We start from the raw sequence: 230686 nt of genomic DNA, 5'->3' as shown, positions 1-230686 counted from the left end.
AATCTTTGCAGCAGGTAATACACCACCATGTCCAGGCTTTGCCCCTTGAGAAAGCTTAATTTCAATCATCTTGATTTGTGGGCGAGTCGCCATCGCAGCGAATGATTCGGGGTTAAAGTTACCTTCTTCATCACGACAGCCAAATAACCCAGAACCAATTTGCCAAACAATATCTCCATGGTGCTTCAAATGGTAGGGGCTAGCACCACCTTCTCCCGTGTTGTGATAACAGCCGGCCTTCAATGCCCCTAAATTCAGCGCTTCAATAGCGTTAGAGCTTAATGAACCAAAGCTCATCGCGGATATGTTGAGGTAGGACGCATCATAGGGTTGTAAACAATCTGGCCCCCCAAACCGTACTCGCTTAGCATCAGCTTGCACTGCTCTTGGGTGCAGAGATTGCCAAAGGCTTAAATAATTATCCTCAAGCAGATCACGCTGTGTACCAAAAGCGATGGTGTCTCTGACATTTTTAGCTCGTTGGTAAACTAAAGAGCGTTGCTCACGGTTGAATGGTTTTTCCTCGGTATCATTAGCAATAAAATACTGTTGAATCTCAACTCTGTAAGATTCTAAAAAATAGCGGATATGTGCGACAACAGGGTAGAGACGATTGAGTGTATGCTTACTATGGTACATATCGAAGTAGCCAATAGTGCTGTAAGTGATTGTCAATAATAGTAAGAAAATGGTTCCAATACTGGTTTGGCTAATGGCTAGGTTTATTGCGACTAAGTTTCCTAAAGAAGCGATAATCCAAAAGAACTTTTGCATGATGGTCATAAATATTCCTTACTATTATGCACCTGATAGCGGATTGTCTTATTGAAAGGCATTTTTGCCGATTAGGCAATCTTGTTTTAATACTTTCTAATTTAAGTAGAAATTAGTTATATTAGTATCGATTATAGTCAAAAAGTCGTGAATACAGATAAGCATACTATGTTTGAAATATTGTGTGTTGTAGTAATATGGATAGCGCAATACCAAGGAGTTTAAAGTGATAATTGCTGAAACCGAGAGACTGATAATACGACGATTTGAGTCAAAAGATACTAAAGCAATTTTTTTACTCAACAGCATCCCGGAAATTCTCACCTATATACCTGGTGCGCCAATGACTAATATTACGCAGGCCGAAGAGATTTTGGAAAACATGATCCTAAGTAACTATGAGCAATTTGGTTATGGGCGTTGGGCTGTAGAACATAAAGCAGATGCTAAAGTTATAGGCTTTTGCGGGCCAAAGTATATTGAGGAGTTTGATGAAGTGGAGCTCGGTTACCGTTACCTTCCTAGCTACTGGGGGAAGGGGATTGGCTTTGAAGCAGGGACTGCCGCCTTAACTAAATTCATTGATTACGATATCCAAGAGGCTATTGCTTTAATCCTCATCGGGAATAAAGGCTCAGAAGGTGTGGCAAAAAAGTTGGGTATGCAAGAGCGTGGTAGGGATAAGTTTATGGGACACAAGGTAAATGTTTTTCACAAGTATCTTTAGCCAAGGGCGATTTTGTCAATTGTGCCCCATAAAAAAACCAGCATTTAGCTGGTTTTTTTAACTAAATAAACCTTAAGGCTCACCATGCTCGCAGTTGTCATTGGTGCATACACCGTAAAGGTAAAGACTGTGGTTTGTCAGCTTAATGTTGTGCTTCATGGCAATTTCGTCTTGGCGTTGCTCAATCATATCATCTGAAAACTCGAAGACCTTACCGCATGATAAACATACAAGATGATCATGGTGGTGTTGTGTTGCAAGTTCGAATACAGCTTTGCCGCTTTCGAAATGGTGACGTGTGACTATTCCTGCGTCATCAAACTGGTTAAGTACTCGATAAACCGTCGCTAAGCCGATCTCTTCGCCCAAATCCAGTAGCTTTTTATAAAGATCTTCAGCACTGATATGCTGATTCTCTGGTCCTTGCATCAATTCTAAAATTTTGACTCGTGGTAAGGTTACTTTCAAACCCGCTTTCTTTAGCGCTTGATTTCCATCTGTCATTATTGTTCTCTTGATTGCAGAACGGCCTGTCAACGCGAGCCAGTTCATATGTGAGTATTCAATCCATTATATGTGCACAATTAGAAAACTTAAACCTTTGATATAGTAATAAGACATCTATTGTAAATAAAAGCGATAAAGCTGATATAAAACAAGCAATTTAAGCGTACTTTTTGTATTGTTATTAGCGTTTATACTAATGCCTAATGTAAAAATTATTCTATCCTTGGCAAAATGGAAACAACAATACTAAGAAATAGGACTGTAGATGTACCAGCAGATAGTAATACTAACTGGCGCCGGGATCTCGGCAGAATCTGGATTACGTACCTTTCGAGATCAAGATGGTTTGTGGGAGGAGCATAAGATTGAAGAGGTCGCAACACCTGAAGGTTATGAGAAGAACCCACAATTAGTGGAACAATTCTATAATGAGCGCTGGCAGCAGTTCCATAATGGTTGCATCGAACCCAACGCTGGCCATGATGCTCTGGCTAAGTTGGAACGTGAATTTGAAGGTAAGTTACTCGTTGTCACGCAAAATATTGATGATCTTCATGAAAGGGCGGGTTCAAAGCGCTTGTTACATATGCATGGCGAGCTCTCGAAAGGGCGTTGCCCTCGCTCTAGACAAACCTTTTTACTGAGAGAGCCTTTTGGTCCTGACCATACTTGTACTTGTTGTATTCCAGCGCAAAGGCTTCGTCCTCACGTTGTTTGGTTTGGTGAAATGCCAATCGGCTTAGATCGCATTCAGCATGCCTTAGACAGCTGCGATCTGTTTATTGCGATCGGTACATCTGGCACCGTATATCCTGCTGCTGGTTTTGTTGACACAGCAAATCATCATGGAGCACAAACCGTCGATATTAATCTAATGCCAGCAGATCGGCATAGCCAGTTCCAATACCATTTACAGGGAAAGGCGAGTGAATTGCTGCCCAAATTGGTCGAACAAATCCTCCAAGGAAAAGTCATTAATGATCAAATGCTGGTTGGATAATCAATATGCTTGATGCATCTGCTGACCAGAAGCTTGCGATTATTATGCGCGGACTCCCCGGTAGTGGTAAAAGCTACTGGGCAAAAGAGTTTGTTGCTACTTATCAACAAAATGGCAGCTCGATTCAGACTGAAAAGCAATACGGTATATTTTCAACCGACAGCCTTTTTTATAACATGGGCGTGTATCTGTTTAACCAAAAGCTGTTGCCAAAATATCACCAGTTAAACTTAACTGCATTTATCGAAGCCATGGCTGACGGGTTGCCTTTGGTTATTTGTGATAATACCAACCTAGCTTATTGGGAGTTTAAAGCGTATAGCGCAGCAGCACAGGCATTAGGTTACGAAGTACGTATCCAGCAAATAGGCGACCCAGCTTCGGTAAAACATCAACAACTTTGTGCTAAGAGAAACCGTCACGGTGTGCCTTTTCAAAGTATCAAACGCATGGCGTCGATGTTTGAACCTATCTGAAATTAACTTAGGGGCTAAAAACGACGACCCATGCCAATAATTAGATGGTTCCAGTTAAGGAATCCATATTCGGCATAGAGGTTCCATTCATTTTTAGGCCCAAAATCATAGTTTAAGCTAAATGAGATGTTTTTAGTTTCTTGCTTAGCAAGATCGATATCGAATTTTACATTTTCCATTAAGGGGGCGAGTTCAGTCCCTTTAAAAGAGTATTCACCGGTAACATTTTGGCGAACACTTTGATGGCTAAACGCTAAGAACCAGGCTAATTTATCACCAGCAACATCAAAGCGTTGCCCTATGCGCACTGAAGCAAGTTTGGTTTTAATTGAACTATCGGTGGTATCTGTTTTAGCTTTAATGACGGCACCTATTGCCATAATGGTAAAAGGTGTGTCTCCAATTATAGGCGCTATTTGACCCGCAAGGACTGTGCCTAAACCAAAGTTTGTAGCGGTATAGCTTATTGGGATTGGCAGCACAACACCATCGCAACTTTCGCCGCAAGGCAGTCCCTCAACATTATCTAGCTTTGCTTTTATATCTTTATTGCCTTCGGTATAACCAAGGATCCCATAAACATTCCAGAAAGGTAAGACCCACGCATCTAGTTTCAGCTGCACGCTCTTGTCGCGGCCTGTAATGGTGACATCCTCTGCTGGAACGAGGTAATCATTAGGCCCTCTTAGACCAAGCAAACCGCCATCTACCTGAACCTTAAAGTCATCGCTGGCGATGTAGTCAGCTTCAATGTCGTTGTAAAACAGCGTTACCCCAACCGGAATGGGTAATTGGTATCCACGTTCAGACGCTTTATCTGCCAGCAGAGGCAGACCACTCCAATGCTTAGGGGTGAGCTGTTGGTTAACTGTGCTATCGAGTTCTTGGCTGGCATAAGTAAAATAAGAGCTGAATAGCGTGAAAACAAGTGCTAAAAGTTTGAATGATTGAGTCGTCATAATGTTGAGCCTAGAAACCGAGCGCGTACTTTATCGGCTTTGACGACTAAAGCAACTTAGCATTCTAAATATGGGAGTGATGCAACAAAATTAGGATTAATTTTATGGAATGTTGACTATGCGCTAGAGCAGGGTTTGCTGCTATTGTTTGACGGCAATAAAAAAGCCTATAGATTTTCACCTATAGGCTTTTATTAAAGTTTAAAACTCTTCAGAGTAGTAACTATTCAGTAATAGTTACTTCTTAGCGTTTCTTTCTTTAACTTCAGCGATAACTTTTTCAGCAACACTGTTTGGACATGGTGCGTAGTGAGCGAATTCCATTGAGAATTGGCCACGACCAGATGTCATTGTACGTAGTGAACCGATGTAACCGAACATTTCTGATAACGGTACGTCAGCTTTAATACGAACACCAGTAACACCAGCCATTTGGTCTTTGATCATACCACGACGACGGTTAAGGTCACCAATTACGTCACCTACGTTGTCTTCTGGGCTGAATACGTCAACGTTCATGATTGGCTCAAGAAGTTGTGCACCGGCTTTAGGCATAGACTGACGGAATGCACCTTTAGCAGCGATTTCGAACGCGATAGCTGACGAGTCAACTGCGTGGAAAGCACCATCAGTAAGTTCTAGTTCAACGTCTAGTACAGGGAAACCAGCAACAGTACCGGTATCCATCATAGATGCGAAACCTTTCTCAACTGCAGGCCAGAATTCTTTCGGTACGTTACCACCAACAACTGAAGAGCTGAAAGTGAAACCAGTGTTTTGCTCACCTGGACGGATAACGTAGTCGATCTTACCGAACTGACCAGAACCACCAGACTGTTTCTTATGCGTGTAGCTATCTTCAGTAACCTGAGTAATAGTTTCACGGTAGGCAACTTGAGGCTCACCTACAATTAGGTCAACGCCGTATGTACGCTTAAGGATATCTACCTTAATGTCTAGGTGAAGCTCACCCATACCTTTAAGAATAGTTTCACCTGAGTCTTCGTCAGTTTCTACGCGGAAAGATGGATCTTCTGCAATCATTTTACCGATAGCGATACCCATTTTCTCTGATCCGCCTTTATCTTTTGGCGCAACAGCGATAGAGATAACTGGCTCTGGGAATACCATAGCTTCAAGAGTACAAGGGTGCTTAACATCACACAAAGTGTGACCAGTTTGCACGTTCTTCATACCTACGATAGCGATGATGTCACCAGCTTGTGCGTAATCAAGTTCGTTACGCTCATCAGCTTGCATTTCAACCATACGACCAACACGTTCAGTTTTACCTGTAAACGAGTTAAGGATGGTGTCACCTTTGTTGATCTTACCTGAGTAGATACGTACGAAGGTAAGGGCACCAAAACGGTCATCCATGATTTTGAATGCTAGTGCTTTTAATGGCTCGTCAACAGATACTGTTGCAACTTCGCCTGTTTCATTACCTTCTTCATCAGTAAGAGGTTGAGGATCAACTTCAACTGGGTTTGGTAGGTAATCAACAACAGCGTCAAGAAGAAGCTGCATACCTTTGTTCTTAAATGCAGAACCACAGTATGTTGGGAAGAAGTCCATTGTACGAGTACCCTTACGGATACAACGCTTAATGTCTTCCATAGATGGCTCTTCGCCGTCCATGTAAGCTTCCATTAGGTCATCGTCTTGCTCAACAGCAGTTTCGATAAGCATTTCACGGTATTCTTCAACTTGGTCAACCATGTCAGCTGGAACATCTTCAATCTTGTAGTTTTCAGCTTGTCCAGTTTCATCCCATATCCAAGCCTTACGAGTTAGCAGGTCAACAACACCTGAGAACTCATCTTCGATACCGATTGGTAGAACCATAACAAGTGGGTTAGCTGCAAGAACGTCTTGAGTTTGCTTAACAACACGCAAGAAGTCAGCACCCATACGGTCTAACTTGTTTACGAAGATGATACGTGCAACTTCTGATTCGTTCGCATAACGCCAGTTAGTTTCTGATTGTGGTTCAACACCACCAGAACCACAGAATACACCAACACCGCCATCAAGAACTTTAAGAGAACGATAAACTTCTACTGTGAAGTCAACGTGGCCAGGGGTGTCAATAACGTTGAAACGGTGGTCGTTCCAAAAACAACTAACAGCAGCAGACTGAATGGTAATACCACGCTCAGCTTCCTGTTCCATGAAGTCAGTTGTTGACTCGCCGTCATGAACTTCACCTATCTTATGGATTTTACCGGTAAGCTTAAGGATACGCTCTGTTGTGGTGGTCTTACCCGCGTCAACGTGAGCAAAGATACCAATGTTTCTGTACTTTGATAAATCAGTCATTTTTCTACTCTATTGGAGTTACGTTCTAAAATTCCGCGCAAGTATAGCAATACTTTTCCATTTTTTTTATCGATTTTTATCATTCAGCGCTAATTTAAGCGAAATATCATGAAAAAATCACATTTTGAGCCATAAATTATCATTTCCTAATCATTCTCTAGCTCATACTGGACGCTAGTTTATCCATGTAGTCGGTGATATTTTTCTTTTTTTGGCTAATTAGAATAAATATTGCGCTGTATAGATGCTGTAAATAGTCACAGAAAAACGAGTTCTCAAAATTATTGAACATTAAGTTCAGAACTATTTCTTCGAGTTATTAGGAAACAAGATGAAATATAATTCATTGACTACGGGTCATGTGTTATCAACTCGTAACAGAACGGACTCGATATTGAATGAATGCTTTTTTATTTGCTGGAATGCATATAGCCAACCGATTGAGCTTTAAGAAGAAGTTCAGCCTTCTTGCCTTTGTGACTCTTTTGCCTCTTATATTTGGTGCAGCCATCATTGTTATGCAACAAAAAGAAGCGGTAAATCTGCTAAATGATGAATAGCGGGTTTGTCTGTTTTAACTAAATTAAGCGATATTGAACGCACATATCGTCACAGCCGAGAAAATAATTGGCAAAACTATACTGAGGCAAAATCCCTCGTTTTGGCGACGATTAAACAGCTGGAAAAGACAGCAAAGCTGCAGTCAAATTCAATGAATGTTTTAAGGCAATTGGCACTTGAATTGAATAGAAGCAGTCAAGATACTGCGAACCTATTGGCGAGCAGTATAGTGAGTGCAAAGGAAGATATATCAGCACTATCGGGGCTCGCACTAGACGGTGAACCCAGTGGCTTCTATCTTGCTGAATTGTACATTAATCGCATTGCTCAAATATCTGAATACTACTCGTTAGTGACAGCGTCTGCTTCGAACATATTGCAGCAAGGTCGTTTTACTCCGCAGTCTTACACTCAGATAGTCGCTCTTAATAAAAGATTGGCGGAACAACAACTTTTACTAAAAAAGAGTACAAATCGACTGTATACCACAGTTGGGAATACTGAGATGTTACCTTTAAAAACCGCTTTAGTGGAATCGGCACAATTTGTAGATAGCTTTGTATCAGGGATTGAGATGAGCATTATTTCTCCGGATAATTTCAGTGTTGATTTGGCTGCTTTTCATGCTCAATCAAATGCAGGAACAGAAGCATTAGATTCGCTTGGCAAGGACACTGCGGACATACTTCAATTACGGATCCAAAATCGCCTTGATAGAGAGCGGTCACATATGTTTTGGCTTATTATTACAGCGTTGTTCGTTGTTATTTTTAGTGTCACGATTCTACTGATTATTTACAAAGCAATCGTTGATAAAGTGGACGCAATTGAGGCAATGACCTCTCGTGTTGCTAAAGGTGATTTTACCGCCGATCTTAAGGTCACTGGAAATGATGAATTATCTAAAATAGCAGAAGCGATTAATCACATGTTAGCGAGTGTACGAATGTTGATTACTGGGGTAAAGCAAGTCAGTCTTGATGTGGTTGAAGCCAGTGAAAAAATGCAACTTGTCACCTCAGATGTAGAGTCAACTTTGACCAGTCAACAAGCACAAACTCATAGCGTCGCAGAGGCTATCACGCAGATGGTCCACTCTGCAGATAATGTTGAGCGCTGTACATATGATGCCAATCAAGTGACTTCAGATGCACTCCATTCAGTACAAAAAGGCAACAAAGTGATTTCAAGTACTGTAAATGGGATCAATAAAATTGCCGAAGAGGTGGCAACAGGCGCCGACGTCATTAATCAGCTGGCATTACATAGCAGTGATATAGGTAAGGTGGTTAATGTGATCCGTGCTATTGCTGAACAAACCAACTTGTTGGCGTTAAATGCTGCTATCGAAGCGGCAAGGGCGGGAGAGCAAGGACGAGGGTTTGCCGTGGTTGCCGATGAAGTGAGAACTTTGGCGAGTCGCACGCAATCGTCTACTCAAGAAATCGAAGCCATGATTGAGCTAGTGCAAAAAGGTGCGAGACAAGCCGTTAAAGCGATGGAAGCAGGCTCGTCACAGGCCAATGACGGGGTAAAGCAGGCTAGGCTAGTTAGTGACAGTATGGCCACCTTGGCGAGCAATGTTGAAGATATCGTGCTTATTAGCGACCAGATCACTGAAAGTGTCGAAGCGCAGCGTCAGGTGTCAACAACAATGGATACACGTACTCACGCCATAAAAGAAGGCGCTGATTTGGCGCTAATTGCCGCTAAGGAAGCATCGTCGATAGGTAAAACGTTAGCAAAAGACTCGCAACGGTTAGCGTTACAGATTTCGGGGTTCAGTTTATAACAGTTAAGTGGGACAAAATTATGTTTTGCTTTTGGTTATAGAAAGGTAATTGGCAGATGATTTGATGGCTCAGTCACTGATGGTTACAGTTTAAGCCGCTATGTTTTGCTCAGATAACGCTAGCATCTATAAAGCTAAATTAGGTGATCTTCAGGCTGGTGCTCAGCGTAGTAAAGCGAGAGTGGTAACAGCGATGTTTTGAGAACGTTAACTAACAAGGCTAACTGTCCTACAGGCAGCCTAGGGTGACGATATGCAACAAATGTTCAGACAGCCCAATCCCTCTTTTTTCCCATTGATATTTAGTATATTGCTGTTCAGTGGTTTCACTGTGGCTTATGGATCTGAAGTTGACATTGACATGGGAGACGCGTCGGCCAATGAACAACGGAAAATGCAACAGTGGGTTTCGGGTGGCATAAATGCGGTTGAGCTATCGTTAGGCACGCTACCGGGACGAAATATTAAAGTTGAGCTTGTAACAAAGCCTTATGCTAGTGAGCCAGTGCCATTTGCCCAAGTGATAAGGGGGAGAACGAATAAAGTAAAGCTACAAGTCAATACCGCTTGGCCTTTACAAGATTTTATTGATGATTGGACGCTTTATCACGAATTGTCCCATCTCTACATTCCCTATTTAGATTTTCCTTCGTTTTGGTTAAATGAAGGGTTTGCTACTTACATGCAAAATATTGTTATGCTTAAAAGTAAGGTGATTGATGAAGCAACATTTATTCAAAAATTACGGTCTGGATTAGAAAGGGGGCGGCTTAACACCATTACTCGACCTGGTAAGCTAAGTACAGTTTCCAATGATATGTGGCGCAAACGCGCATACATGCGAGTGTATTGGTCTGGTGCTGCGTTTTTTATGGAGATGGATACAGCGTTGCTCCAACAAGGTAATAGCTTAGCGGCAGTTATTCGTCAATATGGCACATGCTGCTTAGCAGCGGAGAGTTCAGGCCAAGCACTGATGGAAGAGCTCGATGCAATTGCAAAGACCACATTATTTAGTTCAACCTACCTGCGTTACAGTGACAGGCTAGACTTTCCCATATTTAAAGCAGAGCAGTTAGCGGCTATAGCGCAGCACTATTCAGGGGAACCATAGCCGTCAGAAAACGGCAATGGTCAGGCTGGCACTCATGAAAACGAGTGCCTAAACCGGATTGTTGATTAACCGTGGCTGATAAAGTTAGTGTCATTGCTTGGCAGTGATATTTGCTTAGCAACCGCCTTCATCGCACTGGTTAGTTGTGTTAGCTGACAACTTGAGATGGTGTATGGCGGCATAATATAAATAAGGTTTGAGAAGGGCCTTATCCATACACCAAGATCAACAAACTGTTGTTGAAGCGCAGCGGTGTTCAAGGTTGATTTCATCTCTAACACACCCACAGCACCAAGCACACGAACATCGACAACATTGGTGTAATCAACAGCTTCAGCGAGTTCTGTTTTCATTTGAGATTCAATGCTGCTGACTTGTGTTTGCCAGTGTTGCTCGTTGATAAGTTCAAGGCTTGCAATGGCTGCAGTGCAAGCTAATGGGTTACCCATAAATGTCGGTCCATGCATGAAAACGCCTGCAGGGGAATCACTCACACCTTGCGCAACTTCATCGCTGCACATAGTGGCGGCCAATGATATATAGCCGCCTGTTAGTGCTTTACCCAAACACAAAATATCGGCTTCGACATTGGCATGCTCATAGGCAAAGAGCTTACCGGTGCGGCCAAAGCCAGTGGCAATTTCATCTAGAATCAAAAGCACATCATATTTGTCACACAGTTTTCGCAGCGCGCTCAAATACTCTGCATGGTAAAAGCGCATACCACCAGCTCCTTGCATAATAGGCTCAATTAGCACTGCGGCGATCTGCTGATGGTTATCTTCAAGCATATTACTAATTGATTGCAGTTCTTCCGCATCGAAGCATTCAGTAAAACGCGCTTTAGGTTCTGGGGCAAATAACTGCTCAGTGACGAGCTCACCAAACATGGTGTGCATACCTCCCTCGGGATCGCACACGCTCATGGCTGCAAATGTATCGCCGTGATAGCCGCTTTTCACAGTTAGGATTTTTTGTTTATTGGGATTATTTCGACCTTGCCAATACTGCAGTGCCATTTTCATAGCGACTTCTACAGCGATGGAGCCTGAATCTGCTAGAAACACCTTGGTTAGACGCTCACTAGTCATGTCGACAAGCATTCTTGCCAGCTCAACAGCAGGACGGTGGGTGATGCCACCGAACATTACATGGCTAAGTTGTGCTGTTTGGTGTTGCATCGCGGCGACAATTTTAGGATGGCTGTAACCATGAACACAAGCCCACCAGGAGCTGGTTCCGTCAATCAGCTTAGTGCCATTATTTAGCGTTAGCTCAACGCCTTCAGCACTGACTACCCCATATGTGGGCAGTGCATTATTCATTGACGTATAGGGATGCCACAGATGCTTTGCATCGAAATCTAAATCGATAAACTGATTGTTGACTTGATTAGTTGTGTTCATAATTTAACCGCTAGTAAACCTTTTATGCTGATTGCCATTGACAGGTTAAGGCTTGCAGGTATCCTAGGCAAGATAAAAATTAATTAAATCACGCAAGTAAACTGAATTAACTTACTGTTTATATTAGATGTATTTTGTTTTGTTAACACGCATTTGTGCGGTTGTTCACTCTGTTTTCACTAACAAAATGCTCGCGTCGATTAAAAAGCACGAGTTGGTACTTAACTTAGTTTAAGCCAGAAAAGGAAAAGAGATGTCTGATGTACAAGTGAGAAATAACTGGAAACGTGATGAGATTGAAACCTTGTTTGCGTTACCTATGAATGACCTGTTGTTTCAGGCCCACAGCGTACATCGCCAAGAGTTTGATCCTAACGAAGTTCAGATCAGCCGCTTGCTCTCGATTAAAACTGGTGCTTGTCCTGAAGATTGCAAATACTGTCCGCAAAGTGCTCGTTATGATACCGGCCTTGAAAAAGAGCGATTGCTCGCGATGGAGACAGTGTTAACCGAAGCTCGCAGCGCAAAAGCGGCAGGGGCTTCTCGTTTTTGTATGGGAGCTGCATGGCGTAACCCTAAAGAGCGTGACATGCCTTATCTAAAAACCATGGTCGAAGAGGTCAAATCTTTGGGCATGGAAACATGCATGACATTGGGCATGCTCTCAGCCGATCAAGCGAGTGAACTGGCGGATGCTGGGCTCGATTATTACAATCACAATTTGGATACGTCACCAGAATATTATGGCGATGTTATCACCACACGTACGTACCAGAACCGGTTAGATACCTTGTCAAATGTTCGAGCTTCAGGCATGAAGGTTTGTTCTGGCGGCATCGTGGGCATGGGAGAAAAAGCCACTGATAGAGCGGGATTACTGCAGCAGTTGGCCAATCTTGATAAACATCCCGATTCAGTGCCGATTAACATGTTAGTTAAAGTGGAAGGGACACCATTTGAGAAAATAGATGATCTGGATCCGCTTGAATTCGTAAGAACAATTGCAGTTGCGAGGATTATCATGCCTAAATCGCGAGTACGTTTGTCGGCAGGTCGTGAGAATATGACAGATGAGTTACAAGCGATGTGTTTCTTTGCTGGGGCAAATTCAATTTTTTATGGTTGCAAACTGTTGACCACACCAAACCCAGAAGAAAACGATGACATGAGTTTGTTTAGACGCCTTGGGTTACACCCAGAGCAGGGCATTGCTGCGACCAAAGAGCAAGATGAAGCGATGCTTGCTAAAGCGGCCGCGCAGCAAGATAAGAAAGCTTCCGCTTTTTATGATGCAGGTGCATTGTAAATACCTAAGCGATTAAGTTTAGAAACTTCTTTAACAGAAATATACCGTTAACAGCGATGACTGTTAACGGTAGTTAAGTCTCGCTCTCACATTGAGTAATGTTATGTCTGATGTTGCCACGAAAAAAATACAGCCGCTTAATGATAGAGTGGTGGAGGCTAATCGGTCTTTGGCAGGCAAAGGGCTGTTAAGAAAACGGGTTAAAGTTATGCTAGACCCCGAACATGCCAGCTGTTTTGAAGTGGATGACTTGCCCTATATTAATTTTAGCAGCAACGACTATCTCGGGTTGTCTAGAGCTCATACAGTGATTGATGCCCTGCATAGCGGTGCGCAAGATTATGGTGTGGGCGGCGCCGCTTCACCACTGGTTGTTGGTTATAACCAAGCGCATCAACAGCTCGAACGAGCATTGTGTAACGCAACGGGACATGAAGCCGCATTGCTTTTTTGTTCGGGCTTTACTGCGAATCATGCATTGATGAAAACCTTGTTTAATGGCTCAGATACCGTGCTCACTGACAAGTTGGTGCACGCATCCGTCATTGATGGCCTGCAAGATAGCGGTGCGGTATTAAAACGATTTATACACAACGATGTTGCCTCAGCTTGTCAAAATGTTGAACGCTACGCTCCGTGCGCTGTCATCACCGAAAGTGTTTTTAGTATGGATGGTGATATAGCTCCGCTGGCAGAGCTTTCAGCACTGTGTCAACAGCAGGGAGCTTGGTTCATTGTCGATGATGCCCACGGCTTTGGCGTTATCGGAGAACATGGCATGGGCGCCTCTACGGTGGCCAGCGACATACATATCGATGCGCAGGTGGTTACATTTGGAAAAGCGTTAGGCGGACAGGGAGCAGCGATACTCGGAAGCCAAGATTTGATTGACTACCTAGTGGCAAATGCGCGGCAGTATATCTACTCGACAGCACTTTCACCGGCAAACGCAGCAGCGGTGACGGCATCCATCAATACCATTATTGCTAAGCCGCAACTTAATGAAAAGCTGCAGGCTAACGTAGTGAATTTTATTGCTAGCTGTGAGGCTGCAAATATCGCATTAACTGGGTCAACCACTGCAATACAACCTATTATTATCGGTGATAGTGCTAGGACTCTGGCAATTGCTAAAAGGCTAAAAGAACACGGTTTTTGGGTTGGTGCTATTAGACCACCAACAGTGGCTCAGGGAAGCGCCAGATTAAGAGTGACGTTAACAGCAGAGCATTGTGAAGAGGATATCCACGCGTTTGTTGCCGTACTTGCAGGTATATTACAAGACCAATAGCGGTCTTGTTTAACTGCATGATTATAAACTCCCATAGCGTATAGGATGTAATCACGTGAATTTCGGGGAAGAGCAATTAACTACTAATGTCGCCAATAGATTTTCTGCGGCGGCATCTTCTTATCACTCACACGATGTCTTGCAGCGAATAGCGGCGAAGCATCTGTTCAAGCGGATGTCACCCTCCGCACGCTTACTGGATCTTGGCTGTGGTCCTGGTACAGACTTTAGTTCGTTTAATGCTATAAAGGACGTGATCGGGGTTGATATCGCACAAGGTATGCTCAATACCCTTAAAGCTGACTTTCCTGGGTACCATGGACTTCGTGGTGATGCACAAAGCTTACCGCTGCTTTGTGACTCAATAGATACCATCTATTCCAATATTGCATTGCAATGGTGTAGCAATCTCGCCGTAGCGATTAATGAAGCTAATCGAGTACTAAAGGCTGGTGGCGAGCTTAATGCCAGTATTGTTGCAGAGAACAGCCTATATCAATTGGCTAATTTAGGTTTAAACGTCAACAGTTTTAACAGTGAACAAGCGATTAAGCACTGTTTTGATAAAAAGTTATGGGAGGGGGTGGATATTGATACTCGTGCCATAACGGTCTACTTTAGTGATTTTAAGTCTCTTTTACAGTCTATTAAAGGTGTTGGGGCGTCAACCGTTGACCCTAAACATCAGCTTAATCAACGCCACGTCACATTGAGAGGGCGAGGAGATTGGCAAGAATTGGTTAATAAGGCAGAGTTAAACCGTCGCCCTGAAGGGCTACCATTGACTTATCATATCAGTTTTATCAAAGCGACAAAGACGCGTTAATAAAGGCTGAAAACCTTGGAGTATGCATGACTTATTTTGTAACAGGAACCGACACTGATTGCGGTAAAACATTAGTGTCGTCAGCATTGTTAACAGCGGTAAAAGGTGAAACGGTTGGCTTCAAGCCTGTGGCTTCTGGGTGTGAGAATACTGAGCAAGGTTTAAGAAATAGCGATGCACTAGCATTGATGGCAGCATCTAGCATTAAGCTACCTTATGATGATATTAATCCATTTGCATTTGCCGCTGCTATTGCTCCGCATATCGCTGCTGCCGAACAAAGTGTCACGTTGAGTCCTACCCGCATTCAAGCTCAACTTAATATGGCGCATCATCTCGGTGCAGACTTTGTTGTTGTTGAAGGCGCTGGTGGCTGGCGTTTACCTTTAGGTGATGGGCATTATATGTCTGAAGTGGTGCAAGCGATGAAATTACCAGTTATCTTAGTTGTGGGCATGAAGTTAGGTTGTCTTAATCATGCTTTATTGACTGTTGAAGCGATTGAGCGTGATGGCCTTGTTATTGCTGGCTGGGTCGCTAATCAAGTTGACTCTCAGATGGATAACCAATTAGAAAACTTAGCATCCTTGCAACAGATGATCTCAGCCCCATTTCTTGGCCATATTCCTCATCTTGAAAATCCGACTGCAGAAAAAGCGGCTGAACATATTGATGTATCACTTCTAGCTTAAAGCGTAACGCCTTTCTCTTTAATAGCCCTACAAACGACGTAATTTTGTGCATTCTTGTTAGGGCTATCTCTCTGTTAAAAAAGATTAATCCGTATCAGTGTCAATTTTGAGCTTAATTAAGATTAGATTAATAAAAACTGCATAAAATCAGCCAAACCTGATAAAGAAAGCGACTGAGCTAGAATTAAATCGGTTGTATTGTTTTTTACTCACTTCCCCTTGAAAAAAACAAATTCGGACATATTATGTCTTTAAGAGTATTTATCAGGATTATTTTGATCCTACAGGAGCTTAAATGAAGCGTATATTTTTACTGATTGCTACTAACATGGCGATCTTATTAGTGGCATCAATCGTGATGTCTATCTTAGGTGTGAACACATCAACCATGAGTGGCTTATTAGTATTTGCGGCAATCTTCGGTTTTGGTGGTGCGTTCATCAGCTTGGCTATCTCTAAATGGATGGCAAAGAAAACCATGGGCTGTGAAGTCATCACAAACCCCCGTGACAATACTGAGCGTTGGTTAGTTGAAACCGTTGCTCGTCAAGCAGAGCAAGCTGGTATTAAAATGCCAGAAGTTGCGATCTACCAATCGCAGGAATTCAATGCGTTTGCTACAGGCCCGAGCAAAAACAATTCTTTAGTTGCCGTCAGTAGTGGTCTGCTTTATGGCATGAATCATGACGAAATAGAAGCGGTACTTGCCCATGAAGTTAGCCACGTCGCTAACGGTGATATGGTGACGTTGACGCTTATTCAAGGTGTTGTGAACACTTTCGTTATTTTTGCTGCTCGTGTCGTTGCAGGCATAATCAACAATTTCGTTGCCAGTAATGATGAAGAGGGCGAAGGCCTTGGCATGTTTGCTTATATGGCAGTGGTGTTTGTTCTTGATATGCTATTTGGTATTCTCGCTTCAATCATCGTTGCTTACTTCTCACGTATTCGAGAGTTTAAAGCTGATGAAGGTGGTGCACGTTTAGCGGGTAAAGAGAAGATGATTGCTGCGCTTGATAGACTAAAGCAAGGCCCTGAAACAGGCGCTATGCCAGCTTCTATGTCAGCTCTGGGTATCAATGGCAAGAAATCAATGGCTGAATTGATGATGAGCCACCCGCCACTTGATAAGCGTATCGCTGCTCTTCGCGCAAGTTAATTCAGTGATAGCTAATGAAGTACAGTTAGGGTAACGTTGTTAAGGATTGTGTTTTTATTAGTCAAAATCAAGATGATAAATAACGTTTGGTTACTTTCCGTGCCCCGATTGAGGGGCATAGTTTGATGGAGCGCACGTTTTGCTAGTAGTCACAATGATATGATCTTCAACCTAAATTAGTTGCGGATTAGCTAATGCTTAGCTAAATTAAGCTTAGTCGTGCTAATAATATTGATCGCAAGATGGAAACTAAACTTAATTATAAAGTTTCCACTATGCGAACATCAAATGAGGATACAATTGTGAGCAAAAAACTACTAAGTGCAATCTTTGGTGCGGCAATCGCAGCATTAGCGTTATCTCCTTCTGTGTTTGCTGAAGGTCAAGAATTGGCTGAAATGCATGCTGAAATGGATGGTTGTGAAGCGTGTCACGCTGACGGCTCTCCATCTGCAGATGGCGAATACGAATTTGAGCAGTGCCAATCTTGTCACGGTACATTAGATGAGATGGATGCAGTCCATCAACCACACGATGGCATGTTAATGTGTGCTGATTGTCACGCACCACATGAAATGAACGTGGGTGATAAGCCAACTTGTGACAGCTGTCATGACGATGGTCGTACTGCAGAGTCAACACTTAAGTAATTTTAAATATTACTTATAAAAACCAGCTAATAGCTGGTTTTTTTGTGCCTCAATTTTATCTTTAACCCTCCCAAAACGTGATTACTCTACTAATACCAATTGCATTAAGTATTTGACCAGTTCAGAGCCCCTCAGCCTTTTCAATTCAAAGCGCATTGGTAAAGAAATGGTTATTCCCTTTTAAGCCAATGCAAAGCAGAAGTGGAAAGACTGAGGGGCTCACGTAGTGCGGGTTTCAAAACGCTGTATGCTTCGCTGTGGGATTTGGATATAGAATAACTATTAGCTCAAACCCCACTACTTGCCTACAGCGTTTTGAATTCCCGCTGAATGGTCAAACTTTTAATGCAATTGGTATAATCATATTAAACATAATACCTCTTTGTGAGTGCTTGGTTTTTAAATTTATCAAAGACTTGCGTGATTTCGGTGCGTAGCTTTGCCCTGTTGTAGTACATTACCGCCTTAAATATGAGTCCAATATAACCTATCTCTTTTTAAAACAGTCGCTTATAGAATGGCATGAGATTTGCGATATCAGTGATATAAGCAAACGAGGGGGGAAGCAAATCATGCCAAGCTGTAAAACAACCTGTGCATATTGTGGTGTTGGATGCGGGATCAGAGTAGAGAAGGTCTTTAAAGAGCAAGCTAAACATTCTTCATTAAAGCAATTTTTTACTGTGAGTGGGGATGTTGAACACCCTGCAAATGCGGGTGATTTGTGTGGCAAGGGTTTAGCGTTAATCGATAGCCTAAATTTGCCAAACAAGCTGTTATATCCACGCATGCAAAAAAATACTGTCAATAATCAAAATATCAGTTGGAATACAGCGATATCAGAGATTGCGATAAAGCTCAAAAGCACTTTGGTTAAATATGGTCCTGAATCAATTGCATTTTACCTGTCAGGTCAACTGCTCACCGAAGATTATTATGTTGCCAATAAACTAGCAAAAGGCTTTCTCGGAACCGCTAATGTAGATACTAATTCGAGATTATGTATGTCATCTGCGGTAAGCGCGCATATACGCGCTTTCGGTGAGGACGTCGTGCCAGGTTGTTATGAGGATCTGCAACTTGCAGAGGTTGTGGTATTAGTCGGTGCTAATACAGCTTGGACACATCCGATTCTATTTAAGAAAATAATGGCAGCTAGGGCTGAACATGGCACTCAACTGGTGGTTATCGACCCACGTGTGACTGCCACTGCATCTCAAGCCGATCTGCATTTACAGCTTACACCAGGCTCTGATCTGCACTTGTTCAACGGTCTACTTAGTGCTATTGCAAGTAATCATAAAACTAACTGTCAATATATAGAGCACTGTACGGAAGGGTTCGAACAAGCATTAAGAACGGCGCAACAAAACAGCCTAACAGTTGCGGATGTTGCAGAGCATACAGGTCTTGAGGTTGATAAAATCACAGAGTTTTACTCCTTGTACCTGCAAAATAAAAGAGTGGTTACCGCCAGCAGCCAAGGCGTTAATCAGTCATTATTAGGCACTAATACGAGTAACGCGATTATCAATTGCCATTTGGCGCTAGGGGATATTGGCCAAGCTGGTTGTGGGCCGTTATCACTAACAGGGCAACCAAATGCTATGGGCGGGCGTGAAGTCGGTGGGCTGGCAACTCAACTAGCCTGTCACCTTGGGTTTTCTGATGAGGAGCGTCAACTCATCGCTCAGTATTGGCGTACTGATAAATTACCAAAATCAAAAGGCCAAACAGCAACGGAAATGTTTGCTGCGATGGCGAGCGGAAAGATAAAAGCTGTGTGGATCCTAGGGACGAATCCGGTGGTTTCTTTGCCTGATACACAATTAGTCAAGAAGGCACTGTCTGAGTGTGACTTTGTCGTGGTATCAGATATCACCGCAGACACCGATACTGCACAGTACGCTGATATTTTGTTGCCGGCACAGGGTTGGTCAGAAAAATCAGGCACTGTCACCAATAGTGAACGAACCATAAGTCGACAACGGCGCTTTGCGCAGCCCCAAGGTGATTCAAAGGCCGATTGGTGGGCGTTGTGTGAAGTAGCCAAAGCGCTTGGATTTGACTCGGAATTTGACTTTAAAAACAGCGCCGAAATTTTCAAGGAATATGCTCAGCTAAGCGCAAGTGTAAAACAGCACTTTCCACAGAAACAGTTCTCAATTGCAGGACTTGCAAATCTGACACCGAGTCAATATCAGCATTTGGTGCCGACTCAATGGCCGATAGATGATATTGACGCGATGGGGCAAAAAAACAAACGGCTGTTTGATGATGGAGTATTTGCAACCCCAACGGGTAAGGCACAATTTGTCGAAACGCCATTCACATCGGCTATAGCACCACACACCTTTGATGATGGCTCTCTAAACGTTGAAAAAGTGCGTTTGAACAGTGGTCGTACTCGGGACCAGTGGCATACGATGACGAAGACAGGACATATTGCCAAGCTGGCTGCTGCAGATTATCAGCCGGAGCTTAGGCTAAATGTGTCAACATCGATTAAGAATAGACTTGTTGAGGGCGAATTCGCTGGGTTTGTCTGTGATAACTTAACCGCCCCTTTGATTGCCAGAGTTGTAATCGATCAATCAATACAGAGTAATAGTGCTTTTTTATCTATGCATTGGTCGTCACAATTTAGCAAAAGTGGTGGCGTAAATAGTGTTATTTCAGTAGCTGTAGACCCCCACTCAAAGCAACCAGGGTTTAAGAATCAATGGGTACAAATTAAGCCTATAAAAGTTGTTGAGCAGGGGATTGAGTGGGGACAACCTTTAGTCGATTCAAAGCGACTGTATTGGGATGTTAAACAGCAGCTTCAAGGTGGGTTTTGCCGTCACATCGCTGCAGATGAAGGGTTTAGTCAGCCTCTTTTAGAGCTTGATACAACACAATGCTCATCATCAGCCAGCGCCAATAGTCATGTTATGCAGTGGAAACATCAAAACAAGCTAGTGACATGCTTCGTCAACAAAGGGCGTCTTAAAACGCTAGTTATCGCAGCTACTGAGCAATTAGATGTTGATAGCGATGCTATTCAGGTACTGATAAACCAATTGTTTAATGCCGACTCAATAAAAAAATTACATCAAATACTGCGTGCAGGTCGCAGCCAAATAGTGTGTGCCTGTACGGGGGTCACCCAGTGTGACATTGAATCGCAGATGAATATGGAACTCTCGATGGGGGTCGACAATGCTGCATCATTGATTGAAAAAATACAACAGACACTAAAGTGCAGTGCGGTCTGCGGCAGTTGCTTAAATCAAGTTAAAGATATTGCTGACGCTGTGATTGTACAAAAGCAGAGACCAAACAGGGAGGTTGCTTAATGATGCTGAATTCCAAAAATAAACCATTGAAATTGGAGAATAATCTAGCTCAACCACGTTTGAGTAATGGCCTGTTTTCAGTGTTTAATGAAAGAATTTCCATGCCGAATTCGGTTGATTTTGATGAAAACCGGATTGCGATAGTTGGAGCAGGCTGCGGTGATATTGATCTACTGACTATTAAAGCGGCACGAGCCATTATCGGTGCGCAGGCAATCGTCTATGACAATTTGGTGAGTAGAGATATTTTACAGTTAGCGGCTGATGATTGCGAATTGCATTATATGGGGAAACGCTATGAGGAGCCTAGTGCGACTCAGGAGCAGATAAACCTAAAACTACTTCAGTTGAGCCAACAAGGTAAGGGGGTTATTCGCCTTAAAGGTGGTGATCCAAATGTATTTGGCCGTGGCGCTGAGGAGGCTCTGTTCCTCGCTCAACATGGTATCAAAAGTGAGTTTATCGCTGGTGTCACGGCCGCTTTAGGCTGCGCGGCAAGCGCTGGGGTCCCTTTGACACACAGAAAAGTTTCTCGCTCGGTGACTTTTGTGACCGGACATCATTGTGATGACTCTGCTATCGAATGGGGCGGTTTATTGGCATCAAAAAGTACACTTGTGTTTTATATGGGAAAAGAGAGAGCAGCAGATATCGCACATGGTTTATTAAAAGCAGGTGCCAAGTTATCGTTGCCGGTAGCTTTTATCTCTAATGGTGGCCGCACCGATCAGCAGGTAATCACGACAACGATTAGAGATATGGTTGATGTGGCTGGTGCGATAAAGGTTGAAGGTCCAACATTGTTGATTGTCGGTGAGGTGGTCGCTATAGGCCAGGAACTTGCTAACTGTATGAGTGGACTTGACCTTGGTCAAATGACTAGCAACTTACCACTTGAGCGTGCATATGGATAATCACGTCACCGAAGGTCGATTAGTGAATATTACTCAACCTTATGAGTATAAACAGCTAGTCAGAACCCTTGCTCGCGGAAAGAAGGGCTCTCGTTCGTTAAATTTTCTCGAAAGCTACCAACTCATTCGTGGTTTTTACGACAATTATGGCAACGTGACTCAGCTAAGTGTGGCGCTAATGTTGATGCGAGTTAAGGGGGAGAGTGCTGAAGAGATTGCTGGCGCTGCTATTGCGTTAAAAACAACAATAGATAGTAGCTGGCAGCAGCTTGATGTCGATATCGATTGGCCCTGCTATGGCGCTAAACGCGATCAATTACCGTACCTACTGCTTAGTGCCAAGCTACTCGCACTGCATGGATATCGGATTTTATTGCATGGGGATGACAAGGCGTTACCTCATCGACAACATATTGCAAAATTCGTCGAAGTACTCGGAATTAGTACTGTTTCATCTGCGGCGGAAGCTAATGTTGCGTTAAGCTCTGCTGGGATCTGCTATGTCAATGCTGACACGTTGTCAGGACTGGTGAACTCATTTAGCAACATACATCAAGAGCTTGGTCTAAGAAGTCTGTTTCAAAGTGCTATTCGCTGTATCAATCCGTCAAATGCAGCAGTTAGTCTTAGAAGCTATTTTCACGCGGGGTTAGATGATATTCACTTTAATGTGGCTCGCTTAATGGCCGAAAATGAGCCGGAGCTGCATCACTCTAACGTTGCCATATTTAAGGGGTATCAAGGCGAGTGTGAATTGAGCCCTAGGATCTCAACAGCAATTAACATTTTTAGTCTAAGTGGCCAGCGTCAAATAGCTTTGCCTACACAGCTTGATGGCTTAGTTGGTCGTAAAGCAACTGCGTCAGAGCTGTCTCCTCAATGGCTATCATTACTTTGGCATAAACTTTCGTTGTCTGTTAACAACCATAGCGATGATGCTCTTGATTCAGCTGAAGCTCACAGAGCACAGGCAGCAGTGATGACTAATGTGATGGTTGTTCTGATGTTACTGGACTCCAATATTCAAATTGATGTGGCTAAGAGAATAGCTAAGACACTTTGGCAACAGCGACACCAGAGTGATTCAATAAATGGTGTTACTGAGCTAAAGACACATGGTCGTAGTAAATCAGGGGCTGACCCCATTGGCTCAGGAGGTAAAGCATGCGCTTAGTAAGTCTGGTTGAGGTAAAAGAAAATCGCGGGCTGAATGAAGCTGCCAAGAGTCATGATTTTGACTTAGTTAGCTTTAAATCAATATCTGAATTCGAACGTTTCGAACTTAACAATGCCACAGATATCGTGCTTATGGTCGTTGACACTATCACTGCTTTGCATTTGCAGTTTGTTGAAAGGCTGATGATATTTGCACCTGTACCGTTAATTATCACAGCGACAAGTATTGAACCGTCGCAATTATCAACCTTGTTGCATTGTGGTCGGGTTACTTTTGTACCACAACAATTTGATTACTCTCGCCTTTCAAAAGTAAGGGAACTGGCGCAAGTCCGTTTTAAAACGGCTAACCGTTTGCATACTAAATTAGCGAAACTTGAATGCCGAATCGAGGACGAAAAACGGATTCAACTGGCTAAGCGTGATTTACAGCAATCGGGATTATCGGAGCAACAGGCCCATAAGGTTATTCAGAAGCTTGCTATGGATGAAGGCGTTAGTTTGCCTGACAGTGCCGCCGTAATTGGAAAAATTTCGCAAGGTTCTTATGCACATAAATAATCAGTTGCTAACCATATTGGTGCAAACGATACCACTGGGAACGTAAAGAAAAGTAACTTTTAACGTAAATTTATCTAATAGATAAATAAAATCAATGTATTGCAGGTTTATTGATTGGCGGTGAATACTGGCACAGTCTTCGCTACTTTTATGAGTAACTAAGCAGCGGTTTTTGTCCGTTATTAATCGCTTTAAACAATTTGAATTTCTGGCAAAGGCGCCATCTCCCATCGGGAGATTGGCGCCTTTTTGTTTGAAATAAATAGTATAAGACACAAAAGGGGCAAAGTATGAGAGTAGATAAACCCAAATTAGTCATAGTGGGAAATGGCATGGTTGGCCATCATTTTGTGGAGCAATTATGTGAGCAACAGCTTAATCGACATTATGACGTTACGGTTTTTGGTGCAGAGAGTTTGCCTGCATACGATAGGGTTCAACTGTCAAAGTATTTTGAATCAAGTAGTGCCGATAGCCTTATGTTAGCAACTCAGGCTGACTATGCCGCCCAAGGTGTTGTGCTACACCTAGGGCAACAGGTCAACAATATTGACCAGCATAAGAAACAACTCACCGTGAATGGCGAGACAGTCTTATATGACACGCTTGTATTGGCGACAGGCTCTTTTCCTTTCGTACCACCGATAAAGGGTAATGACCGCCGTGATTGTTTAGTTTATCGCACTATTGATGACCTAGAAGCTATTGAGCAAGCCGCAACTACGGCCAAGTCTGGTGTCGTTATTGGTGGTGGATTACTGGGACTAGAGGCTGCCAATGCACTGAGTGCTTTAGGGCTTGATACTCATGTGGTTGAGTTTGCGCCGCAGTTGATGTCAGTGCAATTGAATGACAGAGGTGGTGAGCTATTAAAGCAAAAAATTGAAGCGTTAGGGCTTGGAGTGCATTTGAGCAAAGCAACACAAGAGATAGTTGATGGTGAGCGAGCGCAGCATCGACTTAATTTCAGTGATGGCAGTTGGTTAGAAACGGATATGATTGTATTTTCCGCAGGGATCCGTCCTCAAGATGCATTAGCTAGAGCGAGCGACATAAGTATTGGTGAACGCGGCGGTATAGTCATAGATGACTGTTGCCGTACATCAGCCAAGGATGTTTACGCCATTGGAGAGTGTGCCCTATGGCAACAACAGATCTTCGGCTTAGTGGCACCAGGCTATCAAATGGCCAAAGTCGCAGTGTCTCAAATAGCTAAGCATCTACTTGATAATTCGATAGTCTCGCCGACTACTGAGGCGTTAAGGTTCACCGGTGCAGACATGAGCACTAAGCTAAAACTGCTTGGGGTCGATGTGGCATCTATTGGGGCAAGCCGTGGTTTTGATAACGCGCAGTATGTTGAACTCAGTGATGTACAAGCAGGCGTTTATAAAAAACTGTGGCTTGATGAAACTGGAGAATACCTGCGGGGGGCTGTACTGGTGGGAAATGTTGACGAATATCCCAACCTGCTTAGCCAATACTTATCGGGAGACGCGTTAGAGGAGCCTGCCGTCACATTGCTAATGGCTGATGATTCTGCGCCACTAGCACTAAAGGACAACGCTATTGTTTGTTCATGCCATCAAGTAACAAAAGCTGATATCGTTGAACAAGTTGTTGCCGGAAATCACCAACTAGCTGAGATTAAAAGTTGTACCAAAGCGGCATCTGGTTGCGGAGGCTGCGCTGCTGTTGTGCAGCAGATCATTGATGAAACTATGCAGGCACAAGGACTAGAAACGGAGTCAGGGATCTGCTGCCACTTTGACTATGATCGCCAAGCGTTGTTTCATCTGTGCCAAGTGGAAAATATAAATGATTTCGAGCAACTTTATCAGCTCCATGCCAAAAATGGCTCTTCTGAATTAGCGCTAGGCTGTGATATCTGTAAACCTGTTGCCGCTTCTATTTTTGCCACTTTGGAAAATGAATATGTGCTCAATGAAAACCATGTTGCTCTTCAAGATAGCAATGATGCTTATTTAGGTAACCTGCAAAAGGACGGCAGCTATTCTGTGGTTCCGAGAGTTGCTGGTGGAGAGATCACCCCTGATAAACTGATTGCCATGGGCCAAATCGCCAAACGATATGACCTATACACCAAAATTACGGGTGGCCAGCGTATCGATATGTTTGGTGCTGCACTGTCTGATTTACCTGCCATTTGGTCAGAACTGATAGCTGAAGGTTTTGAGACCGGACACGCCTATGGTAAATCACTACGCACCGTTAAATCTTGTGTAGGTAATACCTGGTGCCGATACGGTGTACAAGACTCTGTAGGGTTAGCGATTGCGTTAGAAAATCGATACAAAGGCCTTAGGTCACCTCACAAGATAAAATTTGCAGTGTCAGGCTGTACTCGAGAATGTGCTGAAGCGCAGAGTAAAGATATTGGTGTTATTGCTACAGAAAAGGGCTGGAACCTCTTTGTTTGCGGTAATGGCGGGATGAGACCTAGACATGGCGATCTATTTGCTACCGATCTCTCTACCGAACAACTTGTTAGTTATATTGACAGAATACTGATGTTCTACAGCAAAACTGCTGCGCGACTTCAGCGCACATCAGTGTGGCTTGAGTCATTAGCTGGCGGACTTGAATATTTGCAATCTGTAGTGATTGAAAACTCTTTAGGCCTAGCAGATGAGTTAGAAAGCCAGATGCATAAAGTCGCCGCCAATTATCAATGCGAATGGAAAACCAGTTTGCAAGATGATGTGTTCTTGCAGCGATTCAGCGAATTTATCAACCCTAAAGACGCACCTCTAATTGATACGAAGCAGTATCAATATCAACGCTCGCAAAAGTTCCCCATTAGTTCTGAAGTAGAAACATTTAGTGCGGTTAATCACAAGCTATCGACGCTAGGCGATATCGCAATTACGCAGTTGGATGAAGAGGAGGCGTTGGTATGAATTGGGTAACTATTTGTGATGAACAAGCATTACCTTCAAAAAGAGGTATTGCTGCATGGGTAGCAGGTAAAGCCGTGGCGATTTTCCATCTTGGAGATGCTGGCATTTATGCGATTGATAATGTCGATCCAGCAACGGGGGTGAGTGTGCTTTCACGCGGCCTACTGTGTGAATTTGAGAATGAGCTATTTGTTGCATCGCCGCTGCATAAACAGCACTACAGCTTAACAACAGGTCGTTGTCTAGAAAATGAAACACTTAGCGTTGACACTTATGAGATAAAACGTCAATCGGGCAAAATTTTAGCGCGATTACTTGCTTAAGGATGAGGAGAAAAGTATGACTAGCAAGAATACAGCTGAGGCTGGATTTAACCTTTTTTCTTTTTCAGGAAAGATGAAAGTGATGCACTTGAGCTGGATGGCGTTTTTTATCACCTTTATGGTTTGGTTTAATGCCGCTCCTCTGTTAAGCGTTATTGCAGAAAGTATTGGTTTGAGTCAATCACAGATAAAAACTCTGCTAATTCTTAATGTAGCGTTAACCATTCCCGCACGAGTGCTGATAGGCATGGTCACTGATAAGTATGGACCAAGACTTGTTTACTCTTTGCTGTTGGGGATTTGCTCCATTCCGTGCTTTATGTTTGCACTCGGGACAACGTTTGAGCAGTTGGCGCTAGCGCGATTCTTACTTGGGTTTATCGGTGCTGGTTTTGTGGTTGGCATTCGTATTGTGAGTGAGTGGTTTCCGGCAAAAGAGTTAGGCACTGCTGAGGGGATATATGGTGGCTGGGGGAACTTTGGCTCTGCCGCCGCAGCTTTTACTCTGCCCGCAGTTGCACTTGCATTTGGTGGTGCTGACGGTTGGCGCTATGCTATTGCTTTAACTGGATTGTTGAGTTTAGCTTTTGCATTTATTTACTATTTCAATGTGACAGATACGCCTAAAGGATCAACTTATTTCAAACCCAAAAAAGCAGGTGCACTTGAAGTAACCAGTAAAGGCGATTTTGTACTTTTATTGGTGATGAAATTACCCATGTACGCCACGCTCGCACTGCTTGGTTGGAAGCTATCTCCTGCGGGAGTTAGCATGTTTAGTCATCAAGTCGTTTATGGTATCTATGCGCTACTTTGCTTAGTTTTAATCGTCGATATTTATCAAACCTATCAAGTTAATAAGCAAGTGTTTGCGGGGATGGTTCCTGAATTTGAACGCTACGAGTTTAAGCAGGTAGCGGTTCTTAATGTTCTGTACTTCTCTACATTTGGTTCAGAGTTGGCAGTGGTGTCAATGTTACCTCTTTTTTTCGCTGAAACATTCGGTTTAGGATTAGCTCAGGCTGGTTTAGTCGCATCCTCATATGCTTTTATGAACTTAATGTCCCGACCTGGAGGGGGGTGGCTTAGTGACCGTTTTGGTCGTAAATCTACCTTGCTGATATTAACTGCTGGGCTAGCAATTGGATATTTTGGTGTGGCGCAAATTAATGCAACTTGGGCGCTACCCTTTGCCATTATTATGGTAATGGCATGTTCTTTCTTTGTACAAGGAGGTGAGGGGGCTGTATTTGCAGCTGTACCGCTAATTAAGCGTCGTTTAACTGGACAGATCGCTGGCATGACGGGCGCTTACGGTAATGTTGGCGCTGTATTTTTCTTGACTGTTTACTCTATGGTATCTACGCAAACCTTTTTCTATGTTATTGCGGTGAGTGCTCTAGTTGGCTTTTTAACCGTGTTTTTAATGACGGAGCCAAAAGGCCATATTGCCGAAGTGAACGAAAAGGGGGAAGTAACCCTAATAAGCGTGAATTAGAAGGGGAACGGTGAGTATGATTGCAAAGGTTATGGTTGAGAATGACTTAAATGACACAATATCATCATTGACAACGAGTCATGATATTGAAGGCCACAAGCCAAAGCACTGTTTAGTCATTAAGGCTGGTCAGTATTCTGATAAAGGCGTTAAAACGGCCAATGAAGATGCCATTGGGATCCGTATTCCCAGTGGTCTAATGTTAACGACGAAGGGCGTTGTTGCAGCTATCAGTGATGGGGTGAGTACTGCTGAGGCAGGCGCAGCGGCATCCGCTATCAGCATAAGCAATTTTCTTGCTGACTATTACTCAACACCGGATCTCTGGTCAGTACAGAAATCAAGTACTCAAGTATTAACAGCGCTGAATCGTTGGCTTTATGGGTTGGGACAAGATTATCGAGATGCTCGCAGAGGCTACGTCTGCACCTTAAGTGCATTGGTTTTTAAATCACGTCATATGCATCTTTTTCATGTGGGTGATTCAAGAGTTTACCGCTACCGTAATGGTACATTGGACAAGCTAAGTCAAGATCACACCAGTATAGTAGGAAATAATCAGCGTTATCTTGCCCGAGCTCTGGGGTTAGATGTCAATGTTGAGGTGGACTATCGTATGTTAGCGCTAGAGGAGGGGGACTTATATCTGCTAACGACTGACGGTGTGCATGATGTAGTAACAGACTTTGAAGTAGAGCAGAAATTAGCGCTATTTAGTCAAACTCAACAAAGTAGTCGTTCCAGCAAGCATTCCACTGACGAAAAGTGTGATAGATTTTGCCATGAATTAGTCGATTCAGCCCTCAATTCTGGTTCCCAAGACAATGTTAGTTGTCAGTTACTATGTATTGACTCCTTACCAGAGCAAACTATTGATGAAGTGTATCAGCATTTGTCTAGGTTGCCTTTTCCACCGCCATTAAGTGTTGGCATGAAGCTCGACGGATATACAGTGGTAGATGTTTTGCATCAAAGCGAAAGAAGCCAAGTCTATCTAGTCAGCAATCAGCAAGATGATTTACTCTGTATGAAAACGCCTTCAGTTAACTATCTAGATGATGCAGCTTATATAGAACGCTTTTTATTAGAAAGTTGGATAGGAAAACGAATTAATAGTCCCTATGTGGTTTCAATCGCTGAGCGTGATAAACAAAAATCTGCGCTTTATTATTTAACGGAATACCTCGATGGGCAATTGTTAAGCCAATGGATAAAGCATAACCCGACGCCAGATATACAAGAGGTGTTGGCTCTGTTAAAACAATTGGAAATTGGAGTGAGAGCGTTTCACCGTAAAGAAACTTTGCATCAAGATCTAAAACCTGACAACTTGATATTGACCAAAGATGGCCAGCTTAAAATCATTGATTTTGGCTCGTGCTTCATTAAAGGGATTGCTGAGATCTCCAGCCCTCTTGAGCGAGACCAATTATTAGGAACAGCCGATTACTCTGCGCCAGAAAGTATTCTTGGTTATCAAGTGACTCAAAGCACTGACCTCTACTCTATTGCCGTCATCGCTTTTGAAATGCTAACGGGTCAGTTACCTTTTAATGGTAAGCAGCAGGCCTGCAAATCCAAATTAGATTTTGTAAGGCTTGAGTATATTCCAAGTTATCAGATTAACCCTTTGATCCCCATCTGGATGGATGATGCTCTTAAAAAGGCGCTTAGTGTGACACCTCAACAACGCCAAGCAGACTGCAGTGAATGGCTCTTTGAAATGACTGAACCGGTAAACACATGGCAACGTTCGATGGCTAAACCTGCATTAATAGAACGTAACCCGCTACTATTTTGGCGCTCATTGAGCGTATTTCTTGGGTTAGCAGTCGTGCTACTTGCTCTATTTTGAGGTTGTTTATCGTACTGTTGTAGTTAGTATCTGCTTGGTATATCTTTGAATATATGGACATAACAATGTAAATGGAAATTATGAAGTACTTATTGTTAGTATGTTTTATTATTAGCGGTTGCCAGACAGTGCCTGTTCCGACTAAACAGCCTGCTCAGATGCCAATATTAGCGTATGAAGCGGATGTCGGCGATTATGAAATCCCTGAACCAGAAAGCTTAATTTCTTTAACTGCTGAGCAAGTTGCGGAGTTTAAGCGCTTTCAACTACAAAGTGACGTCAACACATTACTTCCGTTTCAACAGGTGAAGTATTTTCTTGAAAAACGCTTAGTCAACTTTAACTATGAAGGCAAAAACTACAGTGCTGCAGAGGCGCTTGAGCTCAACCAAGGTAACTGTATGTCTTTGGCTCTTTTAACCTATGCAATTGCCAGTGAGTTTCAAGTCGATATATCATTTCAACTCTTACATACTATGCCTGTTTTACTTGATGTAACAGACCGATACTCTGTCACGTCAGATCATGTTAGATCATTCCTTTATGAGACTAATAATAATGAAAGCAGCACTTTGTTTTCAGGTCGCAAAAGCGTAGTAATTGACTACTTTCCTAATCGTTATGACAGAGGTGGGAAAATGATCGATACTGATGAGTTTTTCGCGATGCTATATCGAAATTTAGCTGCGGATGCATTGTTCAGTGATGACTTACCACTAGCCTATTTATTGCTTAAGAAAAGTTTATCTTTTAGCAAGGTATATGCGCCATCTATTAATATGTTGGCGGTTGTTTTACGACGATTAGGGGATGTACAAACTGCTGAGAACTTGTATCGATACGGATTAGAGGTTTCAGAAGATAAAGTGACTTTGTTGAGTAATTATCATTATTTACTGGTTCGCCAAGGTCGCATAGTTGAAGCCTTAGCAGTGAAAAAACAATTACTTGAATTAGATGATTCCAGCCCTTATAAATGGTATTTAGTGGCACAAGATTCGATAGCCGCTGCAGACTACCTAAGTGCCAAAGTGTACCTAAACAAATTTATTGATAACACATATTACTTTCATAGAGCGTATTTTGAATTAGCAAAGGTACATTTTAAACTTGATGAACCGGAGCTGGCCAAAAAAGCCCTGCGCAAAGCACTCGATTATACGGACTTGCCCAAGAACCAGCAGCGTTATCAAGCAAAGCTAGCATGGCTAAAGTCACGTTAACTTATGCTCCAACTAACACCAAATTCTAATATGAAGTAGAGTTTTTAAATTAAATACTCTACTTTTGTATTTACCGACATTTTTGAACGATAGTAAATAGAATTGCGGCAGCTGAAAAAGTGATGGCAAACCTTCTGTAATTAGATTGTAATTAATAACTATTTGTTCTAATGCATGAAGGAATGAGATTATGAGACGAGAAAACTTAAAGTATGAATTATATTTTTGTTTCTAAGTATTATTATACAGTTAATAATACTTTTTACAGAAGATATATTAAAAGAGTATGAATAGTACGATTTTATAAATCTATCTCTCCTTTGTTTTTTTGTCGGTCTTGTAAGTTCGTTTAAATCAATGAGTTGCGACGTAGGGTTTGTCTTTTACACTATCGATTTTAAGTTTGACCGATTGGTATTTCTAAGTGTTCTATGTCTATTTCTGTAATTATATAGCTTCACTTTAATATTATTCATTTTAGTGAATCAGTCATTAGTGCTATCTATATAGTTGTATTAGCTACATATGTAGCTATTGAAGGCTGACGTAGGCTTAGCATCTTGAACATTAGAATATTTCAATATTTAATTCTTTTTGTTCGTTTATTATCTTTAATGTGTATTACACTTATGCACACAAGGATTGTTATACGATAAACATGGAGAGTCGGATGTTTAAGGTTATGCACTGGGTTATGGTTACCCGTTCACAAATATTAGTTGATCTGCTTAATACTCGTTGGCCCCAACAGTTTTTAGTAAAAATTCATAATGTTGCACCAGATAATATTATTGATAATTTTACTGAAAATCGTGTTGGTCTTGTGTTAATCGATCTTTCAAGTGTAGATATTCAAAAGGCATATCAAATCCAGAAAAAATTGGATAAAGAGCGTAGTGGTGTAAGGGTTGTGTTCATACACTACCCTCAGCAAGTTGATGCTCGTTTTTTGGTGCAGAATAATATCACTGCTGGTGTTTTCTACTCTGATGCATCCTTAGACAGCATCGGTATTGGAATGTCTAAAATCGTTCAAGGACAAACCTCAATTCCTGATGAATTTAGTCGTGCGCATTTGAATGATGTTGAAGAAGATGAAGAGTCTGATACTTTGACAATGAGAGAGCGAGAGGTATTGCAGGTATTACGATCTGGCAGTACGAATATTGATATTGCAAATCAATTATTTGTAAGTGAAAGCACCATTAAGACCCATCTTTATAGAGCCTTTAGAAAGATAGGTGTATCAAGCCGCGGACAAGCAATCGCATGGGCTCAAACAAACATGCATGAAGTTGTCTTGTAATTCGCATGATTTAGGTTGGTTTCAACAGCGCTACACCAAGGCGCTGTTTGGATTGAATTGATCAATGCTGTTGATATTTTTTGTCGCTTTTATGTATGGCGACTTTAAGGACGTTTATTTTAACCTTCATCGCTACAAAATGACTCTTATCTAAGTTTACTTTGCTGTTTGTACGCCAAAAATTCGTCAATCGCTTGATGCACTTTTTCGAGTATACTAGTACATAACTTATGTTAACGAGGGCAGAAAAGTGGCCGAAGAAACCATATTCAGTAAAATTATTCGACGTGAGATCCCCGCAGATATTCTATTTCAAGATGAGCTGGTAACCGCATTTAGAGATATTAGTGCTCAAGCTCCTACCCATATTCTGATCATTCCTAACCATCTCATCCCTACAGCAAATGATATAAAAGCATCTGATGAAAAGGCGCTTGGAAGAATGATGTCGGTTGCGGCTAAGCTAGCGCAAGAAGAGGGAATTGCTGAAGATGGTTATCGATTGATTATGAACTGCAATGAACACGCTGGACAAGAGGTGTTTCATATTCATATGCATTTAGTTGGAGGACGCTCATTAGGGCCTATGTTGAGTAAAAATCGATGAAAGAAACTGCCGATGTTTTCCCGCTAACGGAGATGGCAAGTCGATTTGTAGCGCAGCTCACTCAATGCCAAAAATTAAAGCTGAAAGTGCTGGAGGGGAGTAGCAAACATGTCCTTATTGAACTTCCTTATGACACTCAACTTATCGGTTACCCAGATACTGGTGTCATTCATGGTGGTGTTATCACAACCTTAATGGATACCGCTAGTGGTTGCGCTGTTGTTTGCTCTATTTTTGATAAGTTTGGCTCTTTAGAGATATCTCCAACGCTGGATCTTAGAGTCGATTACATGAAACCTGCTGAGCCTTTTAAACCTGTATACGGCTTTGCCCAGTGCTATAAATTGTCATCTAGCGTTGCTTTTACTCGAGCGATAGCTTACCAAGACTCAATTGACGATCCCATCGCTCATGCAGTGGGTTCATTTATGCGTATTAGCCCTGAAATGGTGGGTGAAGAGTTTAGGCAGGCTTTAATGGGGGAACCACGTAATGACTAACCCAAATGCAGATGAGTGTGAACAAACAAAGCTCGATGTAAAAAGTATTATTCGTAAAGCCACTGAGCTCAATGATTTTGGACATCTGCTTGAGCATGTCCCCTACGCGAAATTCATTGGCATGGAAGTCGATCGCTTTGGTGACGAGTTAATATTTAAACTACCCGCAAAGGATGACAATATTGGTAATCCAGTATTGCCTGCACTTCATGGAGGCGTTATAGCTGGCTTCATGGAGATGTCCGCAATCGTTCAATTAATGGTGTTTATGCAAACCAGTAAAGTACCTAAAGTTGTGGACTTTTCAATTGATTATTTAAGGGCTGGTTACCATAAAGATAGCTTTGCAGAGTGTAAGATCACTCGGCAAGGCCGACGGGTGGCGAATGTGAGTATTAATTGCTGGCAGACTAACCGCAAGCATTTAATCGCAACCGCAAGAGCACATTTCTTAATCGATTAAACTAGCTTATTCTTGTATTAACAATCAAAGAGTATATTTCAGGGGGCTAACATGAAAAAACTGATCCTAGGCTTGTTCACGGTCTTATTTGTTACAGCGTGTGCACCACATACTGCGGGCCTGATGGCAGGCTCTAAAGGTGAAGTGCGAATAGATAACAGTACCTTTGGTAAAGAGGTCGAAGTACAAAGAGTTATAGCTCGTCCAGAGGGTGGTTTTCTTCAGGGGAGTGGTACTATTATCAGCAAAGTTTCTACAGATTTACGCTTACAGTACAAATTTACTTGGTTCGATACTAGCGGTATGACAATTGATGATGAAGGTGTCAGTTGGAAGTCGATAAAGCTTCATGGCAAGCAACAACTGCAAGTATCTGCCGTTGCACCAAATGCTAAAGCTACCCGATTTGAATTGTACGTAAGAAAAGCATTTTCAAATTAGGTTTTAAGAGCTCAAGCTCACATATGTTAATAAAACGTCAGTAGGTTTGGCGTTTTTTTATGCGAAACGTTCAGGTAACGCAAGAAGGGTGTCATGGTTTTGTAAAATTCATGTATAATCGGCGGTGCCAAGGGGTGTTAAGTCTATAGGGCGAAAGTTGTAATTTTATAGGCTTAACTGAGATGTTGAAAAACAAACCCTTTGAACCTGATCCGGCTAATACCGGCGTAGGAATGGGCCACAATTCATTTTCCGATCGCTTCTTTATGTTGCCGGATCTCAAAATTAAAATTTGAGGTCCTATGTTATATCCAAAAGTTTATTCTCCTGTTGCGCTAGCTGTTATGTCTGCGCTAATTTCACAGCCTGCACAGTCTGAAACCACCATAGATACAGCTACAGACGATATGGAAGTGATGGTTGTTACTTCTGATTTTCGTGGTACTAGCTTAGATAAAATGCCATCGAGCGTAACCGTCATTGATCAGCAACAGATTGAGGATGAAGGTGCACAGCACTTCGAAGACGTCTTAAATTCTATTGCTAACTTTAACTGGTCTGGTGGTAGTTCACGTCCAAAGTATTTCCAAATTCGCGGCGTAGGTGAACAAGAAGAGTATCAAGGTGCACCTAACTCATCAGTAGGTTTCATTGTTGATGATATTGACTTATCAGGTTTGGGCATGGTTTCGAGCATGTATGATTTGCAGCAAGTTGAAGTGCTGCGAGGCCCACAAGGTACGCAGTATGGTGCTAACGCGTTAGCCGGTCTTATTTACCTTAAGAGTAACGATCCTACTGATGTAATTGAAAATGGTGCCGAGTTTTCACTTGGTGATGATAACTTGCAAACTTTTAGCGGGTTTAGCTCTGGTCCACTGACAGACTCTGGAAACCTACTCTATCGAGTGTCGCTACAACAACACCAGCAAGATGGCTATAGAGATAACCTCTATCTTGGCGAGAGTGATACCAATAAACGTGATGAGTTTACTGGGCGGGCTAAATTGCGCTGGTATGCCACGAACAGTCTGCAGGTCGATTTAACGCTAATGTATGCTGATTATGATAATGGCTATGATGCATGGACCTTAGATAATAACGGCTTTGATACTCAAACAGATCAACCTGGAAAGGATACACAGCAAACAACAGGAACAGGCTTTAAGATCACCTATTCAGGTGCTGAAATGTTTGAGTTAACCTCGCTGACTTCCTACGCAAAAACAGATCATGAACACGCATATGATGGTGATTGGTCAAATCCAGATTACTGGGGCAGCAAACTGTGTACTGATGACTATGACTCCAACGGAGATGGTAGTACAACTGATCTGATACCGTGTGAATATAATTATATTTGGGACAAAAAAGGCGATAGAACTACCGTCACTCAAGAATTCCGGTTTAGTTCCACTGATGCGGGCAGAATTTTTAATGATTCAACAGACTGGCTCGTGGGTCTATATGGGATGGATTTGAGTGAAGACAATGACCTTTATTCGGAATATAACGGTTACCCTGATGAAGTTTTACAGTCAGAATATAGCGCAATAAATTACGCCATATTTGCTCAAACTGACTCAGATTTAGGCAATAATTATGCGCTATCTATCGGTCTAAGGCTTGAACGACGTGAAAGTGAGTATAGTGACAGCAATAAAGATGAATTCGATCCGAGTGAAAACATGTGGGGCGGTCATATAGCTATTAGCAAAGCATTGAGTGATACTCAAGAAACATATTTTAGAGTCGCTAAAGGCTATAAAGCTGGCGGTTTTAACATGTCTCTGCCGGCAGAATTATCTGATAAAAAAGAGTACGATACTGAAACGTTGTATAACTATGAAATTGGATTAAAGTCTTCGTGGTTAGAGGGGAATGCAACCACAAACCTTGCGTTATTCTATATGGATAGGAAGAACCAGCAGGTTTCTGCTTCACAACAAGACCCAAATAACCCACAACGATTTATTCTTTACACTGAGAATGCTGGTACATCATCTAATTACGGTGCTGAATTGGATGCAAATTGGTACGCAACTGATAATTTACATCTATACACTAGTTTGGGTTGGTTGGAAACCGAGTATGGCGATTATCAGTATGAAGATAAGTATGGTGGCATTGTAGACTTATCTGGCCGTGAATTAGCCCATTCGCCAAACTTTACTTTCAGCGCCGGTGCAACTTATCGAACTGACTCTGGTTGGTTTGCTAACGTTAATGCAAGCGGTAAAAGTGACTTCTACTACTCTGACAGTAATGAATCTAAGTCTGACGCCTATCAAATTTTTAATGCCAAAATAGGATATGAAGCTGATATGTGGTCGGCGTACCTTTGGGGGCGTAATCTATTTGATGAAAAATATGGCGTGCGAGGTTTCTATTTTGGCAATGAACCAGATTTAGGCTGGGCAGATAAGCAATATATACGCTATGGTGATCCGCGTCAGTTAGGACTTACAGTAAACGTTAAGTTTATGTAACTACAGGGTATTAAGTATAAACCTTGTTACACGTTATCAATATTAAGGTCATCAATATGAAGTTAACAGCAGAGATTAGTTGCTATCCATTACAGGACAACTATTTAGATCCTATAAAGTGGTTTATTGGTCGAGTCGATAGCTACAACAATATCCATCGAGTGACTAACGCGATGGCGACTCAAGTGTGCGGTGAATATGCTGAGGTGATGGCAATGTTGGCTACAGAGATGGAAGCGGCACATGAGAAATGGGGTAAAGCCGTATTTGTGTGTAAGTTCATTGGTGGCGAGCTAGATTTGAGCCATAGTGAATAAACAAGCGTATTAAAAACAATGAGCCACAGGGTATTCATTATGCTTTGTGGCTTTTTACTTTTTACTTTAAAAGATTTTTAATAGAGAGATATGGTTTCATGGTAGATTTTTGGCAACTGACTAATGAAGGGTTTGCTGCTGTATTTAGTGATGCTCAAGCACTTACTGGCTGGGAAGCTATCGCGGTACTACTGGCATTGGCTTACCTCATATTCGCAATGAGAGGCAGCGTTTGGTGTTGGCCTGCAGCATTAACCAGTACGGCAATTTATACTGTGCTATTTTGGAAAGTCTCCTTGCTGATGGAGTCGGTATTAAACGTTTATTACATGGCGATGGCGGTTTATGGCTACTGGATGTGGACTAAAGGGGGGAAGGCTCATGAAGGGGTTAGTATTGTTTCTTGGAGCTTGTCTACTCACATCAAACTGATTGCTGTAACGAGCTTTATTTCTGTTGTTATCGGTTACTTTATGGCAACTCAAACTCAAGCCTCTTTCCCTTATTTAGATGCAGCAACCACATGTTTTGCCGTAATGAGTACATTCTTAGTGGCAAAAAAGGTACTTGAGAACTGGATTTACTGGTTTGTGATTGATGCAGTGTCTATCTATCTGTATGTCAGCAAAGGCTTGATGCTAACTGCTGCACTCTTTGTTTTTTATGTGGTTATGGTGGTGTTTGGTTACTTAATGTGGCGGAAAAAAATGCACACTCAGCAAAGCCGTATACCTTTGTCACCAGGAATTGCTTAAGTGAGTGAATCGCTTAAGCAAGAGTTGGCGCACTATCTTATCGCTGCTGGGCTAAGTCAGGTAAGCGTGATAGCGTCGCTAACTCAAGGGCTGAGCAATCGTAACTACTATGTTCGAGGGATACACGCGAGCAAAAAAAGTGAGTCTGAATGGGTATTAAGGCTTAATAGTTGGGCTAGTACGCAGATCTGTGACCGACGCAGTGAGATTGCAGCCTGGCGCGATGCCAGTGAAGCAGGTTTTGCGCCTGATATTGTTTATGTAAGTCCAGAGAAAGACTTCTATTTGAGTCAGTTTCTTGTACAAAACAATAATCGGAGCTGGAGTGATCTGAACAGTGCTAATGGCTCGCACCCTATATCGAATGTCGCGGAAAGTTGGCCTAAAGCTGAACAACTATTACTGCAATTACTGAATGGTTTAAAAAGGTTACCAATACCTAAGAATGTTATTACAGTAGAACAACAATGGCAGATCTATTATTCACGCTTAAGCCAAATGCAACAGCAATTGCTCTCTCAGCGCAGTAGCTCCTCTTCCTTATCAGTGGCTTGGTTACACCAATTTGATCTGTTGCTCGCACAAGAGGACGTCATTTCAGAAATGCTTTCTTTGCATGAACGCTGCCTAATTAAAAACCAATTTAGTCACCGGGATTTAAATCCATTTAATATTCTGGTTGTGCAAGACAGGCTCAATTGTATCGACTTTGAATATGCTTGTAGCTCTCATCCGTTATGCGATCTAGCTTCTGTTATTTCGAGCCACTCACTGTCATCAAAGCAGCGACAATGGCTAATTGAAAGCTATTTAGATAATCAACCAAATCTTAACCATCATGCTCAAGATTCGATACCAGCAGCGGTTGATCTCTATTGGGTATTTGCCGTTTGTTGGGCACTGCAAATGGCCTCCGATAGCATGATGCTAGATGGAAAGCCCAATGCAGACACAGTCAAAATTAAGCAGGCTAAGAGTTATTTAGCTTGTGCTAGTCAATATCAGACATTAATCGGTAGCTGTTCTTAAGCGTTTTTGAGCGGCATCATTTATATTTAATGGTTGCTTAGGCATGATTAACAAAGCCTAAAACGGTTATACATTTTGTTACTAGACCATAAACCAAACCATGCTCTATGCTAGGTGAAAGCATCCTAATGGAGTAATCGGTGAAAAAACTATGTTTATGGCTGTTTATTCTTATTATGTTTGCTGGCTGTTCCACTAAGGTTGGTTACTATTTTCTCGACTGGGCTATCGAGTGGAAACTAGAAGAGTATGTCACGTTAAATGTTGAGCAACAGCAGCAGTTTGAAGTCGCACTAGATGAATTTTTAGTTTGGCATCGCACTCAAGAACTCCCCCGTTATCAAGCTCAACTGTCTCAGTTATTAGCAGAATTTAATAATCAAAGCTTTACCCTACAATCTTGGAATGACCACGTTGTTTCTGCAAAATCACACTGGTCTAGAGTGTTTGATTTTGTTGAACCATCGATAGTGCCAATTATCAGTTCATTTTCTGATGAACAAGTAGAGCAAATTATCGCTCAGTTAAGAGCTGAAGAAAAAGAACTTAATGAAAAGTACTTAGGTAAGGACCAAGCGGCACTTGTAAAGATGGCTGATGAGCGCATTGAGAAACGAATTCAGAAGTGGATGGGCAAGCTCACTCCAACTCAAATAGCGGCTATACACGATTACAATACTGCCCGCAGCGGCACATTAGACATGTGGCTAGAGTATCGCCACGATTGGATCCGTCTATTTTCTCAAGCTTTAAAAAATCGCCGTAACCAAGTCGCGCTTTCTCATAGCCTAAGCTTATTAATGACTCAACCTGAAACGGTAAAATCCAAAGCTTACAAAGCTGTGCTTGAGAATAACTCCAAAAACTTTGGAGAGCTCTTAATCAATATAGAAAAACTCGCAAGCAGCAAACAAAAACAGCGGTTTAATGAAAAATTGAATACACTCATTACAGAGCTTACTGAAATTAGCCAAGAAGATTAGTGCTCATATTATCGTTATGGTTTAGCTTAATTGATGACTGATGAAAGATTGTTATTGTTGTTAGGGTCTATTGATTCAATAGAATATAAGAGGGAATGACATGCAACTTGCACAACTGTATCAAAAGTTTTTGAACACTATACGCTACGCAGAAGGGATTGCACCACTTGCACTGAGGTTATATTTGGCGCCAGTACTCATGCAGGCTGGTTACAATAAACTATCACACTTTAGCGATACGGCTGCATGGTTTGGTAATCCTGACTGGGGTCTCGGTTTGCCATTTCCAGAGTTAATGGTCGTCTTGGCAGCGGGTACCGAATTTGTCGGTGGCGGGCTATTAATATTAGGGTTAGCGACACGTCTGATTGCTATTCCGTTGTCGTTTACCATGTTAGTTGCCGCTTTTGCTGTGCATTGGGACAATGGTTGGTTAGCTATTGCTGATGCCAGTTCTTGGCTCGCCAATGAAAGCGTATTGGCGTCAGCTGAGAAGCTCGACAAAGCAAAGGAAATTTTACAACAGAATGGCAATTATGAATGGTTGACCAGTTCAGGCAATTTTGTTGTATTAAACAACGGAATCGAGTTTGCGATTACGTACCTGTTTATGTTGATGGCGCTGATCTTTATGGGGGGAGGCCGCTATACAAGTCTTGATTATTATATCGCAAAGAGAAACCAGATTGTTTAATAGCTGAAACTGAACCTTTTATTAATTCCCACCAAATAGGTGGGATTTTTTTTATGGGCTTGCTACTCTCAACGTAGTTAGGTATTTTTCACAGTTTTAAGGACAATCTGTTGGACGCATTAACGCTTTTATTGACGAGACAATCTACCCCACGCCTTATTGCTCCAGCTCCTACGGATGAGCAACTTAAGAATATTTTGGATGCAGGGGCACGCGTTCCTGATCATGCAGGTTTAACACCTTGGGAATTTATTATTGCGACTGGTGACGGGCTTGAGAGACTTGGAGCTATTTTTGCAAAAGCCTCTCAGCTAAATGGTGCTGAGGAAGAGCTTATCGCTAAGACCAAGAATATGCCATTAAGAGCGCCTATGGTCATCACAGTGATTGCTAAAGTAAAACAACACCCCAAGGTTCCTGAATTTGAACAACATCTTGCTGCTGGTTGTGCAGCAATGGCAATGCAGCAGGCTGCATTTGCCCAAGGACTTGGTGCTATTTGGCGTACTGGTGCGTTAGCCTTCGATAGAAATGTGCATCAATCCTTAAGCCTTGATGCAACAGATCAGATTGTTGGATTTTTATATCTAGGTACCGCGGCACTAAAAGCAAACATAAAGCCAACAAAAGCCGGATCAAATTTTGCGCGGTATATTTAGCAAATCATTAGGCAAAGAAATAGTGACTAATGCGCTTAAGGCTAAATAAACCGAAAATGTAGGCCTGTAGATTGTATTTATCTTGCTTGATTAATCATGCTAAGTTAGTGAAAAAAAAGACAAAGGAGGTTGAGGTGAACGCACAAGAAGTGAGAAACAACGCGCTAGTGGGTGAACATGTTGTTTTAGAGCCTTTAACGTTAGCACATTCCCCCGCATTGAGTATTGCGGTGTGTGATGGTGACTTGTGGCAACTTTGGTATACCAAGGTCCCGAGTCCCGAAGATATGAATGACTATATCAAGCAAGCGCTATCTGATGAACAAAAAGGAGAATCGCTTGCCTTTGCTGTTAGAGATCGCCATTCCGGAGAGATTGTAGGCTGTACGAGGATCTGCCACTGGCAACAAAGTCATCGCCGTTTAGAAATAGGCCATACATGGTATGCAAAAAGTGTTCAACGTACAGCGGTCAATACCGAGTGCAAACTGTTGTTATTATGCTATGCGTTTGAAACTTTGGATGTAATAGCGGTTGAATTTCGTACACATATACATAACGAAGTGTCACGTCAGGCTATTTGCCGCTTAGGTGCTAACCAAGATGGCATTTTGCGAAATCATCAGATATTAGCTAATGGCACCATAAGAGATACTGTGGTCTATTCAATTATTGATTCAGAATGGAGTGACGTGAAAAAAGGGTTACAGGCCAAGCTTCAGGTGGGTGTTCAGTCATAGTTGATTGATAATGTAGAAATTTGTCTCATTCTCACCAATAATGAATTGGCATGTTTTTTACTGTTCCTCTTGATATTAAATGAAAGCTAAAGTAGAAATAGTTAAATCGAACGATTATAAAAAAGGATTATTTTAATGTCAGGAACAATTTCGCCAAAAATGCTGGCACTGTCCATTGGGCTCCTCGCTTTTAACGCCGCCGCAGGAGATGCTGAAGATGCGCTTACTAAAGAGTTAACAGAGTGCGCAGCATATTATCAGATAGCTGCAAATGCGATAGCAGCAATGAATGCGCCACAGATGCAAGCTGTGGGTGATAGATTAAAAGTTTCTGGCGAACAAGCGGTTGCAATAGCTAATAAGTATCAAACTGAAGAATATGTTAATGAAGCCGTTCTTGCCGCGACGAAGCAGCATAAAGCATCAATGCCTAACTCAAAAAGCTTAGGGCCATTGATGGGGAAATATAAAGAAAAATGCAAAGTGGTGATTAGCCAGCCTGAGCAGCGGCTCGATTATTGGACAATGGCAACGATGTAATAAAAAAGAGAGCTGAAGCTCTCTTTTTTTGTAAGATTAGCGCGATACTCTCTGTCTTATACACTAAGACTTGTGCCAAATAGTAAACTATCTTTACTAGCAGAGCCTTTTACATACTAAATAGGATTGGGACGTGGGATGAATTTCTACTTTTTGTTTGCAGGGGGACTCGCGGCATTGACCAGTGTCGGGCATCTAACATACGGCAAACGCCAGTTTTTAGCACCGATGCTACATGCTGATTTTGATCCCGTTGCTAAAACCAGCATGTATTGTGTGTTTCACTATATTTCAATCTTCCTGCTTTTATCGACTTTGATACTTTTAGCTTGTGCTTTTGAGGCCGTGTCGCAGATGCATAGCTTTGGCATGTTGGTTTTTATCGCACTTAACTTTGGTTTATTTGCTATTTGGCAGATATATATTGGCTTTATGAGCGATCTAGAAAGACCATTTAAACATTTGTTTCAATGGATATTCTTTCTGAGTATATCAATATCGACCATACTCGGTGCGATTTTAACTTAGTGAAAGATTTACCGAGAGCAAAACATAAGCGAACCAAATACCCATATGTTAGAAAACATGAATTATTTGCATTGTTTTAATCCACCAAACTCTTGTTTTTCAGATTCAAGAACAGTAGGTTATTAGCATAATAAAAATTGTTTCAAATGGAATGAAACGACAAAATCAGGATGAACCATGCCAGTAGTGATTAAAACAAGTTTACCTTTGTTACCAAAGTTTCAGCAGCTCTCACCTTCAATGCTCAAGTATTATCCTACCGTTTGATAGTTTGAAAATATCACGTTAACTTACATATTTTTGTCAAAGTCTTGGCTATTTTATTGTGCCTTTAGTTGTATTATAGGTCGTTAGTCAGGCAGGTTTTTTGCTATAAAAGAGCGCTATTATGATAGAAGTTCATGAATTAAAAAAAGAATATCCCATGGGTGATACATGTGTAAAAGCACTCAATGGAGTAAGTTTTAGTATCGCTAAAAATGAATTCGTTGCGATTATGGGGCCTTCAGGCTCAGGTAAGTCTACCTTAATGAACATTATCGGTTGTCTCGATAAGCCAACATCAGGTGGTTATAGCCTAAATAATCAGGAAGTTGAAGATCTTGATGATGACGCCCTGTCAGCTGTCAGAAATAAAGAGATTGGATTTGTATTTCAAAGTTTTCATCTATTGCCACGCTTATCAGCCTTACAAAATGTATTACTGCCGTTGAGGTTCTCCGCAAACCCAGAGCAAGACTCAAGTTATGCCCTTGAATTGTTGTCGCGAGTGGGTCTTGGCACTCGACATGACCACAGGCCAAATCAACTCTCTGGCGGGCAGAGACAACGAGTCGCTATAGCGCGCTCTTTGGTTAACAATCCGGCAATCTTGCTCGCAGACGAACCCACTGGTGCACTAGATAGTAAAACGTCAGTCGAGATTATGGCGTTGTTTACTGAATTACATAAGGCTGGACAAACGATTATCTTGGTCACCCATGAAGAGGAAGTGGCGGCTTATGCTCAACGGATTATCCGCATGAGAGATGGTGATATTGTTGAAATTGAGGAGAGGGCAACCAATGCAGCTTAAAGCTATGATAGGTTCAACAGCACTCTATTTATTGTTGACCTTTACTTCCAATATTGTCATTGCCAATGAATTGCCATCAACAACTGAAGTAATATCAAGTGATGCGCGGCTTAACTTAGCTTCCACGCTATCGCCTTTACTATTAACGGGCAAGGTTTCGTCGGTAGTATCGCAAGCTATTATGGTGCCAAAAGCTGGGGATGCTTGGCGTTATCAGATCCAGTGGATGTTACCCGAAGGCAATATTGCTAAAACAGGCGAAGTGGTTGTCATTTTTGATAAGAGCGCCATCGCTAATAAAATAGAGCAGTTAGAGGCGAGCTTATTAAGAGTGACCGCTCAAGAACAAAGTCAGTCGATAGAGCTTGATGCACAGATTTTACAAGCCGAATTTGATTTAAAGCAAGCGAGATTAGAACTTGAGAAAGCAGATTTGGATGCTGGGATCCCTGCCAAATATATCGCGGCTAAAGACTATGCCGACAATCAGTTTAATAAACTTAAGGCGAATTCTGAACTGTCAAAGAAAGTCCAGTCTTTAAAAGAGATAACAGATAAAAGAGTGGCATCAATCGCTCAGCTACATATTGATAAAACGCGCGCGTTAAAAGAGTTAGAGCAATCACTTAAAGGATTAGACCAGTTAGAGATCACCTCTACTATCAATGGTCCTATTCTGTATGGACGAGATCCTTGGTCTGATAAAAAATTTGCAGTCGGAGATTCGGTGCAAATAGGCCGACAGGTGGCTACTATTCCAGCGATGAAAGAACTTGAGGTGATTGCTTGGGTCAATGAAGTTGATGTTGATAGGTTGAAAATTGGTGATGCAGTCAGTCTGAGACTGGACTCGCAGCCAAGCACCTCTCTTAGTGGCGCTATTCAGGGCATTAGCCGCCAAGCAACAAAGCAAACAGCTTGGGGCAGCAGCAATTGGTTTAGAGTTGAAATAACCTTTACTAGCGATGACAGAGTAAAGATCATTCCTGGAATGAGTGTGTTAGTCGAACCTATTGGGAGTACAACATGAAGCGTACTTTAGTTGCGGTATCCTTGATAAGCGCTTTGTTAGTTGGCTGCTCTGACTCAGCTGTCACCCAAATTGAATCCGGTGTATTGAGTCAGCAGATAGAGGTGACGGGCGAGTTGGTATCGTCCAATACTGTTAGTCTAAAACCGCCAGCGATTAGGCGGGTGTGGCAATATCAAATAAAAATGTTAGCACCAGAAGGCAGTGATGTAAGCGAAGGCGATCGCGTTGCTCAGCTTGATACTTCGGAACTTGCGCAGCGACTATCAGTTAAAAGTGCGAATTTAGAAACGACACTCCAAGATCTTGAAACTTCAAAGTTGCGTAATGCAAAAAAGTTACAGGAGTTAAAGCTTGAGCTTGCCGAAGCAATAATGAATCAAGAGAAAAGCCAACTTAAAGTCGATATCTCTGATGAAACAGTTTCTGTAATCGACAAGAAGAAATACCAACGCGATGCCATTATTGCTACAGATAGAGTGGGCTTAATTCATAAGAAGATCGAACTAGAGAGCCTGAGTGCAGAACAAAGGGTGAAAATGCTTGAAGGAGATAAACAGAAGTTTGAACTGGAAGTCGCAGCACTTCAAAAAGGCATTCAGTCTCTCACAATAATCGCACCGCGCAGCGGCATGGTGGTTTACGGCAATGACCAACAAGGGAATAAAGTCGCCGAGGGGCAGAATGTGTTTAATGGCGATACCCTATTGAGCATTCCAGATCTTAAGCATATGCAAGTCAATATGACAATTCCTGAAGTTGAAGCCGGTAGAGTTAAAGTTGGTCAAAAACTGAAAATTCGTTTAGATGCCAACCCAGAAAGAAGCTTCAACGGAGAAATAAAAGAGCTTGGCGCCGTATTTAGAGTCAAAAACCAAGATGTTCCTTTAGTGATATTTGATGCTGTAGCTAGTATTCAAGAGACGGATACTGAGCTGATGAGGCCTGGTATGACGGCAAAAATTAGTATTGATATCGCCAATAATACCGAGCAACTACTGGTATCGCTCGATGCAGTGCATTATGAGCGAGGAAATGCATACGTCTACACGCCTGGGTTATTTAGTAACAGTAAACAGTTTGTGTCCTTGGGGGCTATGGGCAAAGAGCAGGTAGTAATAGCATCAGGTTTAAATGAAGGCGATGAGGTATTGCTACCATGATTAATTCACTAATAAACAAACGCACAGTGATAGGTGCCGTGGTTAGCAGCTTCCTATTAGTAATAATGATGGGCTGCAATCAACAAAAGAGTGATGGTGTGCTGACGCTTGAAATCGTAGCTGCTGATTTTAAAGTCGATATACCAGCATCTGGAGAACTAGAGGCTGCTAATTCGACGACAGTGACTGTACCGTCAGGCCTTAGGGGACCGCAATCTTTAGCGTGGATCATGGATAATTTTAGCAATGTAAAAGCTGGTGATGTAGTTGCTACTATGGACTCAACAAGAGAAAGCTACCGGTTGGAAATGGAAAAGCTCGATTTTGACCGCTTAAGCTTAGACAGTCAGATCCAAACAGAAAAAGATAAAACCATAGATAAGACCCTAACAACGGACACTAAGCTGACGGGGGAGGAGCGTGAGCTCGCAGACCGCTTCTTTAGTGAGGATGAACGAGTTTATACTAAAATAGACATTATTGATCAAATGCGTAATCAAGATTACTTAGAAGCCAAAATGACCTTCTATAATTGGGGGCTCGGTCAACATGGCTCTCAGGCGGATGCAGAGCAAGAGCTAATTAAGCTTAAGCAAAAGGGTCATCAAGCTAAAATGTCGCGATACTCCAATAATCTCAATCAAATGCAAATCATCGCACCTCACGATGGAGTCTTTGTTGCGCAGGAAGGTTGGAATGGCGTGCCGCCAGTAGCTGGCGATATGATGTGGTCAGGAATGACCATCGGTACGTTACCTGATACATCGAAAATGCAAGCGAAGTTATACGTGTTGGAATCTGAAGCATTGGGATTAGCAATAGGTAAGCCGGTGACTCTGTATCTTGATGCTTATCCAAATATGCCGATCATTGGTGAAGTCTCTCAGCTAGATGCATTGTCTAAAGCGAAAGAGAAAGACAGTCCTGTTAATTATTTTGAATTGACAGTCAGCATAGATAAAACAATTGTAGAAGTTATGCAACCGGGAAGGCAAGTTAAGGCCAGTGTGCATGCGCTTGATCTTCAAAATGTTATTACTGTACCTAATCAGGCATTATTCCAAAAATCCGGTAAGTACTGGGTCTATCTAAAGACATCTGCAGGATTTATTAAGCAAAAGGTACAGCCTGGTAATCGCAGTTTAAATCGTACGGTTATTAACGATGGGCTCAAAAAAGGTGACACGATCGCCTTAACAACACCGCCGAAAAGGAATCGAGTATGACGGGTAATAGACCAACGGCACCATCAGTAAGCCTCTCGATATATTTAGATGGTATAAAGCAAGCATTCGATGAGATGCGCCATCATAAATTGCGCACACTGCTTACTCTTCTTGGAATGATTTTTGGTGTTGGTGCGGTGATTGCTATGCTCAGCGTCGGTGAAGGCGCTGAGCGCGAAGCGCTGAAAATGATTGAATCAATGGGAGTGAATAACCTTGTTGTTAATGCAAGAGCGACTGAAGGGGAAGCGCTAAAGTCAGTGCGTGAGCATAGTGTTGGATTAAGTCTTAGGGATATTGATAGCGCGACCGATACATTACCTTTTGTTGAAAATTGGAGCGCAGAAAAGAACGTTAAAGTATTTAGTTTGTTTAGTCTAAAAGGGCGCAGCGACGCTAAGGTCTTAGGCGTAACGCCAAGCTACTTCGATTTAAGTGCTTTAGATCTAGGCGAAGGGCGCAGGCTAAACCAATTAGACGAATCACATTTTCAACAGGTGACAGTACTTGGTCCTGAAGCAGCTCAAAGTCTATTTCCACAAGGCAATGCAATTGGTAGCTTAGTTAAAGTGAATCACCAATGGTTTACGGTTGTTGGAGTGCTATCTGAAAAAGAGGGCACCAAGTCAACGATTCAAGGCGTTAAGTTAGGCGGCGAGCGTAATCAGGTTTTTATCCCACTGAGCACAGCGTTAAAAAAGATGCAATTTAAGCATTTAGAGGATGAATTGGATTCCTTTAAATTAGCGCTAGTTGATGGAGTCGATCCGACGTTAGCATCTAAAAGCTTGCAGCACCTTTTAAATCGTCGTCATGGCGGTGAGAAAGATTTTGATGTTGTTGTACCTGCCGATTTACTGGCTCAACATCAGAAGACTCAACAGATATTTAATATCGTTATGGCCTGTGTTGCTGGGATCTCCTTGCTTGTGGGGGGCATTGGCATTATGAATATTATGTTGGCAACCATCCTAGAAAGAACAGGTGAGATCGGTCTCTTAAGAGCGTTAGGCGCTAAACGAAAGGATATTGCGCGACAATTTTTAATTGAGAGTATCGCAATCTCTGCAACCGGGGGCATTATTGGTATTGGCGTTGGGCTATTGTTGGCGCTAGTTATCTCTTCTGCAGCAGGTTGGCCTGTAGCTTGGTCACCATTTGCTATTATCCTCGCGTTGGGCGTTTGTATGACCATCGGTGTCGGTTTTGGATTATATCCTGCTAAAAAAGCAGCCAAACTTGACCCTATTGTTGCTTTGCAAAGGGATTAAGCTGCGCTGTTTCAAACTGCTTAAAGCTAAGGGGGGTGAAATGGTATGACTCCCCTTTGTTTACTTTTATTGATTCTGATCTAATGATTATTCTTGGTAGGGCAATAGCTGAAAGTGAATAGAACTCACTTTACTGTTTTTGCTTGCTGCAACAGCAGTCAGTGGTTTTAACGCTAATTGCATTTCCTGCTGACCAAAGAAAAAGTAACAATGACTCAATAACAATATAACTTTGACTCAAGTAAAGGGATTTTATAATGAGCAACTATCGTCAATATATTTTGGCTTTTTTGTCGTTTCTGTTATTTAGTTTTAATGGACATGCCAACATTCTTGCAGAAGGTATTTGGCAAGGCGCGATAGTTGAACATGGAGAGGAACAACGGCTCGTTGTTACCATTAAGCGAAATAAACAGCTGCTTTTAACTGCGCACCTTGATGTACCTGACAGTGGTTGGATGAGGATCCCAGCTTCAATTACATTTGATACTGATCAGATCTTTATCGATATGCCTACAATAGATGCGTCGCTGAGCGGTCAACTGCTTGATGATGGTCAAGCCATTGAAGGCCAGTTTGTGTGGCAGGGAGAGCCGATTCCTATTAGGTTAAATGCTATAGCTGAGGCGCCGCGAGCTTCAGCATCGAACTATAACTCAAAATTGTCTAATCTAGAATTAGCGAAAGACTTTGATAGCATAGCAACAAGTAACTCTTCCGACTTTGCTGCGTTAATAGCCAGAGCTAAGCACTTCCCCCAATTGAATTCGATACTGGTCTATAGTGGCGGTCAGCTGCTGACCGAACAATATTTTAATCAGTTAGATAAAAATACAACGGCCAATATAAAGTCGGTTAACAAAAGCTTATTATCCATTCTTGTTGGCATCGCAATAGAAAAGAAATTTATCGTGGATCTTGATGAAAGGATTGCTCAATACTTGCCAAGCCATAAAGAGTTTCGTGAGAACAAATTAAAAGAGCAGATCACTGTACGTGATCTGCTCAATATGAGAGCAGGACTAGAATTCAATGAGCAGCCCGATTTTCAATTTGGTCAGCACCCTATTTGGGACTCTACTGATTGGGTGCGTGCGATATCTGAACTCAAAATGAGTGGTAAACCAGGAGAACTCTATAGCAAGGGTACAGTGCAAACCCACTTGCTATCTGCAGTGCTAACTAAAGCAACGGGCATGGATACATTAACTTTTGCCAATTTGTATCTCTTTCATCCGTTAAACATTACTGGCGTTGTTTGGTATAAATCACAAAAAGGGATCTATATGGGCGGCTCCGACATGTTTTTAACGCCGCGGGAAATGCTGCAGATAGGACGTCTTTATTTAAATAAGGGGATGTATCGACAGCAGCGGATTGTCAGTGAACAATGGATAGCACGCTCATTAGAGGGGGATTTTCCAACGGAGAGGATAGCAGGTGGCGATCACTACGGATATTTGTGGCAGGGGTTTAAAATTGCAGGCTTTGATGCTTATAAAGCCGCGGGTTTTGGCGGACAATATATCGTAAATGTACCACAACTAAGTACTTCAATTGTAACCACCGCAAACCCAAACTATTTATCAGGTGGGCAACGTAATTCAGAAGAAGTGATGCAGCTTGTTACCTCTTTAGTGAGTCAAATTGCAGCCAAACAGAACGTCAAACAGTTGTAGACTCGATTGCTAAAGTTGTCCTGGTTTGTATTCTAGAAAAACGCAAACCTTTAATTGGTATAGGTGCTGTAATGCTAAGGCTTTATTGTCATAAAGTTGTTAAGTGTTACTGATAGCTAAACGGTCAAATCGATGTAGCTTTGTTAGATGTTGCGAAATGCACCTTGTTCAGCCTTATAGTGATATGCACTGGTTATGCTTATTATGGTGGCAGTTAGTACTGCGCCGGGCTGTGAAAGCGAGTTAGCGTTAGAGGTCATACTGCACTTCAAGTTTTTTACCATTTTTGCTAGTCAGAGCCAGTATTTGATCTTTGAAAACCCTCTTCTTTTTCGTTGTAAAATTACATTAATAGTCGTTTGAGTTATCGAGATTTGAAACAATTGCCTTCTAGCTGCTTAGGTAAGCGCGTTTTTGTATGTAAGTTACAAAATCAGCAGGGAAGTGTGATGTCAAACGTGGAATATTAGTTAACAAACAACTACTATTAGTCATCCAATTATTTAACGGTTGATGTTTGTGATGACAGGTTATTCAAACCCAGTTATAACAGTGAAAAAAGGTCTCGACGTGCCAATCGCTGGCGAGCCTAAGCAGGTTGTTGACGCTAGCAAACCTTGCTCCCATGTCGCACTTTTGGGAGAGGAATATGTTGGTTTAAAACCAACGATGTTAGTAGAAATCGGCGATCAGGTGCAAAAGGGTCAAGTTCTTTTTGAAGATAAAAAGAATATTGGCGTTAAGTATACTGCACCGGCTAGCGGCAAAATCATTGCTATCAACCGTGGCGAGCGTAGGCTTTTTCAGTCTATCGTCATTGAATGCAGCCAAGGCGACTCAATTCATTTTGGTATTGATGAAGATATCCAAGCGCTAAATCGCAGCCAAGTGCAAGCTAAGCTAGTCGATAGCGGTTTGTGGACGGCATTACGTACTCGTCCTTTTTCTCGTGTTCCCCATTTAGACACCACTCCAGCAGGTATTTTTGTTAGCGCGATGGACAGTAACCCATTGGCGGCTAACCCGCTGATTGTTATTGCAGAGCAAGCCGATGCATTTGCAGCAGGGCTTGCTGTTTTAGGTCAGCTTACTGACGGCAAAGTTCATTTGAGTCAAGCGCCAGGCGAGAAGTTACCTGGCAGCGAATTGCCTCATGTCAGCAATCACTACTTTGAAGGCGTACATCCAGCAGGTTTAGTTGGCACTCATATTCATTTTGTGCTGCCTGCAAGTCTTGAGCGTCCAGTTTGGCATTTGGGTTATCAAGATGTGATTGCATACGGCAAACTCTTTTTAACCGGTGAGATCTACACTGACCGTGTTGTTGCTCTTGCAGGACCTGATGTTATTAAGCCGCGATTAGTTCGTGTTCAAATAGGCGCTTGTTTATCAGAAGTGGTTGCTGGTGAACTACAAGAGGGGAACTCTCGTGTGGTTTCAGGTTCTGTTTTATCGGGCCATACTGCTTTTGGTGTCCACGATTTCCTCGGGCGTTTTCATAATCAAGTCAGTGTGCTTCAAGAAGATTCACAACACCAATTATTGCCATGGGTAAGAGGTGGTTCTGAAAAATTCTCAATCACTCGTGCAGTTACCTCACGTCTTAAAGGCGCTAAGAAACTATTTAACTTAACCACCCATACTGGTGGCTCGGCTCGCGCAATGATGGCCTTTGGTCAATTAGATCGAGTGATGCCTCTTGATGTTTTGCCAACGCTGTTAGTACGCGATCTCGTTGTTAGAGATACTGATGAAGCGCAAGCTTTAGGTGCATTGGAACTTGATGAAGAAGATTTAGCATTATGTACCTTTGTGTGTCCTGGCAAGTACGATTTTGGTAAAGAACTGCGTGCTTGTTTAGAAATTATTGAGAGGGAAGGTTGATGAGTCAACAAGATAAAAAGCCCGATATCCAAGAGGATTATTACGCACCGGGCAACTCAGTAAAGGGTTATTTGCACTCTTTACTTGTGGCTCATGGCCGAAGTACTAAAGGTAAAGTACATGTTCGAGATGCCATTGATGTGAAAAGAACCATGACAATTGTGGGATTGTGCTTATTGCCAGCCATCTTGTTTGGTATCTACAACATCGGCCTACAAGCACAGATTGCAGTTGCATCAGGTTTAGAAGCTTCAAGCGTGTGGCAGCTTATTCCTTTTAATGCCATTTTTGGTGGCATGACTGAGCAAACAGGCTTTATTGGTTTAGTTATTTACGGCTTAAGCTTGTATGCACCTATCTACATTACAGCGCTGTTAGTGAGTCTGTTTTGGGAAATGGTATTTGCTAAGGTGCGCGGCCAAGAACTACACGAAGGCTTCTTTGTTACTGCTTTGCTATTTACCTTGATCTTGCCTGTTTCTACTCCGCTATGGCTAGTGGCAATGGGGATAACCTTCGGCGTTATAATGGCAAAGGAGGTGTTCGGTGGCATGGGTTATAACTTCCTTAATCCCGCTTTAGCGGGTCTGGCGTTTATCTATTTTGCCTATCCATCACAGGTTACCGCTGTTACTCAACTCGTTGCTGTAGATGGTTTCTCTGGTGCAACAACGTTAATGCAAACTGCAGCAGGCAAGATGAGCTTTGCCGATTATGCATGGTACGAAGCGTTTACTGATCCTAACTGGTGGAATGCATTCTTTGGTTTTACGGTTGGGGCTATTGGCGAAACTAGCACTCTGGCATTACTCATCGGTGGTGGGTTTCTAATCCTTACTCGTCTTGCTGACTGGCGGATCGTTGCGGGTGTACTCGCAGGGATGATAGCGACAGCTACACTATTTAACCTTATTGGATCATCTAAAAATGAACTATTCGCAATGCCATGGACTTGGCACCTTGTGACAGGTGGCTTTGCAATTGCATTGATGTTCATGGCGACAGATCCTGTCACCACATCTTATACCCGTAAAGGCAAGGTGGCCTATGGACTGTTAATCGGTTTTATGACTGTGCTTATTCGAGTCGTTAATCCAAAGATGCCAGAAGGCATCATGCTAGCGATTCTGTTCGCTAACCTATGGGCGCCAATTTTTGATTACCTCGTCGCGAAAGCCAATATTAAACGGAGACTGAAACGTAATGGTCTTTAAAGCTCATCAAAAAACTAATGCTATTGCTGTGGCGATGCCAGCGATGTTATTAGCCAAACTCTGGGAAGCGATATTTGAATACTTACTCTATCGCATGCCTAAAAGTGCAAAGCAGGTCAATACGGGGAATAAAGCGTAATGGCATTTAAGAAAGATTCATTTTTGGGCACGATGATTTTCACCGTGACCCTCTGCCTATTGTGTTCATTTATGATCACCGGAACAGCAGAGCTATTGAAAGAGCGCAAGTTGGTCAAAAAACGCGACGAACTCAAGCGCAACGTATTAATAGCAGCAGATGTCGACATTGCTGATAAAGACTTTAGAGCGATATTCGACAAGGGTGTTAAGCCTTTATTGATAACCCTTGAAACGGGTGATATTGCTACTGGTTCAGAAATAAACGTGCTTGATTTTGATGACAAAATGGCGGCAATTAACCCAGAAACGTCAGTTAAGCTTGAGAAAAAGCAAGATAAAGCCAAAATCAAAACCCGTGCTAACCAAGTGCGCGTATTTAAGGTCTTTGACGCTAATAACCAGCTAGAGGCTGTCGTAATGCCGATTTACGGTAAAGGCTTGTGGTCTATGGTTTATGGTTATATTGCATTACAACCAGACTTTAACACCATTGAAAATGTCGTTTTCTATGAACATGGTGAAACACCAGGCATTGGTGATTTCCTTAATGACTCCGAGTGGACCGACAAATGGCACGGTAAACAGCTATTCAATGAAAAAGGTAAAGTCTCTTTTAAAGTCGTTAAAGGCGGCGCTAAGGCTGGAGATGTTCATGGTGTTGATGCCGTCAGTGGTGCAACCATGACAGGCCGCGGTGTCCAACGAGCAGTGCAATTTTGGTTTGGCGCTGAAGGATTTGAAACATTCCTAAATAAGCTAAAAGCGTCGGAGGCTAAGTGATGAGTACTCAAACAGCATCAACTCGTGACATTTTAACCAGTCCTATTTTTAGCAATAACCCAGTGGCGATGCAAGTACTTGGGGTCTGTTCGGCGCTGGCTGTCAGTAACTCAATGCAAACCGCATTAGTGATGACATTAGCGGTGACATTTGTACTGGTATTTTCAAACTTAATTATCTCGACAATTCGCTCGCTTATTCCAAATAGCGTTCGCATTATTGCGCAAATGACTGTCATAGCGTCATTAGTGATAATCGTTGACATGGTATTGCAAGATGTAGCATATGAGTTATCCCGTCAGCTGTCAGTATTCGTTGGTTTGATTATCACCAACTGTATCATCATGGGGCGTGCTGAAGCATTTGCTATGAAGAATCCTCCACACCTTGCAGTGGTTGATGCTGTTGGTAATGCAATGGGATACGGCGTGATCTTATTAGGTGTGGCGTTTGTTCGTGAACTACTAGGTAGCGGCACCTTGTTTGGCCATGAAGTTTTGAAAACCGTTGAAAACGGCGGTTGGTATTTGGCTAATGAGATGTTCAAGCTACCACCAAGTGCGTTCTTCTTAATTGGTTTGATGATCTGGTCAATTAACGTCATTCAGCGTAAGCGAGGGTAGTAGGCGATATGGAACATTATATAAACCTGTTTATTCAGGCTGCGTTTATCGACAACATGGCACTGTCATTCTTCATGGGAATGTGTACTTTTTTAGCCGTGTCTAAGAAAGTGTCGACCTCTTTCGGATTGGGGATTGCCGTTATCGTAGTGATGACGTTAGCTGTGCCACTTAACCAAATCATTTACGCCAATGTCTTAGCACCTGGAGCGTTAGCTTGGGCTGGTTACCCTGCTTTAGATTTAAGCTATTTACAGTTAATCACTTTTATTGGCGTGATTGCTGCCTTGGTACAGATCTTAGAGATGTTTTTAGATAAGTACATTCCAGCATTGTATGACTCTCTTGGTATTTTCTTGCCTTTGTTAACGGTAAACTGTGCGATTTTTGCCGGTGTTATCTTTATGGCAAACCGTGACTACTCACTGGGTGAGTCAGTGGTATTCGCCGCCGGTTCAGGCTTTGGCTGGGCAATGGCGATTGTAATGCTCGCTGGATTACGTGAACGGATGAAATTCCATGCAATACCTGAAGGCCTACAAGGCATAGGTATTGTGTTTATTACCACCGGTTTGATGGCACTAGGCTTTATGGCTTTCTCTGGTATTTCTATTTAAGCCTGTTTAGTTAAACAGCTTAATGAAAACGAATTAAACAAAAGGTAAATTCGATGGAAATGGCAATTGGTATCGGGATGTTCACCGTAGTGGTAAGCATGTTGGTCATGGTGATTTTATTCGCCAAAAGTAAATTGGTCTCTACGGGTGATGTGAATATCCGTATAAATGATGACGCTGAAAAAAGTATTTCAACAGCGGCGGGCGATAAACTGCTTGGCGCATTGGCGGGAAAAAATATCTTTATCCCATCAGCTTGTGGCGGTGGTGGCACATGTGGTCAATGCCGAGTAACGGTAAAATCGGGCGGTGGTGATATTTTGCCGACAGAACGTGACCATATCAGTAAGAAAGAGGCAAAGGAGGGGTGTCGTTTAGCCTGTCAGGTCTCAGTTAAAACGGATATGGAGCTTGAGGTAGAAGAGGAGATCTTTGGCGTTAAGAAGTGGCAATGTGAAGTGATCTCTAACAATAACACTGCGACTTTCATTAAAGAATTATTGCTGAAACTACCAGAAGGCGAAGATGTTCTTTTCAAAGCGGGTGGTTATATTCAAATTGAAGCACCTGCACATACAGTCAATTACGCAGATTTCGATATCCCCGCTGAATATCGTGATGATTGGGAAAAGTATGACCTGTTTAAGCTCGTCTCAAAAGTTGACGAGGACGTTTTACGTGCATACTCGATGGCGAACTACCCTGATGAAAAGGGGCGTATCATGCTTAACGTGCGTATTGCGACGCCACCTAATGATAAAGTGGCGCCTGGCAAAATGTCATCGTACATCTTTAACCTTAAGGCCGGTGATAAAGTGACTATCTCAGGTCCATTTGGCGAATTTTTCGTTAAAGAAACTGATGCCGAGATGATCTTTGTTGGCGGTGGCGCGGGTATGGCACCGATGCGTTCACATATCTTCGATCAGCTAAAGAGCAAAAAGACTCAACGTAAGATGAGTTTTTGGTACGGTGCACGCTCAACACGTGAAGTGTTCTATCAAGAAGATTTCGACATGTTAGCTGCTGAGAACGAAAATTTCGTCTGGCATGTTGCGCTATCGGATCCGTTACCTGAAGATAACTGGACGGGATACACTGGCTTTATTCATAACGTACTGTTTGAAAATTACTTGCGTGACCATAAAGCGCCGGAAGATTGTGAGTTCTACATGTGTGGCCCTCCTATCATGAACTCGTCAGTGATTAACTTGCTAGAAAGCTTAGGTGTTGAGCCTGAAAACATTCTGCTTGATGATTTCGGTGACTAGTTTCGAAGCTTTAATGATAAAACCGCAGCTATAGTAGCTGCGGTTTTTGTATCTAAAGTTTGAGCACAAAGTGTGTCTATAATCAGGCTCGAAAAAAGAAGCGCTGCGCAAGCAAACATGTGTGGCCCTACAATAATGATGAACTCGTCAGTTATGAACTTGCTAGAAAGCTTAGGTGTTGAGCCTGAAAACATTCTGCTTGATGATTTCGGTGACTAGTTTCGAAGCTTTAATGATAAAACCGCAGCTATAGTAGCTGCGTTTTATGTATCTAAAGTTTGAGCACAAAGTGTGTGTCTATAATGAGGCTCGAAAAAAGAAGCGCTGCGTAATCAAACATGTGTGGCCCTACAATAATGATGAACTCGTTAGTGATTAACTTGCTAGAAAGTTTAGGTGTTGAGCCTGAAAACATTCTGCTTGATGATTTCGGCGACTAGTTTCGAAGCTTTAATGATAAAACCGCAGCTATATTAGCTGCGTTTTTTGTATCTAAAGTTTGAGCACAAAGTGTGTGTCTATAATCAGGTTCTAAAAAAGGAGCGCTGCGTAAGCAAACATGTGTGCCCCTACAATAATGATGAACTCTTCAGTGATTAATTTGCTAGAAAGCTTAGGTGTTGAGCCTGAAAACATTCTGCTTGATGATTTCGGTGACTAGTTTCGAAGCTTTAATGATAAAAATGCAGCTATATTAGCTGCGTTTTTTGTATCTAAAGTTTGAGCACAAAGTGTGTGTCTATAATCAGGTTCTAAAAAAGAGCGCTGCGTAATACAGCCCATCCATTACTATGACCTCTTCAGTGGTTAACTTACTAGAAAGCTTAGGTGTTGAGCCTGAAAACATTCTACTTGATGATTTCGGTGACTAGTTTCGAAGCTTTAATGATAAAACCGCAGCTATATTAGCTGCGTTTTTTGTATCTAAATTTTGAGAACAAAGTGTGTGTCTATAATCAGGTTCTAAAAAAGAGCGCAGCGTAATACAGCCCATCCATTACTATGACCTCTTCAGTGATTAACTTGCTAGAAAGCTTAGATGTTGAGCCTGAAAACATTCTGCTTGATGATTTCGGTGACGAGTTTTGAAACTTGAACGATAAAAAGTGCAGCCATTGAGCTGCATTTTTAACTCATGTTCATTGCGTTAAGGGAATATTTATAAGCATTCAACGTTGTTATTTTATGGTAAATAAATTAGCTTACTGAGAAGTTTGTTTTCTAAAAAGCCCCGCAGAAAAGTACGGGCGAAATCACTACTCTTTACCAGCAAGGATCTAGGCAATGGACGCTCAACGCCCTAATTTTATTTATCCCCCAGGCTCAATGTTAATGCACTCGCCACTCATTTTAAGCAAAGCAGATATGTACGGCTTTTTTATGAAAGGAAAAATGGCGAACCTGCAGCGATCAATTGATAAGTGTCTTAATCAAGTGGCAGGTAGTGCGATGTACTTTAAAGTACTATCGCCTTATGTGTTAACCAGTTTTACTCGAGTGGATAAAGCTTATTCTGAATACCCTGAAGATAGGGACAAAGGCTGGATCCAGGAGACAGATATTGTTACTTGGGTGATGGTGGGTCGACAAAATAGCAGTGATAGTGATGATATCAGTCATGTCTATTTTCATCCGCTGCATATTTTTGTTAATGATGCGATGGCACTCATTAATGGACGCGAGTTGTTTGGTTACCCTAAGTACATGTGTGAATATGAGATGCCTGAAGTGGGAGAACCACTGACTAAGTTGAGCCTTTCAGCCAAGAGTTTTAAGCATTTCTCAAAAGATAGTGAATTGGCTATGCATCCGTTATTGAGTGTGGACTGCGAAGCCGCAGAGGAGCATCAGTTATCAACATTAGAAGCAATTACACAGACTTGGGATCTATTTAAAGCGCAGACTGACTTTATACCTGAGCTCGATAAGTTAGGCGAGCAACAGTTGTTTAGCTTGTTATTTAAGCCTGCGATTGACCAGATATTTTTAAAACAACTGCCTGATAGCGCAGGCGATAAAGCTGTTTATCAAGCGATTACCTCCGCCCCTGCTAAAGTAAACAAAGTCCATTCTATATCATTATTAGAAAATGACCTTCTTGCTACTGTGTTTGATAATGCGTCCTTCTCATTTAAAGAGTCGTTAGGCGTTGAGTTGGGTGAACAAAGCGTATTACTGCCTTATCACGTTAACTTTGATTTTGAAGTCCCCCAAGGCGACGTATTAGTTGATAACTCAACCATAAAGAAAGAAAAAATTGCTATTTTGGGTGGCGGCGTAGCTGCGATGACTGCGGCAGCATGTTTAACCGAACAGCCGGGTTGGCAGAATCGCTATGAGATTGATGTTTATCAAATGGGTTGGCGTATTGGCGGTAAAGGTGCAAGTGGGCGCAATGCTGAAAAAGGTCAACGTATTGAGGAGCATGGCCTACATATTTGGTTCGGTTTTTATCAAAATGCCTTCAATTTAATGCGTAAAGCTTATGAAGAACTTGATAGGCCCGCTGGTACGCCGTTAGCCACTTTCTTAGATGCCTTTAAACCACACAATTTTATCGTATTACAAGAGGATGTTGGTGGTGATTCAGACAGTTGGCCGATTCAATTTCCAGAGCGCAGCGGGATCCCAGGAGATAGCACTGAAGTATTAACACTTTGGAAAGTCGTCAAGGCAGCCTTTAGCTGGATCCGTCATTGGCTAACTGAGATGGATGACTTGCTTGATGCTTTGGAAGATGAAAACACCGCTAAGACACAAGAATCAGCCAGACCTGTTCACTGGTTTAGCCGCGAATGGTTTGAAGAGTTGAATGACAAAATTGAAGACTCGATAGATGACGCTAAAGAGAGCATGTCTTCACTGGCTGATAAGCTTGAATGTCACTTTAATCAAATGATTGGGCGTGATTGCGAAGAGCATCATCATGATACTGAAGATGAGGGTGGTTTTGTTGAGTCTGCAGTCGATGCATTTAGGTCACGCTTAGAAGAACGTTTTGTTGATAAGTTAGAGACTAATGATGAACTGCGTAGATTATATATTGCTGCCGATCTGGGTTTAACTATCTTAAAAGGCATGTTCGTTGATGATGTATTTAAGCATGGTTTTGATGTTATTAACGATTATGATTACCGAGAATGGTTAACTAAGCACGGTGCAAATCAAACCTTTACTGTTGATTCTGCGCCAGTTCGTGGTTTTTACGATTTAGTATTTGCATATGAAAAAGGCAATTTTGATAATCCTAACTTGGAAGCAGGAACCATTATCCGCTCTATGATGCGTATTGCATTGTGTTATCAAGGCGGGGTCATGTGGGAGATGCAGGCCGGCATGGGGGATACCGTTTTTACGCCTTACTATGAAGTGCTTAACCGCCGTGGGGTTAATTTTCACTTCTTTAATAAAGTCGACAATTTAGAGTGTGTTAACCACAGTATTCAGGCGATAGAGATCACCGAGCAAGTGGCATTAAAACAGGGTGTTGAATCATATTCTCCACTTGTCGATGTTAAAGGCCTTGATTGCTGGCCAAGCCAACCTAAGCTCGAGGAACTCGATGAAACTCAAGCGCAATTGATTAAGCAACATGATGTTAATTTGGAACATTTTTGGAGTAATTGGCAAGAGGTTTACCAGGCCCATTATGGGCGTCCTCTACCTAAAAAGCGGCTAATAAAAGGTAAAGACTTTGACAAGGTGATATTTGGTTTGTCAATTGGCTCCGTTCCACATGTTGCTAAAGAGGTCATGGAGCAAAGTGAAGCCTTAAGCAAAAGTGTTGAGAAAGTTAAAACGGTTGCCACGCAGGCGTATCAACTGTGGCTCGATCAAGATTTGGCTGGTATGGGCTGGCTTTTGCGGCCTGATAATGGCGAAGAGCCAGTGCTTTCAGGCTTTACTGAGCCGTTTGATACTTGGGCATCGCTAACTCACTTGATTGACAAAGAGGATTGGCACGGGCAACAACCGAAAAATGCCAGTTATTTTTGCTCTGCATTGCCTGTAGAGCATTATCCGCCAGCCACTGAAATAGGTTTCCAAGCTCAAAAGACATTAGAAGCAAAGGCTGGCGCTATTGGTCAGTTAGATAACCAAATCTATAAGCTTTGGGATAATGTGCCGACTCCTGGCAGTCAATCAGCAGCGATAACAGGCGGATTCCCTTGGCAGTGGCTCCATGATGAAAGCGATGCGACCGGAGTCGCTAGATTTGACAGTCAATACTGGCGCGCTAATGTTGATCCTTCTGAGCGTTATGTGATGTCAGTAAAGGGCAGTACTCAATACCGAGTCGATACTGACGGTACCGGTATTGATAACCTGTTTGTGACTGGTGACTGGATTAAAACCGGAATTAATGCCAGCTGCGTTGAAGCGGCAACCATGGCTGGGATGCAAACATCTCGATCGATATGTGGCTACCCTGAAGTAATCAAGGGTGAAAAAGACTTTTAACCTGTTATTGCTAGAGTCATTTCATATAACGGGCAGGGCGCAAGCTTTGCCCTTTTTATTACACTGTTAATGGTTGCAGCTACACTAATTAAAGATATTGGCATTGCTATGGTTATAAACAGAGTGAGGGTAATGATGGCTGAAAGCGTTAATACTGCCAAAAGAAAGGATCAACCTGTAAAAAGTAAGTCTTTAAAGACACAGCCTAACAGTGTGGATGCTTGTCTATTTTTAAAACAGAAACTTGAAGGTCAAAAGCTTGAGGACTGCCAAACACTGCACAAATTGTATTCCACTTTAACCAAGCAACCAGCTGTCATGTGGGGCAGCATAATTGGCTTTGGCCAATATCACTACCGCTATGCATCTGGTCGTGAAGGAGATTGGCCGTTAACTGGCTTTGCAGCAAGAAAAAATGATATCACGTTGTATTTCATGAATGGTTTTGGTGATTACCAAGACATTTTACCTAAGCTTGGTAAACATAAAACGGGTAAGTCATGTTTGTATATAAAGCGGTTAAGTGAGGTAGATTTAGCGGTGTTGACTGAATTAATCACCGACTCAATTGTCAAAATGAAAGAGCGCTACCCAAAATGAACTTGATTGGTAAGGTTTTCTACCTTTAAAAAATGCACTTTCATTAATAATGAAAGCGCATTTTTGATAAAGATTTACCTGATAATTACTGCTAACCGTTTATCTAGTAACCTATGGTAGCACTGCCTGCTCGACGTGGATCTGATGCACCGAAAATGCCTTGCTCAGTCACCATGATTGATTGTGTCGAACCCATAGAGTTATTGACCTTTATCTTATGGCCTTTTTCTTCCAACAGCTGACGAGTATCGAGGTTCAACGTATGCTCCACCCGTAAGGTATCAGGTAACCATTGATGGTGAATTCGAGCTGCATTGGTCGCTTCGGCAATGTTAAAGTCATGGTCGATGACGTTCATAATTACTTGCAACGTAGTGGTGATAATGCGTGAACCGCCAGGGCTGCCAGTAACGATATACGGTTTACCGTCTTTCATGACGATAGTCGGGCTCATGGAACTTAGTGGTCGTTTCTTGCCCTCTACAGCATTGGCCACGCCACCGATTAAGCCAAAGCCGTTGGGCACACCAGGTTTTGCTGAAAAGTCATCCATCTCATTGTTAAGTAATATGCCAGTGCCTTTGGCTACTAAGCCTGAGCCATAGCTAAAGTTGAGGGTATAAGTATTGGATACCGCATTGCCCCATTTGTCGACTACAGAGTAATGGGTTGTTTGGTTGCTTTCATAGGGTGCGATATTACCGGGTTTTATTTCGCTGCTAGGCGTGGCTCTATTCATGACAATTTTTTTCGAGAGTGTTTTGGCGTACTCTTTATTGGTCAACGCATCCACCGGCACATTTATAAAGTCAGGATCACCCAAATACTCACTGCGATCCGCATAGGCACGTTTCATTGATTCCGTCATCAGGTGTAAAGTGGCGGCGCTATTATGGCCAAGTTGGCCTATCGGGTATTGCTCTAACATGTTGAGCATCTCAATAATATGGATACCACCTGATGATGGTGGTGGCATAGAGACAACTTGATAGCCGCGATAACTCCCAGACACAGGCGTTCTCTCAATAGCTTGATATTGTTTTAAATCATCAAGCGTCATTATGCCACCAGCGGCTTTAACTGCTGCGACGATTTTTTCGGCTGTTTCACCTTGGTAAAATCCTTTGCTCCCCTGTTTTGCTATTAGCGACAGTGAATTCGCTAATTCTGGTTGTTTTAAGATTTCACCACTTTGGTAGTCAGAGTTATCTTTTTTGTAAAAAATTTCAGCTGAACTTGGCCACTGGGCAATTCGCCTTTTTAGTCCAGATAGTGAAGAAGACAAATCTGGGGTAACGACGATGCCGTTTTTTGCCATATTGATGGCAGCTTTAGTGACCTGCGCCATTGTCATCGTGCCGTATTTATTAAGCGCTAACTCCATGCCCATGACGGTGCCAGGAACGCCTACGGCGAGTCCATGTTCACGGCTGAGCTTATTTACTGCGTTACCTTTCTCGTCAAGAAATATATCTTTGTGAGCATTTGCTGGTGCCATTTCACGGTAATCTATCGCAATGGTTTTATTGTGTTCTGCTAGATGCACTAACATAAAGCCACCACCGCCAATATTACCAGCTCTTGGTAAGGTGACCGCTAAACTGAAACCTACTGCAACGGCAGCATCGACGGCATTACCCCCTTGTTTCAGTATTTCTACGCCAGCTTGAGTTGCTAATGATTCTTGGCTTGCGACCATGCCATGCTCGGCCCAGACTGGGTGCGCTGTGGCCATGTGGCTGTATATTGAAGTCTCGGCTGCACTCGCCGATAGCGGAGCGCTGGCAGTTAGTGTTAGAGTCGTGAGAGGGATTGCCATTGAGATGGCAAATGCTAAGGCCTTAAACGTGCGCATTTTCAATCCTTTGTTTATTTGTCTGTAGAGGTTGATTCTCTTGGGGGGAACCCCATTCAACTCTTAAATTAGACTAGCAATGTGCCGCTTATCGGATATAAATGCAATAGCGATAGATTAATCATCTATGTTGGTGGCTAGATTGAAAGAGCCTAAACATAACGGGAGTGATAAAAGAGTTTGGATAAACAGCAAGCCAAAGAAAGCGCAGATCTAAAGAGTGACTTTCAACTCAGGGTTGAATTTGTTGAGAGTATTGATGCGATCAGTCCTGAAACTTGGGACCGATTAATGGATGATAGTAACCCATTTAATAATCATGCTTATTTGGCTGCATTGGAGCGCAGTGGTTGTGTTTGCCTGCGTACAGGCTGGAAACCATTGCATCTTGTAGTGTACCAACTAACCGACATTGTTGCTGTAATGCCGCTATATATAAAGAACCATTCTTATGGCGAATATATCTTTGACTGGGCTTGGGCTGAAGCATACGAACGACATCAAATACCTTATTACCCTAAACTTGTGTCGGCTATCCCCTTTACTCCAGTGACAGGCATGCGAATTGGTATCGAGCAAACTCTTGAGCAAAAGCTGGTATGGGAGGTGATAAATAAGGCTCTTCAGACGCAGCTAATTGAAGATGGTTTTTCTAGCTGGCACTGTTTGTTCTTGCCTGTATCTCAGCTTAACAATATGTCCCAACCCGTAGAAGGCGGCGATGCATGTCTAACAAGGCTTAGTACTCAGTTTCACTGGCATAACAGAGACTATAACGACTTTGATGGTTTTCTAATGTCATTGACTTCGCGTAAACGTAAAGACATCAATAAAGAACGCGCTAAACTAGCGCCACACGAGCTGAGTTTTGAGTTTGTTGAAGCAAGAGATACGACGGCAGCAATGTGGCACGGTTTCTATGCTTGTTATAGGCAAACTTATGCAAAACGCTCAGGGCATGCCGGATACTTAAATCTTGCTTTTTTTGAGTCAATTGCTAGTACTATGCCTGATAATGTGCTTTTGCTATTGGTGCGAGATACGCTGGGGCAGGTTATAGCATCTGCACTTTATTTTAAGTCTAAAACTCATCTTTACGGTCGCTACTGGGGGAGTTTAGTTGATATCAATGGCTTACATTTTGAAGCTTGCTACTATCAAGGCATTGATTATTGCATCACTCAGAAACTACAAGTGTTTGATGCTGGCGTGCAAGGAGAGCATAAAGTTGCTCGAGGATTTGAACCTATTGCCACCTACTCAACTCATGAGATCACGCATCCCGAATTTCGTAGCGCTATTGAAAGTTTTACCTTTCAAGAGGCTGACAACATAAAAACCTACATGCAGCAGCTCACTAGTAAATTGCCTTATCGAAAAGTGGCTGATTAAGCCGTTAACACAGTTTGTCTGTATAGGTTAGGTTGAAAAAACAACACTTTGCTTTTTCAACCTAGTGCTAACCACAAACCGACGCCTATCATTAGTGATCCCGCAATACGGTTCATCCATTTAATGTTATCACCGCGGCTTAGGAAAACTCTCAAGCTTTTCCCCCCTGTGGCATAAGCCATCATACTGGTAAATTCAGTAAACATAATGATGGATAAAAGTGCCAATAACTGCGGCGCTACTTCCCGTTCAACGTTTATAAATGGCGGTAATAGAGACACCATAAACGCCCAGCCTTTAGGGTTGGCAATAGCGGTCATAAAGCCTTGAGACATTAACTCTAAATTCCCGACAGTTGGCGTAGTTTGGCCCTCCACCAATGCCATTTTACCTTTTGAGCGCCACATGTTGATGCCAATATAGGCAAGGTAAGCACCACCAGCCCATTTAAGTACTGCAAAGGCTTCAGGGTAGTTCAGCATTATACTGGCAACGCCCATAACGGCCGCTACAGCCACCAGAGCAACACCGACAAGTTCACCGGCCATCATCCACATTGTACGACGAACGCCAATACTCATTCCTAGCGTCATCGCTAGCGTCATGCACATTCCTGGAGTAATAGACACAAAAAAGAAGGTCGGTAGAAATACGGCGAGTAGTGCAATATCGGGCATGAGGTGGCAGATCTCTTAAGTTAAAATACTGAGGGTCAGTCTTGAGACTGAGCGCCATTGTAGAGAAGATAACTGCAGTTGCAAATCGAAATTTAGTGAACGCTAGGTATAAAAAAACCAGCTTCGTCATTATATAGACTTAAGCTGGTTTACTCAGCGAGAAAAGCTGTTTACAAAGCTACTGTTTAGAGTACACCACGACGCTGCTGATCACGTTCAATAGATTCAAACAAAGCTTTGAAGTTACCTTCACCAAATCCAAGATTGTTCTTACGTTGGATGATCTCAATAAAGATTGGGCCAAATAGATTCTTAGTAAAGATCTGAAGCAGGTAACCGTCTTCGTCACCATCGACTAAGATCTGGTGGTGCTTGATACGCTCACGATCTTCAGTCACCTGCGGCAACTTATCGAAAATAGTGTCGTAGTACTCAGGAATAATATCGAGTGTTTGGATTGATGAGCCTTCCATAGCGTCTAAAGAACCGACTATGTCGCGGCTTCTGAAAGCTAAATGTTGTACACCTGGACCGTCATATTCACGTAAGTACTCATCAATTTGGTTTTTGTCATTACCTTTACCTTCATTGATTGGAATACAGAAGCTTCCATCAGGTGAGCGCAGAGCATATGATACAAGTGCTGTTTGAGAACCTTTAATGTCAAAATAACGAACTTCAGTGAAACCAAAGATATCTTTATAAAAGTTTGACCAATGCTCCATGGTGCCTTTGTAAACATTGTTAGTCAGGTGATCAACTTCAATAAAGCCTTTTTCTTGGGTGATCACTTGCTCGTCTAAATCTTCAAAGTCAGTGGCATAAATATTGTCATTCTCACCGAAGGTGTCGATGAAATAGATAAGGCTGTCACCAATACCGTATATGGCTGGGTATGGCATATCCTTTGCGTCTTCATCTGCAGGCTTTGCACCGCGAGCAACCGCGCCTTCAAAGGCAAACTGTGCATCTTCTACACGCCAACCCATTGAGCAAATCGCTGGACCGTGACTTTTGGCAAACTCTGCAGAAAAACCTTTACGTTCTGTATTAAGCAGGAAGTTAATATCATTTTGCTTGTAATAGAGGATCTCTTTAGATTTTGATTTTTTCAGTAAAGAAAAGCCAAAATCAATAAAAACCTGATGCATATAATCTTGTTCAGGAGTCGCGAACTCAGTAAATTCGATACCGAGTAAGCCAAGTGGGTTTTGTTCGCTTGCCATTGTTATATCCTTTATCAATTCTTAGTAGCCATTACGTTGATGGCTGTTGCTCTTGGTTAAGTTTAATTTTCAATCCAAGAACGGTTGTAGTCGATGCTCATGCAGTTCTTTACATGTTCAGTCAATTTGAGTGGGGCGAATGTATCGACCATCACTGCGTATTCGTAGGTTTCAGTTTTGCCTATTGAGGCTTCAGTTTTGCCAGGTTGTGGTCCGTGCGGTACACCCTTTTGATGCAGGGTCATATATCCCGCTTCGATGCCTGTGCGACTCATAAAGTCACCATCGACGTAGTAAAGCACCTCATCACTGTCGATATTTGAATGGTAATAAGGCGCTGGGATAGATTGCGGATGGAAATCATAAGGTCGTGGTACAAAGTTACAGATAACAAAGTTATGCGCTGTAAATACTAAGTGGTCAGAAGGTGGAAGGTGGATCTTACCGACCTTAGGCGCATATTCCTGAATATTGAACGCCCACGGGTATACACAACCATCCCAACCGACCAAATCAAACGGGTGCCACTCTAAGGCGGTAAGCTGATATTTATCGCCAAATTTACACACTAATGAAAAATTACCTTTCTCAACAATGGCCTCTTGCAAAACTGGGGTACGTATATCTCGTTCGCAGTATGGAGCTGACTCAAGCATCTGCCCATATTCGTTTCGAAAGTGCTTCGGAACTTCAACCATGGTCGAAGACTCGATGACAAACAGGCGAGCAGCCTTATAGTCATTAAATTTAAGTTGGTAGGTAGTCCCTCTTGGAATGATGAGATAATCCCATTTCTTAACTGCTAAGGCACCGTACTCACTGAGTAACGTCCCTTCACCTTCGTGAACAAAAAGCACCTCATCGGCATAGGCGTTACGATAAAATTCGTCAGTATCTTCAGTCACTTTAGCGGTGTACATCGCCACGTCGTTATTGAAGAAAATCTTATTGCGGGCATTAAAGAAGTTACCTTGGCAATCAGCTTGTTTAGTATCGAGCTTATAATTTTGTACTAACGAGTCTTGCCAGTCTGCACCATGGCTTAAGCTATAAGGCGCAACTTCCAATGCTTTTGTTGGCATGTTGTGGTGATATTTATTCGAATAGATATTGGAAAAGCCATGGGTAGAGAACAGCTCTTCACGATAAAGCTCCCCATTGTCTTTTTTGAATGTAATATGACGCTTGGTAGGGATCTCTCCCTGCTTCACATAAAATGGCATACTGGCTTTCCTTTCTGTGTGCGTTCGCACTTATTCTAATAATGTGATCTTGTTATCAATTTAGTTGCTAACAACAGCAAAAAAAAGAATAATAATTAACCTAACACCATCTATTTTTTAGATGGTATATTTATGTTTACGTTAGGAGAGCAATATGCGGATTGATGTTGATGCATTTAAGGTGCTGCAAGTGTTGGTGGAGGAAGGTAGCTTCGCTAAGGCTGCAGAGCGATTACATAAAGCGCAGTCAGCGGTAAGCTATCAGGTCAAAAAACTTGAACAACACTTAGGTGTAAACCTTTTCTGTCGGGATCAGTACCGTGCAGAGTTAACACCAGAAGGGAAAGTTATTTTAGCTGAAGGGCAAAGGTTGCTGCAGTACCTTACCAACATTGAACATTTAGCCAGCAGGTTTAGTGAAGGTTGGGAACCCAAACTTGAATTAGTGGTTGATGGTGCGTTGCCAATGAAGCCGATTATGCGCGCACTAAAAAGAATGGCTGAACAACAGATCCCAACGAAAGTGCAACTTAACATGGAGTTCTTAGGCGGAGTTCAGGAACGTTTCGAGCGAGACAGCGCAGATCTAATGTTGGTGAAAGATTATCGTACAGGCCCAAATTATCGGCCACAGCCTTTGCCTAAAATCACCAGTATTTTAGTTACCGCTGCCAATCATCCATTAGCCAGTGAGAAAAATATTAGCCTTTTTGAATTGCAACGTCATGTAGAGCTCACCATTGAGGACTCTTCGCCTGAAAAGCTGCATAGAGATGAACTGCAATTTGGTGGTGATAAAGTGTTCTACTTGTCTGGCTTTATAATGAAAAAAAACGCACTAATGATGGGGTTAGGTTTTGGCTGGATGCCTGATTTTTTGATTACCGATGAACTGAAGAGTGGCCAGTTAGTGGAAGTTGATTTTAGCGGTGGAAATCGATTTAGTTTCACACCACAACTGGTATCGACGATGGAGCGTCCGTTAGGCAGAGCGGGACGTTTATTTACCGAGTTGATTATGGATGAGTTTAACGCTGAAAAGACCGCTTAAAACGTTAATATCTAGCAGCATCAACTTTAGATGGGAACGGTTAATTGTCTTTGACTAGTATATCGATGATTTCACGAGTTTTGTTATTGATCTTGATTGGAACATCTTCAATATCAATGACAAGATTACCATTAGAGTCGATAGGTGAAATCATTTTACCTCGTGTAAAAAGATCATTACTGAGTTTGTCACCTATATTAAGCTTTTTTTGCCAGCCAGGAGGCAGTGGTTCTCCTCTTTCCATTTTCTTTTGCAAGCCATAGGGCAAGGTTTGCTGCTTATTCTTATCTTTATATTTATCGCTTTTAGCGGATTTATCTGAGGCATAAATAGAATTTGTATTGATGACAAAAGCTAAAACGAATAGATAATTTTTGAAAACTAAATTCATAGGTACTCCTTTTTGCCATTTTATGCGCCTAAGTATAGTCAATGCATATTGCATTGGCATATTGCTAACCAAGATGTAAAAGAGTGATAACAGATTGAACTCATTTGGTTAGAGGAGATTTGTTGAGGTGTATTCTGGTTAGAATTTCAGAGATCTAATTTTATCTCATTGCTGTTGACTGAGTATTTTTTATATTTATTACATGGGCTTAGTGCGGTGTCGTGCTATTAAGGTTGCGTTCAGTTTGCATCAATTAGAATAACCTCATTGAAAACTGGTATGCCTTATGCAGATATCAATTATCTACATAAATAGTCTTCTCTAATTAAAGAGCAGCATAAGGCCAGTTATGAACGGAGGTATAGTATGAACAACTCAACAATACAGAGCCACACAACTGGTCTATATAAAGAGTATGCTCAAGATCTTGTTATTGGAAACCATTTTGTTTCGGATAAGCGTTTGCAAGAGTTTGTTGCCGATCTAGACCGCGATGGTTTGTTACTCGAGAGTTTTAAATGGGATGAGTGGTATAACAAGAGTTATATGGTTGATCGCCCTGAGTATATTGCCGATGCTACATTATATGAATGTCAGTTGTTAGTCACAGCAATGTCTCGCTTAGATAGGTTTAGTCCTGGTGTACTCAGTAATATGCGCCAACAAGGTGTACTAAACGCAATTGTAGAGCGCTTTAGAACGCTATCTTTTCAACCTGCCGTATAGGGTTATTGCTGACTCTTTCAAATAAAAAAGCCGCATTTAGCGGCTTTTTTATATATCAGATTTAGCTTGATTTGCTAGTTAGCAAAAGGCACAGGACGTGGCGTGTCAGCTGTGGATGGCGGCAGTATTGGTAACACAATTTGAGGCTGCTCACCGGTTAAGGAATTCAAAAATGACACCATCTGTTTAGTTTCATTTTCTGATAAAGCCTGACCGAGCTGAATATCTGCCATGGTGTTTACCGCTTCCGCTAATTCCCAAACACTACCATCGTGGAAATACGGGTAGGTGAGTTCGATATTTCTTAGCGTTGGCACTTTAAATACAAATTTGTCGGCTTCTTTTCCGGTAACCCCTTTGCGTCCTTCAGCAGGGTTGTTAGTGTGGAAAGGTTTAACCAGACCCATCTTCATATACATGGTGCCACCAACTGCTGGGCCGTTATGACAGCTTACACAACCTTTGTCTTTAAATAGTTGGTAGCCTGCTTTTGCGTCCGCATCGATAGCATTTTTATCACCGAGTAAAAATTTGTCGAATGGTGCATTCGGTGTCACTAATGTTTTTTCGAATTCAGCTATGGCATCAGTGATCTCTTCAATCGTAATGCCATCCTTTTGGTAAACCTGCGCAAATCTAGCTTGGTAAGCTGGCATGGAACGAATGGTATCTACAGCCAGTTCGTGGCTGAAGCCCATCTCTTTAGGATTAGCGATAGGACCGCCTGCTTGCTCTTTAAGATCTTTAGCTCGTCCGTCCCAAAACTGGGCCAACCCATACTCAGCATTTAATACTGTTGGAGAGTTAATTGACCCTTGTTGCCAGTTATGTCCGATAGAGGTTGGTAAAGCATCTACGCCACCAAGTGAGAGGTTATGGCATGAGTTACAAGAGATGAACCCCGATTTTGATAGTCTAGGTTCAAAAAATAACATTTTTCCAAGCTCGACTTTATCTGGGTTGGTGATTATTGCTGCGGGTATGATCTCGATAGGTTCGCTTGCAGCAAATGAAGTTGCGGAAAAAACAGTGGCAATGGCGATAGTAAGGTTTGTCAATGTGCTCATGGTGCGCCCCTATAAACTTACTTAATGTGTGGTTATTTGTTGGGGGGTTATATTAAGTTATTATTTTTATTAGATATAATGACTTGACTCGATTGGGACTATCGCTTGTTTGGATTAGTTTTATGGGATCTTAGTCGCAGTAAGAATTAAGATGGCTTGATAGGAGGAGAACTCCTCTGTGGTAGAGTTTTACTTTTATCCCTAGAGCCTGTTACGCCATAAACAGCCACGTAACACTAGGGATATTATCGTTTCAGTCTGCGCAGTAATATCTTTCTATCAAGCCAGCGAGCTGTGTTGCTCATGTGGTTTTGACTTTTTTTAAGCCAATGCTTAGCCCAAGTATATTCTAAACTCAACACTGCTAATCCGATAGGGAGTAGCAACCAAGCGGGGCCTGGCAGTATGATTAGGGCTGCGCCTGTTAATGTTAGTAATCCACCAACGACTGTTATCAGTGTTTTCTTTAGCATTAGATCCTCCTTTGCCTTATCAATGGTGACTCTCACTGATTAAACGGCAATATAACTGCGATTTTGTATGTTAATCGTACTCATTGAGTATATGCCCGTTTTCGCTTCAAAGGTAAAAGCAACTGTAACAATTCCTGTTCACGGTCTCATCCAAATGTTAGTTGCAAACAATAGTGAATCGTTAACGTTACTGTGCTTAATGTCTTTACCCTGACTTTTATAGTATCAAGTCCTAATCTTGGTTATATCGCTATGATTGACTAGAATCTTTGATAGGTTCGCGAATGTTAATCCTATTAGCTAGGCGGTGAAGGAGGATCAATACTTAACATGTGTAGTTTTGTTTTCAATATTATTCAACGATTAACAACTGCTGTTAGCAAAGGGCAAAAACTTTTTCTGTTTTTGATATTAAGCTGTACATTGCCAGTATGCTATGCCGATACGTTGTACTTAACCTCTTTGCACTGGCCACCATATGCTGGCAGTCAGTTGAAGAATGAAGGCGCGAGTATTGCTATTACTCGTGCAGCATTGGCAGCCGTAGGGCATGAAGTTCAGGTTGATTTCTATCCTTGGAGCCGCGCAGTGAGAATGGCATCGAGGGAAGATTCAAAATACTCTGGCTATTTGCCTGAGTATGCGTATCCAACAGAAAAGTTTGTCTTTTCATATTCAATGGGCAGTAGCCCCCTAGGGTTAGTCGAGCAAAAGCGTCATCCGATTAGTTGGTCAAACCAGAGCGATCTAAATCAATACACCATTGGCGTTGTCCAGGGGTACGTCAACACCGAGCAACTCGATAACATGATTGCTCAAGGTGTACAGCCGGCTGAAGCAGTGGCGTCCGATATTCATAACATAAAAAAAGTGGTTTCAGGCCGCATTGATGCTGCTGTAATCGATGCCCATGTACTGGGTTATTTACTTGGCCAACCAGATATGAAGTCGGTCGCCAGCCGAGTGCAACTTAATAAGCGAATATTGACCCAAAAAGAGCTTTATATCGCCTTTAAAAACAATGCTGAAGGTAAAAAATGGCGCGACCTTTTCAACCAAGGGCTAGGCAAAATTGACGTGGACAAAATACTGCAAGAAAACATGGCGCAATAGATTTCGTCATCTGCTTGACCTCACTTTGTCTTATTCGTCGTTTATTTTGTTCTCATAACTTCTCAAATGGCACCACTTTACCATGCAAGCAGCGCCGACAGAGCTACAAACGTTACTAGATTTGATAGATAGTTATCCGCAGTTACATGCTAAGACGCTGACAAAGGTGAATTTAAAAAAACAGAGCTATCCGGTCATCTGTGCTGAATTGGGGGCAAAGGGGGGAAATGTCCCCTGTGTATTATTTGTCAGTGGAGTACATGGTGTTGAGTTAATTGGTATTCAAGTGGTCATTGCCTTACTTGAAAGCATCCTTTCTCGACTTGAATGGGATTGTCAGTTACAGCAGTTATTAACCAAAATAAAGATCGCTTTCGTGCCAATTGTTAATCCTATTGGTTTACTTCGCAGTACTCGGTGTAATGGCCATCGAGTGGACTTAATGCGAAATGCACCCATTGAGGCCGAGTCAAAGGTGACTTTTCTTGTGGGTGGGCAAAAACTATCATCTCATCTGCCATGGTACAGGGGGCATCAAGGTGTAGAGCAAGAAACTCGGGCGCTGATCCAATATGTTGAATTGCTTAAGGCTTGCTCTACAAGTCTAATCTCTTTAGATGCACACTCTGGATTTGGTATGACGGATCACATATGGTTTCCGTTTGCAGGCTCTAGTAAGCCAGTATCTAGTTTAGGGCAGATTTATTATTTAGAACAGCTATATCAATCCAGTTACCCATACCATAATCACTACAGCTTTTCGCCGCAAAGCTTAATATATCGTACGCATGGAGATATTTGGGATTACCTCGCGGCCAATGAGAGTGATAAGCCTTTTTTACCATTAACACTGGAGATGGGCTCTTGGAGTTGGGTAAAGAAAAATCCACGGCAGGTGTTTAATTTTGCAGGATTATTCAATCCACAAAAACAACATCGACAAGTTAGAGCATTGCGAAAACATACAGTGTTTATGCAATTTTTATTGGATTTAGCAGCAAGCAGAGAGTTAGAACATATGAGTGCAGAAGGGTTAAAATTACAAAACCAAGCAGCTATTAACAGGTGGTTTCAGCGCTGATGAGTAAACCAAGCGTTAGTCATAGAACTAAGTGGATACTCCTGCGCGGTTTGATGCGCGATAAACGCCACTGGCATGACTTTGCTGTAATGCTTCAGGCGCAAGTGATGGCGCACGATATTGATATTATGGCTCTTGATAGTAGAGGGAATGGGGTTTTCAGTTCTGATAAAAGTCCATTGAGCATTACGGAGTATGCAGGTGCATTATTGGAACAGATAGAAGAGGGAGATAACTGTATCATAGGGCTTTCTATGGGGGGGATGATAGCCATTGAAATGGCACGTTTATCGCCAAAGAAAGTCAGTAAAGTCGTTATTATTAATACCAGTGCCGCTAACTTATCACCTTGGTATCGACGCTTTAGTATTTATGCCGTCATAGATGCGTATCGGACCCGCAATAGAGATAACGGGGTCGATTGGTCGGAAGCGACAGCGCTTAAATTATCCAGTGAGCACTTAGGAACTAGCCCTGCGATGGCAAAAAAATGGAGTAAATTGAGGCAGCAAAATCGGGTTCGCCTGCACAATGCCGTTCGTCAACTATGTGCGTGTGCATATTTTAAGTGCTGTGATCGCTTGCAACAGCCTATCTTTGTGTTTAGTGGTGTTTTAGACAAGTTGGTTTCCCCTGAATGCAGTCAATCTATAGCGGAACATTATCGATGTCAGCTTGTTGAGTTTGATAATGCAGGACATGACATTAGTTTAGACAATCCAGCTGCGCTTATTGCGCAGCTGAAAAAAGCGTTGCTATGACTGGTATTAAGCCTTTGCAACTACGGTTTGTCCGATAGGAGTTAAGCTTAAAATAGCCAGCTTTAAATGCTGTAGTGCAAACGGGATCCCTATTATGGTAATTGCACAAGCAAAAGCGTGCATAATATGACCAATAGTGAGCCAGATACCAAATAATAAGAACCAGATAATATTGCCCATCATACCAAAGGCACCAGTGCCCAAATCTTCAGTTCCAGTTAGTGCTCGACGGTTCACAGAATCTTGGCCAAATGGCCAAAATGTCATCTCTCCTATAACGAAACAAGCTCTGCCAAATGGTATGCCTATTATGCTGATAAAACAGAGTAATCCAGCTAGCCACCAAGCGAGTCCCATTACGAAACCGCCTAATACGAACCAAGCTATGTTGAACACTAAGCGTAATACCGCCATTTAAAAACCCTCAAGTAATTAGTTAACAGTCCAAAGGACTTTGCTAACTTCAATAATGCCATTATCATGCCAATAATTAAGGTGTTGTATTAACTGTTTTTTTTGTTTTGTAATTGTCTATGATTGTGACTTTTACCAAAATTTAGTCTTTTTTACGCATTGGAGTCTGAACTCGGCGCTGTTAAGCGCTACAATTGATTATCAATAGATTGAAGAGAATAGCTGTGCTGATTAACACGCCAATTGATAGTATCGAATTTAACGCGGGACGTGTTTTTGTTAAAAGAGATGACTTACTGCATAAAGAGTTTTCAGGCAACAAGGCGCGTAAATTTGCCTATTTTTTAAATCATGAGTTCCCAGATATCACTCGACTGGTTGGCTATGGTTCCCCTGTGGCAAATTCACTCTATTCAATGTCAGCGTTAGCTAAATTAAAAGGCTGGCAACTTGACTTCTATACCGACCATATCGCCGAACAAGTGCTGAAATCCTCGAAAGGTAACTTTGTTGAGGCGGTCTCTAATGGGGCAAACGTTATAGACTTGTCACTTATTGAGGATAGGAACAATAGAAGTTGTAGGGCATATATAGAACAAGTGGTGATCCCCAATGATAACCAAGCGCTGTTCGTCCCCGAGGGAGGGCGATGCCTTTATGCTAGAGAGGGGGTACATCAACTGGCTAAGGAGGTAAGTGACTGGTTTTCGCAGAGAAAATTGACAGAATTAACTGTCTTTTTACCGTCAGGTACAGGTACAACGGCTGTTTTTCTTAATGAGTACTTTGTACTTTATGCCCCCAGTATTTCGGTAAAAACCTGTGCTTGTGTTGGTGATGAAGCTTATTTATCCCAGCAGTTTTCTGAGTTAATCACAGATGTTTCATTTCATCCTCAGATAGTGAAAACAGATAAGAAATATCATTTTGGAAAGCTGTATCGAGAGTTTTATCAGATTTGGCAAAAAGTTACCGAGCAAGGGATAGAGTTTGAACTGTTGTATGACCCAAAAGGCTGGATGTGCGTAGAAAAGCTGTTATCAGATTCTGAAGACACTAATATACTATATATTCATCAAGGTGGTTTATTGGGTAATGCGACCATGTTACCGCGTTACCAACGTAAGTATCCTGCAACTTAATGCAATAATTATACTGTTATGAGGTGGTTTATCATTGAGAGGGTGGGTATCCACTTGGTTAGGCTGTTTACCTGAAAAGAGGTAAAGCCTGAACCAAATGAAGTTAACTAAATAGCTGAATATGTTTCAGTCCTATTCGTTTGCCTATGAAGACAAACTATCGATACGAGTGAGAGGAAATGTATCGAAAAGTCGGTACTACAGATTTAAAACTTACTTACTTGAAGACAACAACCAGTTCATAAATTTAAGCGCTTCAGTACGCTTTGAAAAAGTCTGTCTATTTTTACCTTGACTGTCAGTAAAGGCGATTGATGATTTGTTGACAGAAATTGAGTCTACTGGAAAGTTAACGGTAATTTCATGTCCATTTACTAGGTATGACATATGGTCACACTCCTTTTTATTAATGCTACCAATATTGGTAGTGTTTTATAACGATAGAATATCCTTAGCATTTTTGCGAAAGATGAATTTAAGTTCCATTCGAGATTACTCATCTTTTTATGCTTTTACAAGTGGCTTGTTGGGCAGTTTTGTTAACGAATATATCGTTAAGATCACAAATACTGAACTATTCTCAAGCTGCAACGAAGTAAAACATAAAGATATGACAGTAAAATGACTGCCGATTAAGATGATTGAACCTGTTGTGATAACGCTTATGTGGGGATCGAACGACGAATCGTGGACTTTACAGAAGGCGGTGAAAGTATATCAAAAAAGGGTATATCTCTAAAACAGGCTGCATTATATCCAGTCAATACTACTTGTCAATACATAAAGTACACATATAGTTAATTATGAAGTGTTAACAGTAGGTTAAACCATGCTAGTTTTAACCTAAGTTCTACGTTGTTGGCTGTAAAGGAGTCTATTAATGACAAGGATTATTTTATGTATTGTGCTGATCTTGCTAGCAATCAATATTTCCACTGCAGATGCGGTGGCACCTGGGCTCGCAAGCGCAGTTAAAACAGATGCTGAATCGATAGAAGAACCCAGTACGAGCAGTGAAAAAAACACTAGCTATGATTATAAAGACAGCTTGTTTAGGGACACTCCGAGAGGAACGATAGAAGGGTTCTTTGAGGCGACGTTTGAGCAGAACTTCGATAAAGCAGCAAAATATCTAGATCTACGTTACCTGCCCGACGGGATGTCAAAGGAACTCGGGCCTGAATATGCAAAGCAGTTAGTGGCGATTATTGAGCGTAATATCTGGGTTAACCTTGAAGAGATAAGTGACTTACCCAGTGGTGCAAGTGACGATCAACTACCAAATTATCGCGACGCATTTGGCCGGGTAGAAGTAAAAGGCAACCAAATTACACTTTTATTGCAAAAAGTTCCCGATAAGCAAATAGGTAAAATTTGGAAAATTTCAAATGCTACCGTCGCCAAAGTACCAATGCTATATAGCGAACTCGGCTATGGCCCCATTGTTGAATGGTATGTACAGAACATTCCTAAAGGGCACCTTTTTAAACTGAACTTGTGGGAATGGGCGCTACTGATTAGCTACCTTATTCTTGCATTACTGGTTGTTATTCCGCTGACTTGGCTTGCAAAACAACTGATTCTTCGCAGCCAGTACCAATATAAAGCTGATTTAGCCCATTTAGTTGTAGGACCTTCTCGGTTGTTATTAGCACTATTACTAGACCGTGCATGGATGGCAAACACCACACTTTCGGCAAATGTAATGGCGGTCGTCAATACTGGCTTCTTATTAGTTATTGCAGTTATTTGGTTTATTTGGAGCTTGACCGACGTATTGCAAAACAGTTTACGTTTGCGTTGGATAAATCAAGGCAAGAGTCAAACAGCCTCGCTGTTGCGGCCACTCGCTAATTTTATAAGAGTGATTCTTGTTGCGCTAACTATCTTGATTTGGCTGGAGCATTTAGGCTTTGATGCATCAACAATTCTTGCTGGGTTAGGCATAGGAGGCGTTGCAGTTGCACTTGCTTCTAAACAATCTATTGAAAACTTCATCGGAACGATCACTCTATATTCTTCAGCGCCAATAAGAGTAGGAGACGTTGGTCGGTTCAGTTCCATCACTGGCACAGTTGAGGAGATTGGGCTGCGCTGTACTCGGATTCGGACAATTGATAGAACGGTGATAAATGTACCAAATGCACGATTATCTGAAATGGATATAGAAAATATATCAGAACGGGAGAAAATTCGTTTTAAAACTGATATTAGGCTGGATTATAAAACCAATACTGAGCAGTTACATGGGATTATTGATGAGATAAAAAACTTACTTGTAGAGCATGAAAAAGTGGATGAAACACCATTAAGGGTGACCTTTAAGGGCTTTGGATTACATGGTCTGCAACTGAATGTTTTTGCTTATATAGGCACAACAGATTTTGCTGAGTTCCAATTGGTTTCAGAAGCGCTTCATTTCGGAATTATGAATATAGTGGTCAAACATGGTTCGCGGATCGTTCCAGTGGTGCCTATCGCACCAGAGTAATTGAAAGTGATGATAAAAAGGCCGCAGAATGCGGCCTTTTTAGTTTCAAGCGACTTGTAATACCAATCAGTATAAGAAGTTGCTCCGTTCACTTTGTGATTGAATATTTTGCATTATTTCCACTCTGCTTCTTAATATCGCCAAAACATAGATTTAAAGGCTCTGGTAATGCAGTACGCAAATCTGCTTGAATTGGATCACATAATTTACAATTCACATTGAGTTGGCTGTGATTTCGAACATAATGTTTTAACTAACAGTTGTAAACTTGAATAAAATCCGTGAATTAAAGTCGATTTGACCTAGTTATCTGGTGGACGATATCGTTATAATCATTGCTCTAAACGTACTTTAGCTGGAAAACATTATGACGCAAATGCTTGCAAGTGTAGATCAACGTACGAAACTCGTCGGTGAGAATCGGCTGGAGCTGTTGTTGTTTAGGATCAGCGTGACTCAGTTATTTGCGATTAATGTATTTAAAGTTAAAGAAGTGGTTAGAGTGCCATCATTGAGTGCCATGCCTGGTAGTCACCCAAGTATTATCGGTGTTGCTAATCTTCGTGGTCTAGCTATTCCAGTCATTGATCTTCGTAAAGCAATTGGTTTCAGGCCTTCAGCTGTGTATGAGCAGAGCAATCTTATCATTACTGAATATAACCGTTCTGTTCAGGGATTTTTAGTCGATAAAGTTGAGCACATCGTCAATTTAACCTGGAGTGATATTTTGCCACCGCCTAAAACAGTTGGCCGTAACAATTATCTCACTGCGATAACCCGAATTGATTACCAAGATAAGCAGGAGCTGGTTTCTATCATTGATGTCGAAAAGGTTTTGGCTGAAATTATTCAATACGATATTAAGCTATCAGATGGAGTGTTAGACGAACAGCTGCTGCCATTAATGCAAGGTAAAAAGGTGCTTATCGCAGATGACTCCGCCACTGCTAGGCGTCAAGTGAGGGAGACTCTTGAACAACTCGGGCTCGAAGTTATTGAAGTTTCTGATGGTTTAATGGCACTTAATCAATTACAACAATGGTGCGATAGCGGTATAAACGTCTCCGAGCATATTATTATGTTGATCACAGATGCTGAGATGCCTGAGATGGACGGCTACAAGCTGACTCATGAGATCCGTAAGGATAAACGCATGAGTGATCTTTACATCACGTTAAACACTTCTTTAAGTGGTAGTTTTAACAATGCAATGGTTGAGAAAGTAGGTTGTGATCGTTTTATTTCGAAGTTCCAGCCAGATCTACTGGTTGAGGTTGTGCAAGATAAATTGCGCCAGTCAGAGGCTTTGCTGACGCAATAATTGAACGGCTAATCCTGATTTTCTAGCTTTAAATCATTGATAACCTGCCGTTTAAGCTCTGGAGTTGCAGCGATATTGATCTGTGCGACACGAATTGCAAAGCCAAAACGTTGTTTACCGACAATACTAATAATATCTTCTAAAAAGCGTTTATCGAGTACAAATTGTTTGGCATAGAATTTAATCGCTTGGGTGACTGAACTGTAGTTAACCCCATCAAAACTAAAGTCAGCACCATAGCCAAAGTCTTCAAGGGGGACGCCATTAAGACTCAATGGCCAAGCAGGATAGTTGACTCTGTCTCTCGCTATCTCATACATCATCCATGCGCTTTTCTTAAAGCCACCAAAAACTTTATCTTCAAATTCTGACTCTTCAAGTTCTTGTTTAGTCCAGTTCACGCCAATAGCGAGATGCTTTTCATAGATCCGCATCAGCTCATCCTTAACGGCCATTTTGCAATCCCAGATAGAGGTTAGCTTGTGTTGTTTAGCTATTTTGAAACATTCCTTACAGGCTGGAACCATCAGTGAGGGATGAGGAGTGTAATGTTCTTTAGTGTAGCTAAGCTGCATCGAACTAGGCTCACCACAAAACCAGCACTGATGCCTGCGATCAAATGGTATGTCTATTAGCGGGGCGAGTTCAAACAATATGCATCACCTATTAAATACAGCTTTTATTTAAAAATAAAGCGCTCAATCTTGACGATTAGCGCTTAATTTAACTTTGTTTTGGGTTTTGTGATGTTTACTCTTCTTCAACATTAACCAGTGAGGTTGCCAGTACGATAGGATCAACTTCAAGACACTCTTGTTCTGCGACCCAATCTAACCCAACGAGCACGCCATCATCGTTTAAATCACCAACCCAATACTCTAAAAACTCTTCAAGAGTAATCGCCACGGCGCTGTATGCTTGCCACTCATCAGTGCAATGGCTTTTAGCTTGTGCTTCTTCAGACCATAAAGGCATCACATCTGTCGCTTCAAATTCAGATGAGTCACATACAACCCAACCTTCACCTGTTTCATCTTGCAGGCCCCAAACCACTTGGTGTTGCTTTACATTGTTGATAAAGCTTTCTAAAGCTGGAGTCATCTCAGTCATGATTAATCTCTTTTGGTTAATGAAAGATATTGATTATCTCTATTGGCAGTAGTCTGCAACTGCGGATAACATTTGGCAAGTTATTTAACTGCTTTCGATTGTTTAACTGCGTATTTGATGCCTAAGCAGCGCAAGCTTAGCAGGTAAATTGAGCAGTCAAACCAAACTAGCAAATTTACCGCTATAACAGTCTCGATTTAGTCTATATTAGACGACAGCTATGGCGTTTTATCCGTTAATCGGTCTAAGGCTTTTTTGCATCGGTTTAATGAATTATAAATCATCTATAGAGTCGTTTTTTTAAGGTAAGATTAATCTTTTAACCTCACAGTAATATGTGTACTCATCGGTTAGTGTCATTCATTTTTGGGAGTCTTCTATTGTTTAAATTAATCCCCCTAGCAGCAACGCTTATTTTTAGTAGTTCTACCGTATTGGCTTCTGTCGCTTCCCCTGATTGGGCTACATGTGTTGCTAACCTTCAGCAAACAGCTAAAGCTCAGGGGTTATCGCAAAGTACTATCGATAACACTTTGGCAAATGTTAAATTTGTCCCAAGAGTTATTGAGCTTGATAGCCAGCAACCGGAATTTAGCTCATCGTTTGAAAATTACTTTACTAAGCGAGTGACCGACTGGCGTGTTCAGCAAGGACGAAAGCTATACAAAGAGCACAAGGAGCTACTGCAACGTTTGGCAAAGGAGTACGGTGTTCCACCGCAGTATTTGTTAGCCTTCTGGGGACTAGAAACTAACTTTGGTTCTTACAAAGGTAAAATGTCTGTGCTCAACTCGTTAGCGACCTTGGCGTGTGATCCTCGTCGTAGCCGATATTTCACTACCGAACTGATGCAAGCATTAAAGTTAAAAGAGCAATACGGTTTCGATGAAAAGCAGATGGTGGGTTCTTGGGCGGGTGCGATGGGTCATACTCAGTTTATGCCATCTGCTTATGCGAAGTATGCTGTCGACGGTGATGGTGATGGCAAAGCGGATCTATGGAACAGCACCGAGGATGCACTTTCATCAGCGGCCCATTTCTTACAAAATTTAGGTTGGAAACGCGACGAGCGTTGGGGGAGAGAGGTGAGTCTGCCAAATGACTTTTCCTATGCTTATCTTGGCCGAGCGGAAGCGCAACCCTTAACTAAATGGGCGGAGCTTGGTTTAACGCAAACCAATGGCAACCCTTTAAGTACACCAGACATGCAAGCTTCTCTTTATTTGCCTTCAGGCCATACGGGTCCCGCTTTTTTAGGCTATGACAATTTTGATGTCATTATGAAGTGGAATCGCTCTACGTTTTACGCAATAGCTGTTGGGCATCTAGCTGATAGAATTAATGGTGCTGTAGGGCTTAATGTTAAGCCACCCAAAATGCCAAATTTGAGTCGTGCAAGGGTAAAGGCACTGCAAAGCCAGCTTAATGCGCTGGGTTTCGATGTTGGCAAACCAGATGGTATCTTGGGATCAAAATCGTTAAAAGGGCTGCAAGCATTCCAAAAAGGTAATGGTTTGGTGGCTGATGGTTATCCAAACGAAGCTACCTTTAAAGCACTCGGTGTCGAATAAGCGCTCCCCTCAATACAAGATTTACGATTCAAAAAAAAGATGCAACCAAAAAGATTGCATCTTTTTGGTTGATATATTAGATTGAATTTATTCAATAAAGTTATCGACTGGATGGTATCTTAATCTATGGACAACCTCTCCCACGCTCAAAGGCAGCGTCTCGCTTTTATCGATTTTAGTTTGCAGTACTTTGGTCAAGTTTCTCGTCAAGATCTGATCAATAAATTCGCAACAGGCCTAGCAGCGGCCACTCGAGACTTTCAGAGTTACAAAACACTAGCACCGACAAACATGCGTTTGGTACACCAGACTAAGTGCTATCATCGCCTGCCAGAGTTTAAAGCGCTATTTTCCCATGAGCCTGAAGCGATATTACATGGTCTAGCCAAAGGTTTCGGTGATGGCTTATCACACCCGGTCAAGCCAAGTGCAGTATGTATTGATGCGATACAGCTTATTCACCCAAACACAGACATCATTGCGGCATTAATGCGGGCTATTCAAGCCAAACAAGCATTAGCAATAGAGTACGTGTCGGTGTCATCAGGTAATAAACCCAGAGAGATAGTCCCTCATGCCTTGGTAAATAATGGCCAGCGTTGGCATGTACGAGCTTTTGATAGAGCAAACCAACTGTTTACGGACTTTGTCGTGACACGTATTAAAAGTGCAGTGCTTTCAGATGCAAGTGTTAAGTACCTAGAGAATTGTGAGAATGATAAATACTGGCAGCAAGAAATTGAACTTGAACTGATTCCTCATCCTTCATTGGCTCATCCAGAAGCGATAGAACTTGATTATCAAATGGAAAACCAACGCTTAATGTTGACATGCCGAGCATCGTTAGCGGGATATTTACTGCGCCAATGGAGTGTAGATTGCTCTGCGAAACATAAGATCACATCTGGTGTATGCCAACTTGCTTTGGCCAATCATCAGGTATTGAGCCAAATTGAACATTTAGCCATTGTGCCGGGAGCACAATCCTAATAAGAGATAACACTAGTGGCTTTGAATGACTTTTGTTAAGCTCACGCAACAAAATTTGAGTTAAGGATTACCATGAGTATTAAAGATGATTCTGTAGTGCAATTTAACTACACATTACGTGATGAACAGGGCGAAGTTTTAGAGAGCAACGAAGGTCTTGATCCTATTGCGTACCTTCATGGTCACGACAATATGATGCCGGGTGTTGAGAATGCACTGGTTGGTAAAGAGGTGGGGGCTAAGTTTTCTGTCACATTGCCTGCTAGTGAAACTTACGGTGAGCGTAACGAAGATGCAGAACAACGTGTATCAGTTAAACACCTGCAAGGCGCTAAAGTATGGAAGGCTGGAATGCGCGCTTTGATCAGCACAGATCAAGGTCAACGCCAAGTGACCATTATTAAAATGGGCAAGTTCATGGCAACTGTGGATGTTAACCACCCACTAGCAGGTCGGGAATTAACATTTGACTTAGAAGTTGCAGAGGTACGTGACGCAACCTCTGAAGAGATTGCCCATGGACACGCACATGGAAAGGGCGGTCATCAGCACTAAGCTGAATTGTCGTAAGAAAAGCCCAACTGTGTTGGGCTTTTTTAATATAGCGCTAAAAATGGAGACCATAAATGATCATTGAGTTTAGTAATGGAAAAATAGTGCTCACAGCATTTGAAGTGCAAGTCAGACTAAATAGTCAATGTCACTTATATGCCATGGTGGAAGACATTAAATTCCACCAAGATGCATTAATGATGATTGCTGACGCAGGCGCGGTGCGTTGGAATCTTAAGCTCGACAATGAGCAACAGTTACTGCAGATCAAAACCGAGCTTGGAGTAAGTTAACTCTTTGCGCATTAATTTGCGTTCGACCATGGGGCTGATTGAAATCAATGTCCGGTCCTGTAGGGACTATCCTAGTAGGGTTTATCATCTCATGGCTAAAATAGTAATGCTGCTTAATGTGCTCAAAGTTTACCGTTTGTGACACTCCATCCATTTGATAAATTTCTTTTACATAACCAAAGAGGTGAGGGTAATCGGCTATGCGTTGTTTATTGGTTTTAAAATGTCCAACATAAACGGCATCGAATCGAATTAACGTGGTAAACAAGCGAATATCAGCTTCTGTAAATTCATCTCCAGTCAGAAAACGTTGGCTCGCGAGTCTTTTTTCTAACGTGTCTAAAGCTGTGAAAAGCTGTTCAAATGCCTCATTGTATGCGACTTGAGTTGTGGCAAAGCCCGCCTTGTAAACGCCATTATTAATACTGTCATAGATCCAGCTATTAAGCTCATCGATTTCTGCACGCAGGGTTTGAGGATAAAAATCACAACTGTTATCAACTAAATGATTAAATGCGCTATTGAACATGCGTATGATTTCAGCTGATTCATTGCTGACGATTGTATTTGTATGCATATCCCAGAGAACGGGGACCGTCACTCGGCCGTTATAACTAGCATCAGCTTTTTGGTAGATCTGATAAAGAAAGTCAGCAGCGTTTAATTTATCAACATCAGCGCCTTCAATATGATGGGCGATAGGGCTTTGTTTGCTACCAGAAAACTCCCAGCCATTAGTTAACATATGTGGCTCAACAACGGTTACACCAATGATCTCTTGTAGACCTTTAAGCTGTAGGTATATCAGCGTTCGATGAGCCCAAGGGCAGGCGAGTGATACATATAAATGATAACGATTACTTTCTGCTTTAAAGCCAGTAGAATTTTCATCTAATGGTTTACCATCTTGGGTTATCCAATCTCTAAAGCTTGATTCAGAACGTGTAAATTTTCCACCGGTTTCCTCAGTTGGATACCACTTATCGACCCACTGACCGTTTTGAAGCAATCCCATTTTATTAACCTGTTCTCTGCTATTTCAATTTAGTCAGCTTAGTTCCATCGTTAGCAGGATTAAAGTGCATTTTGTTGCTCAAACCTTTCTATTTAATAACAATATAGGATGTTTCTAGCGAGACTGATATCATGCAGTAATTATGTTTGGACTAATCAAAACGAAAGGAAAGTCATGCTAGATAAGCCGTTAGAGAGAATTGTTGTTGAGCCGCCAGTTACAGCTACATCTTGTGTTATTTGGTTACATGGTTTGGGGGATTCAGGAGCTGGCTTTGCACCAGTAGTGCCAGCGTTAGGGTTACCTAGTGATCACAGTGTTCGTTTTGTCTTTCCTCATGCGCCAGAACAAGCGGTTACTATCAATAGTGGCTACATTATGCGTGCCTGGTATGACATAAAGAGTATGGACTTGCATGACCGCGCGGATATGAGTGGAGTGCTTGAAAGCGAAAACTTAATTAATGCGCTCGTGGATGAACAAATAGCCCTTGGAATTAACCCAGAACGGATAGTGCTTGCAGGTTTTAGCCAGGGGGGAGTAATGAGTCTATTTTGCGGGTTAAGGCTTAAGCAAAAACTCGCCGGGATCATGGCTTTATCTTGTTATTTACCCACTGGCGACCGAATGCCTGCAGATCTGTCTATTGAGAATTGCTCAACGCCAATATTGCAGCAACACGGTACCCAAGATGAAGTGGTGCCGCTAAATGCAGGTATAATGGCATTCGAACTGCTGAAAAACGAAGGTTATGCCACTGAATGGCAGACTTATGATATGGGCCATAATGTGTTACCTGAACAGTTACGAGATATCTCTAAATGGTTGCAAAAGGTACTTAATTAAAATTAGTGAAAACTAATAGCTTGTTATTTGTACAGCTCGGCGTTGCCAAATAAGGTAACGCCTGTTCTCAATTAGAAACAATCGATTCTATATTCCACATCCTTTAACGTAATGAAATTATTTGTTTTAGTTTCTAGTATTGGTAACAACCTATCTATTAGTAGTAGATAATTAATTCACTCCCCCTCCCCCTGTTCTGTAAATGATACAGCCTGTGAAACAAAATGCTTAAAAAAGAGTGGTTTGGATCATCTTATGTAATGAATGTGACACAAATAAAGCATAATCTTTGCTAAGATGATTCACGGCGTAAATAGGGTTATTTCTGCCGAATATATAAAATGTTGCAAAAACATAAAAATAATCAAGGGGTTGATTGTAATGAAAAAGACTTTAATTAAAGGACTAATCGCGACTGCTGTTGTTACGGCGTTAACAGCATGTGGTAGCGATAATGATGACAATAAAGAAGTTGTATTGCCTGCTACGTGTGCAGAAGCTGGCGAAGCTTGTACTATCTTCACTGTACTACACACTAACGATAACCATGGCCGTTTCTTCGAAAACAAATACGGCGAATATGGTATGGCTGCGCGTAAAACATTGATCGATCAGATCCGTGCCGAAGTGGAAGCGGCTGGTGGCGAAACTATTTTACTATCTGGTGGTGATGTAAACACTGGCGTACCTGAATCAGACTTGCAAGATGCTCGCCCTGATTTTGTAGGAATGAATTTGATGGGTTATGACGCCATGGCAGTCGGAAACCATGAATTCGACAATCCTTTAACTACGGTTGACATGCAGCGTGAACTGGCTGACTTTCCAATGCTTGCGGCAAACATCTATGATAAAGAGTCGGGTACTCGTTACTTCGATGCCTATAAAGTATTCAATGTAAATGGTATTCGTATCGCAGTTGTTGGTTTAACAACTGAAGACACTGCTAAAATTGCTAATCCAGAATTCGTTAGTGGCCTAGAGTTTACAGATCCGAAGGTAGAGCTTAAGAAAGTTATTAAAGATATTAAGGATGCTGACGAAGCTGACCTAGTGTTTGCAACGACTCACATGGGTCACTATGCTGATGGTGCTCACGGCAATAACGCGCCGGGTGATGTAGCACTTGCTCGTGCGATGGCTGAAGGCGAACTTGCTGCCGTCATAGGTGGTCACTCTCAGAATCCTGTTTGTATGGAAGGTGATGCATACGATCCAGAATTTACTGCAGGTGCAGAGTGTAAGCCAGACGTTCAGAACGGCACATTTATCATGCAAGCTCATGAATGGGGTAAGTATGTTGGTCAAGCAAATTTTGAATACTTCAACGACAAACTGCATTTAGCAAGCTACAAGTTAATCCCTGTAAACTTGAAGAAGAAAAATGAAGAGGGCGAGCGCGTATTAATTGGTGAAGCAATTACTCCAGATGCTACAGTGCTTGAAATTTTGCAACAGTACCAAGATAAAGGTCAGGAAGGTCTATCTGAAATTATCGGTTCTACAGATGGTAAGCTAGAAGGCGATCGTGGCGTAGTTCGTACCCAACAAACTAACCTTGGTCTGCTAATTGCTGAAGCTCAACGCTCTAAAGTGGATGCTGATTTCGCAGTGATGAACTCTGGTGGTGTACGAGACTCTATCGAAGCCGGTGAAATTACCTACAAAGATGTTCTTACTGTCCAACCGTTTGGCAACTCTATCACTAAGAGTACACTTACAGGTGCTGAGATTACCGAATACCTAAACGTTGTAGCTACTGTCGATATTGGTGCTGAAGGTTCAGGTGCTTACCCGCAACTTGCTGGTATTAAGATGGATGTGGATTGTGCAGCGAAGACTGTTACAATCAATGACATTAACGGTAAAGGCTACGCTGCAGACGCCATGTATAGCTTCACGGTTCCTAGCTACAATGCCGCAGGCGGTGATGGCTACCCTGAACTGACTCCTGTAATGACTGGTTATGTTGATGCTGAAGTGATGTACACCTACATTAAAGATATCGGTGACATTAAAGTTGCAGACTTTGCGCCTGTAGATGGTGATATTCAGTTCTTGAACAGTAACAGCACTATGGCATGTCAGCTATAATGCATTAAGTTCGATTGAGAAAAGCAGCCTAATGGCTGCTTTTTTATGCTAGTTGCTCATTGAATGCAAAAAATTGTAGATAGCAGAAACTTTAAAAATAATTGTTAAGTGTCCCTTGAAAAGCAAAATATTGGCTACATATATTAATTATGGAACGCTCAAAGAGGTTCCTAGCTGACCAAATTACGATGCCTTCGGGGTCGATAAAGTTAGTGAAATTAGCCCGGTGCGACCTCCACTCATATGTTGAATAAGTCGGCCAATAAAATTACCTATATTGCTTTATAAAAGGATATATCATGAGAAATTACGACCTAACACCACTTTACCGTAGCGCTATTGGATTTGACCGTTTGGCACAACTTGCTGAACATGCCGCGTCAAACAAAGGCAATTCAGGCTACCCACCCTACAATATCGAACTGCTCAATGAACACCGCTATCGCATTACCATGGCCGTTGCGGGATTTACCATGGATGAACTCGATATCACCAGTGAAGGGGATAAGTTACTGGTAAAAGGCACCAAAGCAGAGCAGAGCGAAGAGCGTAAGTACCTATATCAAGGTATAGCTGAGCGCGGATTTGAGCGCACGTTCCAGCTTGCAGATTATGTTACTGTCATTGGCGCAGATCTTGAAAATGGCTTACTTAATATTGATCTTAAAAGAGAGATCCCTGAGGCATTAAAGCCTAGAAAAATTGAGATAGGTAGTTCAAGAATATTAGATGCAAAATAAATAGCCCTCTTGGCTAATTATTGAAAAGCTGAATATAAAAAGGGAGTCTAACGACTCCCTTTTTAATGGATGAGGGTTACATATTAAGCACGCATCGATTTTTCACCGCGAGCTAGGCCTACAACGCCTGAGCGTGAGATCTCAACCACCTTGGTAACATCTGTCAGTGCAGCAATACAAGCATCAAGCTTCTCGCTAGTACCAATGAGTTGTACTGTATAAAGGCTTTGAGTGACATCTACGATTTGCCCACGGAAAATATCAGCAAGGCGTTTAACTTCCTCTCTGTATTCTCCCTTAGCTTTCACTTTTATCAGTGCAACTTCTCTTTCTATATGCGCTGACTCAGTAATATTCGACACTTTCAGCACATCAATAAGCTTATGAAGTTGCTTTTCAATCTGTTCTAGAATGGCTTCATCTGCATTGACCGCTATCGTTAAACGAGACAGTGTTTTATCTTCTGTTGGCGCAACGGTTAGGGTTTCAATGTTATAGCCACGCTGAGAAAATAGCCCTACCACACGAGAAAGTGCGCCCGATTGGTTCTCTAGTAATACACATATAATCCGACGCATTAGCTTTTCTCCGTTTTACTCAGCCACATTTCATTCATCGCACCACCACGAATTAGCATTGGGTATACGTGTTCTGTTTCATCAACATGAATGTCGACAAATACTAGTTTGTCCTTCATCGCAAATGCTTTCTCTAAGCCTGACTCTAGCTCAGCAGGATCGCTGATAGTCATTCCTACGTGGCCATATGCTTCGGAGATTTTAGCGAAATCCGGTACTGAATCCATATAAGATTGTGAATGACGACCAGCATAAATCATATCTTGCCACTGTTTGACCATGCCTAAAAAGTGATTATTCAGGTTAATGATTTTGACTGGAATATCATACTGCAGCGCTGTGGATAGCTCTTGAATATTCATCTGAATAGAACCATCTCCTGTTACACAGATAACGGTTTCATCAGGTTTCGCAAGCTTTACCCCCATGGCGGCAGGTAAACCAAAGCCCATGGTGCCGAGACCGCCAGAGTTTATCCAACGACGTGGTTTATTAAAAGGATAATAAAGTGCGGCAAACATCTGGTGCTGACCTACATCAGAAGCAACATATGCATCACCATTAGTCAGCTTGTGCATCATTTCAATCACTTGCTGTGGTTTAATTTTCTCTTTAGATGTTTGGTAATCTAAGCTTTTACGGCCACACCATTGTGCAATATCGCTCCACCAATGGTCATTGGCTGCAGGATCACTAATGCCAAAATCATTAGCTTCTATTTGCGCAAGCATCTCGTCCAATACTTTATCGGCTGAACCAACAATTGGGATATCAACTTTAATCGTTTTTGAAATTGAAGAGGGGTCAATATCAATATGCAAGATGGTGGCATTAGGGCAGTACTTTTCAACGTTATTGGTCGTTCTATCGTCAAAACGAACCCCAATACCAAAAATAAGATCGCTATTGTGCATGGTCATATTGGCTTCATAGCAGCCGTGCATGCCTAGCATACCGACGCTATTTGGGTGAGTGCCAGGAAATGCACCAAGCCCCATTAATGTGCTTACCACTGGGATCCCAAGTTTTTCTGAAAGTGCTAAAATTTGGCTGTCACAGCCTGATATAACGGCACCACCGCCAACATACAGAACCGGCTTCTTAGCTGCTAATAGGGCTTTTAGGCCTCTACGGATCTGGCCTTTATGACCTGTGGTAGTTGGGTTGTAAGAGCGCATCGAAATATCTTCAGGGTACTGATATTCATGCAATATTTCTGGGTTCATGCAATCTTTAGGTACATCAACCACCACAGGGCCTGGGCGGCCGCTAGCTGCAATGAAAAACGCCTTTTTGATAATCGCGGGAATGTCTCGAGGATCTGTGACTAAAAAGCTGTGCTTAACAACGGGTCTTGAGATACCGATCATGTCACACTCTTGGAATGCGTCATTACCAATTAGACTGCTGTGTACTTGACCCGAAATGACAACCATCGGAATTGAATCCATGTAGGCCGTTGCGATACCTGTAATGGTATTGGTTGCGCCGGGACCAGAAGTGACCAACACAACACCGACATCGCCGGTTGCTCGTGCGTAGCCATCTGCCATATGAACAGCCGCTTGTTCGTGTCTAACTAGGATATGTTCAATGTTGGATTTTTCATGCAGAGCGTCATAAATATCTAAAACTGATCCACCTGGATAGCCAAAAATATGTTTAACGCCTTCGTCGATAAGAGAACGGACAACCATACTGGCGCCTGATAGCTTCTCCATAATATTTCCTTTCTAAGTTACCGCTACGGTATGCAGTATCTAGCTACAGCGACGGTAATCGCTCTAATAATTAAGCTTGGACGGTGATCCTTGCCTCGTTTTGCTGTGTCTCTCAAAGATAAACATTAATCACAGACTACCTGTGCAGCAATGGCTTTTTGAAGCCAAGTTCATCATATAAAATACTCAAATGATTACAAGCAGAGAATAGGATTAAATCGTTCTAAATGAAGAATTTTCAATATCGTTTACAGGAAAGCCTTTAGATAAGTGAATAACTTAAGCGGGAAATGATAAAAAGTTGTACAAGCAAGGGTAAACAGACTCAGTGGCTTATTCCAAGCTGAGTCTTTATTTCATTTAACCCCTAGGTTCGCGCTTACCCAGTAATTGGCATAAACCAACCAAAATGACTGCAGCAAGCATTAAGGCCGAAAATGGTACTGCGGTACCGGTGTAAAACAGTGCTAATAGTGGTCCAGCTACAGCACCAAACCCAAACCTGAGTGTACCTATTACAGCGGTAGCTGTGCCGGTTTCTTGTTGGAATTTCATCAATACGATAGCGTCAGCATTGACAGACATTACACCTAAACATGCCATGAGCGGCAACAACATGATGACGGTGAACAGATAGTTAAGATCTAGCATATTAACTAACAGCAAGCCACTTGCTGCGAAAACGCCCATGATGGTCGATGCTCGCAGCATTCTTTTTGAACCGTAGCGCCCAACTATCTTGCTATTGACGACATTGGCAAGCATCAATGCACCAACATTAATGCTAAACAGAATCGCAAAAAGTGACTTATCTAAACCAAAAACTTCCATATAGACGAAAGGGGAAGCTGTTAAATAACAGAAAAAGGCGAACGAGGTTAATACACCACAGGTAATGTTGAGCTTTACGCCGGGTTTTGTGAATACTGTGGCATAGGCACCAAAAAAGGATTTGCTGCTGCGGCTCATGGAGTCAGAGTCACTTGGCATGTTTAATTTAAGGCACACTAAGATAAGTAAAGCACAAGCATAGAAGGCGAGAATGAAGAAAATAAGGTGCCACTCGCCCAACTCTAGTATCAAGCTACCAATACTAGGCGCTATAAGCGGCGCTAGCATCATGATCAGGCTTACATAAGACATACCTTTGGCGGTGTTTTTGCCATAAACCTCTTTGATGTAGCCTGGAACAACGACAGTTGCTGCTGCGCCAATAAAGGCTTGGAAGAATCTGAGTGTTAGAAAGGCCTCTATTGATTGCACAAATGCTAATGCAAAGCTGGTTATCATAAAACCTGTGAGTCCTATTATGACCATTTTTCGGCGACCATACCTGTCAGCCAACGGGCCAAAACATAGCATTCCTAACGCATAACCTGCCAGATATAAACTGAGAGACTGCTGGACTAGAGTTATGCCTGTATCAAAACTGTTTGCGAGTGTTGCCATTGCTGGCAAATACATATCGATAGCGAGCGGCGTAATCGCGACAATTGCGGCGAGCATGGGGATGAGCAGAGCTAAGTTTGGCATTCCAACGTGGCTAGTTTGCTTTTCAGGCGTGTTTTTCAATTATACCTCTTTGATGTTGCGGGTTATACGATGGTTAAAGCTGGGACAAACTTACTCGTAAGTCGATAAGATTTGACTGTATTAAAGAAAAGAGTTGTCGGTACTGCTGGCTAGGATTAGCCCACCTAAAACCTATAGCGGGACAATAGAGTGGGTAACGACACTATAGTACCGTTTTCAAAACATTTAACCAATCAAAAATCAGTGTTAATCATTCTAAAAAGTCGCTCTATTTGTAATACCAATTGTATTAAAAGTTTGACCATTCAGCGGCGATTCAAAACGCTGTGCGCAAGTAGTGGGGTTTGAACTAATAGTTATTCTATATCCAAAACCTATAATGAAGCATACAACGTTTTGACCCCCGCACTTCGTGAGCACCTCAGTCTTTCCACTTCTGCTTTGCATTGTGTTAAAAGGGAATAACCATTTCTTTACCAAAGCGCTTTGAATTGAAAAGGCTGAGGGGGCTCTGAACTGGTCAAATACTTAATGCAATTGGTATAAGCATCTATTAATACCAATTCCATTAAAAGTTTGACCATTCAGCGGGAATTCAAAACGCTGTAGGAAAGTAGTGGGATTTGAGCTAATAGTTATTCTATATCCAAATCCCATAGCGAATCATACAGCGTTTTGAAACCCGCACTACGTGAGTTCCTCAGTCTTTCCACTTCTGCTTTGCATTGGCTTAAAAGGGAACAACCATTTCTTTACCAATGCGCTTTGAATTGAAAAGACTGAGGGGCTCTGAACTGGTCAAATACTTAATGCAATTGGTATAAGACAATGAAGAAGGTTATACCTACCAGAAGCTGCTTTCTTCCTGAGCGTTAAAGCTGTTTTTATTGTGTGAACTTAGCGACTGCTAAAATCTTAGATAGAGAATGAAAGCGCCGTTACCGTGGAGTCATTAATGATTTTACCTTAAAACTGCTAAATTTCGGCTGAGTGATCAAATCTTTATACTTATTAAAAATGAAAAACTCCGTTACTTTAACCGTAACGGAGTTTTTAGTTTCGATATGTATGCTTGTATGAGAGCTTAGGTGAGCGCTGATACAAACTAAGCAATAAACGAAGACTGCTAATTGCTTAAACGATTACCTTAGAATCCGCGAGGTAGTTGACCTTTACCGGCTAATTTTTCACGCCAAAGTTCTTTTGGTGTTTTGCCACCGCTCTTTGCCGCAGGTTTCGCAGCCTTTTTAGCTGGTGCTTTTTTAGCGGCAGGTTTCGCAGCTACTTTTTTCTCGGCTTTAGCTGCCACAGGGGCACTATCGCCACCCATTTCAGCCAACATCGCTTCTAAATCGCTGAAGCGTAATGATTTACCGCCATCGATTTTGTACCAGCTACCTTTCTGTTCAATTTTAACAGCTTGGCCTTCTTGCTTCGCAAGTGCAGCCTCAAGTGTGCTGATAACCTCTTCTTTGGTCAGTTTTGACATAATAATAACCTGTTTGTTTTTGTGTGTTACATGAAGGTTTGGCGTGATTTTATCGTTTAATGCACTAAAAAGTCCAATTTTCACCACAAATGGCTTCATTTATATGATGATTTAGACATTTCATAGCGATTAAGTGAGTCAAAGTAGGCTCTATTTGGGCGAGGTTGATTGTGTTATTAAAGCCATTTCCAATTTTTGTAGTCTAATGGTGGTTGATTTGAACTTGTATTGGCTTGTTTGGATAGAAAAAGCGACAATATATACAAAGAAATGATTTACTTTTGGATGAGCAGATGACGCGGACAGAATTAAGCCAGTATTTGGCGGAGTATCTTCAAGTAGCAAATTTTAAGGATTACGCTCCAAATGGGTTGCAAGTTGAAGGTAAAAAAGAGATCGGTACTATCGTGACAGGAGTTACCGCTTGCCAAGCACTGATCGATGAAGCCATTAAGTTAGATGCCGATGCTATTTTGGTTCACCATGGCTTTTTTTGGAAAAGCGAAGCTGAAGTTATTGTTGGTATGAAGCAAAAGCGAATAAAAGCCCTGTTGGTTAATGATATTAACCTTTATGGTTACCATTTGCCATTAGATGCACATCCTGATGTGGGCAATAATGCACAGTTAGGTAAAGTGCTTGGTATTGATAATGCTAGGGCCATTGAAGGACAGGCGCAAGGGTTAATCTGGCGCGGTGAGCTGAGTGTTCCTGTTTTAGCGAAAGAGTTAACACAAGCAATATCACACACTTTATCGCGTGAATGTTTACATCTTGGTGATGAGTCAAGCTTGGTGGAAACGATTGCATGGTGTACTGGGGGGGCTCAAGATTATATTGATGTGGCAGCATCGCTTGGTATTGATGCGTTCATTAGTGGAGAGGCGTCAGAGAGAACCTATCACTGCGCAGTAGAGCAGAATGTTCAGTATTATGGAGCTGGGCACCATGCTACAGAACTTTATGGCATTCAGGCGTTAGGTAAGCATTTAGCCACTAAATTTGGCTTAACGCATCACTTCGTTGATATCAGTAATCCTGTGTAATGCTTATTGATAAAAAGATACAAAAAAGCCGCTCTATTGGAGCGGCTTTTTAATGAGAGTGTGATAACTACATCACGCGCATGCCAGGTTTTGCGCCAGCATGTGGTTCTAAGATCCAAATATCTTTTCCACCAGGGCCCGCAGCGAGTACCATTCCCTCTGATTCACCAAACTTCATCTTACGTGGCGCGAGGTTTGCAACCATAACGGTGTGCTTGCCAATTAAGTCTTCCGGTGAATAAGCAGACTTTATACCTGCGAAAACTTGCTTAGTTTCGCCGCCTAAATCTAGCTCTAAACGCAGTAGTTTGTTGGCTTTCTCAATATGCTCTGCTTTAGCAATAAGTGCTATTCGCAGATCGATTTTGGCAAAATCATCAAAGCTAATCTCGTCGGCTAACGGCTCTTTCTCGAGTTCCGTTTGTTCAGCTTTTGGAGCTTCTTTTGCGGCCACTTGAAGGTTCTCAGTCGAAGCTTCAATAATCGCCTCAATGCTCTTCATTTCAATTCGTTGCATAAGCGCTTTAAATTTAGCAATTTCGTGACCTGCTAAATCGGCATTGATGTTGTCCCAAGTCAGTTCCATCTTAAGGAAAGTCTCTACATCTGCAGCTAGTTTAGGTAATACCGGTTTTAGATAAGTCACTAAGATACGGAACAAGTTAAGCGCATTACTACAAACTTGATGTGCTTCTTCTTGCTTAGCCTCGTCTTTTATTAGCTGCCAAGGCGCTGCATCAGCAACATAAGCGTTAGCCACATCGGCGAGAGCCATGATTTCACGCATCGCTTTACCGTACTCACGTGTTTCGTATAGGTTCGCAATTGTTTCCTGCTTGGCGACGAAGCAGTCAGTTAAGCTGCTATCGGCGATTTTTGCCAACTTGCCATCAAAGCGCTTGCTGATGAAGCCAGCAGTACGTGAAGCAAGGTTAACCAATTTACCGACTAGATCGGAGTTAACCCGCTGAGCAAAGTCTTCTAGGTTTAGATCTAGGTCATCAATCCTACTGCTTAGTTTAGCCGCATAGTAATAACGTAAATATTCTGGGTCTAGGTTATCAAGGTAAGTACGGGCTTTGATAAACGTGCCTTTAGACTTTGACATCTTAGCGCCGTTCACTGTGACGTAACCATGGGCATAAACACTGGTTGGTTTGCGAAGGCCGGCACCTTCGAGCATTGCTGGCCAGAATAAGCTGTGGAAGTAAACAATGTCTTTACCGATGAAGTGATACACTTCAGCAGTCGAGTCCTTACTCCAAAAATCATCGAAGTTTAAGTCATCGCGCTTATCACATAGGTTCTTAAATGAGCCCATGTAACCGATTGGTGCATCTAGCCATACATAGAAGAACTTACCTGGAGCATCCGGGATCTCGAAACCAAAGTAAGGGGCATCACGAGAGATATCCCACTGTTGTAAGCCTTGTTCAAACCACTCGCTAAGTTTATTGGCCATCTCCTGTTGTAAAGAACCTGAGTTGATCCACTCTTTTAACATACCTTCAAAAGCGGGTAGGTCGAAAAAGAAGTGCTCGGTATCTTTCATCACTGGAGTCGCCCCAGAAACGGCAGAATATGGGTTTAATAGGTCTGTAGTACTGTAAGTTGCACCACAGTTGTCGCAGTTATCGCCGTATTGATCTTCACTCTTACATTTTGGGCAAGTGCCTTTAACGAAACGATCTGGTAGGAACATCGATTTTTCAGGATCGAACAACTGTGAAATAGTTTTGGTTTTAATATAACCTGAATCACGTAACTTGACGTAGATTTCACTGGCGAGCTCGCGGTTTTCTTCGCTGTGAGTGCTATGGAAATTGTCAAATTGAATATTGAAATCAGCAAAATCTTTTTCATGCTCTTTCTGAACTTGAGCAATCATCTCTTCTGGCGCAATGCCCATCTGCTGGGCTTTAAGCATAATAGGGGTGCCATGAGCATCATCGGCGCAGATATAGTGACATTCGTGTCCACGTAACTTTTGGAAGCGTGACCAAATATCGGTTTGAATGTACTCCAGCATGTGGCCTAAATGAATTGGACCATTGGCATATGGAAGTGCACTAGTGACTAAGATTTTACGTTGTGAATTTGACATCTTTTCTCGAAATCGCTGGGAACCTAAATAGAATGGAATAGATACTAACCGATCCAATGCATAGTTTCATTAAATCCTAGCGTAACTGTGGTAAATCTAGACTAATGTTTGTTTTAATTTCTGGTACAATTGCGCAAATCATATTTAGGGGGTCTCCATTTTGTCTTCAACTCATCCAAACTATCATCTCAGTGATGATCTTCTCAGTCCTGTTTTAGCCATTCTTGATGCGTTCCAAGATCCATATTTAAACAAAAGCTTTTTAAGCGCTGGCATGGTGACTAAGCTTGCGATTGAAGGCAAGCGCCTGCAATTGGGCTTGTGTTATTCATATCCTTGTCAAACGCAGTATCAAGACATTGTTATGGCAGTAACCAAAGAACTTGCAGTACTGGATGCAATTGATGAAGTTGAATGTGAAATTGATTTTCAACCTGAGACAGTATCGGCGATTAGTGCGGTAGAGCCACTGCCGAATATTAGGCAAATCATTGCAGTTGCCTCAGGAAAAGGCGGCGTGGGTAAGTCAACCACGGCGGTAAACCTTGCATTAGCACTGGCTGCTGAAGGTGCGCGTGTAGGTATTTTAGACGCCGATATTTACGGTCCGTCAATTCCGATGATGTTAGGCGTTGAAGATTTTAAACCGGTTTCACCTGATGGCAAGATAATGACAGCCGCTGAGGCACATGGTATTGCTGCACAGTCAATTGGCTTTATGTTAGATGGTGACCAAGCCGCGGTATGGCGTGGCCCGATGGCTGCCGGTGCTTTGGTACAGTTGCTTACTGAAACCGAGTGGCCAGAACTTGATTACATGGTGATTGATATGCCACCTGGGACGGGTGATATTCAACTAACCTTGTCGCAAAAAGTACCTGTTAGTGGCGCAGTTATTGTGACAACCCCACAAGATATTGCGCTCGCTGATGCTAAAAAAGGTGTCAGCATGTTCCAGAAAGTTAATATTCCTGTATTGGGTATTGTTGAAAACATGAGTTTCCACCTGTGCCCTGAGTGCGGTCATAAAGACCATCCATTCGGTGCTGATGGCGGAGAAAAAATGGCAACCCGTTACAATGTTCCTTTATTGGGACAGCTACCGCTCCAATTGAATATCCGCGAAGACGTTGATAAGGGCAGACCAACTGTTATTGCAGATAGTGAAAGCCAAGTTTCTAATGTTTATCGTGAAATAGCTAGAAAAGTGGGCGCACAACTTGCGTTATGCCAAGCGCAATCTAAAGTATCTATAAGCATATCTGACGACGAGTAAGGTTTTAAAAAATGAATTCAAAACAATGTGTTGTAATCGCCATTGCTGGTGCGTCTGCGTCAGGTAAAAGCCTTATTGCTAAAACGATTTATGAAGAGTTATGCCGTGATCTTGGCACTGACCAAATCGGTGTGATTGCCGAAGATGCCTACTATCGTGACCAAGGTCACTTGTCGATGGATGAGCGAGTGCTAACCAATTACGATCATCCAAAAGCATTGGACCATGAGCTTTTGTGTCAACATCTACAAGCGCTTAAAGACGGTAATCCAGTTGATATTCCTGTTTACAGTTATACAGAACATACCCGCACTGATGAAAAAGTAAACTTGACCCCAAAAAAAGTGATTATTCTTGAGGGCATCTTGTTGCTTACCGATCCAGCTCTGCGCGACCAAATGGATGCGAGTGTGTTTATGGATACACCTCTTGATATCTGCTTTATGCGAAGGTTATCTCGCGATGTGGCTGAACGTGGCAGAACGATGGAATCTGTTATGTCTCAGTATACTGAAACTGTGCGTCCAATGTTTTTACAGTTCATTGAACCGTCTAAACAGTATGCGGATATTATTGTTCCGCGTGGTGGTAAGAACCGTATCGCGACTGATATTCTTAAAGCGCGTATACAGCACCTGTTAGCAAAATAAGTTAACGATGGTCACTATGCGTTTAACAGTCGTAGAGCAGTCTGTTGAACACGATTCTATATTCAGGGTGCATAGTGTCATATCAAAAATTCAACCAGTCGCCGTGCAGGCAAAATTAGTTAGGATAGCTAATGTCGACAATTTGGGTTAACGGACAACCTGATGCCACGATTAACCCTCTAGATAGGGGGTTAGCCTATGGTGATGGGCTATTTGCAACTATGCGAGTAAACAAAAGTGAGATTCAATTCGTTGAATCTCACTTTCTGCGATTAACTCAAGGCGCAAAGCGCTTGGGTTTTGACTGGCAGCCGTCCCAGAGCCTTCGTGCATTAATGTTAGAGTGTGCCCAACAAAATCCCCAGTCGTGCCTTAAAGTGTTGTTATCTCGTGGTGTTGGGGGGCGAGGATATACGCCACCCAATAGCAATCAATCTATTAATGAAGTTGTATCGGTTCATCCATTTCCTGATGTTTACCAAAGCTGGCAAAGCCAAGGGCTTAGCTTGCAATCTTCAGATGTTTTATTGGCAAGGCAACCTCGTTTAGCTGGAATTAAACATTGTAATCGATTGGAGCAGGTGCTGATCAAATCGGTGCCACTTGCTGATGGGTATGACGACTGGTTAGTACTCGATAGCAAGCGCAATATAATTGAATCATCGATGGCAAATCTGTTTTTTGAAACCGAGGTTGGCATAGAGACTCCAAAACTTGCTTATGCTGGTGTGGCTGGCATGATGAGAGAGCAGGTCATCTATCAACTACTGGAAATGAACTTAACGGTTTCAATCACTGAGATGAATCTGAGTAATCTGTCTAATGTTAAACATGCATTTATGACCAACAGTTTACTTGGCGTTGTTGATATCAATTTAATAGACCAGCATATTTTGCAAAAAGCACCTTTTACATCCCTATTAAGAGAGCGACTTAATCTGACATTATGAAGAAATTTTTAATTGGTTTTTTAGCGACGGGGTTTACGCTACTTACTATTGCTGCGCTTGGGGGATACTGGGGCTACCAAACGTTAACTCAGTTTGCCCAATCACCGCTAGAGATAGACGCAACTCAGGAGTTAGAGATCCAAAGGGGCACCTCATTTAACCAGTTTAGTCAGCTTCTTAGGCAGCAAAGCCTCATTGAAGATGATGGTTGGAAATTAAAATGGTTAGTACGATTAAATCCTGAGTTAGCACAGATAAAATCTGGCCTTTATGATGCTGAGCCTGAGGATACGGTGACTAGCTTACTGGAAAAAATTGTCTCAGGGCGAGAAAAATCTTTTGCAGTCACCTTACTAGAAGGGCAAACGGTCAAAGAGTGGCAACAGCAATTACTCGAACAACCCAAGCTTAAGTTTAATGAAGGGCTGTTCGCGCAAATTTTGCTCGACAATGACGACAATTCAGGATTAGTTGAAGGTAAGTTTTTTCCAGACACTTATCATTACAGAGCAAATAATTCAGCCCTGACATTATTGCAAGAAAGTTATCGAAAAATGCAAGTTGAATTGGAAAGTGCTTGGAATAGTCGTCAAGAAGGCCTGCCTTTAAAATCCTCATATGAGCTACTGATCCTTGCATCGATAATCGAAAAGGAGACTGGTAAAGCAAGCGAACGTCCTTGGATTTCTGCTGTATTTATTAATCGACTAAATAAAGGCATGCGTTTACAAACAGATCCTACTGTTATTTACGGCATGGGTGAACGCTATGAAGGCAATATTACCCGCAAAGATCTAAGAGAAAAAACAGCATTTAATACATACCGAATTAATGGCTTACCACCTACGCCCATCGCTGCGCCGAGTCTTGCAGCAATTCAGGCCGCAGCAAATCCAGCTGATGTGGATTATTTTTATTTTGTCTCTCGCAATGATGGCAGCCATGTATTTTCAAGAACATTGCAAGAGCATAATCGAGCAGTGAATAAATATCAGAGAAATCGATGACTATAGAATCAACCACGGTTAGAAAAGCAAAATTCGTTGTTATAGAGGGTTTAGAGGGGGCGGGTAAATCGAGCGCCATAGCATTAGTTCGTGATTTTATTGAAAAGCACACAGGTCAAGCGCCTGTATGCACCCGTGAACCCGGTGGCACACCACTTGCGGAGCAGATGCGTGACTTGGTAAAGGTTGCGAATGAATCAGATCCCTTGTGTGATGAAGCTGAATGTTTAATTTTCTACGCAGCTAGAGCGCAGTTAGTCGCCAATGTGATTAAACCATCACTTGCAGAAGGTAAATGGGTTTTAGGTGATAGACATAATTTATCGTCACTTGCTTACCAAGGCGGCGGCCGTGGGCTAATGCCGCTAGTTTCGTCAATTAGTGAAGCGACGCTAAAAGGTTTCAAGCCTGATTTGACACTTTACCTCGACATTGACCCAAAGTTGGGCTTAGCGCGAGCGGCGAATCGTGGAGCGTTGGATCGTATTGAGCAACAAGAGTTAGCATTTTTTAATCGCACCCGTGCGACATTTTTGTCATATGCAGATAATGATGATTCAATCATGATCATCGATGCAAGCCAAAGTATGGCTGCTGTGCACAAAGATATTATCGCCGTCTTACAAGATCAGGCTTGGTAGCATGCAACAGTTACCTTGGTTGCAAAGTGCGAGTGATACATTTAATGCACAGTTAAAGCGACAACAAGCTGCACATGCTTATCTTATCGGCTTAGATGCTGGTTATGGCGGTGAAATCCTCGCTCTGGATCTGGCAAAAGCGGCACTATGTAGCCAGCTTGGGCAAACAGGTGCCTGTGGTTTTTGTAAAGCGTGTCAGCTAGTAGAGGCTAATAGTCATCCAGACTTTTATCAAATAGAGGCTGATGGCGCGCAGATAAAAGTCGACCAGATTAGGGGCTTATGCCAGAAACTAACCACGACTGCTCAGCAGAGCGGTCGACGTGTAGCTGTGATATTAAATTGTGAGCGACTCAATCAGGCTTCAGCGAATGCGTTACTTAAAACACTTGAAGAGCCAGGTAAAGAAACGATATTGCTGTTGCAAGCTAACTCGCCAAGTCGATTGATGGCGACGATAAGTAGTCGTTGTCAGCGAGTGCAGGTGAAACATCCAACACGAATTGAAGTAAAGGCTTGGCTCAACGATGAATTAAAAACATCTGCTGATTATAGTTGGAGCTTACCAGTCGTTGGTGGACCGCTAGCCATTGTGTCGGCGATTGAAACAGGCCGCTACCAAAGCCTTTTAGCGTTTAGAAAAGGTTGGATTGAAAGTTTGTCGTCAAAGCAGCTCTGTGCTAGTTTACAAAATGTAAATGAAAAGCAAGTTTCTGACGCTATTAAAGTTTTATATCTCGTACTGCATAGAAAATTGGTTACAGACAGCACTATTGAGCCGTTAAAACGCTCAGCGATTGTCACATTTTCCGCTAAAATCATGCAGCAAGAAACACGGCTTTCAGTAATGCCAACAATTAATGTACTGGGCTTATTTGAAAGCATTGTGCTGGAATATACTCAATTAATGGAACGCTAATTTTTTATGACAAATCTTGTTGTTAATTTTGACACTTTGCACCAGCTATATCGGGCTTATATGCCTTTTATAAAGCCGGCGGGGTTATTTATTGGCAGCACGGATAGCTTTGTTTTAGGGCAATCATTGTCAGTGGTTTATCGATTGCCTGGAACGACTGAAAAGATGCAGTTTGAGGGCTCTGTTGTTTGGATAAACCCTCTCGGTGCTCCTGGTGGCCGCCCAGCTGGCATAGGCGTTAAAATTATTTCTGAACCTGATATGCATAAACACCATATCGAACAGTTATTGTCACATGAACTATCCTCTTCAGATTTGACCTGCACTATGTAGCTCGGTAGACTTGCTCTCCTTTTTGCTTGTTGGATTTACCTGTGCTAATCGATTCACATTGCCATTTAGATCGTCTTAAAACGGCGCCAGATCAAGACTCACTAAAAAATATCATTAGTGCTGCCAAAGCACGTGATATTGCTTACTTCCTTTGCGTGAACGTTAGGCAGCAAGGCTTTATAGAGATGAAGCAGAAAATGGCCTCATTCGAGGAGGTATTTCTATCTGCCGGCGTGCATCCATTAGATGTCCAAGATGGCCTTAATGTTGAAGAAATAGAGCAGTTCGCCCGTGATGAAAAGGTGGTTGCAATTGGTGAAACAGGGCTTGATTATTTTTATGCCAATGAGACAAAAGCATTACAGCAATCTTGCTTTGAACAGCAAATTGAATTGGCCGTTAAAGTGAAAAAACCTTTAATAATTCATACCCGTGATGCTCGAGAAGATACGCTCAACTTTTTAAAGCGTGGCAATGCGGATACCGTCGGTGGCGTATTGCATTGTTTTACTGAAAGCTGGGAAATGGCGAAAGCAGCAATAGATATGGGGTTTTATATTTCGGTTTCAGGCATTGTGACGTTTAAGAATGCTGGCGAACTTCGTAGCGTGATTAGAAAGGTCCCAAAAGATAGATTGCTGGTTGAAACCGACTCGCCTTATTTAGCTCCTGTTCCCCATCGTGGTAAAGAGAACCAGCCAGCATTTGTTCGTGATGTCGCCGAGTTTGTTGCTGAGCTTCGAGGTGAAAAGTACCCTGATGTGGCTGAGTACACAACTGAAAACTTCTTCAACTTGTTTAAGGATGCTGCACGCCTTGCGGGCAGATAATGCTTATTTCTCTGTTTTAGGATTTGTAAGCTGTAACCTAGTAAAAAACACGCAAAAAAAGACCCAAAACTATTCCAATTGTTCTGGGTCTAGGGGAATGGCTCTCTAGGAGCCGTGCGCTACTGGTGTCAACCGTTTAAGGTTAAAATCTGTTGGTTGCTCAAAATCTGTTCAAACCAATGTTATAGAGTGTAGTAGAGCATTCCCATTTCGGCATATTTTTTTTTAACTATGTTTTGTCTATATGTAACTAAAGATTACGACTGTTCGTAGCGCGCTATTTTATCTTTAACTAAGTCTCTGGGAAGGTTGTTTTTTAACTTATTGCCTAGGTGTTTTACCACTCCCAAAGATACTCCAGCATAACTGACAATGGTCTCGCCTTGAGGCTTTACTTTTTCACTCAAGGTAATATCTCTGCCCATTAAAAATACTTGTGCCTCATCATCGGTAAGCTCGATTGTGTTCGGGGAAGTTAGGGCTAATACCGCCTCATGCTTTACTTTAAATCCCTTTTTTAGCACATCGGCTAATTTCATTCCAATACGTTGAAAGCGCATTTTGCCGATGAGTTTATGGAAGTCTTCTGGGAAAAGCCATACTTCTGCGTCTCGAACGTAGATACCGTTTTCACTTGGTAAAACAATGCCAAATGATGTTTTTAGATATTCGACTATTTCAGCAATTTTTTTAGCAGACGCCTTTTCAAATGGAAAGTTCTTTTGTTTTTTAGGTTCAGGCAATACCCGCTCTATTGAAGAAACTTTCTTTATTTTTGCTACAAAAAAGCCTTCACTGTCATATATTTGTGGCCACACATGCAAAAAGCCCTCTTCGGTACAAGACTTATCTGCGCCAGGAAACAGTGAAGACAGATTAATAAACTCAACAGCGTCGGGGTAGCGTTGCTTTAAATAGTCGCAAACATTCTGGTTCTCTTGTCGGCTTAGTGCACAGGTTGAGTAAACCAGTTCACCGCCGGCTTTCAATGATTGAAAAGCAGAGTCAATAAGTGCCTTTTGGGTATCTACAATTCCCTTTACATCATTATTGTCCCAATTCTTTAATGCGTCAGGATCTTTTCTTATCGTGCCTTCACCGCTACAAGGAGCGTCGAGTAATACGGAGTCGAATATTTCAAACATATACTCGCCAAATACACGAGCATCAAAGTGTGTTAGCGCACAGTTTGCTACGCCCATGCGAGCGATATTCGCATGCAGCACCTTGACTCTACTGGCGGAGTATTCATTTGCTACAAGTAGGCCTTTGTTCCCCATTAAAGCGGCAATTTGTGTCGTTTTAGAACCGGGGGCCGACGCCATGTCTAATACATATTGTTGAGCATCATGTTGCTCAACGGAAAGAAGTGCCGTTGGCGGTAACATAGAACTGGCTTCTTGGATATAAAACAGTCCTTGCAGATGTTCTATGGTATTACCGAGTTGGACTTCTTGGTCCAATTTAATCCAGTAACCATTTTCACACCAAGGGATGGGATCAAAATGCCAACCTTTAGGCGTCATTAGCTTGATAAAATTTTTGCTTGATATCTTTAGTGTATTTACACGTATAGAGGGACGCAGTGGCTTACTGCTGTAGCTGATAAAATCTTCCATGCAGAGGTGAGAAGGAAGATCTTGTTTGATGCTATTGATAAAATTTTGATTAAAATGAGCCATATGCCGAAGGTAATGCGATAAAGTAGTCTGATTATATACTGAAACATAGATATAGTGGGAGCACATGTATGGAAGAGTGTCGCGTAGCACTTGATCAGCAGAGGGATAGTGAGTGTTAAATAGGATTTGGTTTAGCTTTTTTGCAGTAGCATTGGCTGCCATCTTTATACAATTACTAAGTGGTAACTTTGGCGTACTAAGCGAAAGTGTTACAGCCATTTTTTCAAGTGCTAAATTAGCCGCAGAAATAGCGTTAGGCCTTATTGGGGTACTTTGTTTGTGGATGGGTCTTATGAGAGTCGGCGAAAAGGCTGGGGTAGTGGCTTTTTTCTCTCGTGCTTTTGAGCCGTTATTATCACGTTTGATGCCCGAGGTGCCTAGAGGACACCCTGCCTATGGCAGCGTGACCATGAACCTAACCGCTAATATGCTAGGGCTTGATAATGCAGCCACTCCGTTAGGCTTAAAGGCGATGCAAGACCTTCAGTCTTTAAACCCTGTTAAGCACACTGCGACCAATGCACAAATTTTGTTTTTGGTACTCAATACTTCCTCCATCACATTGGTGCCAGTAACGGTATTTCTTTATCGTGCGCAGCAAGGGGCGGCAGCACCTGCTGATATATTTCTACCTATCTTATTGGCTACGTCAGCATCAACGTTAGCGGGCGTACTAGCCGTTGCTATTGTGCAGCGTTTATCAATTTTAAATACGGTGGTGATTGCCTATGCTGCAGGAATTTTGGCCACGTTAACGGCTTTGATGTTTTACTTATCAACCCTTACAGTTTCAGCTATCGGGGAGGTGAGTACAGCAATGGGTAATGGTATTTTACTGTTTCTCATTTTCAGCTTTGTACTGGTTGCGGGTTTGCGTAAGGTTGCTGTATATGATGAGTTTATTGAAGGAGCAAAAGAGGGTTTTGCCCAATCTATAAAGCTCATTCCTTATCTACTTGCTATGTTATTAGCGATAGCATTACTGCGTGCTTCTGGCGCGCTTGATTATCTATTAAATACATTGGCAGGGATTGTCGCATTTGCAGGCGGCGACACTCGCTTCGTTGATGCCATGCCTACCGCTATGATGAAACCATTTAGTGGCTCCGGTGCAAGAGCAATGATGCTTGAGACTATGCAATACTATGGCGTTGACTCTTTCGCTGGACGCCTTGCGGCAATATTGCAAGGCAGTACAGAAACGACGTTTTACGTGTTGGCGGTATATTTTGGTGCCGTTGGAATACGCAATGGTAGGCATGCTCTTGCTTGCGGTTTATTTGCCGATCTAGCGGGTATAGTGGCTGCGATCTTGGTGTGTTACCAGTTTTATGGTTAATGGGTGATCTTATTGCTATGAAAAAGGCGATAACTTAGGTATTTAAGCAATCGCCTGATATGGAATTTTAAATAGGAAATCAGTCAGTCGCAGATTGCTTTGGTGCCCAGTCTAACCAAATAGGGTCGACAGCAGCGTTAAGCGGGAATTTATGTTGAGGGGCAATCATATTTTCTACTGACGTTACCTCTTTGGTCGCGAGGCCAATTCCTCCAGTAAGGATAGTTTCAAGTGAGCCCGTTTCAATCTGCGCACCAGAAAATAGTCCTACATCAACTTTAACACCCGAAAGATCCCAAAGTACACTGGAGCTATTCACTAGATGTTTATATCGGCTCTCAATGTGAGCGGTCATTTCTACACCGGTACCATCAGCAATCAACTGGTAACTATCTACTTGACCGACTTTTATGCCTCGAAAGAAGATAGCAGTGCCTTTATTGATAGAACCTAAGTTATTATTAGTGATGATAAAGGTAAGAGCGTTATCTAGGTTATAAAATGGTTTGTCTATTAAACCGGCAAAGCGCGAAGCTGTCTGTGTACTGATCCCTGGAACGACTGAAATATAAGGTCCAGTAATCAGAGTTTCAGGCGCTTCAATTCCTGACAGTGAAACTTTTGCGTCCACAATGGAAAAGCTAGCGTCTTGTTGGTTGAAGTTAGCGGCGTAGTCACCATAAAGATAAGCTGAGACATTTAACTCTGTCAGATCTTTGCTCAGTACAACTGACTCCACTTCACCCACTTTATGACCCAAGTAGCGGATAGGCGCCTTCTTAGCCAATTTTACGCTGGCGGGGAAGGTCATCGTTATCGCTGTTGATTGGCTTAACGCGAGGAATTTAGAAGCATATAGCTGGTTTTCGTGTCCTTGTGCTGGTTGCTCCAATAACCCTAAAGTGATGCCACCTTTAATCGCGCCTTGTAGTGGCGACATCTCTACTTCAATGCCACTTAAACTGGCATTAATTGCTAACGCGCTATTGCGCCAAAAAACCGTTTTGTCGGTTAACAGCGATTCAAACGTTTTTTGAATACTAATATCAATTATAAAATCGTTACTCTTCCGCTGCCATTCAACTTTGTTAACTTGGCCAATCTGCATTTTTTTATAGTAAACCGGTGAGCCATCAACGACATCAGCGGCATCATTGCTAAAAAGTTGTCGAGTTATTAGTCTCGAGTTCTCAAAGTAGCTATCTGCTTCTTTATTGCTGGCAAATACTCTTAATAATGCCCCGTTAGCTAACTGCTGGTTACTTGCGCCTTTTATCAAACTTAGTGCGCCATTAGTAAAGGTGCTGAGGTCGCGAGCTTTTACCGCAACACCGTCTAAGTTCGCTTCTACTGAAAGTACGGACTCGGCGACAAAATAGCTGCCCTTGGTGAGTAAACTACTGAAATCCGCATCGACTTCGATATTATATTCAACTTTAGTCAGTTCTTTATTTAACTTACTGGACAGCACTGTACCTATTTTTATTTGTTTGAAACGTAACTCAGCGCCGGCTGAAACGCCTGGGTTGGTATCTGAGTCCAGAGTTAACGTAAGCTTGTTACTATTCAACGGCTCGGGTTTAGTGGTTAGCAAGGGATATTGCTGTAGCGGATCGCCAGAACCCGTAATAAAGTTAATCACACTGCCAGTAAGTAGTCGCTCTGGATGATTGATGCCGCTGAGAGATATATCTGCCCCTTCTAACCAAAATGATGATGTTCCTGCTAACAACTCGGCATATTTACTGTCGATTTTAGCCTCTAAAGATATACCGTTATCAGTTAGGATTTTATTGGTAACCCGGCCTATATTAATGCCTCGAAAAACAATGGCGGTATTATTGGCCACTGACTCTGTGCCGTTAGCCGTTAATGTAAACTCTATACCACCGAAGGCTTGTTTCTCGCTATCATACAGCGCAAATTCGTGTCTATTTTCTGCAGGGGCAGACTTATCATTTGAACTAAAGCTAATGCCACCTGCTAGAATCGCCGCTAAACTTTCAGTGCGAACTTCAATACCGGCAAGAGAAGCATCAACACTAATACCCGACACATTCCAAAACTGTGAATCAACTTTGACTAAATTTGCATATTGCTGCTGAATAAAGGCTGTAACAATAATCTTATTGCTGCTATCTAAACGGTAGCCAACAACTTGACCCACTGGGATCTGTCGATAAAATAGCGGAGAACCGACATCTAAAGAACCTAACTTTTCCGAGGTAATGTTAACGATTAAACCTTCGTTACCTGGTGTAATAACTGGTGCGCTGATCTCTGCTTCGAAAAAAGAAGCTGACTCACCTTCACCTGGCAAAATCCCAATATAATTACCTGAAAATAAGGTGTCTAATCCTTCAACGCCAGTAATTGAAGCCTTGGGTTTCACGAGCCAAAACTTGGTATCTTTGTTGAGAAATGGAGAGGAGCGATAATCCATTAAAACATCAACATTCACCCCCTGAAGATCATCATCAATACTGATATCAACAACCTTGCCAACCGTAAGTCCTTGATACTTAACTAATGTTTTGCCAATATCCATACCAGTGGCACTTGGGAAATGTATTCTGACCTCTACGCCAGACTCACGGATACTCTTAACTCCTAACCAAGCTCCTAGCGCCAATGCGATAATCGGTAATAGCCAAATAGGAGAGAAGAGCTTTTTCTTTACTACTTTAGGTGTCTGTACTTGAGTCATTTTTTATTTCCAATCTGTCCCAGAGTAAACGTGTGTCAATCACTTTTGCTGCTAGCTGTGTCAGCAGAATAACTAAGGCAAATGCTGTAGCGGCAGGTGCCGGTTTTGCATCTAAAAGTTGTCCCATATTAACGACCGCAACAGTGAGAGAAATGACAAACAAATCTAACATCGACCACCTGCCAATCCATTCGATAATATGAAAGCCCATCATTAGCTTTTTCTTGGATATAGGTAACTTAAAGCTAATTGCCGTTAAATATATGGTTAAACCTACAATTTTTAGCACCGGAACCAATATGCTCGCTGTAAATAGAATAATAGCGATAGGGATCATGTCCGTTTTAACCAGATGTGCTATCCCTGAAAAAATGGTGTCTTGGGTGACTTGCCCTTGATTCGTCAGTGTTGTTATTGGGTATAGGTTGGCTGGGATCAGCAAAATAGCTGCGGTGATCAGTAAAGCCCAGCTCTTTTGTAGGCTGTCGTAATCCCTAACAATCAGTTTGGCATCACAGCGGCTACAACAGGCTGAATTAGCGCAGGTGACTTTATTGCAGGTCGGGCAGCAAGTTAGGCCTACTTCTTTTCCTAATGTGCAGCTTGTCTGATTATCGTTCAAGGAAACTCCACATATGTTCTAAATCGTATTCTCTTAAAAGAAATAAATGCATTATAAACAACATTGTAAAGCAGAAAGTTCCAAAACCGAAAGAAACAGTAGCAAAATCCGCAAGGTTAAAAGCGGCAACCAAAAAGCTAATAACATAGATTTCGAGCATAGTTAGCTGGGTAAGCAACCCTTGTAACTTTAATGCTTGCTTTAATATCGACCTTAATAAAGGTGATTGCAGTCCATATTTAATGATCAGGATCTGCACCAATATTGAAGCGAGCAAGATGCCTGGGGCGATGACCGCTGCCGTCATAACTGCGATCGCAACAACCCAATAACCTTGCTGATAGACCGCAGCGGCCCCTTCAAAAACGGTTGTCGTGCGCATACTGCCTAAAAATTCAAGCTCAAGCACTGGAAATAAGTTCGCTGGGAAAAAAAAGATAATAGCTGTCACACATAGAGCTAGCATGCCGTTAATTGAGCAGTATGGCGTGTCGTATAACTGCGTGTGGCACCGCGGGCAAATCGCTCGTACGCCCGTTGGCAAGGCACGCTTCCTTATGACCAAATCACATGACGGACATAAAGTAACACTATTGTCTAGCGTATCCGGTGGCATAGGAAACAAAGCCTCAAATAAAACGTTAAGGAATAAAACAAACATATTGCTATAAACGTAGGCTCAAATAATCGTATGCATTTGATTATTACAGAGTCCTTATCGCTATAAGCGTATCAGGTTTTCAAGAAAACTTGCATAAGAACTTCAATATGTGAGACTCTTTACTGTATATAAAAACAGTGCGAGATTGATTATGGCCGTTATAACCAAATTTGTCGTAGTTAGAGAAGGGGTTGAAAAGATGACTTTCACATCGAAAAAGGAGGCTGATGCCTACGATAAGATGCTTGATATCGCTGACAACTTAATTCCTTTCTTGACTAACCCTGAACTAGGGTTGGAAGATAATGATATTGAAAAGCTTGGGTTTTTCTTAGCGCAGCATAAAGATGAACTTCAATCTTTACTTAAAGGTGGGGCAGCGGTAAGTAAAGCTCCGGCTAAGAAAGTGTCGAAAAAGACTAATTTAGACTAAAAAAAACAGAGTATCAGTCTTCTAAATATGTTGCATCTTGATAAGATGCTGCAAATTTACTTAGTTTTATCGATGATTTTGTTTAGGGGATGTATATGACCGCGTCATTTTATGACACGTTGAATCGTCAAGTTATCGCTTTATTGAGCGGTGAAGATGACCAAATAGCGGCTTTAGCCAATTTTTCTGCGCTGTTAAATGATAATTTAACTGACCTTAATTGGGTAGGCTTTTACCTATTAAAGAACGAGCAACTTGTTTTGGGCCCTTTTCAAGGGAAAGTCGCATGTACTCGGATACCGATAGGAAAAGGCGTATGTGGTACTGCGGTTGAAAAAAATGAAACACAACGTATCGCTGATGTTCATCAATTTGTGGGCCACATAGCGTGTGATTCCGCGAGCGTTTCTGAATTGGTTGTTCCGTTTCGACGCAATGGTGATGTTATCGGAGTACTGGATATTGATAGCCCATCGTTATCAAGATTTGATGAAATCGATCAACAAGGCGTAGAAACTTTGGTGAAAAGTCTCGAAAATTGCCTATTTGGTTAATCAACGACCAATTTTTGCTAATTGATGGTCGCAATCATCTCATGCATCCCTATAATAAGCGGTTTGAGCAATGAAATCTCAAATCGCGATTATTCGGTAAAGCGAAGCAATAGCGTTTATGATAGGTTGTTGCTAAGGTAGGTTTGATTTTGCCGCTAAAAAACATAAGTTAATCATTATTAATTTGTTCTTTAGGTCATAATCAGACAAATATAAACGACACTTAAATCGATGAGAGATAGAAACTCTTTTGGTGGTGTCCCTTTTTTAAACTGTGGAAGTAAAGATGGAATCAACAGAAAAGTTGACCGATACCAACGCTATTCTTGCGTACTTATATGAAACATTTCCTTTATGCTTTATAGCTGAAGGTGAAACTAAGCCATTAAAAATCGGATTGTTTCAAGATTTAGCGGAAAGGTTAGCTGATGATTCTAAAGTCAGTAAGACTCAACTAAGAATCGCTTTAAGAAGATACACAAGCAGCTGGCGTTACCTTAAATGTGTTAAAGCCGGTACGCATCGTATCGATTTAGATGGTAATTCCTGTGGTGAGCTAGAACAAGAGCACGTTGACCATGCTCAAGCTACACTTAAAGAAAGTCAGGAAAAAGCGAAAGCAAAAAGAATAGCTAAGGCAGGAAAAACGTCAGCACCTGCAGCTAATGCTAAGAAACCCGTTAAAAAACCGGTTGCTAGAAGACCGAAAGCGGCGCCAAGCGCAAAACCTGTTAAAGAAAAAGTAGCAGAAGTAGTTTTAACGCCTGCGGTACTGACAGAGTTGAAGAAAAATCAACGTGTAAACGTCAAACTAGGTAAGGCGCCAGTAGCTGGTGTTATTTTGGATATCAAAAAAGAAGATGTTCAAGTTCAGCTAGATTCTGGTTTAACGATAAAAGTTAAAGCTGAATACATACTGCTGTAATGGTTTAAAAGCATGTAAAGGAGTAACTTGTTGATGCGGAAAATGTCTCTGGCTGTATCTATCGCCAGTATTTTTGTAGGATTCTCGGCGTGGGCTGTTAGCCCTACTATTCAATTCAGCGAGTTACCTGCTTTAAAGCAGGAACCCCAACATAAAGTGGCGAGTAAACGCGTCACTGGTTTGTTCACCCGTTCCCATTACCATCGTTTTGAAATGGACGATGCGTTTTCAAAGCAAGTGTTCGAACGATACCTGAAACAGTTGGATTATCGTAAGAATGTGCTACTGCAGTCAGACGTTGACAGCTTTATGGCTTATTCCACTCAATTTGACGATATGTTGAAAAGTGGCGATCTGCAGCAAGCCTATGCAATGTTCGAAGTGATTCAAAAACGCCGCTATGAACGATTCGCCTATGCACTCTCTTTATTAGACGAAGAGATGAAGTTTGATGTGGCTGGCGATGCTTATGAATTCGACCGTAAAGACGCCGCTTGGCCTAAAACTGAAGCTGAGTTAAACGAACTTTGGCGTCAACGCGTCAAGTACGATGCGTTAAACTTAACGTTGACGGGTAAAAAATGGGATGAAATCGTCACTATTTTATCCAAGCGTTACAACAACTCAATCAAGCGTCTAAGTCAAACTCACAGCGAAGACGTTTTCCAAGGTGTTATGAACGCATTTGCGAGAACTGTTGAGCCGCATACCAGCTATTTATCGCCACGAAATGCAGAGCGTTTCCAGATGGAGATGAATTTAAGCCTTGAGGGCATTGGTGCGGTACTTCAAGTTGATGATGATTACACCGTCATTAAAAGCCTAGTTGCTGGCGGTCCAGCAGCAACCAGTGAGAAGTTGTCGCCTGAAGACAAAATTGTTGGTGTAGGCCAAGAAGGCGAGAAAATTGTAGATGTTATCGGTTGGCGTTTAGACGATGTTGTCGAGTTAATTAAAGGTCCTAAAGGCAGTAAAGTTGTTTTAGAGATCTTGCCTAATAAAGGTGGTTCCAGTGCTAAGCCTTTTGAACTGACTATCGTACGAGACAAGATACGTTTAGAAGACCGTGCTGCTACCTCAAAAGTTGTCGAGCCGTCGGAGGGACCATACGCTAACCGCAAGGTCGGTGTTATTCAAATCCCAGGTTTCTATATGAACCTTTCAAAGGATGTTTCTAAAGAGCTTGCAGAGCTTAAAGAGGCTAAAGTTGAAGGTATCATTATCGATTTACGTGGTAATGGTGGCGGTGCGCTTACTGAAGCGACATTGCTTACAGGTTTGTTTATTGAGCAAGGACCCGTAGTACAAATTCGTGATGCTAATGGTCGAGTTTCTCAAAATAGAGATAATGATGGCCGAGTCACCTATGACGGTCCATTAACGGTGATGGTTGATCGCTATAGTGCTTCTGCGTCAGAGATTTTTGCCGCAGCACTGCAAGACTATGATCGTGCTCTGATTGTAGGTGAATCTACATTCGGTAAAGGCACCGTGCAACAGCATAAGAGCCTTGGCAGAATCTACGATATGTATGAGAAACCAATAGGGCATGTACAGTATACAATCGCGAAGTTCTATCGTATTAATGGTGGCAGTACTCAGCTAAAAGGTGTGACACCGGACATTCCATTTCCAAGTGCTCTAGAGCCTGGTGAGTACGGTGAAGCAGAAGAAGAGAATGCACTGCCATGGGACAAGGTGCCAGTGGCGCAGTACGGTACGTTAAGCGAGATCTATCCACAGTTGATTCAAAATCTTGATAGCAAGCATCAACAGCGAATTAAAACAGACGTTGAATTCGGCTATATCTTCCAAGATATCGAAGAGTTTAAAGCTAACCATAACGACAAAACGGTATCGTTAGTTGAAAGTGAACGTCTTGCTGAGCGTGATGAGAACGATAAGAAGCAACTCGATCGCGAAAACGAAAGGCGAGTCCGTGAAGGCCTCGAAGTGGTTAAATCGTTAGATGATATAGAAGACGATGCTGACAAGACCGATGCATTTCTCGATGAAACGGCATACATCACTCTCGATTTAGTTGATATTGAGAAAGTGGCTAAAAATCAAAATTAGTCGCTCACTGCAGATTATAAAACGCGCTATTAGCGCGTTTTTTTTAACTTAAAAATGGAATTAGTAGGCCTACAATGACACAACCACAAGCTAAGTACCTAAAAGACTATCAAGCACCACTTTTTCAAATCACACACTTGGATTTGGATATCTCTTTAGCGGGTGAGAATTCTGTAATTCAAGCGACTAGCTCAATCGAAAGAGTGGGTGAACACCAGCAGCCATTAAAACTAGATGGCGAAGATATTAACTTAAAGTCAGTTAAAATAAACGGTGTTGAGAGCGCATATACAGAGAAAAACGGTCAACTGATTATCGATACAGAAGAGCAAACTTTTGAGTTGGAAATAGTCTCTGTCGTCGATCCTGAGTCAAACACCAGTCTAGAAGGCTTATACATGTCTGATGGAGCTTACTGCACTCAGTGTGAAGCTGAAGGGTTTAGGCGTATTACTTACTTTCTTGATAGACCTGACGTTCTAGCTATTTATACCGTACGCATAGAAGCAAACAAAACTGCATTTCCATTTTTGTTAAGTAACGGTAATCTTGTTGAAAGTGGTGATTTGGAAGGCGGTTTACATTACGTTAAATGGCATGATCCGTTTCCCAAACCGGCTTATCTTTTTGCATTAGTTGCAGGTGATTTTGACCTATTAGAAGATGAATATATCACCCGTAGCGATAGAGCCGTTAAGCTGCAGGTTTTTGTCGATAAAGGCAATCTTCATAAAGCTCACCATGCAATTGCATCATTAAAGAAATCAATGCAATGGGATGAAACTCGTTTTAATCTTGAATACGATCTCGATATTTATATGATAGTAGCCGTTGATTTTTTCAATATGGGTGCGATGGAAAATAAGGGGCTGAATGTATTTAATACCAAATATGTGTTGGCAGATAAAGCCTCTGCTACTGATGATGATTACCATGGGATCGAGTCTGTAGTTGGTCATGAGTATTTTCATAATTGGACCGGTAACAGAGTAACTTGTCGTGATTGGTTCCAATTGAGCTTAAAAGAGGGGCTAACCGTTTTTCGAGATCAAGAGTTTAGTTCTGATGTTGGCTCTCGAGCTGTTAATCGTATTCATGCTATTAAAGTGATGAAAAACCAGCAGTTTGCTGAAGACTCTGGCCCAATGGCTCATCCTATACGCCCTGAATCAGTAATAGAGATGAATAATTTCTATACCGTTACAGTGTATAACAAGGGGGCTGAAGTGATTCGAATGATGCATACCTTGTTAGGGGAAGATAAGTTCCAAGCAGGGATGGCGTTGTACTTTAACAGGCATGACGGCCAAGCTGTGACTTGCGATGATTTTGTCGCGGCAATGGAAGATGCCAGTCAAGTTGATTTAGGTCAGTTCCGCCTTTGGTATAGCCAAGCTGGCACTCCTCAAGTCACTGCTACAGAATCTTATGATGATTCAACTAATAGCTACTGCTTAACATTATCTCAAGAAACACCCGATACTCCTGGCCAAACGGACAAATTGCCACAGCATATTCCATTTGATATCGAGCTGATTGATAGCGAGGGTAACAGTCTCGTCAATCAGGTATTAGATTTTAAACAGCAAACTCAAAATTTTGTTTTTGAGAATATTAAAAGCAGACCCGTAGCTTCATTATTACAAGATTTCTCAGCGCCGGTAAAATTGGAATTTGATTACTCAATTGAGCAGTTACTGCATTTAATGCGTTTCGCTAACAGTGAAGTGGCGAAGTGGGAGGCATCTGTATCTTTATTTAGTCAGTCAATTTGGCAGTGTGTAGATAATTTGCAAAATGGCAAAGCGATGCATATAGATAGCCGACTTGTTGATGGCTTTAAAGGCGTTCTTTTATCTGAATCGTTAAATGAAGCACTAATGGCTGAAATTCTTACCCTGACAAGTGCAAGTTCGCTGATAGAGCAAACAGAGAGTGTCGACCTAGATAGCCTTGCTATTGCACGTCAGTTTGCAGTCAATGAAATAGCACAAGGTTGTGAAGATGAACTGCTCGCTAAAGTCAGGCAGCTACAAAGCACCGATAGTGCAGATGCTCGTGCTCTTAAAAATACCTGCCTAAGTTTATTGCTTAAGGTGGATGATAGCTACCGCTATATTGCAGAACAACAGTTTGGAACTGCTGATAACATGACTGACACTTTAGGGGCGCTAACCGCGTTGAATAGTGACTGCTCTAGTGAGCGAACAGCGTTAATGACGGCATATGAATCTCGCTGGGTAGAGACGCCATTAGCAATGGATAAGTGGTTTAGTTTACATGCTACATTTGCCAATGAGGGTTGTATTGAGCAACTTGAAAAGCTTTTGCAACACGAAGGTTTTTCCATGTCTAACCCAAACCGAGTGCGCTCTTTGATTGGCGTGTTTGCAGCAGCCAATACCTTTGAATTTCATCGTAAAGATGCAAAAGGATATGACTTTTTGACTAAAGCGATTATCAAACTCAATAAAGTGAATCCGCAGGTCGCGGCTAGGATTATTACACCGCTTATACAATTTAAAAAGTTTGATCTAGAAAGGCAGGCGTTAATGCGTAAGTCTTTAGAGAGTATTTTGGCAATAGATGAACTGTCTAAAGACCTCTATGAGAAGGTGACCAAAGCACTTTCATAATGTCATAAGAAAAAGTAAAATCTCAGCTTATCCAGGGCAGTAGCCCTGTTTAAGCTGGCATTTAATAAATATTCGAGAACTCCACGTGCAACAATCAAATCAAGTTTTCCAGTTCCCTCTTAACATCAGTTATGAAGATTTTTTACCTTACTACCGTGGTCAAGTCACTAAAGTGGAGGTTGTCGATTTAGCAGGAAGAACGTTGTGGATAAGCGCAAGACATTTTAGACCGTTTTTTACTCGCTCAGGCATAAAAGCATACTTCGAAATGGTGGTTGATAGTCAAGGAAACTTGATCCAACTGAATAAGATTTAGAGTAATTACTTAAAACGGTCGATTACTTTAAACGCAGTGCTTTAGCTATCTGTTAATTTAGATAAGGTATTGTTATTAAATAATATATATTAACTAAATGCCAATCTCTTTATATTATGTAAATCTGATTTAAATACACTCCTCAAACCACCTTGCTAAATCCTTGTAAAATAGCGAAATCTTTTAAAGATTTTCACTATTTCATCCTTGCTCACCACGTATAAATGCTGTAACAATGGTGTTACCTGTAAGCTAACAGTATGTTGGTTATCAATTCCTATAACAAAAGAATCCAGCAGGTTACGGAGAGAAGCTAAAATGAAAAAGGTTAAGAACGGCTTTAATAAGTCGACGCTCGCTTTGGGGATAGTCGCGGCGCTCGGTTTTGGCATGTCAACAAGTGCCAATGCAGTCTCATTTAATTGGGGCGAAGTAGAAGGAACATTTGATTCAACCTGGACTGCTGGTGCGAGTTGGCGAGTAGAAGGGCGAGATTGGGAAAATCAAATTGGTAAGGTGAATCAGCCTCAGTTTGACTGGTCAGGTTATTCTGCATTTGGCAACACCAAATACAGTTCCGCAGAAATTTGGGCTCAGCCTGGTTCCTATTCAAGTAATGGTGATTTAAGTAACTTACTTTATTCGCAAGGCGATACGACTTCTGAAATATTTAAAGGTTTGCATGAATTATCCTTAAAATATCAGAACTTTGGTGTGTTTGCCCGTGCTATGTACTTTTATGATCGTAAGCTAAACGATGGCAGTTATGACTTTAACGACCCTCTTACAGGGAAAGAGTTTGACCCATGTGAAGATAGCAAGGCATCGGAAGTTCAATGTAAAGATATCCGATTACTAGATGCATTTGTCTATGCGGATTTCGATTTTAATGATGGCGCAAACCCTTTATCTGTTCGCGTTGGTAATCAGGTGGTTTCATGGGGTGAGAGTACTCTTATCGCCCATGGTATTAGCTCGATCAATGCTGTGGATTTAAATATCTTGAATGCACCGGGTGCAGAACTTAAAGAAGCATTCCGTCCACAAGGTATGGTTTGGGCCTCTTTTGGGATCACGGACGATCTGTCTGTAGAAGGTTTTTACCAGTATGATTGGCAGCCTGTATGGGTTCCAACACCGGGCTCTATTTTTTCTACTAATGATTTCGCGGGTTACGGCGGTTACAACCAAAATGCACAGTTAGGTTTTAACGCAAATCCAGATATGAATCTCGATTTCCTACTATCTGAATACAATGCATTAGTGGGTATGGTTGGTTCAGGTCAAGTTGATGGCGCGACACTAGCGCAACTCGCACTTGCGTATCCAACAAAAGCCACGTTGGTCGAAGACGATGCGTCAGCAAGTGATGACGGTCAGTGGGGTGTGAAAGTCGGTTATTACGCGCCGCAGCTTGGTGAAACTGAGTTTGGCTTGTACTACATGAACTACCATAGCCGTCGTCCATTGATCAGTGGAACAACTGCGAACTTTACACAAGAAGCGATTGGCCGAGATTTACAACGCCTAGGCGGTAAAGCACAGTCTGGCGAAGCCATGACTCGAGAAGATTTGTTAGCATTAGAGACTTTCTCTAAGGCGCAGATTGTTTACCCAGAAGATATTCAATTAATGGGCTTTAGTTTTAACACATTACTTGGTGACACTTCTTTTGCTGGTGAAGTTGCACATCGCTTGGATGAGCCGTTGCAGATTGATGATGTTGAGCTGCTTTTTGCTGCTATGCCTCAACAATTGGCTAATGCGGGCCTTCGCCCAGATCTCGATGGTATTTCACAAGTCGAAAACTATGGTCCAGGTGAATATGCTGAAGGCTTCATTCGTTTAGATACCACTCAAGCTCAAACCACATTCACACATCTATTCGGTCCAACATTAGGTACAGATAACCTAACTATGTTGGCTGAGATTGGTGGTGTATGGATCCATGATATGCCGAGCTTTGACGAGCTTCGTCTCAACGGTCCTGGCACTGCACGTTCAGGTGGTAACCCTGATATGCCGGGCATAATCGAGGCGCTGCATAATGGCCCTGAAACCAACCCATTCCCAACTGATTTTGCTTGGGGTTATCGTCTAGTTGCTAAAGCGGACTATAACAACGTATGGGGTGGGGTGAATGTCGCACCACGAGTTATTTTCTCTCACGATGTTGACGGAATTACGCCGGATCCAATGTTCCTATTTACTGAAGGTAAGAAATCCGTCGCCTTGGGCGTCGCTTTTGATTACCAAAGTAAATGGGGTGCAGATATCTCTTACAACACATTCTTTGGTGGTGTAGGAACAACGAATGCTATGGCTGATCGAGACTATGTGTCGTTCAACATTAAGTACTCAATCTAAATCACAAGGACAATAATAATGAAGAATCTTGCGATATTGTCTGCCGCAGTCATGATGGCTTTAGGCGCTTCAAGCGCTGTTGCTAAAGTTTCTGACGCAGATGCTGCCAAATTAGGCACAGAACTGACACCGCTAGGGGCTGTAAAGGCTGGCAATGCTGATGGTTCAATCCCAGCATGGGATGGCGGTATCACCAAGCCTGTTGCTGGTTACAGTAAAGGTATGCATCACCCGGATCCATTTCCTGGTGACAAAATTGAATTTACTATTACTAATGCCAACAAAGACAAATACAAAGAGTTTCTCAGTGACGGCCAGGTAAAACTGTTTGAACTATACCCTGAAACCTTCAAGATGAATGTCTATGAAACTCGTCGCTCAGCATCAGTTCCTCAATTTGTCTATGATGCAACTAAAGCCAATGCAACTCGTGCTGAGCTGATTGATGGCGGTAATGGTTTAACTGGTGCATCTATCGGTATACCGTTTCCAATGCCTGAGAATGGCTTAGAAGTTATTTGGAACCACATACTTCGCTTCCGTGGTGTAGATATCAAAACTTCGCGTAGCCAAGCTGCACCGACGGCGGGCGGTAGTTATACACTAGTTGAAACAGCAGAAGAGATCCGTTTCCAATACTCTCGCCCAGAGATGACGCTTGATAAATTAGCAAAAGAGAATACCTTGTTCTTCTTTAAGCAAGTTGTAACTCAGCCAGCTCGTTTGGCCGGTACAGCACTGCTTGTTAAAGAGACCATGGATCAAGAGAAACTGCCTCGTCAAGCTTGGACATATAACACGGGTCAACGCCGTGTTCGTAAAGCGCCAAACGTCGCCTTTGACACGCCAGGCACAGTTTCTGATGGCCTAAGAACAACCGATGATTTTGATATGTTTAACGGCTCTCCAGTGCGTTATAACTGGGAGTTGGTCGGTAAGCAGGAGCTTTATATTCCTTATAATGATTATAAGCTCCATTCCGACAAACTTTCCTATGAGCAAATTGTCACTCCTGGTCACATCAACCCTGAGTATGTTCGTTATGAAAAGCATCGTGTTTGGGTTGTGAAAGCAACGCTTAAAGAAGGGATGCGTCATATCTACAAGGCGCGTACTTTCTACATTGATGAAGACTCTTGGCAAGTATCGGTTGCAGACTTATATGACAACCGTGACGAACTTTACCGTGTGGCGATTGCTCATGGTTTGAACTACTACGAAGTGCCAACTCAATGGAGCACGTTAGAAGTGTTCCATGATCTACAGTCTCGTCGTTATATCGCAATGGGGCTTGATAATGAAGGCCGTATGTACGATTTTGACGCAAAGTTGAGTGAAGGTAACTTCACTCCTGCAGCGTTAAGACGTGCTGGTATTCGTTAACCCACTTAGAGAGGGGCGTTATGCCCCTCTTATTTTGAAAGGAAGTCTGTATGTCGTTTAGCATGCTTCGGTTTATCTCTGTCTTGAGTGTCGCCAGTATCTTTAATTCTTCTGCTGTATTGGCTCAAGAAAACAAATTAGAACAACAAATACAACCTCTTGCTGCTCATTCACTTGTGCTTGATATCGCGCAATCTGGTAATACACTCGTAGCGGTTGGAGAACGCGGTCACGCATTTATCTATGATAATCAATGGCAACAAGTTGCTACACCGACGGCCGCCCAATTAACCAAAGCATTCTTTATATCTGAAACCCAAGGCTGGGCAGTTGGGCATGACGCCACGATATTGCATACCGAAGATGGCGGTAAAACCTGGCAGCTGCAGATGCAATCTGCAGAGGTTGATAAACCCTTTTTAGATCTATTATTTTTCGATGAGAATAATGGCATTGCTATTGGCGCTTATGGTTTGTTCTACCGCACAACCGATGGTGGAAATAACTGGATAAGTGAGTATCACCAAGAGTTACTCTTTGAAGAAGATGTCGCTTATTTAGAAGAGCTTAAAGCTGAAGACGAAGCTCTGTATCTATCTGAACGTAGTACTTTGCTACCGCATTTTAATCGCGTCATCCCTCTAACTAACGGTCAGTTGATAATGGTTGGCGAACTCGGACTTGTCGCCGTTTCCAGTGATAATGGCTATCATTGGCAAAAGCAAAACTTTCCTTATGAAGGCTCTTTATTTAATGCAAGTGAATTCGGTGACAATGTTTATGTAATGGGCCTACGTGGACACCTCTTTAAGTCACAAATGCAACTGGCTCAATGGCAAGAGGTCATGTTACCCGTCGATTCAACAATAAATGCAGGCGTAGCCATCGATGAGTCGACATTGCGCATTGTTGGAAACGCAGGGGTCGTTATTGACGTCACTGCGCAAGGTAACGCAACATTGGTTGAACAAAGACAGGGCGAAAATTTAGTCGCTATTGCTAAAGACACTGCTGGGGCGCTCTGGGTCGCCGGTAATAAAGGTCTCATCAAGTTAGAACAAAAATAATAGGACCTGACGTATGTTAGATAAATTTGTAAATGGCATTGAAACCTATTTGTTTAGGCACCGCGCTTTCGTAATCTTTTTATTTATTCTTACCACGTTTTTTTTAGGTTTACAGGCAAGTAACCTAAAAATGGACGCAGCGTTTGTAAAAAACATTCCCCTTAATCACAGCTACATGAAGACCTATTTAAAGCATCAAAAGCAGTTTGGTGGTGCAAATAGCATTATGGTTGCAGTTGAAGACACAAGTGGCAATATCTTCAATGCTAACTTTTTTGATTCACTTAAGAATGTTCATGATCAGCTGTTCTTCATTCCTGGTGTAGATAGAGCGCAAGTTAAGTCACTGTTCTCACCATCAACTCGCTTTACTGAAGTTGTCGAAGATGGTTTTGCCGGTGGACCTGTTATCCCCGCAGACTTCACCACTACGGAACAAGGGCTGTCGATCGTTCGCGGTAATATTGAAAAAGCCGGCATTGTAGGCCGTTTGATTGCAGAAGATTATTCTGCAGCAATGGTGAGTGCGCAGTTAATGGATTTTGATCCACAAACAGGTGAAGCTCTTGACACGCTAGCGTTTGCTGAACAATTAGAGCAAGAGCTACGCGCACAGTACGAAACTGATGAGATAAAAATTCATATTATTGGCTTTGCTAAAATGGCTGGTGATGTTGCTGAAGGTGCAAAAGGAGTACTGCTATTTTTCTTAATTGCGATCCTTGTAACAGCAGTAATGGTTTACTTTTTCTCTAAATCAATCGTGCTTACCATTTTACCTTTGCTGTGCAGTTTAACTGCTGTTATCTGGCAATTAGGTCTATTAACCGTTGTTGGTTTTGGTTTAGACCCGATGTCAATTTTAATCCCGTTTTTGGTATTTGCGATCGGGGTCAGCCATAGTGTACAGATGATCAATGCAGTCAAAAGAAGAGTGACTGACGGACAAAGTACAAAAGCCGCTGCGGCGTTAGCATTTAGAAGCTTGTTGATCCCAGGTGGCGTAGCGTTACTTTCTGATACTATCGGTTTTATGACGCTCTTGGCGATCGATATCGGTATTATTCGTGAGCTCGCTATATCTGCTTCTCTTGGTGTTGCGGTTATCATTTTAACTAACCTAGTTTTGTTGCCACTTGTTATCTCATACACACAAGTGCAGCCGCAAAAAAATACTGCACCTGTTAAAGAAAATAATATTTGGGTCAAGCTGTCAAAGTTTGCAACGCCTAAATATGCAGTTTGGGTTTTACTTATTACCGCAGGTTTATATGCGGTTGGTTTACAGCAAGCTAATCAGATGAAAATTGGCGATCTTCAAGGCGGAGCGCCAGCGTTACACCTTGATTCTAGATATAACCAAGATACTTTTTTCATTACGGATAAGTTTTCTATTACTACCGATGTGATGACCATTATTGTTGAAGCTTTCCCTGAAGCTTGTACTTATCATTCAGTGTTAACTCAGATCGACGAATTTGAATGGCAGGTCAGTAATACTGCAGGTATAGAATCAACGGCAAGTCTTGCTTCGGTTGCCAAAAGAGTCAATGCTGGCTTTAACGAAGGTAACCCCAAGTGGCAAGTCTTGCCTAGAAACACCGCGAGTCTTGTACAGGCAGTGGGACGCGTGCCAACAACGTCAGGCTTATTGAATAGTGATTGTTCAGTGATGCCAGTGTACCTGTTCCTTAAAGATCATAAAGCAGAGACCATTGAAGTTGTTATCGACAAAGTTAATCAACTGCAGCAACAGATGAATAATGACCAGCTTACTTTTAAGCTAGCATCTGGCCCCGTTGGCGTTATGGCTGCGACCAATGAAGCAGTTGCAGAAGCACAACTACCGATGATGCTTTATGTTTATGGGGCGGTGTTTGTACTGTGTTTGATTAGCTTCCGCTCATTAAGAGCTACCATTGCTGTTATCTTGCCGCTATATGTGGTTTCTACACTAGCCCAAGCATTGATGACCCAGCTAAATATAGGTCTTGCAGTTAGCACGCTACCAGTTATCGCATTAGGCGTCGGTATTGGTGTTGATTATGGTATCTATATTCTGTCAACTATGGCAGTAAGACTTAGAGATGGTATGCCAGTACAGCAAGCTTATTATGAAGCGCTAGTTGAGCGTGGTAGTGCGGTGATATTTACCGGTTTAACATTAGCCATCGGCGTGAGTACTTGGTTCTTCTCGGCACTTAAGTTCCAAATGGACATGGGAATATTGCTAACCTTTATGTTTTTAGTAAATATGCTGGGGGCAATAATTATCCTTCCAGCCATTACCGCAGTATTTTGGCGACAACCCAAGTAAATAGGCGAAAAAGAGAAGCATAAGCTTCTCTTTTTTTTTGCATAAAAACACGCTATCAGCGATTGTTATTTCATCACAAAGCAATAAATGTAGCCTAGCATTCTTTTTTGGAGGCACTACCACTAAAATAGTTCTCGAATTATGGCAGATTTAGTAATAGACTTCGCGCTATGACCTAGGTCACAGAAATAGGCTCAGGTCAGATTTTGAAGCATCCATAAAAATTAAAAGCGCTGCCATAGCCCCCTAAGGAAACAGCAACATGGCCTTGAAAGATGCAATGCCTTCAGTACTACTAGAAAATGTAGTCAACCTTATTCACTCTAAAGTTCCGAATTCACAAGCAAAACAAGTAGAACAGTTTGCTACTTGCCTATACGCGCATATGTCGAAAGACGACCTCAATGCCCGTAATGACAGTGACCTTTATGGCGCTGTTTTGAGTCAGTGGAACGCCCTAAACAAAACTTCCGTCGGCGAAGGCCACATACGTGTGTTTAACCCAAGCCAATCCAAGCATGGTTGGGAGTCTAGCCATTCCATCATCGAAATTATCCAGCCGGATATGCCTTTCTTAGTTGATTCTGTCGGGATGGCAATTAATCGATTAGGGATCACGGCGCACATGATGTTGCATACGCCAATGGCGATTGAGCGTGAAAATGGCTCGGTAACACATGTCAGTTATAGTGCAGAAGACAAAGAGGGTGTCGACAAGGTTGCCGTCTTCTTAATTGAAATCGACCGTCAAAGTAGCGACACCGACATTAAAGCATTTACTAAAGAGATTGAGTCAATCATCGCTGATGTCGCCGCGTCAGTGCAAGACTGGGATGCAATGTCAGCAAAGCTTGGTGAGACGATTTCTGAGCTAGCGACCAGACCATATCCAGGTACAAAAGAAGAGCTTAGCGAAGCCACTAATTTTCTCCAATATCTCAATAACCACCACTTTACCTTATTAGGTTACAGACGTTACGATTTACGTAAAGTGGAAGGTGATTTAGAACTTGTTGCAGATAAAACTACAAGCCTCGGCTTAATGACCAAGTCAGCAAAAGCAAAGACTGAAACTGGCTTGATGTTATCTGATTTTTCAGAAAGTGCCCGTAAAGAAGCACTAGATACTAGTTTGTTAGTATTAACTAAAAGCAGTGAAAAGAGCCGAGTCCACCGTCCTGCATACGTAGATTATATTGGTGTTAAGCGTTTTGATGATGAAGGTAATGTAGTCGGTGAAGATCGCTTTATTGGATTGTATGCATCTAACCTTTATAACCGCAGTCCGCGCGAGATCCCACTACTGTCTCAGAAGGTTCAGCGCGTGCTTGATAACTCTGGCCTAACGCCACGATCTCATGATTATAAAGCATTAATGCATATTCTTGAGACGCTGCCACGGGATGAGTTAATCCAAGCTAATGTTGAAGAACTTGCTCGTATCGCTCACGGCGTACTTGAGATGCAAGACCGTGACAAACTTAAATTGTTTGTTAGAAAAGACGGTTTTGGTCGATTCTTGTCTTGCTTAGTGTATGTATCGAAAGATCGTTATAACACTAAGCTGCGTGAAGATACCCAAAGAATTCTGGCACAGCACTTTAATAGTAGTGAAGATGTTGAGTTTACAACATATTTCTCTGAGTCTACTCTGGCTAGAACTCACTACATTATCAAAGTTGATAACAATAATATGGATGTCGATGTGGCCGCGATAGAGAATAATTTAACTGAAGCTGCGCGTTCTTGGGAAGATAAGCTAGGCAGTGCATTAATTAGCACCCAAGGTGAAGAAGTCGGAACAAGTCTTGTTAAGCGTTACGTGAACGCATTCCCTCGCAGCTATAAAGAAGATGTATTACCAAGCTCCTCCGTTGTTGATGTGCAGCACCTTGAAGCACTGGATGATGACCATAAACTTGGAATGTTGTTCTATCAGCCACAAGAAACTGCGCTGAAAAATAGCAAAGTTCGCTTAAAATTATTCCATAAAGACGAGCCAATTCACCTGTCTGACGTCTTGCCTATGCTAGAAAACTTCGGTTTGCGCGTTATTAATGAACGTCCTTATGAAGTGATAACAGCTGACGGCCATACCTATTGGATCCTAGATTTCTTGATGACAACACAAGGTGTTGCAACGGATGATTTAGCCGATAGTCAAGAACGTTTCCAAACTGCCTTATCTCAAGTTTGGAAGAAAGAATTAGAAGATGATGGTTTTAACCGTTTGGTGCTGTCAACGGGTCTAACAGGTCGTGAAGTATCAGTTTTACGTGCTTACGCTAAATATATGCGTCAAATTGACTCAACATTTAGCCAAGCATACATCGAAGAGACTTTTTCAAGTTATCCACAGATAGCCGATCTGCTCGTTAAAATGTACATACGTAAATTCAATCCTAAGTTGAAAACACGTACATTGAACAAATTTATCGAGCAAATTGATATTCGATTGGAAGATGTATCAAGCTTGGATGACGATCGAATTATTCGTCGTTACCTCGATTTGATCAACGCGACCAACCGTACCAATTTCTACCAAGTTGCTGCCTCTGGCGAATCTAAATCATATATCTCGTTCAAATTTGAGCCTGAATTGATCCCTGAGATGCCAAAGCCTTTACCTAAGTACGAAATTTTTGTTTACTCACCGCGTGTTGAAGGTGTGCATCTTCGTGGCGGAAAAGTCGCTCGTGGTGGCTTACGTTGGTCTGACAGACGAGAAGATTTCCGAACTGAAGTTCTCGGGTTAGTGAAAGCGCAGCAAGTTAAAAACACAGTAATTGTTCCAGTTGGTGCAAAAGGCGGTTTTGTTTGTAAGCAGTTGCCGACAGAGGGAGGCCGTGAAGCTTTCTTTGCTGAAGGACAAGAGTGTTACCGCCTGTTTATTCGTGGTCTTTTAGACATTAGCGATAACATTATCAATGGCGAAGTTGTTGCTCCAGATAATGTGGTAAGACACGATGAAGATGATGCTTACCTAGTTGTTGCGGCCGATAAGGGCACTGCGACATTCTCAGACATTGCTAACGCAATCGCAGAAGAGTATAACTTCTGGCTAGGTGATGCTTTCGCATCAGGTGGTAGTAACGGTTATGACCACAAGAAGATGGGGATTACCGCGCGCGGAGCATGGGAGTCGGTTAAACGTCATTTCCGCGAGATGGGCGTTAACTGTCAAACAACTGATTTCACCTGTTTAGCGGTTGGCGATATGGCGGGTGATGTGTTTGGTAACGGTATGCTGTTATCTAAACATACACGCTTAGTCGCTGCGTTTAACCATATGCATATCTTCATCGATCCTAATCCCGATGCGGCAACTAGCTATGTTGAGCGTGAACGCCTATTTGCACTGCCACGTTCTAGCTGGGAAGACTACAATAAAGAATTGATATCTAAAGGCGGCGGGATCTTCCTTCGCTCAGCTAAATCAATTCCTTTGTCTGCAGAGATGAAGAAAATGCTGGGTACCCAAAAGACGTCAATGCCGCCACTAGAACTTTTGAAAGAGTTGCTTAAGATGCAGGTCGACTTGATCTGGAATGGTGGCATCGGCACTTATGTTAAGGCGACTAGCGAATCACATACTGAAGTAGGCGACAGAGCCAATGACTCAATCCGAGTCAATGGCGATGAAGTTAAAGCTAAAATTATCGGTGAAGGCGGCAACTTAGGCTGTACTCAGTTAGGGCGTATCGAATACTGCGCCAATGGCGGCCGAATGAATACCGACTTCGTTGATAACGTTGGCGGCGTTGATTGTTCAGATAACGAAGTTAATATTAAGATTTTGCTTAACGCCTTAGTGGCAGACGGTGAAATGACTATAAAACAACGTAACCGTTTACTCGAAGAGATGACGGATGAAGTCAGCCGTATCGTGCTACAAGATTGTAAAGACCAAACGCGTACGATTTCAGTCACTCAAGTTCGCGGTGCAGAGCAACTAAAAGAGCAAATTCGTTTTATTCATTACCTTGAGAAAGAGGGTAAACTCGATAGAGCGCTCGAATTCTTGCCAAATGAAGATGAACTTGCTGACCGTTTAGTGAATGGTAAATCATTAACTCGACCTGAGCTTTCTGTACTCGTCGCTTACGCTAAGATGATTTTAAAAGAGCAGCTACTGACGTCAGAAATAACTGAAGATAGCTTTTTGAGTCAGCTACTTGTTCAGTATTTCCCTAAGCAACTGCAAGAGAAGTACATCGCAAACATGGTTGCTCACCCTCTACGCGGTGAAATTATTGCCACCTCATTAGCCAATGAACTGGTAAATGATATGGGACTTAATTTTGTGCAGCGTATGCAAGATGAGACAGGTGCCTCAGTTGCGGAAGCTGCTATTTGTTATACTATGGCTCGCGAAGTATTTGGTTTAGCTGATTTAACTAAATCGATTACCGATCTTAACGGTATTATTCCAGCAGTAGTGCAGTGTGAGATGTTGCATCAACTACGACGTAATATTCGTCGTGCTAGTCGCTGGTTCTTGCGCCATCGCAATCGTAATCTTAATATTGAACAGACTATTGAGTTCTTTACTCCAGTCTTTGATGAACTTAAGGCGAACGTTCATCAGTATATGGATAACGATGAAGTAGCTGGTATCCGAGCTGAATCAGATGCACTGATTAAAGAAGGTGTGCCTGAAGATGTAGCAATGGTTGTTGCTAATGTGAGCACGTTGTTCTCTGCGTTAGATATTGCACAAATCTGTGATCTTGAAGCGAAGCCTGTGCCGTTAGTTGCAGAGACTTACTTTAAGTTAGGTGCAAGTGTTGACTTGCATTGGTTCCTTGAGCAGATAAGTGCGCAGCCAGTATCAAACCATTGGCAAGCACTGGCAAGAGCGGCGTTTAGAGAAGAGCTTGATTGGCAGCAGCGTTCACTCAGTTCTGTGGTATTAAGAACATGTACTGAAAGTTGTGATGCTAACAAAATCATATCGGAATGGATTGAATCAAATCAAAGCTTGTTGGAGCGTTGGTTCCATATGCTGGCTGATTTCAAGACTTCGCAAAGCCATGAGTTTGCAAAGTTCTCAGTTGCCCTACGTGAACTTAACCTTTTGATCCTTCACTGCGAAGGTCAAAAGTAATCTGATTTAAATCAGAAGCCCTGGCAATTGCCGGGGCTTTTTTCGGTCTAGGAGAAAACATGTTTTATAAAATCGCACAAAAGTTCATGTTTCAGATGGATCCAGAACTGGCGCATAATTTTGCTATCGGCAGTTTAAAGTCTACTGGTAATTCACCACTAAACTGCTTTTATGCACAAAAAATTAAACCAGCCCCAGTTACAATGATGGGACTGACTTTTCCAAACCCTGTCGGTTTAGCTGCTGGTATGGATAAAGACGGTGAATGTATTGATGCTTTTCATGCGATGGGTTTTGGCCACGTCGAAGTTGGTACTGTTACTCCGCGTCCACAACCAGGCAACGAACAACCAAGGTTGTTTAGGCTGAAGCCTGCTAAAGCGATTATCAACCGTATGGGGTTCAACAATAAAGGCGTAGATAGCCTAGTTGAAAATCTTAAAGCTGTTAAATCTGATGCTATGGTTGGCGTCAATATTGGTAAGAACAAAGACACGCCAGTAGAGCTTGGTAAAGATGATTACTTAATCTGTATGGACAAGGTCTATCAATATGCTGCATACATAGCAGTCAATATTTCATCTCCTAATACGCCGGGTTTACGATCGCTACAGTACGGTGATCTGCTTGATGATCTTTTAGGATCACTAAAGCAAAAACAAAAAGATCTTACTGAAAAGCATGGTAAATACGTACCCATCGCGTTAAAGATTGCACCAGATCTTTCAAGTGAAGAGATTGAAAAGATTGCAGATTCACTTATTCGTAATGAGTTTGATGCAGCGATTGCCACTAATACGACTTTGACTCGCGATGGTGTTAGTGGTTTACTCAATGCAAATGAAGCTGGCGGGTTGAGTGGTAAGCCATTGAATTCATTGTCAACAATTGTGATAAAACAACTTGCAGACTGCCTTAAAGGTCAAATACCAATAATCGGTGTTGGCGGAATTAACACTGCTGCAGATGCACTTGATAAAATTGATGCTGGCGCTCAAATGGTTCAAATTTACTCTGGTTTTATTTATCAAGGGCCACAGCTAATTAAAGATATTATTGAAGCTTATCGTATAAAATAAAGACAAAGCGATCTTATTTAATAATATAGATCATAAAACGATCATTAAGATCTAATATTGGATCGAGATGATCGTTTTTTATTTTATAGGATCTGAAAAAACGTTTTAAATTTATTTTGATATTGATGAAATTATCATCTATTATCCATTTGTATCTTAATAAAGGTAAACGATATGTTATTAATGCCAAAAAGGGATTGGCAATGGGGATATAATGAAACACATGGTGTATTAACTGTTTCGTTAGGAAGTGATATGGAATTTCTATCACCTTTTAAATTAAAGTCCCTAATACCAGATGCCAAAATAACAACTGAATTTAGTGTTGAACACGCTAAGTTCTATATTGCTTTGGTTGATCGTTTACAAAAGACACTTTCCCTCAACGATGCCCTCATTGTGCAAATAGCGTTAAACGCAACTGCCGCGCACTTTTTATTAAAGCCACAGATGCCAAAGTCATGGTTTTTCGATGTGTCTCATGAGTGTGTATACAGCGATATTGGCAAGATTTTTCAGCTAAGAACGACTGAGCATAGTGTATCAGCTATGGTCATCGAGTCAGGCTTACAAGCATCACTTGTTATGATTTTATCCCAAGAATGCCGATTAACTGAGACTAAAAAGCTAGCTCAGTTTGAAACGATTAAAGTGATGCATAATCGTTTAGCACCATTAACAGTAGAAAGGAAAGTTAATGTTGCTTAAGTTTAATTTTTGAACAAATGATATAAAGACGAAATAAAAACGGGAGCAGATATTTAACTGCTCCCGTTTTTATTTCGCGATTTTTATGAATATATTTATACCAATTGCATTAAGTATTTGGCCAGTTCAGAACCCCTCAGTCTTTTCAATTCAAAGCGCATCGGTAAAGAAATGGTTATTCCCTTTTAAGCCAATGCAAAGCAGAAGTGGAAAGACTGAGGGGCTCACGTAGTGCGGGTTTCGAAACGCTGTTTACTTCGCTATGGGGTTTGGATATAGAATAACTATTAGCTCAAACCCCGCTACTTGCCTACAGCGTTTTGAATTCCCGCTGAATGGTCAAACTTTTAATGCAATTGGTATTAGTTCACTGGACAGCTAATTTCAGTGAGTGAATTAATAACAATCTCGTCTACAGGAACATTTTGACGACCACCCGTTGTATGGGTTGCGACAATACTAATTTGGTCGGCGATATCCATTCCTGCAACGACTTGGCCAAATACAGCATAACCATCATTAGAAGCGCTAGCGTCCAATTGCGGATTATCTAATACATTAATAAAAAATTGCGAAGTAGCGGAATTTGGATCATTAGTTCGTGCCATTGCTATAGTACCGCGTGAGTTACTTATACCGACACTGGCTTCATTAATGATTGGATCATTTCCAGGCTTTGATACTAGCCCTGTCGTTAAGCCTCCACCTTGAACCATAAAGTTGCTGATAGTGCGATGAAAGAGTGTCTCTTGATAAAAACCACTATCGGCATAAGTTTTAAAATTCTGCCCAGTGACAGGAACATTGGTTAAATCTATTGCAAGCGTCATGTCCCCTTTAGTGGTTACGATCAAATAACAGATATCGGCTTTTAGCTCTGGAGCTTCGACAGGAGGAGTCGGTGGTGTTGGCGAATCAGCGCTATCAGATCCGCACGCAGCGATAGACAGACAAGTTAATAGAGGCAACAACTTCTTCATATTTAAACCTTTATATTATTTGTAACCAACATTTAAAGTTGGCACATTATCCAGTAAATGTGTGGTCTTTGTTTTTTACTTGTAGGGTGTTTGTTGCGCTGAGTTTACATGTTGTGGGTTGGCTCGCAATAGCTCACTTGCCAAAGTTACAAAATGTCGCAGTTCAATTTTTACAATCGTATGTCGAGAATGGACGTTATCATGTCAAGAATTGTCGACTATTTCTGCTTGTATAGCTGAATGGTTTGCTGCAAATATCCGATGTCCATTCGTCGATTTGGGGGCAAAATAAGCAAATTGGAATGATTTTCTAACAGAGAAAGGAAATTATCAGCTATTAGGCAATATCTTTTTATCATTTGTTGGCGCTTACGGGTATAATAACCAACTAATTTTTATTCAGTGTCTATCTATCGATGTTAAATTTTTTTGCTGCAGCTCCTCGGGGCTACGAATACGCGTTATCGCTTGAATTAGCGGAGCTTGGCGCTTCAGATATCAAAGAAAGTGTAGCGGGAGTTTATTTTACTGCTTCTCTAGAACTTGGTTATCGGATCACCCTTTGGTCGCGACTAGCCAGCAGAATCATTTTAGTGATCCATAAAGGTCCTTGTGAGTCACCAGAGCAGCTTTATAACGCCGCTTACGGTATTGACTGGCAGATGCAGTTTTCTAACCGCAGTACTTTTAGTGTCGATTTTCATGGCATGGGTGGCTTCATTAACAACACCCAATTTGGTGCATTGAAAATTAAAGATGCAATAGTCGATCGCTTTCGTGATGATGACTTTTCTCGTCCGAACGTTGCAAAAATCGATGCTGATTATAAAATTGATGCCCATTACCGCCGCGGCGAAATAACCATTGGGATTAACTTTTCTGGTCCAGCGCTACACAAGCGTGGTTATCGTAGTACAACGGGTGAAGCACCGCTAAAAGAAAACTTAGCAGCAAATATGCTGGTACGTAGTGGTTGGAAGAAGTCTCCTGTCACCTTACTAGACCCTTTTTGTGGTAGCGGAACCATACTTATTGAAGCGGCTATGTTGGCTTGTGACATTGCACCTGGTATTCACCGTGAACGGTTTGGTTTTGAAAAGTGGTTACCTCATAACGATAAGGTTTGGCAGGAATTATTAAACGAAGCTCATGCTAGAGCATCGATTGGAAAAACCCGATGTGAAATCAAATTCTATGGGTCTGACATTGATTCAAGATTGGTAGCACTAGCAAAACGTAATGCTGAAAACGCAGGCGTGCTTGAGTTTATTGATTTTAATGTCAGTAACGCGCTTAATATAAGCGTACCAGCACCGACTGGCTATTTGATTTCGAATCCCCCTTATGGTGAACGTTTAGGTAACATGACCTCGTTACTGCAACTTTATTATCAGCTAGGTGATAAGTTCAAAGCAGAGTTCGGTGGCTGGAACTTAGCGATTTTAAATAGCGATTCAGAACTATTGTCAGCATTAAAGCTAAAAGCTGATAAACAGATGAAGATGAATAATGGTGCACTTGAATGTGCATTCAATCTTTATACAGTTCATGCTGAAAACACTCGTCGCGTAGACCCTGCAAATATTAAGGTCGATGGCGATGTGAGTGACATTGCGGTGCCTTTTGCTAACCGTATTAAGAAGAACTTTAAACAGTTACAAAAATGGGCTAAGAAAGAGGGAATCGATAGTTACCGTCTCTATGATGCCGACTTGCCTGATTATAATGTAGCCATTGATAAATATCTTGATCACGTTGTTGTTTATGAATATGCCGCACCTGCAGAGATCCCTGAGTCGGTGTCAAAACGCCGTTTAACGGATGTGTTGATTGCACTGCCACATGCAATAGGAATCGATCCTAATAATATTGTGTTGAAGACCCGAGAGCGTAAAAAGGGCATTTCACAGTATGAAAAGATGCAAGCTAATAAGCTTGAACTTATTACGACTGAGTATGGTGCCAAATTTAAGCTAAACCTTAAAGAATATTTGGATACGGGGTTGTTTTTAGATCATCGCTTAACCCGCAAAATGGTAGGTGAAAAGTCTAAAGGGCGCAGTGTGTGTAACCTATTTGCTTATACCGGTACTGCGTCGGTACATGCAGCACTCGGCGGGGCCACGTCGGTTACGACGGTTGATATGTCGAATACCTACATCAATTGGGCGAAAGAAAACTTTGCGCTTAATGGTTTAAACGATGATAAATATCAATTTGTTCAAGCAAACTGTTTACAGTGGATAAAGCGCACCCATGATAGGTTCGATCTTATCTTTATCGATCCGCCAACCTTCTCAAATTCAAAGCGTATGGAAGATTCTTTCGACGTGTTGCGCGATCATGTGCCTCTATTGAGTAACTTGATAAAACTGCTTAATCCAGGCGGAGAAATTATTTTCTCAAACAACAAGCGTAAATTTAAGATGGAAATTGAGCAATTAGAAGCTGCTGGCCTGTCGATTAAGAATATCGATAACCAAACATTACCATTGGATTATAAGCGTAACCCGCAAATCCATAACACTTGGCTTATCACTCATGCCGAGTAAAGTTAACGCTGTTATTTTATATCACACAGATGCATGTCATCTGTGTGAACTCGCTGCGGAGTTGTTACAACAAGCACAAGTCGTTTTTGTTGCTGAAGATATTTGTGAAAGCGAGTTATTAGCTGAAAGTTACGCGACACGGATCCCAGTGGTAAAAACAACAGATAATCGCGAGCTGGGCTGGCCATTTGACCTCAAAGCATTACAAGAATTTTTAGGAGCGTAAGTTGAGTTTAGTACGTATTAATAACGGCTCTTTAGCCTATGGTTATACCCCGTTATTGCAAAAAGCAGATTTCACCATTGAACCTGGTGAGCGGGTTTGTATAGTAGGTCGCAATGGTGCAGGTAAATCTAGCCTGATGAAAGTACTAAGCGGTGATGTTCTGCTTGATGAAGGTGAGTTTAATATTGCTACCGATGTTAAAGTCAGCCGATTGCAACAAGATCCACCTAAAGCCGAACAAGGAACTGTTTATGCTTATATCGCAGCAGGCTTACAGGAAGTAGGCGAAAAGTTAGAGCGCTATCACCAACTTTCCCATGACGTGGCAACCGCTAATCCAGATGAAATGGAGCGTATGCTGAAGCAGATGGAAAGGCTACAAGGCGATATCGATCATTTAAATGGATGGCAACTCGATAATCGGATTAACCAGAACTGTGAGTTACTTGGTTTGGATGCTGACGCACCATTATCTGAGTTATCGGGTGGCTGGCAACGTAAAGTGGCTTTAGCTCGATCTTTGGTTAGTGATCCTGATCTGCTGCTGCTCGATGAGCCGACTAACCACCTCGACATCGATACTATTGAATGGCTAGAACAATTCCTGCTCAGCTACCGTGGCGCAATTGTATTTGTCAGTCACGATAGAGGGTTCATTGATAGAATGGCGACCCGAATCGTTGATTTGGATCGTGGTATTGCAACCTCTTGGCCTGGAAGCTACCAAGCTTACTTAACAGGTAAAGCAGAATGGTTACGGGTAGAAGCTGAGCAAAATGCTCACTTTGATAAAAAGCTAGCCGAAGAAGAAGCATGGATCCGTCAAGGCGTTAAGGCTCGTCGTACTCGTAACGAAGGCAGAGTACGTGCTCTTAAAGATTTACGCGTAGAGCGCATGGCACGTCTAAATCGTCAGGGCGGCGCTAAAATGTCAGTTGCTGATACGGATCGCTCTGGTAAGCTGGTGTTTGATATTGAGAACCTTGAATATAACCTGCCTGATAAAAACTTGGTTAAGAATTTCAGTTCAACAGTCATGCGTGGCGACAGAATTGCATTGATAGGCCCTAATGGTTGCGGTAAATCAACGTTAGTTAAGCTGCTTATCGGTCAACTTGAAGCGCAGTCTGGTAGTGTGAAAGTGGGGACTAAACTTGAAATTGCTTACTTCGACCAGTACCGAGAAGCGTTAGATCCTGAAAAAACAGTAGAAGATAACGTAGGCGAAGGTAAGAAAACCGTTACCATTAATGGCCAAGACCGTCATATATTGAGTTATCTACAAGACTTTTTGTTTTCACCTTTAAGGGCTAGAACACCGGTTAAAGCTCTTTCTGGTGGTGAAAAGAACCGTCTGTTGCTAGCGCGCTTATTGCTTCGTCCTGCAAATCTTATTATTCTCGATGAGCCAACAAACGATCTAGATATTGAAACCCTAGAGCTGCTTGAGTCTTTACTCGCAGATTATAAGGGGACTCTACTACTTGTTAGCCACGATAGAGCGTTTATCGACAATACGGTTACCAGTAGTTGGTGGTTTACTGGCAATGGTGGTTGGAGTGAATATGTTGGAGGCTACCAAGATGCGGTGTCTCAAGGCGCTAAATTTTATTCTGAGGAACCTCAGGAGCAAAAGAGTGTCCAACCTCCAGTTGTTGAAAAAAAGCCGGCGGTAGCAGCTAAACCGGCGAAGAAGTTATCGTTTAAGCTACAAAGAGAATTAGAGTCTTTACCTGCATTGATGGAACAGTTAGAGCAGGATATTGAAGCATTGCAAAGTATTATTAGTGATCCTGATTTTTATGCTCAGGAACAAAAAACAGTTAACGAAAAGCTAAAGGCTCTGTCCGATAAGGAAGGTCTACTTGAGAGTTACTTTGAGCGATGGGAAGAGCTCGAGTCATTGAAGTAAGCTAAAAAATAAAAAATGGGAAGTAATTCATGAAGTTTAAGTTGGAAAAGACCCTATCCTTAGTCGCCGTTGGTGTATTAAGTGTCCTTCATGGTGCACAAGCTGCACCTGTTTATGAAATTAAAAACCTCGATACCGAGACATTTAACTTAAACGGTACGATTGCCAATACTCGTAACGGTTATGGTATGGCAGTTAACAACAACGACGAAGCGGTTGGTGCTGCCAAAGGTAAGAAGAAACTAAACGTTGATGAAGATGATAATGGCGTCATTGATATCGAAGATGGCGTGTCTGATGCTGAAACAATTACTTATTCAGTAAACCTACCTATTATTGCTAATAACTTCACTTTCACTTCAATCGAAAATGATCCTGTAACCCCTTGGTTACCGACTTTTGAGAGTGTAAATGGCACCACAGCGCCAACGTTTCCTGAAGATGAGGATACGGTTAATTCAGTCGATACTTTTTACTACGGCATAAATGATGCAAAAGTAAAAGTCGGTGCGATGACGGCTGTTGAACAAACAGTTCCTTATTCTGGTAGCAGTGAAACGCAAGAGTTTTGGTACTACCGCGAATATGAACAACGTGGCTTCGTTAAGGATGATAGCAATACTGAAATCGCTTTGACGCCACCGTACACTGAGTATGTTTCAGAGCAAGATGATGGTGACGTGACCGTCACCGTTGGCGGCTTCTCAAGTGGCACAGCAGTTAATAGCAACAATCTGATTGCCGGTTATGCCAGTACGGATATCAGTAAAAACAGTGCTAACATTATCGACTCATGCGTTTCGAATAATAGTGAAACTGCACCTACCGATATTTGTGTGCAAAATAGACAGTACCCGAATAGTAGTGGTTTTAGAGACATTCAATATCAGACTCGTGGCTATGTCTGGAAATACGAAGCTGGCGCTGTCACAGAGAGCTTTGAGCTTCCTCTTGGCTTAGAAGTGACTAATGATGGCGTTTATACTGGACAAGGTCTTGGAATCAATGCCGCTGGTGTTGTTGCTGGTCGCTCGCATGTTTATCGTGACGGCAATAAGGACAGATTGTATTTCGATGCTGCTTATTGGAAGCAAGATGCTGAAGGTGCTTATCAATATAACTGGGTTGATGTTGATACGGTTAAAGATGTGCGTTCATCTATCGCTTACGATATTAACGACAGCGGTATTTTGATTGGTAGTTACAGTAAATATATTGAAGGGTATATCCGAGATAAGTTCTTCTATATCGATACGAGTGATGCCAACGCCGAAATCATCACACCTAATGATTTCTATAACAACCTTTCTGACTTAGGAAGCCGTGGTAGAGGCATTAATAATAATGGGCAAGTGGTTGGCTATATCGAAACTACCCATGATAAGGAAAAGCCAAGACCTAAAGCTGGCTTCTTGTATAACATCGCAGAAGATGAGTTTTCGAATCTTAATGATCTACTGACTTGTCAGTCAAAAGGTTTTGTAAAGGATGATTCAGACAAGTGGGTTCGTAATAAAGTTGCAGTCGAAGATGGTTCTGGAAAGACACTGACTTACGAGAGCGAAATCAAGATTGTAGAAGCAAACAGTATTAGTGATAGTGGCACGATTGTGGGCACAGCGTTTATTCGTAAGCCTTCGTATCAATTCGATTCTAGCGGTAATTTAATTATCGGTGATAACGGATTACCATTTTTTGAACTTAATGGCTACGGCGATCCGGTCACTTCATTTTTACCGCGTATGATGGTTATCCAAACTACGGGTGAGGACGCTACAGATGAATGGAAAGCGGCCAATAATTGTGTTGACGATAATGAAGACAACGGTAACTATGAGCGAAAGGGCGCAGCGAGCCTCGGATGGTTGTTAATGTTGCCGTTAGTTTGGCTGCGACGCAAAAGAAAGTAGCTGACTAGATGAGTAGACTAAATCGAGGCAATTTGCCTCGATTTTTTTTATTTTTATTTTTATGACATAACTCAATAGCTTAATATTTAACCTGTAAAATGTCGGTTTTTTTTGATTGATCTCTCGAGCAAAAAGTTTTATTCATAGTCATGAAGCATTAGCTTCTACCATTATGGAAGAGAGGACGCTTGCATGAAGAGACAAAAACGAGATCGATTAGATAGAGCTTTTTCGAAAGGTTTTCAGGCTGGGATAGGGGGCCGTTCTAAAGAGATTTGTCCATATTCGACACTTGACTCTAAGTCACAATGGCTTGGAGGTTGGCGAGAAGGTATTGATGGTAGGTTAAGCGGTTTATTTAATAAATGAACGAGTATAACAAAAACGCCCTCTATTAAGAGGGCGTTGTCATTAGTCATGTTTTGTAAGCTTAAAAGCTAGAGGTATCTGTAAAAATACCAACTTTTAGATCTTTAGCGCTATAGATTTCGCGGCCATCAACTTCCATTGTTGCATCAGCAATGCCCATAACTAGTTTACGGTACACTTTACGCTTTATCGTAAGCTTGTAGGTAACCTTTTTAGCTTCTGGAAGTACTTGACCAGTAAATTTTACTTCGCCAACGCCAAGCGCGCGTCCTTTTCCTTCAGCACCTTCCCAACCTAAGAAAAAGCCAACAAGTTGCCACATAGCATCTAGGCCAAGGCAACCTGGCATAACAGGGTCTGCTGCAAAGTGGCAGTCAAAAAACCAAAGATCTGGATTGATATCGAGTTCAGCAACAATTTCACCTTTACCAAATTCACCGCCATCTGCATTGATCTTAAGTACACGGTCGATCATTAACATATTGTCTTTCGGTAATCTCGGAGAGTTAGGTCCGAAAAGGTTGCCAAGTCCGCAGGCAACAAGGTCTTCTTTTGTAAAACTGTTAGCATTACTCATTATTTTTGGTTCTCCAGCAATTTGAACCGCCAAGGTTAGCGAACACGTGTACGCTAAACAACTCCGATCAGCTAGAAAATGACAGTTTTTCTCGCAGCCTCACAAAAAATGACTTTTCTTCCTCTTGATATCCCGCTAAACCTTCTAATCTTGTTTGTACAAGGCCGTAAAGGGAGTCATTTGGGAACTGATTGTCTTGATCTGCAGTTCCTGCGGGAGTTTGCATTAATATCTCAGCCGCTTCATCGATGTGCTTTACTTGATAGAGTGTAAATTGCCCTTCGTTAACAGCATTAATAACAGATTGGTGCAAGTTTAACTGCTGCATATTAGAACAGGGAATAATGACGCCTTGATGACCAGTCAGTCCACGGCGTTGACATAATTTGAAAAAACCTTCGATTTTTTCATTAACTCCACCAATGGCTTGTACATTACCAAATTGGTCAATTGCTCCGGTAGCGGCGATACTTTGCTTAATGGGCTTTTCAGATATAGCAGATATTAAGCTGCAGTATTCTGCTAAAGAGGCGCTGTCACCGTCGATCTCTTGGTATGACTGCTCAAATACGATATTGGCATTGAGGTGTAATGGCGCATCTTTACCAAATATACGATATAGGCACGAAGACAGGATCATCATGCCCTTTGCATGAATGTTACCACCAAGCTCAGACTTACGCTCAATATCAGCAACTTCGCCATCTCCATAATGCACTGAGGCGGTTATTCTTGCGGGTTCACCATAACTATACTCGGCATTTTCAATGACGGTTAAGCCATTTATTTGGCCGATAATTTCATCTTGTGTTGGCAGGTTGATAAACAAGTCATCGAAGTTTTGCTCCGATAGTTTTTCGGAGGCATTATGGCGTTGATTAAACATATCAATACTGAGACGAAATGCTTTTTCATCGATATGTGTTTGCTGAGAATAAGTGCTTGCTTGGACCAACAACTGTTCAATATTAATTGACATTAAGCTTAAGCGTTGTTGGTGATCGGCAAGCCTTGCACTGTATTCCAGTAATGCCAATCTTGCTGGATCATCAATGGTTAAACTAATGTCCTCTAAAATACAATCCAACCATTGGTTATAATGGGCCAACGGCACTTCATTGAGGTCAACCTCATTTAGCAATTCACCTAATAAGGGGAATAAATTGGCAAAAATGGGTTCACCGAGCCAGCAATGACCATATTGGTTACTCGAACCAATAAGTATAATCTTACAGTTTAGTGCTATAGGTGGGAGACTGGAATGTACTTGATATTCCTTTTTATCAAGTATTTCTAACAGTAGCTCCCAAAGCGTTTCTCTTTTCCAAATGGAATCAGCACAGATAAATAAATAATGGCAGTTGGCAAGCGCGCCAGCTCTATAATGTTTTGTGCGCTCGTCATATCGCCCGATCAGGTCATGTTTTTTAATCGTGCCAGAAAGATACTGATGTGTTGTTTGTTTAGCAGCGAGCAACTGTTGCTTGTCACTTTGCTCACACCAAGCCGTACCATTACCAGTTAACACCAGATTTTTATCGACAAAAACTCCTTCCGTTTCGACGAGGGCTCGGATAATATTTTTGCGATTACAACCCGAGTAATCCGCTAAATACATATGTTGGTCATGAGTATTACTCAATAATTTGAAAGCATCACGAACACGAGATTGACCAATTAAACGGACTTCTGAAGGACTATTGTCTGCGGCCGCTGTCGTTAGGGTAAACTGCGGTTTGAGTGCAGAAGCAGGAATAATATTTGAGTTCATATATATCTGTTAAGTTTTTCAATTAGAGAGATATTAACATAGTATTGCGGTTAGCCTTTAATATGTCAGTGATAGATGGCCAGCTGACGGCTTTTAGAGCAATAGGGTTGATTGCTGAGAGTAAACAATCATCAATTTGATTGTAAGATCACCACTTGATTGCTGTTAGCAAAGTTTTCATCTATTTAGTATTTACAACATGGATGTAAACGCCTAGTATTTACCTCGTTAGGAGAGATGGCAGAGTGGTCGAATGCACCGGTCTTGAAAACCGGCATGGGTTTGTAGCCCATCTAGGGTTCAAATCCCTATCTCTCCGCCACATTAAAGAAGGCAGCCTAAATGGCTGCCTTTTTGCTTTCTGATTAAGTCATTGTTATTTAGACTAATATTGGATATTGCCAGTATTGCTCTAAGTAAGATTTAACTTTCTAAATTTTCTTTTATGGGCTAAATTAGACTGAATAAGATAGCTTGATACACGTGTAGAGCAAGCAGGTTTAATTTAGGGTAGGGCAGCTTTGATTTCAGTATATTTAGTCGATGACCATGAGCTAGTACGTACTGGTATTCGGCGTATTCTAGAAGATGAACGCGGAATAAAGGTCGTTGGTGAAGCGGGTGACGGTGAGACGGCTGTTCAATGGTGCCGTAAAAATGAAGCCGATGTCATTTTGATGGATATGAATATGCCAGGTATTGGTGGCTTAGAAGCGACCCGCAAAATTCTAAGGTTTCAAGCTCATGCAAAAATAATCGTGCTGACTATACACACTGAAGATCCATTTCCTACGAAAGTGATGCAAGCTGGTGCTTCTGGTTACTTAACCAAAGGTGCAACCTCTCCAGAAGTGTTACAAGCTATTCGTCAAGTTGCACATGGTCAACGCTATTTATCCCCTGAAATTGCGCAACAAATGGCTTTAAGTCAGTTTAATCAGTCTGAAGATAATCCATTTAAATCCTTGTCAGAGCGAGAGCTGCAGATCATGCTAATGATCACCAATGGTTAGAAGGTAAGTGATATTTCTGAACAATTGAACCTTAGCCCTAAAACAGTGAATAGCTACCGATATAGGCTATTCGCCAAGTTAGGGATCGGCGGAGATGTGGAACTGACTCGACTAGCGATTAGGTATAAGATGCTTGATACTGGTCAGTTTTAAATCAACATTAGCGATTAGGTGAGCTAACACCGTATGAGTGAAACGTTCAATTCTAGCGAGTTTTTGAAAACGGTAACATCATCTCCCGGTGTATACCGTATGTATGATGTTGATAATATAGTTATCTACGTAGGAAAGGCTAAAGATTTAAAAAAGCGTTTATCTTCCTATTTTCGTAAAAATCTCACTAATGTAAAAACACAGGCTTTAGTCGCCAGAATTGCCAATATCGATGTCACGATTACCCATAGTGAAACCGATGCGCTAATCCTCGAAAATGATTACATAAAACAGTACATGCCTAAGTATAATGTGCTGCTGAGGGATGATAAGTCTTACCCCTATATTCTATTAAGTAATCATAAGCATCCGCGGCTTTCTTACCATCGTGGACCGAAAAGAGCTAAAGGCCAATATTTCGGGCCGTACCCCAATGGCGGAGCAGTTCGCGAAAGCTTACATTTACTGCAAAAAATCTTTCCAATTCGGCAATGTGATGACTTGTATTATAAAGCGAGATCTCGTCCGTGCTTACAGTATCAAATTGGTCGATGTAGTGCGCCATGTGTTGATAACGTTTCCCTAAAAGATTATCAAGAACAGGTTGCATTGGCGTCGCTGTTTCTGAAAGGCAAAGATCAGCAAGTGACCAAAGCACTTGTTGCAAAGATGGAGCAAGCTGCTGTCGAATTAAATTATGAGCAAGCGGCGCGTTATCGTGATCAAATCACAGCCTTAAGACGTGTTGCAGAGCAGCAGGAAGTCTCTCACTCATCTGGAGACATGGATGTAATTGGGGCGCATTTTGCATCTGGCGTGGCATGTTTTCATTTATTGTTTATTCGAGAAGGCAAAATATTCGGTAGTCGCAGCTATTACCCTAAAGTCCCCGTTGATACTGAATTATCTGAAGTTTTACGAGCTTTTATGTTTCAATTCTATCTCAACTCAGATAGCCAAAGAGTGACCCCTAAAGAGATTTTGGTCAGCGATGCTTTTGAAGAACAAGCTGAGCTGGCTGGTGCGATCAATACAGCACAGCAGAGGAAAGTTGAAATAAAGAGTCAGGTGCGTGGCGAGCGAGCACAATTTCTACGTTTAGCGCTCACTAATGCCACTAATGCAGTTAATACTAGGCTGGCACATCGAAATACTGTTGAACAACGTTTCTTATTATTAGAAGAGGCGATAGAAGTCAGTCATAAAATTCAGCGAATGGAGTGTTTCGATATTAGCCATACAATGGGCGAGAGTACAGTTTCGTCCTGTGTTGTATTTAATCGCGAAGGTCCTAATAAAGCCGATTATCGGCGTTATAATATTGAAGGCATTACTCCTGGCGATGATTATGCCGCTATGAAGCAAGCTATAAGTCGACGATTTGATAAAGTTGCTAAAGCCGGTAAGACACCAGATATACTCTTTATTGATGGCGGAATAGGCCAACTACGTATTGCTCAAAAGGTAGTGGATGAAAAATTTGTAGCATTAGATCATGCGCCAACATTGATTGGTGTTGCAAAAGGTGAGGGCCGTAAACCTGGTCTTGAAACCCTTATTTACGGTGAGAATGAAGAATCATTCACTTTACCTGCGGATTCGGGCGCATTACACCTTATTCAACAGATACGAGACGAATCTCATCGCTTTGCAATTACAGGTCACCGCAATAAAAGGCAGAAAACCCGCAACACCTCTACACTTGAATCCATTGAGGGAGTGGGTCCAAAGCGTAGAAAAGCGCTATTACAACATTTAGGTGGATTACAGGAAGTGAAGAGCGCAAGTGTGACAGAATTGGTAAAAGTACCAGGGATCAGCCTAGAAATGGCACAAACAATACATGATGCATTGCGAGGGTAGTAAAATTAAGGCAAGATTGGCGCTGCTTTTGAATTTTAGGTTTTATGATGCCGTTTAACATTCCTATCGCGTTAACACTTTTTAGACTATTACTGTTACCAGTATTCGTTGTTCTTTTCTACATGCCTGACAGTTGGGCACTTTTCGCTGCAGCTTTTGTCTTTTGGTTAGCCGCAGTAACTGATGCTCTCGATGGTTATGCTGCACGAAAACTCAAGCAATCAACTCGTTTTGGCGCCTTTCTTGATCCCGTCGCGGATAAAATAATGGTAACGACGGCATTAGTACTGCTCGTCGCTCAATACCAAAATGTCTGGTTGACTTTACCGGCATTATTTATGATAGGCCGTGAGATAGTCATTTCTGCATTAAGAGAGTGGATGGCTGAAATAGGTAAGCGCGGAGCGGTAGCTGTCTCTTGGATCGGAAAATATAAAACCGCTGCACAGATGACTGCAATAACTGGCTTAATCTGGCAACCAAACGATTTTATAATATATAGCGCATTTGGCTTGTTTTATGTCGCTGCGATACTGACTTTCTGGTCAATGATGAGCTACATAATAGCCGCATGGGGTGATTTAACCGCCGAGTAGCTCGTTTTAAAACCGATAAGATTAATTAGTGCGCAAGCAGTTATTTATCTACAAATATAGCGTTGACTCTTCGACATAAATCGGTAGAATGCCATTCCGTAGTCAAGGGGAAGCGAACTAAGCAAGAACTTGATTACAGATTAAATTGAAATGCGACATTAGCTCAGTTGGTAGAGCGATACCTTGCCAAGGTATAGGTCATCGGTTCGAACCCGATATGTCGCTCCAATTTAATATGGCGCGATGGCAGAATGGCTATGCTGCGGATTGCAAATCCGTCGATCTCGGTTCGACTCCGGGTCGCGCCTCCACAGTTTAAGAATTTGATGAGTGGTTAAGTAATTAACTACAGTGTTTCTACCGATAACACGTATCATCAAAATCAAAGAGTTTGCCCGAGTGGTGGAATCGGTAGACACAAGGGATTTAAAATCCCTCGCTTAATAGGCGTGCCGGTTCAAGTCCGGCCTCGGGTACCAAATATTCTCGCAAGAGAATTACATTAAGCCTCAACGAAAGTTGGGGCTTTTTTGTTTTTAAAATAAAGTGATTATTAAGCCTTAGCTTAATTAAATCAATTACCTACTGATTTCGTGACAACTGAACATCACCTATGTATATTGCATCCAAATTTAACTCAGAGGTCTAAGGATGAAGTCAACTTCGAAGGGATTTACCCTCATAGAACTTGTTACAGTGATTATAGTGTTAGGGGGGCTAGCAGTAGTGGCTTTGCCGAGATTTGTGAGTTTAGGGCAAGATGCCCATGATTCTGTCGCCCACAGTGTTTTTGGTAGCTTTAGCTCTTCAGTTAGCCTCTACCATAGCTGTTGGGCTGCATCGGGTGCTGCAGGATATCAAACCAATTTGGCTTGTTATGGTGCTGGGGATGTCGACTCTACAAGTACCGGATACCCTTTAGGTCTTGACACAATTAACAGTGAAAATGGAACAAAACTTCAAGGAGCATATTGTAAGCAGCTATGGGAAGGTCTGCTTGATAACAATGAATATAAGTTAGCCATGCACTCAAATGCAGCCTTTGAAGGCAATAATGACATTGTCTATTGGTATTACGGTGGCGATCTGACAAATAAGGATACGCACTGCTATTACAATTATATTGCTGATGATAGAAGTAAAGGGGCCGAGAACTGGCAACTAAAGTACTACCCAGCTACTGGTGAGACATCAATCTCTCGGTCAGTTTTGAGTATTCAATAGAGCACTTCTCAAAAGAATTACGGTAATCGCTGTTATTTTACAACACCGAGGTGCCTGATTTGCCGATATTAAGCTCGAGTAACGAGTTTCTATAGTCGTTTTATACTGTTGAGTGTCATATACAAAGCACATTTATTTGCCATACTTAGGAGGTGTCTTCTTATTTGGTGAGTCAATGCGGTTTATTAGTATTAGCTTTATTATTAGTCTAGTCTTGATGAGTGCGGCAGTGTTCGCTGATGAAAGAGCGAATGCGGCAAATAAAATGCTAGTAAAACAACTTAGGTTAATTCACCTTGTAGAGCCTAAAGCTAAGTATCAGCACCAGTTAACACAACTGACCTATGGCAAACCGACTAAAGAAACCCTTGAGAAAATTGAGTTTGACATCGCCAATTTCTGGGCACAACGTCATATCGCGATCCGCGATACAAATACCACCAATATTAACGATCCGCTCATAAGAGCAATGGCTCTTGAGCCGAAAATGGATAATTATTTACAACTACAGAACCGTATATCGCATCTAAGATGGTTGGCGGAACATCAACAATGGACACCTATCTATATTGAAGGCTTAATCCGACCTGGGATGAGTCATAAGTCGTTATTAGCCATAGCCGATAGACTGATGTTACTTGGTGATGGTGTTGCAAGTGCGCAAAGCGCTGAATCTTTGGATGACAGGTTAGTCAACGGAGTAAGGCGCTTTCAACGGCGTCACGGGTTAAATCCGGATGGCATTATCGGACCTGAAACATTGAAATGGATTAATGTTGATCCTATGGAGAGAGCTAGAATTCTCGCTAAGAGCTTTGTACAAAAAGCAGAATTCATGTCACAAAGAGCAGAACAGTTTTTGGTGATCAATATCCCAGCCTATGAAATGGAGTTAATTAGCCAAGGAAAAGTCGAACTTGAGTCGCGCGTCATAGTCGGTAAGCCTTATCGACAAACTCCATTGCTAAGTAGTGCTATTTCTAATGTAGTTATCAACCCAAGTTGGCGTGTACCTAAAAAGATTCTTTTCAATGATCTGCTTCCACAAGTAAGAATCGATGGTAATTATATCGAACAACGTGAGTTTGACGTTTTTGACCGTGAAGGCAATCAGGTTGTGAGATCAGCACAACAATGGCGAGATCTTGCTGCCGGCCCGTTTCCATTTAGGTTTGTTCAACGCCCTGGCGTCAACAATACTTTAGGAAGGTATAAGTTTTATTTTCCGAATGATTATAGTGTTTATCTCCATGACACGTCAGATCCCAAGTTGTTTAATAAAAGCTACAGGGCGCTATCTTCAGGATGTATAAGAATTGAAAATGTTGAGGGATTAGCTAATTGGATGGCCGCAAACTTGGTGAAAGATAAGCAAACATGGGTAGATAGGCACATAGATAGAAACAAGACCCAGTGGTTTGCGCTAAATTCAACCTTAAATGTTCACTTGGTGTACTGGACCGCCTGGATTGATAAAGACAATTTGGCTCAGTTTAGAAATGATATCTACCAGAAGCAGTCAATAAATGATGCATCAGACCCTTCAGTTGCTCATATCAATAACTTATAGTCCACTTTTCACTATTTTATGCTGATACCTTGCATTTCTTAGACTTTAAGGCTACTTTGCCTGCCAGTTGTAGGAAAAGTAGTCAGTGGTGATCGTGTGACCGTAGTATGTTCTGCTCGTAGACAGTTATTATTAGGCCTTGGTGGAGTAGCAATGTTTTCTATGTTGCCCACTAAAGCACAAGCTAGTCGTTCAACCAAAGGGGTTAGAAGTTTAGGCTTTTACAACCGTCATACAGGTGAACGAGGGCAGGGAAGCTATTGGATTGATGGTGATTACCAAAGTGATATTTTGACTGATTTTAGTCAGGTATTGCGTGATCATCGCCAAAATGAATCTGCTCCAATGGATAAACGTTTATTTGATTTTGCTTATTTATTAAAAGAATCGTTAGGTTATGACGACGAATTACACATAATATCAGGTTATCGATCGCCAAAAACGAATCAAATGCTTGCTAAGCGAAGTAATGGAGTTGCTAAGAAAAGCTACCATATGAAAGGCATGGCACTTGATATTGCAGTACCAGGTGTAAAACTTGCAGAGGTAAGAAGTGCCGCTTTAGCGCTTAAACTGGGCGGAGTAGGTTACTACCCTAACTCAGGTTTCGTGCATATTGATACAGGCCCAATTAGAAGTTGGTAACAAACTCTGGGAGTAGGCAGATAGTTTTTGTTTACTTGGTCAGTCTATGTTAGTATTCGCCGGCTTTTAGCAAGTAATGGTTGGTCGAAAACCGTTACTGTACATTTATATTATTTTTTATTAAGTGAGTTTTATTATGTCTTATACAATCGCTGCACAAATCCGCACTGAAATAGGGAAAGGTTCGAGCCGCCGCCTACGTCATGCTAACAAAGTTCCTGCTGTTATCTATGGTCCAGGTAAAGAAGCTATCTCTATCGTTTTCGATCATAAAGATATTATCAATATCCAAGCGAACGAAGATTTTTACACTACTGACCTAACTATCTCTCTTGATGGTAAAGACGTAGCTGTACGTGTTCAAGACATGCAGCGTCATGCGTTCAAGCCTTTGATTGAACATATTGATTTCAAATTTGCTTAAATTTTAAGTAGATTTTAAAAAGCGCCACATAGGCGCTTTTTTTGTGGGCTATTTTTAGCATTAAATGTTCGCAGCATTATCTAACTTTTGTTCAGGGCAGACAGCGATAACCTTCACATCACTATTTTCACCTTGCTCTATTCTAACGTCAAAACCCCAAAGCCTGTGTATATGTTTTACAACCTCGTGGCGTGTATCTGCTAATGGGATCCTCGCATTGGGCACATATCTAAGGGTTAGTGATCTATCACCTGATACTTCAACATTGTGAACTTGAATATTGGGCTCTAAGTTAGACAGGTTATATTGTTGCGACAGTTTCTCTCTGATCTCTTTATATCCCTGTTCGTCATGTATCGCAGATACAGCTAAGTAGTTCTTGTTATCGTCGTCAAGAATAGAAAAAAGTTTAAATTGACGAATGATATTGGGGGATAGGTACTGGCTAATGAAGCTTTCATCTTTAAAATTTTCCATGGCAAAATGCAGTGTCGTTAACCAATCACTACCAGCGATGTCCGGGAACCAATGCTTATCTTCCTCTGTCGGGTTTTCGCATATACGGCGTATATCAACAAACATATTAAACCCGAGTGCGTAAGGGTTTATACCGCTATAGTGTGGACTGTTATAACTTGGCTGTGCGACAACGCCAGTGTGGCTTTGTAAAAACTCTAACATGAAGCGATCCGTCACTAATCCTTCATCGTAGAGATGATTTAAAATCGTATAGTGCCAAAATGTAGCCCACCCTTCATTCATTACCTGGGTTTGCTTTTGTGGGTAAAAATATTGGCCCATCTTTCTTACTATTCGAACTATTTCTCGTTGCCACGGCTCTAGAAGAGGCGCATTTTTTTCGATAAAGTATAGAATATTCTCTTGTGGCTCAGCTGGAAAGCGTTGAGCTTGAGCTTTTTGTTCTTCATGAGGTGCAATAGGCACAGTCCGCCATAGATCATTTACCTGACTTTGAAGATATGCTTCACGGTCTTTTTGGCGCATTTGCTCCTCTTTGAAAGAGATCTCACTAGGACGTTTATATCTGTCGACGCCAAAGCTCATGAGTGCATGGCAGGAGTCAATGACACTTTCAACCTTTTCAATTCCATATTTTTCTTCACAATCACTAATATAATTTCTAGCAAATACGAGATAATCAATAATGGAGCTAGCGTCAGTCCAAGTCTTAAATAAATAGTTACCTTTAAAGAAACTATTATGGCCTAAACTAGCATGCGCCATGACTAGCGCTTGCATAGTTATGGTGTTCTCCTCCATTAGGTATGCAATACAAGGATCTGAATTGATAACAATTTCGTAGGCTAAGCCCATTTGTCCTCTTTTATAGCCTTGTTCGGTTTCAATAAAGCGTTTACCGAAAGACCAATGGGTATAGCCAATAGGCATACCGATCCCTGCATAGGCATCCATCATCTGCTCTGCGGTAATGACCTCGATTTGATTTGGGTAGGCATCCAATCGATAATGATTTGCCACGCGCTCAATTTCAGTTAAATAAGTCTGTAGTAAATCGAAATTCCAATCAGGACCATCATCTAGCGGTGTTCTTTTTTTAGTGGTGTCCATAGCGCCCCCTAAACAGCTTGTTTCTTAAACAACTCTCTAAATACAGGATAAATATCTTCAGCTTGTTTGATGTGCTGCACTGCGATGTTATCGTGTGATTTCTGGAGAGTTTCGTACTCTCGCCACAGTGTTTGATGAGCTCTGTTGGTAATTTCGATATAACTAAAATACCTGACTACTGGAAGTAATTGTTTTTCGAGTATTTGATTGCATGAAGGCGAGTCATCGGCCCAATTGTCACCATCGGAAGCCTGTGCTGCATAAATATTCCATTCATTTTCAGGGTAACGCTTTTGTTGGATCTCATGCATTAATTTCAATGCACTGGACACAATTGTTCCACCTGTTTCTTGGGAGTAGAAGAACTCGTGTTCATCGACCTCTTTTGCTTGGGTGTGATGGCGGATGTAAACGACTTCTAGGTTTTTATAGGTTCTTGTTAAAAACAAATAAAGTAATATATAGAAACGTTTAGCCATGTCTTTGGTTGCCTGATCCATAGATCCCGAAACATCCATAAGACAGAACATAACGGCCTGACTGGAGGGTACCTCTCGTTTTGCATAGTTGTTATAGCGTAAATCAAAGGTATCAATAAAAGGCACCTTTTTGATCCTACGTTGTAAATCATCAATTTCAGCCTTTAAAGCTAAAATGCGCTCTGCGTTAGAGCCAGCTTTACTTTCAAGTTCTTCAAGCTCCTGTTGTAATTCATTTAGGGTGCGCTTCTTGGTGGATGTCATCGCCATACGACGGGCGATAGATGAGCGTAATGAGCGCACGATGTTAATATTTGCGGGAACACCATCATTGGTAAAACCAGCCCGATATACCTGATACTCGACAAGTTTATTCAGTCGGTTATTTTGAAGGTTGGGCAGCTCTAGATCTTCAAATAACAGCTCTAAGTATTCATCTTTAGAGATCTGAAATACGAAATCATCGTTGCCTTCACCTGAATCAGATGCTTCACCTTGTCCTGCACCTTGTCCATTACCTGAAGGCGGCCTTTCTATTTGATCACCTCGACTAAATTGGTCGTTTCCAGGGTAGACCCTGTCACGGACGCCTCCACTTCCTTGATGAAATGTCGGTTCACTAATGTCCCGTGTGGGAATGCTGATCTTCTCCCCTTTGTCTACGTCAGTAACACTTCGATGTGTTACTGCGTCACTTACCGCTTTTTTTATCTGTTTTTTATAGCGATTAATAAATCGTTGTCTATTGACGGTACTTTTACCTTTTGCGTTTAGTCTTCTATCGATGAAATTTGCCATGCGCACCTCCTAGCCTGACGAAGGGGAGGGTTCTCCCCTTTTATGGCTTTTCTAAGAAGACTTTCTAACTCTCAGATACCACTCTGATAGTAGCCTTACTTGCTTTTGGGTATAGCCTTTCTCCATCATTCTATTGACGAAATCATCATGCTTACGCTGATCATCAGTTGATGTTTTGCCATTAAAGGAGATTACTGGTAGTAGATCCTCGGTATTAGAGAACATTTTCTTCTCTATTACTGTTCTTAGTTTTTCATAACTTGTCCATAGAGGGTTTGTTCCTTCGTTATTAGCCCTTGCCCTAAGGACAAAGTTAACGATCTCATTTCTAAAATCCTTAGGGTTACTGATCCCTGCGGGCTTTTCTATTTTTTCAAGTTCGGCATTAAGCGCTGCTCTATCAAATAATTGGCCTGTTTCTGGATCTCTATATTCTTGATCTTGAATCCAGAAATCAGCATAGGTGACATATCGGTCGAAAATATTTTGTCCATATTCCGAGTAAGACTCTAGATAAGCTGTTTGAATTTCTTTCCCGATAAACTCCACATACTTAGGGATAAGGTAGCCTTTTAAAAATTCTAAATAGCGTTCGGCTGTTTCAGTTGGAAACTGTTCCTGCTCGATTTGGCGTTCCAGCACATAGAAAAGGTGAACGGGATTTGCTGCAATTTCTGTGTGGTCAAAATTGAATACTTTGGATAAAATTTTGAAAGCAAAACGGGTGGATAATCCCAGCATTCCCTCATCAACGCCAGCATAGTCACGATACTCTTGGTAAGACTTTGCTTTAGGATCAGTGTCCTTTAGGCTTTCACCATCATAAACACGCATTTTTGAATAGATTGAGGAGTTCTCTGGTGCGACTACCCGCGAGAGGACACTGAATTGTGCCAAGGTTTCTAATGTACCAGGGGCACAAGGGGTATTGGCCAGTTCAGAATTAGTAAGGAGCTTTTCGTAAATTCGTACCTCTTCAGATAGGCGTAAACAATAGGGGACTTTTACGATATAAACACGGTCTAAAAACGCTTCGTTGGTTTTGTTGTTTCTAAAGGTTGTCCATTCTGACTCATTAGAGTGAGCCAGAATAATACCGCCAAAAGGAAGCGCTGAAAGTCCCTCTGTACCGTTAAAGTTACCTTCTTGAGTTGCTGTTAGTAGTGGATGAAGGACTTTAATTGGCGCCTTAAACATCTCAACAAACTCCATCATCCCTTGGTTTGCGCGACACAGCGCCCCTGAGTATGAGTAGGCATCTGCGTCATTCTGTGCAAAATGTTCTAGTTGCCTAATATCAACTTTACCGACTAACGATGAAATATCTTGGTTGTTTTCGTCCCCGGGTTCTGTTTTGGCGATGGCAAGTTGATCCAGTATAGAGGGGTAAACTTTTACTACTTTAAATTTCGATATGTCTCCTCCAAATTCATGTAGTCGTTTTACTGCCCACGGTGACATAATACTTTTTAAATAACGTTTAGGAATGCCGTACTCTTGTTTCAAAATCTCGCCATCTTCCTCAAGGTTAAATAGACAGAAAGGATGGTCGTTTACAGGGCTACGAACCCCGTCGGCGGTGAGTACATAAATAGGCACGTTCTGCATTAATGCTTTAAGCTTTTCAGCTAAAGAGGATTTACCGCCGCCAACTGGGCCTAACAGATAGAGAATTTGTTTTGACTCTTCAAGTCCTTGGGCTGAATGCTTTAAATAAGCGACAATTTGCTCAATAGCTTCTTCCATTCCATAAAAATCTTTAAAAGCTGGATAGCGAGATATTAATCGATTGGAAAAGAGCCGGCTTAAGATTGGGTCTTTAGACGTATCAATTAGCTCTGGCTCTCCAATAGCAATCAATAGGCGCTCTGCTGCAGATGCAAAAGCACTGCGGTCTTCTTTACAAATGCTTAGAAACTCTTCTAATGAATACTCTTCATCTAGTTTTTTTTCATAGCGTTGTTGGTAATGCTCGAAAATACCCATAACCCACCCCCTAAAACAACTTAAAAAGAATTAGAGGCTCATAGAAGCTGCCCCCTACTATTAAGGTTAGACGCTAATTTGCTTCATTGAGATAAAAAACCAAATAAAAACAATAAGAAATAGTTGCATTTGCAATAGTTGCAAATGATGAATGAGCAATAATTCATTTTTACTATAAAAATATTTGGCGTTATAGAGAGTATTACTTAGCGGAACTAAGTGCTTTTCGTTTGGAAAAATAAATGATGAATGTATTTTTTGGTGGGAGACAATCCGAGATAATTACTCGGATTGTCTATTTCAACTAATAGTAATAAACGCTAGGCGAGGTGACTTTTTCTACCTGAGCTAGCTTTTAGTTTTTGGAACAAGTGCTGGTATAAAAAAGATGACTAACGCTAACAGATATACTGAAAATGCTACGATCATCCATTGACCCATGGTGACGCCCATCATTTGCCAGGGGATATCAGTGCACATACCAGTCGGCATAAAAATCGATGGGATCCATTCATGCAGAGGCATCCAACTTGGAAACTCAGGCAAAAAAGAACAGGTTGCAAAAGGGGAAGGGTTAGTTTGCATATCGACTAGCTCAAGCGCTAGTTTAAGGCCGTAGGCAGCACTTCCTCCCCAGAGTCCCATCGCTACAAAACGTACTATACGAGATTGGTAGCCAGCAACGCCTAGAAAACCGGCAAATAAAATGCCAAATATTGCCAACCTTTGATAGATACACATCACACAAGGGTCAAGCTTCATAACATATTGGAAGAATAGTGCGGCCAGTTCTAAAGCAAGCGCCGTAGCTGTCAGTGTGAGCCATGCTGTACGTGATTGGGAATAATTGATTAGTGCATTCAACGATCAGGTCTCCTTTGCAAATAAAAAACGCCCGTAAGAGGGCGTTTTATATGACTTTCAAACTCTAAATTAGTTCAGTCAGCACATTATTAATGCGCTGATGCTGCACTATTTCCAACTTCTTGGAGGGTGTGATGAAGCAACATATTATTATCGTAGAAATATTGCGTCATCTGTTCAAGCGCTCCAAATTGAATCGCTAAGATCCCTACAATTGATAAAACAATTGTATATGGTAGCGCCATCCAAACCATCCGTCCGTAGGAAAGTCGGATGAGTGGGGCGATTGCTGATGTCAGTAAGAATAGGAAAGCCGCTTGTCCATTTGGTGTCGCCACCGATGGCAGGTTAGTACCGGTGTTAATAGCAACTGCAAGAAGGTCAAACTGGTCGCGGGTGATTTGACCATCAAGTAACGCAGCTTTAACCTCATTGATGTAAACGGTACCCACAAACACGTTATCACTGACCATTGAGAGTAAACCGATGGCAATATAGAAAATAACTAACTGAGTGTTACCTTCATAACTAAGCGCCCATTGAATGACGGGGGCAAACAGTTGCTGATCAATGATGACGCCAACAATAGCGAAGAAGACGGCTAACAACGCGGTGAATGGTAGTGCTTCCTCAAATGCTTTACCTAATTGGTGCTCGTTAGTCACACCGTTAAAGGCAGTGGTTAAAATGATGACTGAAAGACCAATAAGGCCAACAGATGCAAGGTGGAAGGCAAGACCAATAATGAGCCAAACACCGACAAGTGCCTGGATGATTAATTTTATTTTGTCATGCTTAGTACGATGTGCATCTTCATGAGCTGAGTAGTCAGATAAAATTTTGTGTACGGCATCAGGAAGCTGCTTACCGTAATCAAACACTCTGAATTTCTCAACTAAGAAACAAGTCAAAACACCTGCAACGAAGACTGGCACAGTGACAGGAGACATGCGTAGGGCAAACTCTGCAAATTGCCAGTTTGCTTGGGCTGCAATAATTAAGTTCTGTGGTTCACCGACCATAGTACAAACGCCACCAAGTGCAGTACCAACACCAGCATGCATTAGCAAGTTACGCAAAAAGCCCCTGAATGCTTCTAACTCTTCTTCACATAACTGGCTTTGGCCGTCGCTAGTGTGATCATGGCTATCATTAAAGTTTTTACCCGATGCCACTTTGTGGTAAATCGAATAGAAGCCCACCGCAACCGCTATAATGACTGCTATTACTGTAAGCGCATCTAGGAATGCTGACAAAAATGCTGATGCAACACAGCACATGATTGATACTGCAATCTTGGAACGAACTTTGGTGATCATTTTCGTGAAGGCAAACAGTAATAGTTGCTTCATGAAATAGATACCAGCAACCATAAAAATCAGTAGCAATAAAACTTCTAGGTTTGCTTCTATCTCATGCAGGACTTGACTGGGTGAAGTCATGCCTATTATTACCGCTTCAATTGCGAGTAAACCCCCTGGTTGCAACGGATAGCATTTAAGAGCCATCGCAAGGGTAAAAATAAACTCTAAAACCAACAGCCAACCCGCTACAAACGGATTAAGATAGAAAACGACTGGGTTGATCACTAGAAACGATAATATTGCGAATTTGAACCACTTTGGCGAATTGCCTAAGAAGTTATCAAGAAACGCCTGACTCATTGTCACAGGCATGGAATCCTCACTCTTGTTTTGTAATGTTCGTTTGTAACAATAAATTAACTAGATTTGTTGTTACTAATATATTTGCCGACGCCAAATGTAAACTGGATTTAATTAGAATACGACTGGGTTGATTACTAGAAACGATAATATTGCGAATTTGAACTACCTTGACAAATTGCCTAAGAAGTTAACAAAGACGCCAGAATCGTTGTCACTGGTATGGAATCCTCACTCTTGTGTTGTAATGTGCGATTGTAACAAGAAATTAACTAGATTTGTTGTTACTTATAAAATTGCCGATGCTAAAGGTAATTCCTTTTGACTAACTTAAACAGCACTGATTACCCAAACGGCTATCTATATCAAAAAAAATCAGCTAAAACGCATCAAACGGATAATTTTTAACCATGATTTTGCTTTTTGACCACTGTGATTATCTAATACGACGGTTTAGGTTTCCATTTTGGGTAGCTCTGGTATGATCAGTAATAGAACAACACTAATAATTGGATAGAGTAGGCTGATGATCATCAATGCCAAAGGCCCTGCAAGTTTTGCTGAGAAATATATTGTACGATCCATTTGGGAGAACAAATTTGCCCCAGGTTCTATTTTGCCAGCTGAACGTGAGTTGTCTGAATTAATAGGCGTAACACGCACGACATTACGTGAAGTGCTGCAACGTCTTGCCCGAGATGGCTGGCTAACTATTCAACATGGTAAACCCACTAGAGTGAATAATTTCTGGGAGACCTCTGGACTAAATATCCTAGAGACCATCGCTGAACTTGATCCTGATGGTTTTCCTGAGCTCGTCGATCAACTGTTATCGGCGCGTAGCAGTGTTAGTGCAATCTATTTTAGAGGTGCTATTCGCAATAACCCCGATAAGGCTGTTGAAGCATTATCAAAGCTTGATGAGTTGGAAGATACGGCTCAAGCTTATGCGGACTTTGATTATGAATTACAGCACACATTAGCTTTTTCTTCTGGTAATCCTCTTTATGTTCTCATTTTGAATGGTTTTAAAGGGTTATATAGCAGAGTCGGCCGTTATTATTTTTCTAGCGCCGAAGCACGAGCATTAGCGTTGGACTTTTATAAGCAACTGCAGCAGCTTGCAGTAGATAAGAATTATACGGACGTTGCTGGGTTAATGCGAACCTACGGGATTAATAGCGGTATGATGTGGCAGAGTTTACGCGATAAAATGCCAGTTGAGCTAGGCCATTCAAATACATAGAATTTTATCTTAGTTTAGTTCGTTTAATAAAAAAGCCATCTTTTAGATGGCTTTTTTGATGCTTAAGATTATAGGTCAAAGCTGTAGTAGATATCTAAGGATGTCAATTGTACCCGAAACCGTTTCTAGATAGAGTTGCGACAATAAGTAATAACGAACGGTCATTTCATAGCCTGGATTAAACACACCAATACCGTATTTCACCATGAGATCTTCACCGATAAAGCCACTAATTGCGAACCGTCCATCATCGTTGGCATCGAGTTGGACATTTGAAAAACCGATTTTCTCAATGATACCAGTCGCTGTATTACCTATATTGCCGATAGCTCCGCCACCAATTTGGTTACTTAATGTCAATGCTGCCCCCATCATCAAGCCACTGTTTTGGTCTACATCGTTGCTGTTTAGGCCTGTGCCTCTGACAATGTAATTTAAAATTTCAGCCTGTTCTTTTGCTGGGTTTGAATAAAGGTTAACAATTGGTTTCATCGGTGTTCCTGTTATGCGAACACCTGCTACCACATCTTCCTCTTTTATTTCTCGTGCAGCTTCTATATTCAAATTGGGAACATCAATAGGGCCTATAAACTGCATTTCACCCGCTTTAATTTTCAAAGTCTGCCCCATGAACTTATAAGATCCATCAATAACTTTAATTTCACCAAAGAGTAATGGGGGCCTAAAAGGACTTTGCTTCAATTCCAACTTACCTAATAGTTTGCCGTCGAGTCCCATTCCATCAACTTTTAAATCGTCACCAATGTTCAAATTAACTTCAGCAGAAACAGCCAAAGGAGTCGCCTTTGAAGTTTGTGTCGCAAGGCTATCTTTAAACACTACGTCCTTTGACACTGCAACACCGCCTTCTGGCAACTGAACAATGGTAATGTGCCCTGTTGGCACATTAATATCGCCTTTTACATCAACGGAATGGTCGGTAAAACCAATATTGAGATCGGTGCTAACACTTAGAATCGCAAGTGGCGGTTGAATAACGGCGAGGTCTTTGCCTTTTATATCGAAATTGCCTTGTAACTGTTTATTTAACCAATCCAGTTGACCGTCGATATAAGCGAGTCCTTTACCCATCTTAAGCTCACCATCTATTTGCGCTTGTTTACCGGCGAAGGTTAGATTCAAGTCTACATCTTCAATAAGAGTTGGGTTAGCTGTTGCTAGAATAGAACCTTTTCTAAGAGTTATGTCACCTGATGCTTGAGGATCTGTAAGCGTACCGCTCAAATTCAGATTACTCGATACTATACCCTCTAATGTTTCTAACTCAGGTAATAGCTGAGCGAGTGCTTGTAAGTCTATTTGATGTAAGGCAAGTTTGCCGTCAATAGTTCTATCTGGGGTGACACCGACGGTGAGATTTGCGTCGAAACTGGCTACTTTATAAGACTCTAGTGCGATTGTTGTTCTAAGGTACTGTTCATTTAAAAGGCTTTGCATATTGAAGGACTTATATCCGACACTGACCTCATTACTATTGGTTGTTTTAAAGTCGATAGTGCCAGGTTTTAAATCTAGCTCTAACTGACCTGTAGGCTTACCTTCTTCAAACCACTCAAATTGCGACGCTAAAGTGGAAGGCGCTTGCCACTTTATACTTTCGGGTAGCCATGGTGAAATCAAAACCCCAAGGTCTCCTGAATATTCCATTTTTGCCCGGCCACTCAGTCCGACTTCAATTGGCTCTACAGCACAGAGTTTCCCGCTCGCATGGGTTAAACAAAAGGGTGTTATCTGACCATTAGTTTTTGAAATATCATACTGCCCATTTAATGGCTTTTCTAGGTTTACCTCACCAAGCTTTGATTGCAGCTTAAGTTGATTTATTTGCGCGTTAACAGTGTTTTTATTGTTATCAAATAGGCTGTTAATAGAAGTCGTTAATCCGAGTTCTCCGAGGGTTTCAATCGTTAACGATTGCTGATTTAAGTCGCCGTTACTTCGTACATTAATACTATCTAGATAAATAGTATCGTAGTTAAACTTCTTTGATGTTAACTGAGCTGAGAATGCTTGATTGTCTAGCGGTTTATAGTGGCCTTTTAGACTCAGTTTTTCTAGAGATAGCTGACTAAACTTAAGGCCATTGGCTAAAAGAGATACATCAATATTTGGGTGCTCAGATTCTCCTGTTACTGTAATGTCGCTATCAATATTACCGCGTGCATCTTGGTGCCAAAGGCTTAGATCTGGCACAGTTAAGTCACCTGTTAGTGCCCAGCGCTTATCGACTTCACCTTCAATATATAAAGAGCTCTTCAAAGCGTGAATATTGAGTCCAGTCGAACTTAAGTACCAATTGTGATTAAGTGTTAGATTGCCATCGACTGTTAATGGATATGTTTCTATATCGCCATTAAGTTCAGCATCCGATAAGCCTATTGACCAATGTGTATTCGCTAAAGAAAAATTACCGTTACTGCTAAACTGGCCATTAATGCTGCTCTTAGGTAGAGAGTATTCCAAATCGAGCTGAAGTTGGCTAATGTCGAGTTTTTCAGTAACGACATTAGTGTCCCATTTAAACGTATCGCCGTAAGCCAGCTTGCCATCAATAGAAGCGTTCCCCATCTTGCTTTCAATCTCTAATACACTGAAATCGAGCGTTGAATCTTGGTGTTCAAATAGAGTGTTAACTTTCATTATTGGGTGATAATTAGAGTTGAAATGTGTTTGCAGATCGACATGTTGTTGCTCAACATCACCTTCAGTTTTTAGGTTGATCTTGGTTGCAATATACTCAGGCATTGTAATCGGCCATTGTAGTTTTTCCGATTGTAGTGCTATCGAATAGGGGACTTTGGGATCAGCTAGAGCAATGCTCGAAGATAACTCAAATTCAAACTGCCCATGACCAGAGATCTCACTTTTCAGTTGTTTGAAACCTTGAACAATTGTGACATTAAGCTGTTGACCCTTTAGCCCTGGCACTTCATCAACGTGGTCAAGGTTAATATCAAGCTCAAAATCCATCGGGTAATCATCTGATAAAGACATGTGCCCATTTAGTTCGGCTGAACCGTAGCTGTGAGAAACAGACAATTCTTCAATATTAATAAGAAAAGTTTGATAGCTTCCACTCAGTGCGATAGCGCTAAAATGATCAGCTCTTGGTCCCAGAATTAAATCACCGTTGTTAACCTCTAGCGATTCTACATAGACAGGTATTGGCATAAACACTTCAGGTAAAGAAGCCATGGCCCACTTTTTAGCATCATCAGTTACTACATTGGCGCTAATTGATTGATTGTTTGATTTATTTGTCGAGGCAGCTTTTGGCGGATTTTCTTTCGTTTCTATAACGGCGTTTGTATTGTTCTCGTTACCATTGCCGAGTGGAATAGATACTAATAAATCTTGCGCATAAATCGATTGTGCTCGAATTCCGGTGCTTTGCCATTCAGCACTTAAATTAAGCTGAGCTGCGTTAAAGTCCATATCATTGACGCGCACAGTCACTTGGCTCAGTGCACCTATCGCAAGCTTAATACCAAAAGGTAAAACAATTTCTTGATTATCCTCAATCTCCTGCACGATAGTATCGAGAGATTGATTCGTAGTTGAACGTAAATTGTCTTTATTGTCAGAGGTGCTACTAATAGATGTATCAGTCGTCCCACCTTCAAAAGGCGTAGGGGCACCGAGCATGTCGGTATCTATTTCAACATTAACCCTAGTTGCAATTAGCTCATTTACACATAACTGCTTTCGCACTAAGCACATAGGGTTCCAGTCTAAGATTAACCCAGTCGTTTCAACTTTGACCCCCGGCATTTGCCAGTTACCTAAGTCTAATTGAAGCCGGTTGTTTATTTTTCCAGAGACATAACTGACTTCGAGATCAGGCACCAAAAGGTTAGCTATTTTTACCGCAAAGTGAGAACCAAAATTTGTACCGATAATAATGGCTAAGCTGATTAATAGGCCAAAGGGAATATAGAAAATAATCCGGCTAAGGCGTTTAAACCATCGCCAGATGACATCTTTTGCTTGACGAATTTTACTATTTGACTGCTGAGTTTTGCAGGTGTTAGAGGTCTGTGTTGTCATAGCTCAGCCCCCATAGTGATATGGATACGCCAAGGTCTACTAATTGTGTCGGTTTCCTTCAGCCCGACACCAACGTCAAATTTAACTGGGCCTATTGGTGATATCCAATGTATCCCCGCACCCACAGAGGTAATAGCTTCTATTTGATTAACATCAAAGGCATTACCAGCGTCGATAAATGTGGCTACCCGCCAACTTGGTGTAACGTAATATTGATACTCGATACTGCCGACCATCAAATACCGCCCACCAATGACTTCTCTCACTATTTCTCCTTCATCATTGATAGAGTCGATAGATGGACCTAACTCGTTATAACTGTAACCACGTATACTCTGATCGCCGCCAGCAAAATAGCGCAAAGAAGGGGGGATCTGTGCCAAATTATTCTCATTTGTGAGGTTCGCAGCTAAATCTAAACGGGAAACAATGCGGTGATTTTCAAAAAACCTTTGGATCCATTTAAACTTAGCTTGCAGGCGTGTTAAGCGAACCTCAGAGCCCAGATTAGGGTCGGCATACTCTAGGCTGTAATATTGCAAAAAACCTGATTTAGGATCGAGTGAGTTATCACCACGAGAAGTTTTAGAAACATTCGCCCCGAAAAGCACAAAAAATGGATTGTAATCAACACCTGATTGAGTGTAATTTTCACGCATTACTTCGGTAGAGTAATTGAGGATCCATTGATGGCCCAGACGCTGCTGACGGATCACCGCAAAAAGTAACTTGGAAGACTCCAACTGGCCAGTATTCTTAAAGTTTCTGTCATCAGTATCGTAGACTTGAGTCACGCCATATTTATCTCTTAGCATACCTACCCGTAATTTAAGCTGATCGTCGAGAGGGTGTGTCAAAGGAATGGTATAAGTAGTTAAAAACTTCGGTCTGTCGGGAGCCCATTCTGCTGAGGTTTCTTGTGAGTGCCCATAACTGTTGATTTGTGGTGTTCGCCAAGTGACGCGGACACGAGGTTCAATACTGTTATCAACGGTATTTCCTACATCCACACCCAGGCCAAGCTCTATGGAGTGATCGGGTTTAGGGCTAAGATCAACTCTAACGGGCACAAGTAAACCTTCTACTTGCTCAACTAAAGGTAACACTTTGATATTTGAAAAGTAGCCTGTATCGAGTAGTTGCCTGTTCAGTTGTCCCAAATTGCCGGTACTGTATGGGGCATCAAGCTCAAAGGGGAGCAGTTCCTCTAAGATCTCGGGTTGTAGTGTATGACCTGTAAAGGTGACTTCTCCTATATGATAGCGTTTGCCAGAGTCATAATGCAGTGCTATTTTTGCGCTATTATAATCCCTATCTACCTCAATCTCAGCCTTGTCAAATTTGCCATCAAAATAGCCTCGTGCTAATGATAATGTCAGTAACTGAGCTTTTAAATCCTCATACACTCCGTGATTAAGTCTGTCACCAGGACGAATAGACAACTGGGATAGCCATTGGTCAAATAACACATCGTTGCGCATCTCACCGTTCACTTGTATATCAATCCAACGTATGGTCGTAGGCTCTCCTGGGCTGATGAAATAGCTAAGCTCCCAAGGCCCTTTATCGTTACGATTAAACTCTTGCTCTATTTTGCTATTGTAATAACCCATAGAATGCAAAGCGGCATTGATATTATCTTCGGCATTAAAAATAAACGCACGCCGTTGCACATCTGACTTAGGCAATGTCCCCAGATGCGCTTTTACATTGCGTTCAAGACTGCCTGTTACGCCTTCTATTTTCAGCGTTAGCAGGTCATTTGCTAGGGCAGCAAAAGGACTCAGTAGAAAACCGAACAATAATGTCAGTATGCTGGTTGTTCGAATCAAACTTATCAAAAATATCAGACTCTTATTATTAACTTTAGTTTTATGAAGCTATTGTCACTAGAATCGCTATATCAAGCAAGTTGCTGATTGTAATTATGGTCGAAAATAGTTACAAAGAGAGCAAATAAATATAATAGGACCTCGATTTTGAAATATTCACCGATCTGCACTGTAAGTTTACTGCTCTTAGCGGCTATTACTGCGCCGTCTTTTGCCAATGACAAGCCTTTTTCTATCGCTATTCATGGTGGGGCTGGCACCATTTCCAAGGCTAAATTGACCGATGAACAGCAAAAAGAATATCGAGCTAAGCTACAGCAAGCTATCGATGCTGGTTATAAGGTACTAGAAAAAGGTGGAGACAGCCTTGAAGCTGTTCGGGTATCTATCAATATTCTTGAAGACAGCCCGCTGTTTAATGCAGGATTAGGTGCGGTATATACTTACGATGGAACGCACGAGATGGACTCATCTATTATGGATGGTAGAACCATGAACGCTGGCGCTGTTGCCGGTGTTAAGCACATCAAAAACCCAATCAATTTAGCTCAAACCGTCATGGATAGATCACCTCATGTTATGCTTTCAGGCCAAGGTGCAGAAGAGTTTGCCCTTACTCAGGGATATAAACTGGTACCCGTTAGCCATTTCGATACCGAAAACCGTTATAAACAGCTGCAAAGTGCTAAAGATAAAATTAAAAAGGCAGAGTCAAATAAAGACTATCAGGCAAGCACCGGACACAACTATAAGCAAAGTGCCTTAGATTATATGGAGTTCGATTATAAATTCGGCACCGTCGGCGCTGTCGCACTCGATCAAAACGGTAACCTCGCAGCGGGTACCTCAACCGGTGGTATGACAGCAAAGCGCTTTGGGCGTATCGGTGATTCACCTGTTATTGGCGCTGGCACTTACGCCGAAAATGGAGTGTGTGCAGTGTCTGCTACAGGTCATGGGGAGTATTTTATCCGCTACCATGTTGCCGGAGACATCTGCGCTAAAGTTAAATATCAGCAAAAATCGATTATACAAGCAGCTGATGAAGTGATTAATCAGCGTCTAATTACTGCTGGTGGTACGGGTGGGGTGATTGCCATTGATCAACGTGGAAATATTGCGACACCATTTAATACCGAAGGTATGTACCGTGCCACTCGTAAAAACGGTGAACAAGCACAAGTAATGATTTGGTCTGATCTCTAGTCTTGTCGATGTGTATCAAGCTTAATCAGCGAGCATTGGTGCACATTTTCAATTACACTTATAGATATATTCAATAACTAGCCGTTTTATGTCTCCCAAGCCCGATCGCGTTACTGCGATGAAAAATATTATTAAGCAAGTTAAACAGGAATTGCCTCTTAAAGATCCGCAACACTTTGTATGCGGGCCAGAGGGTGGCTGTATTGGTTGTCCTAAAAAATTGTTAGAGATCGTAGATAGTGAAATTAGCTATTGGGAAAGTGCCATCGTAAATGGTGAAATTCCACTGTTCGGCGATATAAGCCGGTTTTCAAAGCTGTGTAAGAATGTTAAACGTGGCCTGATTCGCAACGGTGTCTTTAAAAAGTAATACCTCGCGGAATAAGCAGCGAGCCAGCTCAAAGTTACCATCAACAGGCTTAACCAAGGCGAGTATGGAAATCCAAGGTAGTTTTTTGCTCTTGTGAGTCTATTTAACTTTTTAGTGCCTAAGCTCAATAGAATAGGGGCTGTCATGCGAACATTTGCATTAGCGACACTAATACAGCAATTATCATTACTGGTTTGTTCCCTTGTATTTACGGCTGACTGCTCAAGTCAAACTTTTGATAGCTTTGTGGGGAGAATCACTAAGGAAAATATCGCCACTTCGATTGTGTTAACAGATGCAAATCTAATTAGTTTAGGGGTGATAAGTTTTGATCCTAGCTCAGTTATTGACTTCGGTGACATTAATACTGGAAGCCAGGACTCTCTTCAAAGACGGCGTGAATTAAAAACGTACTCACTACCATGGAAGTCGGATTGGAGGGATTTCACAGACAACTGGCAGACCTCAACTTATGTTAAATTATCCTATGTCAGTTCGGAACAAACCATTGATTACTCTCAGCCAACGAAAGACTTTGATTCTTATGAGGAGAAAAGTTACCTAACACAAGCTGAGCAGCGCTGGCAACGTCAGCTGAGTGAACACTGGAAAGTACAGCTGGGCGTTGGTGGCCAGTTAATTTGGTATGAAAACAGTTTTCAGTACTCAAGTGTTCTAGCGCAGTTGAAACCTATATTCGATAACCGCTTAGTTAATACCTCTTATGGCGCTTTGATGCTCGATCCATCTATAGAGTTTAGGTATGACAACCTTTTATGGGGTCATCGATGGCAATTTATCAGTAGTTATCGTTATGCAATCGGACATACAGTTTTAACCGATTCGACGATGCAGGAAGTCTCCTCACAAGTTGGCCGTTTCACTAATACGTTTATGCTTCATTATCCACTCCCGCAGATAGCAGAGAGTAATAATGAACTTCACTTGATGTTTAAGCGCATAGATCTATCTGGTGATGCAGTAGCGCCTTTAGAGACAGACAATTACTATCAAGTCGGTGTAGGGTGGGTGATTGACACACCTTGGTTAACGTCCTGGGTCGATAATTTAGGTATAGGGCTCACTGTTAACGTTGGCAGTGTTCTAAGTGGTGGTAGTATTCTCTTGCTATTTAATGAGGACATATAGCGCTAGTTGCGTGTTATCCATTTGAGGCTTCAGCGGATAAACTATCAATAAATAAAAACGGTATAGTAAAACAGCAAGGCGATTTCGAATAATACGGTTAGGGCTATCGGTTTTATTCACTCCCCAACGGCCAAATTTTAGCTAAACTAAAAATGTGGTAAATAATTAGGGGAAAGTAATGGATTCAATAAACGTTAAAGAACATATGGATCGTCATCCTGTCATGTTATCGCCTTCAATGTCTCTTGCTACAGCTGTTGAAAAGCTATTAGACAACAAGAAATTAGGTGCACCAGTGGTGGATGCGGACGGTAAGTTAGTGGGGTTTTTATCACAACAAGACTGCTTAGCGGTGATGCTAAAAAGCAGTTATCACTGTGATTTAACCGCTATCGTTAAAGATTGCATGCGCACAGATGTATTATCAGTAGAGCCCAATACCAGTGTATTAGCTTTAGCCGAGCAGATGTTAGGCCCAAAACCTAAGGTTTATCCAGTGATAGATGACGGCAAAGTCGTCGGCACTATTAACCGAACCAATGTGCTTGCCGCCATTAATACATATATGCAGCAATGTTATCTAACGCCCGCTTAAAATTAAAGATATTTTATATCTGCTATACCACTGAAGTGCGTTCCTTGTTAGGATCGGCCTCTTTGATTTTGGCTATGGAATTTGCACTTGAGTTCGCAACAGCATCATTTATCTAACGCATTTTTAAAACACTGTTATGAAGCCGACGCCGCTAAAATAAGGCGTCGTCTTTTTAGGCTTCGCAAAGAGCCGGAATCTGAGAAAAAAAGTGCAACGTTAGATTCTCTTGAACAGCTGGCACTAGCGTCTCGTAAGAAAGTTGAGCTGCGTTTAGCAAATCGTCCAAACGTGACCTTTTCTGAAAATCTACCTGTATCGCAAAAGCGAGATGAAATAGCGACGGCCATCGCTGGAAATCAGGTGGTTATTATTGCTGGTGAAACCGGTTCAGGTAAAACCACTCAGTTACCTAAAATCTGTCTTGAACTGGGCTTAGGCACTCGTGGCCTAATTGGCCATACACAGCCACGTAGACTTGCTGCCCGCAGTGTTGCGACACGTATTGCAGAAGAGATGAATACGCCACTTGGTGAGGCGGTAGGTTTTAAAGTACGTTTTGCTGACGCAATAAAGCCTGAGTCCTATATCAAGTTAATGACTGACGGTATTTTATTGGCAGAACTTACCTCAGATAAGTTCTTGAACCAGTATGACACCATCATTATTGATGAAGCGCACGAGCGTAGTCTTAACATTGATTTTATTTTGGGATATCTGAAAAATGTTTTAAAGAAGCGTCCTGATCTTAAAGTGATTATCACCTCGGCTACTATTGATGTTGAGCGTTTCTCACAACATTTTAATGGTGCACCAGTGATTGAGGTTTCTGGTAGAACTTACCCAGTGGAGACGCGCTATCGTCCGTTAGTTAAAGACAGCGATGAAGATTTAGATCTAGTGGATGGCATTTTTGCCGCAACTGATGAGCTAATCAATGAAGGTCTTGGTGACATTCTTATATTTATGAATGGCGAGCGAGAAATTCGCGATGTAGCAGAGCAACTGAATCGAAGACAGTATCGAGACACAGAAATTCTGCCCTTATATGCAAGACTCTCTTATGGTGAGCAGTCAAAAGTATTTAAGAGTCATGTCGGTAGGCGTATCGTATTGGCAACAAACGTGGCGGAGACTTCTTTAACAGTGCCGGGTATTCGCTATGTGATAGACCCAGGAACAGCGCGAATTAGTCGTTACAGCTATCGCACCAAAGTACAGCGGTTACCAATTGAACCCATTTCACAAGCAAGTGCTAATCAGCGCCAAGGTCGTTGCGGGCGCGTCGCACCAGGGATCTGTATAAGACTATATAGTGAAGATGATTTTACTTCTCGCCCAGAGTTTACCGATCCTGAGATTTTACGAACAAACCTAGCATCGGTCATTTTGAAAATGCTGGCTATTGGTTTAGGGGATATCGAAGGATTCCCATTTATTCAGCCACCAGATGCTCGTTATATCCGTGATGGCTTTATGTTGCTTGAAGAACTGCAAGCGGTAAGCCAGAAAAAGGGTCAGTTAAACTTAACTGCACTAGGGAAGCAGCTTGCGCATATCCCAGTCGATCCGCGTCTGGCTAGGATGGTTATACAGGCGCAGCAAAATGGCTGCTTGCATGAAGCGCTGGTGATAACCTCTGCGTTGTCTATCCAAGATCCGCGTGAACGGCCCATGGATAAAAAGCAAGCTGCAGATCAAGCTCACAACCGTTTTAGTGATAAAGACTCAGATTTTGTCTCATATTTGAATCTTTGGGATTTCTTAAAGCAGAGTCAAAAGGAACTGTCGAGCAATCAATTTAGAAAGCAGTGTAAGGCAGAATTTTTAGCCTACCTTAGAGTACGTGAATGGCAAGATCTCTATACACAGCTGAGGCAAGCTACCCATGAACTAAAGTGGAAGCTTAACGACACTAATGCTGAATTGAATTATGAGCTTTTACATAAATCTTTATTAACCGGTTTATTAAGCCATATTGGTTTTAAAGATAAAGACAAAGAGTATCTTGGTGCCCGTAATCGTAAGTTTTTTGTGTTTCCTGGTTCGCCTCTGGCGAAGAAAGGCCCCAAATGGTTAATGGCCGCAGAGCTCACTGAAACATCACGTTTATTTGCACGCTGCTGCGCTAAGATCCAACCAGAATGGATTGAGCCACTAGCGGCGCACTTAGTTAAAAAGAACTATGTAGAACCACATTTCGAGTCAAAGCAGGGGTCGGTGGTCGCATTAGAAAATCAAGTGCTGTATGGCTTGCAGATAGTAAATCGACGCAAGGTGCAATATGGGCCGATTGAACCCGTAGAAGCACGGGACATCTTCATTCGCTCTGCGTTAGCTGAAGGCGAACTTAGAACCAATGAAGCGTTTTTCATCAATAACCAGAAGTTGTTGCTCGATATTGAATCACTTGAACATAAGTCTCGCCGACGGGATATTTTAGTCGACGAGCAAGCATTGTTTCATTTCTATGAACCTAAAATACCCGCAGATATTTATAACGCACCGACGTTTATAAAATGGTGGAAAAAAGCTAAGCAAAAAAATCCTGATTTACTTGATTTTGAACGTGAAGCGTTAATGCAGCGAAGTAGTGACCATGTGTCAGCGTTGGACTTCCCTGAAAAGTGGCATAAAGGTAATTTGAAGCTTAAGGTCAGTTACCACTTTGAGCCGTCAGCCGCGGATGATGGGGTGTCAGTTCATATCCCTGTTGCATTGATCAACCAAGTCGATGACATCGATTTTGATTGGATAGTCCCTGGGTTACGTGAAGAAAAATGCATTGCATTGATAAAGTCATTGCCTAAAGCGCTGCGCAGAAACTTTGTCCCGGCGCCTGACTATGCCAAAGCATGCTTGCAAGCCATTACACCATTTGAGTTACCGTTGGTTGATGCTATGTGTAAGCAACTACTTAGAATGAGTGGTGTGCGAATTTCAGCTGAAGATTTTGATGAAGCACAATTAGCACAGCATCTGTTAGTTAACTTTAAAGTTGAAGGTGATAAAGGAAAGTTACTGACGCAAGGACGCATTCTTGAACCATTAAAATCGAGCATGCAAGGGCAGGTTGTACAAGCTATCCGTGAAGTTGCTGATTCGGGGATTGAGCAAAAGGGGATAGAGAAATGGACCTTTGGTGATCTTCCAAAGCGATTTGAACAAAAGAAAGGTAATTTTGAAGTTAAAGCTTTTCCTGCGCTGGTGGATGATAAAACCAGTGTTTCGATTAAATTATTTGATGATGAATTTGAAGCGCAGAAACAGCATCGAATTGGTCTGCAGCGATTGTTGTTAATCAATATTCCTTCGCCGGTAAAGCATTTACAAAAATCACTGCCAAACAAAGCAAAACTGGCGATGTATTTTAATCCGTTTGGGCAAGTTCAAGTGCTGATTGACGATATATTATCAGCTGCAGTACAGCAACTTATTGATGAAAAAGGGATCGATATTCGCGCCGAGCAGCAGTTTGATGAAGCCAGAGAGTGGGTAAGGCAAGAGCTAAATCCAACAGCGGAAAAAATTGCACTCAAAGTTGAAGAAGTTCTCACTATTTACAATCGCATTAAAAAGCGACTAAAAGGTAAGATTAGCTTAGATATTGCCTTTGCTATGAGTGATATTCAAAACCAACTTGATCAATTAGTATTCAAAGGCTTTGTAGAGCAGTGCGGTTGGAACCGGCTTAGCGATATTATTCGTTACCTAAAAGGCATCGAAAATCGTTTAGATAAGCTGCCCGTTGATCCCAACCGTGATCGTTTACATATGCATAGTATTAACAAAGTTCAAGAAGTGTTAAAAGGCCAGCTGGCAAAACTGCCTAAATCTATGCCTATTCCCGATGTGTTAACAGAAGCTCGGTGGATGATTGAGGAATATAGAGTGTCTTGTTTTGCACAAGTGCTGGGGACGGCTTATCCAATTTCTGAGAAACGAATTCTAATTCAATTACAAAGCTAAACATTAAACCAATTGCCAAGATAAATGATACACAGCTCTATTGCCTAAACGTTTGATATAGGTAGTAGAGTTGAACACTCTGCACCATCCTTGCTAATACCATTTCTTTGCCTACCTTTAAAATATTGTTACTGTTGTGTTAGAAAAGTTTGTAAAGCCCAAAATAAACAGCCATTATTAAGTTGCCTGTTAAGTAATTACTTAAGTAAGCGCTTGACTTGTTAGGTCATTTTTCAATCGAATACACTGGCTTGAATGCGTGATCAAGTTAAATATTGCATAAAAAAGATGATCTAGATCAACCTAGAGCAGGCTTTACCAAAAGTAGGTATATAACAGTTAGATAAACAGCTGTTACTCTCTGCGCCAAGTTAACTATATGTTGATATTGGCTCTGAGCCTCATGTGGGTTCAGCAAAAATAGGCACTGTTAAAGTCGTACCTGGCGAGCAGCAAACGTAAATTTAATTTGATGCTCGAAGCGGTGATAACAGGATATGAAAAGTGGGTTTCTGATGTTTTGTCAATTTCCCAGCCATTAAGTAAAGGCCTAGTTAGAGTTTTAGTCGGTTTTCGACATTAAAGCTTTCTACTGGAGCACTGTACAAATCAACAATAACAATAACAAGACACGACTGTACGGGATGAGGGGAGACATGATTAGTTTACCCAGAAGATATCCTTTCAGCTTTATTACTCAGATAGATAAGGAACGCAACCATGTCGTTACCTGAGGCTCATATTTCTAGCTTGCTGGTTCAAGTTAGTCCAGAGCACTTAAGCCAAACTCAAGAACTCATTTTAGAGTTTAAAGAAGCCGAGATATATGGTGTCAGCGAAGTCGGAAAAATCGTCGTAGTGTTAGAAACACAAACTGAAGGTTTTATTAGCGACATTATTGGGAAAATAAGTGATATGCCTGGTGTACTTGGTGCAACTATGGTTTATCACCAAATCGATAGTGAACCTACTGAAAGTGCTGAATCCACCAATTTACCCCCTTATAAAAAAGAGTGTGTTAGCGAGGAACAAGTATGAAAATGTCTAGACGTGAGTTTATCAAAGCAAATGCAGCAGCGTCTGCTGCAGCACTTGCAGGTGTTACTCTTCCAGCCACTGCAACGAATTTAATCGCATTAAGTGATGAGTCTAAAATTCATTGGGATAAAGCCCCTTGTCGTTTCTGTGGTACAGGTTGTTCAGTACTTGTTGGAACTCAGGAGGGTAAAGTTGTTGCGACTCAAGGTGACCCTGAAGCACCCGTCAATAAAGGCCTGAACTGTATTAAAGGGTATTTTCTTTCCAAAATCATGTATGGCAATGACCGACTCACTCAGCCGTTGCTTCGCCAAAAAAATGGCAAATTTGATAAAGATGGTGATTTTGCCCCTGTAAGCTGGGATCAAGCATTTGATATCATGGCTGATAAGTGGAAAACGGCATTGAAAGCGAAGGGCCCAACTAGCGTGGGTATGTTTGGCTCTGGTCAGTGGACAGTCATGGAAGGCTACGCAGCTTCGAAGATGATGAAAGCCGGCTTCCGCTCTAACAACATCGACCCGAATGCTCGCCACTGTATGGCTTCAGCTGTTGGTGGCTTTATGCGAAGCTTTGGTATCGATGAACCAATGGGCTGTTATGATGACTTCGAAGAAGCAGATGCATTTGTGCTTTGGGGGTCTAATATGGCTGAGATGCACCCGATTTTATGGAGCCGCATCACCGACCGTCGTTTGAGTTTTCCACATGTTAAAGTAAACGTGTTATCTACTTACTATCACCGTTCGTTCGAACTCGCTGATAAAGGCTATATTTTTAAGCCACAAACCGACCTAGTAATTGCAAACTTTATTGCTAATTACATCATTGAAAATGATGCTGTAAATTGGGATTTTGTCAGTAAGCATACCCATTTCAAGCAGGCAACCACAGATATTGGTTATGGTTTAAGGGATGAGCATCCTCTGCAGCAAGCAGCGGCTAACCCGAATGTCGGCAAGATGTACTCAATTGATTTTGAAGAGTATAAAAAGTCGGTAGCGCCATATACGCTTGAAAAAGCAGTAGAAATGACCGGGCTTAATGAAGAGCAGTTGGTTACGCTTGCTAAGCAATTCGCTGATCCGAAGATTAAGGTTATGTCTCTTTGGACTATGGGTATGAACCAACATACTCGTGGTGTATGGATGAACTCTCTTGTTTATAATATCCACTTGCTAGTGGGGAAAATATCGACTCCGGGTAATGGTCCTTTCTCACTTACAGGTCAACCATCTGCGTGTGGCACAGCGCGTGAAGTTGGTACATTCTCACACCGTTTACCTGCAGACATGGTTGTTGCTAACCCTGAGCACCGTAAGCATGCTGAACATTTGTGGAAAATACCTGAAGGTACTATTCCACCAAAACCAGGCTTTCATGCGGTACTGCAAGATCGCAAGCTTAATGATGGTGTGCTAAATGCTTATTGGACCATGTGTAATAACAACATGCAGGCCGGTCCTAATATTAATCAAGAGCGTTTACCAGGCTACCGCAATCCAGAAAACTTTATTGTCTGTTCAGATCCGTACCCAACAGCAACTGCACAAGCTGCTGACTTAATCTTACCTACGGCTATGTGGGTAGAAAAAGAGGGAGCTTATGGCAATGCTGAACGCCGTACTCAAGTTTGGTACCAGCAGGTTAAAGCACCTGGTGAAGCTAAATCTGACCTATGGCAAATCATGGAGTTCGCAAAGCGCTTCAAAATTGAAGAGGTGTGGAGTGAAGAGCTAATCGCACAGATGCCAGAAGTACGTGGTAAAAATATGTGTGAAGTGCTATTTGAAAACGGCCAAGTTAATAAGTTTCCTTTATCAGAAGCTCAAGAGCTAAATGATGATGCTAAAGACCAAGGTTACTACGTACAAAAAGGTCTATTTGAAGAGTATGCAAGCTTCGGTCGTGGTCATGGCCATGATTTAGCACCCTATGATCGTTACCATAAAGAGCGCGGGTTACGCTGGCCTGTTGTTGATGGTAAAGAAACAAAATGGCGCTTTAAAGAAGGATCCGATCCTTATGTGGGTAAAGGGAAGGGCTTTGAATTCTATGGTAAGCCAGATGGTAAAGCATGGATTATTTCAGCGCCTTATGAAGCGCCACCAGAGTCACCTGATGAAGAACACAACCTGTGGCTATGTACCGGTCGAGTATTGGAACATTGGCATACAGGAACCATGACACGTCGTGTACCTGAACTATACAAGGCCGTTCCTGATGGGCTTTGTTATATGCATCCAGATGATGCTAAAGCTCATGGTGTTCGTCGCGGTGATGAAGTCCTCATGAGTAATAAACGTGGTGATATACGTGTGCGTGTTGAGACTCGCGGGCGTAACCGTCCACCAAAAGGGTTGGTATTTGTGCCATTCTTCGATGCTCGTATCTTAATTAATAAACTGATTTTAGATGCAACTGATCCACTATCGAAACAGACAGACTATAAAAAGTGTCCTGTTAAAATCACGAAAATAGTATAAGGCAGGGTTACGATGAAAAAATCAATTTTATTAACATTGAGTATTACCTTAACTCTTATCAGTGGTTTTACTTTCAGCGAGGAACAAGTTGTAGGTCTGGACAGAGGGATCGGTGGCGTTGAATCGCTACGCGGCGACACTGAGCTAGAAACCACAAGGCCTGCGGATCCTATGAAGAAAGTGCCGCGCGATCAGGTGGATATTGAAAGCAGTTATGTGTTTCAGCCTCCATTGATCCCGCATCACATTCGACACTATGAAGTCTCATTGAATGCTAACAAGTGTTTGTCATGCCATAGCTGGACAAAAGCGAAGCAGATGGGAGCGACTAAAATCAGTGTGACACACTTTATTAATCGAAACGATGAAGTATTGGCTGATGTATCTCCAAGACGCTACTTTTGCTTGCAGTGCCACGTAACACAAGCAGATGCGAAACCGTTAGTAGGTAACTCGTTCGAACGTGTTAAGTCACTGCAATAACAATAAAGGCAGGTAATAATATGAAATGGATTATTAACGCCTTAAAAGGCTTCTGGGGCATATTGAAAAGCCCTAGTAAGGCTGCTGTAGGTATAGTGCTATTTATGGGGTTTGCTGGCGGACTCATGTTCTGGGGTGCATTTAACACCGGCATGGAAGCGACTAACACTGAAGAGTTTTGTTCTGGATGTCATGCACCTATTGTGGCTGAAATCCAAGAAACGATTCATTATGCAAACCGATCGGGTGTTCGTGCTATTTGTTCAGATTGTCACGTACCTCATGCTTGGACGGATAAAATCGTGCGTAAAGTACAGGCTTCAAAAGAGCTTTTTGCGTACTTTGTGACTCAAACCATTAATACACCTGAAAAGTTTAAAGAGCGTCGAGCTCATTTAGCTGAAAGGGAGTGGGCAAGAATGAAGAAGAACGACTCTTTAGAGTGTCGTAACTGTCATAACTTTGAGTTTATGGATTTCTCTGAGCAGAGCCCACGTAGTGTTAGGCAACATTCTACCGCACTTGCAAACGGTGAAAACACCTGTGTCGATTGCCATAAAGGGATCGCCCATAATCTACCTGATATGCACGAAGTAGAAGGTTGGCAATAAGGAGCCATTATGAGTACATTTGAATCTGTTATATGGCATGTCCTTGGCTATAGTGCCATGCCAGTCATTATTCTAGGTGGATTTTCAGTAGTGGCGGTAGCTTCTATTTGGATTTTATCGAAAACCGCTGATAAGTAATTTGCCACAGCGGCAGACTAAAAAAGCCTGACTTAGATTAAGTCAGGCTTTTTTTATATTGAATTTTTTAACTGCAGCTTTGGCAAGTAGCGCTAAAATTGACACTTAAACATACTCAAGGCTGCCGCTTCTTCAGTTTGTCATTTATACCAATCAGTATAAAGGTTTGATCGCTAAACTCACCAGTAAGGAGTATTTTTGGCTGCCTACTTCGACAACGAATAAACTCATAAGAGAGCAACCATGGTGTCATTACTCACTTTGTTTTAGCCAGCCTTGAATTAGCTCTCCAAAAAATTCGGGATAGATCAATTTCTTAAACTGATTGGTATGAGTTAATCAGTGCTGTTAATGTTACTTAACAAATAGTCAGGGAAGCTATGGCCATGGTTTTGTAACATTTTAGGAAACATAGAGATAGGTGTGAGTCCAGGAAAGGTATTGATTTCATTGAGCAGTACTTCGCCGTCATCAGTTAGAAAGAAATCGATACGTGATAAATGCCTTAACTTCATACCTTTAAAAGCACTAATTGCATATTGGCGGATCAGGTCGCTGACCTCTTTTGAGATATCTGCCACGACTTGTGTTTGCGCTTTGCTATTAGCTGCATACTTTTCATCGAAAGTATAAAAGTTATTACTGGAACAGATCACTTCGCCAGGAACCGTTGCGACAATTTCACCGTCAATCTCGTAGACAGCAACTTCTAGCTCTCTAGCACTAATGGTTTTCTCAACAATGACATAATCTGAATAAGTAAACGCTTGTGCTAATGTCGACGCCACATCTTCTTGATTATCGATGCGGTAACAGCCAACTGATGAGCCTTGAGATGCTGCCTTTACAAAAATACTGCCCCAATTTACAAGCGCGTTAGTTGCTTGTTCTATAGAAACGTCACTCATCTCATTGAGAAATAGATAGGGAGTATTGGGGATGTTGAGCGCACTAAACCACATCTTTGCGGTAATTTTATTAAAGCAATTCCGACTCGCCTCTGCTTTACAGCCGAAGTAGGGCAGATTGATGAGTTCAAAGTAAGATTGGATATCGCCAGTTTCACCAGGAAAACCGTGAATACAAGGAATGGCAAAATCGACTTCCCAGGGGGCTCTATTATCAGCGTCAAAACGGATCTGTCTGCGGCTATTTAGCTCGCAACTTTCGCCTGCAGCAGTTCGATAATGACCATTTACATCTAATTCGACGCGTAGCACATTAAATTGAGGGAGAGTCGCTAGCGAAGTTTCAAAATAGTTTGCTGATAAAAGGGATATTGCATGTTCGTCTCCGCCACCACCGCACAGTAATAAAATATTCGTTGTACTCATCTAATCCCCACTTGTAACTGGTTAAAATTTTGCAAGGCTCAACTATGGCGCAATCACTTAGTAATGCAACTGTTCAAGCTGATTTTAAAGTCAGTAGCTGTTTTTATCATCTGTTTACTCGCAAGTGTCAGCTATTTTGCTCCAAAGACGTTCAGATAAGCCTGAAGAGCGCTGAGTTAAACGTGAACTTGCTTGCTCAAATATTCGCTGACTACCGAGACAGGTAAAATGATGTTTAGCGCGAGTGATTGCGGTATAAACCAATTCTTTTGATAATAACTGCTGTTGTGCCAGGCTTGGTCTAATTGGCATGACTAACGAGACGTGGCTGAATTCACTGCCTTGGCTTTTATGAACAGTCATCGCATAGCAAGTTTCATGGCTTGGCAAGCGTGCAGGCAGTACTTTTAAAAGCCCACCATCGGCTTGAATAAAGTGCGCCATTAGCCGTCTTGAATCACTGACATCATCTGGCAAAATTAGCCCTATGTCACCGTTAAAAAGGCCGAGATTATAGTCATTACTTTGAATGATTACCGGTCGACCAGCATAGAATTCTTGTTCGGGACTAATAAGACCGGTGGTTGCAAGACTCTTGCTGACACTTTGGTTAATCCCCTCTACGCCATATTCGCCGGCGCGCATAGCGCACAATATACGATACTGATTGAAGCTATCGATAATCTCTGTGGCGGACACGGCTTTATTATCTATCAATTTAAGATAAGCGCCATATTGTTCAACAGACTGTACTAACAGAGCTTCTAGGCCGAGGTTCGAATGATGGCTACTACTGTTAATATTGCTATGTTCTAACCAAAGCAGCTCTTTGTAACCGGTTTGCCACACTTGAGCTATTCTCGGTAAATTAGCTTGGTTTACCGCTTCTGCCAATTGACCAATACCAGCATCGCCAATAAAGCGGTGACTGTGCATAAGCATGCAAAGGCTATCCCCTATCTGTGGATCATCACTTATAAAGTCATCTAGCGGATAATGGGTTAGCTGGCTTAACAATTTTGCCTGTTTTTTTGAATAGCGCATCTGCCATCCGTTTGCGCCATTAGCTAAATCTACTCTTAAACCGCTACAAATATCAGCAAGGACTGCGCCTGCTTCTACGGAGGCCAGCTGGTCTTGATCTCCTAAGAGGATCAGACTTGCCTGTGCGGGCAGGGCTGATAACAATTTGTACATCATTGGCAAATCAACCATAGATGCTTCATCGATAATGAGTAGATCAAGTCGTAAAGGGTTATCTTTATGGTGCCTAAATTGATGGGAGTTAGGGATAACGCCGAGTAGTCGATGCAAAGTGGCGGCTTCTTCTGGGATCTGCGCCATATTCGATTTAAGCTTGTCTAATGGAATATGCTGTAACTCGCTGGCAAGCCGCTGCTTAGATGCTTTGATTGATTCACTTAAACGCGCTGCCGCTTTCCCCGTTGGAGCCACCAAGCGTATAGTCAGTTCTTGCTGTGAAGTCAGCAGGTATAAAAGCTTAGTTACCGTAGTTGTTTTACCTGTGCCTGGTCCTCCTGTGATAACCGCTAAGCGTTTGGTTAACGCAGTAGCTGTTGAAATCTTTTGCCAGTCATACTGTTGCTCATTTTGGGTAAATAGCTGATCGAGTAATATCTTAGCGTCATCAAACGGATCTGATGAAGATTGTTTGAGCATCGGCGCTTGTGCTAATCGGATCAGGTGTTCAGCCACTTCACATTCATAATGGTAATATCGCTGTAAATACAGGTTACCCTTGTCTAAGATCAATGGTGCTAATATGGCGCTATCAGGTGTGCTGACGGCATCAAAATTAAGTAATTCAGTCGTAAGCTCATCAACCGTTAGATTAATCTGACATTGGCTGTGTTGCTCTTTAAGTGGATTACTAAAGTCAATTTGTTCTAGGGGCAGACAGGAATGCTGACTCGACAGGTGTTGGCTTAGCAAGGTGCAGATCAATATAAACAGTGGTGATTGCTGCTGATGAAGCTGCGCCATCTGCAGTGCAAAATGTCTATCAAGCGGTGTTAATAAACGCTCGTTTTGCCACTCTTTAAGTAAAATATCCAATGAAGCTGTCGTGGTTAACATGGGGTTGCCTCATTCGATGCTGTGGTTGAAGAGTTGCCAAACAAAAGATCGAGCTTTTCAATTAAGGCTCTAGGCGGTTTGTCGTAAAACACCCCCGCCTGAGGCGCACTTACTGACATACCACGTAAAAACAGATAAAAGCTGCCGCCAATGTGTTGGTCGTAATCGTAGTCGGTCATTCTAAGACTTAAATATCGATGTAACGCTAAGGTGTAGATGATGTACTGCAGATCGTATCGATGGCTGCTAATGGCCGTCTTCATTGATTGGTAGTTATATAAATCGAGGTTATCGCCCAAATGGTTAGATTTGTAATCGGCAATAAAAAACTGCTGGTTATGTTCAAAAGTTAAATCGATAAAACCCTTGAGCATTCCTTGTAGATCATCAAATAAAAGCCCAGCGCTGTAGCCAAAATCGATAAGCAGTTGATTAAGTTTAGTTGCATTTAGTTTACTTATTGGCAGGTAAAACTCCATCTCTACCAGTTTCTGGCTATCGGATAATTGGGCGAGTGACAATGTGTTGTCAGTTGCCAGTGGTGCATATAGTAGATCTAGATACCAATCCTTAAGCACTGAAGTCCAGCTTTCATCAATGGCATATTTTTTCATCGCGTTGGGTAGATGTTCATCTAGTCCCAGGCTGGCATTGGTAAAATCAATGAGCTCAAGGACCAGGTGCATAAAACTACCCGCATTTGCACCGCGCTCGAAGGTAAAACGTGACGGCTGTTGGTCGACCTCATCAATAATGACATCAATTTCAGGGAACTGTTCGTCATCAGCACCAGGCTGTACCTTTTCGTGAGCTAGGTGTTTTACTAGTCCTGAGTAACTTCCCACTCTCCATGGTGTTTGTTGTGGACGTATGAGTGTTTTGGGGGCGAATTTATTGTCAGGGTCGCTCGCAACGGTCAGTGTACGTTGTACTTGCTCGAAGCTGTTATCACCTGCAGGGGGCAACTCTTTTAGATCAATGGCAATAGGCGCTTTATCGGCCAACTGCTGAGCTTTACTGCGCAGTTCGCTGTATTCACATATTTTGTTTTCAATACCAAGCAAGTAACCAATAGCAGTTTCGTGCAATTGGCTGGTCATGCCTTTACTTTTTGTTAGCCGACTGTGGTTGGTAATGTACAGGTAACACTTAAGTACTGGCCTTGTTAGTGCAACATATAATAACCGTAAATCTTCAGCTAATGTTTCACGTTTTTGCCTATCCCATCCTTCATCAGTCTGCTCAATATCCCAAACTAGCTTATTGTGATCGTGGTAAAGCATAGGAGCAGGTTTTTTACGATTATCTCGACTAAGGCTGACAAAAGGAATAAAGCAGATAGGGTACTCGAGTCCTTTACTTTTATGAATGGTGACGATCTGTACTAGGTTTTGCTCACTAGCGAGTTTTAATTGAGACTCTTCATTGGCTTGATTACCAATTAGTGCCTGTTCAAACCAATTGATAAGTGCACTCATGCCATCAAGTTCAGTGGCCTTTTGCTGTAGCAGTTCACTCAAATGTCTAAAATCAGTTAATCGGCGTTCGCCCTCATTTGTATGAAGTAAGCGTTCGATGATGTTTGTCTGACTAGCTAGATTAAGCAGCGCTGGCATAATGCCGCGCGTTAACCATTGTTGCTGTAGAGCGGCAAATTGCTCTAGTAGTAGTTGACGTTTGTCTTCATCCTGATTAAAGGCGTGGATCTCCTCAGCGCGGTAACCAAGTAAAGAGGTTGCAAGTGCACTACGCAATGCACGTTCATCTTTTGGTTCTGACATTGCGTACAAAATTAACAGCATTTCTCGGGCATCAACGGTATCAAATACACTATCTCGGCTTAAAAATACTGAGCCAACGTTACGCTGCTCTAGCGCTTGTTTAATGACGTTGGCTTCGTGCCTATCTCGGACCAAGACTGCAATGTCTTTGGCTTTTAGTTGAGTTGTGCCGATAGCCGTCAACCCTTGCTCTGCATCAATAAGTAAGCGCGCTATCTCATCTGCAGCATCGTTGGCAAGTAACTGTCTTGCCGTGGTTTTATTAAGGCCTTTATCAGGGTCTTCGCTAAGGAGCCGTAGCCTCAGAGCACTGTTATCCGTAATCGATTCGTTGAGTATTTTCTTATCTGAAAAGCTAGCAGCTTTTACGGCAACAAAAGGGATCGAGTCACTGATAAAAGGATCATCCCGATGTGAGAATATACAGTTGACGGCTTCAACCATCTGTCGATTAGAGCGATAGTTTGTATCCAGATTATAGTGTTTTGCTGTTTGCTCTCGTGCATGAATATAAGTGTGAATGTCGGCACCACGAAAAGCATAAATGGCCTGTTTAGGATCGCCAATCATCAATAAACTTAATGATTCAGTTTGTGCTTTATCTGCAGAGGAGGTTGTAGAGCTGTCGTCTTGCTTTTTGGTTTGATAGATTTGATTAAAAATATCAAACTGTAGTGGATCAGTGTCTTGAAATTCATCGATTAACGCTATCGGAAAACGCTTAGCAATTGTGGTAGATAAGAATTGATCTTGTGAGTCTTTTAACGCTTGTGCCAGCGTTAGTAACAGATCATCTGGCGTTAAAAGATTACGCTCTAACTTTTGCTCGGCGAACCGTTTGGCAATCCCTTCTCTTGCGCTATAAAGAAAGCTCGGAATTAACTCTTCAATAAGCGCGGCAAGTCTTTCTATATGCTCCAGTATCGGTGCTTGTTCTCGACTTGGGATCTCGCCGCCTTTATTGAGTTTTAAACTATTAAGCGATAATGCTTCTAATACTTTTTGCGGCGGTAGCGCGGTTCCAAAAGCAACCCAGTTATCGAGCGCATCGAACATGGTGGCAAGCTTAGGATAATTATCAGCTTTTTTCCCAAAACGAGCCCCGTTTAGCGGAAGGCCGTGCAACAACTCTTCTATTTGTTCGCGCTCTCTTGGCCAAATTAACTTAAGCCGGCTTAAACTTTGCGCTAAGTTGGCTGCAACTTTATTAAATGCAGCGGGTTTAGGTTGAGCTATAGCGTTACTTGCACCAAGCAAAGGCCGAAGTTGTCGTGACAGTTCATCTGGGCTGGCAAACTTCTTTTGTATGACACCTGCAATACTTTCATTTAGCGGGTAGCACTTTTCTCGCCAAAAGTCCCGCACAGCGTGGTGCAAAAATTCACTGTCATCGAGAGTAAATTCAGACTCAAACAACAGTGAAGATTCAAATGCCATGTCGGCGAGAATACGCTGGCAAAATCCATGAATGGTAAAAATCGCTGCTTCATCAAGGGACTTGAGTGCTAAGTCAAGACGCTTACGAGCTAGTGCTTTATCGGACTCGCGGGTTTCGTTATAGAGTTGGCTAATGAGCTCATCATCGACCTTTAAGCCGATAAAACAGCGATACGCCAACTGGATCTTTTTACGGATCCGATCGCGTAGTTCACCAGTTGCTGCATTGGTAAATGTGACCACTAAGATCTGTTCGCAACTTAACGCTTGTTCCGTTCCATGACCAAGTAGCAAACGGACATAAAGACCTGCAATCGTGTAGGTCTTTCCCGTTCCTGCACTCGCTTCAATTAATCGACTTCCACCAAAGGGTAGGGTGAGTGTGTTAAGTGGTTCTGTGACGAATTGACTCTGCCCGTCGGTTAGTTCACTAAGCTTTGGCTGATTGCAAGACTCTAATGACGACTGTTCCATGTTAGTGCTCCTCACATTTGGTGGTGGGAGACGTTTGCGCTCCAGCTTCTACATAAGTGGCTAATTCGCCAAGTCTGCCTTTGTAATACAAGCTAATTAACGGTGACAATAGTGTTTGCGCAGTATCGCCAAAATGTTGTTCACTAAAGTCTTCAGGAAAGCGATATAAACGTTGGAAATGGGGTTCCATGCCTTCACCTAATTGGCTCTGCTCATCTAACCATTTAGGCTGCGCCTCACGCAATTTTTGGGTATGATCACCTTCAGCTTCAACGTAGGCTAGAGCGGTTCTTGGCATAAACATGAGGGGTTGCACTTGTCCCTGTTTGAACAGAGTTAACCACAGGCTTAATTGGCTTTTTGCTTGCGCAGCTGTGATTGGTGCGAAAACATGAAAATGGCCAATATCAAGTAGGTAGCTATTTATTGGTTGATTGAGCCGAGTTATATCAGTGCTACCTTGCATTGCGCAAAGGCAAAGATGCCTTAAGTAAACGCGTATTAAATCTCGACCATTAGCGGTTCCTGGTCGGTAATTAACCAGCCCTTTGGCACTTAAATCATCAATACGGCCAACCAGTTTAATAGATTGATCTGTTACGGGCTTGCTACCATCAACCAGTGCTATATCAATGGCAATTTCTATTGATTGGCTTGACTCTCCTTTAAGATACAAGCTTCTGCCGATCAGAGGCGTGATATCATGCAGGTATTGACTGAGCAATAGATCATCAAAGGGTTTGAGCGGAATATTACCTTGTGCTTTAAGGCGCTCAAGTAGTTCTCCATCAGGGCTCTCGGTTTGATTTTCTATGGCGTGTTCGATCAAGATTGATTGTAATTGATAACGCTCTAATGCATTCAAACTAAAGGGTTCGTCGTTGTCATCAGCCCGAACATTAATAGATAAGTCAACTTTAAGGGTTCGATTAAAATAGTACTGTGCAGGATTGCGGAAGAATCGAATAAGGGCTGAAAGTTCTATCTCCTCGACTTCTTCGCTATCAGACTGGGCTGTATTTAACAGACAGGTGTCTAAATTTATAAAGCGATTACTACTTTTATCGGCGATATCTGTAGTTGTTTGTGATACAGCTACTGGACACCACTGCGCGCTGTAACTTTGTTGCAGCGGAAAACTGTCACTAATATGAGCACTGTGGTAAAGGCGTTCATCGAATGGTTGAAGTGGCTGTTTACAGATCAGCTGTGTTGAGATTGCTTGCTCTATTTTATCAACAAATACAGCCGCCTCTTGCTTACTATAGTTATCAGCACTTGCCTTTGACTCTAAAGCTAATTTTGCCGGTAGATAAGCTAGCTGACAGTACTCAACTAGCTCAGAGACGAGCATTGATGGGATCCGCTCTGAATCATCACGTTCACTGTTACCTATGTAACTGATATACAACTGCTGCCTTGCCGACAGTATTGCTTCAAGGAATAGGTATCTATCGTCTAGTCGACGAGAGCGGTCGCCTTTACGGGGATCCATTTGGGCAACTAAGTCGAAGCCGACCGGATGTTGTACTCTTGGATAGACCCCGTCGTTCATACCGAGTAAGCAGACAATCTTAAAAGGAATTGAGCGCATAGGCATTAAAGTACAAAAGTTGATACTTCCAGCGAGGTAACGCTGCCCGACTCGAGATTCTGATAAACGGCTATTAAACCAGTTTTGCAACACTTCAATGGGCAGGGGGGTCGTATGACCAGATTCAGTTAACTCTTCAGCAAGTGTGACTATCGCATCACGGATCTCTTGTAATTGCACTTGTTCATCGTCATCAACTGAGTAAAAAGCTGCAAGTAGCTGCTCTAACTGTTCGATACGCTCAGTTAAACTGCAATTTTGTGCTAAAGCAGCGTGCACATCGTCCAAAGCTTCAATGAAATCTAGCAGTTTACCTAAAGCCTGCGCTGTTTGCCCCTCAATACCGTTGACTGCCAGCGTTTGCTGATAGAGCGGCGAGTTGTCGGCAAAACTATAGCCTAATATAAGGCGTTTAATCCCCAGCGCCCAAGCATTTTGCTCAAAGGCTGGTAGCTGATGTTCTGCTCGGCTAGCGCCATCTCGCCCCCATCGTACACCCGCTTGCTCTAGCCAGCGCTTAAGGATCGTTAGCGAATCATCGTCTAACTCAAACCGTCTTAGCACACTAGGGACTTCCAAAATACCGATGATATCGGTCAGACCAAACCGGCTTTGATTGATATTAAGTAAGTGTAAAAAACTGGCAATAAGCGGAGATTCCTGTACTGCACCACGATCGGCAATGGCGTAAGGAATGTAATGGCTGCCTTGTTTTGCGCTAAAAACGGCATCAATATAAGGTGCGTATGCCGCCACATCGGGCATCATAATCACGATATCCTTTGGCGCTAATGGTTGCCCTTTAGAGTCTGTTTGCTTGGATAGCATCTCTAGTAGATGATCATGCAGGGTTTCTACTTCTCGCAGTGGGCTGTGGCAACTGCGAATAGTGATCGAGTGGTCATCCTGTTGCAGCATTCTTCTGCCATCTACCGTTAAATAAAGCGAGGCATCGGGGCCTAGACATTGTCCTCGGGTACTGAGCTGTAAAATGTCATGTTGCACGCCGTGTAGCATGCAATCAATACCGGGATCTTGGTAACAATCTAAGTTAAATGCGGTATGCTCTTCTGGCAATTCAAGCATCAGATCTAACAGTTCACGACCCATCTTGCCGTTATTTGCAAGTAATGGGTTACCGACTTCAAGCTTGTCTTCCCACTCAACTTCAAGTTTTTGCTTGTTGGCATACTGCAGTGCCATGCGCGCTCTAAGACGAGGGTCAACAATATCTCCCCAATAATGTTGACAGGGACTTAGGCTTAGCATAATCACGTCAATGCGCTTAGCTAAGTGGTGCAGCACATCAAGTGTTTGCGGCGCCATTGATGAGATCCCAAACACAAATAGACGCCTTGGTAGAGATGTCATCGAGGTATTTGGGTCATCAAGTTTATCAAAAAGTGCTTGGTGTAAATTGGCGCGGTGATATTGGCTTTTATGTAACGTATTAGCGTTAAACTGGATTAGCGCTCGCCATAATATAGGTTGCCAGGCTTGTGCTGGTGCCAATTTGTCTCCCTTGGGAGGTAAGGTCGGCTCATTCGCTTCCCATGCGGCTATCCAATCTGGTCTATAAACTAAATATTGGTCAAATATATCGGCTATTTGGCCACAGAGTTGATAGAGCTTTAGCGGGCTTTGTGGATGAGATGCGGATATCGTTTCAGACGTATCGATTTCAAGGTACTGGCTTTGTAAGTCATTCTCGCCATGACCTTGATTACCGTTATTTAAATAATTGGCTAAAGGAGCAAAATCATCTTGGTCGATAAGAGAGGGCAAAAGCTCCATTAACTTCCAAGTAATTGCTGCTTTAGTGAAGGCATTTTCTTTGGGGACGTCTTCTAATAAAGTATGGCAAAGCTGCCAAATAAAACTAGAAGGAAGCGGAAACTCAAGCGCTGCGGCAATATTATTCTGCCTTGCTATCTCTAGTCTTAACCAGGTTGACATGCCAGGGCTTTGTACCAATATATGCTCTGGTAAAAGAAGTGGTGCACCAGGCAATGGCGTTGTTAGCTCTGTAGCTAAAATCTGCGATAATGCTTCCATCTGGTTAGATTGTACTAGGTATAGCATGGCGTTCCTTTAACAAAAGATCACTTAAATGAGCCGATAATCAAGCGAGATTATCCATTCTATGTGTTTGTTTTATTAAGTGCCAATTTCTGTTTGATGATAATGAATTTTAGCCGTCTTGATTGCTTGATAAGTAACCGAGATAGCCTCTTTTGTGCTTTTTTGTTCAGCACTTGATATTGTATTGCAATGTAATAATCGGTGAATTTATTAAAATCAGCGGCAAGCGCGGGTAGAGCAAGTCCGACTCGTTGATTATATGCCTGCGGTCCTTCATTATATTCTCTGGCTAAGTTGCTTTTTTTAAGTAACTTACAAACTGCATAATAAGCATTAAGGTGTTTGTCATTTGAACGGTGGAACTGAATTAAACCAGCACTGTAAGCGATGGAAAGTCCGACAATGCCAAGACTCACGATGAGCAATATTGCTAATTTAGTGCGAGTGACCTCTCCTAAAACCTCCTCTAATACTCGCTGCTGTTTATTGGTATTAAAGCCTAATACCCAAACACTCCAGAAGTAATCGATACTGGCAAATTGCATGCGTAACTGTTTGATAAACTCGCTAGATTGTAGGCCTAGATAACCAAATGGACTGTCGGCTAGGTAGCTTTGCTGTGGATCAAAAAATGCGTCGAATCCCTGTTCGATACGTTCAGGGGCTATCATCGCGGTGGGATCAAATCGTACCCAGCCACGATCAGCAAGCCAAACTTCTACCCATGCGTGCGCCATGTATTGGTAAATACTGAAGTAACCCGCAGCTTGATTATATTCGCCCCCTTGATAGCCACTGACCAAACGAGCTGGCATTCCGGTTGCCCGCGCCATAAAAGCAAAAGCACTGGCATAATGTACACAAAATCCAGCTTTGTTATTCAGCAGAAAATCATCAATCTGTTGCTTGCCGACAGGCGGAGGACGCAAGGTGTAAAAGTAGGGTTGCTCAGTAAAATAACGCATCATTGCCGTTAGCCGGTCTTCGGCATTTGGATAGTGCTTGGCAAATTGTTGAGCCAGTGCTCGCGTACGTGGATTTTGTCCTTCTGGAAGGCGCAGATTTAGCTGTTGTTGTGCTAATGGCAGTTCAACTTGCAGATTTGCATTAGTGAAGGAGGTGACATTGTAGAGTTTTTGCTGCTCAATAGGCGTAGTAGCATACAAGCGAAAATCCGCTAGCATCTTAACCCCTTTGTCTTGGCTGGTGGCTCTATCTAAACCAAACAACCAATGTTGTCCGCTCGGCTCGGCTATAACGGAATAACTCAGTGCTGTGTCGCTGTCTAGATCCCCCATGCTAACACTACTCATTGAAAGAGCTCTTGTTGGTTCCTTTGGCGATGTTTTGTCGACAAATGCGTTTTCTGCAGCGGTTATACTGACATTTTGTTGCCATTGCTTACCATCATAATCTTCCATTACAAGGGCGCGCCAATACAAATTAGCATTAATAGGTTGATAGCCGCCAACAAATGTCGCTCTAAATGCGAGTTCGGAGGAGCGAGTAAGCTCGGTAATATTACTGAAGCTGACTGTGTTTGATAAACCAGTTTTAGCCGTGCCTTGCGGTGGCACCATCCAAAGAGGTGGCAGTCTCGGTAGGACAATAAAAAGTATAATGGCAAGCGGTACGCTCTGCAGTAAGATTTTTGTACCTAATGTTGCTGCATATTTAAAATTATTTTCGTCATGATAAAGGCTGATCAAAACGCATGTGTTTATTAGTGTTACGAGCAATAGATGCAGGCTCGACCATACACTTTGCTGTTGAAGAAATGTCAGTGCAATAAGAAAGTAGCCAGCAAGTACGACAACTTGTACATCTCGTCGGCTACGCATCTCAATATATTTGAGAGCATAGCCTAAAATCAATAGATTAATGAGTGCAGTTAGCACGCCAATTTTATTGGCGACCATGGCAAGCGTCATAGCGGAAAAAAAAGCGAGGGCAGTGACTAACCAACGTGGCGGCCTAGCTACTTTTCCAAGATAAATACCAACACGCCAGATGATGCAGATGGTGCAAATTGCTAGCGACCATACGGTCACTTGTTGGTATAAAGGCGATAGAATGGCCACATTGGTAATTAATAGCCACATGAGAGTATGCCGAGAGATGCTTATCTGAACCGTCCTTTTGGCTTTACTCGATCGGCTATCGCTATTCATGGTTAATTACACGCTGGCTATTCGGATATAGGGCAATCTGAGTTTGTACTGCGATTCGGTGAACTTCACCTTTAGCAGGCTCGATTGAGTTTGCGCCTAATTTAAGCCCAAATATTTGCTGTTTGCTACTGAGTTGTTCTGTTTGCCAGGCGAGTTTACTGAGACTTAACTCTAGATCGGCGCTGCTAGTATCGAGTGTCAACCATAACGGAGTACCTTGAGGCTGTTGAAACTCTTTAGTCAGCATACCGCGTCCTTGAGCCACTTGCTTCCAGGCTACTTGCTTAAGTGACTCTCCTTTCACGTAGTCTTTTAAACCACTAAATTCATCAACCCCTGTTACTAGCCGACCTGTATCTTCGACTCCTGAAGGATCTTGGGAGCTTATTGCTAAAGAGTTATTGGTTTGAATGGGTGTTGCAAAAATTACGTGTTCAATATCGAGATCGACATAAGACCAAGCACGGCAGAGTCCTAAAGGATACCTTGACTCAACTTTTACTCGGCCTGGTTTTAGGAGTCCTCTACGGGGATGAAGGACGTTCAATAACGCTGGTTGTGGCTGCCCGATAACCTTTTTAGCTATTTCAGTGGGCTGTTTGCTAAAGTTAAGTTTTACCTCGTAGCTACTGCGTTTGGAAGCAATGTGCACCGCGATATAGCAGGTTTGATCTGCAAAGGTATTAGCCGTTGTTTTGGCACGGGATAAGGTGAGACCTGCAAGGTTTCGATAACAATATAGGATACAAGTATTGAATATGCTTAACAGTAGAAAGCTCAACCCCATCACTAAATTATTCTGATAATTGGTGCCAAGAAGAAATAGCATTAGCAATAATAACAACCATGCCAAGCCAAAACCTGTAGGCAGGATAAAGATGCTTTTGTGACTTAAAGTCACAGCGCTCGCAGCTGGTATTCGTCGAGATAACCCGCTGCTCAGTTTTGGTTTAAAACGATTGAATATGCCCACAGAGTTAATATGAACTTCTCCTTTAAAATCATGAGTTAGGATATTTCTTAACAGAATATTCCTTTTAGCCATGTCAGGTTAAAGAATGGGGTTAACCTGTGTCAAAATCTCAGTAGACAAGGCCTGTCCTTGTTGATGCATATTCTGCCTTATCCTGTGTTCTGCTACATGAGGAAACACAATTTGTACATCCTCTGGCACCACGTATTGACGGCCACTGAGCAATGCCCACGCTTTAGCGGCTTGTAAGATAGCTTTGGTCGCTCGAGGAGATAAACCGACCGATTCATTTTTATTCCGAGAAGCGTTCACTAAAGCCAAAATGTACTTGAGTAAGGAGTCTGAGGCAGTAACATTATCAACGCTTCTTTGAACTGCTTGTAAAGAGGAGGCATTTAAACAGTGACGAACTGACGCTGTGGTTTCATTTGACTGTTGTTTTAGCATCGCCATTTCTGAATCTGTATCAGGATAACCTATCGATAGCCGCATCATGAATCGATCTAATTGCGATTCTGGTAGGGGAAATGTGCCAGATTGATCGCTAGGGTTTTGGGTCGCAATGACAAAGAAAGGTTGCGGTAACGGATAGGTTTCACCGTCGACAGTAATCTGTTTTTCTGCCATTGCTTCAAGTAATGCACTTTGTGTTTTAGGGCTGGCACGATTGATCTCATCGGCAAGCAACATCTGTTTAAAAATGGGGCCTGGATGAAATTCAAATTTGTTTTGCTGGTTATCGAATATTGTGACCCCAAGAATGTCTGCTGGTAACATGTCGCTGGTAAACTGAATCCTTTGATAACTGAGGCTAAGACCTTGGGCAAGAGCGTGGCAAAGGCTGGTCTTGCCCATACCTGGCAGATCTTCAATAAGCAGGTGACCTTTGGCGAAAATACAGCACAAAGCTAACTTAATCTGCAGCTTTTTTCCGAGTAAGACTTGCTCTAACTGGCTCACTAACACAGCTATTTCTTCATTGGGCATGAGCATCCTTTTTCGTGGCTGATTAAGTGTAATATAACGGTGTTGAAACAATCACTATGGTGGAAATTTTCTTTGCTCACCAGCTGAATCTGTCTAACCCTGTTGCAAACAGTCTATTGTGCAACAGGAGGAGCGACTACCGAGGTTAATTGTTTGCTACTTTTGGCTGTTATAAAAAGTGGTTTAAACAGAAAACCCTGTACTAAATCTACGCCAATATTCTGCGCGAATGCAAGTTGTTCTTGAGTTTCAATGCCTTCAAGGACTGTGAGCTTTTTGGTTTTCTTTGCAAATTGCAGCAGTGCGGTAAGTAGATGTTGATACTGTGGATCGTTTGCTGTCTCTAGCCAATATTTATCAAATTTAAGGCAGCTCACTTGGCTTATTAAATCTATTGAAAGCATGGAGTGTGGGGCGCCTACATCGTCGAGTCCCACAGGAATATTCAGCTTTACTAACTGTTTAATAAACTCTCCTGCCAGATGAGCGTCATTAATGCAGGTGTTTTCTATGATCTCTACACAAATATTGGATTGTTTTTGTAGCAGTTTCAACATAGCACTAGCATTAACTTCTATCGCATGGGGATCAATGTTGAGAAATAGCTTATTGCTTTTTGGCGCGTGTCGAATTTGAAAATCTTTAGCTGCCATTTCGACTGCATTGAGTAATTTATGGTGAGCATGTAGCTCTTCAAATACAATATTAGGCGCGATAGCTAAGCCGTCGAGATTATAAAACCGTGACAGGGCTTCGTAGCCATAGATCTCTTTTGTGTGAGGGTTAAGTAGCGGTTGATATTCTGCAGTTAATCGAAGACCTGTTAGATCTAGCATAGCTGTTTTATTTTCAAGATAATGATAATTATTAACATTACCATAAAAGTAGTAAGATAAAACAATCAAAATCGTTAAGCGCTTTATTAATAACCGTTGTTACTAATAAATTCTTGAACCTTATGTATTTTTTTGGGGGGTGTCGTTTGAAGGCTAAGTTTTTCTGATAGTTGCTGCGCTCTGTATCAAGCAATATTGAGTGCTATTGGGATAGAAGCCGAGAAAACGGTACTTATTAGTCGCTCTATTCCCAATGTAAGCGCAATATTTGAAGCGAATAGGGCGACTGACTAAATGGTTTGATATGAGATTATTTAGTATTGAAAACCGAGCTCTTCCTTAGACAACAGTTCGGCTTTTTTATCTTGTTTTATTTGATAAATAACTCGATAACTGAGGACTGCTTGAACGTATTCTCGAGTCTCTGTATAGGGGATCGATTCAATAAAACTCATTACATCTAGTTTGGCATCACTTTTCTTTAGCCACGATTTTACTCTACGGGGGCCCGCGTTATAGGAGGCCGTAGCCAGAATACGGTTATTATCAAATTGTGCGAGCAAACTCGAGTAATAGGCGCTGCCTAACGCAATATTAAGTTTTTCGTCATAGAGACTACGTGTACCACGATAATTGAGCTTGGCCTTTTTGGCCGTTTGCTTCGCCGTCGCTGGCATCAGCTGCATATAACCTCTAGCGCCCACACCTGATGTTGCATTTGGAAAGTAGGCACTTTCACGCCTTGCAATAGCCCTAACTTCATCAATATCAACCTTGTACTTTTTACTAGCGGCGCTAAATGATGTTTGAGCCGCATATGGAAAACGCATATCCATATCGTTCCAAAGTTGTGCCTGAATGCTAGCTTGAACCCCTAAACTGTGCCATTTATGCGCTACAGCGTATACACCATAATCCTTTTGTATCTCTTTATCATGGCGATTTAGCAACATTACCCATTCAGCGCGAGCATCAGATTGCTTGTCGATAGCCAATAACTCAGTAACTCGCGCTAGGCCTTTGTCATTAGCCAGCTGATTTTGACGTTTAGCTGTGCTCTGCGTAGGTTGGTGTTGTACGTTATAGGGCACGTTTATTAGATTTGCTGCTTTAAATCCGTAAAAATTGCGTTGCTGACTCAAGTCTGCCAATAGTGTCAGCGCTGTTTGTTGATCTTGTTTATCATTGCTCTTTTGTAATACAACAGCCCGCCAATATGTCCAACGTGCTGTGTGTTGTTTTTCTTTAGTAAGTAAAGTTATAAAGTGCTCAAACTGATGCTGTTCATTGGTTCTCAGTGCCCAGCGTAATCGCATTTCAATCAAGTCATCACTATCTAAAAGTGGCAGCATGGTGTCGACAAAGCTCTTTAACTCTTCAGTTTGATAAATCAGTGCTCGTCGTACTAAATAACGGCTAAGTAATCGGCCTTTATAGTCGCTAAAACGATCTGCTTTTTGATATTTTGCATACAGCTTTACTGCTTGTTTAAGATCTTTTTTCGCTAAGCGCCTTAATCCTATATCGACAATCGTGGCGTTTATCTTGGCTTTACCGCTAAATTTAGAGGTATTGCGCAATCGACGAGGATCTTTATAAACTGATAACAGGTTTTCTGCTGCGCGTTTATTGCGGGTGACCTTTCTAGAGAGGTAAGTTAATAAACCATATTGCCCTTGTTCAAAACTAAGCAGCATTCTAGACCAAATCAACTCTTGAGTTTGAAAGCCGGCTTTTTTCCACTCTTTAAAAAGGGGATCACACTCTTTAGGACGGGAGCGTCCATAAAGCCATAGGTCACCGGCGCCTTTGTAAGCCAGTTGTTTATCACCTTTTTGCAACTGCGCTCTAAAGAAATAGCATTGTAAAATAATATTGTTCGGCTGCTTTGGACTGACGGCTAAAAAATCCTGCCATCGCTTCTGCTTGCCACTGCTGTTTAGATAGCGGTAACGTGCACTGTTATACAATGGACTGCCTTGGAACTGGAGAAAAGCGCTTGCGGCGTCGGCGCCTGACAGTTTTAATATCTCATTAATATTTTGATTAAAATCCAAATAAATAGCCAATGGATAATCACCGAGCTTTTTACGCTGTTGCAAATAAGTATTAAGATCTTGCTTATCGAGTGACTTTCTTGCATCGAGGTATAATTGCTGCTCAGGCGTCAAAGGCTGAGCAGCCATCGGGTACGATATGAATGTCGCTATTGCGAATAAAATGCCACTTAACTGCTTGTGCATCTTTGAATGTCCTCTATCAATGTCCCTATTGCGAGTTTTGCTGACTATATTATTGCGAGGTGATTTCACCTTCAGATAAGCTTAGCGCTTTATCCAGTAACTGGGAGTCAACTTTTTTACTGGTTTCTACTCCCAACTGCTGCATTTGGTGCGCTTGGCGAATAACGTTACCTTTTCCTGATGCCAGTTTATTCATTGCGTTCTGGTAATTCTTGTCCGCTGATTCAATTGCACGACCTATTTTTTCCATGTCTTCTAGGTAGCCGCAAAGCTTGTCGTATATTTTTCCTGCTTGTTTAGCAATCAACTGTGCATTTTGATTTTGGTACTCGTAACGCCAAATATTATTAATGGTTCTAAGCGCCACCAGTAAGTTGGTTGGACTGACGAGCATGATGTTACTTTCAAGCGCAAAGTTCACTAAACTAGGGTCATGCTCCAAAGCGAGTAAAAATGCAGGCTCTAGCGGGATAAACATCAATACGTAGTCTAAACTGGTTAAACCATGAAGCTTTTGATAATCCTTATTACTTAAACCTTTAATATGAGCGCGTACTGATACGATATGCTCCTTAATTGCTTGAGCACGTACTTCGTCATCATCGCTATTAAAGTATCGCTCATATGCAAGAAGTGACATTTTTGCATCGATAACAACATCTTTATTTTCTGGTAGATGTACCACGACATCGGGTTTGAAGCGTTTACCATCATCATTTTTCAAATCTGTTTGAGTGTCGTATTCATGTCCTTCTCGCAGGCCACTTTCTTGTAATACTCGCTCCAAGATAACCTCACCCCAATTCCCCTGTTGCTTGTTATCTCCTTTTAGCGCTTTAGTTAGGTTGATTGCATCCTGACTCATTTTGAGATTGAGCTCTGTCAAGGAATCGAGTTGATGCTTTAATGCACTACGCTGACTCTGCTCGTGGGCATAAGAGGATTGTACTTGGACTCGAAAACCTTCTAGCTGCTGTTTGAAAGGCGCTAACACATTGTCTAGTTGCTGGTTATTTTGGTTTTGTAATTGTTCACTACGGGCTTCAAAAATCTTAGTGGCGAGATTTTCGAACTGATTATTTAAACGGATCTCTGCTTTTTCTAGTAACTCAATTTTGTCATTCAGTGCTTGCTGCTCTGCATCGTAGCGTGCTGTTATGGTTTGTTGCATTGCATTTGATTTAGAAAGCGCAAGTTGAGTTTCCATCTGCTTTCGTTGATTATCCGCTAATGTTTGTTCGAGCTCAGTACTTCTTTCAGCTTGCGCTTGTGCTTTACCAAGAAGTTCAATTCGTTGTTCAAGCTTTTCCTGGGAAAGGGCAAGTTGCGCATCTTTTTGGTGAAGTGATTCTTTCAGTTCCAAAATCTCACCATTTAACTCATTTTTAGTTTGTTCCATGTCATCTAATAGCTGTGCACGAACGTATTCCCATTTGACTCTTGTTTTTCGCTGATTAAAAAGAGCACCTACTAAGATAGAAAGAAATGCGATTGCGACTAAGATAATGATTTCAGGCGTAGAAAAAGCGATATTTAAAGGCATGTGAGACGGCTCTTAACATGGTAAATGAACGGGTAGAGTGGCATGCTGGCTTAAACACTGCAAGCTTAACAACGTCTTCTTGATGGTAAATGATGAAGACGTAATCAGCTGTTAATGAGATGTAAATGTTAGCCTTGAACGAAATCTTTTTAAGGGTAATGCGGTCTGACTAATTAGGTTCTAAATAAATTGAAGAGGTAGGCGGCCAATGAAAATAATTAACAAAGCTGCATGGAATAAATTTAAAGATTGCGATGTAACCCCAGAAGAGGTTTACCACGACAGAAGGCGTATTCTTAAGCAGATGGGGTTTATTGGTGCTGGTGCGTTATTGTCGTCCCAGGCGAATGCAGGCGTATTTGATCTGTTTTCCAGTGACGAAGAAAAGGCAGCTTTTGCTAGGATAGCATTGCCTCATTCAAAGCAAACTGAGTATGACCACCTGCTCTATGGTGAGCTTACTCCAGAAAATAAAGTTATTTCACACAATAATTTCTACGAATTCGGAACCAGTAAAACGGATCCTGTACAAAATTCACAAGCATTGAAAGTTAATCCTTGGCAATTGGTTATAGAAGGCGAAGTTGACAAGCCACTTACGCTTGATTATGACGACATACTAAAAATGTTGCCTTTAGAGGAGCGGATTTACAACTTTAGATGCGTTGAAGCTTGGTCGATGGTCATTCCGTGGCTTGGTTTCTCTTTGGCTAGCTTGTTAAAAAAGGCTGGCGTGAAGAGTAATGCAACACATGTCGCTTTTGAAACACTCTATGACCCAGACCAAATGCCTGGCCAAAGGAATCGCTATAGTGGCGGAGGTATTAATTATCCATACGTTGAAGGACTAACCATTGCTGAAGCGATGACGGATCTAACCTTTATGTCTGTGGGTTTATATGGAAAAACGTTACCACCACAAAATGGCGCACCAATCAGATTAGTAGTGCCTTGGAAGTATGGCTTTAAGAGTATTAAATCGATAGTACGTATACGGGTAACCGATAGGCAGCCAAAATCTTCTTGGAACGAGTTGGCACCCAGTGAATATGGTTTCTATGCCAATGTAAATCCTGCCGTAGATCATCCTAGATGGTCACAAGCCTCTGAAAGACGAATTGCAGAGGGTGGGTTATTTTCAGCTAAACGGATCCCAACTCTTCCTTTTAATGGATATGAAGAATCAGTGGCTGGCCTTTATCAGGGCTTAAATCTAAAAAGAAACTTTTAGGGAAAGTATGAAAAACAAGTCGTTTAAATTAACCTCAAGATCTCTGTTCTGGCTCAAATGCTTAATGCATACGATAGGGTTACTGCCGATTATCTATTTGGTGCTTTTAGTATTAAATGACAGAGCAGGGGGGGACCCAGTCCAGTATATTATTCATTTCACTGGAATTGGCGCCCTAAACGCTTTAGTCGCGACATTACTGATCTCACCGGTAGCCAAGAAGCTGAAGCAAGGGCTGTTGCTACAAACAAGGCGTCTTGTTGGCCTTTATGTTTTTGCTTATGCCAGCCTACACATACTGGCCTTCTTCAGCTTGGATCTGCTGTTTGCTTGGTCACTGTTTTTTCAAGAGGTTGTTAAGCGTCCCTATATACTTGTAGGGGCTGCTGCTTACGTTTTATTGAGTGCCTTAGCGTTTACATCTTTTAAGAAAGTAATGCGTAAAATGGGCCGGCGTTGGCAGAAATTACATAATGGTGTTTATCTAATTGCGATATTGGTTCCAGTTCATTTTTACTGGTCAGTTAAGTCGGAGATTATTGAGCCAATATTGTACTTCGTCTTCATTGGAGTGTTACTCGGTGTTCGGGCAAAGAAGTCGAACTGGTGGAAGAAGAATTCGATAAAGTATTTTACAAAGCAAGAAAGGGTATGATTCTTACTTTGGTTTTGACTGTTATACCAATTGCATTAAAAGTTTGACCATTCAGCGGGAATTCAAAACGCTGTAGGCAAGTAGTGGAATTTGAGCTAATAGTTATTCTCGGCTCTGGCATCCTGCTTCGCTCTCGATAATTGCTCCTGCATTATTCTACCTTCGACCATCCTTGGTCTCGTACCTCCTAAATCTGACCGCCAAGGAGGGCCGGAATGTCTTATTTTGTATGGAACAAAATAGACCATTTAGTCGTATATCCAAATCCCATAGCGAAGCATACAGCGTTTTGAAGCCCGCACTACGTGAGCCCCTCAGTCCTTCCACTTCTGCTTTGCATTGGCTTAAAAGGGAATAACCATTTCTTTACCAATGCGCTTTGAATTGAAAAGGCTGAGGGGCTCTGAACTGGTCAAATACTTAATGCAATTGGTATTAAGTTGCTCAATTTTTAAATTTATATTATGTGGTCACTTTAGATAATTTGTATCTGAGTGGCTACTTTATTTAAGTCATTAACCAAATAGAGGCTTTGAGGAGAGGCTTAATAAGAAAAAAAGAATGAGTATAAGGTCGTTATACTTTGAGGGGGCGCTGTTTTCATTGGCAATGAATAGCCCTTCCGTAGGCTGTTTCAATGGAGCGAGGAATTATCTCATTTAACTATTCAATGTTATTTATGATGCTATTTTGTAGCATTTGCTTCTTGCTGCTTCATCACTTGTAAAACTTCATCGTAAGAGATATTAAACTGACGAGACAAGTTGATAATTTTAGTTTTATAAGTTTGAATATTTTCTTGCTGTGCTAGTAATCTTTTCTCATTCTCTACAAGTTCATTTACAGATTCTTGTAAAATAAGTAATCGACGTAAATTAAAATCAAGAGAGTCAATGTACTTAATCATTTGCGGCTTATTTCTAGCTTGCTCAAGATCGCTGCTGGTTTTCTTTTCATAACCATATTGGTCTAATGCAGCAATGGCATTTTCTAAATCAAGATTTTCTTTCATAGGAGTCCGAGGTAAAGAAGATTAAGGTTGAATAATAGATACTGGTTTAGATTATAGTTTGTAATCTAGAACTGTAAAAGGAAAAACATGTTTTTTAGGGTAAAAAGTCAACTATTTGCTTGGGTTTAGACCTGCGACCTGTCAATCTAGTTGATATGATTATATGTCGTTAAAGCAAGGAGATGCTTATGCTTGATTTATTACCGGATTTATTCGACTCATACCCGGAACATTTATCGTTGTTACCCCCGATGTTTAAATCATTTGGTCGAGAAGATTGTTTTTGGGGAGAAGTCGTCACGGTTAAGTGTTTTAAAGATAACTCTCTAGTTAAAGAAGAATTGTCGAAAAATGGCAAAGGAAAAGTACTTGTTGTTGACGGACAAGGAGTGACTGATTGCGCACTGCTTGGCGATATGATTGCTAAAAATGCCGAAGTTAATGGTTGGCAAGGTGTTGTCATTTTTGGTTGCGTAAGAGATGTTTCAGCATTGAAAACCATGAAAATAGGTATACAGGCTATAGGTATCAACCCGATTAAAACGGTTAAAAAAGGGCTTGGTGAACTTAATGTTGCGGTTGAAATCTACGGTGTCATCATTTCCCCCCACTCATATGTGTATGCTGATCTAAACGGTATTGCCATATCTAATCAAGCTTTAGATTTATCCATGCTAAATTTATAGTATTCGCTTTTGTTATTCAGATGGAATCTGTCATGAAATTATTAAAATGGTTTTTTGTTGCATTGTTAGGCTTAGTTGCAGCGTTGGTGCTGTATATCACTTTGATTTTTGACCCCAATGATTTTAAGCCACAAATTGTAGAGGTCGTTAAAGAGAAGACCGGCCGTGACTTAGCTATTAATAGTGATCTTTCTTGGACATTTTTCCCAAGTTTAGGCATTAAGTTGGGTGGGATTACATTGTCTAACCCAGACGGGTTTGAAAATGCTGCGATGGTATCTGTTAATGAAGTCGTTGCTGAGGTGGCACTCATGCCGTTGCTGACGAAAGAGGTCGAGATTTCTCAACTCAATTTGGATGGACTGACATTATCTTTAGAAACGCAAAAGGATGGTAGAAGCAGTTTTGACGGACTGACCGGTGGGGGCAACTCCAGTGAAGCTTCAAAAAGGCCTGCCAACGAGGCATCGAGCGTTAGTTTATCAAAGCTAGATATTGGCGGGATCTCAATCACTAATACTCAGATTAGTAATCTGGACCGACAATCAAACACTAAACAGTTACTCTCGTTAAAATCATTAACGCTTGGGCGATTTCAATTAGATCAATTTGCCCCTCTGAAGTATGAGTTGTCAGCATCATTAGCGGATCTTAATGTTACTAGCTCAGGCGAAGGACAAATCAAAGTCTCGCAGAATTTGCAACTTATCGTGATTAATGACTTTGCAGTGACAAATCAGCTGAAGGGAAAAGGGGTACCAAATGGCGAACTTAAAGCAGACTTAACAACATCGCTTGAAATGGCATTAGATAAGCAAACTATGAGTCTGGTTCTAGCAAGCTTTAATGCTGCAGATATTGATGCATCTGGAAAGCTAGATATTGCCTATGGCAACAAGGTGCCTAATATAATGGCTGAGCTTGAGGTTGGTGACGTAGACTTAGATCGTTTTTTACCAAAAGAATCGACAAAAACTGATGACATTAAGAAAACTGATACTGCTAAGGCCGCAGCTGTTGAGCCTGATTTAACTGTGATGAAATCAGTCAATTTGGACGTTAATGTTAAAGTGAAATCAGTTAAAGTTGCGAATATGAAGACTCAGGACTGGGTTTTTAAAATGACAATGAATCAAGGTGTTGCGAACATGAGTCAGCTGTCAGCAGCGCTTTATGGAGGTACAATTAAAGCCTCTGCGAAATTAGATGGCCGCAGTAAGGTCGCTAAATATGAGTTTGATAAGCGTTTAAAAGGGATCGACATCCGTGCTTTGCTTATCGATGCTGCCGAGGTTGATATGCTTGACGGTACCGCTAACTTTAATGTAGCGGGGAAAGGTAGCAGTTTACTGCCTGATAACCTTAAAAAGAACTTATTGGCCAACGGCAAATTTGAAATAGCTGATGGAGCCATTCATGGGGTAAACATCCCACAAATGATCCGAGATGCAAAGGCCAAGCTTGGCGGCGATATGTCGTCGAGTGGCACTCGTGAGCAAAAGACAGATTTCACCAGTATGACCGGCTCATTTAAGGTGGCTAAAGGTGTAGTTACAAACCCAGATCTGAATATGGCATCGCCACTTATTCGCCTCACGGGGTCAGGAACCGCCAATGTTATCAACGAAGCGCTTAATTATAAGTTAACCACTTCAGTTGTGGGTTCGCTTGAAGGTCAGGGCGGAAGCGAACGCGATGCGCTATACGGTGTTGAGATACCTTTTGCGATAAGTGGCACAATGTCTGAGCCAAAATTTGCTCTTGATACAAAGGCTTTGTTAGATTCGAAGCTAAAAGATGAAACGAATAAGCTTAAAGACAGCTTGTTTAAAAAATTCGGAGGGTTTTAATGTTAAGTAAAATTGCGCTTGCCATGGTGATACTCACAGTTTCTGGTTGCTCACAAAGTAACAGTAGCGTGGGTGAGGTTACTGATATGACCAAAAAGAACAACGTAAAAGTTTCGCCAGCAGTTGTGACTCCGGTAAAAAATGATGAGGAAACGAGGGCTAAGCTCGCTCAAAAGGGCTTGTTTGAAGGCAAACTCATCGTAGAGCATGATACTGGTTCTGCGATGAACGTGACGCTGCAATACACGAATACTCAGTCATACGGTGTACCGTTAATGTTCAATTCTGGTATGACTGCTGATCTATGGCTGTTTGATTCTGCGGGTAAAAAGGTATGGGCTTGGTCAAATGAGATGATGTTTACCCAGGCCTTAAGAGAAACGGTGATGCCAGCAGGTAAAACTCAAAATGTTAAGTTTAGGATTGCTGAGGGTATTGCGATGAAAATTGGTAAAGGTTTTTACCTACAGGCAATATTTTCTGGTCGGGCAACTGAATCTCAAACACCCGCAATGACGCCAGTAATCTATAAGTTTTAAGCCGTTGAATTATATAATACCAATCAACATAATTGGCTTGTGAGCTTTTCAAATATAAAAAATCCGGTCTCTGTAAGAGACCGGATTTTTATTTTGAATCTTTATAATAGCAGAGCTACTAAATACTCAAATTAACCCGCGAAGTTTGCGTTAACAAAATCCCAGTTGATTAGCTCCCAGAAGTGAGCCATGTAGTCAGGACGAACATTACGGTAATCAATGTAGTATGCATGTTCCCAAACATCTACAGTCATGACTGGGGTAACAGACTCATCAGTAAGTGGTGTAGCTGCGTTGCTAGTGTTAACGATAGCAACAGTACCGTCTGCTTTTTTCACTAACCAAGTCCAAGCACTACCGAAGTTGTTAACTGCTGAGTCAGTGAACTGTGCTTTAAATGCATCGAATGAACCGAATGCAGCAACGATAGCGTCAGCTACCGGGCCTGTTGCTTCACCACCACCGTTTGGTGATAGACAGTTCCAGTAAAAAGTGTGGTTCCAGATTTGAGCTGCGTTGTTGAAGATACCACCAGTAGAGGTCTTGATGATCTCTTCTAGGCTCTTCTCTGCAAGTTCAGTACCTTCAACTAAGCCGTTTAGCTTAACAACGTATGTGTTGTGATGCTTGCCGTAATGGTAGTTGATGGTTTCTTCTGAGATATGTGGCTCAAGTGCGTTTTTTGCGTAAGGTAATGCTGGTAATTCGAAAGCCATTAGTTTTCTCCGTTAACTCTTGATTGTAGTATTATGCGTTCTTGCTCACTGCGGGTCATTTTACCTAATAAACTTGTGAAGTGTATCATTGTTTATTCGAAACAGTCGATTACCTCAATCGATTAATCCTATTAGGCAATGACCATAGTAAAAGTAGGTTTTTGTTCTGTACTATACTGTCGTACAATAGCGTATTGCAATGTTGTATAACCCAGGAATGAAAAATGGAAACAGTTGATAAAATCAAGCAGCAAATAGCCGAAAACCCAATTATTGTATACATGAAAGGCTCACCAAAGTTACCAAGCTGTGGTTTTTCATCTCAGGTCGCACAGATCATGATTAACTGTGAAGAGCAGTTTGCTTTCGTTGATATTCTCCAGCATCCGGATATTCGTGCCGAGCTTCCTAAATATGCTAACTGGCCTACGTTCCCACAATTATGGATCGAAGGCGAGTTAATCGGCGGCTGCGATATTCTTACTGAAATGTTCCAAAAAGGTGAGCTAAAGACCCTCATCAAGGAAACTGCCGCAAAATATAAAACTGAAGACGAGCAAGCAAGCAGCTAGTTCTCAGTCTTGAATCAAAAAAGCCCTGAATATCATTGATATTCAGGGCTTTTTTTTACTCTAGATTCAGTATGTGACTTTAATTAGATTTGGTCTAAATCATCACTGACAATCTTTTCATGTGCCGCTGCATTATCAGGAAGCACAAGGTTCATCAATATGGCGATAATGCCGCATAAGCTTATCCCTGTAAGGCTAAATGAGCCAATACCAAAGGCCATTCCGCCAATACCAAACACTAACGTGACACCGACAATACTCAAGTTACGTGGCTCGTTCATATCGACGTGATTTTTAATTAATGAATTGAGACCTACTGCGGCAATTGAACCGAACAGCAAACACATGATCCCGCCCATAACAGGTACTGGAATCGTCTGCATTAGAGCGCCGAGTTTACCGACAAAAGCTAGTAATATGGCGGTAATAGCAGTCCATGTCATGATCACTGGGTTGAATGCCTTTGTCAGTGTTACTGCGCCGGTCACTTCAGAGTAAGTGGTATTTGGCGGCCCACCAAAAGCTGACGATGCAATGGTTGCGACACCATCACCGGCTAATGTTCGATGTAAGCCTGGCTTCTTGATGAAATCTTTTCCGGTTACATTTGATATCGCAAGAATATCGCCAATATGCTCAACCGCAGGAGCGATTGCGACGGGGATCATAAATAGAATCGCATGCCAGTTAAATTCTGGCGCCACAAAGTTCGGCATAGCTATCCAACTGGCATTTGCTACGGGCGAGAAATCAACAATGCCAAAAGCTAAACTTAGACCGTAACCAACTGAAATACCAGCAAGAATTGGCATCAGCTTTAGCATTCCTTTTGCAAAGATAGCAACGGCTATTGTGGTAAAGAGTGAAGCTAAAGAGATAATCAGTGCAGTATTTTGCTCGACTAATACTAAGCTACCGTCTCCAGTTTTTCCTATTGCCATATTAACGGCAACTGGGGCTAAGCCTAACCCTATGACAATGATAACAGGTCCGACTACCACTGGCGGTAGCAGGCGTTTAATAAAGCCTGCTCCTCTAACTTTAACAACCGTTGCAAGTACTACATACACGCAACCTGCCGCCATCAGTCCCCCCATTGTTGATGGGATCCCCCATGTTTGTACGCCATACATAATCGGAGCGATAAAGGCGAAAGAAGATGCGAGGAAGATTGGAATTTGACGTTTGGTTATTAGTTGAAAAATGAGTGTACCAATACCTGCGGTAAACAGTGCCACATTAGTATCTAGGCCTGTTAACAGCGGCATCAATACTAGTGCACCAAATGCTACAAATAGCATTTGGGCCCCTTGTAAAGGGAGTGTAAGGTTTTTCATTATTATTCTCTTATTTTAATAAACTTAACAATGATATCTTTATGAAACAAAATTTACAGCGATTTTGTTCAAACAACGCTGATCTTAAGAGAGAAAACTTGATCCTATAAAATTCCTAATTCCGCCGACTGTGGTACAATTTGAATAACTGTGTCGTTTGTTGAAGCCTATAATATGCTTAAAGCTGTCTGTCGTTACTTGATGATGTTCCCCTTGTTATTTTGTTTTTCAGCAATTTCTGCTGAAGTGTACAATTTAGACGAAAGCCTAGTACCAGTGGACTCAAGGGCTAAAAATTTGAGAAGCCAGGCGATAAAGCAAGGCTTAAAAGAGGTTATTCTTAAAAATACAGGGACTCAAAGTGCGTTAACCCACCCCGATGTGGTTAAGCAATTAGCCAATGCGAGCGCAATGATGACACAGTATGGTTATCAAGATTTGGATGGAAAACTGTTCATTAAGGTGAGTTTTGATCACAAACGTCTAATCAGTTTACTACGCCAAGCTGGCTTACCAGTTTGGGGTAAGCAACGGCCATTGACACTGGTATGGTTAGTGGAAGAAATCGAAGGCGAGAGAAAGATTTTAAATGATGCTTCGACATCAGTCACTCGAACATCATTTGATACTCAATCGTCCAATCGTGGTGTGCCTTTATTGTTTCCTCTAATGGATCTTGATGATTCGATGCAGATTGGCATTAACGATATTCGCGGCCAATTTACTGATAATGTGGCAAATGCCTCGCTTAGATATCAGGCGAATTATTTTATAATGGCAACGATCTCTCCTCAAGGTGAAGTGTTTAGTTACAAAATGTCACTTTACCCTAGAGAGTTAAGCGCCGGTAGCAGCCAATATAATCCATCGACTAGTCAAAGCGGTGAGTCTGCAAGTGTAGAGCAAGCTGTAGTTGATATTACTGCAGCGGCGAGCGAATACTATGTTAGCCAGTACGCAATTGCTGACTCCGGTGAGAAGCTAACAACAAAAATTACCTTTACCGATGTTAGTAAAATGAAGCAATTGGTTGAAATAGAAAAATATTTGAATCAATTAAGCGCTATCAAAACAGTAGCAGTGGCGAGTATTGAGGGAATGACCGTTGAGTTTAATCTAGGCCTTTTTGGTAACGAAGAGGATTTACACCGTTTAATGAAACTCGACCCCCGCATTGAATCTATAGGTAATACCTCAAGTAACAATATCGAGTACGCGAGCTTTGGCAGCGAGAACAATGCCAATAAACCGACACAGATCTACTATTGGAAGGGGCAATAACTCCCAATTCACGGGTGCACATGTTAGTATGTGCACCTAAATTGAATACTGCGTTGTCGAGATACTCCTGAGTGAAATCAAACTCACCATTACAATTATCGCTACCCGTTCATCTTCCAGATGACGAGACCTTTAACAGTTATTATCCTGCTGCAGGTAATGATGAACTCATCCAGAGTTTACAAGCTTGTGCCGAGGGCAGAGCTGAAGGGGCCGTATTTATTTGGGGGCCAGAAAAATCTGGCCGCACGCACTTAATGCATGCTGCGTGTGCTCACGCTAACGACCTTAATCGCAGTAGTTTTTACATTCCACTTGGGATCCATGCCAGTATCTCTCCTGCGTTATTAGAAGGCTTAGAGAAAATAGATTTGGTGTGTATTGACGATGTGAATGCCATTGCTGGCCATCCCCTCTGGGAAGAGGCCATATTTGATCTCTACAATAGGATTTCAGAGCAAAAGACTTGTTCGTTAGTATTAAGTGCTAGCGTCTCGCCAAGCGAAACTGGTTTCGCTTTACCTGATCTTATCTCTAGAATGCAATGGGGGCTTAACTATCAACTTCAGCCTATGGCAGATGATGAAAAGCTCGCAGCATTGCAACGCCGTGCAGCTATGCGAGGTTTACAGCTTTCGGAAGATGTTGGTCGCTTCTTATTAAATCGTTTGGCTAGAGACTTAAGAACACTGTTTGATGTGCTCGATCGCTTAGACAAAGCTTCTATGGTTCATCAACGAAAATTGACGATACCGTTTATCAAAGAGATGCTACGCCTATAAGTGTTGAAAGTCTTGCAACAAAAAGCCCAGTTAATACACTGGGCTTTTTGTTGCGCAGGTTTATTATCTTTTATACCAATTGCATTAAGTATTTGACCATTTCAGAGCCCCTTAGCCTTTTCAATTCAAAGCGCATTGGTAAAGAAATAGTTATACCAATTGCATTAAGTATTTGACCATTTCAGAGCCCCTCAGCCATTTCAATTCAAAGCGCATTGGTAAAGAAATGGTTATTCCCTTTTAAGCCAATGCAAAGTAGAAGTGGAAAGACTGAAGGGCTCACGTAGTGCGGGTTTCAAAAACGCTGTATGCTTCGCTATGGGATTTGGATATAGAATAACTATTAGCTCAAATTCCACTACTTGCCTACAACGTTTTGAATTCCCGCTGAATGGTCAAACTTTTAATGCAATTGGTATTATTCCCTTTTAAGCCAATGCAAAGCAGAAGTGAAAAGACTGAAGGGCTCACGTAGTGCGGCTGAGGTTAAACAAATTGGCAAACGCTGTATGCTTCGCTATGGGATTTGGATATACGATTAAATGGTCTATTTTGTTCCATACAAAATAAGACATTCCGGCCTTCCTTGGCGGTCAGATTTAGGAGGTACGAGACCAAGGATGGTCGAAGGTAGAATAATGCAGGAGCAATTATCGAGAGCGAAGCAGGATGCCAGAGCCGAGAATAACTATTAGCTCAAACCCCACTACTTGCCTACAACGTTTTGAATTCCCGCTGAATGGTCAAACTTTTCATGCAATTGGTATTACTCTACGGGAGTTTGGTGCCTGCTACCACTTAATGTTACTGCTGGAGTGTTTGCTGTAATGGCGACCTGTGTTCGATTAACTAAGTTCTTCGATGTTGGGGAAATTGCAAGGTTTTCAGACCAAGTTGCTCCTTGCGCCATAGGAATAGGCTGAGGTAAGTTTTTCACTAGTGTTGTTGCATCAAGCTCAGGAATTATCTCATTAATAACAAAGGCAGCTCTATTTTGCAGCGTATCATCGCCAATTCTTCCCCTTTGTCCCCAATCAACTTTAATTGTATCTGCAGAAATTACTTCTGGTTTATCGGTTATACCTACATCCCTTTGAATACCGAGTCTATGGCTCATCATCGCTTCTTCAAATAGCATCGCTGCATCTTCTCTGCGTGTAGAGTATGCGTAGTAATCAGGTGCAGTATCAGCTGCAAAAAAACTACTGATATCACTTGGTGTGTATGACTTTTGCTGATTGGTTGCCGACTCACCTCTAAAACTGACATTTGCCAAGCTCGCCATTTCAGTGCTGTTTAATGGGTATTTAGCTGTTAACTGATCTGAAACAAGCAACTGATGACTATTTCTTGTTTCATAATCATCCAATAGTGTCGGACCCTCTAGGTCATCATGAATACTGCGAGGGAAAAAATCATTGGCGTGGGCGAGTTCGAGATAGAGCAGGGACGCTAAGTCTGGCTGCATCTCTGCTGCTGTACGGTTAACGCGGGTGCTACGTGGGGTAATATAAGAAGTATATTGGTTATTCTTCACATAGCGCCATGGCATAAGAAACTGTAATTCATTGCCGAAACCACTGCGATAATCTGGCGCTTCATTGATGGAATCCCTCTCTTCTGCAAGCAACCACAAGTCGTTAGGATCAAGGTAGATGGCACCTGTAGCGACCCAGTAGAATGAGGGCCGAACATCGTAGCTAATAACAATCGCCGTTACTGATTGAAGCAAGGTTGCAAAGTCGCTATCCGGATCTAAGTTATCCAGAAAATACTCGAAGTTTTCTCCCATCCATTGGTGTGAAACTAAAAGCCTATCAAGAATCTGTTGCTTACCGCCGTTTGCCTCCTGACCGATAAGTGGCAATTGCTCTATCGTACAAGTTTGCTCTAATTGATTAGAGTAAACACAATCACGTAATACCGACCTATAAGGTGATTGACCTTGATAACTGAATGTCCTAGCGAGTGGAGAGTCGAAATATTGGGAGGTAATTGCAGCTTCTTTGGTGATGAGTATATGTACGTCATCAGAGCTTTGATGGCCATTGACTGTTGCTGATGCTCTTAAAATAGTAAAAGTATCTTGCTCTACTTCTGGTGCGGTAAATAGCGGGTTTTCTAAATTTGAAAGGTCAACATTTATGTCAGGCCCAGCTGCTAAACACCAACTGATATCTCCTGGTACCGCTGATGGGGGGGTATCGATTCTAAAACTAACGCCAGACCCCATTGTTACCTAATGATCAACTCGTATTGCTAATGGGTTTGTTTGGCCTTCAACAACGTCAATCGCTGTAATAGCACTATATGAATTATTTTCACTTATAGCCGTGAGCTCAAATTCATAGCGACCACCTGTTGGAGCGGTAAAAGCAAGCATAGGGCTATGAGTCGATTTTAATATTAGTGATTCCCCTGATTTTTGGGACCAACTAAAGGCGTAATTTGAACTATCAGCATTGTTTATGCTTGCTGCTATTACTGCGGGTTGCAACGATTGATAACTTGGCTCTGTATAAAAGCTTATGTTAGATGAACTCGATACTTTCTCGAGGTTTGATTGCACTTCACAACGCGCAAGTACATCGGTGGCAGGAGGGATAATTAAATCATTATCGGCACTGTCGCTACTTCCACGACATGCGGTAAGTGAGAATATACTTAGTAATATTAGTTGATTTTTGCGTAACATTGCCCGACCTCAAATCTTTCTTGTTATTATTGTTTTGCTATTAATTTAATATAGCATGCAGGTTGTTTCTTCAACATATTTGTCTGTTATACCAATCAGTATAAAGATTTGACCGCTCAGCGAGAATTTAGTGGCTTTGGGGTAAGGTCATTAAATGCTCCTGCATTAATGATATTCACCACATCCATGTGGTTAGCAATGAATGATGAGCATAGTTAAACTAGGTTCAAGTTCATTAACGCAGCATCAGAGCCGCTAAAACTCGCCTGTAAGGAGTGTTTTGGCTTCCTACTTCTGCGTTGAATAAACTTATAAGGGAACAACCATGGTGTCATTTATCCGCCTTGAATTAGTTCGCCAGAAACACTCTGCTAAGCCGCTAGAACAGTAGTTCAACTATTGGTATATATAGGCTGACGAGCATCTCTTTTATCGTGCAATAAGAGTGAACAAGGTACTTTTGACAGGGAGTAAAGGAGAAGGGGAGATTTGCCAAATAGAAAGGCTGGCAGATACCAGCCTATAATTGCTGTCGATTACTTTTTCTTTTTCTTTAGTCCAAGCCCTAATTCGCGGCCTCGGGTGCGAGCGTAAAATGGAAAACCAATCAATAACACGCCTATTAGCAAGGATTCGATAACAGCGAAAGCTAAGTTAGTCTCTGTAACATATACCAATGTAAGCGCGTGCAGCATGTATAAACATAAAATAAAACTTGCCCAAGCATAAGTATAAGGTTTTCCTGTTAATATCCCTTTTAAAGGCAGCAACAGTGGGATTAACCATAACAGGCTAAAAAGCATCGAGTATTCACCAGATACACCTTGCTGAATAAACCAGTAGCTCAGCATAACGACCAAAAGCAGATACCCAATACGGCATAGTTTAAAAAGGGTGGATGACTCCATTTACTTGCTCTCTTATAAAATGGTTAGTACGTTTTCTGGTGGGCGACCGATTGCAGCTTTATCATTTGCCAATACAATTGGACGCTCTATTAATTTAGGTGTATTAACCATAGCTTGAATTAACTGTGCGTCAGTGACATTTATATCTGCTAAATTTTGCTGCTTGTATTCATCTTCTTTCACTCGCATCATCTCTCTTGGCGTCACCCCAAGCTTTGATTGAATGCTGCTGATTTCAGTGGCTGAAAGTGGCGTTTTCAAATACTCAATGATAGTAATCTCGCAGCCTTGTTCTTCAAGTAATGCAAGAGTTTGTCTGCTTTTTGAGCATCTAGGATTGTGAATAATGCTTACGTTAGTCATAGTTATTTTATGCTTCTGCTAATTGTGCCAGTATCATACTTTAAATGGTGACGTGAGTCACATTTACTGCAGTGATTCCATTGCCCTATCTGCTTGCCTAAATTGTCTGATCCTTGCTTCTATCCGTGCTAATTGCAGTGGGTTCTCTTTGGACTGTTTATAAGCAAAATTCAGCTGATCAATGGCGGTCTTATAATCAGCCGAAAGTGCTAAAGATTCAGCTTTCACAAAGTGTTCCATCGCTTTGTTGCCATTCTTTCTATAGGCTTCTGTCAGCAGAAAATAAGCAAGTTGATCTTGTTTGTTGAGGAAAATAAGATCTTCAAGTAGTGGTATCGCTTTTTCGGTTTGATCATTCTCAATATAAACGTTGGCCAAGTTGGTGTTAACAACGCTTGAGGTCGGTTTTATTTTCTGCTGGTTCAATAACAGAGCAATAGCAGATTTGTAATCACCTTTTTGGGTTAATAGATCGGTTTTGGTATCTATAAAGAACAAATTATTGGGTTCTTTAGCCAGTAATTCATCAATGATTTCTTCTGATTCTTCAAATTTATCCATTCTAAAATAGGCAAGGGCTTTGCCGTACTCAGCTGCGCTTCTAAACGTATATCGATGATGCTTCAACTGTTTCTCAAACATCGATAATACCGCGGCCTCGCTGTAGCCTGAGAACCTAACTTGGATCCGCGCTTTTGCCAATTGGAAGTTCAAATTGTCTGGTACATGACGTAATGGATATTGTTGTGCTCTAATTCTTGCTTCAGAAATTCGCGACTCTGGTAATGGGTGAGTCAACAACATTTGTGGTGGCTTGGTAGTGAATCTGTAGCGCGAAGCGAGTTTACCAAAGAAATTTGCTGCGCCATTGGGATCAAAGCCTGCATCAACCAATATTTGCATGCCGATTCGGTCTGCTTCTTTTTCATGCATTCGGGTGTAGTTGATTTTAGCCTGAGTAGACAATGCTTGCGTAGTTGCGAGTGCTGCCATACCCGCTTGTGGTGATGCTATTGTAAGTAGAATAGCGCCAAGCATGCCGGCAATTGTAGCAGTTGAGCTTTTCTGCTGTGCTTCTAAAGATCGCGCTAAGTGACGTTGAGTAACGTGAGTAATTTCGTGTCCAAGTACAGAAGCGAGTTCACTTTCAGTATCAGCATTTAAAAATAAACCAGTATGTACGCCGACGTGACCGCCAAAAAATGCAAATGCGTTGATCTCATCGTTTCGAAGTAAGAAAAAGTAGAAAGGCGTTTTAACACCCGTTGCATGGGCAACGAGTTTATTACCTAGCTCGGTTAAATACTGATTCAACACTGGATCATTGAGCATCGGCGCCGATGACCTAATAACGCGCATATACGCGTCACCATACTCGGTCTCTTTTTCTAAACTGAATGTATTGACTGCCGCTGTACCTAAATCAGGAAGGTCGTTATTGGCGTAGGTAACAGGTGAGGCTGCTAAGGTGAAGGCCAATGTTCCTGCAATAATAGATTTCGAAAAAGTTAATTTGCTCAAGCGGATCCTTAAATTGGGCTATGCTTTTCTTGTTGTAAGGCCACAATGCTTGCTTGTGGTTTGCACTGCTTATTAGGATAATAGCCTTAGATTGTTTATAGCAAGTTGATTATGATTATTATTGATTTAACAGCCTTTCGCTGTCCATTGCCACTCGTAAAAGTTAAATTAGCTTTAAAGCAGATCGACACCGGCGAAAAGCTAAGGGTTTTGTTATCAGACCCCGGTTCTAGGCAAGATGTTCCCCGTTTTTTAAAAAAAGTCGGTTATCATCACCAAATAATACAATCGAAAGAGTCTGTTTTAGCACTTGAGATCACTAAGTAAAGTGACTTTAAACTGTTTTACATTTTAGATGTAGAACATCTTTTTTATCGACAGTAGTACAAAACACTCACTGTCGCATTAGGATAAATGAATGTTAACAATCTTAAGTCGTTGGTACAAAGAACGTTTTAGTGATCCCCAAGCTGTAACTTTAGTGCTTATTCTTGCTGGTTTAGCACTCGCTATCTATTTCGCAGGAGGTTTACTAGCACCGTTATTAGTCGCGCTAGTGCTCGCTTTTTTATTGGAGTGGCCAGTTGCCCAGATGGCGCGTATTGGGATTAACCGTACAACGGCCGCTTCGTTAGTGTTAATTCTATTCATCGGTTTGATGTTATTGATTAGTTTTGGTTTGATCCCAAGTCTTTGGAAGCAGGGTGTTAGCCTTATAGGTGATTTGCCAAGCATGATAGATAAAGGGTTATTTACAGCGCAGCAGTTTATTAATCAATATCCGCAGTTCGTTAATCCAACACAGTTAGACACCATGGTCGCAGAGCTGAAAAAAATGCTTGATACTCAGCACTTACTGGATATCGGTAAGCAATTACTCGGTTATTCAGCTTCATTGTTAGTGCTAATGGTATACGCAATTTTAGTTCCGCTTTTGGTGTTCTTCTTCTTAAAAGATAAAGATGAACTACTTCGGGCGAGCAAGCGTTTTTTCCCTTCCAATCGAGATTTAGCACGCAAAGTTTGGAACGAAATGCATCAGCAGATCTTTAACTATATTCGTGGAAAGATCATCGAAATAGTAATCATAGGTGTCGTCAGTTATGCCTTCTTTGCGGTGATGGATCTAAGGTACGCAGCGCTGCTTGGGGTATTAACGGGACTGTCAGTGTTGATCCCTTATGTTGGGGCTACGCTTGTGACACTGCCGATTGCATTAGTCGCATTTTTCCAATGGGGGATCAGTTCAGAGTTTGGTTACTTGATGATCGGCTACGGTATTATCCAAGCCTTGGACGGTAACTTACTCGTGCCTATACTCTTTTCAGATGCCGTTGATTTGCACCCAGTATTTATTATCGCCGCAGTATTGGTGTTTGGAGGACTGTGGGGCGTATGGGGCGTTTTCTTTGCCATTCCTTTAGCATCTTTAGTAAAAGCGGTAATTAACGCATGGCCAGTTCATGGTGCTGCGGTAGAAGAAACAGCCAAAGCAGAGCCTTTGGCTAAATAAGTTGGTCGCCATATCGATAAACATAAAGGGGCTGATGCCCCTTTTTATTCAGGGTTTATGAGTAGGTGGCGTGCAGTGGCTGCCAAGGAGCGATAAACGATGGTTGTTTGTTTAGCTTTGATGTTCCAATGTTGCCAGTAAAGGGGCACCTGCATTCGTTTTCCTGGGAATACTTCAATTAAGTCTCCACTCTCCAATAAAGGCCTTGCTTGTAGATGAGCCACCAAACCATAACCTAATCCCATTGTTATCGCTTCGAGAAAACTTTCTGACGAAGGTATCTTATGTTCTCGTGTACTTCCCTCATTGATGCCAAAATAGAAATTAAGAAACTTATCGTGAAGCTTATCTTTGGTGGAAAAGACCACCGCTGGTGCAGTAAGTATGGAATCTGGCTGCTGAGGTAATTGAGCAAAGTGGTGGGTTATAAACTCTGGCGTCGCCACACACATGTATTCCATGTTGCCAAGGTATTCGCTACTGCAGCCCGCCATTGGAGATTGACTGGTGGTAACACAGCCAACAGCGTCGCCACTTTTTAGCAAATGATGCGTATAGGCTTCATCATCAACCACTAGTTCTAATAACCATTTGTGACGTTTAAAAACTTCAGTCAACGCCGGTAAAAACCAAGTCGCCAAACTATCGGCGTTGACGGCGATACGCACAATCGTCGGCAGCGAAGGGTCATCAACATTCATTTCAGTGCGCAGTTCACTCTCAAGTAATTGCACTTGAGCATAATGCCTCAGCAGTCGCTTTCCCATTTCCGTAGCATAAACAGGGGAGGCTCGAACGACTAAAGCTTGTCCTACCTTGTCTTCGAGCTGTTTTATCCGCTGTGAGACTGCTGACTGGCTAATGTAGAGGTGTTTAGCTGCTTTATCAAAACCTCCTTGTGAAACCACTATCGATAATGCTTTTAGGTGGGCGTAATCAAACATTGGTGACAATACACTCTGTTATAAGTTTAACTTATGATACATAAATTAAATTAGTTGTACTTATTTTTATTTGAAGAATATTCTGCACGCTAATTCGTCGTCTTCATATTTTAGGTAATATCATGCAAACAGCATTCATTCAGGGAATGGCAATCGGTGGTAGTCTCATCATGGCGGTTGGGGCACAAAACGCATTTGTACTAAAACAGGGGTTGAAGCAATCACACTCGTTGCCGATTGCCGCACTGTGCTCTTTTATTGATGCCATTATGATTACTGCAGGTGTTGCTGGGCTAGGGCATCTTATACTTGCTTTTCCGCTGATCAAAGATATCGCCAGTTTTGGTGGGGCTATTTTTCTGTTTATATATGGTTATGGCGCACTGAAATCGTCTTTTACTGAGCAAAAAATGGAAGGCGAGCAAGAGTTGGCTGCTGATAGTCTCAAAAAAGCTGTCATTACAACATTAGCAATTAGCTTTCTTAATCCACACTTGTATTTAGATACGGTGGTTTTGCTTGGAAGCATTAGTGTGCAGTTTGAAGGCACTGCCAAGCAATGGTTTGGCGCTGGAGCAGTGTTAGCATCATTCGTATGGTTTTTCAGTTTAAGTATCGGTGCTCGTTACCTAAGCCCTATATTTCAGAAACCTAAGGCGTGGTGCTACCTCGACAGATTTATCTGCCTGACAATGTGGTCTATTGCTTTAGCCTTATTATATCCTTACTTATAAATTAATAAAAAGGAGCCATCAAGGCTCCTTTTTACTCCGTGACTGTTGTTTACTCGGCTAAATAGGCGAGCACCACTTCATGGTGATCTTTGGTTTTAAATTTATTGAACACGTGGGCAATATTACCATCTTGTCCCACGAGGAAACTTAGACGGTGAATACCGTCGTAAATTTTACCCATAAATTTCTTCTCCCCCCAAACACCAAATGCATCGGCTATTGCATGGTCTTCGTCGCTTAGAAGTGAGAAGTTGAGCGACTGCTTATCTGAGAACTTCTTAAGCTTTGCGACTGGATCTGGGCTAATTCCAAATACGGTAACAGATAGGTCATTAAGTTGTGGCTGACTATCTCTTAAGCCACAGGCTTGCACTGTGCACCCAGGTGTTGACGCTTTTGGGTAAAAATAAACCAACACTGGGCCTGACTGTAATGCTTTTGATAAGCTGATTGCCTCATCATTTTGATTTTGTAGAGTAAACTCCGGCGCTTTATCGCCTACTGTTAAGGTATGCATATCCTTTCCTTATAACGTTAGCTGTCTATGCCTTGCATATGCTCCAAGGTACACTCGAGTGACAATTCTTTCGCGAGTTCATGAATACTGACTTCAAGCTTTTCAAGATCGACTTTCTCAGGGACATTTATGGTCAATGAGATGTTTTGAGTCGGTTCGCCAGTGTCGTCTTCTTCTGCGTGGGACTTTACCGCCCCTAAATCTAATGAACGATCGGCAAGAAATTGAGTGATTTTCTTCATGGTTCCACGTTGATCAAAACCACTGAAGTTAACTTCTAAGCGAGAAATGTAATTTTTCGGTGTATGTTTAGCTGTCCGTTTCATGACTGTCATCAGTTCTAGCTCAACACTTAAGCTAGGTAAGGTTGATTCCATCTTGGTGATAGAAGGCCATGAGCCAGATAACATCATAATTAAAGTGAATTCATTGCCGAACAACGCCATACGACTGTCGACTATGTCACAGTCGCACTCACTTGCTAGTCGAGCGAATTTACTCACAATACCTGGACGGTCGGCCCCCATTGCAGTAACGACCAAGTGGTTGGACATTTAATACCCCATTTTTATATTAGTTAGCCCAAAAAAACAGCAGTTTCATGGTGCTTTTTTTTCATGGTCAGCAATGCTATCACATGTTGCTCTATTTGCGATCCTTGTCGTAGTTACAAATTCAGATATTTAATATGTTTCAAGTTGATAATTAATCTGAAACGAGTTGCGTACTAGTGCTTGTCTTTAACTGATTCCATCAGTACCATAGCCAGTCCTGAACCCTTGGGGAATACACATGATAAACGGAAGCATCGTTGCCTTAATCACACCAATGAATAGTGATGGCACAGTAGATAATAAGAGTCTTGAGAATTTAGTTGAGTACCATATCGCCCAAGGTACCGATGGCATCGTTGCAGTTGGCACTACTGGTGAGTCAGCAACTCTGCCTGCAAAAGAGCATATTCAAGTCGTCCAACAGACGGTAAGTTTCGCCGCTGGCCGCATTCCAATTATTGGTGGTAATGGAGCCAATGCTACCGCAGAAGCGATAGAGCTAACAAAAGGTCTTTCTAGTGTTGGTGTTGAAGCCATGCTGGGCGTGACGCCATATTATAACAAACCATCTCCTAAAGGCTTGGTTGCACATTACAAAGCGGTAGCGCAAAGCACTGATATTCCTCAGATATTGTACAACGTACCCGGCCGCACCTCGGTTGATATGTTACCTGAAACGGTAGCAGAGCTAGCAAGCGTTAGTAACATTATTGGTGTAAAGGAAGCCACTGGCGATCTTTCTCGTGTAAGTAAACTTCGAAGTTTGTGCGGCGACGATTTTTTACTTTACAGTGGTGATGACGCTACAGCGCGCGAATTTTTAACTTTGGGTGGCAACGGTATCATTTCGGTTGCTAACAACATCGTCCCTAAAGCATTTAAAGCGATGTGTGATGCCGCACTTGCTGGCAATACTGAAGAAGCGATTGCTGTTGAAAAGTCGATGCAAAGTTTGTTCAGCGCTTTATTTTGTGAAGCTAACCCGATCCCTGTAAAATGGGCTGCTCATCAAATGGGACTTATCAGTAAAGGAGAAATTCGTTTACCTTTAACTGAACTTTCTAGTGAGTTTCATGGTCTGTTGCTAGAAGCAATGAAAAATGCCCGAATTGAGGTTTAATAATAAATGCTAAAGCAAGTATCACCATTAATACTGATTGCGGCTGTAACAGCGTGCAGTACACCAATTGATAGAAGGCAAGCGAATGATGTTGATCAGCAATATCAAGATCTAGCATCAGCGCCTAAACTGGTTATTCCTGATGGACTTAACCAACCGACATACAGTAAAGAATATGACATCCCTGAGGTTGGCGCTAAAGTTGATAAGACATTAGTCGGCAGCAACTTAGATATTCGTCCTCCGCTGCAAGTATTGCCTATGGCGGCGGGAACGCGTGTCGAAGAGGGTGATGACAATATCAAAATTATGGTTGAGTCGATTGATAATGATTCTGACCTAAAGCAAGAGATTTTTGATGTCTTAAAAGAGTACTTTGCAAGTGAGTCAGTTCAGATCCGTGCTGAAGACTATGAAGCTGGCACCTTTGAGACTGATTGGATTGAAAGCTCTGAAGTGGTTGAGTCTAGCTTATGGGGGAGTGACAAAGTTTACCTGTTGCGCCAACGCTATAAGTATGACGTTGATATTCGTCCACATGGCCGTAGCGGTAGCGTGACAATCAGTTTGATTGAGCACGAAGAGTCATATGACGGTGAGCAACAGGAGATTTTGCTTAGCGGAGAAGATAAGCGTCGTTATACGATTGATATCTTGAATGATTCTATTAGTTATATGAGTATTAAACGTGCCCAAGCTATGAAAGCTAAGCGTCTAAAGCAAAGTCTTGGTATTGACGTAGACTTGATCTCTGAGCAAGACGAACCAGCTTACTGGCTAGCCAATGCTAAGTTCAAGCGTACGTGGGATCGTTTACGTATCGTTTTACCTGAAATGGGCTTCGAAATTGTAGATATGGACAGTAACAAAGGTCTACTTTATATCAACGTGGTTGATGATTCAGGGTTTTGGAGCTCTTTATGGGGTGAGAAAAAACTGAGTTTAGATGAAGGCTCTTACCGTATTGAGCTCAAAGATGATAGCGCTGACGATAAAACACAGATCCACCTACTTGGTGCTGATAATCAACCATTAGAAAGCGAAGTTGTTATCGCCGTCTATGAAGGTTTCTCAGAGCTAATGGAAGAAGATCGTAAAGTCCGTTAGTCGATAACTGTTGCAACGAAAGGAGCCTATATGGCTCCTTTTTTATTGCCTTTTTAATAGCACTAGCGTGATAACTACTTTTCTACGGTGTAATGCTTGATTGGCTCTTATTAATACCAATTGCATTAAGTATTTGACCAATTCAGAGCCCCTCAGCCTTTTCAATTCAAAGCGCATTGGTAAAGAAATGGTTATTCCCTTTTAAGCCAATGCAAAGCAGAAGTGGAAAGACTGAGGGGCTCACGTAGTGCGGGTTTCAAAACGCTGTATGCTTCGCTATGAGATTTGGATATACGACTAAATGGATTTAGGAGGTAGAGCGAAGCAGGATGCCAGAGCCGAGAATAACTATTAGCTCAAATTCCACTACTTGCCTACAGCGTTTTGAATTCCCGCTGAATGGTCAAACTTTTAATGCAATTGGTATAAGATGAACCAAACGTTTATGCGTGTTAGGTTTTGTTTGTGAACAGCTAAAACTACTAGAGAGGTAAAACGTTGTATTATTGACTCGATTAAGCGATAAATTACTATAATATGCTGCCTATAAGTATGTGAATGAAGTGTGTTATTTGTAAGAAAAGGTAAAACGTATTGAAGCTTGGTTTTAGCTAGGTAAACTACCCCTAATTGAATAACGCAGTTTGTTAGGGAAGTCATGAAAAAAATAACAATAATTATACTAATTGCATTAGCTGCCGCCTTTGGTTACCAATATCTTAAAACTGATAATGTAACCAAAGCCAAAAAATCGAGGCCTACGCCCAATGTTGTTGTAGCGAAAGCCGCTATTCAACCGATTCGTGATGAAGTTGAAGCGTTAGGAACCAGCAAAGCAAACGAGTCGATTACCGTTACCCCAAAAGTCTCTGAAGTGGTTACCAAGGTTAATTTTGACGATGGTGACTTAGTTGAGAAGGGGCGCTTACTGGTACAGTTACAAGATAGTGAGCAAAAAGCACGTGTTACCGTTGCTAAGGTAAAAGTCAAAGATCATCAACGAGAGTTAGATCGAATACGGACTCTCGTCACGAGCCAAACGATTGCAGAGCTTGAAAGAGATAGACTGCAAACTCTTATCGACACCGCTAAAGCTGAATTAGTACAATCTCAATCTGCGCTTAGTGATAGGCGCATTAGTGCACCATTTTCGGGTGCGTTAGGTTTGCGTCAAGTGAGCGTGGGGGCGTTGGTGACGCCCGGTAAAGCAATTACGACTTTAGATGACATATCAGTAATCAAGCTAGATTTCTCAGTACCTGAGCGCTTCTTGCAATCGTTAGCGATCGGAAAGACGGTCGAAGCAAGCGCTGTAGCCTTCGATGGTGAAATGTTCATTGGCAAAGTGACATCTATCGATAGCCGCATTAACCCACAAACCCGCGCCGTGATTGTTCGAGCAGAGATCCCCAACCCGAAACATCGTTTGCTACCCGGTATGTTGATGAAGGTAAAACTTATCAAACAAAGCCGAGAAGCCCTTATTCTGCCTGAATCGGCCATTATACCTGTACAGGATAGGCACTATGTTTATCTGGTTAATGAGGAAGGTGTGGTTGAACAAAAACAAGTGACGCTTGGATTACGTAAACGCGGCTGGGTTGAAATTTTAGACGGCATTGAACTTGATGAGCAAGTCGTTATCAGAGGGATCCTAAAGGTTAGACCTGGTGATGCCGTTAAAGTAACGTTTAGCGAAAGATTTAGTTTTCTTAAACAAGCAAGTGTGGAGCCAGTAGCATGATCTTAACTGATATTTCGGTTAAGCGGCCGGTTTTCGCTTCGGTTATCAGTATCCTGTTAATCGTCTTTGGTCTTGTAGCATTTGAGAAGTTACCGCTGCGAGAATATCCAAATATTGACCCTCCAGTGGTTTCCATTCAAACCAATTATCGCGGCGCAAGTGCTGCGGTAGTTGAAAGCCGTATCACTCAGCTTGTAGAGGATCGAATAAGTGGTGTAGAGGGCATTAAACATATTAGTTCCTCAAGCAGTGATGGTCGCTCACGGGTTACCCTAGAATTTGATGTTGGCCGAGATATTGAGGCTGCGGCAAACGATGTACGCGATAGAGTTTCTGGTTTATTGAATAATTTACCGGAAGAAGCTGAACCACCAGAAGTGCAAAAGGCCAACGGTGGTGATGAAGTCATTATGTGGCTAAACCTAGTCTCTGATCAGATGAACACGTTGCAACTAACGGATTATGCAAGGCGCTACTTGGTTGATCGCTTTTCAGTGATTGATGGTGTGGCGAATATGCGACTCGGTGGCGGTAAAGTTTATGCCATGCGTGTGTGGATCGACAGACAAGCACTCGCTGCACGTAATCTTACAGTGGCTGATATTGAAAAAGCACTTCGCTCTGAGAACGTAGAACTACCTGCCGGTAGCGTTGAATCAAAGGAGCGTCATTTTACCGTAAGGCTTGAAAGAAGTTTTAGAACTTCGGACGATTTTGCTAATTTGGTGCTGGCTGAAGGAGACGATGGTTATCTCATTAAACTTGGTGATGTAGCAAAAGTAGAGATTGGTTCTGAAGAGGAACGTATTACCTTTAGAGGAAATCGTGAGGCGATGATTGGACTAGGTGTTTCTAAGCAATCAACAGCCAATACACTGGATGTAGCCAGAGCTGCCAATGAGCTGGTTGATCAAATCAATCCAACATTACCCGCGGGCATGGAGATTAAGCGCTCATACGACAGTTCTGTGTTTATTGAGGCATCCGTCAAAGAAGTTTACCAAACTCTGTTTATTGCGATGTTTTTGGTTATCGTGGTGATCTATCTGTTTTTGGGCAGCGTTCGGGCGATGTTGATCCCTGCGTTAACGGTACCCGTGTCGTTAATGGCGACATTTATCGTACTTTATGCATTGGGTTATACCATTAATTTGCTAACACTTCTGGCAATGATTTTAGCCATTGGTATGGTGGTTGATGATGCGATTGTAGTTTTAGAGAATATTCACCGTCGTATTGAGGAGGGGGATTCTCCTCTTAAAGCCGCATTTTTAGGAGCAAGAGAAGTCGCTTTTGCGGTTGTCGCTACAACGTTAGTGCTGGTAGCGGTATTTATGCCGATCACCTTCTTAGAAGGCGATTTGGGTAAACTGTTCAAAGAGTTTGCGGTTGCCATGAGTGCGGCGGTTATCTTTTCTAGTATCGTTGCATTAACGCTTAGTCCGATGATGTGCTCTAAAGTGTTAAAGCCTGCTGGGCAGTCGCCATGGTTGGTTAGAAAAATAGACAGCGGTATGGATAAACTGTCTGCGGGATACCGAGCGTGGCTTCGAAAGGCAATGTCACACCCATTGTTAGTTTCATCGCTGATTCTTATCGCTTTGGTCAGTAGTGCATACCTTGCTAAAGAAGTGCCGCAAGAGTTTGCTCCAAGAGAGGATAGGGGGTCGATGTTCCTGATCGTCAATGGCCCTCAAGGTGCAAGTTTCGAATACATCGAATCTTACATGGACGAGATTGAAAACAGGCTGATGCCGTTAGTTGAAGCCGGTGAGATTAAGCGATTACTTATCCGAGCACCACGTGGTTTTGGTCGTAGTTCAAACTTTTCTAATGGGATGGCGATTATTGTATTGGAAGATTGGGCGGTTAGACGCAGTGCATTTGAGATCATCGGCGATATACGTGGTCGCTTGTCAGATCTCGCTGGTGTGCGAGCGTTCCCGGTGATGCGGCAAGCATTTGGTCGTGGAGTTGGTAAACCTGTACAGTTTGTTTTAGGCGGCCCAAGTTATGATGAATTAGCTCGCTGGCGCGATACTATTCTTGAAAAGGCTAAAGAGAATCCAAATCTCGTTGGGTTAGATCATGACTACAAAGAGACTAAGCCACAACTCAGAGTGGTAATAGATAAAGACAGAGCATCAGATCTGGGCGTGTCTATCTCACACATTGGCCGCACGCTAGAGTCGATGTTAGGTTCTCGATTAGTAACGACCTTTATGCGTGACGGTGAAGAGTACGACGTCATTATTGAAGGTAATCGAGAAAATCAAAATACAGCAACCGATCTAGAAAATATCTATGTGCGTTCAGATCGTACTCAGGAGCTTATTCCATTATCTAACCTTGTTAGTGTGGAAGAGTTTGCCGATGCAAGTCAGTTAAACCGTTATAACCGCATGCGAGCCATTACCATTGAGGCGAATCTTGCCGACGGCTATAGTTTGGGTGAGGCGCTTGATTACCTCAATGATTTAACGCATGAGTACCTGCCTGCTGAGGCGATAGTGAGCTATAAAGGCCAATCGTTAGATTATCAAGACTCAGGCAATTCGATGTACTTTGTGTTTATCTTAGCGCTAGGTATCGTATTCTTGGTATTGGCAGCCCAGTTTGAAAGCTATGTGCATCCGGTGGTCATAATGCTTACGGTTCCACTAGCCACTTTAGGCGCTTTAATCGGACTATGGGCAACAGGTCAAAGCCTAAACATTTACAGCCAAATAGGGATCATTATGCTAGTTGGTCTTGCTGCCAAAAATGGTATTTTGATTGTTGAATTTGCTAACCAGCTACGTGATAAAGGCGTAGAGTTTAAAGATGCAATTATCCAAGCTTCAAGTCAGCGACTACGCCCTATTTTAATGACAGGGATCACAACCGCTGCAGGCGCTATTCCTTTAGTGATGGCACAAGGGGCTGGCGCGGAAACCCGCTTTGTTATTGGTGTTGTGGTGTTGTCAGGTATTAGCTTAGCGACATTTTTTACCTTGTTTGTTATTCCAGTGGCTTACTCATTACTGGCTAAGAACTCTGGTTCACCTGAATTGGTAGCGCAGCAGCTTGAGAAAGAGTTAGCCGACTGATAGCTCGTTAATTCAGCAGTTATCGAGAAAAGACAGTATAGGAAACTATATTGTCTTTTTCTTTACTATGAACACCACAGTGTAACTTTCTAAATCTGAGTAAAGCGATTTAATGGTAATCAAGCGTGCTAGCCAGTGCGTGCGTATTCAGTTCTCAATATAGACCCAATAGTTATCGTAAGCATTTAGCAAACCACGACGTTATTTTGCGAGTTGTTGCTGATACCTGTCGCCAACTACCGGCAATCTTAATTATCTATATACTAAATTTTTAGACCTATTCTTTGAGCAGTTTCTCTTTATCTGAAATTCAGCATATTTCATCTTTACCGATTACTTTTGAGCATTTTGTATTTTGATATCGCTCATTACTAGAAATTGATTGTTTGCATCTTCGATGCTGAACTTCTTAAAGAAGGAACAGGCTGTTTGTTATTAGTTAATAATAATTTAGCTATTTAACATTGGCAATCAGGTATCCACGTCCAGTGACCTGATGAACCCCTTAAGTTTTGAATTCGTCGGGATATCGTTTATCTACGTATGTAACATCTTTTATTTCTGGTTTATTTTAGTCCTTGAAGTAACTACTGTTCTATAAATTACCAGTTTCACAGTTAAGAACTAATGTCTGTTTTATCTTTTTGTATTTTAATGTTAATAATATTCATGTGCATTTAGTGTTGTAAGTCTATTACACTACGCCGAATTTTATAAACTGTATAAAGGAATATACGTTGAACTTAATATTAGCAACTTCGATTTTGATAGGAGGGTTAGTTGCAGGCATTCCTCCTGCTGTAGCTCTTTCCGCTGGTGGTGGAGATGAAGAGATTCATACGCCTTCAGCCAATGACTATGCACATTTAGGCTTAAATGACAAAAGCACGGTAACTTCAGAAACCACTGACTTACTAGGTGAACGAATTGACTTAAACAGTGGGTCGGTTAGCTTTGTCCATACAGATGTATCTATACCTGGGAATAACAAGATCCCTGTGGCTATCACTCGTAAGTTTAAAGGCGGATTTTTGGGCTCGCGGGAAAAAACAGCATTAGCAGACTGGGCGTTAGATATCCCTCATGTCCGCACTACTGAAATAATAAGCTCAAGTATGTCTGGTCCATGGGGACGTGACAAAGAATGTAGTGAAGAGCGTGAACGTGATATTCATTACGGAAATGGTACGTTCAGCTCTACAGAGTATTTTAATGGCGAATTTCTCCATGTGCCTAATCAAGTCTCAGAGCAGCTCGTCTACACAGGCTCGGGGGACGGATACCCTAAAGGAACACTGTCAAATTGGCGCGTAAGTTGTAAAGCTAATACTACTGCCTCAGGCGAAATGTATGTGGTTGAGTCCCCAAAAGGTTTGACCTATACATTTAATGAAAAAGTGCTAGCGTCAGGGCGTGTAATTAGAAATAACACTGGCAGTGTTGTGTCCTATACAGTTTATCTCTATGTTAGCCAAATTGAGGACCGTTTTGGTAACATGGTCAATTATCATTATGAGGATGTGAAAACTGGCTTAGCGAGTACCCGCAAGTTTCTCAGGAAGATATCTTCGAGTGACGGCCGTTTAATTACGTTACATTATGACTTAGCGTCACCGAATAACCATTTAGTCACGAGGGTGGTCGCTAATGGCCGCACTTGGCATTATAACTATGAAGGTGCTGGCTTTTCTACACGGCTCGAAACAGTTGTCTTGCCTGATAAACAGTTATGGCACTTTGCCTTTACTGGGCTAGATAATCCTGTAGATTTAGCTAACTGTGATGTAGTTACCGGTTCTGGGGTGGGTATTTCAATTACACACCCTAATGGGCTTCGTGGACAGTATAGTCTCGCAATGAGAAGGCATGGGTCAACCAATACTGTTAAGGTTTATAACTCGCACAAGAATATACATTATACTAAAAAGTGTAGGCTCAATAGGGCTGTAGTCGCCAAAACAATTTCCGGGAATAACTTGCCCACTTTAAGATGGTCTTATGAATATTCGCAAAATGATGGTGCCTACAAACAAGATAAAATTTATAATTATCATAAAATAAGTTCACCTTATCCCGCAGAGTATATCAATAACGTGGATTACAAACGAACTACTGTGTCTTCTCCTGATGGTTCCAAAACCATGTATTATCATAATCGTGACTACAGCAGTGTTCTTGATGGTAAGTTAGTAGTAACTGAATTTTACGATACAGACGGTAGTAGTTTACTTAAGCGAGTTATCAATACATACAAGCAAGGCCCTTTTGTCGGTTCGGTTGGGACACCATTCGTTAACACTAAGCCAAAAACGACTCGAGCATTATTGAACAAAAGAACGGTTGAGTTAATTCAAGCGGGCATTAAACAAAAGTACTATACCGACTTTTCTAGCTTTAACGCCTACGGCTTGGCAGAAGAAACCAAAGAATATAATTCTTTTAATCAGGAAGTTCGCTACACCAAGCAAGGGTATTATCACGATACCCAGCATTACTTATTAAATTTGCCAACAACGACGCATGTAAGTAGTGATAGCACTTTTAGTAGCAGTGAACTAGTCGCCCAACAAACGTATCATACGGCAGCCGCATATAAATCTTTGCCTTCTGAGAGCTTTACATTTGGTAAGTGGTATAAACGCAATGAAAGCTACTATACCAGCGGTACGCAAGCAGGGCTCCCAAAACGGACTCGCTTTAACGCCAGCATTGAACCAGATGGAACAGGAAGTGTTGGTAATAGCTGGTCTGAATCCGGTAATTATCACCGTGGTATCGCACAAGTAACAACCAAGCCTCAAAGCCTGTCAACCGCAACGCTGACCAGTAAAAAAGTTGTGGATAATAATGGCTGGGTGACCAAAATTACAGATCCCAAAGGGCAAACTGTCGACTATAAGTATGATAGCTTAGGTCGAATTATAAAAGTTAGCCCCGCTAATGGAGGTTGGAGTAAAACATCGATTAGTTACACTGCAGCGGTTGGGGGAGAAGAGGGGCTTATCTCTAAAGGTGGGGTTATAAAAGTCACCGAGAAAGGTAACTGGCGAAATACAACTTATTACGATGGCTTGCAACGTCCTATATTAAACAAGGTCGGCGCTGTGGGGGATTCATCCTCTTCTATCTATGTACGTAAAACCTTTGACTCATATGGTAAAGTTACGTTTGAATCACAACCAAGCTCGGCGGCATTGAACTCAAAAGGAAGCGTCTTAACCTATGATGCTCTAGGTCGGCTAACTCAGGCTCTCCGTAAAAGTGACAACGCAGTCACCCAAATCAAGTACCTAAGTGGTAATCGTAAACAAGTCACTGACGCTAAAGGTAATGTGACCACCACAACTTATCAAGCATTTGGTAGCCCGAGCTATAGTAAGCCGACGCTGATTGAAGCGCCAGACAGCAGCGATACTCGCATTAGTTACAACAAGTTTGGCCAAGTCACTTCAATCTCCCAAGGTGGTGTGACTGAAAAACGCTTATACGATGCTTATCAGCAATTATGTAAGACTTACCGCCCAGAAACAGGCGTAACCGCCTATGGTTATAACGCCCAGCGTCAGCCTATTTGGCGTGCTGAGGGGACTAGTGGTGGCAGCAGCAGTTGCGCAGCGTCTGCAGTTCCCGCTTCGCATAAAGTACTGTTAGCCTATGACAACCTTGGACAACTAAAAACCGAAAACTTTCCCGATAGCACCCCTGATAACCACTATCGTTATGACGCCAATGGTAACTTAACCAAGCTCACATCGGGCAGCGGCAGCAGTGCTATTGTCTGGGACTACCAATACAACTCACTCAACTTGGTTGAAAAAGAAACCTTAGCTATTGATGGCAAGAGCTTTGTGCTGGACTGGGGATATAACGCATTAGGTGCCATTTCCTCACTGAAGTACCCTTCAGGTGAGACCGTTAGTTATGCACCAAACGCCCTCGGACAAGCAACCAAGGCGGCAATAACGGCTTATCAGTATGCCAGTGACCTCACTTATCATCCCAACGGGCAACTCAAGCGTTTACGTTACGGCAACGGTATTGAGCGCAATATCGCGCTCGACAGCACAGGCCGGATTGACGAGATAAATGATAAAATAGGCAGCAGCTACCAGTTACGCCTGGACCCTCGCTACGATAAAAACGACAACGTCACCGGGGTCATCGACTGGGTAAGCCGCGTTAACGACATCGACAATATGCACTATGACGGTGTTGATCGCCTTGAAAGCGCCGACGGTAGGTGGGGAGCGGGCAGTTATAGCTACGATGGTTTAGGCAATATCCTCAGTCGTAGTATCAATGGTTCCAGCATTAATTATCATTACAACAGCTTAAATCGCCTTAACAATATTACTGGCGCCTATCGTTACAGTTACGGTTATGACACCCGTGGTAACGTCAAACACAACGGCCGCTACGGCTTAACCTTTAATCGCGCTAATCAGGTGAGCGCCGCCAAAGATAATAGTTATCGCTATGATGGCCATAATCGACGGGTGAAGCAGACCACACCTAAAGGGGTTAGCTACAGCGTTTATAGCCAAGGCGGCACTCTACTGCATCGCACCAAGCCAAGTGGCAGCAAGGTAGACAGTGTGTATGTGAACTCAGCATTGATTGCTGAAGTTGAAATCGATTAAAGGAGGCTGTGTCATGAATGGATTAAAATGGATTAAACGCTGTTTATATGCAGTGGCACTGCTGTTGCTCACCGTGAGTAGCTTGTCATTTGCGGGTGAACAAGGTAACAACGGCAGACCGGAAGGTCCAGGGAGTTGTCAACCAGGACGTGACGAGCCAGGCTGTGATTGTCAACCTGGGCGTGGTGAACCTGGTTGTGATGAGCAAGAGCGTCCACCGAGTACACCAAGGTTAATGTTGGCCAGCAGTGACAGCGATGGGACGTTTACCGTTTCTTGGTCTGGACAAAACCCAAGTATTCATTATGAGTTGCACGGGGAATCTAAAGCGCCGCTGTATTCTGGTCGAGCGTTATCAATTACTCGGACTAAAGGAAATGGTAGTTACAGCTATAAAGTAAGAGCTTGTAATGGACGGATATGCTCCGGGTATTCGGCAATACAAACAATCCGTGTGGCGATCGCTTTGCCAACTCCGGCAACTCCATCACTCAGCCTTGCCAGCAGTGATCCTGATGGCAACTACCGTGTAAGTTGGAGCGCTGTCGCCAATGCTACTCGTTATCAATTGAGTGGTGAGTCTAACAGTAGTTTATATTCAGGCAGTGCATTATCGCTGGCTCGAAGTCAAAGTGCTGGCAGCTATAGTTATAAGGTAAGAGCCTGCAATGGCAGTGCCTGCAGTGCATATTCACCCATAAAGACGATACAGGTGAGTGGCTCCTTACCGAGCAACTACAAGGTCACTTATCAACATACCGATATGCTCGGCACGCCAGTGATGGAAACGGATGCCGAAGGTAAGGTGGTCAGTCGCAGTGTGTATGAACCGTTTGGTAAACGCCTTGGCGGTGAGAAAGCGGGCATAGGTTATACTGGGCATCTGCAAGATACCGATCTTGGGCTGACGTATATGCAGGCACGATACTATGATCCACTTATCGGGCGTTTTTATTCCAATGATCCTGTTAATGCTACGGGGCATATTGGTCGTGGAAACCCTGTTCATGGCTTCAACCGTTATACTTACGCTAATAACAATCCTTACAAATATGTAGATCCTGATGGTGAGTTCGCCTTTTTGATACCATTAGTCGGAGCGGTTATTGGTGGTTATACAGCTTTTAATCAAGCAAAGAGTATGGGAGCTGATAATTCAGAGGCTATGGTTGCAGGTGTCGCTGGTGCGTTTGTAGGGGCGCTATCAGGAGGTACAATTGGAACGGCGGCTGGATTTGGTGTTAAGATCGCAGCACAGCAAGCTGTTAAACAGAGTGTAGTCAAGACTGCTTCAAAAGTCGTTGGTTCAGGGGTCTCTGGCGGCGCATCTGGATCTCTGACCCAAGCAGTAGCTGATGCCAGTGGAGATATTTCGAATGGGGAGGTGCCAAGTGTGGATATGAGCAAAGTGATAGCTAAAGGTATAGAAGGGGCTGCTGTAGGGCTTGCAGCTGGCATACCTGCTGCTGTAGCCGGTCCTTCTATTGCAACGGATGTAGTTGGTACAGCTATAGCTGTATCAATGGAAAAGGAAATAAACAA

At 42.0% G+C, this 230686-nt stretch carries 184 protein-coding genes, 4 tRNA genes, 2 pseudogenes and 1 riboswitch (2 of these 191 only partly in view); of the genes and pseudogenes, 134 read left to right on the top strand and 56 right to left on the bottom strand.

The window, feature by feature from the left end:
- Positions 1 to 783: the 5' end (the start) of an FMN-binding glutamate synthase family protein gene (locus SWP_RS13225; RefSeq protein WP_020913020.1), read on the bottom strand. It extends 888 nt beyond the left edge of the window; the window shows 783 of its 1671 coding nt (coding positions 1-783); its start codon is at positions 781 to 783; its stop codon lies beyond the left edge, outside the window.
- 217 nt (positions 784 to 1000) lie between these two features.
- On the opposite strand from SWP_RS13225, the gene SWP_RS13220 reads away from it, so the two are divergent.
- Positions 1001 to 1501: a GNAT family N-acetyltransferase gene (locus SWP_RS13220; protein ID WP_020913019.1), complete on the top strand. Its 501-nt coding sequence runs from the start codon at positions 1001 to 1003 to the stop codon at positions 1499 to 1501.
- A gap of 72 nt (positions 1502 to 1573) precedes the next feature.
- Here the strand turns inward: SWP_RS13220 and fur are convergent, their stop codons facing one another.
- Positions 1574 to 2005, bottom strand: a complete 432-nt coding sequence (gene fur, locus SWP_RS13215) for a ferric iron uptake transcriptional regulator (RefSeq protein ID WP_020913018.1) — start codon at positions 2003 to 2005, stop codon at positions 1574 to 1576.
- 268 nt (positions 2006 to 2273) lie between these two features.
- Between fur and cobB the strand changes: the two genes are divergently transcribed.
- Complete coding sequence (gene cobB / locus SWP_RS13210) at positions 2274 to 3008, top strand: Sir2 family NAD+-dependent deacetylase (protein ID WP_020913017.1); 735 nt, start codon at positions 2274 to 2276, stop codon at positions 3006 to 3008.
- Positions 3009 to 3013: 5 nt separating this feature from the next.
- Positions 3014 to 3484 carry an AAA family ATPase gene (locus tag SWP_RS13205; protein WP_020913016.1) on the top strand — a complete coding sequence of 157 codons (471 nt, stop codon included), beginning with the start codon at positions 3014 to 3016 and terminating at the stop codon, positions 3482 to 3484.
- 14 nt (positions 3485 to 3498) lie between these two features.
- Here the strand turns inward: SWP_RS13205 and SWP_RS13200 are convergent, their stop codons facing one another.
- Together SWP_RS13200 and fusA are read right to left on the bottom strand one after the other, a co-directional pair.
- Positions 3499 to 4443: a hypothetical protein gene (locus tag SWP_RS13200; protein ID WP_020913015.1), complete on the bottom strand. Its 945-nt coding sequence runs from the start codon at positions 4441 to 4443 to the stop codon at positions 3499 to 3501.
- A gap of 237 nt (positions 4444 to 4680) precedes the next feature.
- A complete protein-coding gene (gene fusA / locus SWP_RS13195) occupies positions 4681 to 6765 on the bottom strand; it encodes an elongation factor G (RefSeq protein ID WP_020913014.1) in 2085 nt (694 codons plus the stop codon).
- Between the two features lie 398 nt (positions 6766 to 7163).
- Between fusA and SWP_RS24200 the strand changes: the two genes are divergently transcribed.
- From SWP_RS24200 to SWP_RS13185, 3 genes are all read left to right on the top strand, one after another.
- On the top strand, positions 7164 to 7325 hold the full coding sequence (locus SWP_RS24200; RefSeq protein WP_020913013.1) for a hypothetical protein: 162 nt from the start codon (positions 7164 to 7166) through the stop codon (positions 7323 to 7325).
- A gap of 5 nt (positions 7326 to 7330) precedes the next feature.
- The gene (locus SWP_RS24195) at positions 7331 to 9118 is read left to right on the top strand and encodes a methyl-accepting chemotaxis protein (RefSeq protein WP_020913012.1); all 1788 of its coding nucleotides are present in this window, start codon (positions 7331 to 7333) and stop codon (positions 9116 to 9118) included.
- Positions 9119 to 9371: 253 nt separating this feature from the next.
- Positions 9372 to 10232 carry a M61 family metallopeptidase gene (locus tag SWP_RS13185; RefSeq protein WP_020913010.1) on the top strand — a complete coding sequence of 287 codons (861 nt, stop codon included), beginning with the start codon at positions 9372 to 9374 and terminating at the stop codon, positions 10230 to 10232.
- A gap of 65 nt (positions 10233 to 10297) precedes the next feature.
- Here the strand turns inward: SWP_RS13185 and bioA are convergent, their stop codons facing one another.
- A complete protein-coding gene (bioA, locus tag SWP_RS13180) occupies positions 10298 to 11638 on the bottom strand; it encodes an adenosylmethionine--8-amino-7-oxononanoate transaminase (protein ID WP_020913009.1) in 1341 nt (446 codons plus the stop codon).
- Positions 11639 to 11891: 253 nt separating this feature from the next.
- Between bioA and bioB the strand changes: the two genes are divergently transcribed.
- The 45 genes from bioB (at position 11892) to SWP_RS12955 (ending at position 62457) form a co-directional block, all read left to right on the top strand.
- Positions 11892 to 12944 carry a biotin synthase BioB gene (gene bioB / locus SWP_RS13175; protein ID WP_020913008.1) on the top strand — a complete coding sequence of 351 codons (1053 nt, stop codon included), beginning with the start codon at positions 11892 to 11894 and terminating at the stop codon, positions 12942 to 12944.
- A gap of 103 nt (positions 12945 to 13047) precedes the next feature.
- On the top strand, positions 13048 to 14235 hold the full coding sequence (locus SWP_RS13170; RefSeq protein ID WP_020913007.1) for an aminotransferase class I/II-fold pyridoxal phosphate-dependent enzyme: 1188 nt from the start codon (positions 13048 to 13050) through the stop codon (positions 14233 to 14235).
- Between the two features lie 55 nt (positions 14236 to 14290).
- On the top strand, positions 14291 to 15061 hold the full coding sequence (locus tag SWP_RS13165) for a methyltransferase domain-containing protein (protein WP_020913006.1): 771 nt from the start codon (positions 14291 to 14293) through the stop codon (positions 15059 to 15061).
- A 26-nt stretch (positions 15062 to 15087) separates the two neighbouring features.
- Positions 15088 to 15753: a dethiobiotin synthase gene (gene bioD, locus SWP_RS13160; RefSeq protein WP_020913005.1), complete on the top strand. Its 666-nt coding sequence runs from the start codon at positions 15088 to 15090 to the stop codon at positions 15751 to 15753.
- Positions 15754 to 16048: 295 nt separating this feature from the next.
- Positions 16049 to 16912, top strand: coding sequence for a protease HtpX (gene htpX, locus SWP_RS13155; RefSeq protein ID WP_020913004.1), 864 nt, complete (start codon positions 16049 to 16051; stop codon positions 16910 to 16912).
- Between the two features lie 302 nt (positions 16913 to 17214).
- Positions 17215 to 17562 (top strand): tetraheme c-type cytochrome CctA, encoded by a 348-nt coding sequence (gene cctA / locus SWP_RS13150; RefSeq protein ID WP_020913003.1) that lies wholly within the window; start codon positions 17215 to 17217, stop codon positions 17560 to 17562.
- A gap of 572 nt (positions 17563 to 18134) precedes the next feature.
- The gene (locus tag SWP_RS13145; RefSeq protein WP_020913002.1) at positions 18135 to 20900 is read left to right on the top strand and encodes a nitrate reductase; all 2766 of its coding nucleotides are present in this window, start codon (positions 18135 to 18137) and stop codon (positions 20898 to 20900) included.
- Positions 20901 to 21001: 101 nt separating this feature from the next.
- Positions 21002 to 21814 carry a uroporphyrinogen-III C-methyltransferase gene (gene cobA, locus SWP_RS13140; RefSeq protein ID WP_044556440.1) on the top strand — a complete coding sequence of 271 codons (813 nt, stop codon included), beginning with the start codon at positions 21002 to 21004 and terminating at the stop codon, positions 21812 to 21814.
- The gene (locus SWP_RS13135) at positions 21807 to 22988 is read left to right on the top strand and encodes a Glycosyl transferase, family 3 (protein WP_020913000.1); all 1182 of its coding nucleotides are present in this window, start codon (positions 21807 to 21809) and stop codon (positions 22986 to 22988) included. Before cobA ends, SWP_RS13135 begins: the two co-directional genes overlap by 8 nt.
- Positions 22979 to 23551 (top strand): ANTAR domain-containing response regulator, encoded by a 573-nt coding sequence (locus SWP_RS13130; protein ID WP_020912999.1) that lies wholly within the window; start codon positions 22979 to 22981, stop codon positions 23549 to 23551. The genes SWP_RS13135 and SWP_RS13130 overlap by 10 nt, the downstream gene beginning before the upstream one ends.
- A gap of 290 nt (positions 23552 to 23841) precedes the next feature.
- Positions 23842 to 26472, top strand: a complete 2631-nt coding sequence (nirB, locus tag SWP_RS13120; protein ID WP_020912998.1) for a nitrite reductase large subunit NirB — start codon at positions 23842 to 23844, stop codon at positions 26470 to 26472.
- Positions 26469 to 26795, top strand: a complete 327-nt coding sequence (nirD, locus tag SWP_RS13115) for a nitrite reductase small subunit NirD (RefSeq protein ID WP_020912997.1) — start codon at positions 26469 to 26471, stop codon at positions 26793 to 26795. The genes nirB and nirD overlap by 4 nt, the downstream gene beginning before the upstream one ends.
- 16 nt (positions 26796 to 26811) lie before the next feature.
- Positions 26812 to 28293: a NarK family nitrate/nitrite MFS transporter gene (locus SWP_RS13110; RefSeq protein ID WP_020912996.1), complete on the top strand. Its 1482-nt coding sequence runs from the start codon at positions 26812 to 26814 to the stop codon at positions 28291 to 28293.
- Between the two features lie 16 nt (positions 28294 to 28309).
- Positions 28310 to 30148: a bifunctional protein-serine/threonine kinase/phosphatase gene (locus SWP_RS13105; protein ID WP_020912995.1), complete on the top strand. Its 1839-nt coding sequence runs from the start codon at positions 28310 to 28312 to the stop codon at positions 30146 to 30148.
- Between the two features lie 80 nt (positions 30149 to 30228).
- A complete protein-coding gene (locus SWP_RS13100) occupies positions 30229 to 31371 on the top strand; it encodes a tetratricopeptide repeat protein (RefSeq protein WP_187148499.1) in 1143 nt (380 codons plus the stop codon).
- Between the two features lie 670 nt (positions 31372 to 32041).
- Positions 32042 to 32677, top strand: a complete 636-nt coding sequence (locus SWP_RS13095) for a LuxR C-terminal-related transcriptional regulator (protein WP_020912993.1) — start codon at positions 32042 to 32044, stop codon at positions 32675 to 32677.
- A 250-nt stretch (positions 32678 to 32927) separates the two neighbouring features.
- The gene (gene hinT / locus SWP_RS13090; protein ID WP_020912991.1) at positions 32928 to 33284 is read left to right on the top strand and encodes a purine nucleoside phosphoramidase; all 357 of its coding nucleotides are present in this window, start codon (positions 32928 to 32930) and stop codon (positions 33282 to 33284) included.
- Positions 33281 to 33784 (top strand): PaaI family thioesterase, encoded by a 504-nt coding sequence (locus SWP_RS13085; RefSeq protein WP_020912990.1) that lies wholly within the window; start codon positions 33281 to 33283, stop codon positions 33782 to 33784. Before hinT ends, SWP_RS13085 begins: the two co-directional genes overlap by 4 nt.
- Positions 33777 to 34247: a PaaI family thioesterase gene (locus SWP_RS13080; RefSeq protein WP_020912989.1), complete on the top strand. Its 471-nt coding sequence runs from the start codon at positions 33777 to 33779 to the stop codon at positions 34245 to 34247. The genes SWP_RS13085 and SWP_RS13080 overlap by 8 nt, the downstream gene beginning before the upstream one ends.
- 51 nt (positions 34248 to 34298) lie before the next feature.
- A complete protein-coding gene (locus SWP_RS13075) occupies positions 34299 to 34688 on the top strand; it encodes a YcfL family putative periplasmic lipoprotein (protein WP_020912988.1) in 390 nt (129 codons plus the stop codon).
- A 120-nt stretch (positions 34689 to 34808) separates the two neighbouring features.
- Positions 34809 to 34939, top strand: a riboswitch (TPP riboswitch).
- Between the two features lie 51 nt (positions 34940 to 34990).
- Positions 34991 to 37177 carry a TonB-dependent receptor gene (locus SWP_RS13070; protein WP_020912987.1) on the top strand — a complete coding sequence of 729 codons (2187 nt, stop codon included), beginning with the start codon at positions 34991 to 34993 and terminating at the stop codon, positions 37175 to 37177.
- Positions 37178 to 37233: 56 nt separating this feature from the next.
- Entirely contained in the window at positions 37234 to 37494 is a 261-nt protein-coding gene (locus SWP_RS13065; protein WP_044555912.1) for a hypothetical protein, read from the top strand.
- 98 nt (positions 37495 to 37592) lie between these two features.
- Entirely contained in the window at positions 37593 to 38249 is a 657-nt protein-coding gene (gene pnuC, locus SWP_RS13060; protein ID WP_044555911.1) for a nicotinamide riboside transporter PnuC, read from the top strand.
- A complete protein-coding gene (locus tag SWP_RS13055; protein WP_020912984.1) occupies positions 38250 to 39278 on the top strand; it encodes a phosphotransferase in 1029 nt (342 codons plus the stop codon).
- Positions 39279 to 39418: 140 nt separating this feature from the next.
- The gene (locus tag SWP_RS13050; protein ID WP_044555910.1) at positions 39419 to 40261 is read left to right on the top strand and encodes a DUF6279 family lipoprotein; all 843 of its coding nucleotides are present in this window, start codon (positions 39419 to 39421) and stop codon (positions 40259 to 40261) included.
- Between the two features lie 100 nt (positions 40262 to 40361).
- Positions 40362 to 40955, top strand: a complete 594-nt coding sequence (locus SWP_RS13045) for an HvfX family Cu-binding RiPP maturation protein (protein ID WP_020912982.1) — start codon at positions 40362 to 40364, stop codon at positions 40953 to 40955.
- 110 nt (positions 40956 to 41065) lie between these two features.
- Complete coding sequence (locus SWP_RS13040; protein WP_020912981.1) at positions 41066 to 41614, top strand: NAD(P)H nitroreductase; 549 nt, start codon at positions 41066 to 41068, stop codon at positions 41612 to 41614.
- Between the two features lie 134 nt (positions 41615 to 41748).
- Entirely contained in the window at positions 41749 to 42354 is a 606-nt protein-coding gene (locus SWP_RS13035) for a GNAT family N-acetyltransferase (RefSeq protein WP_020912980.1), read from the top strand.
- Positions 42355 to 42489: 135 nt separating this feature from the next.
- The gene (locus tag SWP_RS13030; protein WP_020912979.1) at positions 42490 to 42894 is read left to right on the top strand and encodes a hypothetical protein; all 405 of its coding nucleotides are present in this window, start codon (positions 42490 to 42492) and stop codon (positions 42892 to 42894) included.
- A 138-nt stretch (positions 42895 to 43032) separates the two neighbouring features.
- Complete coding sequence (locus SWP_RS13025; protein WP_020912978.1) at positions 43033 to 43422, top strand: hypothetical protein; 390 nt, start codon at positions 43033 to 43035, stop codon at positions 43420 to 43422.
- Positions 43423 to 43810: 388 nt separating this feature from the next.
- On the top strand, positions 43811 to 44497 hold the full coding sequence (locus SWP_RS13020) for an ABC transporter ATP-binding protein (protein ID WP_020912977.1): 687 nt from the start codon (positions 43811 to 43813) through the stop codon (positions 44495 to 44497).
- A complete protein-coding gene (locus tag SWP_RS13015; protein ID WP_020912975.1) occupies positions 44487 to 45527 on the top strand; it encodes an HlyD family secretion protein in 1041 nt (346 codons plus the stop codon). The genes SWP_RS13020 and SWP_RS13015 overlap by 11 nt, the downstream gene beginning before the upstream one ends.
- Positions 45524 to 46690, top strand: coding sequence for an efflux RND transporter periplasmic adaptor subunit (locus tag SWP_RS13010; RefSeq protein ID WP_020912974.1), 1167 nt, complete (start codon positions 45524 to 45526; stop codon positions 46688 to 46690). The genes SWP_RS13015 and SWP_RS13010 overlap by 4 nt, the downstream gene beginning before the upstream one ends.
- 65 nt (positions 46691 to 46755) lie before the next feature.
- Positions 46756 to 47916, top strand: a complete 1161-nt coding sequence (locus tag SWP_RS13005; RefSeq protein ID WP_420804970.1) for an efflux RND transporter periplasmic adaptor subunit — start codon at positions 46756 to 46758, stop codon at positions 47914 to 47916.
- A complete protein-coding gene (locus SWP_RS13000; RefSeq protein ID WP_020912972.1) occupies positions 47913 to 49187 on the top strand; it encodes an ABC transporter permease in 1275 nt (424 codons plus the stop codon). The genes SWP_RS13005 and SWP_RS13000 overlap by 4 nt, the downstream gene beginning before the upstream one ends.
- Before the next feature lie 257 nt (positions 49188 to 49444).
- Entirely contained in the window at positions 49445 to 50866 is a 1422-nt protein-coding gene (locus SWP_RS12995; RefSeq protein WP_020912970.1) for a serine hydrolase domain-containing protein, read from the top strand.
- A gap of 522 nt (positions 50867 to 51388) precedes the next feature.
- On the top strand, positions 51389 to 52750 hold the full coding sequence (locus tag SWP_RS12990; RefSeq protein WP_044555909.1) for a Na(+)-translocating NADH-quinone reductase subunit A: 1362 nt from the start codon (positions 51389 to 51391) through the stop codon (positions 52748 to 52750).
- Positions 52750 to 53964, top strand: coding sequence for an NADH:ubiquinone reductase (Na(+)-transporting) subunit B (locus SWP_RS12985; RefSeq protein WP_020912968.1), 1215 nt, complete (start codon positions 52750 to 52752; stop codon positions 53962 to 53964). The genes SWP_RS12990 and SWP_RS12985 overlap by 1 nt, the downstream gene beginning before the upstream one ends.
- A complete protein-coding gene (locus SWP_RS24190) occupies positions 53954 to 54103 on the top strand; it encodes a hypothetical protein (RefSeq protein WP_020912967.1) in 150 nt (49 codons plus the stop codon). The genes SWP_RS12985 and SWP_RS24190 overlap by 11 nt, the downstream gene beginning before the upstream one ends.
- Complete coding sequence (locus SWP_RS12980; RefSeq protein ID WP_020912966.1) at positions 54103 to 54885, top strand: Na(+)-translocating NADH-quinone reductase subunit C; 783 nt, start codon at positions 54103 to 54105, stop codon at positions 54883 to 54885. The genes SWP_RS24190 and SWP_RS12980 overlap by 1 nt, the downstream gene beginning before the upstream one ends.
- Positions 54885 to 55508 carry an NADH:ubiquinone reductase (Na(+)-transporting) subunit D gene (locus tag SWP_RS12975; protein ID WP_020912965.1) on the top strand — a complete coding sequence of 208 codons (624 nt, stop codon included), beginning with the start codon at positions 54885 to 54887 and terminating at the stop codon, positions 55506 to 55508. The genes SWP_RS12980 and SWP_RS12975 overlap by 1 nt, the downstream gene beginning before the upstream one ends.
- An 8-nt stretch (positions 55509 to 55516) precedes the next feature.
- Positions 55517 to 56125 carry an NADH:ubiquinone reductase (Na(+)-transporting) subunit E gene (gene nqrE, locus SWP_RS12970; RefSeq protein WP_020912964.1) on the top strand — a complete coding sequence of 203 codons (609 nt, stop codon included), beginning with the start codon at positions 55517 to 55519 and terminating at the stop codon, positions 56123 to 56125.
- 53 nt (positions 56126 to 56178) lie between these two features.
- Positions 56179 to 57396 carry an NADH:ubiquinone reductase (Na(+)-transporting) subunit F gene (nqrF, locus tag SWP_RS12965; protein ID WP_044555908.1) on the top strand — a complete coding sequence of 406 codons (1218 nt, stop codon included), beginning with the start codon at positions 56179 to 56181 and terminating at the stop codon, positions 57394 to 57396.
- Positions 57397 to 58680: 1284 nt separating this feature from the next.
- Positions 58681 to 61857 (top strand): NAD(P)-binding protein, encoded by a 3177-nt coding sequence (locus SWP_RS12960; RefSeq protein ID WP_020912956.1) that lies wholly within the window; start codon positions 58681 to 58683, stop codon positions 61855 to 61857.
- Between the two features lie 132 nt (positions 61858 to 61989).
- Positions 61990 to 62457 carry a DUF1801 domain-containing protein gene (locus SWP_RS12955; protein ID WP_228371063.1) on the top strand — a complete coding sequence of 156 codons (468 nt, stop codon included), beginning with the start codon at positions 61990 to 61992 and terminating at the stop codon, positions 62455 to 62457.
- Positions 62458 to 62560: 103 nt separating this feature from the next.
- Here the strand turns inward: SWP_RS12955 and ggt are convergent, their stop codons facing one another.
- Entirely contained in the window at positions 62561 to 64312 is a 1752-nt protein-coding gene (gene ggt, locus SWP_RS12950; RefSeq protein ID WP_020912954.1) for a gamma-glutamyltransferase, read from the bottom strand.
- Between the two features lie 180 nt (positions 64313 to 64492).
- Between ggt and SWP_RS12945 the strand changes: the two genes are divergently transcribed.
- Entirely contained in the window at positions 64493 to 65704 is a 1212-nt protein-coding gene (locus SWP_RS12945; protein ID WP_020912953.1) for a GNAT family N-acetyltransferase, read from the top strand.
- Positions 65705 to 65760: 56 nt separating this feature from the next.
- On the opposite strand, the gene SWP_RS12940 is transcribed toward SWP_RS12945, so the two are convergent.
- From SWP_RS12940 to SWP_RS12930, 3 genes are all read right to left on the bottom strand, one after another.
- Positions 65761 to 66381, bottom strand: coding sequence for a LysE family translocator (locus tag SWP_RS12940; RefSeq protein ID WP_020912952.1), 621 nt, complete (start codon positions 66379 to 66381; stop codon positions 65761 to 65763).
- A 185-nt stretch (positions 66382 to 66566) separates the two neighbouring features.
- Entirely contained in the window at positions 66567 to 67607 is a 1041-nt protein-coding gene (hppD, locus tag SWP_RS12935) for a 4-hydroxyphenylpyruvate dioxygenase (protein WP_020912951.1), read from the bottom strand.
- A gap of 62 nt (positions 67608 to 67669) precedes the next feature.
- Complete coding sequence (locus SWP_RS12930) at positions 67670 to 68830, bottom strand: homogentisate 1,2-dioxygenase (RefSeq protein WP_020912950.1); 1161 nt, start codon at positions 68828 to 68830, stop codon at positions 67670 to 67672.
- Between the two features lie 154 nt (positions 68831 to 68984).
- Here SWP_RS12930 and SWP_RS12925 point away from each other — a divergent pair, with 154 nt between their 5' ends.
- A complete protein-coding gene (locus SWP_RS12925; RefSeq protein ID WP_020912949.1) occupies positions 68985 to 69881 on the top strand; it encodes a LysR family transcriptional regulator in 897 nt (298 codons plus the stop codon).
- 40 nt (positions 69882 to 69921) lie between these two features.
- On the opposite strand, the gene SWP_RS12920 is transcribed toward SWP_RS12925, so the two are convergent.
- Entirely contained in the window at positions 69922 to 70272 is a 351-nt protein-coding gene (locus SWP_RS12920) for a hypothetical protein (RefSeq protein ID WP_020912948.1), read from the bottom strand.
- 366 nt (positions 70273 to 70638) lie between these two features.
- Here SWP_RS12920 and SWP_RS12915 point away from each other — a divergent pair, with 366 nt between their 5' ends.
- Entirely contained in the window at positions 70639 to 70998 is a 360-nt protein-coding gene (locus tag SWP_RS12915; protein WP_020912947.1) for a DUF6508 domain-containing protein, read from the top strand.
- Positions 70999 to 71072: 74 nt separating this feature from the next.
- Here SWP_RS12915 and SWP_RS12910 read toward each other — a convergent pair whose 3' ends face one another.
- Together SWP_RS12910 and SWP_RS12905 are read right to left on the bottom strand one after the other, a co-directional pair.
- On the bottom strand, positions 71073 to 72065 hold the full coding sequence (locus SWP_RS12910; RefSeq protein WP_020912946.1) for a cytochrome-c peroxidase: 993 nt from the start codon (positions 72063 to 72065) through the stop codon (positions 71073 to 71075).
- Positions 72066 to 72310: 245 nt separating this feature from the next.
- Positions 72311 to 72538 (bottom strand): PGPGW domain-containing protein, encoded by a 228-nt coding sequence (locus SWP_RS12905; RefSeq protein WP_020912944.1) that lies wholly within the window; start codon positions 72536 to 72538, stop codon positions 72311 to 72313.
- A 330-nt stretch (positions 72539 to 72868) separates the two neighbouring features.
- On the opposite strand from SWP_RS12905, the gene SWP_RS12900 reads away from it, so the two are divergent.
- The 3 genes from SWP_RS12900 to SWP_RS12890 all read left to right on the top strand — a co-directional run bounded on the left by SWP_RS12900 (position 72869) and on the right by SWP_RS12890 (position 75493).
- Entirely contained in the window at positions 72869 to 73651 is a 783-nt protein-coding gene (locus tag SWP_RS12900) for a substrate-binding periplasmic protein (protein WP_020912943.1), read from the top strand.
- A gap of 82 nt (positions 73652 to 73733) precedes the next feature.
- Positions 73734 to 74732, top strand: coding sequence for a M14 family zinc carboxypeptidase (locus SWP_RS12895; RefSeq protein WP_044555907.1), 999 nt, complete (start codon positions 73734 to 73736; stop codon positions 74730 to 74732).
- Positions 74732 to 75493: an alpha/beta fold hydrolase gene (locus SWP_RS12890; protein WP_044555906.1), complete on the top strand. Its 762-nt coding sequence runs from the start codon at positions 74732 to 74734 to the stop codon at positions 75491 to 75493. The genes SWP_RS12895 and SWP_RS12890 overlap by 1 nt, the downstream gene beginning before the upstream one ends.
- A gap of 6 nt (positions 75494 to 75499) precedes the next feature.
- Here SWP_RS12890 and SWP_RS12885 read toward each other — a convergent pair whose 3' ends face one another.
- On the bottom strand, positions 75500 to 75907 hold the full coding sequence (locus SWP_RS12885; protein WP_044555905.1) for a YccF domain-containing protein: 408 nt from the start codon (positions 75905 to 75907) through the stop codon (positions 75500 to 75502).
- Between the two features lie 224 nt (positions 75908 to 76131).
- Between SWP_RS12885 and SWP_RS12880 the strand changes: the two genes are divergently transcribed.
- On the top strand, positions 76132 to 77049 hold the full coding sequence (locus SWP_RS12880) for a 1-aminocyclopropane-1-carboxylate deaminase (protein ID WP_020912938.1): 918 nt from the start codon (positions 76132 to 76134) through the stop codon (positions 77047 to 77049).
- 213 nt (positions 77050 to 77262) lie between these two features.
- Here the strand turns inward: SWP_RS12880 and SWP_RS23905 are convergent, their stop codons facing one another.
- Entirely contained in the window at positions 77263 to 77436 is a 174-nt protein-coding gene (locus tag SWP_RS23905) for a hypothetical protein (RefSeq protein WP_020912937.1), read from the bottom strand.
- 493 nt (positions 77437 to 77929) lie between these two features.
- Here SWP_RS23905 and SWP_RS12875 point away from each other — a divergent pair, with 493 nt between their 5' ends.
- Positions 77930 to 79540 (top strand): mechanosensitive ion channel family protein, encoded by a 1611-nt coding sequence (locus SWP_RS12875; protein ID WP_020912936.1) that lies wholly within the window; start codon positions 77930 to 77932, stop codon positions 79538 to 79540.
- A 367-nt stretch (positions 79541 to 79907) separates the two neighbouring features.
- Positions 79908 to 80861, top strand: a complete 954-nt coding sequence (locus tag SWP_RS12870) for a chemotaxis protein CheV (RefSeq protein WP_020912935.1) — start codon at positions 79908 to 79910, stop codon at positions 80859 to 80861.
- A gap of 8 nt (positions 80862 to 80869) precedes the next feature.
- On the opposite strand, the gene SWP_RS12865 is transcribed toward SWP_RS12870, so the two are convergent.
- Both SWP_RS12865 and SWP_RS12860 read right to left on the bottom strand, forming a co-directional pair.
- Positions 80870 to 81514 (bottom strand): hypothetical protein, encoded by a 645-nt coding sequence (locus SWP_RS12865; protein ID WP_020912934.1) that lies wholly within the window; start codon positions 81512 to 81514, stop codon positions 80870 to 80872.
- 97 nt (positions 81515 to 81611) lie between these two features.
- Positions 81612 to 81971 (bottom strand): DUF2750 domain-containing protein, encoded by a 360-nt coding sequence (locus tag SWP_RS12860; RefSeq protein ID WP_020912933.1) that lies wholly within the window; start codon positions 81969 to 81971, stop codon positions 81612 to 81614.
- Between the two features lie 380 nt (positions 81972 to 82351).
- Here SWP_RS12860 and SWP_RS12855 point away from each other — a divergent pair, with 380 nt between their 5' ends.
- From SWP_RS12855 to SWP_RS12840, 4 genes are all read left to right on the top strand, one after another.
- Positions 82352 to 83542 carry a lytic murein transglycosylase gene (locus tag SWP_RS12855; protein WP_020912931.1) on the top strand — a complete coding sequence of 397 codons (1191 nt, stop codon included), beginning with the start codon at positions 82352 to 82354 and terminating at the stop codon, positions 83540 to 83542.
- A 126-nt stretch (positions 83543 to 83668) separates the two neighbouring features.
- The gene (locus tag SWP_RS12850; protein WP_020912930.1) at positions 83669 to 84532 is read left to right on the top strand and encodes a WYL domain-containing protein; all 864 of its coding nucleotides are present in this window, start codon (positions 83669 to 83671) and stop codon (positions 84530 to 84532) included.
- Between the two features lie 72 nt (positions 84533 to 84604).
- Positions 84605 to 85087, top strand: coding sequence for an FKBP-type peptidyl-prolyl cis-trans isomerase (locus SWP_RS12845; protein ID WP_020912929.1), 483 nt, complete (start codon positions 84605 to 84607; stop codon positions 85085 to 85087).
- A gap of 71 nt (positions 85088 to 85158) precedes the next feature.
- A complete protein-coding gene (locus SWP_RS12840) occupies positions 85159 to 85377 on the top strand; it encodes a DUF3389 family protein (protein ID WP_020912928.1) in 219 nt (72 codons plus the stop codon).
- Here SWP_RS12840 and SWP_RS12835 read toward each other — a convergent pair.
- Positions 85352 to 86392 carry a glutathione S-transferase family protein gene (locus SWP_RS12835; protein WP_020912927.1) on the bottom strand — a complete coding sequence of 347 codons (1041 nt, stop codon included), beginning with the start codon at positions 86390 to 86392 and terminating at the stop codon, positions 85352 to 85354. The two genes, SWP_RS12840 and SWP_RS12835, sit on opposite strands and share 26 nt — an antisense overlap.
- A gap of 174 nt (positions 86393 to 86566) precedes the next feature.
- Here SWP_RS12835 and SWP_RS12830 point away from each other — a divergent pair, with 174 nt between their 5' ends.
- The 3 genes from SWP_RS12830 to SWP_RS12820 all read left to right on the top strand — a co-directional run bounded on the left by SWP_RS12830 (position 86567) and on the right by SWP_RS12820 (position 90072).
- Positions 86567 to 87238, top strand: coding sequence for an alpha/beta hydrolase (locus SWP_RS12830; protein ID WP_020912926.1), 672 nt, complete (start codon positions 86567 to 86569; stop codon positions 87236 to 87238).
- A 381-nt stretch (positions 87239 to 87619) separates the two neighbouring features.
- Positions 87620 to 89332 carry a bifunctional UDP-sugar hydrolase/5'-nucleotidase UshA gene (gene ushA / locus SWP_RS12825; protein WP_020912925.1) on the top strand — a complete coding sequence of 571 codons (1713 nt, stop codon included), beginning with the start codon at positions 87620 to 87622 and terminating at the stop codon, positions 89330 to 89332.
- A 299-nt stretch (positions 89333 to 89631) separates the two neighbouring features.
- Positions 89632 to 90072, top strand: coding sequence for an Hsp20 family protein (locus tag SWP_RS12820; RefSeq protein ID WP_020912924.1), 441 nt, complete (start codon positions 89632 to 89634; stop codon positions 90070 to 90072).
- An 83-nt stretch (positions 90073 to 90155) separates the two neighbouring features.
- On the opposite strand, the gene ilvN is transcribed toward SWP_RS12820, so the two are convergent.
- The 4 genes from ilvN to SWP_RS12800 all read right to left on the bottom strand — a co-directional run bounded on the left by ilvN (position 90156) and on the right by SWP_RS12800 (position 95393).
- Positions 90156 to 90650: an acetolactate synthase small subunit gene (ilvN, locus tag SWP_RS12815; RefSeq protein ID WP_020912923.1), complete on the bottom strand. Its 495-nt coding sequence runs from the start codon at positions 90648 to 90650 to the stop codon at positions 90156 to 90158.
- Positions 90650 to 92371 (bottom strand): acetolactate synthase 3 large subunit, encoded by a 1722-nt coding sequence (locus tag SWP_RS12810; RefSeq protein WP_020912922.1) that lies wholly within the window; start codon positions 92369 to 92371, stop codon positions 90650 to 90652. The genes ilvN and SWP_RS12810 overlap by 1 nt, the downstream gene beginning before the upstream one ends.
- A gap of 360 nt (positions 92372 to 92731) precedes the next feature.
- Entirely contained in the window at positions 92732 to 93904 is a 1173-nt protein-coding gene (locus SWP_RS12805; RefSeq protein ID WP_020912921.1) for a multidrug effflux MFS transporter, read from the bottom strand.
- A gap of 1147 nt (positions 93905 to 95051) precedes the next feature.
- On the bottom strand, positions 95052 to 95393 hold the full coding sequence (locus tag SWP_RS12800; RefSeq protein WP_044556429.1) for a hypothetical protein: 342 nt from the start codon (positions 95391 to 95393) through the stop codon (positions 95052 to 95054).
- Between the two features lie 293 nt (positions 95394 to 95686).
- Between SWP_RS12800 and SWP_RS12795 the strand changes: the two genes are divergently transcribed.
- A complete protein-coding gene (locus tag SWP_RS12795) occupies positions 95687 to 96439 on the top strand; it encodes a Nif3-like dinuclear metal center hexameric protein (protein ID WP_020912919.1) in 753 nt (250 codons plus the stop codon).
- Positions 96440 to 96506: 67 nt separating this feature from the next.
- Here SWP_RS12795 and metG read toward each other — a convergent pair whose 3' ends face one another.
- Positions 96507 to 98543, bottom strand: coding sequence for a methionine--tRNA ligase (gene metG, locus SWP_RS12790; RefSeq protein ID WP_044555904.1), 2037 nt, complete (start codon positions 98541 to 98543; stop codon positions 96507 to 96509).
- Positions 98544 to 98703: 160 nt separating this feature from the next.
- Here metG and apbC point away from each other — a divergent pair, with 160 nt between their 5' ends.
- From apbC to SWP_RS12750, 8 genes are all read left to right on the top strand, one after another.
- Entirely contained in the window at positions 98704 to 99819 is a 1116-nt protein-coding gene (gene apbC / locus SWP_RS12785) for an iron-sulfur cluster carrier protein ApbC (protein ID WP_020912917.1), read from the top strand.
- 11 nt (positions 99820 to 99830) lie between these two features.
- Positions 99831 to 100469, top strand: a complete 639-nt coding sequence (udk, locus tag SWP_RS12780) for a uridine kinase (protein ID WP_020912916.1) — start codon at positions 99831 to 99833, stop codon at positions 100467 to 100469.
- Between the two features lie 131 nt (positions 100470 to 100600).
- On the top strand, positions 100601 to 101419 hold the full coding sequence (gene pabC, locus SWP_RS12775) for an aminodeoxychorismate lyase (RefSeq protein ID WP_020912914.1): 819 nt from the start codon (positions 100601 to 100603) through the stop codon (positions 101417 to 101419).
- Positions 101416 to 102426, top strand: coding sequence for an endolytic transglycosylase MltG (gene mltG / locus SWP_RS12770; protein ID WP_020912913.1), 1011 nt, complete (start codon positions 101416 to 101418; stop codon positions 102424 to 102426). Before pabC ends, mltG begins: the two co-directional genes overlap by 4 nt.
- Positions 102423 to 103067 carry a dTMP kinase gene (gene tmk, locus SWP_RS12765; protein WP_020912912.1) on the top strand — a complete coding sequence of 215 codons (645 nt, stop codon included), beginning with the start codon at positions 102423 to 102425 and terminating at the stop codon, positions 103065 to 103067. Before mltG ends, tmk begins: the two co-directional genes overlap by 4 nt.
- 1 nt (position 103068) lies before the next feature.
- Positions 103069 to 103986 (top strand): DNA polymerase III subunit delta', encoded by a 918-nt coding sequence (holB, locus tag SWP_RS12760; RefSeq protein ID WP_020912911.1) that lies wholly within the window; start codon positions 103069 to 103071, stop codon positions 103984 to 103986.
- Between the two features lie 6 nt (positions 103987 to 103992).
- A complete protein-coding gene (locus SWP_RS12755; RefSeq protein WP_020912910.1) occupies positions 103993 to 104319 on the top strand; it encodes a PilZ domain-containing protein in 327 nt (108 codons plus the stop codon).
- Positions 104320 to 104360: 41 nt separating this feature from the next.
- On the top strand, positions 104361 to 105149 hold the full coding sequence (locus tag SWP_RS12750) for a TatD family hydrolase (RefSeq protein ID WP_044555903.1): 789 nt from the start codon (positions 104361 to 104363) through the stop codon (positions 105147 to 105149).
- A gap of 257 nt (positions 105150 to 105406) precedes the next feature.
- Here the strand turns inward: SWP_RS12750 and rsmF are convergent, their stop codons facing one another.
- Entirely contained in the window at positions 105407 to 106831 is a 1425-nt protein-coding gene (gene rsmF / locus SWP_RS12745) for a 16S rRNA (cytosine(1407)-C(5))-methyltransferase RsmF (RefSeq protein WP_044556428.1), read from the bottom strand.
- A 112-nt stretch (positions 106832 to 106943) separates the two neighbouring features.
- Here rsmF and SWP_RS12740 point away from each other — a divergent pair, with 112 nt between their 5' ends.
- Positions 106944 to 108170, top strand: a complete 1227-nt coding sequence (locus SWP_RS12740; RefSeq protein ID WP_020912906.1) for a nucleoside recognition domain-containing protein — start codon at positions 106944 to 106946, stop codon at positions 108168 to 108170.
- A 79-nt stretch (positions 108171 to 108249) separates the two neighbouring features.
- On the opposite strand, the gene SWP_RS12735 is transcribed toward SWP_RS12740, so the two are convergent.
- The 3 genes from SWP_RS12735 to SWP_RS12725 are packed head-to-tail and all read right to left on the bottom strand — an operon-like array spanning position 108250 to position 112115.
- A complete protein-coding gene (locus SWP_RS12735) occupies positions 108250 to 110877 on the bottom strand; it encodes a PqiB family protein (RefSeq protein ID WP_020912905.1) in 2628 nt (875 codons plus the stop codon).
- Positions 110855 to 111499: a paraquat-inducible protein A gene (locus SWP_RS12730; protein WP_020912903.1), complete on the bottom strand. Its 645-nt coding sequence runs from the start codon at positions 111497 to 111499 to the stop codon at positions 110855 to 110857. Before SWP_RS12730 ends, SWP_RS12735 begins: the two co-directional genes overlap by 23 nt.
- Positions 111489 to 112115, bottom strand: coding sequence for a paraquat-inducible protein A (locus SWP_RS12725; protein ID WP_044556427.1), 627 nt, complete (start codon positions 112113 to 112115; stop codon positions 111489 to 111491). Before SWP_RS12725 ends, SWP_RS12730 begins: the two co-directional genes overlap by 11 nt.
- Positions 112116 to 112311: 196 nt before the next feature.
- On the opposite strand from SWP_RS12725, the gene SWP_RS12720 reads away from it, so the two are divergent.
- The 13 genes from SWP_RS12720 (at position 112312) to SWP_RS12665 (ending at position 133128) form a co-directional block, all read left to right on the top strand.
- Positions 112312 to 112593 carry a YebG family protein gene (locus SWP_RS12720; protein ID WP_044556426.1) on the top strand — a complete coding sequence of 94 codons (282 nt, stop codon included), beginning with the start codon at positions 112312 to 112314 and terminating at the stop codon, positions 112591 to 112593.
- 95 nt (positions 112594 to 112688) lie between these two features.
- Positions 112689 to 113147 (top strand): GAF domain-containing protein, encoded by a 459-nt coding sequence (locus tag SWP_RS12715; protein ID WP_020912900.1) that lies wholly within the window; start codon positions 112689 to 112691, stop codon positions 113145 to 113147.
- Positions 113148 to 113433: 286 nt separating this feature from the next.
- Positions 113434 to 114072: an RNA chaperone ProQ gene (gene proQ, locus SWP_RS12710; RefSeq protein ID WP_020912899.1), complete on the top strand. Its 639-nt coding sequence runs from the start codon at positions 113434 to 113436 to the stop codon at positions 114070 to 114072.
- Positions 114073 to 114105: 33 nt separating this feature from the next.
- On the top strand, positions 114106 to 116148 hold the full coding sequence (prc, locus tag SWP_RS12705) for a carboxy terminal-processing peptidase (protein WP_020912898.1): 2043 nt from the start codon (positions 114106 to 114108) through the stop codon (positions 116146 to 116148).
- Between the two features lie 74 nt (positions 116149 to 116222).
- Positions 116223 to 118784 (top strand): aminopeptidase N, encoded by a 2562-nt coding sequence (gene pepN / locus SWP_RS12700; protein ID WP_020912897.1) that lies wholly within the window; start codon positions 116223 to 116225, stop codon positions 118782 to 118784.
- Positions 118785 to 118869: 85 nt separating this feature from the next.
- Positions 118870 to 119100 (top strand): DUF2835 domain-containing protein, encoded by a 231-nt coding sequence (locus tag SWP_RS23515; protein ID WP_020912896.1) that lies wholly within the window; start codon positions 118870 to 118872, stop codon positions 119098 to 119100.
- Between the two features lie 318 nt (positions 119101 to 119418).
- Positions 119419 to 121467, top strand: a complete 2049-nt coding sequence (locus SWP_RS12695) for a DUF1302 domain-containing protein (protein WP_020912895.1) — start codon at positions 119419 to 119421, stop codon at positions 121465 to 121467.
- 18 nt (positions 121468 to 121485) lie between these two features.
- Positions 121486 to 122850 (top strand): DUF1329 domain-containing protein, encoded by a 1365-nt coding sequence (locus SWP_RS12690; protein WP_020912894.1) that lies wholly within the window; start codon positions 121486 to 121488, stop codon positions 122848 to 122850.
- 50 nt (positions 122851 to 122900) lie between these two features.
- Positions 122901 to 123917 (top strand): WD40/YVTN/BNR-like repeat-containing protein, encoded by a 1017-nt coding sequence (locus tag SWP_RS12685; RefSeq protein ID WP_020912893.1) that lies wholly within the window; start codon positions 122901 to 122903, stop codon positions 123915 to 123917.
- 13 nt (positions 123918 to 123930) lie between these two features.
- Positions 123931 to 126234 carry an efflux RND transporter permease subunit gene (locus SWP_RS12680; protein WP_020912892.1) on the top strand — a complete coding sequence of 768 codons (2304 nt, stop codon included), beginning with the start codon at positions 123931 to 123933 and terminating at the stop codon, positions 126232 to 126234.
- A 262-nt stretch (positions 126235 to 126496) separates the two neighbouring features.
- Positions 126497 to 131341, top strand: a complete 4845-nt coding sequence (locus SWP_RS12675) for an NAD-glutamate dehydrogenase (RefSeq protein WP_020912891.1) — start codon at positions 126497 to 126499, stop codon at positions 131339 to 131341.
- Between the two features lie 59 nt (positions 131342 to 131400).
- Positions 131401 to 132420: a quinone-dependent dihydroorotate dehydrogenase gene (gene pyrD / locus SWP_RS12670; protein WP_020912890.1), complete on the top strand. Its 1020-nt coding sequence runs from the start codon at positions 131401 to 131403 to the stop codon at positions 132418 to 132420.
- A 174-nt stretch (positions 132421 to 132594) separates the two neighbouring features.
- On the top strand, positions 132595 to 133128 hold the full coding sequence (locus tag SWP_RS12665; protein ID WP_044555902.1) for a cell division protein ZapC: 534 nt from the start codon (positions 132595 to 132597) through the stop codon (positions 133126 to 133128).
- 362 nt (positions 133129 to 133490) lie between these two features.
- Here SWP_RS12665 and SWP_RS12660 read toward each other — a convergent pair whose 3' ends face one another.
- Positions 133491 to 134108, bottom strand: coding sequence for a peptidylprolyl isomerase (locus SWP_RS12660; protein WP_044555901.1), 618 nt, complete (start codon positions 134106 to 134108; stop codon positions 133491 to 133493).
- A gap of 416 nt (positions 134109 to 134524) precedes the next feature.
- On the opposite strand from SWP_RS12660, the gene rlmKL reads away from it, so the two are divergent.
- From rlmKL to rmf, 5 genes are all read left to right on the top strand, one after another.
- Positions 134525 to 136660 (top strand): bifunctional 23S rRNA (guanine(2069)-N(7))-methyltransferase RlmK/23S rRNA (guanine(2445)-N(2))-methyltransferase RlmL, encoded by a 2136-nt coding sequence (rlmKL, locus tag SWP_RS12655; protein WP_020912886.1) that lies wholly within the window; start codon positions 134525 to 134527, stop codon positions 136658 to 136660.
- Positions 136650 to 136886 carry a glutaredoxin family protein gene (locus tag SWP_RS12650; protein WP_020912885.1) on the top strand — a complete coding sequence of 79 codons (237 nt, stop codon included), beginning with the start codon at positions 136650 to 136652 and terminating at the stop codon, positions 136884 to 136886. Before rlmKL ends, SWP_RS12650 begins: the two co-directional genes overlap by 11 nt.
- A 1-nt stretch (position 136887) precedes the next feature.
- Complete coding sequence (locus SWP_RS12645; RefSeq protein WP_020912884.1) at positions 136888 to 138798, top strand: ABC transporter ATP-binding protein; 1911 nt, start codon at positions 136888 to 136890, stop codon at positions 138796 to 138798.
- Between the two features lie 29 nt (positions 138799 to 138827).
- Positions 138828 to 140708 (top strand): DUF3466 family protein, encoded by a 1881-nt coding sequence (locus SWP_RS12640; RefSeq protein WP_020912883.1) that lies wholly within the window; start codon positions 138828 to 138830, stop codon positions 140706 to 140708.
- A gap of 192 nt (positions 140709 to 140900) precedes the next feature.
- Positions 140901 to 141077: a ribosome modulation factor gene (gene rmf, locus SWP_RS12635; protein WP_012155190.1), complete on the top strand. Its 177-nt coding sequence runs from the start codon at positions 140901 to 140903 to the stop codon at positions 141075 to 141077.
- A 61-nt stretch (positions 141078 to 141138) separates the two neighbouring features.
- Here rmf and fabA read toward each other — a convergent pair whose 3' ends face one another.
- Both fabA and SWP_RS12625 read right to left on the bottom strand, forming a co-directional pair.
- Positions 141139 to 141654, bottom strand: a complete 516-nt coding sequence (fabA, locus tag SWP_RS12630) for a bifunctional 3-hydroxydecanoyl-ACP dehydratase/trans-2-decenoyl-ACP isomerase (RefSeq protein ID WP_020912882.1) — start codon at positions 141652 to 141654, stop codon at positions 141139 to 141141.
- 67 nt (positions 141655 to 141721) lie between these two features.
- Positions 141722 to 143425 carry a S16 family serine protease gene (locus SWP_RS12625; protein ID WP_020912881.1) on the bottom strand — a complete coding sequence of 568 codons (1704 nt, stop codon included), beginning with the start codon at positions 143423 to 143425 and terminating at the stop codon, positions 141722 to 141724.
- Between the two features lie 231 nt (positions 143426 to 143656).
- Here SWP_RS12625 and SWP_RS12620 point away from each other — a divergent pair.
- From SWP_RS12620 to rplY, 11 genes and pseudogenes are all read left to right on the top strand, one after another.
- Positions 143657 to 143747 (top strand) — tRNA-Ser (locus SWP_RS12620).
- Positions 143748 to 143946: 199 nt separating this feature from the next.
- Positions 143947 to 144591: pseudogene (gene uvrY, locus SWP_RS12615) on the top strand (UvrY/SirA/GacA family response regulator transcription factor).
- A 33-nt stretch (positions 144592 to 144624) separates the two neighbouring features.
- Positions 144625 to 146454, top strand: coding sequence for an excinuclease ABC subunit UvrC (gene uvrC / locus SWP_RS12610; protein WP_020912877.1), 1830 nt, complete (start codon positions 144625 to 144627; stop codon positions 146452 to 146454).
- 47 nt (positions 146455 to 146501) lie between these two features.
- Positions 146502 to 147050, top strand: coding sequence for a CDP-diacylglycerol--glycerol-3-phosphate 3-phosphatidyltransferase (gene pgsA, locus SWP_RS12605; RefSeq protein WP_044555900.1), 549 nt, complete (start codon positions 146502 to 146504; stop codon positions 147048 to 147050).
- 152 nt (positions 147051 to 147202) lie between these two features.
- Positions 147203 to 147278 (top strand) — tRNA-Gly (locus SWP_RS12600).
- Between the two features lie 9 nt (positions 147279 to 147287).
- Positions 147288 to 147361 (top strand) — tRNA-Cys (locus SWP_RS12595).
- Between the two features lie 82 nt (positions 147362 to 147443).
- Positions 147444 to 147529 (top strand) — tRNA-Leu (locus SWP_RS12590).
- A gap of 172 nt (positions 147530 to 147701) precedes the next feature.
- Entirely contained in the window at positions 147702 to 148274 is a 573-nt protein-coding gene (locus SWP_RS12585) for a pilus assembly FimT family protein (protein WP_020912875.1), read from the top strand.
- Positions 148275 to 148449: 175 nt separating this feature from the next.
- Positions 148450 to 149844: a L,D-transpeptidase family protein gene (locus SWP_RS12580; protein ID WP_020912874.1), complete on the top strand. Its 1395-nt coding sequence runs from the start codon at positions 148450 to 148452 to the stop codon at positions 149842 to 149844.
- 96 nt (positions 149845 to 149940) lie between these two features.
- Positions 149941 to 150489 (top strand): peptidoglycan L,D-endopeptidase MepK, encoded by a 549-nt coding sequence (gene mepK / locus SWP_RS12575; RefSeq protein ID WP_044555899.1) that lies wholly within the window; start codon positions 149941 to 149943, stop codon positions 150487 to 150489.
- A gap of 136 nt (positions 150490 to 150625) precedes the next feature.
- On the top strand, positions 150626 to 150913 hold the full coding sequence (rplY, locus tag SWP_RS12570) for a 50S ribosomal protein L25 (RefSeq protein ID WP_020912872.1): 288 nt from the start codon (positions 150626 to 150628) through the stop codon (positions 150911 to 150913).
- Between the two features lie 60 nt (positions 150914 to 150973).
- Here the strand turns inward: rplY and SWP_RS12565 are convergent, their stop codons facing one another.
- The 5 genes from SWP_RS12565 to nhaB form a co-directional block, all read right to left on the bottom strand.
- Positions 150974 to 152503: a SpoVR family protein gene (locus SWP_RS12565; RefSeq protein ID WP_020912871.1), complete on the bottom strand. Its 1530-nt coding sequence runs from the start codon at positions 152501 to 152503 to the stop codon at positions 150974 to 150976.
- 8 nt (positions 152504 to 152511) lie between these two features.
- Positions 152512 to 153780 carry a YeaH/YhbH family protein gene (locus tag SWP_RS12560; protein WP_020912870.1) on the bottom strand — a complete coding sequence of 423 codons (1269 nt, stop codon included), beginning with the start codon at positions 153778 to 153780 and terminating at the stop codon, positions 152512 to 152514.
- A gap of 51 nt (positions 153781 to 153831) precedes the next feature.
- Complete coding sequence (locus SWP_RS12555; RefSeq protein WP_020912869.1) at positions 153832 to 155766, bottom strand: PrkA family serine protein kinase; 1935 nt, start codon at positions 155764 to 155766, stop codon at positions 153832 to 153834.
- Between the two features lie 348 nt (positions 155767 to 156114).
- Positions 156115 to 156630: a disulfide bond formation protein DsbB gene (gene dsbB, locus SWP_RS12550; protein ID WP_020912868.1), complete on the bottom strand. Its 516-nt coding sequence runs from the start codon at positions 156628 to 156630 to the stop codon at positions 156115 to 156117.
- 89 nt (positions 156631 to 156719) lie between these two features.
- Positions 156720 to 158306, bottom strand: a complete 1587-nt coding sequence (gene nhaB / locus SWP_RS12545) for a sodium/proton antiporter NhaB (RefSeq protein ID WP_020912867.1) — start codon at positions 158304 to 158306, stop codon at positions 156720 to 156722.
- Between the two features lie 514 nt (positions 158307 to 158820).
- Between nhaB and fadR the strand changes: the two genes are divergently transcribed.
- A complete protein-coding gene (gene fadR, locus SWP_RS12540; RefSeq protein ID WP_044555898.1) occupies positions 158821 to 159540 on the top strand; it encodes a fatty acid metabolism transcriptional regulator FadR in 720 nt (239 codons plus the stop codon).
- Positions 159541 to 159615: 75 nt separating this feature from the next.
- Here fadR and SWP_RS12535 read toward each other — a convergent pair whose 3' ends face one another.
- Together SWP_RS12535 and SWP_RS12530 are read right to left on the bottom strand one after the other, a co-directional pair.
- Positions 159616 to 163608 carry a translocation/assembly module TamB domain-containing protein gene (locus SWP_RS12535; protein ID WP_020912864.1) on the bottom strand — a complete coding sequence of 1331 codons (3993 nt, stop codon included), beginning with the start codon at positions 163606 to 163608 and terminating at the stop codon, positions 159616 to 159618.
- The gene (locus SWP_RS12530; RefSeq protein WP_020912863.1) at positions 163605 to 165449 is read right to left on the bottom strand and encodes an autotransporter assembly complex protein TamA; all 1845 of its coding nucleotides are present in this window, start codon (positions 165447 to 165449) and stop codon (positions 163605 to 163607) included. Before SWP_RS12530 ends, SWP_RS12535 begins: the two co-directional genes overlap by 4 nt.
- A 153-nt stretch (positions 165450 to 165602) precedes the next feature.
- Here SWP_RS12530 and SWP_RS12525 point away from each other — a divergent pair, with 153 nt between their 5' ends.
- From SWP_RS12525 to SWP_RS23510, 10 genes are all read left to right on the top strand, one after another.
- On the top strand, positions 165603 to 166646 hold the full coding sequence (locus tag SWP_RS12525; RefSeq protein ID WP_420804969.1) for an isoaspartyl peptidase/L-asparaginase family protein: 1044 nt from the start codon (positions 165603 to 165605) through the stop codon (positions 166644 to 166646).
- 88 nt (positions 166647 to 166734) lie between these two features.
- Positions 166735 to 167016 carry a hypothetical protein gene (locus tag SWP_RS12520; protein ID WP_020912861.1) on the top strand — a complete coding sequence of 94 codons (282 nt, stop codon included), beginning with the start codon at positions 166735 to 166737 and terminating at the stop codon, positions 167014 to 167016.
- 144 nt (positions 167017 to 167160) lie between these two features.
- Positions 167161 to 168165, top strand: a complete 1005-nt coding sequence (locus tag SWP_RS12515; protein ID WP_020912860.1) for a Solitary outer membrane autotransporter beta-barrel domain — start codon at positions 167161 to 167163, stop codon at positions 168163 to 168165.
- Between the two features lie 178 nt (positions 168166 to 168343).
- Positions 168344 to 168760 (top strand): CBS domain-containing protein, encoded by a 417-nt coding sequence (locus SWP_RS12510; RefSeq protein WP_020912858.1) that lies wholly within the window; start codon positions 168344 to 168346, stop codon positions 168758 to 168760.
- 87 nt (positions 168761 to 168847) lie between these two features.
- Entirely contained in the window at positions 168848 to 172726 is a 3879-nt protein-coding gene (gene hrpA, locus SWP_RS12505) for an ATP-dependent RNA helicase HrpA (protein WP_187148498.1), read from the top strand.
- A 720-nt stretch (positions 172727 to 173446) separates the two neighbouring features.
- Complete coding sequence (locus SWP_RS12500; RefSeq protein ID WP_020912856.1) at positions 173447 to 173764, top strand: chaperone NapD; 318 nt, start codon at positions 173447 to 173449, stop codon at positions 173762 to 173764.
- On the top strand, positions 173761 to 176250 hold the full coding sequence (gene napA, locus SWP_RS12495) for a nitrate reductase catalytic subunit NapA (protein ID WP_020912855.1): 2490 nt from the start codon (positions 173761 to 173763) through the stop codon (positions 176248 to 176250). The genes SWP_RS12500 and napA overlap by 4 nt, the downstream gene beginning before the upstream one ends.
- A gap of 12 nt (positions 176251 to 176262) precedes the next feature.
- Positions 176263 to 176733, top strand: coding sequence for a nitrate reductase cytochrome c-type subunit (locus SWP_RS12490; protein ID WP_020912854.1), 471 nt, complete (start codon positions 176263 to 176265; stop codon positions 176731 to 176733).
- Positions 176734 to 176753: 20 nt separating this feature from the next.
- On the top strand, positions 176754 to 177344 hold the full coding sequence (locus SWP_RS12485) for a NapC/NirT family cytochrome c (protein ID WP_020912853.1): 591 nt from the start codon (positions 176754 to 176756) through the stop codon (positions 177342 to 177344).
- Between the two features lie 9 nt (positions 177345 to 177353).
- Positions 177354 to 177482, top strand: coding sequence for a TIGR02808 family protein (locus SWP_RS23510; protein WP_079891940.1), 129 nt, complete (start codon positions 177354 to 177356; stop codon positions 177480 to 177482).
- A gap of 335 nt (positions 177483 to 177817) precedes the next feature.
- On the opposite strand, the gene SWP_RS12480 is transcribed toward SWP_RS23510, so the two are convergent.
- The 10 genes from SWP_RS12480 to rmuC all read right to left on the bottom strand — a co-directional run bounded on the left by SWP_RS12480 (position 177818) and on the right by rmuC (position 197034).
- The gene (locus SWP_RS12480; RefSeq protein ID WP_020912852.1) at positions 177818 to 178816 is read right to left on the bottom strand and encodes a D-alanine--D-alanine ligase; all 999 of its coding nucleotides are present in this window, start codon (positions 178814 to 178816) and stop codon (positions 177818 to 177820) included.
- A gap of 114 nt (positions 178817 to 178930) precedes the next feature.
- A complete protein-coding gene (gene recD, locus SWP_RS12475; protein ID WP_020912851.1) occupies positions 178931 to 180913 on the bottom strand; it encodes an exodeoxyribonuclease V subunit alpha in 1983 nt (660 codons plus the stop codon).
- The gene (gene recB / locus SWP_RS12470; RefSeq protein ID WP_020912850.1) at positions 180907 to 184605 is read right to left on the bottom strand and encodes an exodeoxyribonuclease V subunit beta; all 3699 of its coding nucleotides are present in this window, start codon (positions 184603 to 184605) and stop codon (positions 180907 to 180909) included. Before recB ends, recD begins: the two co-directional genes overlap by 7 nt.
- Position 184606: 1 nt before the next feature.
- The gene (gene recC / locus SWP_RS12465) at positions 184607 to 188281 is read right to left on the bottom strand and encodes an exodeoxyribonuclease V subunit gamma (protein ID WP_020912849.1); all 3675 of its coding nucleotides are present in this window, start codon (positions 188279 to 188281) and stop codon (positions 184607 to 184609) included.
- 59 nt (positions 188282 to 188340) lie between these two features.
- Complete coding sequence (locus tag SWP_RS12460) at positions 188341 to 190383, bottom strand: transglutaminase TgpA family protein (protein ID WP_228371062.1); 2043 nt, start codon at positions 190381 to 190383, stop codon at positions 188341 to 188343.
- Between the two features lie 61 nt (positions 190384 to 190444).
- Positions 190445 to 191353 carry a DUF58 domain-containing protein gene (locus SWP_RS12455; RefSeq protein ID WP_228371061.1) on the bottom strand — a complete coding sequence of 303 codons (909 nt, stop codon included), beginning with the start codon at positions 191351 to 191353 and terminating at the stop codon, positions 190445 to 190447.
- A 150-nt stretch (positions 191354 to 191503) separates the two neighbouring features.
- Positions 191504 to 192412, bottom strand: a complete 909-nt coding sequence (locus SWP_RS12450; protein ID WP_020912846.1) for an AAA family ATPase — start codon at positions 192410 to 192412, stop codon at positions 191504 to 191506.
- Between the two features lie 113 nt (positions 192413 to 192525).
- Positions 192526 to 193248: an EAL domain-containing protein gene (locus SWP_RS12445; RefSeq protein WP_044556421.1), complete on the bottom strand. Its 723-nt coding sequence runs from the start codon at positions 193246 to 193248 to the stop codon at positions 192526 to 192528.
- 314 nt (positions 193249 to 193562) lie between these two features.
- The gene (locus tag SWP_RS12440; protein WP_020912844.1) at positions 193563 to 195491 is read right to left on the bottom strand and encodes a transglycosylase SLT domain-containing protein; all 1929 of its coding nucleotides are present in this window, start codon (positions 195489 to 195491) and stop codon (positions 193563 to 193565) included.
- 49 nt (positions 195492 to 195540) lie between these two features.
- Positions 195541 to 197034 (bottom strand): DNA recombination protein RmuC, encoded by a 1494-nt coding sequence (gene rmuC, locus SWP_RS12435; RefSeq protein ID WP_020912843.1) that lies wholly within the window; start codon positions 197032 to 197034, stop codon positions 195541 to 195543.
- Between the two features lie 208 nt (positions 197035 to 197242).
- Between rmuC and msrP the strand changes: the two genes are divergently transcribed.
- Positions 197243 to 198265 carry a protein-methionine-sulfoxide reductase catalytic subunit MsrP gene (msrP, locus tag SWP_RS12430; protein ID WP_020912842.1) on the top strand — a complete coding sequence of 341 codons (1023 nt, stop codon included), beginning with the start codon at positions 197243 to 197245 and terminating at the stop codon, positions 198263 to 198265.
- A gap of 7 nt (positions 198266 to 198272) precedes the next feature.
- Positions 198273 to 198920 (top strand): protein-methionine-sulfoxide reductase heme-binding subunit MsrQ, encoded by a 648-nt coding sequence (msrQ, locus tag SWP_RS12425; protein ID WP_020912841.1) that lies wholly within the window; start codon positions 198273 to 198275, stop codon positions 198918 to 198920.
- Positions 198921 to 199605: 685 nt separating this feature from the next.
- On the opposite strand, the gene SWP_RS12420 is transcribed toward msrQ, so the two are convergent.
- The gene (locus SWP_RS12420; protein ID WP_020912840.1) at positions 199606 to 199932 is read right to left on the bottom strand and encodes a hypothetical protein; all 327 of its coding nucleotides are present in this window, start codon (positions 199930 to 199932) and stop codon (positions 199606 to 199608) included.
- A 188-nt stretch (positions 199933 to 200120) separates the two neighbouring features.
- On the opposite strand from SWP_RS12420, the gene SWP_RS12415 reads away from it, so the two are divergent.
- The 3 genes from SWP_RS12415 to SWP_RS12405 are packed head-to-tail and all read left to right on the top strand — an operon-like array spanning position 200121 to position 203007.
- The gene (locus SWP_RS12415) at positions 200121 to 200618 is read left to right on the top strand and encodes a putative 4-hydroxy-4-methyl-2-oxoglutarate aldolase (protein WP_020912839.1); all 498 of its coding nucleotides are present in this window, start codon (positions 200121 to 200123) and stop codon (positions 200616 to 200618) included.
- A 32-nt stretch (positions 200619 to 200650) separates the two neighbouring features.
- Entirely contained in the window at positions 200651 to 202468 is a 1818-nt protein-coding gene (locus tag SWP_RS12410) for an AsmA family protein (RefSeq protein ID WP_020912838.1), read from the top strand.
- A complete protein-coding gene (locus tag SWP_RS12405) occupies positions 202468 to 203007 on the top strand; it encodes a BsuPI-related putative proteinase inhibitor (RefSeq protein WP_020912837.1) in 540 nt (179 codons plus the stop codon). Before SWP_RS12410 ends, SWP_RS12405 begins: the two co-directional genes overlap by 1 nt.
- A gap of 131 nt (positions 203008 to 203138) precedes the next feature.
- Here the strand turns inward: SWP_RS12405 and sodB are convergent, their stop codons facing one another.
- Positions 203139 to 203723 carry a superoxide dismutase [Fe] gene (gene sodB / locus SWP_RS12400; RefSeq protein WP_020912836.1) on the bottom strand — a complete coding sequence of 195 codons (585 nt, stop codon included), beginning with the start codon at positions 203721 to 203723 and terminating at the stop codon, positions 203139 to 203141.
- 224 nt (positions 203724 to 203947) lie between these two features.
- Here sodB and SWP_RS12395 point away from each other — a divergent pair, with 224 nt between their 5' ends.
- Positions 203948 to 204295, top strand: coding sequence for a Grx4 family monothiol glutaredoxin (locus tag SWP_RS12395; RefSeq protein WP_020912835.1), 348 nt, complete (start codon positions 203948 to 203950; stop codon positions 204293 to 204295).
- An 83-nt stretch (positions 204296 to 204378) separates the two neighbouring features.
- On the opposite strand, the gene SWP_RS12390 is transcribed toward SWP_RS12395, so the two are convergent.
- Complete coding sequence (locus tag SWP_RS12390) at positions 204379 to 205632, bottom strand: uracil-xanthine permease family protein (RefSeq protein WP_044555896.1); 1254 nt, start codon at positions 205630 to 205632, stop codon at positions 204379 to 204381.
- Between the two features lie 150 nt (positions 205633 to 205782).
- Here SWP_RS12390 and SWP_RS12385 point away from each other — a divergent pair, with 150 nt between their 5' ends.
- Complete coding sequence (locus tag SWP_RS12385) at positions 205783 to 206913, top strand: DUF2066 domain-containing protein (RefSeq protein WP_020912833.1); 1131 nt, start codon at positions 205783 to 205785, stop codon at positions 206911 to 206913.
- Between the two features lie 71 nt (positions 206914 to 206984).
- Complete coding sequence (gene hda, locus SWP_RS12380; protein WP_020912832.1) at positions 206985 to 207695, top strand: DnaA inactivator Hda; 711 nt, start codon at positions 206985 to 206987, stop codon at positions 207693 to 207695.
- A 766-nt stretch (positions 207696 to 208461) separates the two neighbouring features.
- Here hda and SWP_RS12375 read toward each other — a convergent pair.
- The 4 genes and pseudogenes from SWP_RS12375 to bepA all read right to left on the bottom strand — a co-directional run bounded on the left by SWP_RS12375 (position 208462) and on the right by bepA (position 213182).
- Positions 208462 to 210390: pseudogene (locus tag SWP_RS12375) on the bottom strand (PKD domain-containing protein).
- A 536-nt stretch (positions 210391 to 210926) separates the two neighbouring features.
- Entirely contained in the window at positions 210927 to 211298 is a 372-nt protein-coding gene (locus SWP_RS12370; protein ID WP_020912828.1) for a DUF2069 domain-containing protein, read from the bottom strand.
- Positions 211299 to 211310: 12 nt separating this feature from the next.
- A complete protein-coding gene (arsC, locus tag SWP_RS12365; protein WP_020912827.1) occupies positions 211311 to 211661 on the bottom strand; it encodes an arsenate reductase (glutaredoxin) in 351 nt (116 codons plus the stop codon).
- Between the two features lie 63 nt (positions 211662 to 211724).
- Positions 211725 to 213182, bottom strand: coding sequence for a beta-barrel assembly-enhancing protease (bepA, locus tag SWP_RS12360; protein WP_020912826.1), 1458 nt, complete (start codon positions 213180 to 213182; stop codon positions 211725 to 211727).
- 111 nt (positions 213183 to 213293) lie between these two features.
- Here bepA and SWP_RS12355 point away from each other — a divergent pair, with 111 nt between their 5' ends.
- Complete coding sequence (locus tag SWP_RS12355) at positions 213294 to 213509, top strand: sulfurtransferase TusA family protein (RefSeq protein ID WP_044555895.1); 216 nt, start codon at positions 213294 to 213296, stop codon at positions 213507 to 213509.
- Positions 213510 to 213600: 91 nt separating this feature from the next.
- Complete coding sequence (locus SWP_RS12350) at positions 213601 to 214695, top strand: AI-2E family transporter (protein WP_020912824.1); 1095 nt, start codon at positions 213601 to 213603, stop codon at positions 214693 to 214695.
- Positions 214696 to 214739: 44 nt separating this feature from the next.
- On the opposite strand, the gene SWP_RS12345 is transcribed toward SWP_RS12350, so the two are convergent.
- A complete protein-coding gene (locus tag SWP_RS12345) occupies positions 214740 to 215639 on the bottom strand; it encodes a LysR family transcriptional regulator ArgP (protein ID WP_044555894.1) in 900 nt (299 codons plus the stop codon).
- Between the two features lie 122 nt (positions 215640 to 215761).
- On the opposite strand from SWP_RS12345, the gene SWP_RS12340 reads away from it, so the two are divergent.
- Positions 215762 to 216373 (top strand): LysE/ArgO family amino acid transporter, encoded by a 612-nt coding sequence (locus SWP_RS12340; RefSeq protein WP_044555893.1) that lies wholly within the window; start codon positions 215762 to 215764, stop codon positions 216371 to 216373.
- A 49-nt stretch (positions 216374 to 216422) separates the two neighbouring features.
- Here SWP_RS12340 and bcp read toward each other — a convergent pair whose 3' ends face one another.
- Positions 216423 to 216890: a thioredoxin-dependent thiol peroxidase gene (bcp, locus tag SWP_RS12335; RefSeq protein ID WP_020912821.1), complete on the bottom strand. Its 468-nt coding sequence runs from the start codon at positions 216888 to 216890 to the stop codon at positions 216423 to 216425.
- A gap of 17 nt (positions 216891 to 216907) precedes the next feature.
- The gene (locus SWP_RS12330; RefSeq protein ID WP_020912820.1) at positions 216908 to 217444 is read right to left on the bottom strand and encodes a glycine cleavage system transcriptional repressor; all 537 of its coding nucleotides are present in this window, start codon (positions 217442 to 217444) and stop codon (positions 216908 to 216910) included.
- Positions 217445 to 217682: 238 nt separating this feature from the next.
- On the opposite strand from SWP_RS12330, the gene dapA reads away from it, so the two are divergent.
- The 6 genes from dapA to SWP_RS24455 form a co-directional block, all read left to right on the top strand.
- A complete protein-coding gene (gene dapA, locus SWP_RS12325; protein WP_020912819.1) occupies positions 217683 to 218564 on the top strand; it encodes a 4-hydroxy-tetrahydrodipicolinate synthase in 882 nt (293 codons plus the stop codon).
- Positions 218565 to 218570: 6 nt separating this feature from the next.
- A complete protein-coding gene (gene bamC / locus SWP_RS12320) occupies positions 218571 to 219671 on the top strand; it encodes an outer membrane protein assembly factor BamC (RefSeq protein ID WP_020912818.1) in 1101 nt (366 codons plus the stop codon).
- 658 nt (positions 219672 to 220329) lie between these two features.
- On the top strand, positions 220330 to 221415 hold the full coding sequence (locus SWP_RS12315; RefSeq protein ID WP_020912817.1) for an efflux RND transporter periplasmic adaptor subunit: 1086 nt from the start codon (positions 220330 to 220332) through the stop codon (positions 221413 to 221415).
- Positions 221412 to 224504: an efflux RND transporter permease subunit gene (locus SWP_RS12310; protein ID WP_020912816.1), complete on the top strand. Its 3093-nt coding sequence runs from the start codon at positions 221412 to 221414 to the stop codon at positions 224502 to 224504. The genes SWP_RS12315 and SWP_RS12310 overlap by 4 nt, the downstream gene beginning before the upstream one ends.
- Positions 224505 to 225241: 737 nt before the next feature.
- Positions 225242 to 229144 carry an RHS repeat domain-containing protein gene (locus SWP_RS12305; protein WP_020912815.1) on the top strand — a complete coding sequence of 1301 codons (3903 nt, stop codon included), beginning with the start codon at positions 225242 to 225244 and terminating at the stop codon, positions 229142 to 229144.
- A gap of 13 nt (positions 229145 to 229157) precedes the next feature.
- On the top strand, positions 229158 to 230686 hold the 5' portion of the coding sequence (locus SWP_RS24455) for an RHS repeat-associated core domain-containing protein (protein WP_020912814.1). Its footprint extends 4 nt past the window's final position; only the first 1529 of its 1533 coding nucleotides appear in the window; the start codon lies at positions 229158 to 229160; its stop codon lies beyond the right edge, outside the window.

This window comes from Shewanella piezotolerans WP3, from assembly GCF_000014885.1.
GTDB classification, from domain to species: Bacteria; Pseudomonadota; Gammaproteobacteria; order Enterobacterales; family Shewanellaceae; genus Shewanella; species Shewanella piezotolerans.
This window is presented reverse-complemented; position numbering and strand designations above follow the sequence as displayed.

Coding starts and splice junctions, on each gene's coding strand:
- SWP_RS12940 (WP_020912952.1), bottom strand. CDS start 66,381: ATGCCCGATATTGCACTACTCGCCGTATTTCTACCGACCTTCTTTTTT.
- arsC (WP_020912827.1), bottom strand. CDS start 211,661: ATGACTAACGTAAGCATTATTCACAATCCTAGATGCTCAAAAAGCAGA.
- SWP_RS13110 (WP_020912996.1), top strand. CDS start 26,812: ATGACTAGCAAGAATACAGCTGAGGCTGGATTTAACCTTTTTTCTTTT.
- bioB (WP_020913008.1), top strand. CDS start 11,892: ATGTCTGATGTACAAGTGAGAAATAACTGGAAACGTGATGAGATTGAA.
- SWP_RS24200 (WP_020913013.1), top strand. CDS start 7,164: ATGAATGCTTTTTTATTTGCTGGAATGCATATAGCCAACCGATTGAGC.
- SWP_RS12860 (WP_020912933.1), bottom strand. CDS start 81,971: ATGACTGAGATGACTCCAGCTTTAGAAAGCTTTATCAACAATGTAAAG.
- ilvN (WP_020912923.1), bottom strand. CDS start 90,650: ATGCGTCGGATTATATGTGTATTACTAGAGAACCAATCGGGCGCACTT.
- SWP_RS12715 (WP_020912900.1), top strand. CDS start 112,689: ATGACCGCGTCATTTTATGACACGTTGAATCGTCAAGTTATCGCTTTA.
- SWP_RS13005 (WP_420804970.1), top strand. CDS start 46,756: ATGATGGGCTGCAATCAACAAAAGAGTGATGGTGTGCTGACGCTTGAA.
- SWP_RS12925 (WP_020912949.1), top strand. CDS start 68,985: ATGCGGATTGATGTTGATGCATTTAAGGTGCTGCAAGTGTTGGTGGAG.
- SWP_RS12870 (WP_020912935.1), top strand. CDS start 79,908: ATGACGCAAATGCTTGCAAGTGTAGATCAACGTACGAAACTCGTCGGT.
- msrQ (WP_020912841.1), top strand. CDS start 198,273: ATGAAAAACAAGTCGTTTAAATTAACCTCAAGATCTCTGTTCTGGCTC.
- tmk (WP_020912912.1), top strand. CDS start 102,423: ATGACTATAGAATCAACCACGGTTAGAAAAGCAAAATTCGTTGTTATA.
- SWP_RS12675 (WP_020912891.1), top strand. CDS start 126,497: ATGGCCTTGAAAGATGCAATGCCTTCAGTACTACTAGAAAATGTAGTC.
- SWP_RS12985 (WP_020912968.1), top strand. CDS start 52,750: ATGAGTCAACAAGATAAAAAGCCCGATATCCAAGAGGATTATTACGCA.
- SWP_RS12720 (WP_044556426.1), top strand. CDS start 112,312: ATGGCCGTTATAACCAAATTTGTCGTAGTTAGAGAAGGGGTTGAAAAG.
- SWP_RS12665 (WP_044555902.1), top strand. CDS start 132,595: ATGTTATTAATGCCAAAAAGGGATTGGCAATGGGGATATAATGAAACA.
- SWP_RS13080 (WP_020912989.1), top strand. CDS start 33,777: ATGACTAACCCAAATGCAGATGAGTGTGAACAAACAAAGCTCGATGTA.
- proQ (WP_020912899.1), top strand. CDS start 113,434: ATGGAATCAACAGAAAAGTTGACCGATACCAACGCTATTCTTGCGTAC.
- SWP_RS12885 (WP_044555905.1), bottom strand. CDS start 75,907: ATGGCGGTATTACGCTTAGTGTTCAACATAGCTTGGTTCGTATTAGGC.
- hppD (WP_020912951.1), bottom strand. CDS start 67,607: ATGGCAAGCGAACAAAACCCACTTGGCTTACTCGGTATCGAATTTACT.
- bioD (WP_020913005.1), top strand. CDS start 15,088: ATGACTTATTTTGTAACAGGAACCGACACTGATTGCGGTAAAACATTA.
- SWP_RS12820 (WP_020912924.1), top strand. CDS start 89,632: ATGAGAAATTACGACCTAACACCACTTTACCGTAGCGCTATTGGATTT.
- dapA (WP_020912819.1), top strand. CDS start 217,683: ATGATAAACGGAAGCATCGTTGCCTTAATCACACCAATGAATAGTGAT.
- SWP_RS12640 (WP_020912883.1), top strand. CDS start 138,828: ATGAAGTTTAAGTTGGAAAAGACCCTATCCTTAGTCGCCGTTGGTGTA.
- udk (WP_020912916.1), top strand. CDS start 99,831: ATGAATTCAAAACAATGTGTTGTAATCGCCATTGCTGGTGCGTCTGCG.
- pnuC (WP_044555911.1), top strand. CDS start 37,593: ATGGTAGATTTTTGGCAACTGACTAATGAAGGGTTTGCTGCTGTATTT.
- SWP_RS13010 (WP_020912974.1), top strand. CDS start 45,524: ATGAAGCGTACTTTAGTTGCGGTATCCTTGATAAGCGCTTTGTTAGTT.
- SWP_RS12370 (WP_020912828.1), bottom strand. CDS start 211,298: ATGGAGTCATCCACCCTTTTTAAACTATGCCGTATTGGGTATCTGCTT.
- SWP_RS13020 (WP_020912977.1), top strand. CDS start 43,811: ATGATAGAAGTTCATGAATTAAAAAAAGAATATCCCATGGGTGATACA.
- fur (WP_020913018.1), bottom strand. CDS start 2,005: ATGACAGATGGAAATCAAGCGCTAAAGAAAGCGGGTTTGAAAGTAACC.
- SWP_RS12895 (WP_044555907.1), top strand. CDS start 73,734: ATGCAAGCAGCGCCGACAGAGCTACAAACGTTACTAGATTTGATAGAT.
- SWP_RS12410 (WP_020912838.1), top strand. CDS start 200,651: ATGAAATTATTAAAATGGTTTTTTGTTGCATTGTTAGGCTTAGTTGCA.
- bcp (WP_020912821.1), bottom strand. CDS start 216,890: ATGCATACCTTAACAGTAGGCGATAAAGCGCCGGAGTTTACTCTACAA.
- SWP_RS12390 (WP_044555896.1), bottom strand. CDS start 205,632: ATGAAAAACCTTACACTCCCTTTACAAGGGGCCCAAATGCTATTTGTA.
- SWP_RS12420 (WP_020912840.1), bottom strand. CDS start 199,932: ATGAAAGAAAATCTTGATTTAGAAAATGCCATTGCTGCATTAGACCAA.
- SWP_RS12340 (WP_044555893.1), top strand. CDS start 215,762: ATGCAAACAGCATTCATTCAGGGAATGGCAATCGGTGGTAGTCTCATC.
- rplY (WP_020912872.1), top strand. CDS start 150,626: ATGTCTTATACAATCGCTGCACAAATCCGCACTGAAATAGGGAAAGGT.
- SWP_RS12955 (WP_228371063.1), top strand. CDS start 61,990: ATGATGGCTGAAAGCGTTAATACTGCCAAAAGAAAGGATCAACCTGTA.
- SWP_RS12555 (WP_020912869.1), bottom strand. CDS start 155,766: ATGGGTATTTTCGAGCATTACCAACAACGCTATGAAAAAAAACTAGAT.
- SWP_RS12565 (WP_020912871.1), bottom strand. CDS start 152,503: ATGGACACCACTAAAAAAAGAACACCGCTAGATGATGGTCCTGATTGG.
- SWP_RS12890 (WP_044555906.1), top strand. CDS start 74,732: ATGAGTAAACCAAGCGTTAGTCATAGAACTAAGTGGATACTCCTGCGC.
- fadR (WP_044555898.1), top strand. CDS start 158,821: ATGATCATCAATGCCAAAGGCCCTGCAAGTTTTGCTGAGAAATATATT.
- SWP_RS13170 (WP_020913007.1), top strand. CDS start 13,048: ATGTCTGATGTTGCCACGAAAAAAATACAGCCGCTTAATGATAGAGTG.
- SWP_RS12990 (WP_044555909.1), top strand. CDS start 51,389: ATGACAGGTTATTCAAACCCAGTTATAACAGTGAAAAAAGGTCTCGAC.
- SWP_RS12315 (WP_020912817.1), top strand. CDS start 220,330: ATGAAAAAAATAACAATAATTATACTAATTGCATTAGCTGCCGCCTTT.
- SWP_RS12735 (WP_020912905.1), bottom strand. CDS start 110,877: ATGACTCAAGTACAGACACCTAAAGTAGTAAAGAAAAAGCTCTTCTCT.
- SWP_RS12915 (WP_020912947.1), top strand. CDS start 70,639: ATGAACAACTCAACAATACAGAGCCACACAACTGGTCTATATAAAGAG.
- SWP_RS12810 (WP_020912922.1), bottom strand. CDS start 92,371: ATGGAGAAGCTATCAGGCGCCAGTATGGTTGTCCGTTCTCTTATCGAC.
- sodB (WP_020912836.1), bottom strand. CDS start 203,723: ATGGCTTTCGAATTACCAGCATTACCTTACGCAAAAAACGCACTTGAG.
- SWP_RS13070 (WP_020912987.1), top strand. CDS start 34,991: ATGTTATATCCAAAAGTTTATTCTCCTGTTGCGCTAGCTGTTATGTCT.
- napA (WP_020912855.1), top strand. CDS start 173,761: ATGAAAATGTCTAGACGTGAGTTTATCAAAGCAAATGCAGCAGCGTCT.
- SWP_RS12515 (WP_020912860.1), top strand. CDS start 167,161: ATGCGAACATTTGCATTAGCGACACTAATACAGCAATTATCATTACTG.
- SWP_RS12920 (WP_020912948.1), bottom strand. CDS start 70,272: ATGAATTTAGTTTTCAAAAATTATCTATTCGTTTTAGCTTTTGTCATC.
- pgsA (WP_044555900.1), top strand. CDS start 146,502: ATGCCGTTTAACATTCCTATCGCGTTAACACTTTTTAGACTATTACTG.
- SWP_RS12795 (WP_020912919.1), top strand. CDS start 95,687: ATGACGCGGACAGAATTAAGCCAGTATTTGGCGGAGTATCTTCAAGTA.
- mltG (WP_020912913.1), top strand. CDS start 101,416: ATGAAGAAATTTTTAATTGGTTTTTTAGCGACGGGGTTTACGCTACTT.
- rlmKL (WP_020912886.1), top strand. CDS start 134,525: ATGTTAAATTTTTTTGCTGCAGCTCCTCGGGGCTACGAATACGCGTTA.
- SWP_RS12875 (WP_020912936.1), top strand. CDS start 77,930: ATGACAAGGATTATTTTATGTATTGTGCTGATCTTGCTAGCAATCAAT.
- SWP_RS12510 (WP_020912858.1), top strand. CDS start 168,344: ATGGATTCAATAAACGTTAAAGAACATATGGATCGTCATCCTGTCATG.
- SWP_RS12445 (WP_044556421.1), bottom strand. CDS start 193,248: ATGCTAGATCTAACAGGTCTTCGATTAACTGCAGAATATCAACCGCTA.
- SWP_RS12355 (WP_044555895.1), top strand. CDS start 213,294: ATGATTATTATTGATTTAACAGCCTTTCGCTGTCCATTGCCACTCGTA.
- ushA (WP_020912925.1), top strand. CDS start 87,620: ATGAAAAAGACTTTAATTAAAGGACTAATCGCGACTGCTGTTGTTACG.
- SWP_RS13015 (WP_020912975.1), top strand. CDS start 44,487: ATGCAGCTTAAAGCTATGATAGGTTCAACAGCACTCTATTTATTGTTG.
- SWP_RS12485 (WP_020912853.1), top strand. CDS start 176,754: ATGAAATGGATTATTAACGCCTTAAAAGGCTTCTGGGGCATATTGAAA.
- SWP_RS12830 (WP_020912926.1), top strand. CDS start 86,567: ATGCTAGATAAGCCGTTAGAGAGAATTGTTGTTGAGCCGCCAGTTACA.
- nhaB (WP_020912867.1), bottom strand. CDS start 158,306: ATGCCTGTGACAATGAGTCAGGCGTTTCTTGATAACTTCTTAGGCAAT.
- SWP_RS12450 (WP_020912846.1), bottom strand. CDS start 192,412: ATGCCCAATGAAGAAATAGCTGTGTTAGTGAGCCAGTTAGAGCAAGTC.
- nqrE (WP_020912964.1), top strand. CDS start 55,517: ATGGAACATTATATAAACCTGTTTATTCAGGCTGCGTTTATCGACAAC.
- SWP_RS12500 (WP_020912856.1), top strand. CDS start 173,447: ATGTCGTTACCTGAGGCTCATATTTCTAGCTTGCTGGTTCAAGTTAGT.
- SWP_RS12585 (WP_020912875.1), top strand. CDS start 147,702: ATGAAGTCAACTTCGAAGGGATTTACCCTCATAGAACTTGTTACAGTG.
- ggt (WP_020912954.1), bottom strand. CDS start 64,312: ATGCGCACGTTTAAGGCCTTAGCATTTGCCATCTCAATGGCAATCCCT.
- cobA (WP_044556440.1), top strand. CDS start 21,002: ATGCCGAATTCGGTTGATTTTGATGAAAACCGGATTGCGATAGTTGGA.
- SWP_RS12660 (WP_044555901.1), bottom strand. CDS start 134,108: ATGAAGAAGTTGTTGCCTCTATTAACTTGTCTGTCTATCGCTGCGTGC.
- SWP_RS13130 (WP_020912999.1), top strand. CDS start 22,979: ATGCGCTTAGTAAGTCTGGTTGAGGTAAAAGAAAATCGCGGGCTGAAT.
- SWP_RS23905 (WP_020912937.1), bottom strand. CDS start 77,436: ATGTCATACCTAGTAAATGGACATGAAATTACCGTTAACTTTCCAGTA.
- SWP_RS12625 (WP_020912881.1), bottom strand. CDS start 143,425: ATGAACTCAAATATTATTCCTGCTTCTGCACTCAAACCGCAGTTTACC.
- nirD (WP_020912997.1), top strand. CDS start 26,469: ATGAATTGGGTAACTATTTGTGATGAACAAGCATTACCTTCAAAAAGA.
- SWP_RS12580 (WP_020912874.1), top strand. CDS start 148,450: ATGCGGTTTATTAGTATTAGCTTTATTATTAGTCTAGTCTTGATGAGT.
- SWP_RS12800 (WP_044556429.1), bottom strand. CDS start 95,393: ATGTCAAAACTGACCAAAGAAGAGGTTATCAGCACACTTGAGGCTGCA.
- rsmF (WP_044556428.1), bottom strand. CDS start 106,831: ATGGCTCATTTTAATCAAAATTTTATCAATAGCATCAAACAAGATCTT.
- SWP_RS12685 (WP_020912893.1), top strand. CDS start 122,901: ATGTCGTTTAGCATGCTTCGGTTTATCTCTGTCTTGAGTGTCGCCAGT.
- SWP_RS13105 (WP_020912995.1), top strand. CDS start 28,310: ATGATTGCAAAGGTTATGGTTGAGAATGACTTAAATGACACAATATCA.
- SWP_RS12650 (WP_020912885.1), top strand. CDS start 136,650: ATGCCGAGTAAAGTTAACGCTGTTATTTTATATCACACAGATGCATGT.
- SWP_RS13100 (WP_187148499.1), top strand. CDS start 30,229: ATGAAGTACTTATTGTTAGTATGTTTTATTATTAGCGGTTGCCAGACA.
- SWP_RS13205 (WP_020913016.1), top strand. CDS start 3,014: ATGCTTGATGCATCTGCTGACCAGAAGCTTGCGATTATTATGCGCGGA.
- SWP_RS23510 (WP_079891940.1), top strand. CDS start 177,354: ATGAGTACATTTGAATCTGTTATATGGCATGTCCTTGGCTATAGTGCC.
- SWP_RS12995 (WP_020912970.1), top strand. CDS start 49,445: ATGAGCAACTATCGTCAATATATTTTGGCTTTTTTGTCGTTTCTGTTA.
- SWP_RS12725 (WP_044556427.1), bottom strand. CDS start 112,115: ATGCCACCGGATACGCTAGACAATAGTGTTACTTTATGTCCGTCATGT.
- fabA (WP_020912882.1), bottom strand. CDS start 141,654: ATGAGTAATGCTAACAGTTTTACAAAAGAAGACCTTGTTGCCTGCGGA.
- SWP_RS12805 (WP_020912921.1), bottom strand. CDS start 93,904: ATGCCAAACTTAGCTCTGCTCATCCCCATGCTCGCCGCAATTGTCGCG.
- recD (WP_020912851.1), bottom strand. CDS start 180,913: ATGTTAACCACGACAGCTTCATTGGATATTTTACTTAAAGAGTGGCAA.
- SWP_RS12480 (WP_020912852.1), bottom strand. CDS start 178,816: ATGAGTACAACGAATATTTTATTACTGTGCGGTGGTGGCGGAGACGAA.
- SWP_RS13030 (WP_020912979.1), top strand. CDS start 42,490: ATGTCAGGAACAATTTCGCCAAAAATGCTGGCACTGTCCATTGGGCTC.
- SWP_RS13025 (WP_020912978.1), top strand. CDS start 43,033: ATGAATTTCTACTTTTTGTTTGCAGGGGGACTCGCGGCATTGACCAGT.
- nirB (WP_020912998.1), top strand. CDS start 23,842: ATGAGAGTAGATAAACCCAAATTAGTCATAGTGGGAAATGGCATGGTT.
- SWP_RS12695 (WP_020912895.1), top strand. CDS start 119,419: ATGAAAAAGGTTAAGAACGGCTTTAATAAGTCGACGCTCGCTTTGGGG.
- rmf (WP_012155190.1), top strand. CDS start 140,901: ATGAAGAGACAAAAACGAGATCGATTAGATAGAGCTTTTTCGAAAGGT.
- SWP_RS13145 (WP_020913002.1), top strand. CDS start 18,135: ATGCCAAGCTGTAAAACAACCTGTGCATATTGTGGTGTTGGATGCGGG.
- SWP_RS12395 (WP_020912835.1), top strand. CDS start 203,948: ATGGAAACAGTTGATAAAATCAAGCAGCAAATAGCCGAAAACCCAATT.
- SWP_RS12490 (WP_020912854.1), top strand. CDS start 176,263: ATGAAAAAATCAATTTTATTAACATTGAGTATTACCTTAACTCTTATC.
- SWP_RS13000 (WP_020912972.1), top strand. CDS start 47,913: ATGACGGGTAATAGACCAACGGCACCATCAGTAAGCCTCTCGATATAT.
- SWP_RS12960 (WP_020912956.1), top strand. CDS start 58,681: ATGGACGCTCAACGCCCTAATTTTATTTATCCCCCAGGCTCAATGTTA.
- SWP_RS12975 (WP_020912965.1), top strand. CDS start 54,885: ATGAGTACTCAAACAGCATCAACTCGTGACATTTTAACCAGTCCTATT.
- SWP_RS13135 (WP_020913000.1), top strand. CDS start 21,807: ATGGATAATCACGTCACCGAAGGTCGATTAGTGAATATTACTCAACCT.
- SWP_RS12905 (WP_020912944.1), bottom strand. CDS start 72,538: ATGCTAAAGAAAACACTGATAACAGTCGTTGGTGGATTACTAACATTA.
- bioA (WP_020913009.1), bottom strand. CDS start 11,638: ATGAACACAACTAATCAAGTCAACAATCAGTTTATCGATTTAGATTTC.
- SWP_RS12900 (WP_020912943.1), top strand. CDS start 72,869: ATGTGTAGTTTTGTTTTCAATATTATTCAACGATTAACAACTGCTGTT.
- SWP_RS12405 (WP_020912837.1), top strand. CDS start 202,468: ATGTTAAGTAAAATTGCGCTTGCCATGGTGATACTCACAGTTTCTGGT.
- uvrC (WP_020912877.1), top strand. CDS start 144,625: ATGAGTGAAACGTTCAATTCTAGCGAGTTTTTGAAAACGGTAACATCA.
- SWP_RS12330 (WP_020912820.1), bottom strand. CDS start 217,444: ATGTCCAACCACTTGGTCGTTACTGCAATGGGGGCCGACCGTCCAGGT.
- SWP_RS12840 (WP_020912928.1), top strand. CDS start 85,159: ATGATCATTGAGTTTAGTAATGGAAAAATAGTGCTCACAGCATTTGAA.
- htpX (WP_020913004.1), top strand. CDS start 16,049: ATGAAGCGTATATTTTTACTGATTGCTACTAACATGGCGATCTTATTA.
- SWP_RS12690 (WP_020912894.1), top strand. CDS start 121,486: ATGAAGAATCTTGCGATATTGTCTGCCGCAGTCATGATGGCTTTAGGC.
- pyrD (WP_020912890.1), top strand. CDS start 131,401: ATGTTTTATAAAATCGCACAAAAGTTCATGTTTCAGATGGATCCAGAA.
- SWP_RS12755 (WP_020912910.1), top strand. CDS start 103,993: ATGACAAATCTTGTTGTTAATTTTGACACTTTGCACCAGCTATATCGG.
- SWP_RS24190 (WP_020912967.1), top strand. CDS start 53,954: ATGGTCTTTAAAGCTCATCAAAAAACTAATGCTATTGCTGTGGCGATG.
- SWP_RS12560 (WP_020912870.1), bottom strand. CDS start 153,780: ATGGCAAATTTCATCGATAGAAGACTAAACGCAAAAGGTAAAAGTACC.
- SWP_RS12835 (WP_020912927.1), bottom strand. CDS start 86,392: ATGGGATTGCTTCAAAACGGTCAGTGGGTCGATAAGTGGTATCCAACT.
- SWP_RS12310 (WP_020912816.1), top strand. CDS start 221,412: ATGATCTTAACTGATATTTCGGTTAAGCGGCCGGTTTTCGCTTCGGTT.
- SWP_RS12980 (WP_020912966.1), top strand. CDS start 54,103: ATGGCATTTAAGAAAGATTCATTTTTGGGCACGATGATTTTCACCGTG.
- SWP_RS13185 (WP_020913010.1), top strand. CDS start 9,372: ATGCAACAAATGTTCAGACAGCCCAATCCCTCTTTTTTCCCATTGATA.
- recC (WP_020912849.1), bottom strand. CDS start 188,281: ATGCTATACCTAGTACAATCTAACCAGATGGAAGCATTATCGCAGATT.
- SWP_RS12415 (WP_020912839.1), top strand. CDS start 200,121: ATGCTTGATTTATTACCGGATTTATTCGACTCATACCCGGAACATTTA.
- pepN (WP_020912897.1), top strand. CDS start 116,223: ATGACACAACCACAAGCTAAGTACCTAAAAGACTATCAAGCACCACTT.
- SWP_RS13075 (WP_020912988.1), top strand. CDS start 34,299: ATGAAAAAACTGATCCTAGGCTTGTTCACGGTCTTATTTGTTACAGCG.
- SWP_RS12460 (WP_228371062.1), bottom strand. CDS start 190,383: ATGTGGCTATTAATTACCAATGTGGCCATTCTATCGCCTTTATACCAA.
- rmuC (WP_020912843.1), bottom strand. CDS start 197,034: ATGCCTTTAAATATCGCTTTTTCTACGCCTGAAATCATTATCTTAGTC.
- bamC (WP_020912818.1), top strand. CDS start 218,571: ATGCTAAAGCAAGTATCACCATTAATACTGATTGCGGCTGTAACAGCG.
- pabC (WP_020912914.1), top strand. CDS start 100,601: ATGTCGACAATTTGGGTTAACGGACAACCTGATGCCACGATTAACCCT.
- fusA (WP_020913014.1), bottom strand. CDS start 6,765: ATGACTGATTTATCAAAGTACAGAAACATTGGTATCTTTGCTCACGTT.
- nqrF (WP_044555908.1), top strand. CDS start 56,179: ATGGAAATGGCAATTGGTATCGGGATGTTCACCGTAGTGGTAAGCATG.
- SWP_RS13065 (WP_044555912.1), top strand. CDS start 37,234: ATGAAGTTAACAGCAGAGATTAGTTGCTATCCATTACAGGACAACTAT.
- prc (WP_020912898.1), top strand. CDS start 114,106: ATGCGGAAAATGTCTCTGGCTGTATCTATCGCCAGTATTTTTGTAGGA.
- SWP_RS12930 (WP_020912950.1), bottom strand. CDS start 68,830: ATGCCATTTTATGTGAAGCAGGGAGAGATCCCTACCAAGCGTCATATT.
- SWP_RS12535 (WP_020912864.1), bottom strand. CDS start 163,608: ATGACAACACAGACCTCTAACACCTGCAAAACTCAGCAGTCAAATAGT.
- msrP (WP_020912842.1), top strand. CDS start 197,243: ATGAAAATAATTAACAAAGCTGCATGGAATAAATTTAAAGATTGCGAT.
- SWP_RS13095 (WP_020912993.1), top strand. CDS start 32,042: ATGTTTAAGGTTATGCACTGGGTTATGGTTACCCGTTCACAAATATTA.
- cobB (WP_020913017.1), top strand. CDS start 2,274: ATGTACCAGCAGATAGTAATACTAACTGGCGCCGGGATCTCGGCAGAA.
- SWP_RS12440 (WP_020912844.1), bottom strand. CDS start 195,491: ATGCACAAGCAGTTAAGTGGCATTTTATTCGCAATAGCGACATTCATA.
- SWP_RS12520 (WP_020912861.1), top strand. CDS start 166,735: ATGTCTCCCAAGCCCGATCGCGTTACTGCGATGAAAAATATTATTAAG.
- metG (WP_044555904.1), bottom strand. CDS start 98,543: ATGTCAAATTCACAACGTAAAATCTTAGTCACTAGTGCACTTCCATAT.
- SWP_RS12850 (WP_020912930.1), top strand. CDS start 83,669: ATGGACAACCTCTCCCACGCTCAAAGGCAGCGTCTCGCTTTTATCGAT.
- SWP_RS12845 (WP_020912929.1), top strand. CDS start 84,605: ATGAGTATTAAAGATGATTCTGTAGTGCAATTTAACTACACATTACGT.
- SWP_RS13085 (WP_020912990.1), top strand. CDS start 33,281: ATGAAAGAAACTGCCGATGTTTTCCCGCTAACGGAGATGGCAAGTCGA.
- SWP_RS13045 (WP_020912982.1), top strand. CDS start 40,362: ATGCAACTTGCACAACTGTATCAAAAGTTTTTGAACACTATACGCTAC.
- recB (WP_020912850.1), bottom strand. CDS start 184,605: ATGGAACAGTCGTCATTAGAGTCTTGCAATCAGCCAAAGCTTAGTGAA.
- SWP_RS13200 (WP_020913015.1), bottom strand. CDS start 4,443: ATGACGACTCAATCATTCAAACTTTTAGCACTTGTTTTCACGCTATTC.
- SWP_RS12910 (WP_020912946.1), bottom strand. CDS start 72,065: ATGAGCACATTGACAAACCTTACTATCGCCATTGCCACTGTTTTTTCC.
- holB (WP_020912911.1), top strand. CDS start 103,069: ATGCAACAGTTACCTTGGTTGCAAAGTGCGAGTGATACATTTAATGCA.
- SWP_RS12350 (WP_020912824.1), top strand. CDS start 213,601: ATGTTAACAATCTTAAGTCGTTGGTACAAAGAACGTTTTAGTGATCCC.
- SWP_RS12680 (WP_020912892.1), top strand. CDS start 123,931: ATGTTAGATAAATTTGTAAATGGCATTGAAACCTATTTGTTTAGGCAC.
- SWP_RS12345 (WP_044555894.1), bottom strand. CDS start 215,639: ATGTTTGATTACGCCCACCTAAAAGCATTATCGATAGTGGTTTCACAA.